We start from the raw sequence: 223,768 nt of genomic DNA, 5'->3' as shown, positions 1-223,768 counted from the left end.
GAACAGATAGCGGTAGGCGGTGGACGGGCGGCGGGGTGGGCTGGCGTTCATGGCGGGCTCTCCGGGCGTGCAACGGTGGGTTCGATGCTGGCGCGCTGCAGGCGCTGGCGCCTGCACGTTAAAATAGCGGGATGAACGAACAGGTCAAACAACGCTTCGCCGGCATCGAACGGCTGTATGGCGTGGGTGCGCTCGAGCGCCTGCAGGGCAGTCGCGTGGCGGTGGTGGGCATGGGCGGCGTCGGCTCATGGGTGGTGGAAGCGCTGGCCCGCTCGGCGGTCGGCCACCTGACCCTGATCGATGCCGATGACATCTGCGTCTCCAACACCAACCGGCAGTTGCCGGCGATGGAAGGCAACTACGGCCGCAACAAGGCCGAGGCGATGGCCGACCGCTGCCGTGCGATCAACCCGGACATCGAGGTCGATGCCGTGCAGGCGTTCCTGACCGTGTCCAACATGGCCGAGCTGCTGGACCGGGGCTTCGATCTGGTGATCGACGCCTGTGACAGCTTCCGGGTCAAGGTCGAGACGATTGCCTGGTGCCGCCGCCGCAAGCTGCCACTGCTGACCGTCGGCGCCGCCGGTGGCCGTACCGATCCCACCCTGGTGCGCATCCGCGATGTCTCGCGCACCGAGCACGACGCCATGCTGGCGCTGATCCGCAAGAAGCTGCGCAGCGAGTTCAATTTCCCGAAGAACGCCAAGCGCTATTTCGGTGTGCCGGCAGTGTATTCGCTGGAGAACGTGAAGTATCCGCAGGCTGATGGCAGCGTCTGTGGCATCCGCCCGAACCTCGGCGCCGATGCGGCGTTGAAGCTGGACTGCGGCGCCGGCCTGGGTGCGGCGACCCACATTACTGGCGCGTTCGCGTTCGCGGCGGTGGGCAAGGCGCTGGAAATGCTGCTGGAGCCGAAGAAGGTGAAGGCCGAAGCGGTAGAGACCAGCGAGGTGTGATGGATCGTGCCGGCCAAAGGCCGGCACCTGCCGTTACATTGCCGGCAGCGTAAACAGCCGCCGCGCATTCTCCGTCGTGGCCTGGGCCACTGCGTCCAACTCCATCCCGCGCAGCGCGGCCACGTGGCGGGCGATGACCGCCAGCCGTGCCGGTTCGTTGCGCTGGCCGCGGATGCCGGCGTCAGGCTGGTCGGGTGCGTCGGTCTCCAGCAGCAGCTGTTCCAGCGGCATGTCGCGCACCAGTCGCTGCAGGCGCTGCGCGCGTTCGTAGGTCAACGGACCGCCGAGCCCGAGCAGGAAGCCCTGCCGGTGCAGTTGTGCCGCCTGTTCCGGACTGCCCGAAAAGCTGTGCACCACGCCGCGCAGGCCGCCGATGCGACGGATCGCGGCGATCACCACGTCCACCGCGCGCCGTGCATGCACGATCACCGGCAGCTCGAACTCACGGGCCAGTTGCAGCTGGCCGATGAAGTACGCCTGCTGCGTCTCGGCATCCAGGCCTTCGACAAAGAAGTCCAGGCCGCATTCGCCGATCGCGCAGGGGCGTTCGCGCTCGATCCACTCGCGCAGCAGCGGCAGGTGGCCGGGCCGGTGCTCGGACAGGAACATCGGGTGCAGGCCGTAGGCCGGGTACAGCCCCGGCGCCTGCTGGCAGACCTCGCGCAGCTTCGGCCAGCTGGCCGCGGTCACCGCCGGCACCACCTGCAGGCGCACGCCAGCGGCCTGCGCGCGTGCGAACACGGCGGCGCGGTCACTGTCGAACTCGCCGGCATCGAGGTGGCAGTGGCTGTCGACCAGCAGGCTCAACGCTGTTCCAGCGACGGCGGCGCCGTGGCGGTGTTGCGGCTTTTCCAGTTGGCCAGCAGCAGGGTGCCGAAGCCGAGCACCAGTTCATCGACGAACGGGATCGGGTCGGGGATGAACAGGGTCAGTACGAACAGGCCTGCGGTGAGCTTGAACAGGGTGGGGTAGCGCAGCCGGCGCGCCCATTGCAGTACCGGCAGCAGCATCGGGTTGGCCATGGCGGGGGTCCTCCTGGGGAATATGCAAACGCTACCACGGGCCCAGCATTTCCCGATGCTGAATGGGTTACGGGAATGAGCAGGAAATGTGGAGATTCCGTTCAGGCAGCGCATGCTGCAATCTGGTCCGAGAACGTTGCGGATGGTCCGCAAGGAGCAGGTCATGAAAAGCACAACTACAACTGTCCTGGTCGCAGCGGGCGCGCTGCTGGTCGGTGGTATCGCCACCGCCGCCTTCATGAAGAGCGGCGACACGTCGCCTGATTCCATCAGCGCCGGAACCCCCAATGGCGAATCGCGCCTGGTCGATGGCAACGCCACTGACGATGGCGCGCGTGGTGACACGCTCGACCCGACGGCACCGCGTGGGCTGGAATATGCCGATGTGCTGAAGGTCGACCCGATCACCGAAAAGCAGAAGGCCTACGCCACCGTGATCGGCACCGATGCGGTGCGCGAGACCTCCACGACCCAGACCCCGCATGAAGTCTGCCAGGACGTGACCGTGCAGGAGCGCCTGCCGGAGCGTGACGGCAACGTCGGCGGCACCGTGGTCGGCGCGGTGGTCGGCGGCCTGCTCGGCAACCAGGTTGGCGGTGGTAACGGCAAGAAGGCCGCGACCGCGGCCGGTGCCGTGGCCGGTGGCTTCATCGGCAACCAGATCGACAAGCGCCATGTGGGTGGCCGCGTGGTCAACCGCACCGAGCGCCAGTGCCACACCGAGACCGCGACCTCCGAGTCGAGCCGCGTTACCGGCTACAACGTGACCTACCGCAACGAGGACGGCACCACCGGCACCATGCGCATGGCCAGCAAGCCGGGCAACCGCATCGCCATGGGCACCAACGACGTGGTGAAGGGCTACAACGTGACCTATCGCTACGACGGCGCCGAGAAGACCGTGCGCATGGACAACAAGCCGGCCAGCGATCGCCTGCCGGTGGTCGATGGCCAGCTGGTCACGCAGACCGCTGCTGCCGGCGCCACTGCGGCCACGCGCCAGTAATCCAGAACACTCTGCTGTACCCGACGGGCCGGCTCATGCCGGCCCGTTCTTTTGTGAGCGCGGGCATTCATCCGTGTGGACGCGGAATCCACCATCATGGTGGCCCCTTCGACATGGAGCCGGCATGAGCATCTTCGACCTGCGCATCGAAACAGAGCGCCTGATCCTGCGCCCGCTGCTGCGCGAGGACTACGAACCTTACCTGGCGTTCTGCGCCGACGAGGAAACGATGCGCACCCTCGGTGGCGTGCAGCCGCCTTCGGTGGCCTGGCGTGGCTTCTGCAGCCTGGCTGGCGCCTGGCAGCTGTTCGGCTTCTCGATGTTCAGCGTGATCGAGAAATCCAGCGGTGACTGGATCGGGCGCATGGGTCCCTGGCAACCGCAGGACTGGCCCGGTACCGAGGTTGGCTGGGGCATCCGCCATGCCAGCTGGGGCAGGGGCTATGCGCCGGAAGCTGCGGTCGCCGCGATCGACTGGGCGTTCGACACGCTCGGGTGGGATGAGGTGATCCACACCATCGCCGAGAACAATGACAACTCGCGGGCGGTCGCGCGCAAGCTCGGCAGCACGATGCTGCGCATGGGGGAGTTGCCAGCGCCGTACAACGACAAGCCGATGCAGATCTGGGGCCAGTCGCGCGAGCAATGGCGGCAGCGCCGTTCGCCATTGTAGAGCCGAGCCCACGCTCGGCTGCATCTGGCGCACAGCAGCCTAGCATGGGCTCGGCTCTACAGATTGTCCGCATGCTGCACCCGCGCTTGGCATTCACCGGCGTGCTTGCCAGACTGCACGCAACCGGCCGCCGGCCGGACGTGATGGAGCAGGCAATGGTGGAAGAGCGCGTCCCGCTGACGGTGCATGGCATGTCGGTCTCGGGCAATTGCCACAAGGTCCGCCTGCTGCTGGAGCAACTCGGCAGTCGTTACCGCTGGGTGGAAGTGGACAGTGCCCACGGCCAGACCCATACCCCCGAATTCCTGGCGCTCAACCCGAATGCCAAGGTGCCGCTGATCGTCCGCGACGATGGCCGCGTGCTGACCGAATCCAACGCGATCCTGTTCTGGCTGGCCGAAGGCACGCCGTACCTGCCCACTGATGGTTGGGAGCGCGCGCAGGCGTTGAGCTGGATGTTCTTCGAGCAGTACACGCACGAGCCGTGCGTGGCAGTGGCGCGCTTCATCCGCGGCTGGACCGCGCCCGAATCGCCGCGCCGCGCCGAACTGCCACGCCTGCACGAGCGCGCCGCCACCGCGCTGGCGGTGATGGAGCAGCACCTGCGCCAGGCGCAGTGGTTCACCGGAAGCGGATACGGCATCGCCGATATCGCCCTGTTTGCCTATACCGATGTGGCGGGCGAGGGCGGCATCAGCCTGGACCCATTCCCGGAAGTTCGCGCCTGGCTGCAGCGCGTGCGTGAGCAGCCGCGCTTCCTGCCGATGCCGGCGGTGACCGCCGAAGTGCGCTCGCGATTCGAGGCCGCGTGACTCTCGCCAAGGTGACCACCACAGGGTAGCGCCGGGCCATGCCCGGCGGAATGCAACAACGACACGGAGGGTGTTCGATGTTCGCTGTGGTTCCAGATCCGATTCCCGCACGCATGCGCGTGCTCAACCGCGCCGAGGTGTGCGACGTCAACTTCCTCGATGCGGTGCGTGGCTGGCGCGGCACCCCGCGCCCGCGCCCGGCACCGGATGCGCCGATCCTGCCGGGCAGCACGCTCACCGCCGCTGCTTTCGGCGAACTGTTCGACTCGCAGCTGGCCAGCCGCCAGCTGGACCTGATGGCACGCGTGCTGCGCGTGCAGAACAAGGTCTTCTACACCATCGGTTCCTCCGGCCATGAAGGCAATGCACTGCTGGCGCGGGCCTGCCGGCATACCGATCCCGCCTTCCTGCACTATCGCTCCGGTGCCTTCATGGCTGAGCGTTCGCGCCAGGTGCCGGGTATCGACCCGCTGCGCGATGCCGCTCTGTCCTTCGCCGCCAGCGCGGATGATCCGGCCAGCGGTGGCCGCCACAAGGTGTGGGGCAGCAAGCCATTGTGGGTGCTGCCGCAGACCTCGACGATTGCTTCGCACCTGCCGAAGGCGCTGGGCACCGCGCTGGCCATCGAAAGCGGCAAGCGGCTGGGGCAGGCGCTGCCGGTTCCCACCGACAGCATCGTGCTGTGCTCGTTCGGCGATGCCTCGGCCAACCATGCCACCGCGCAGACCGCCTTCAATACCGCGATGTGGTCGGCCTACCAGAAGCTGCCTGCACCGATCCTGTTCGTCTGCGAGGACAACGGTCTGGGCATTTCGGTGAAGACGCCGGACGGCTGGATTGCCGAGCGCTTCAGCCGGCAGCCGGGGCTCGACTATTTCTTCGCCGATGGCCTGGACCTGGCCACCGGGCACGCCCAGGTGCAGGCCGCGGTGGAACATTGCCGGCGCACGCGGCGGCCGACCTTCCTGCATCTGCGTACCACGCGCCTGATGGGCCATGCCGGCACTGACTTTGAAGTGGAATGGCGCGCGCTGCCGGAGCTGTGCGCGGCCGAGGCGCAGGATCCGCTGCTGCGCTCGGCGCAGATCGCGATGGAATCGGGCTGGATGGATGCAGCCGCCATCGAAGTGGCCTACGAAACGATGCGCGCGCGCTGCATGGCGGCGGCCGCCGACGCCGAAGGCCACCCGACGCTGCAGTCGCTGCAGGACGTGATGGCGCCGCTGGCGCCGTACACACCGGCGGCGGTGCAGGCTGAAGCGCGGCGCGAGGTGCTCGCCGAGATGCGCGAAGCGCTGTATGGCGGTGCGGAGACCCTGCCTGAGCGGCAGGCGCCACGGCACCTCGCCATCCAGATCAACCACGGCCTGCAGGAACTGCTGGCGAAGTATCCGCAGAGCCTGCTGTTCGGCGAGGACGTCGCGCAGAAGGGCGGTGTCTACACCGTCACCAAGGATCTGCTGCGCCGCTTCGGCCCACGTCGGGTGTTCAACACCCTGCTGGACGAGACCATGATCCTGGGCATGGCGCAGGGCCTGGCCAACATGGGCATGCTGCCGATTCCGGAGATCCAGTACCTGGCCTACCTGCACAACGCCATCGACCAGGTGCGCGGCGAAGCGTGTTCGTTGCAGTTCTTCTCCAATGACCAGTACCGCAATCCGATGCTGGTGCGGGTGGCCGGGCTGGGGTACCAGAAGGGCTTCGGTGGCCACTTCCACAACGACAATTCGATCACGGCGCTGCGCGACATTCCCGGCCTGGTGGTCGGTTGCCCGTCGCGTGGCGACGATGCGGTGATGATGCTGCGCACGCTGGCGGCGCTGGCCCGGGTGGATGGACGTGTGGCGGTGTTCCTGGAGCCCATCGCACTGTACATGAGCAAGGACCTGCATGAGCCGGGCGATGGCCGGTGGCTGTTCGACTACCCGGACCAGGGCCAGGCGCTGGTACCGGGTGAAGGCCGGGTCTATGCGCCGGAGGCAGGCGACCTGGTGGTCTACACCTATGGCAACGGCGTGCCGATGGCGCTGCGCGCGGCGCGGGCGATCGAGCAGCAGCTGGGCTGGCAGGTGCGGGTGGTCGACCTGCGCTGGCTGGTGCCGCTGGATGCCGGCTTCATCGCCAGCCAGGCCGCCAGTGCACGGCGGGTGCTGGTGCTGGACGAGGGCCGCCACAGTGGTGGGGTGGGCGAGGGCGTGGTCACGGCACTGGTCGAGGCCGGTTTCGGCCACCTGCCGCTGCGCCGGGTCTGCGGTGCCGATACCTATACCCCGCTGGCGGGGGCAGCAATGTTCGGGCTTCCAAGCGACAATGCGGTGATTGGCGCCGCCCTTGAACTGGCGCAGGAACCTTGATGCATGTGTGGATTGGCGGGAATGTTGTTGCCGGCGCCTGTGGCGTCGGCCGAGGTGCTGCAGGCGCAGGTCCTGGCCATGGGCGAGGCGCTGCACCACCGCGGGCCGGATGATGGCGGCAGCTGGGTCGATGCCGGGGCAGGCATCGCGCTGGCGCACCGCCGGCTGAGCATTCTCGACCTGTCGCCGCTGGGCCACCAGCCGATGGCCTCGTCCGATGGTCGCTACGTCATGGCCTACAACGGCGAGGTCTACAACTTCGCCGCCCTGCGTGCCGAACTGGAGCCGATGGGGCATGCCTTCCGTGGCCACTCCGACACCGAGGTGCTGCTGGCAGCGATCCTGCAATGGGGCATCGAGGACACCCTGCAGCGCTGCAACGGCATGTTCGCCATCGCGCTGTGGGACCGCCAGCAGCAGTGCCTGTGGCTGGCCCGCGATCGTGTTGGCAAGAAGCCGCTGTACTACGGCTGGGCCGGTGACACCCTGGTGTTCGGTTCCGAACTGAAGGCGCTGTGGGAGCACCCGGCCTTCGACAACGACATCGACCGCGACGCACTGACCCTGTTGCTGCGATTGGACTACATTCCGGCCCCGCACAGCATCCACCAGCGCTGCTACAAGCTGATGCCGGGCCGCGTGCTGCGCCTGGATGCCGAAGCCGTCGCGGCGGGTGCATCGGCGCACCGCCCGGAACAGGCGCAGCGCCCCTACTGGGATGCGCGAGCACGCATGCAGGCGGCGCTGGCTGCGCCGTTCCAGGGCCGCATAGAGGAGGCCGAGGAACAGCTGGACGGGCTGCTGCGCGACGCAGTGGCGCTGCGCATGGTGGCCGACGTGCCGGTGGGCGTGTTCCTGTCCGGCGGCACCGATTCATCGCTGGTGGCCGCGCTGATGCAGGCACAGAGCGGTCAGCCGGTGCACAGCTTCAGTATCGGCTTCACCGGTTCGGGCCACGACGAGGCGCCGCTGGCCAGGGAACTGGCCGCGCATCTGGGCTGTGACCACACCGAACTCTACGTCAGCGGTGCCGATGCACTGGCGGTGGTGCCGCAGTTGCCGGCGATGTTCGACGAACCCTTCGCTGATGCCTCGCAGGTGCCGACCGCGCTGGTCGCCCGCTTGGCGCGGCAGGGCGTAACCGTCGCGCTGTCCGGCGATGGTGGTGACGAGCTGTTCTTCGGCTATACCCGCTATGTGCGCGCGCTGCGCAACTGGCAGATGCTGGGCCGCGTGCCGGGGCCGCTGCGGCGCTGGATGGGCGCGCGCTCCCAGCAGCAGGGCGAGGCCTCGCGTACCGGCGGCCTGGCCGCGCTGTTGGCCGAGTCCGGCGCGCGTGGCATCGGTGACGTGTACCGCAACCGCATCTCGCGCTGGCGCGACCCGACGGCGGCAGTGCCGGGCGCACAGGCTGCCGGCAGCTTCTACGACCTGGCCGATCCGTTGCACGGCGCCGGCACACCGGCCGACGCGATGATGCTGGCCGATTACGTGACCTACCTGCCGGATGACCTGCTGTGCAAGGTCGACCGCACCTCGATGGCAGTCAGCCTGGAGGCACGCGCGCCGCTGCTGGACTGGCGCGTGGCCGAGTTCGCCTGGTCGCTGCCGCTGGGCTTCAAGCGCAGCGAAACCACCAGCAAGGTGCTGCTCAAGCGCGTTCTTGGCCGCTACGTGCCGCAGTCGATGGTGCACCGGCCCAAGCGCGGATTCGGTGCGCCGGTCAGCGACTGGCTGAAGGGCGACCTGCGGCCGTGGGCCGAAGACCTGCTGCAGCCCGCACGGCTGGAGCAGGAGGGCGTGTTGTCGGCGGCGGCGGTGCAGCCGCTGTGGCAGCAGTTCCTCGGCGGCCAGCGCAAGTGGCATACCCATCTGTGGAACGTGCTGATGTTCCAGGCCTGGCAGGCACATTGGCGGCAGGTGCGCGCGGGCGTGACCGGCGGCTGATCTTCACCGGACGGCACGGACCCGGCGTCTAGGCTGGGCCTCCCGCACCGTGAGGAGAAAATCCCGATGTCCGTCCCCACCATCGCCGTGTTCGTCGGCAGCCTGCGCAAGGATTCCTGCAACCGCAAACTGGCCCATGCGCTGGAGAAGATTGCCGGTGACCGTGCGCGCTTCCAGTACGTGCAGATCGGTGATCTGCCGTTGTACGACCAGGACTTCGATGGGCACTATCCGGCGCAGGGTACCCGGCTGAAGGACCAGGTCCGTGCCGCCGACGCGGTGCTGTTCGTGACCCCCGAATACAACCGGTCGGTGCCGGGCGTGCTGAAGAACGCCATCGATATCGGCTCGCGCCCGTATGGCGACAGCGCGTTTGCCGGCAAGCCGGCGGCGGTGATCGGCGCCTCCATCGGCCAGATCGGCACCGCCGTGGCCCAGCAGCACCTGCGCAACAGCCTGGCCTTCCTGGACATGCACGTGCTCGGCCAGCCCGAGGCGTTCATTCATTTCAAGGACGGCCTGATCGATGCCGATGGCTCGATCCACAACGAAGGCACGCAGAAGTTCCTGCAGGGCTATGTGGACCGGTTCCTGGCGCTGATCGCGGTTCACGTCAAGGGCGATTGACGCCAGCGGTTGCCACCCCCATCTGCGATAATGCCCGCTCGGGTGCCGCAACGGCGCCCGTCGCAGGCAGTGCGACGCCCCCACGCCAATCTGGCCAGGCACCGGCGGATATCCCCCGTTTCTCCACGGCTTATCCACAGGCTTGTCCATGGCCGCCGGGGTCGGCGCATGCCTACACTCGTCCGGCCCACTTTTGCAGGAAACACCGCAGCATGTCCGCTCGCCCCGGCTTCCGTTCCAACCGCAGAGAGCGCGGTGATGGCTTCGATCGCGATCGCGACGAGTCGCGCATCGACCAGTTGCGGGTACCGCCCCATTCGGTGGAAGCCGAGCAGGCGGTGCTGGGTGGCCTGATGCTGGCTCCGGAGGCCTATGACCGGGTCAATGACCAGCTGACCGAAGGCGATTTCTACCGCCGCGACCACCAGATGATCTACCGCGCGATCCGTGAGCTGTCCGAGCGCGAGCGGCCGTTCGATGCGGTGACCCTGGGCGAGTGGTTCGAATCGCAGGGCAAGATGGAACTGGTGGGCGATGGTGCCTATCTGATCGAGCTGGCCAGTACCACGCCGTCGGCGGCCAACATCGTGGCCTACGCCGAGATCGTGCGTGACAAGGCAGTGCTGCGGCAGCTGATCCAGGTTGGCACGGACATCGTCAACGATGGTTTCCAGCCCGAGGGCCGTGAGAGCAGCGAGCTGCTGGCATCGGCGGAAAAGAGCGTGTTCGCCATCGCCGAACAGGGCGCACGCGGCCGTACCGATTTCGTGGCGATGCCCGGTGCACTGAAGGATGCCTTCGAAGAGCTGCGCAGCCGCTTCGAGAACGGCGGCAACATCACCGGCCTGCCGACCGGCTACAACGATTTCGATGCGATGACCTCCGGCCTGCAGCCGACCGACCTGATCATCCTGGCTGCGCGCCCGGCCATGGGCAAGACCACCTTCGCGCTGAACATCGCCGAGTACGCGGCGATCAAGTCGAAGAAGGGCGTGGCGGTGTTCTCGATGGAAATGTCGGCATCGCAGCTGGCGATGCGCCTGATTTCCTCCAATGGCCGCATCAACGCGCAGCGCCTGCGTACCGGCCAGCTGGAGGACGAGGACTGGAGCCGCGTCACCAGCGCGATCAAGATGCTGAAGGAAACCAAGATCTTCATCGACGATACGCCGGGCGTGTCGCCGGAGGTGCTGCGTTCCAAGTGCCGCCGCCTCAAGCGCGAGCATGACCTGGGCCTGGTGGTGATCGACTACCTGCAGCTGATGAGCGTGCCGGGCAACAGTGAAAACCGCGCGACCGAAATCTCGGAGATCTCGCGTTCGCTGAAGGGCCTGGCCAAGGAACTGCACGTGCCGGTGATCGCGCTGTCGCAGCTCAACCGCTCGCTGGAAACACGCACCGACAAGCGCCCGGTGATGGCCGACCTTCGCGAATCGGGCGCAATCGAGCAGGATGCGGACATGATCGTCTTCATCTACCGCGACGATTACTACAACAAGGAAAATTCGCCGGACAAGGGCCTGGCCGAGATCATCATCGGCAAGCACCGTGGTGGCCCGACCGGTTCGTGCAAGCTGAAGTTCTTCGGCGAATACACCCGCTTCGACAACCTGGCCCACGATTCGGTCGGCTCGTTCGAGTAACAGGCGTGCCGGCCGCTGTCCGGCAACCTCCTCCTGGCCGACAAACCATTCGAAACACCAAACGTCCGTATGTGGCGTGTAAATGACATGTAACGCGACGCTTCTACGATTCCGCCGCTGCTGCCCTTCGACGCCGCCCTTCGGCGTCCAGCGTGCCCGAGGAATCCGCCCCCATGCCGTCCCACGCTCCGCTCCGCCGCAATCTGCTGGCCCTGCTGGTCTGTGCTTCGCTGCCGTCGCTGGCTGTCGCTGAAACCGCCCCCGCGACCGACGCGCCGTCGGCCACCACCCTCGATTCGATCTCGGTGATCGGCCGCGGCGAAGCCCGCCAGGTGCAGCGTGTGACCGCCGAGGACATGAAGATCCTGCCGCCGGGTGCCAACCCGCTGAAGCTGCTGGCCAGCAAGCCGGGCGTGCACTTCGAATCGGCCGATGCCACCGGTGCCTACGAGTGGTCCACCACCATCAGCCTGCGTGGCTTCAACCAGAACCGCCTGGGCTACACGCTCGATGGCATTCCGCTGGGCAACATGGCCTACGGCAACAGCAACGGCCTGCACATCAGCCGCGCGGTGATCAGTGAGAACCTGGGCGGTGCGGAGGTCTCCACCGGCATTGGCGCGCTGGGTACGCCGTCCACCAGCAACCTTGGCGGCGTGTTCCAGTTCTACTCGATCGATCCGTCCACTGAATACGGCGTGGTTCTGGCACAGGGCTTCGGCAGCGACAATGCGCGCCGCAGCTATGCGCGCCTCGACACCGGCGACCACCAGGGCTTTGCGGCCTACCTGTCCGGCGCGTACTCGGAAGGTGACAAGTGGAAGGGCAAGGGCTCGCAGGAACTGAAGCAGTTCAACGGCAAGGCCACCTACAACTTTGGTGTGGACAGCAGGATCACCGCGCTGTTCAACGCCTCGCGCCGCGTCGAGGCCGATTACCAGGATCTGTCGCTGGAGATGATCGATCGCCTCGGCTGGGACTGGGACAACTACGCGCCGGACTGGGATCGCGCGGTTGCCGCGGCACGCGGAAAGTACACGGGTGGCGTCAACAGCCCGTGGGATGCGTACTACTCCGGCCACGGCCTGCGCAACGATGACCTGTCCAGCATCGCCGGCGATTTCGGCCTGAACGATTCGATGCGGTTGAAGGTGAATGTCTACAACCACAGCAACCGCGGCCAGGGTCACTGGTTCAGCCCGTCCAATCCATCCAACCCGGGCACCAGCCGCGAGATCCCGATCTCGATCCGCACTACCGAGTATGCGATCGACCGCACCGGTGTGACCTCGGCGTTCACCTGGAACGTGGCGGGCCACGAGCTGGAAGCGGGCCTGTGGTACGAGGACAACGGCCACAGCGTGCAGCGCAACTTCTATTACATCGACGGCCCGATCACCGACGATTTCTTCCTGCGCAATCCGGACCAGCGCGTGTGGCACCAGCGCTACACCACCATCACCCGCCAGTTCTACGTGCAGGACCGTTTCCGCCTGTTCGATGACCGCCTGACCATCGACATCGGTGCGAAGTCGCCGCACACCCGCACCAGCGTGCGCACGCCGCTGGGCAGCTATGCCAACAACAGCAGCCTGACCTCGAAGAAGGGTCTGCTGCCGCAGGCCGGCTTCAACTTCAAGCTCAACGAAGGCAACGAGATCTTCGGTTCGTTCGCCAAGAACGTGGCCGCGTACGCGCTGGGCGTGGGCAGCCCGTTCAACGTGCCGCAGGCCGCGTTCGATGCCAGCGCGAAGAGCCTGAAGCCGGAACAGTCGCGCACCCTCGAACTGGGCTGGCGCGGCTATGGCCAGGGCTATGAAGCGTCGGTGGCGGTGTATGACGTGAAGTTCGACAACCGCCTGCTGGCCATCGCGCAGTGCGTGGGCATCCTCGGTTGCCCGGCGCTGTTCTCCAACGTCGGTTCGGTGACCAGCCGCGGTGCCGAGGCGACCCTGCAGCTGAAGCCGATGCAGGACCTGACCTGGTCCAATGCGCTGTCGTGGAATGACAGTACCTACGACAACGACTACGTGAACAACGGCGTGGTGCCGACCCGCGGCAAGACGACCGTCGACACTCCGGAGTGGATGTTCGCCAGCACCCTGGCGTGGACGCCGGGCCCGTGGGACCTGCGACTGGCCGCCAACCATGTCGGCAAGCGTTACGTGACCTATACCAACGATGTGTCGGTGCCGAGCTACTGGCTGGTCAATGCGTCGGTGGCCTATGACTTCGGCACGCTCGGCCCGGCACAGAACCTGACCGTGGCGCTTAACCTGACCAACCTGACCGACAAGCGTTACCTGTCTTCGATCAACACCAACGGCACCTACGCCGCCGACCCGACCCGCAGCTTGGCGACCATGCAGGTCGGCGCGCCGCGGCAGGTGATGGCCACCGCCACCGTGCACTTCTGATGCGCGGGCCTGTCGATCCGGAAAGCCGTCGTCGCCTGTTGCGCATGGCGTGGCAGGGCGCGGGGGCGGCGATCGCACTGGCGGCGATGCCGGGGCTGGCCACGGCCGGCCCACGGCCGCGGCTGGGGCGTGATCCGTTCACCCTCGGTATCGCCGCCGGTGATCCGGATCCGCAGGGTGCAGTGCTGTGGACGCGGCTCGCGCCGGACCCGCTCAACGGCGGCGGCATGCCGTCGCGGGCGGTGCCCGTGCGCTGGTTCGTGGCCGAAGACCCTGGCATGCGCCGGCTGGTGCAGCGGGGCGTTGCTGCGGCTGTGCCGGAGCTGGCCCATTCGGTACATGTGGAGGTCAACGGCCTGCGTCCCGGCCGCGATTATTACTATCGTTTCGCCTGCGACGGCGATGAGGAAAGCGTGGTCGGCCACTTCCGCACCGCGCCGCTGCTGGACACGCAGTTGCAGCAGTTGCGGTTGGCGCTGTGTACCTGCCAGGCGTGGAACAGCGGCTACTACCCGGTGCTGCGTGACATCGCGCAGAGTGATGTCGACCTGGTGCTGCATGCCGGCGACTACCTGTATGAATACAGCCCGCTGCAGAACGCGCGTGGCAGCACGCTGGATGCGGCGCGGTTCAGTGGCGAGACGGTGAGCCTGGAACGTTACCGTGACCAGTACGCGCTGTACAAACTCGATCCCGACCTGCAGGCCGCGCACGCCGCACACGCGTTCGCGGTGATCTGGGATGACCACGAAGTGCAGAACGACTACTCCGGCATTCATCCGGAGAAGCCCGGCGTCTCGACCGAAGACTTCATTGTGCGGCGTGCCGCGGCGTACCGCGCGTTCTACGAACACCTGCCGATGCGCAGCACGCCTGCGGGCAACGGCGGCCTGCGCGTGCATCGACGGCTGCGCTATGGCGATCTGGCGCAGCTGACGCTGCTGGACTGCCGTCAGTTCCGCCCGGCCAATCCCTGCGGTGTGGGCGAGTCGCCGCGCTGCGAGGCGGCCCTGGATCCGCGCATGAGCATGCTCGGCACGGGCCAGGAGGCGTGGTTCGCGCAGTCGATGGCCGCCGCGCAGGGCACGCGCTGGAACGTGGTGGTGCAGCAGCTGCTGATGGCGCAGCTGCGGCTGGATGGTGGCACGCCGCGCGAGCGCTTCTGGAACGACGCCTGGGATGGTTATCCGGCGGCTCGCAACCGCCTGCTGCAGGCGATGCAGGCGGGCGGGCAGGGCAATGCCATCGTGCTGGGCGGTGACTGGCATTCCACCTTCGTCAACGACCTGAAGCTGGATTTCGACGTGCCCCGCTCGCCGGTCGTGGCCACCGAATTCATCGCCCCGGCGATCAGCAGTGGCGGCGACGACACGCCGTACGGTCCGTACTACGGACCGTCGATAGCGCAGAACCCGCATATCCGTTACTTCGATGGCGACCGCCGTGGCTGGTGGAAGCTGCAGCTGAACCGGCAGACCGTTGAGGCGGAGCTGCGCTTCGCCGACAGCGTGCTGCGTGCGGATGCCGCAGTGCGCACCGCGGCGCGCTTCCAGGTGACCCACGGCCGCCCGGGCGCAGTGCAGCTCCTGTAGAGCCGAGCCCACGCTCGGCTGCTTCTGGAAAGCCGCGCGCAGGCTCGGCTCTACAACGGCGGTGGACCGGTTTCATCGCCCCCAGCCCGGTTTCGTCGCAAACCGTTTGTGCGTGGCAAGGGCAGGGCGCCAAGGTGTCCGCAGGCGGCAAGGTGCCGCCACAAGGAGACCGTGATGAAGACCCTGTTCGCGCTCGGTGTGTGGTGCCTGCTGTTCGTGCTGTGCTGGCCGCTGGCGATCCTCGCCCTGATCGCCTGGCCGTTCGTCTGGCTGCTGAGCCTGCCGTTCCGACTGGTCGGCATCACCTTCTCGGCGCTGTTTGCGTTCCTGCGTGCGCTGTTCATGTTGCCGGCACGGTTACTCGGCGGCCGGGCGGTGGCGGCATGAGGGCCGTGTTGCTGATGGGCCTGGTCCTGTTGTCAGGCCCGGTGCTGGCCACACCGCCCGCGCCACCGTCGGCGTGGCTGGAACGCCAGCAGGCAGCCGGTGCCGACGAGGCGAATGCTGCGGGGGCGACGGCTTCGAAGGTGCCGGAGGCCAAGGCGCACTGCCGGGTCACGAAGGAATGGAAGGTTGGCGAGACGGTGGTGCAGCACAGGGTCTGTGACGATCCGCCGAAGAAGCCAGCTGAAAAGGTGTAGCGCCGAGCCCATGCTCGGCTGGGCCTTCACGGACCGCCAAGTGCGCAGCCGAGCGTGGGCTCGGCTCTACATGAAGAAGGGCAACAAAAAACCCCGCCGAAGCGGGGTTTTTCTTCTGCAGGTGAGTGCCGACCAACGGTCGGCACCTACCATGATGCAGATCAGTTCGCCTTGTGGATGGCGCGCTTGCTGACCGCCATCGCCGCGTCGTGGATCACTTCCGACAGCGACGGGTGGGCGTGGCAGATGCGGGCCAGATCATCGGCCGAGCCGCTGAACTCCATGGTCAGCACGCCTTCGTGCACCAGCTCGGAGACGTTGGCGCCGACCAGGTGCATGCCGAGGATGCGATCGGTTTCGGCGTGGGCCAGGATCTTGACGAAGCCTGCCGGCTCGATCATCGCCACGGCACGGCCGTTGGCGGCGAACGGGAAGCTGCCGGCCTTGTACGGAATGCCTTCGGCCTTCAGCTGCGCTTCGGTCTTGCCGACCCAGGCCAGTTCCGGCTCGGTGTAGATGACCCACGGGATGGTGTCGAAGTTGACGTGGCCCGGCAGGCCGGCGATCAGCTCAGCCACCGCGATGCCTTCCTCGAAGCCCTTGTGCGCCAGCATCGGGCCGCGCACGCAGTCGCCGACCGCCCAGACGCCGTTGACGCCGGTGTGGCAGTGCGCGTCGACTTCGATCTGGCCGCGCTCGTTGATCTTGACACCGGTGCCTTCGGCCAGCAGGCCCTTGGTGGCGGCGCGACGGCCGACGGCCACCAGCAGCTTGTCCACGGTCAGGGTCTTTTCGCCTTCGCTGTCGGTGTAGGTGACAACGACTTCCTTCTTCTTGCCCTTGCCGGTGATCTCGGTCTTGGAGACCTTGGCACCGAGGCGGATGTCCAGGCCCTGCTTCTTGAATTCCTTGGCAGCGGTCTTGGCCACTTCGGCGTCGGCCACGGCCAGGAACTCCGGCAGTGCTTCCAGGATGGTGACTTCAGCGCCCAGGCGCTTCCACACGCTGCCCAGTTCCAGGCCGATCACGCCGGCGCCGATCACCGCCAGGCGGTTCGGCACTTCGGTGAAGTCCAGGCCGCCGACGTTGTCGACGATGGTCTCGCCGTCGAACTTGGCGAACGGCAATTCGATCGAATCCGAACCGGCCGCGATGATGACGTTGGTGCCCTTCAGCTCGACGATGGAACCGTCATGCTGGGTGACCTTGACCACGTTGCCCGGCTGCAGCTCGCCGAAGCCGTAGTAGGCGGCGACCTTGTTGGCCTTGAACAGCATGCCGATGCCGCCGGTGAACTGCTTGACGATCTTGTCCTTGCGGCCAATCATCGCCTCGACGTCGATCTTGGCATCCTTGAAGCTGATGCCGTGGTCGCCAAAGATGTGGCCCATGTTCCAGAACTGGCGCGATGAATCCAGCAGCGCCTTGGACGGGATGCAGCCCACGCGCAGGCAGGTGCCGCCGAGGGCCGGCTTGCCGTCCTTGCCCAGCGCTGCGTCGATGCAGGCGGTCTTCAGGCCCAGCTGGGCCGCGCGGATGGCAGCGTGGTAACCGGCCGGGCCGGCACCGATGACGACGACGTCGAATTGTTCAGCCATTGAATTATTCCTTGATGCATTACCAGAACCCCTCCGCGCAGGCGCGGAGGGGCGGGAGGTGTCTTACAGGCCGAACAGCATGCGGCCCGGGTTTTCCAGCTGGTTCTTGATGTCCACCAGGAACTGCACCGAATCCTTGCCGTCGATGATGCGGTGGTCGTACGACAGCGCCAGGTACATCATCGGCGCGATCACGACCTGGCCGTTCTGGGCGATCGGACGCTCCTTGATGGCGTGCATGCCGAGGATGGCGCTCTGCGGCGGGTTGATGATCGGGGTCGACAGCAGCGAACCGAAGGTGCCGCCGTTGGTCACGGTGAAGGTGCCGCCCTGCAGTTCGTCCAGGCCCAGCTTGCCGTCACGCGCCTTCTTGGCGTAGTCGGCGATGGTCTTCTCGATGTCGGCGAACGACATGCGCTCGACGTTGCGCAGGACCGGGGTGACCAGGCCCTTCTCCGTCGAGACGGCGATCGAGATGTCCGAGTAGCCGTGGTAGATGATGTCGTCGCCGTCGATCGAGGCGTTGACCAGCGGGAAGCGCTGCAGCGCGTTGGCCGCGGCCTTCACGAAGAAGCTCATGAAGCCCAGCTTGATGCCGTGGGCCTTGACGAACTCGTCCTGCAGTTCCTTGCGCGCAGCCGAGACCTTGGACAGGTCGACTTCGTTGAAGGTGGTCAGCATGGCGGTGGAGTTCTTCGACTCCATCAGGCGCTCGGCGATGCGCTTGCGGATGCGGGTCATCGGCACGCGTTCTTCCGGACGTGCACCACCGGCCTTGCCGGCGCCGCCGTTGCGGGCGAAGTTGACGATGTCTTCCTTGGTCACCGCGCCGCGACGGCCGGTGCCGTCGACGTCGGCCGGGTTCACGCCTTCGGTGATGGCGGTGAAGCGGGCGCCCGGCGGCAGGGTGTCGGCGGCCGACTTGGCAGCCGGGGCCGGAGCGGCGGCAGCGGCCGGAGCAGCGGCGGCCGGGGCAGCGGCAGCAGCCGGAGCGGCTTCAGCAGCCGGAGCCGGGGCAGCAGCCACGGCGCCTTCTTCGATGATCGCCACGACCTGGCTGGAGGTCACGGTCGAGCCTTCGGCGAACTTGATTTCCTTCAGCACGCCGTCGACCGGCGACGGCACTTCCAGGACGACCTTGTCGGTTTCCAGGTCAAGCAGGTTTTCGTCGCGCTTGACGGCGTCGCCCACCTTCTTGTGCCAGGTGGCGATGGTGCCGTCGGCGACGGATTCGGGCAGTACCGGGGCTTTGACTTCGGTGGCCATTGCGGGAGCTTCCTGGTTTGTCTTCTAAATAGGGGGAGGATTATTCAGCGAACGAGTCGTTGAACGGGTTGACCAGCGCGTCGGCGACCAGCTGCTGCTGTTCGCGGACGTGGTCAGCCATGTGACCGGCAGCCGGCGAAGCCGAACGTGCGCGACCGGCGTAGTGCAGGTTCTGGCCATCGGCCAGGCAGAACTGCAGGTGGTGGCGGATCTGGTACCACGCACCCTGGTTCTGCGGTTCTTCCTGCGTCCACACCACGTCGGTGGCCTTGCCGTACTTCTTCAGTTCGGCGGCCAGCAGCGCACGCGGGAACGGATACAGCTGCTCCACGCGGATGATCGCCACGTCGTCCTGGCCGCGCTTGGTCTGGTCTTCCAGCAGGTCGTAGTAGACCTTGCCCGAGCACAGCACCACGCGCTTGACCTTCTTGGCGTCCGCGTTGGCGTCGCCGATCAGGTGCTGGAACTCGCCGTTGGCCAGTTCGTCCAGGGTCGACACGGCCAGCTTGTGGCGCAGCAGCGACTTCGGCGACATCACCACCAGCGGCTTGCGGGTGGTCAGGTGCTGCTGGCGGCGCAGCATGTGGAAGGCCTGCGCCGGGGTCGACGGCACCACCACCAGCATGTTCTCCAGCGCGCACAGCTGCAGGAAGCGCTCCAGGCGCGCCGAGCTGTGTTCCGGACCTTGCCCTTCATAGCCATGCGGCAGCAGCAGGGTCAGGCCGGAAATGCGGCCCCACTTGGCTTCACCGGCGGCGATGAACTGGTCGATGACGACCTGGGCGCCGTTGGCGAAGTCGCCGAACTGTCCTTCCCAGATGCACAGCGTGTTCGGATCGGTGGTGGAGAAGCCGTACTCGTAGGCCATCACCGCTTCTTCGCTCAGCAGCGAATCGATGACGGTGGCCTTCTCCGGCGAATCCACCAGCTGCCGCAGCGGCATGTAGTAGTTGTCGGTCTTCTGGTCGTGCAGGATCGCGTGGCGGTGCGTGAACGTACCGCGGCCGACGTCCTGGCCGACCAGGCGCAGTGCATTGCCTTCGTCGAGCAGGGTGGCGTAGGCCAGGTTCTCGGCAAAGCCCCAGTCGCCCGGAATTTCGCCGGCGGCCATCTTGCGGCGGTCGTCGTAGACCTTGGCCACGCGCGAGTGCAGCTGCACGTCTTCGGGAATGGTGTTGATCAGCTTGGCCAGCTCGACCAGCTTGTTCTTCTCGACCTTGGTCGAGATCGGATCGGACAGCTTGCCTTCCAGCAGCTTCGGCCAATCGACGAACAGCGGGCTGGTCGGCGGGGTCTTCTCGACCTTGGCCAGCTCGGTGGTCACTTCACCGGCATCGAGCTTCTCGCGGTAGGCATCGACCATCGCCTTGCCAGCGCCGGCGGCGATCACGCCCGCCTTTTCCAGCTGCTCGGCATACATCTCGCGGGTGGTGGCGTGCTTGCGGATCACCTGGTACATCAGCGGCTGGGTGATCGCCGGTTCGTCGGCCTCGTTGTGGCCCCAACGGCGGTAGCACATCAGGTCGATGACCACGTCCTTGGCGAACTTCTGGCGGAACTCGAAGGCCAGCTGCGCGGCGAACACCACCGCTTCCGGATCATCGCCGTTCACGTGCAGCACCGGGGCGGCGATCATCTTCGCCACGTCGGTGGCGTAGCGCGTGGAACGCGTATCCAGCGGGTTCGAGGTGGTGAAGCCAACCTGGTTGTTGACCACGATGTGCACGGTGCCGCCGACGGCGAAGCCGCGGGCCTGCGACATCTGGAACAGCTCCATGACCACGCCCTGGCCGGAGAAGGCGGCGTCGCCGTGGATCAGGATCGGCATGACCTGCTTGCGTGCGGTGTCCTTGCGGCGCTCTTGGCGCGACCGCACGGAACCGGCCACGACCGGGTCGGCGATTTCCAGGTGCGACGGGTTGAACGCCAGCGCCAGGTGCACCGGGCCGCCGTCGGTCGCGACGTCGGCCGAGAAGCCCATGTGGTACTTCACGTCACCGGCCGAGGCGTGCTCGTCGTGCTCGAACTTGCCTTCGAACTCGTCGAACAGCTTGCGCGGGTTCTTGCCCAGGGTGTTGACCAGCACGTTCAGGCGGCCGCGGTGGGCCATGCCGATCACCACGTCCTTGACGCCATCCTTGCCGGCGCTGCGGATGATGGTGTCCATCATCGGGATCAGCGAGTCGCCGCCTTCCAGCGAGAAGCGCTTCTGGCCGACGTACTTGGTGTGCAGGTAGCGCTCCAGGCCTTCGGCCGCGGTCAGGCGCTCCAGGGTGCGGCGCTGGGTGTCAGCGTCCAGCTGGTAGTTGCCACCGGCCGCTTCCAGCTTCTTGTAGATCCACTGGCGCTGCTCGACCTCGGAGATGTGCATGAACTCCGCACCGATCGAGCCGGTGTAGGTCGCCTTCAGGCGCGCCAGCAGGTCGCGCAGCTTCATGCGCGGCTGGCCACCGACGCCGCCGGTGCTGAACTCGCTGTTGAGGTCACCATCGGACAGGCTGTGGAACGGCAGGCCCAGGTCCGGGGTGTTGACCGGTGCGGCCAGGCCCAGCGGATCGAGGCGCGCGTCCAGGTGACCACGGGAGCGGTAGGCGGTGATCAGGCGACCGACATTGCGCTCACGCTCGTCGCCCGCACCGCTACCGGTGCCGGCTTTCAGCGCATCCTTGGCCGCGTCCGCGATGTGGGAGATGACAGCCGAGTGCGGGATGTCACCTGCTTCGCGGCCCTTGAAGCCGTCGAAGTAGGTTTTCCATTTGGGATCGACACTATCCGGGGAGACCAGGTACTGCTCGTACAGGTCCTCGACATAGGAGGCGTTGCCGCCGGCGAGTTGCGAAGATTGCGCAAACTGCTTCAGTTGATTGTCCACGATGGAGGGTGCTGATTCGCTTTGTGGGGTATGGCTTCAGAAGGACCCGGCACGAAGATGAATAGCCATGCACGGGCGCGTTCAAACAGCCAAATTGTACCCCCAACCGGACACGAAGGGGCACCACCAGAGGCATCGGGCGTCCCCCGGTGCCGCTTCCAGACAGGTTGGCGCGGTGGCGCGCGCTCAGATGCCGAGCGCGCGCAGTTCGCTGCAATCGCGCGAACGGTCCCAGACACGCTGCAATTGCTGCTCGAACGGCTGCGAACGTGCCGGCAGCGCGATGCCGGCTTCGCCGTCGAGGCGATGCCCGATCAGACGAAAGTAGAAGTCGCCGGCATCGTTGAGCAGGCAGGCCGAGGCCAGCGCACGGTCGACCGGGTCGGTGACCTCGCGGAACTGGATCACGCTTGGCAGGCGCTGGGCCAACGCCAGCAGCGGTGCCCCGGCAGCGGCAATGGCAGCCGCATCGTGCACGATCACCCGCAGCTGCTTGTCGTGGCGGGCGGTGACGAAGCGGCGCAGGGCGGCCTGCACCTGCGGTGCGTCAAGCAGGCCGGGGTCCAGCTGGCGGCTGTGCAGCCACAGCTGGCGGCGGGCGCGGTGGATGATGGCGGTGGTGATGGCCACCGCTTCGGCACGGCTGTCGATGGCACTGGCCACGCCCAGCCGGCGGCGCATCTGCTGGTGGCCGATGCCGGCCTCCTCGAACACCTCGCCCTCGGGCAGGAAGCCCTGGCGGGCATAGAAGTCACGGGCCTGCAGCTGCGCGTGCAGGTGCAGTTCGGCCAGGCCGAGCCGGCGCCCGGCCTCGACCAGTGCCTCCAGCAGGGCTTCACCGACGCCGCGGCTGCGATGGCTGGCCAGCACCGCCATGCGGCCGATGCGTCCATCCGGGGCCAGTCGGCCGGTGCCGACCGGTTCGCCGTCGGCGTCCAGCGCCAGTACATGGGCGCTGACCGGGTCCAGCGCGTCGCGCTCCAGTTCGGCGGCGATGCCCTGTTCCTGCACGAACACCCGCTGCCGCACGTCGTGGATTGCGACGTGGGCGTCGGCGTGGCTGACCTGCTGGACCCGGACCATGGCGGCGACTCAGGCGCGGCCGACGTCGCTGTCGTCTTCCTCGTCGTCCTCGAAGTTGACGATGACCTCGATGCCGTCGTCGTGCACGGTCACGGAGTGGACATCGTCGGACACCGCATCGGCGTCGATCGCATCCACGCGGTCACGGCCTTCGACGACCTCGCCGAGCACCGCGGCATCTTCGCCGTCGTCCTCGTCTTCGGCCTCGTATACCTCATTCGGGTCGATCAGCTGGAACACCCCGCCGACCAGCAGCTGCTGGACCACGGCACGGCCCTTGTCGGACAGGCCGCGATAGGCGGCGGCATCGAGCTGTTCGGCGCCGGCCAGACGCTGGGCGTCCTTCACCGGCAGCGCGAAGTCCTGGCCGCTGACGTACAGGCTGGCGCCGCGCTTGGCCCGGCGCCAGGCCAGGCGCGCCCACGGGTGGCGCTGCAGCAGCAGGCCCGACGCCAGGGCCTGGACCACTTCCTCCGGTGCCGGTGCTGCCTGGTGGGCCATCACTTCGCCCGCTGCACGGTAGGTGGTGATGAAGCGGCCGAACCAGTCACCCAGCTTGTCCGGGTCGTTCATGCGGATGGCGTTGAGAGCGGTGATCACCCGCGCCATCGCCACCGTGTCGATCTCGTTCGGGTCGGCCGGCACCTTGAGGTCGGCATCCTGGTAGCGGATGTTCTCGTCGGCATCGGCGATCAGGGTGTCCAGGTAGTCGCTGATCAGCTCGGCCGAGGACGGCGCGCGCATGCCGAAGGAGAAGGTCAGGCACGGATCTTCGGCGACGCCGTGGTGCGGCACGTTCGGCGGCAGGTACAGCATGTCGCCCGGCGCCAGCACCCAGTCGTGGGTCGGCTTGAACACCTTCAGCAGCTTCAGCTCCACGTCCGGGCGGAAGCCCAGCGGCGGCTGCTTGCCCTTGATCGATTCGCTGGCATCGATCTGCCAGCGGCGATGGCCGTGGGCCTGCAGCAGGAACACGTCGTACTGGTCGACGTGGGCGCCGACCGAGCCGCCGGTAGCGGCGAAGCTGATCATCACGTCATCCATGCGCCAGCGCGGCAGGAAGCTGAAGTGCTCGATCAGGGCGCGCACGTCCGGGTCCCACTTGTCCACGTCCTGCACCAGCAGGGTCCAGTCGTGGTCGGGCAGGGCGGGGAACACGTCTTCCTGGAACGGGCCGGTGCGCACGCGCCAGCCATCCTGGGCCTTGTCGTGCTCGATCAGGCGCGCCAGCACGCCTTCCTCGCAGGCCAGCCCGGCCAGGTCTTCCGGCTGCACCGGGGTCTGGAAGTCGGGGAAGGCGTTGCGGATCAGCAGTGGGCGCTTCTGCCAGAAGTCGCGCAGGAAGGTGGCCGGCGCCATGCCCAGCGGCTGGCCGGGGCGGGCGGTGACTTCGATGAGCGGAGCGGAGGACTTGCGGGCGGCCATGGGGGAATCCTTGCAGCGGAAAGCGGGAGGGGCGGCGCGGCGGGCCGCCAAGGTCTCCATTGTCCGACGTTCGTTGGGATTGCGCACGTGCGGTGGTTTGTCGCGGGGTTCCGGCCAACGGCGGAGCCCCTCGTGGCGGTGTGGGTTCACAAGCAAAAGCCGCGCTTGGCCGGGCGGGTGGGCTGCGCGGGGGACGCTGCAAGTACGTCCATGTAAGCTCGATCGCCGCATCCATGCGGCTCACGCCCCCGCGCAGCCCACCCGCCCGGCCCCTGACAGTTTCCTGCGCGGCCCGCCACGGAATGGAAGAAGGAGATCAAGGGCAACAGCGGGTCGCGCGCTGCGCTTGCTCGTGTAGAGCCGAGCCCACGCTCGGCTTGCCGTTGCCATTGCGAAAGGCAGCCGAGCGTGGGCTCGGCTCTACAGCGATCCCAAGACAAAGAGGGACGCGGCGAAGCCGCGTCCCTCTTTCAAATTCCGTCCCGACAACCCAATGCTCTTCAATCCGTCACCGGAATCTGTCAGAGGTGGGGCGGGTTGGGTTCGCGGGGGTGTCAGCCGCATGGATGCGGCTGCCAAGCCTCCACGGACGGATTCACGGCGTCCCCCGCGAACCCAACTTGCCCCGCCCAGCTAGCAGCAATCCAGAGCCGCTCTTGACGTTGATGTTGATGTTGCTGTTGCTGTTGCCGTTGCCGTTGCCTGCCGCAGGCAGCGCCCGCGGCCGCCGCCGCAGGAAAACCTTAGATCTTCTTCGCCAGCGATTCCGCCAGACCGGTGTAGCTGCCCGGGGTCATCTCCAGCAGGCGCTGCTTCGCATCCGCCGGCAGCTCCAGCCCCTGCACGAACGCGCGCATCGACTCGGCGGTGATGCCCTGACCACGGGTCAGCGCCTTCAGCTGCTCGTACGGATTCGGCAGGCCGTGGCGGCGCATCACCGTCTGCACGGCCTCGGCCAGCACTTCCCAGGCCGCGTCCAGATCCGCGTCCAGGCGCTGCGGGTTCACTTCCAGCTTGCCCAGGCCCTTGGCCAGCGAATCCAGCGCCACCTGGCTGTGGCCGAACGCGGTGCCCAGCGCGCGCAGCACGGTGGAGTCGGTCAGGTCGCGCTGCCAGCGGCTGATCGGCAGCTTCGCGCTGAAATGCTCGAACAGCGCGTTGGCGATGCCGAAGTTGCCTTCGGCGTTCTCGAAATCGATCGGGTTGACCTTGTGCGGCATCGTCGACGAACCGACTTCGCCTTCCTTCAGGCGCTGCTTGAAGTAGCCCAGCGAAACGTAGCCCCAGATGTCACGGGCCAGGTCGATCAGGATGATGTTGGCGCGGCGCGCGGCATCGCCGATCTCGGCGATGTTGTCGTGCGGCTCGATCTGCGTGGTGTACGGGTTGAACACCAGGCCCAGGCCGGTCACGAAGCGCTCGGCGAAGGCCGGCCAATCCACGTCCGGGTAGCTGGCCACGTGCGCGTTGTAGTTGCCTACCGCGCCGTTGATCTTGCCGGTCAGTTCGACGGCGGCGATCTGCTTGCGCTGGCGTTCCAGGCGGGCGACCACGTTGGCCAGTTCCTTGCCCAGGGTGGTCGGCGAGGCGGTCTGGCCGTGGGTGCGCGACAGCATCGGCTGGCCAGCCTGGGCGTGGGCCAGGCTGCGCAGGCTGTTGGCGATGCCGTCCAGGGTCGGCAGCAGCACCTCGCGGCGGGCCTGTTCCAGCATCAGGCCGTAGCTGAGGTTGTTGATGTCTTCGCTGGTGCAGGCGAAATGCACGAATTCCAGCGCCGGGGCCAGCTCGGCGTCGTCCTTCAGCTGTTCCTTGATGAAGTACTCCACCGCCTTGACGTCATGGTTGGTGGTGCGCTCGATCTCCTTCACGCGCGCGGCCTGCGCCGGGCTGAAGCTGGCGGCCAGAGCACGCAGGCGTGCGACGGCGGCGTCGGAGAACGGGGCCAGCTCGACGATGCCCGGCTCGGCGGCCAGGGCCAGCAGCCACTCCACCTCGACCACGATGCGGGCCTTGATCAGGCCGTACTCGGAGAAGATCGGGCGCAGGGCGTCGACCTTGCCGGCATAGCGGCCATCGAGCGGGGACAGGGCGAGCAGGGCGGAATCGGACATGTCGGCAGGGCTGGGGCGAGCGGCGGGGGCCATATTCTACGACGTGCCGGGCAGGCGTGCCCTGTAGAGCCGAGCCCACGCTCGGCTGCTCAGGGTAATCCAGCGCCCACGGGCCAGCCGAGCGTAGGCTCGGCTCTACAACACGGCCCAGCGGATGAAACGATCTGGCCCGCGCTCGTCATCCCACGCTGCGGGCAAGGGAGTATCGTTGGCGCAGCCGCCAGCCCGGGAAGCGACACCCTGCCAGCCGCCGCTTCCCTTTCCCCAACTGAAGTAGTGCGGAGTTGATGCAATGAGCAAAGCTGCAAGCAAGGGTTTCAGAATCGAACACGACAGCATGGGCGAGCTGCAGGTGCCTGCGGACGCCCTGTGGGGCGCCCAGACCCAGCGCGCCGTGCAGAACTTCCCGGTGTCGGGCCAGCGCATGCCGCGCGGTTTCATCCGTGCCCTGGGCCTGGTCAAGGGCGCCGCCGCGGGCGTCAACGCCGAGCTGGGCCACCTGCCGAAGAATGTGGCCAAGGCCATCCAGACCGCCGCCGCCGAAGTGGCCGCCGGCAACTGGGACGCGCAGTTCCCGATCGATGTCTACCAGACGGGTTCAGGCACGTCGTCGAACATGAATGCCAATGAGGTCATCGCAACACTGGCCAACCGCGCCGGCAAGGCGGGCAAGACCACCGTGCACCCCAATGACCACGTCAACCAGGGGCAGAGCTCCAACGACGTGATTCCAACCGCGCTGCGCGTGTCGGCGGTGCTGGCGACGCATGAGCAGCTGTTGCCGGCGCTGGTGCACCTGCGCAAGACCCTGGACAAGAAGGGCCGCAGCCTGCGCAAGGTGGTCAAGACCGGCCGTACCCATCTGATGGATGCGATGCCGCTCACCTTCGAGCAGGAGTTCGGCGCGTGGTCAGCGCAGCTGGCTTCGGCGCAGGAGCGCATCGAAGACAGCCTCAAGCGCGTGCGCCGGCTGCCGCTGGGCGGCACCGCCATCGGCACCGGCATCAATGCCGATCCGCGCTTTGGTGCACAGGTGGCCAAGGCGCTGAAGCAGCAGACCGGTTTCAAGTTCGACAGCGCCGAGAACAAGTTCGAAGGCCTGGCCGCGCAGGACGATGCAGTCGAGCTGTCCGGCCAGCTCAATGCGCTGGCGGTGGCGCTGATCAAGATCGCCAATGACCTTCGCTGGATGAACGCCGGTCCGCTGGCCGGGCTGGGCGAGATCGAACTGCCGGCGCTGCAGCCGGGCAGCTCGATCATGCCGGGCAAGGTCAACCCGGTGATTCCGGAAGCGACCGTGATGGCCTGTGCGCAGGTCATCGGCCACCACACCGCGATCACCGTGGCCGGGCAGACCGGTAACTTCCAGCTCAACGTCACGCTGCCGCTGATCGCGGTGAACCTGCTCGATGGCATCGGCCTGCTCGCCAACGTGTCCACCCTGCTGGCGGACAGCGCGATCGCCGGGCTGAAGGTGCGTGAGGATCGCGTGGCCGAGGCGCTGGCGCGTAATCCGATCCTGGTCACCGCATTGAACCCGATCATCGGCTATGAGAAGGCTGCGGCGATTGCCAAGCGTGCCTACAAGGAACAGCGCCCGGTGCTGGACGTGGCACTGGAGGACAGCGGGCTGGCCGAAGCCGAGCTGCGTCGCCTGCTGGACCCGACCGCGCTGACGGCCGGTGGCATCCAGGCCGGTGGCGGTGGTGGCGGTGGTTGATGTGGATTCTGCAATATGTAGAGCCGAGCCCATGCTCGGCTCAGGTTCCAGTCAGTAGCCGAGCATAGGCTCGGCTCTACAAAAGGAAACGCCGCCCTCGGGCGGCGTTTTTCTTCAGCGACGGTCGGCGACGATATTGCCGAAGGTGTCGGTGTAATCCTTGAACTCGGGGATGCGCTGGATCAGGTCCGTCGGAATCACTTCCATGCCCTCGGGCGGCTGGATCTTCACCGGCTGCATGTTGGGATCGGCCGGTGCGGCCACCAGGGTGTTCTGGCGCAGTACCTGCAGCTTGCCGAACATGGTCTGCAGCATCTGCTTCTGTCCGTCATCCAGCGGAATCTGGATCTCGTCCATCTTCATCGTGCCATCGGCGAGGATGATGATGTTCGGCGCGGGCGGGCGACGTACGGTGACCATGCCTTCGCTGACGGAAATCTTGGGCTTGCCGCGCTCGGCACGGTGGTTGCGGTATTCCTGGTCACAGCCGACCAGGCCGAGGCAGAGCAGGGCAGTCAGCAACAGAAACAGCTTCTTCATGACATTCGGTTCGGGGGCGTCCGGGGCCGCCATTGTAAGCCGGACGGCGCACTACGGCCGGCAGCCGGGCGCCGCTGCCGGCCGGGTGCGCTGATCTGTCACAGGCCTAGCGCTGGACCACGGTGTCCTTGCCGCAGTCGTCCACGTCGCCCTGGTCCATGGTCGCGTAGGGCTTGAACGCCGGCAGTTCGCGTGCGAGCGCCTGCTGGCTGGCCAGCATCGCCGGAAGGCGGTCGCAGATGCGCTTGGCCTGGGCTTCGATCTTCTCGGCTTCGGCATTGATGCGCTTTTCGACACCTTCGCTGTCGCCGCTGAAAATGCCCTTCAGCGCTTCGCCGGCCGCGCTGGCACCCAGTTTGGCGCCTGCCAGGCCGACATCCATGCCGTCCATCGCGATGGCGACCACGTGGCCGCGGTAGTCCTGCAGATGGCGGCGCTGGATATCGTTGGCGGCGACCTCCTTGCCCGCGATCAGCAGGCGGCCATCCGGGGTGATCTCCGCACGCGGCTGCTTGTCCGCCGAGATCTTGATGTTGCCCCGGGCGATATCCTTGCGGGCATCGTCCATGGCGTTCTTGACGGTCTCGCCAACGCCACCTGTGGCTTCGGCGACGCTTTTGCCGACGGTCTTGTCGGGCGCGGACGACGTGCCGCCGCAGGCGATCAGCGGCAGGGACAGCAGCACAGCGGGCAACAGGCGCAACAGGTTCATGGTGTTCCCCTGGTAGTGTCTGGAAGAGGGCTACTTGCTGCGCGGCAGAGTGACCCGGCCGCTGACGTTGCGATGATCGACGTCACCGCTGCCGCTGCGGTCGACGGTCAGGGTGCCGCGCACGCCGTCGACGTGGATGTCGCCCGAGCCGTGGCTGCGGACGTGCACATTGCCGCCGATGTCGGCCAGGTCGACGCCGCCGGAGCCGACCACGCCCACTTCAACGCTGCCCTGCACGCGCTTGAACTCGATGTCACCCGAGCCCACGGTGTCCAGCCGCGCGTTGCCACGTACATCGGTGATCTTCAGGTCACCGGAGCCGACGGTACCGGTGCTGGCGTCGCCGCTGATGTTGCGTACGGTGACGTCGCCGGAACCCAGTGACAGCAGGTTCAGGGAGCTGCCGCCATCGATGTTGAGGTCGCCCGAACCCACTGCAGCGTGGATGCTGCCGCGGGTGCCGCGGACCACCGCGTCACCTGAGCCGACGTCCACGCTGAGCGACTGTGCGTTTTCCACGCTGGCATCGCCCGAACCGACCTTGAACTGCAGCGGCAGGTTGTCCGGCACGCTGCCGCGGATATCCAGCCAGGCGTAGCTGTTGCCCAAGCTGATGCCGCTTTGGCGGCCGTCGCGGCGCAGGCTCACCACCAGCTTGTCGCCCACCTTGCGCTGGTCCAGTACCAGCTGGTCCAGCCATTCCTGGCTGGACGCGCAGGCGCGGCCGTCCAGCTGGCCGCCGCCAGCGCTGGCGACCACCTTCAGATCATGCTGGTTGACCTCGAACACCACCGTCTTGGCACCGGCCACGTCCAGCTTCAGCGCGCGGGCAGCAGTGAACTTGCAGTTCGGAGCATCGGCGGCCAGCGCCGACAACGGCAACAGCAACAACGCAGAACAGGCGAGCAGGGAACGCATGGGTAATGCCTCCGGATGGATGGGATCAGATCTCGCCGGCGCGCTTGCGCAGGCGGATGGCAAGGAAGATGAACACTGCACCGACAACGGCGCCGATCCACAGTTCCGGCATCGCCAGCGACTTCAGCTGCGAGGCGGGGGACATCAGGCTGACGACCGAGTCCAGATCGCGGCGCGAGGCTTCGTCGGCGCCGAGGCGATACAGCAGGTCCATGCCGGGTACGCCCCCCAGCAGCAGGCGGCCGACGATGTTCTGCCAGAACCAGCCGGTGGTCAGGCCGAACAGCGGCATCATCTTGGTGGAGCTGACAATGATGCCGGCAAACAGCGGCAGCATCACCGCCCACAGGAACGGCTTGCTCCTGGCCCATGCCGAGCACAGCAGCAGCCAGCCGGCGGTGGGCAGGGCCCACAGGGCATAGACCGGAATCCAGGCCAGATGCCCAGCGGCAAGGGTCAGCGGGCTGGCCGGGCCCCAGATCAGGGTCATCGGGCTGCCACCGTGCAGCAGCGCGACGGCACTGATGATCAGCATGAAGCCGAACATGGTGAGGATGCCGGCGATGACCGCGATCAACGGTGCCACGATCAGTGCGCTGATCACCTTGGACAGCACGGTCTGCGTGTCCGACAGCGGCAACGATTTCCAGAACAGGATGCTGCGGTCGCGGCGATCGTCGTACAGGGCGCCCAGGCAGTAGAAGAACACCACGAAGGCCAGCACCAGGAACGGCCAACTTGAACTGAGCACCAGAGTCAGGTCCAGGCCGTTGCCAAGATCAGCAAGGTCCTTGGCACTGATGTCACGGGTGAGCAGGGCCAGGTTCAGGCCATTGATGTTCACGTTCTCGCCATCGATGTGCAGGCCGCCGTCGCGCGCTGCACGGTTCAGTGCGAAGAGGCCGAAGGCAATGCCGGCGATGCTCATCACCAGCGAGATCAGGCCAGCGATCAACGGGGCATACAGGAAACCGCCGCGGTTCTCCCAGTACTCGCGCTTGAGCAGCCAGCGCAGGGTGCCGATCGGGCTGACGGGGTGGTTGACGGCATTCATGCGTAGGTCCCCTTCATGATGGCGACGAACAGGTCGGCCAGGCCCGGGATGCGGGTCTCGCCGAGGGAGGAAAGCTGGGCGCGCGGCACGCCATCGAACAGCATCACTGTCTTGCCGAACGCCAGGCTGCGCTCGTCGATCGGCTTCAGGGCGCGGGCGGTGTCCAGCTGGTCGGCATTGACCAGCAGCTCGGTGTAGCGCTGGCCGACGTCGTCCATTTCCGCGTCGAGCACGATGCGGCCGTCGCGGATGAACATCACGTCGCTGAGGATGTGCTCGATCTCCTCCACCTGGTGGGTGGTGACGATGATGGTCTTCTGTTCGTCGAAGTAGTCTTCCAGCAGGCGCTGGTAGAACTCCTTGCGGTACAGGATGTCCAGGCCCAGGGTCGGTTCGTCCAGCACCAGGATGCGGGCATCGATGGCCATCACCAGCGCCAGGTGCAGCTGCACGATCATGCCCTTGGACAGTTCGCGCACGCGCTGCTTCGGCTGCAGCTTGGTGTTGGCCAGGAAGCGCTCGCAGCGGGCGCGGTCGAAGCGCGGATGCACGCCGGCGACGAAGTCGATCGCCTCGCGGACCTTCAGCCAGCGCGGCAGTACGGCGACGTCGGCGATGAAGCAGATGTCGTTCATCAGCTCGTCGCGGTGCAGTCGCGGGTCGCGGCCGAGCACGCTCAGTTCACCCTCCACCGAGGTCAGGCCCAGAAGGGCCTTCAGCGCGGTGGTCTTGCCGGCGCCATTGGGCCCGATCAGGCCGACGATACGCCCGCTTGGAATGCTGAAACTGGCATTGTCGAGGGCGACCGTGGTCTTGTAGGCCTTGCGCAGGCCTCGGGCGGTGATGACCGACTCACTTGCAGTGCTATTCATCAGACTTTCCCCTGGGGCAGCAATTCGTCGAGGCTCAGGCCCAGGCGCTGGATGCGCTCCAGAACCGCGGGCCATTCTTCGTTGAGGAAACGGTCGCGCTCGCTGCTGCGCAGCTGCGTGGCCGCCTGTTCGGTCATGAACATGCCCAGGCCGCGGCGCTTCTCGACCAGGCCTTCGTCGGCCAGTTCCTGGTAAGCGCGCGAAACGGTGATGGGGTTGAGTTGATAGTCGGCGGCCACCTGGCGCACCGAAGGCAGGGCATCGCCCGGCTTGAGGATTCCGTCGAGCATCATGGCGATCACGCGCTCCTTCAACTGACGGTAGATGGGAGCGCCGTCGCTCCACTGGATGTCGCTCATATTCAGCTCCGTGGGGTCAGCGGCTGGGCGAACGAGAAGTACGGCATGGACAGCGCGCTGTGCAGCCGACGTGGGGAAGGGGGGGAGGAGGAGGGGGCGTTCCCTGCCGGGGAGGGCGTCGCGTCCTGCGCGCTTTCAGCAGCGGCAGAAGCAGGGGCGGTGGGCGTGGCCCACCAGGCCAGCACGAGCAGGGTCGAAACAGCGACGGCCGCAGGTGCGGTGAGGTTGCGACGGATCCGGACGTTCATGGCTTCCCCCTGTCTCAGGTGACTGGTGTTGTATGCAACTATAACACCGGCACGCCTGGGTGCAACCCCTTGCCGTGCCCAACTGATGGCAGGGGTGGTCAGATTGCTGAAATATCCCTTTATTTGATTGATTTAAAAGGGAAATAAAGCTACGGCAGGGGCCTTCCCGGGGCCGCATTCCATTCAGAGATGTCCATGCTATGTCATCGCTGCGCCATCGATGGCGCCCGGGCAGTACATTCGCCACGCCGCGCAAAGCCCGCAGTGGGCCTGTGCCATCAGGGGCTCCGGAGCCCGGTGCTATAGTTCGGCCGATTCCCGGCCAGCACTGGCCGGGCCTTGTGAATGGCTACCGCGGACCGCCTCTGATGCCCCTGCCGACCGTTTCCCCGTGCCGCCTGCGCGGCCTGTCCCTGCTGGCCCTGATGGTGGCCGGCGCTGCCGGTTCCGCCAGTGCGCTGGCGGCCGACCTGCTCGATCTCGAATACCGGCCGTTGGCCAGCAAGCAGCAGGTGAATCTGCAACAGCGCTATCACGGACAGGTGCTGCTGGTGGTCAACACCGCCAGCAAGTGTGGCTACACGCCGCAGTACGAAGGGCTGGAGGCGCTGCAGAAGCGCTATGCCGGCCGCGGTTTTGCGGTGCTGGGCTTCCCTTCCAATGACTTCAAGGGCCAGGAACCGGGTGACGAGAAGCAGATCCAGGACTTCTGCACCCTGACCTACGGCGTCAAGTTCCCGATGTTCGAGAAGGTGCATGTGGTCGGTACGCAGGCCACGCCGCTGTACCAGCGCTTGACCGCAGCGACCGGCGTTGCGCCGGCCTGGAACTTCCACAAATACCTCGTGGGCCGCGATGGCAAGGTCATCGCCCAGTTCGCCAGCAAGGTGACGCCGGACGATCCGCAGCTGACCGCGGCCATCGACAAGGCGCTGGCGGCAGCCGCCACGCATTGATATCCGGCACGCATGCCTCGACATCGACGGCATGCGTGCGACAATGCTTCTTTTCGCGCCGACGTCGGCGCCCAGACACTTCCAGGAATGCAGCGAATGAAGATGGGAATGCGCGGCGCCGCGGCGTCGGTTCTGATTCTGGCGATGGGCACTTCGGGTGTCGCTCTGTCGCAACAACCGGCTGCCCCCGCAGCCGCCAAGGAGACCGCAACCTTGAATTCCCCCAAGCAGAAGCTCGGCTATGCCATCGGCCTGGACGTGGCCAAGTCGTTCACCCCGATCGCCGAAGAGATCGATGTGGCCGCCCTGCGCACCGCCGTTGAGCGCTCGTTCGAGGGCCTGCAGCCGCAGATCACCCAGGAACAGGCCAAGGCCACCGATGCCGCGCTGCGCCAGGTCGTGATGGCCCGCAGTGGCCAGCAGGTTCCGGGCGTGGCACCGGGTTCGCAGCCGCCGAAGGTCGACCGCGTCAAGGTGTCGCAGATGATCGGTTCCTACTCGGTGGGCCCGTCGCTGGCGCAGCTGAAGGACGATATCGATGTCGCCTCGCTGTTTGACGCGATCAGCACCGGCCTGACCAAGGGCCAGCCGAAGATGACGGAAGCTGACGCGACCGCCACCATTCAGGCCTTCATGGGTGCCAAGCAGGCTGAAATGCAGGCCAAGGCCGCCCAGGCTGCGCAGACCAACCGCACGGAAGGCAACGCATTCCTGGCCAAGAACAAGACCCAGCCGGGCGTGGTGACCACCTCGTCGGGCCTGCAGTACCAGGTGATCCGCCCGGGTAGCGGCGAGCGTCCTCTGCCGAGCAGCAAGGTGCGCGTGAACTACGAAGGCAAGCTGCTCAACGGCACCGTGTTCGACAGTTCCTACGGCCGCCAGCCGGCCGAGTTCGGCCTGGACCAGGTGATCAAGGGCTGGACCGAAGGCGTCGCGCTGATGCCGGTCGGTTCGAAGTACCGCTTCTGGATCCCGGGCGAACTGGCCTACGGCGAGAACGGCACCCCGGGCGGCCCGATCGGCCCGAACGCGACTCTGACGTTCGACGTCGAGCTGCTGGGCGTTCTGCCGTAAGTCATTCAGGAGCGAATACGGATATGCGCGTTGCGATTTTTGGTACCGGTTACGTTGGACTGGTGACCGGTACCTGCCTGGCCGACGCAGGCCACCAGGTGGTCTGCGTGGACATCGATCAGGCCAAGGTCGATGGCCTCAACCAGGGCATCATCCCGATCTATGAGCCGGGCCTTGAGCCGATGGTGAAGGCCAACCATGCCGCCTCGCGGCTGGCGTTCACCACCGATGCGGCGGCCGCCATCGAGCATGGCCAGGTGGTGTTCATCGCCGTTGGCACGCCCCCGGACGAGGATGGCAGCGCCGATCTGCAGTACGTGCTGGCCGTGGCCCGCACCATCGGCCGGCACATGAGCGTGCCGACCGTGGTGGTCAACAAGTCGACGGTGCCGGTCGGCACCGCTGACAAGGTGCGTGCGGCCATCGCTGAAGAGCTGGCCGCGCGGGGCGCGGACATCGCCTTCGACGTGGTGTCCAACCCGGAATTCCTGAAGGAAGGCGACGCAGTCGCCGACTGCATGCGCCCGGACCGCATCATCATCGGTGCGACCAGCGAGGAGTCGGTGGCGGTGATGCGTCGCCTGTACGCGCCGTTCAACCGCAACCACGACCGTGTGGTGGAAATGGACGTGCGCTCGGCCGAGCTGACCAAGTACGCCGCCAACGCGATGCTGGCGACCAAGATTTCGTTCATGAATGAAATCGCCAACATCGCCGAACGCGTGGGTGCCGACGTCGAGCAGGTCCGCCAGGGCATCGGCTCGGACCCGCGCATCGGCTGGCACTTCATCTATCCGGGCGCCGGCTACGGTGGCTCGTGCTTCCCGAAGGACGTGCAGGCACTGGCCCGTACCGCCCAGCAGTATGGCCTGGAGCCGAAGCTGCTCAATGCGGTTGAAGCGGTCAACGATGCACAGAAGGGCCACCTGTTCGCCCTCATCCAGCGCCATTACGACAAGGGCGAGGACGAAGGCGTGCGCGGCAAGACGTTCGCCGTATGGGGCCTGGCCTTCAAGCCGAACACCGACGACATGCGTGAGGCCTCCAGCCGTCGCCTGCTGGCCCAGCTCTGGGAAGGCGGTGCCACGGTGCGTGCCTACGACCCGGAAGCGATGCATGAATCGCAGCGCATCTTCGGTGAGCGCGACGACCTCACGTTCTGCAGCACGGCAGGCGAAGCACTGCAGGGCGCCGATGCACTGGTGGTGGTCACCGAGTGGAAGCAGTTCCGCAGCCCCGACTTCCAGAAGCTGCGCGAGCAGTTGAAGGACGCAGTGGTGTTCGACGGCCGCAACCTGTATGAGCCGAGCGAAGTGGAGGCCGCAGGTCTTGCGTACTACGGCATTGGCCGGGGGCGCTCGTTGCATGTCTGATCTGCCCACTGAACGCGAGCAGGCGCTGGAAGCGCGCCTGGTCGAGCTGGAAATGCGCGTGTCCTTCCAGGAACAGGCGCTGGCCGAACTGAGCGATGCGCTGGCCGACGCCCGCATGCAGGGCATGCGCAACGCCGATGTGCTGCGCGTGCTGCTGGAAGACCTGGGCAAGGTCCGCAACGCACTGAATTCTTCTGATCCGGCGAGCGAACCGCCGCCGCCGCACTACTGATCCGAATCCTATGAGCGATACCCTCCGCGACCAGCTGATGGGCCTGGGCTTCAAGCCCGCGCCCAAGCCCGAGCGCAAGAATGATGGCCCCCGCCGTGATGGCCGCCCGCAGGGCAAGGGTGGCAACGGCAATGGAAAGCCGCAGGGCGCAGGCAAGGGCGAGCACAAGCCCGGCGAGCGTCGCGGGCACGGTCATGGTGGCGCGGGCAAGCCCGGCGGGCATGCGCGCGGTGGCCAGGGACAGCAGGGCCCGCGCAAGCCGCGCAGCGCCGAAGAGATGGACCTGGCCAAGGCCTATGCCATCCGCGCGCAGCGGGAGAAGGAAGAGCGCATCGAGACCGAGCGCCTGAAGCAGGAAGAAGCACGCGTTCGCCGCGAGGCGAAGGCCAAGCTGGAAGAACTGCTGAAGGACAAGAGCCTCAACGCCGAGGCGGCGGACATCGCCCGCCACTTCCCGTATGGCGGCAAGATCAAGCGCATCTACGTGACTGCCGAACAGTTGACCGCGCTCAATGCCGGTGAGCTGGGCGTGGTGCAGCTCAATGGCCGCTACCTGCTGGTGACTGCCGACGTGCTGGCACAGTCCGAAGCGGTGTTCGCCGCCTCGGTGGCGCTGAAGGTCGATCCGGATGCGCCGGGCGAGGAAGATCCGTACGCGGACCCGCAGTACCAGGTGCCGGACGACCTGGTCTGGTAAAGGCGCAACCACTGCGGACGGCACTGTCTCTGCGGTTGGGGGAAAGGGATGACCACTGATCCAAGCCGTGGCTACGTGCCGCACATTGACGGCCTGCGCGCGATTGCCGTACTGGCCGTCATCGTGTTCCACCTTGACCCGGCCTGGTTGCCAGGCGGGTTCACCGGCGTAGACGTGTTCTTCGTCATTTCCGGGTTCGTGGTCAGCGCGTCGGTACACCGGCTGCCGCCGTTGTCGCTGTGGCAGTCGATGCTGCGCTTCTATTCGCGCCGCATCCGTCGCATCGCACCTGCGCTGATCAGCTGCCTGCTGTTGACCGCCGTCGCCAGCGTACTGTTCATTCCCGAGTCCTGGCTCAGCGAGGCCAGTGACAAGACCGGGCTGATGGCATTCTTCGGCTTCAGCAACTGGGTACTGGCGCTGATCGGCAACGATTATTTCGCGCCCAAGGCCGAATTCAATCCCTACACCCATACCTGGTCGCTGGGCGTGGAGGAGCAGTTCTACCTGCTGTTCCCGCTACTGTTCCTGGCCTGGGCGCGCGGCGCGCGCGGGCGTTGGATGAGCCTGGGATTGTTTGCCGTGGTCAGCGCGGCGTCGCTGCTGCATGCGGCGGTGCTGGGCCTGCGCGAGGCACCCCCATCGTGGGCGTTCTACGCCACCACTACGCGGCTGTGGCAACTGGGTGTTGGCGTACTGTTGTTCCAGTTGCTGCACGTGCGCGCATCACTCGATCAAGTGACGGGGGCGGCATTGAAGCGCGCTGCGCCCGTGTTCTCGCTGCTCGCGGTGGTGGCGTTGGCTTTGCTGTGTTGGGCGTTGTGGAGCGCACGGGCCGGCCGTTCACCGTGGCCTGATGGCCTGCTGCCGACCTTTGCATCGGCAGGCCTGCTATGGGCGCTGCATCATCATCCGCAGGCCTGGGTGGCACGCCTGTTGGCCAGCAGGCCGATGCGCACCATTGGCCTGCTGTCGTACTCACTGTATCTGTGGCACTGGCCGGTGTTCGTGCTGATGCGCTGGACCGTGGGCCTGCAGACGCCCCTGCAGATGACCGCTGCAATGGCGCTGGTGCTGCTGCTGTCGTGGGTGTCGTGGCGCTGGGTAGAACAACCGTTCCGGGGTCCCTGGGCGCAGCGTCTGCGCCCGGGGCGCTGGGTGCTGGCAGGTGCGGCTGTGCTGCTGGTCGCGGCCGGCACCCAGACGGTGCTGTACCTGCAGGCACCGTGGATATCACTGAGCACGGTCAGCCGGCATCCGGCCGACTGGTATCCCAACGGCAAGAGCGTGGCAGGCGACTATCCCGATTGTGCACTGGTGACGGACAAGCAGCGCTTCGCTGGCGGCAGCATGCGCACCTATGCCCGTGGAGCCTGCAACCGGCCGCTGCCGGCCGGTACGTCGAAGCGGGTGTTCGTTGCCGGCGATTCGCATGCGATGGCCTACATCGAACTACTGCAGCGACTGGCGCTTGAGACCGGTTCGGAGGTCGTCCTCTATGGCCGTGGTGGATGCCCGCTGGTGAGCCTGCAGAAGTGGCGGGGTGCGGGCGCGGGCTGCGGCGATTTCGATGCGGCGGTGCTCGCCGACATCACGCGGCGTGCGCAGCCCGGTGATGCCGTGGTGCTGGTGTCGCTGCGCATACCGCGCTTGTCCGATCAGTTCATGTTGTTCGATGGGCAGGCGCAGCTGGCGGGCGAGCTGACGCCGGAAGCCACGGCGGGGCGTGAGGCCGAAGTGGTGGAGGCGATCGCCCAATGGCGGCCGTTGGCAGAGCGTGGTGTACGCGTTGTGCTGGAGGCGCCCAAACCGGTGCTGCCGGCGCCGCCGTATCGGTGCTCGGATCGCTTCAATTCACGCAACGAGGTCTGCCGCAATGGCCTGGACAGCACGCGCGAGGCGATGGAAACGTTGCGGGCACCGATGCTGGGCAGCCTGCAGCAGGTGGTCGATGGCCTGCCGGGCGGTGTGCTGTGGGATCCGATGCCGGTGCTGTGCGATGACGTGCTGTGCCCGGCGCAGCGCGATGGCCGGCCGCTGTTCTTCGATGGCGACCACCTCAGCGCGCATGGCAACCGTGTGCTTCTGCCATCGCTGCAGCAGGTACTGCTGCAGCAGTAGGACTGGCGCCGGCGTCAGGCCTCGGAGCGTTTCCGGCGTGCGCGTATCAACGGCAGGCTCAGTGCGAAGAAGCACAGCAATGCGCCGACCAGGGCAAACCCGCTCCCCGCCAGGAATGCGGTGCGGCCATCGTCGATCTTCCACAGCTGGCCGGCAATGAGCGCGCCCAGCACGCCGCCGACACCGGACGAGAAACCGTACAGCAGGCCTTGACCATGGCCGTTGAGGCGGCCCGGGAAATAGGTCGCCAGCATCTGCATCGCTGCCGCGAAGAAAGCAGCAAAGCCAAGCGCATGCGCGGTCTGGGCCAGCAGCATTACCGGCAGGTTCTCCGGGAAGAGCGCGGTGACCGCCCAGCGCAGGCAGGAACTGACCAGCGCGATCAGCAGCATCCAGCTGGCGTCGTAGCGACGGAAGAAGCGGCCGATGGTGAAGAACACGCCGACCTCGAACACCACGCCGATGGTCCACAGCAGGCCGAGCGTGGATGTGCGGTAGCCGTGATGGTCCATGTAGACCGAGAAGAACGTGTAGTACGGTCCGAACGAAAGCTGCTCCATGAAGGCAGCGAGGAAGAACGCGAGTACCGGAGGGCGGCGCACGATCTGCCAGAAGCCGCTGGCGTCGCCTTCGGTCCGGCCGATGCCGCGCGCGTAGTGATTGCTGAAGGCGGAAGCGACCAGCAGGACGAACAGCGGCAGCATCATCCACGGCAGCAGCCCGGCGCGGCTGGCAGTGCCGTCACCTTCGATCAGCCAGCCGAACAGGGTCACGATGGCGATGAAGCCCAGTGAGCCCCAGACCCGGATCAGGCCGTAGCGATGGCTGTCGCTGCCGAGATGGGTGAGGGTGATCGACTCGAACTGCGGCATTACCGCGTTGTAGAAGAAGCAGAACACCACCATTGCCGGATACATCCACGGCTGCGGCAGAGGAAGCAGGAACGCGGCGAAGCTGATCAGGGTCAGCAGGCAGCCGATACGCAGCAGGCGGATCGGCCGTGGCGAGGCCGCCGCCAGCGAGGTCCAGGTGCTGGGCGCAACCACGCGCGTTGCATACCACAGGCCCATCATCACGCTGATCGCGGTCACGCTCATGCCGCGCGCAGTGAGGAACAGGCTCCAGTACGGGGTGAACGCACCGAGTGCTGCGTAGTAGAACAGGTAGAAGCTGGAGAGGCGGGCAACGGGGACAGTCATCGCGGAATGATGAAGCAAAAAGGGGACGGAGGGGATTAAGTCGTTTGGGGCACAAACGACTTAATCCCCTCCGTCCCCTTTCTGTGTCATTCGGGATCGTAGTCGAGGTTGGAGGCCAGCCAGCGCTCGGCCTGGGCGCGGTCCACGCCCTTGCGGCGTGCGTAGTCGCCGACCTGTTCGCGGCTGAGCCGGCCGACCACGAAATACTGGCTCTGCGGGTGGCTGAAGTAGTAACCCGATACCGCTGCGGTGGGCAGCATCGCGAAGCTCTCGGTCAACGCCATGCCGGCGTTCGCTTCGGCCTGCAGCAGGTCGAACAGGCAGCGCTTTTCGCTGTGCTCCGGGCAGGCGGGATAGCCCGGAGCGGGGCGGATACCGCGATACTGCTCGTCGATCAGTGCCTCGTTGTCCAGCGTCTCGGCGTGGTCGTAGCCCCAGAATTCCGTGCGTACGCGCTGGTGCAGCCGCTCGGCCAACGCTTCGGCGAAGCGGTCGGCGAGGGCCTTGAGCAGGATCGCGTTGTAATCGTCATGGTCGGCCTCGAAGCGCGCCACGTGGGCGTCGATGCCGATGCCGGCGGTCACCGCGAAGGCGCCGATCCAGTCCTGCTGGCCGCTGTCGGCCGGCGCGATGAAATCGGCCAGGCAGAAATCGGGGCGCTCGGCCGGCTTGTCCACCTGCTGGCGCAGGAAGTGCAGCGTGGTCTCGCCCTGCGGGTGCTGCACGCGCACGTCGTCGCCGACGCTGTTGGCCGGCCACAGGCCGAACACGGCCTTGGCGGTCAGCCACTTTTCGCCGACGATGCGCTCGAGCATCGCGCGGGCATCCTTGTACAGATCGCTGGCCTGGGTGCCGACGATCTCGTCGGTGAGGATGGCCGGGAACTTGCCGGCCAGCTCCCAGGCTTGGAAGAACGGCGTCCAGTCGATGTAGTCGACCAGTTCGGCCAGCGGGTAGTCGTCGAATACGTGCAGGCCGGGCTGGTTCGGTGCCGGCGGCGTGTAGCTGTCCCATCCTCCCTGGAATTTCTGCCCGCGTGCATGTTCCAGCGTGACCAGGCGCTTGGCATCGCCGCGATTGCGGTGGCGCGCGCGGATCTCGGCATAGTCGGCCTCGTTGGCGGCAACGAAGGCCTCACGCAGGTCACGCGAGATCAGCGACTGGGCCACGCCGACCGCGCGCGAGGCATCTTTCACCCACACCGTGGGGGCCTTGTAATGCGGGTCGATCTTCAGCGCGGTATGCGCACGCGAGGTAGTGGCGCCACCGATCAGCAGCGGCAGTTCGAAGCCCTGGCGCTGCATCTCGCGAGCCACGTGGCTCATCTCCTCCAGCGACGGAGTGATCAGTCCGGACAGGCCGATCAGGTCGGCGTTGTGTTCGCGCGCGGCATCGAGGATCTTCTGTGCCGGCACCATCACGCCAAGGTCGACTACTTCAAAGTTGTTGCAGGCCAGGACCACGCCGACGATGTTCTTGCCGATGTCATGCACATCGCCCTTCACCGTGGCCATGATGATCTTGCCGTTGCTCTTGGCGGTGTCGCCGCTGCGCGCCTTTTCCGCTTCGATGTACGGCAGCAGGTAGGCCACCGCCTTCTTCATCACGCGCGCGGACTTCACCACCTGCGGCAGGAACATCTTGCCGGCGCCGAACAGGTCGCCGACCACGTTCATGCCGTCCATCAGCGGGCCTTCGATCACATCCAGTGGGCGGCTGGAGGCCTGCCGGGCCAGTTCGGTGTCCTCTTCCACATAGGCGTCCAGGCCATGCACCAGCGCGTGCGCCAGGCGCTGCGCCACCGGCTTCTCGCGCCAGGCCAGGTCCTCGGTCTTCGCCGCGCCCTTCTTGCCCTTGTAGCGCTCGGCGATTTCCAGCAGGCGCTCGGTGGCGTCGCTGCGGCGGTTGAGGATCACATCCTCCACGCGCTCGCGCAGTTCCGGCTCCAGCTCGTCGTAGATCGGCATGGCGCCGGCGTTGACGATGCCCATGTCCATGCCGGCGGCGATGGCGTGGTACAGGAACACCGAGTGGATGGCCTGGCGTACCGTTTCGTTGCCACGGAACGAGAACGACACGTTGGAGACACCGCCGGACACATGGCAGTGCGGCAGCGTCTGCTTGATGATGCGGGTGGCTTCGATGAAGTCCACTGCATAGTTGTCGTGCTCTTCGATACCGGTGGCGACGGCGAAGATGTTCGGGTCGAAGATGATGTCCTGTGGCGGGAAACCGATCTCGTCGACGAGGATGCGGTAGGCGCGGGTGCAGATCTCGACCTTGCGCGCGCAGGTATCGGCCTGCCCGCTTTCATCGAAAGCCATCACCACCGCGGCGGCGCCATAGCGCAGGACCTTGCGTGCGTGTTCGCGGAACAGTGCCTCGCCTTCCTTCAGCGAGATCGAGTTGACCACGCTCTTGCCCTGCAGGCATTTCAGGCCGGCCTCGATCACGCTCCACTTGGAGGAGTCGACCATCACCGGGATGCGCGCGATGTCCGGCTCGGACATGATCAGGTTGAGGTAGCGGGTCATCGCCGCTTCCGAATCGATCAGGCCCTCGTCCATGTTGACGTCGAGGATCTGCGCGCCGCTGGCCACCTGCTGGCGGGCCACGTCCACCGCCTCCTCGTAGCGGCCTTCCTTGACCAGCTTGCGGAACTGCGCGCTGCCGGTGACGTTGGTGCGTTCGCCGACGTTGATGAACAGCAGGTCCGGGGTAATGACCAGCGGTTCCAGGCCGGACAGGCGGGTGTAGGGCGAGGTGCTCATGCGGCCTGCTGCTCCTGGGAACCGGGCAGGGCGCGCGGCGGCAGCCCGGCCACGACCTCGGCAATCGCACGGATATGGTCGGGGGTGGAACCGCAGCAGCCGCCGACCAGGTTCAGCAGGCCATCTTCGGCGAAGCCTCGCAGGGTACTGGCCATGTCCTCCGGCGTTTCGTCGTACTCGCCGAAGGCATTGGGCAGGCCGGCATTGGGGTGTGCGCTGACGTAGCAGCCGGCGACCTGTGCAAGGGTTTCCACGTGCGGGCGCATGGCATCGGCACCCAGCGCGCAGTTCAGTCCGATCGACAGCGGTCGTGCATGCGCCAGCGAGGCATGGAAGGCTTCCGCTGTCTGCCCGGACAGGGTGCGTCCGGACGCGTCGGTGATGGTGCCGGAGATCATCACCGGCAAGCGCGCGCCACGCGCATCAAACGCCTCTTCCAACGCATACAGCGCCGCCTTGGCGTTGAGCGTGTCGAAGATGGTCTCGACCATGAGGGTGTCGGCACCGCCGTCGATCAGGCCCTCGATCGCTTCGCGATAGGTGTCGCGCAGCTCGTCGAAGCTGGTGTTGCGGAAGCCCGGATCGTTGACGTCGGGACTGATCGAGGCGGTGCGGCTGGTCGGCCCGATCACCCCGATCACGAAGCGCGGCTTGCCCGGCGTGGTCGCAGCCACTGCATCACAGCAGGTTCGCGCAACCGCGGCACCGGCCTTGTTCAATTCGTACACCAGGTGTTCGAGGTGGTAGTCGGCCTGGCTGACCGACGTGGCGTTGAAGGTGTTGGTCTCGACCAGATCCGCGCCCGCTTCCAGGTAGGCGGTGTGGATGTCGGCGACGATCTGCGGTCGGGTCAGCAGCAGCAGATCGTTGTTGCCCTTCAGGTCATGGCCTTCCGGTGTCGCGTGATCGCAGCCGGGGCCATGCAGATGGTCGTAGCCATCGGCGAAGCGCTCGCCACGGTAATCGTCTTCCTGCAGGCCATGGCGCTGGATCATCGTACCCATCGCGCCGTCGATGATCAGGATCCGCTCGCGCAGGGCGTCGAGCAGGGCGTTGGCACGATCAGGATGCAACCAGGGCAGGGCAGGCATGGCGGTCTCGGGCTCAGGGCTTGTTGGCGATCAGCGAAATCACTTCGAAGTGCGGCGGACGCTTTTCGCGGGTGACTGTCTCCAAGCTGGACACCTGCAGGCCGGCCTTGTCGACGAACCTGCGCAGTTCCTTGTCACTGAAACCGAGGTTGACGTGGCCGTAAGCCTCTACTGCTGCCTTGTGCTCGTGTCGGGCGAGGCTGCACAGCAGCAGGCGGCCACCGGGGCGCAGCACGCGTGCGGCTTCGGTCACCGCCTGCGCCGGTTTGCTGGCGTAGGTCAGCGCATGCATCAGCACCACCAGGTCGAAGCTGCCGTCCTTGAACGGCAGGGCATGCATGTCGCCCTCGCGCACTTCCACATTGGGCAGGCGGCGCAGGCGCTCGCTGGCGGCGGCGACCACGCGTGCGCTGGTGTCGATGCAGATGTAGCGCTTGGCATGCGGGGCCACCAGTTCGGCCAGCACGCCGTCGCCGGAGGCAATGTCCAGCACGTCGCCAGTTTCCAGCAGTGGCAGCGCGGTGCGCGCAAGGGCCTCCCAGGTCCGGCCTGGAGAGTAGTGGCGCTCCATGTCGCCGGCCACGCTGTCGGCCCAGTTCTGGTCGGAGGCGCGGTGGGCCAGCACGGCGGCGACGCGTTCGGCGTCCTGGCGCAGCAGCGGGTCGTCGCTTCCGTTGCTCAAGGCATGCCACAATGCACGCTGCGCCGGGTCCAGCTGGGCCTCGTCGAAGCGGTAATAGGCCGACACGCCGGCACGGCGGTCGCGAACCAGGCCGGCTTCCTTCAGGCGCGCCAGATGGGTGGACACCCGCGGCTGTGCCAGCCGGGTGATCGCCGACAGTTCGGCCACGGTCAGTTCCTCCTGCTCCAGCAGCGCCAGCAGGCGCACGCGGGTCGCATCGGCGAACACCTTCAGGCGGGTCGACCAGTCTTCAAGATCCATAAATATCTACCTATCGCGATATAGAGATATATTCGCTGAGAAGGCCTGCCGCGGTCAAGTCGCTGGCGTACGGAAACCGCCGGGCCCCGGTACAATCGGGGCACCTGGGCGCGCCGTATGTGGCCCATAACTTCATGTACCCGGGAGGGTGTTGTGGATTTCAGCTTTACCGAAGAGCAGTTGATGCTGCAGGACGTGGCGCGGCGGATCGCGCAGGAGAAGATCGCTCCGAGCGCGGAGCACCATGACCGTACCGGCGAGTTCCCGCTGGACAACATCCGCCTGCTCGGCGAGAACGGCCTGATGGGCATCGAAGTGCCAACCGAATACGGTGGCGCGGGGATGGACCCGGTTGCGTACGTGCTGGCGATGGTGGAGGTCGCCGCCGCCGACGCAGCCCATTCGACCATCATGTCGGTCAACAATTCGCTGTTCTGCAACGGCATTCTGACCCATGGTACCGAGCAGCAGAAGCAGACCTACGTGCGTGCCATCGCCGAAGGTACGGCCATCGGTGCGTTCGCGCTGACCGAGCCACAGTCGGGTTCGGATGCGACCGCCATGCGCTGCCGCGCGGTGAAGCAGGCCGACGGCACCTTCGTGATCAACGGCAAGAAGAGCTGGATCACCTCCGGCCCGGTGGCCAAGTACATCGTGCTGTTCGCGATGAGCGAGCCGGACAAGGGCGCGCGTGGTATCACCGCCTTCATCATCGATACCGACAAGGCGGGTTTCGGCCGCGGCAAGACCGAGCCGAAGCTGGGCATCCGTGCTTCGGCCACCTGCGAGATCGAGTTCAACGATTATGTGGCGCAGGCTGAGGACGTGCTGGGCCGAGAAGGCGAGGGCTTCAAGATCGCCATGAGCGTGCTGGACGCAGGCCGTATCGGCATCGCTTCGCAGGCCATCGGCATCGCCCGTGCCGCCTATGAAGCGACCCTGGAATACGTGAAGGAGCGCAAGGCATTCGGCGCAGCCATCGGTACCTTCCAGATGACCCAGGCCAAGATCGCCGACATGAAGTGCAAGCTGGACGCAGCGCTGCTGCTGACCTTGCGCGCCGCATGGGTGAAGGGTCAGGGCAAGCGTTTCAGCACCGAAGCCGCGGTGGCCAAGCTGACCGCTTCGGAAGCAGCGATGTGGATCACCCACCAGGCGGTGCAGATCCATGGCGGCATGGGCTATTCGAAGGAAATGCCGCTGGAGCGCTACTTCCGTGATGCCAAGATCACCGAGATCTACGAAGGTACCTCGGAAATCCAGCGTTTGGTGATCGCCCGCAACGAGACCGGGCTGCGCTGAGTGGTCGTGGCCGCGCCGCCGGTCTGGCGGCGCGGCAGTAGATCCACGCCATGCGCGGATGCGCTGTTCTCTGGCCGCCTGTAGAGCCGAGCCCATGCTCGGCTCCGGTACAAGCAGCCGAGCATGGGCTCGGCTCTACAGAGCGGCAACCTGCGCATCGCCATACATTTCATTCTGCGGCGCCCTTCCAAAGCCCCGCTACAATGCAGGCCGTTTTTTTCATGGGTCTGCACGATGATCTATCGCGGTTGGGGTTTCATGACGCTGGTGACGCCGATTGCAGCGATCCTGCTGCTGGCGTACTTCTTTCCGCATGATGGCCCCAAAGGCAACATTCCGTTGCAGCAGGTGCTGTTGGGTGCAGGCATCGGCGCAGCCGTGAACGTGCTACTGGGCCTGTGGCTCAATCGCGTGCCCCGGCAGAAGGGCGAAGCCGCGCCCCATCATTTCTTCTTCGTGCCGATGCAGTGGGTGGCCTTGGTGATCGTGGCAGTATGCGCGGTGGTTGCGCTGCTGCGCTGAGACGTTACCCTGGTGAGCGCCAACCAAGGTTGGCGGCTACCGGGCCTGTCGTCGCTCTGGTAGATGCCAACCTTGGTTGGCATGCATTCAAAAGCGGCAAGAAAAAAGGCCCCGGATCGCTCCGGGGCCTTTCTCGTTTCAGCTCACTGCCGGATCAACGATCCGGACGGTGTGCAGCATCCGCGTCGCGCTGGCGCTCCATGAATTCCTTGGAGGATTCATCCAGCTTGTCGCCCAGCATGCGGCGCACGACCACGAAGAACACCGGGATCATCAGCAGGCCGAGCAGGGTGGCGAACAGCATGCCGCCGATCACGCCGGTACCGATGGCGTGGCGGGAGTTGGCGCCGGCACCAGTGGAGATCGCCATCGGGATCACGCCCATGATGAACGCGAACGAGGTCATCAGGATCGGTCGGAAACGCAGGCGTGCCGCCTCGATGGTGGCATCACGCAGGGTCTTGCCTGCTGCGCGCTGCTCCACCGCGAACTCGACGATCAGGATCGCGTTCTTCGCGGCCAGGCCGATCACGGTGATCAGGCCGATCTTGAAGAACAGATCGTTGGGCAGGCCACGCAGCATGGACAGGCCGAGGGCGCCGAGCACGCCCAGCGGCACCACCAGCAGCACCGCCACCGGGATCGACCAGCTTTCATACAACGCGGCCAGGCACAGGAACACCACTACGATCGACAGCACCAGCAGCAGCGTCGCCGCGTTGCCGGCCAGGATTTCCTGGTAGGACATGCCCGACCAGTCGTAGCCGAAGCCGGCCGGCAGATCGTCGTTGACGATGCCTTCCATGGTCTGCATCGCCTCACCCGAGCTGGTGCCCGGTGCCTGCGAGCCGACGATGTTGATCGCCGAGTAGCCGTTGTAGCGGCTCAGCGACGGCGGCGCCGACACCCATTCGGACTTGACCACCGTGTTGAGCGGGATCATCGCGTTGGTGCCATCGGCATTGGTGGTCAGGCTGGACGGGCTGTAGAAGCTCTTCAGCGACTCCTGGCCGGTGCGGTACGGGCCATCAGCCTGCATGGTCACGCGCTTGATGCGGCCTTCGTAGAAGAAGTCGTTCACGTACACCGGGGCCAGCATCAGCTGGATGGTGCTGTACACGTCCGACACCGACATGCCCATCGACTGCGCCTGCACGCGGTCCACGTGCAGCTGCAGCTGCGGCGCGTTTTCCAGGCCGTTCGGGCGCACGCCGACCAGGTGGTCCGGCTTCTGCGCGGCCTGGCCGAGCAGGATGTTGCGGGCCTGGGTCAGCTGTTCGTAACCGGCACCGCTACGGTCCTGCAGCCACATATCGAAGCCGCCGAACTGGCCAAGGCCCTGCACGGTGGGCAGGTTGACCACGAAGATCTGCGCTTCCTTGATGCCGTAGAACGCGCCGTTCATGTTCTGGATGAACTCGGGCGCGGTGAACTTGCGTTCCTCCCACGGCTTCAGGCGGATGAAGCCCATGCCCACGTTCTCGCCGGAACCGACGAAGCTGAAACCGGCCACCTGCAGCATGCCTTCATAGCCATCCTGCTTTTCCAGGATGCCACGCATCTGCGCGAACACTTCGTTGGTCTGGCCCTTGGTCGAGCCCGGCGGCAGCTGCACGATCGCCAGCGCATAGCCCTGGTCTTCTTCCGGCAGGAAGCTGCCCGGCATGCGGGTGAACAGGAAGCCGCACAGTGCGGTCAGTACCACGAACAGGATCATCCAGCGCGGCGCATGGCGCACTGCCGAGGTGATGTGGCCCACATAGGTGTGGCTGATCTTGTCGTAGTACTTGTTGAAGGTGCGGTAGATGATGTTCGGGTTGTCGTTGTGCGTCGGCTTGAGGAAGGTCGCGCACAGCGCCGGGGTGAAGCCCAGGGCCAGGAATGCCGAGAACGCCATCGAGATGGCGATGGTCAGCGCGAACTGCTTGTAGATCTCACCGGCGGCGCCGCCCTGCAGGGCGGACGGGATGAACACCGCAGCCAGCACGACGGTGATCGCCACCACCGCGCCGGTGATCTGGGTCATCGCCTTCTGCGTGGCCGGCTTCGGCGCCAGGCCTTCCTCGGTCATGATGCGTTCGACGTTCTCGATCACCACGATCGCGTCATCGACCACGATGCCGATCGCCAGCACCATCGCGAACAGGGTCAGCTGGTTGATCGTGAAGCCGATCATCCACATGCCCAGGAAGGTACCGAGCAGGGCCACCGGGATGACCAGGGTCGGGATCAGGGTGGCGCGGAAGTTCTGCAGGAAGATCAGCATCACCAGGAACACCAGGAACACTGCCTCGAACAGTGTCTTGACCACTTCCTGGATCGAGATCTTGACGAAGGTGGTGCTGTCGTACGGCGAGAACCAGGTCACCCCAGACGGGAAGCTGGGCTGCAGCTCGTCCATCTTGGCGCGCACCGCATCGGCCACGTTCAGGGCATTGGCGCCCGGCAGCAGCTGGATGGCGAAGGCGCCGGTCGGCTTGCCGTTGTACTGGGTGTCGAAGCCGTAGTTGTTGGCACCGAAGGCAACACGGGCGATGTCCTTCATCAGTACCCGCGAGCCGTCAGGATTCGCGCGCAGGATGATGTTCTCGAACTCCTGCGGCGAACTGAAGCGGCCTTCGGCCGAGACCGTGGCGGTAAAGTGCTGGCCTTCCGGCGACGGGTCCGAACCCAGCGCACCGGCGGCGAACTGCACGTTCTGTGCGCGCACCGCGGCCAGCACCTGGCTGGCCGACAGTCCGTAGCCCTGCATCTTTTCCGGGTTGAGCCAGATGTTCATGGCGTACTCGGAACCGAACTGCTGGGTGCTGCCGACGCCGGGGATACGCGAGACCTGGTCGAGCACGCGCGAGCCGACGATGTCGTTCAGGGCATCACGGTTGATGGCCGGCGTGTCGGACTGCAGCGCGATGACCATCAGGAAGCCGGCGTTGGCCTTGGCCACCACCACGCCCTGCTGGGTCACTTCCGAAGGCAGGCGTGGCGTGGCCAGCGAGACCTTGTTCTGCACCTGCACCTGGGCGATGTCCGGATCGGTACCGGTCTCGAAGGTCAGGGTGATCTGCGCACGGCCGTTGGACGCGGACGAGGAGCTGAAGTACAGCAGATGATCGATACCGGTCAGCTGCTGCTCGATCACCTGGGTGACCGATTTTTCCGTGGTGTCGGCACTGGCACCCGGGTAGGTCGCCGAGACGGTGACCTGCGGCGGGGCGATGTTGGGATAGGACTCCACGCCCAGGTTGAGGATCGCGATCACGCCGCTGAGCGAGATCAGGATCGCAACCACCCAGGCGAAGACTGGATGTTCGATGAAAAATTTAGGCATGACGGAAGGTTCCCGTTACTGCTTGTTCGAATCGGTGGCTGCCGGCTTGGCCGCATCGGCCTGCTCGGGCTTGGCCGCGTCGGCCGGTGCCTTGCCTGCGGCCGGTGCCGCGCCCGCCGGAGCAGCGCCGCCCGCGGCAGGCTTGCCGTTGGCGTCTTGCCCCGGGGTCCACGGCTTGGCCACCGCCGGTGCGCCTTCCTTGACCTTCTGCACGCCGGCCACGATCACCTTGTCACCGGCGGCCAGGCCGTCGCTGACCAGCCAGTTGCCGTTCTGCGCACCGTCGGTCTTCACGTTCTTGCGGATGACCTTGCCGTCGGCACCGACCACCATCACGTAGCCGCCGGTGGTGTCACGCAGCAGGGCCTGCTGCGGCACCAGGTAGGCGTTGTTGCGCTCGCCCAGGTTGGCCTGGAAGCTGACGAAGGCACCCGGCAGCAGGATCTGCTGCGGGTTCGGCAGCAGCGCACGCAGCGACACCGCGCCGGTGGCCGGGTCGACCGTGGTCGAAGAGAAGTCCAGCGTGCCCGGCTCGCTGTAAGTGGTGCCGTCGGCCAGCTTGACGTTGACCGTGGCCTTGCCGTCACCCGACAGCGCCAGCGCGCCCTTGGCCTGCTGCGCACGCAGCTGGGTCAGCTCATCCACGCTCAGCGAGAAGTTCACGTACAGCGGGTCGAGCTGGTCGACGGTGGTCAGCAGGGTCACATCGCCCTGGCCGACCAGCGCACCTTCGGTGACCTGCTGCTTGTTGGCCACGCCGCTGATCGGCGCGGTCACTTCGGTGTAGCCCAGGCTGATGCGCGAAGAGGTCACCGACGCCTCGGCCTGCTTGACTGCGGCCAGCGCGGTGCGCTCGGCCGATTCGGCGTTGTCCAGGTCGGCCTTGGAGACGAACTGCTGCGGGGCCAGCGAACGGGCGCGGTCGGCGGCCACCTTGGCATTGGCGTAGGTGGCGCGGGCCGAAGCCAGCTGGGCCTCGGAGGCGTTGAGCGAGGCACGCAGCGGCGCCGGGTCGATCAGGAACAGAGGTTGCCCCTGCTTGACCTGGGAGCCTTCCTGGTAGACGCGCTTGAGCAGGACACCCGGCACGCGCGCACGCACGTCGGCGCTGCGGAACGGCGACAGGCGGCCGACCAGCTCACGCTGCAGCGGCAGGGTCTGCGGCTTGGCGTCGATCACGCCCACCTCCGGCGGCGGGGGCGTCTGCTGTTCCGGCTTCTTGCAGGCAGCCAGCGCGACAGCAACGGCGCACGTCAAGGCAAGGGTGCGGAGTGGGGCGGTCATCAGGAGGAACTCCGGGGTTGGTTTGAAGACGGGGCCGGCGACGGCTGAGGCGCGAAGGCGCGCAGGAAGCTGTCGACGGAGAACTCTGCCCAGCGCCGACGCAGCTGCGCGTCATCACGATGGGGGGTATGGAAGCGCTGTTTGTCGAAATCCTGACCGGCGATCATGCTCAGCAGCAGTTCGGCCATGAAGTGCGGGTCGTCATGCCGGAGCTGGCCTTGCATGCAAACGGTTTCAATCCATTCAGCAAGATGAAGCGTCAGCGCGCCGGCCCCATGCCGGTACAGCGTACGCGCCTCTTCGGGAAACTGGGATGCATCGGCGGCGATCAGCCGGCAGGCCTGGCCCACGTGCGGTTGGTTGAAGTGCTCCAGGAAGTCGGTGGCGAACTGGAGCAGGCTGGCACGCAGGTCGTCAGTGCGGAGTGCACGAACCATGGCGCCGGTGGCGTGGCCGACGTGGCGCTGCATCACCCGGCGCAGCAGGTCCTGCTTGCTGCCGTAGCGCGAGTACAGGGTCTGCTTGGAGCAGCCGGCGTGCTGGGCCACCGCATCCATGCTCATCTGCATGCCCTGCTGGGCCAGCAGCTCGCGCACGGCATCGAACACGCGCTCATCGCGTGCGTCGAGGGCAACGGGGAGGTAGGCCGGATTCACGCGGTGGACTATACCGTCCAGTTCAGGATTGTGGAATCGAATCGGCGTCGCCGCGTGTGTCTTCCGGTAACACGCTTTGCCGATCCTGTCGGCAGTGCTGAAGCGGGCGCCAGCACCATACCGGTGCGAACTGAATAGGCGTCTAAACCGCAGCAAACCCGAATCTGGTTATTCCGTCCTGCAGCAAGGCCTTTTCGTGCGGTAGGGCTACAATTTCATTTTCCCAACTGAGCAAGCGCATCGCTCTGCCATGAAACCGCAAAAAACCGCAGCCAAGACCGTGAAAAACAAGACCAAACCAGCAGAAGCGGAGGTCGCAGTGACCGCTGGTTTCTCCCTGGAGCCGGTGTACACGGCCTTGCGCAAGCGCTACCCCGCGGCCGCACAGGCCGAAGCAGTGGCCTTCGCCACTGACTTCTACAAGCGCATGGAGTCGGACGAGTTCCCGCACCACAGCGCTGAAGAGTGGGCCGCTCTCGCGGCTGAGACGCTGGAATTCGCCCGTGCCCGCAAGGCCGGCAAGGCCAACGTCCGCGTGTTCAATCCGACCGCGAAGGCCAACGGTTGGGAATCGCCGCACACCGTGCTGCAGATCGTCAACGACGACATGCCGTTCCTGGTCGACACCGTCACCATGTCGCTGGCCGAACAGGGCGTGGGTGTCCACGTGCTGGGCCACCCGGTGCTGCGCTTCAGCCGCGACAAGGCCGGCAAGCTGGTCAAGGTCGGCGAAGGTGATGCCGAGTCGGTGATGCTGCTGGAAATCGACCGCCAGCCGGCTGAAGCCATGGCGGCCATCGAGCAGGCCATCAACAAGGCGCTGGACGAAGTGCGTGCGATCGTGCGCGACTGGCAGCCGATGAAGGACAAGGCGCTGGCACTGGCCGACGACCTGGGCAGCCGCCAGCTGCCGGTCGACGCAGCCTCGCGCAAGGAAGCACAGGAATTCCTGCGCTGGGCCGCCGACAACCACTTCACCTTCTTCGGCTACCGCGAGTACCGCGTCGAGAAGCAGGGCAAGGAAGAGGTGCTGGCGCCGCTGAACGACACCGGCCTGGGCCTGATGCGCGGCAAGGACAAGTCCGCCGCCCGTCCGGTCAAGACGCTGGCCGCGCAGGGCCTGAACACCACGTCCGGCCTGAAGGACGCGCTGATCCTGACCAAGACCAATGCCCGTTCGCGCGTGCACCGCGCCGGTTACATGGACTACATCGGCGTGCTGGAATTCGACGCCAAGGGCAAGATCATCGGCGAGCAGCGCTTCCTTGGCCTGTTCACCTCCAGCGCGTACAACCGTCGCCCGTGGGAAATCCCGCTGGTGCGCCAGCGCCACGAGCACGTGATGAAGCAGTCCGGCCTGGCTCCGGCCAGCCACAGCGGCAAGGCCCTGCGCCACATCCTGGAAACCCTGCCGCGCGAAGAACTGTTCCAGTCCAGCGAGGACGAACTGTTCCGCACGGCGATGGGCGTGCTGGGCCTGCAGGAGCGCGTGCGCAGCCGCCTGTTCCTGCGCCGCGACAAGTACAGCCGTTTCATCTCCGCGCTGGTCTACCTGCCGCGCGAGCGCTTCAACACCGACGTGCGCCTGCGCATCGAAGCGATGCTGAAGGACGCGTTGCACGGCGAGTACGTCGACAGCTCGGTGGTGCTGGGCGAATCGCCGCTGGCCCAGGTGCACCTGATCGTGCGCCCGAAGCCCGGTGAAATGCTCGACGTCGATACCGCCGAACTGGAGCAGAAGCTGGCCCAGGTGCTGCGCAACTGGCAGGACGACCTGCGTGAAGCGCTGGTGTCCCGCCATGGCGAGACCGAAGGCCTGCGCATCGCCGCCCGCATCGGCAAGGCGCTGCCGGCCGGCTACATCGAAGACAACAGCACCGCGGTTGCCGCCAACGATGTCAGCCAGCTCGACGCCCTGACCGGCCCGGACGACCTGCGCCTGAGCCTGCAGGCCGTGCCGCGCGAAAGCGGCGATGGCCTGCGCCTGAAGCTGTATCGCCAGCTGGACGACATTCCGCTGTCGGATGCGCTGCCGATGATGGAAAACATGGGCCTGCGCGTGATCGCCGAGCGTCCGTACCGCCTGTCGGTCGACAACGCGCCGGTGTACGTGCAGGACTTCGAGGTCGAATCGACCGTCGGCGCGATCGATGCCGCCAGCGTCGATGAAGCCTTCGGCGAGACCTTCGCCCGCGTCTGGCACGGCGATGCCGAGAACGATGGCTTCAACCGCCTGGTGCTGGCCGCCGGCCTGCACTGGCGCCAGGTCGCCATGCTGCGTGGCTACTGCAAGTACCTGCTGCAGACCGGCGTGCCGTTCTCGCAGGCCTACGTGGAAGGCACCTTCGCGCGCTACCCGCTGCTGGCCCGCCTGCTGGTCGAGCTGTTCGAAGCGCGCTTCGATCCGGCCACCGGCCACGAGAGCAAGGACGACATCGCGGCCGGCCAGGCCCAGCTGAAGGCCCACTTCGATGTGCTGGCTGCTGGCGACGACGCCACCCTGAAGGTGCTCAAGACCGTGGTCGACGCCCGCAAGGGTGACCGCGACGCACAGATGCAGGCTGCGCGCGATGCGCTGCTGAAGCTGATGGACCGCGTGTCCAGCCTGGACGAGGACCGCATCCTGCGCTCGTTCATGGGTGTGATCGACGCGACCCTGCGTACCAGCTACTACCAGACCGATGCCAACGGCCAGCACGGCCATGTCATCAGCTTCAAGTTCGATTCGGCGCTGGTGCCGGACCTGCCGAAGCCGCGCCCGTACCGCGAAATCTTCGTCTACGGCCCGCGCGTGGAAGGTACCCACCTGCGCTTCGGTGCCGTGGCCCGTGGTGGCCTGCGCTGGTCGGATCGTCGCGAAGACTTCCGTACCGAAGTGCTGGGCCTGGTCAAGGCGCAGATGGTCAAGAACACCGTCATCGTGCCGGTCGGCGCGAAGGGTGGCTTCTTCGCCAAGATGCCGCCGGTGAATGGCGATCGCGATGCGATCTTCGCCAACGGCGTGGCCTGCTACAAGCTGTTCATCCAGGGCCTGCTGGACATCACCGACAACATCGTCAACAACAAGATCGTGCCGCCGGTGGATGTCGTGCGCCACGACATGGACGATCCGTACCTGGTGGTGGCCGCCGACAAGGGCACCGCGACCTTCTCCGACATCGCCAACGGCCTGGCCATCGCGCACGGCTTCTGGATGGGCGATGCGTTCGCCTCCGGTGGTTCGGTCGGCTACGACCACAAGGGCATGGGCATCACCGCACGCGGTGCGTGGGAGTCGGTCAAGCGCCACTTCCGTGCGCTGGGCCGTGACAGCCAGAGCCAGGACTTCACCGCGGTCGGCGTCGGCGACATGTCCGGCGACGTGTTCGGCAACGGCATGCTGCTGTCGCGCCACATCCGCCTGGTCGCTGCCTTCGACCACCGCCACATCTTCCTGGACCCGAACCCGGATGCGGCCACCACGTTCGTCGAACGTGAGCGCCTGTTCACCGTGCCGCGTTCGAGCTGGGCGGACTACGACGCCAAGCTGATCAGCAAGGGCGGCGGCGTGTACCCGCGCAGCCTGAAGTCGATCGAGATCACCCCGCAGGTGCGTGAAGCGCTGGGCCTGGACGACAACGTCAAGGCGCTGTCGCCGAACGATCTGATGAGCGCGATCCTGAAGGCACCGGTCGACCTGCTGTGGAACGGCGGCATCGGTACCTACGTGAAGGCTGCCAGCGAGCAGCACAGCGATGTCGGCGACCGCGCCAACAACGCGCTGCGCGTGAATGGTGGCGAGCTGCGCTGCAAGGTGGTGGGCGAGGGCGGCAACCTGGGCATGACCCAGCTGGGCCGCATCGAAGCCGCGCAGGCCGGCGTGCTGCTCAACACCGACTTCATCGACAACTCGGCCGGCGTGGATACCTCCGACCACGAAGTCAACATCAAGATCCTGCTCAACGATGTGGTGCGGGCCAAGAAGCTGACCGTCGAGCAGCGCAACAAGCTGCTGGCCTCGATGACCGATGAAGTCGCCGAGCTGGTGCTCAACGACAACTACCGCCAGAACCAGGCCCTGAGCCTGATGGAGCGGATGGCGGTCAAGCGCCTGGGTTCCAAGCAGCACTTCATCCGTACCCTGGAACAGCAGGGCCTGCTCGATCGCCAGATCGAATTCCTGCCGTCCGACGCCGAGCTGTCCCAGCGCAAGGCTCGCGGCCAGGGCCTGACCCGTCCGGAACTGTCGGTGCTGCTGTCCTACTCCAAGCTGGTGGCGTTCGCCCAGCTGCTGGATTCGGACATCCCGGAAGATCCGTACCTGTCCAAGGAACTGCAGCGCTACTTCCCGACCCCGCTGCAGAAGAAGTACGCCGACGCGATGGAGCGTCACCGCCTGAAGCGCGAAATCATCGCCACGGCCGTGACCAACCAGACCATCAACCGCATGGGCGCCACCTTCCTGATGCGCATGCAGGAAGACACCGGCCGTTCCATCGCCGAGGTCGCCAAGGCCTACACCATCAGCCGCGAAACGCTGGATGCACGCGCGCTGTGGGCGCAGATCGATGCCCTCGACGGCAAGGTGCCGGAGTCGGTGCAGATCGATGCGCTGGAAGTGATCTGGAAGCTGCAGCGCTCGTTCGTGCGCTGGCTGCTGTCGCGCCCGGGTGCGATGCCGGGCATCACGGAAGCGGTCAACCGCTACCAGGGTCCGTTCAACGACATCCGCGTTGCTTCGGGTGTGCTGCCGGATTCGCAGCGTCCGACCTACGAAGCCCTGGTGGCCGAGTGGAAGGAGAAGGGCCTGCCGTCCGCGCTGGCGCAGCAGCTGGCCGAACTGCACTTCCTGGAGCCGGCGTTCGACATCATCGAACTGGCCCGCACCCGCAAGCTGAAGCCGGTGGACGTGTCCAAGGTCCACTTCCGCCTGGGCGATGCCCTGCAGCTGCCGTGGCTGTTCGAGCAGGTCGACGCGCTGGAGGTCAATGGCCGTTGGCATGCGGTGGCACGTGGCGTGCTGCGTGACGAGCTGGCCGCCAACCACCGCAACCTGGCGGGCCAGGTGCTGGGCACCAAGGGTGGCAGTGCTGAAGCCAAGGTCGCTGCCTGGATGGGCCGTGACGACAACAGCCTGCGCTTTACCCTGGCGATGCTGGCCGAACTGGCCGAGCAGAAGACCCTGGACTACCCGACCGTTTCAGTCGCGGTGCAGCGCCTGGGCCAGCTGGCTGCGCACGGCGCGTAACTGAAGTAGTGCCAGGCCACGCCTGGCATGTGTGAACCGGAACGGCCCCGCGAAAGCGGGGCCGTTCTGTTTCCGCCTGTTTTTCTGCGATCACTGACCCGACGCCGGCCGTCGATCTGTCATCCGCCCCGCGAGGTCCAACCCCCGGCGCTCGGTTATGCTCTCCCTCATGCCTTCCCCCCGGATCCACCGATGAGCGACACACCCCGCATCGCTTTCCTGGCCAGCACCACCGAGCCCGCGCAGATGGCTCGCGCGGCCATGGTGTCGCGCTATGGCGACTGCACGCCCGAGCAGGCCGATGTACTGTGCCCACTGGGCGGCGACGGCTTCATGCTGCAGACCCTGCACCGGCATGGACACCTAGGCAAGCCGGTGTTCGGCATGAAACTGGGCACGGTCGGCTTCCTGATGAACCAGTACCGTGGCGACGAAGACGTGCAGGCGCGGATCGCCCGTGCCGAACCGGCCAACCTGCGTCCGCTGGAGATGGTGGCATTGACCGAATCGGGCACCAGCACGGGCTCGCTGGCCTACAACGACGTCTCGCTGCTGCGCCAGACCCGGCAGGCGGCGCATATCGGCATCGACCTCAACGGCCAGGAACGCGTGGCCGAACTTATCGGTGACGGCGTACTGGTCGCCACCCCGGCTGGCAGTACCGCCTACAACTATTCCGCGCACGGCCCGGTGCTGCCGCTGGGCTCGCATACCATCGCCCTGACGCCGCTGGCCCCGTATCGGCCGCGACGCTGGCGCGGGGCGATCCTCAAAGCCGACACCGAAGTGCGTTTCCGCGTACTGGACCCGTACAAGCGCCCGATCAGCGTGACCGCTGATTCGCACGAGACCCGCGACGTGGTCGAAGTGACCATCCGCGAGTCGAAAGACCGCCGCGTGACCCTGCTGTTCGACCCGGAGCACAACCTGGAAGACCGGATCCTGAGCGAACAGTTCGTTTTTTGAAGACAATAGGCGGCCGGCCATGCCGACCGCTTGAAGGACCCCCACCGATGGGCGACAACTCCCCCCGTTTGCTGACCGTCGCGGTGACCTCGCGCGCGCTGTTCGACCTCGAGGAAAGCCACGCGTTGTTCGAGAGCGATGGCGTAGCGGCCTATGCCGAGTTCCAGCGCCAGCACGAAGACGACATCCTCGGCCCGGGCGTGGCGTTCCCTGTGGTGCGTAAGCTGCTGGCACTGAACCAGGGCGCCAGTCCAGAGAACCCGCGGGTCGAGGTGATCCTGCTGTCGCGGAACTCGGCCGATACCGGCCTGCGCATTTTCAACTCGATCCAGCACTACGGCCTTGGCATCATCCGCGCGACGTTCACCGCCGGCGAGCCGACCTGGCCCTACGTGAAGCCGTTCGGCACCGACCTGTTCCTGTCGGCCAACCCGGAATCAGTGCGCAGCGCGCTGCGCCATGGCATCGCCGCGGCCACCATCCTGCCCAAGCCGCCCGGCGAAACCGCCGCAGCGGCAGCCGATCAGATCGACATCACCCGCCCGGCCGGGCAGCTGCGCATCGCCTTCGACGGTGATGCGGTGATCTTCGGTGATGAGAGCGAGCGAATTTCGCGCGAGCAGGGCGTGGAAGCCTTTGGCCGCCACGAGCGCGAACGGGCCCGTGAACCGCTCAGTGGCGGCCCTTTCCGCGGCTTCCTGTCGGCGCTGCACACGCTGCAGGAAGTGTTCCCGGCCGGCGAGAGTGCGCCGATCCGTACCGCACTGGTGACCGCGCGTTCGGCACCGGCGCATGAGCGGGTGATCCGCACCCTGCGCGAGTGGGGCGTGCGCCTGGATGAGGCGCTGTTCCTCGGCGGCCGCCACAAGGGCCCGTTCCTGCAGGCGTTCGGCGCCGACATCTTCTTCGATGATTCGCAGCACAACATCGACAGCGCCCGCGAGCACGTGGCCGCCGGCCACGTACCGCACGGCGTCGCCAACGAAGGCTGAGTAGGTGCCAACCGTTGGTTGGCACTGCCATGCATCGGCGCCCACCAAGGTGGGCCTCTACCAGAGCCGCATGCCCCGGTAGTTGCCAACCTTGGTCGGCATCGCCCTCAGGCCCCGGGTCCGATCAAGGGCTGCCCGACATCCCCAGCTGCAGGTCCACCACCTTCCAGCGCAGGCCCTGCGGCTCCAGCACCACCTTCAGCGGCGGCTGGCCGGGGCCGCGGTCGACATCGATCACGAAGCGGTCCAGCGCTTCGAAATGATGTTCGGCATTCTTCAGCGGTCGCGCCGGCTCGGTCGGGCCGAAGGCATCGCCGCCCTGCAGTTCATTGCGGCCGCGCTTCCACAGCACGTGGCCCTGCAGCATCGCGCCGATACCGGTCGGGGTCACCATGGTGTCCACCGCGGCACCGCCTAGCTGGTCGCCCAACCCATACAGCAGGGCACCGAAGGGACTGGCCGCCACATCCGGGCCGGCCTGGCGCACCAGGTAGTCGTTGAGCTGCGCCCGCAGGCTGCTGCGCACGCGCGGGAAATCCACGTAGCGCTCCAGGCGCGCGGTGTCGCGCTGTTCAATGGCCTGGGACAGCCCGCGCACGGTCATGTAGGGGCCAGCGAACCACCAGGCGGCCAAGGCCAGGACCAGCAGCACAACGAGTACAGTGAGTTTCTTCATGCCGCACAGACTGCCGCAACCGCAGCGGCATGGGGTGAAGACTCAATGACTGGGTGATCCGCGCCCATCACCGAAGGCGTTCACCAGCTGCTGGCGTTCGGCTGCGGTCAGTGCCTCAAGCCGCGTCGCCAGCACTTCGTCCAGGCTGACGGTGCGGGTGGTGCCGAGGATGCCGCTGGCCACGCCGGGATGGCCCAGGGCGTAGGCAAACGCGGTCTGGGCGGGGCGCTGGCTGCGGATGGTAGTGATGGCGTGGCGCATCCGGCGTGCACTGCGCATCAGTGCGCGGCTGCTTGGCTTGAGCCAGGCTCTGGCCAGGTACCAGGCGTCGGCCGGGCGCGGCAGGCGGGCGCGTGACGGCAGCAGATGGCCCTGCGCCAGCACGGTGCCGGCCAGCACGCCGATGCCCGCCGCGTGCAACTGGTCGATCAGCGGTTCACGGTCCTGCTGCAGGGCGTTGTAGTCCAGAAGCACCACGTCGAACAGCGTGGGATGGTCGATCATCCAGCACAGGGTCGACGCCGTGTGCGTATTGATGCCGGTGTGCCGGATCAGCCCGCGTTCGCGCAGTCGCTGCAGTGCGGCCAGCAGGTCATCGTTGATGTCGTGCTGGCTGGCACCGTGCAGCTGGTAGATGTCGAGGTAATCCAGGCCGAGGTTGCGCAGCGAGGCTTCGCAGCTGGCGGTGATGGCGGCGGGCGAGAAATTGCGCTGCTCGGCGCCGCTGATGCCGGCCTGGCCGGTCAGCGTGCCGCCCTTGCTGGAGATCACCAGCGACTCGCGCGGGTATCGCTTCAGCAACGGGCGCAGGATGCGGCCCAGCCGCGGCTCGGCGTGGAAACCGGAGTAGTTGTGACCGGTGTCCAACAGGTTGACGCCCTGTGCCAGTGCATGCTCGACCACGTGCGCGGCCGACTGTTCCGGGAACCGGCGATGCCCCCAGAAGCCGGAACAGCCCAGGCCCACCGGCGAAACCGCCAGCCCGGTGCGGCCCAGCGTGCGGCGTTGGTGCGCCAACGACATCAGAATTCCAGGTCCAGCGCCGCGCACAGATAGTCGACGAACGGGCCCAGCCCTGCCAGATCCCTGCCGAGCGTGGAAAGCAGGCGAGGGCCGGTCATGGTGGCGTCGTCCAGCGAGCGCCACATCACCCAGTTGCGATGCTTGAGGTCGTCGATGAACTCGAAATCAGCCGGGAAGCCGCGCGGTGGACGCACCAGTTTTTCGCTCTCCTCGAAGTCGAAGCGCTTGCGCAGCGCGGGAGCATGCGCGGCCGCCTTCCAGCTGCCCGGGTTGTCGAGGATGAAGTGGCGCACGCGGCGCTGGGTCTCCGGTTCCGGATGCCACAGGCCGGCGCCAACGAAGCTCTCGCCCGGTTGCAGGTGCACGTAGAACGAAGGCGCGGCCACTTCGCGGCGGCGCTCATGGAACAGGCGCGCACCCTGCCAGGTTTTGTACGGGGATTTGTCGTTGGAGAAGCGCGCGTCGCGGTGGATGCGGAACAGCGAGCCACCGACGCCACGGGTATCGGCGCGGAAGTGGTCGCTGATCTCCGCCAGCGCTGGCTGCAGGTCACCCAGCAGGCGCAGGAACGGCTGCCGGACGTGGTCTTCATACTGCTGGCGGTGATCGTTGAACCACGCCTTTTCGTTATGCCGCGCCAGGCTGCGCAGGAACTTGAAGCTGGCGTCCGAGAAATAGGTACTCACAAGGTCTCCTGCAGCTGCTGGCCCCAGTCGCGCAGCGATTGCAGCAGGGCCTGGCGCCGGGTGTCATCGGGCGCTTCGGCGGCCAGTGCATCGAGCTGCTGCTGGTACTGGGGCAGGTTGAGTTCGCCCAGGCCGCCGTCTCCGAGCAGGCGCTGGCGGCGGTAATCCTGCCAGCGCTGGCGTTCAGCCGGCGCGAGGCTGTCGGGATGATTGCGCGCGCGGTAGCGGAACAGCAGCTCTGGCAGGCGCGGGTCGCGGAAGCGGCCTTCCAGCGCGGCCAACTGCTCCGGCGCGGTGGTGCGCGCCAGCGCAAGCAGCGGCTTGTCGCCGTTGCCGAGGAAGCCGTCGTACAGCGAGGCATCGACGTCGGCCACGGTGGCGGCGCGGGGCTGGTTGTAGACCTGGCGAGCCTTCTCGGCCAGCTGCGGGGCGAACGCGCGCAGCCGTTCCACCTTGGCCTCGATCGCGGCTACGTCCAGGCCGAGGCGCTCGTGGTCATCGGCGCGCAGGTGGTTCCAGGCGATCAGCGCCGGCACCTTGTTCAGATGCACTTCCTTCAGCGGTACCCGCGCCACGCCTTCGGGCAGCTCGCTGGCGCGCATGTACAGGCGCTGTGCGATCACCTCGGCCGGCAGTTCCAGCAGGTCATCGATCTCGCCTTCCAGGTCGAACACGATCACCCGGTTGTTGATGGTGGGATGCACGGCCAAGGGCAGCACCGGCGCCGCGCACAGGCGGCTGGCCGGGTAGCGCATGGAAATATGCAGCACCGGCTTCATCGCGGTGACGTCCAGCAGGCTGCCGACGAAGCGCTTGTCGCGCAGCTTCAGCGCGTACTCCCACAGCCGCGGCTGCGACTGCTTGAACAACCGTGCCATGCCGATCGTGGCGCGCACGTCGGACAGCGCTTCGTGCGCATCACCCTCGCGCACGTTGTTGGCTTCGGCCAGGTGCTCGAGCTTGAACGAGGTGGCGCCATCTTCGCGCAGCGGCCATTGGATGCCGTCCGGACGCATCGCGCGCATCAGCCGCAGCATGTCCAGCAGGTCCCAGCGCGAATTGCCGTTGCGCCACTCGCGTTCGTACGGGTCGTGGAAGTTGCGGAACAGCCCGTAGCGGACGAATTCATCGTCGAAGCGCAGCGTGTTGTAACCCAGCGCGCAGGTGCCGGGGCGCGACAGCTGTTCGTTGATGCGGTCGAAGGCTTCGGCTTCGCTGATGCCTTCAGCCAGTGCCTGCTGCGGGGTGATGCCGGTGACCAGGGTGGCCATCGGCGAGGGCAGCAGATCGTCGGCCGGGCGCACGAAGAAGCTGACCGGGGTGTCGATCTCGTTCAGATCGGCGTCGGTACGGATCGCGGCGTACTGCGAGATGCGCGTGCGCCGCGGGTCCTGGCCGAAGGTTTCCAGGTCGTAGAACAGGAAGCTGTCAGCCATCAGTGCGCGCCCTCCAGGACCGGCAGCTGCGCATGGATCTGCGCTTCCAGTGCGGCCCAGTCGATGTTGTCCAGCGAATCGTGGCCGGCCGTGGCCGCCACCAGCATGTCGCGCTGAAGCTCGGTGCGGCGCAGGGCTTCCGCGTACGGCGTGTGCAGGAAGGTGACCATCGTGTAATGCGGTACGAACCGGGTCGGCCAGCGCCGCTGCAGTTCCTGTTCCAGTTCACGCTGCAGCAGGAAGGCGGGATCGGCCACGCGGTCGCGCATTTCCAGGTAGTTCTCCAGTGCCATCTGCTGGATCGCGCGTGCATTCGGCTTGCGCTCGGCTTCGAAGGCTTCGAACGCGCCTTCCAGGTCGTCCGCTTCCATCAGATGACGGGCCAGCGCCACACAGTCCTCGAACGCGCAGTTCATGCCCTGGCCGTGGAACGGCACCATCGCATGCGCGGCGTCGCCGATCAGGACGGCGCGGCCCTGCTGGTGCCAGCGATCAAGCGTCAGCGTGCCAAGCAGGCCCGGTGGGTGCTGCTCCCAGTCCGCGCGCAGGTTCGGGATCAACGGCAGGGTGTCGGCGAACTCGCGCGCGAACAGCGCCTCGGCCTGTACACCGGTGTTGACCGTGGCGAAGCTGGGGTCGCCCTGGTTGGGCAGGAACAGGGTGACGGTGAAGGTGCCTTCGTGGTTGGGCAGGGCGATGCACATGTAGTGGCCGCGCGGCCAGATGTGCAGTGCGTTGCGCTCGATGCGGAAGCTGCCATCTGCGGCCGGCGGGATCTCCAGCTCCTTGTAGGAGTGGTCGAGGAAGGCGATGTCCTCGCCCAGCGGCGCACGGCGGTTCATCGCCGCGCGCAGCGCCGAGCCGGCGCCGTCCGCACCGATCAGGGTGTCGAAGCGGATGTCGTGCGGGCTGTCGTCGCGATCATCGATGAAGCGCGCGTAGCCGGCATCGAAATCGACGGTGTGCAGGCGGCGATGGAAGTGCACGGTGGCGCCGGCCTGTTCGGCCAGTTCCAGCAGCGTGGTGTTCAGGTCGCTGCGGTGGATCGACCAGATCACTTCGCTGTCATCACGGCCATAGCGCTGCAGCTGCGGTTCGCCCTCGCGCGGGTGCACCATGCGGCCGCGCATCATCACCGCGCGCGCCATCACCTCGTCTTCCACGCCGGCCTGGCGCAGCGCATTGCGCCCACGCTCGGCCAGCGCCAGGTTGATCGAGCGGCCGCTCTCGTAGTCGGCCACGCGAGGATCGCCGCGGCGCTCGTACAGGGTGATGCGCCAGCCCTGGCGTGACAGCAGGATGGCCAGCAGGGACCCGGCAAGGCCGGCACCGATAATGCTCAACGAGCGGGAAGCGTGTGCGATCAACGAACTGTCCAGCAGTAGGGGAAGGGGCCGGCTTAGAGGCCGGCCCAGGCTTCCACTTCCTCGACGAAGTGGTGCACGTCCAGGTAGCGGTTGTAGAGCGGGGTGGGCGAAATACGGATCACGTCGGGTTCGCGCCAATCGCCGAGCACGCCGATGCCGCGCAGGTGTTCGAACAGTGCGCGGCCACGTTCGCGGCCACCGATCACGCGCAGCGACAACTGGCAGCCGCGGCGCTGCGGGTCAGCCGGCGTGATGATGTCCAGCACGCTGGACAGGCGCGCGCGCACCAGCGCTTCGAGCATGCCGGTCAGCGCCAGCGACTTGCTGCGCAGCGATTCCATGCCGGCGCGCTCGAACAGGTCCAGCGAGGCCCGCAGCGGTGCCAGGCCGAGGATCGGCGGGTTGCTCAGCTGCCAGCCTTCGGCGCCGATGGCCGGGGTGAACTGCGGTGCCATCTGGAAGCGGGTGGACTCTTCATGGCCCCACCAGCCGGCGAAACGCGGAAGGCCGGTGTCGCGATGGTGGCGCTCGTGCACGAAGGCGCCGGCAACCGCGCCCGGGCCGCTGTTGAGGTACTTGTAGTGGCACCACACGGCGAAGTCGGGTGCGATGTCATGCAGGCGCAGCGGCAGGTTGCCGACCGAGTGCGCCAGGTCAAAGCCGATGCGTGCGCCCTGCAGGCGGGCGGCACGAGTGATCGCATCGAGGTCGAAAGCCTGGCCGGTGCGGTACTGCACGCCCGGCCACAGCACCAGCGCCAGGCGCGGGCCGTGTTCGGCGATGGCCTGCTCGATCACGGCCAGCGAGATCGTGCCGTTGGCCTCGTCCGGCTGCACTTCCACCAGGCACTCGGCCGGGTCGAAGCCATGGAAGCGGATCTGGGCCTCCACCGCATGGCGGTCGGTCGGGAATGCGCCGGCCTCCATCAGGATCACCGGGCGCTCCGCCGTGGGCCGGTAGAAACTGACCATCATCAGGTGCAGGTTCACGCTCAGCGTGTTCATTGCCACCACCTCGCTGGGCAGCGCACCGACCACGCGGGCCAGCTGCGCGCTCACCAGGCGGTGGTAGGACAGCCACTGCGTCGGGCCGGTGAAGTGGCCTTCCACGGCCAGCTCGCCCCACTGCTTCATCACTTCCTGCACGGCCGCCTGCGCGCCACGCGGCTGCAGCCCCAGCGAGTTGCCGACGAAGTAGGTCTGCTCGCCGCCACCATGGCGCGGAATCAGGAATTCATTGCGCAGCGGGCGCAGCGGATCGGCGGCATCCAGGGCGATGGCATGGGTGCGGCTGAGCAGGTCGGACATGGTCGGGCAACAGGCTGCAACGGGACCGCCAGTGTAGCGCCTGGCGGCGTGCCTGCCGCCGAACCTGTAGAGCCGAGCCCATGCTCGGCTGCCGGGCCACGAAGCCGAGCATGGGCTCGGCTCTACAGGGGCAGGTGCTCAGCCCACTGCTGGCGTCGGCAGCGGATCCACGTGCCCGCACTGGCTGCAGGTACGCAGCTCCAGGCTGGCGTGGTAACGCGCGAACACCTTGGGCAGGTCGGTTTCGATGTTCTGCAGCGGGAAGTACTCTTCGTGCAGCTTGTGGTTGCAGTGTTCGCAATGCCAGATCACGCCGTCCATCTCATGCGGCAGGCGCTTGCGCTCGACCACCAGGCCGATACCACCGGGCGGGCGCCGCGGCGAGTGCGGCACCTTCGCCGGCAGCAGGAAGATCTCGCCGGCGCGGATCGGAATGTCGCGCACCGCGCCGTCTTCCTGCACCTTCAGCACCATCTCGCCTTCGAGCTGGTAGAACCACTCCGGGCCTTCATCGTAGTGGAAGTCGGTACGCGAGTTCGGCCCGCCCACCACCATCACGATGAAGTCGCCGTTGTCGATCATCTTGTTGCCCACCGGTGGCTTCAGCAGGTGGCGGTTTTCTTCGATCCAGGCGTGCAGGTTGATCGGCGAAGCGAGCATGGTGGTCATCCGTGGGGAATCAGTCGCGCTTGCCCTTGCGCGGGACGTAGGACAGGGCCTTTTCATACGCCGGCTGCAGCTCTTCCTGCGAACCGACGTCGATGCCCATCTCGCGCACGCGTCCGTCCTTCAGGCTGTAGACCCAGCCATGCACCATCAGCTTCTGGCCGCGGGCCCAGGCGTCCTGCACGATGGTCGAGCGGCACAGGTTGGCCACCTGCTCGATCACGTTCAGTTCGCACAGGCGAGCGTGCTTGAGCTCATCGGTCTCGATCGCATCGAGGATGCCGGTGTGCTTCTGCATCACGTCGCCAACGTGGCGCAGCCAGTTGTCGGCCAGGCCGACGCGGGTGTTGTGCAGGCAGGCATGCACGCCGCCGCAACCGTAGTGGCCGACGATCAGGATGTGCTTCACCTTCAGCTGGTCCACCGCGTACTGCACCACGCTCAGGCAGTTCAGGTCGGTGTGGGCGACCACGTTGGCGACGTTGCGGTGCACGAACACTTCACCCGGGGCCATGCCGATGATCTGGTTGGCCGGCACGCGCGAATCGGAACAGCCGATCCACAGGTATTCCGGGTGCTGCTGCTTGGCCAGCTGGTGGAAGAACTCGGGGTCTTCCTTCTCGATGCGGTCGGCCCAGTCGCGGTTGTTCTGCAGCAGCTTGTGGATGTCTTTCATGTACGGGTCCCTGGCGTCGGGTGGGGGCGCGCCGCAGCCATCCGGCTGCGTCGTCGCGGGGATCTGGGGCGCTCAGTCGCTGCGGGCGGCCTGTTCGCGGTGCCAGCGCATCCACTGCGCCAACTCGGAGGAAGAGGGAGTGCCCAGCTGTTCCAGTTCGGCGATCACGGCGCGCTGGTTGGCGTCGGGATGGTTCTGGCTCAGCTTGAGCTTGAGCTGCACCTGCTCGACCTGGAAACGGAAGCCGACGATGGCGCGCAGCTCCGGGCCGTGTTCGGCACGCGTGGCATCGAACTGCCAGGCCTGGCCGACACTGGCTTCGAAACGGTCGCTGATCGTACCGACCAGTTCGGCCAGCGCATCAGTGTCGTCGAAGGTCTGCAGCTGGCCACGCAGTTCTGCGGCGGCGTAGTTCCAGGTCGGCACCCGCGCGGCGGGCTCCTTGTCCGGATACCAGCTGGCCGAGACATAGCCGCGCGGGCCGTCGACCAGCACCTTGGCCGCACCGTTGTGGCGCGACTGCGGGTTGGCGCGGGCCCAGTGGCCGCGTAGTTCGATCTGTTCGCCGTCACGCCGGTACAGCACCGGCATCCGGGTCAGCTCCGGCAGGCCATCGCGACCGGGCGTGAGCACGGTAACGAACGGGTCGCGCGCCAGCAGGCGGTCCAGCCAGAGCAGGTCGGTCTCGGCGAAGGCGCGCGGGGTGAACATGCTGGGGTCAGGCGCGCCCGCCCAGCGACTGGATCATGCGGCCCCGCAGGCCCTCGTCGCTGTCGGCCTGCGGCGGCTGCACTTCGTGCAGGCTGAAGCCGCGCACCAGCGCGTCTTCTTCGTCCAGGCCGTCGTACTCGACGAACTCGGCGTCGAACAGCTGCGAACGGGCGGTGTCTTCGCTGTCATAGCTCAGCGTGTTGCCATCGCTGTCGAGCACTTCGGCGGTGCCGGCCGGGCGCACGCGCAGGCGCGCCCAGATCAGGGTGTTGCCGAGGCTGGCCAGCCACCAGCTGTCGCGCGAGGCGGTGATGTCATTCATGGATGTGTTACCAGAGCGAGGCCAGCCAGAGCAGGGCGGCCATGCCCAGTCCGGCCAGCAGGGTCAGCAGCGATACCCAGGCCGGCGTCGCCAGCCCGGACAGCGAGCGGTCCGGCTGCTGGCGATAGTCGCGGCGCAGCAGCCAGGCCAGGGCATCGGGCTTGAGGAAGGCACCGCTGCCGAAGCGCTCGGCGAGCGCCGGATGGCGGTCGCGCACATGCACCAGGGTCAGCGGCCAGAAGATCACGAAGGCACTGAACCCGGCCACTGCAACGCCGACGAAACAGAGGGCGAAGAACAGGGTCATGGGGCAGTACCTCCGTGGTCGTGTGGGGCTTAGAAGTCCGCGCTGCCCGGGGCGCGCGGGTAGGGGATCGCATCGCGGATGTTGGACAGCCCGCAGACGTAGACCACCAGGCGCTCGAAGCCCAGGCCGAAGCCGGCGTGCGGCACCGAACCATAGCGGCGGAAATCGCGGTACCAGCTGTAGTGCTCGCGATCCAGGCCGAACTGGGCCATGCGCGCATCCAGCACGTCCAGGCGCTCTTCGCGCTGGCTGCCGCCGATGATCTCGCCGATGCCCGGGGCCAGCACGTCCATCGCGGCAACGGTCTTGCCGTCGTCGTTCAGGCGCATGTAGAAGGCCTTGATGTGCTCCGGATAGTTGGTCACCACCACCGGGCGGCCGACGTGTTCCTCGGTCAGCCAGCGCTCGTGCTCGGTCTGCAGGTCCAGGCCCCATTCGACCGGGAAGTCGAACTTCCTGCCGGATTTCTGCAGCAGGCTGACCGCATCGGTGTAGTCGATGCGCTCGAACGGTGCGTTGATGAAGTCTTCCAGCTTGGTGATCGCGTTCTTGTCCACGCGCTCGGCGATGAAGGCCAGGTCGTCGCTGCGCTCGTTCAGCACCGCGCGGAACAGGTACTTCAGGAACTCTTCGGCCAGGCGTGCGTCTTCGGCCAGGTCGGCGAAGGCGATTTCCGGCTCGATCATCCAGAACTCCGCCAGGTGGCGGGTGGTGTGGCTGTTCTCGGCGCGGAAGGTCGGGCCGAAGGTGTAGACCTTGCTCAGCGCCAGGCAGTAAGCCTCGACGTTCAGCTGGCCGGACACGGTCAGGAAGGTTTCCTTGCCGAAGAAGTCACGGCTGAAATCGATCGCGCCCTTCTCGTCACGTGGCAGGTTCACCATGTCCAGGGTGGACACGCGGAACATCTGGCCGGCGCCTTCGGCGTCGGAGGTGGTGATGATCGGGGTGCTGATCCAGTTGAAGCCGTTCTCGTGGAAGAAACGGTGCACCGCCTGGGCCAGGCAGTTGCGGATGCGGGTGACCGCGCCGAACAGGTTGGTGCGCGGGCGCAGGTGTGCCACTTCGCGCAGGAACTCCGGCGACATCGGCTTGGGCTGGATCGGGTAGGTGAGCGGGTCTTCGACCCAGCCGACCACTTCCAGTGCGCTGGCCTGGATCTCGAACGACTGGCCCTTGCCCTGCGACTTCACCAGGGTGCCGGTAGCGATGACCGAGCAGCCGCTGGTCAGGCGCTTGATCTCGTCGAAGTTGGCCAGGGTGTCGTTGGCCACGACCTGGATCGGGGCGAAGCAGGAGCCGTCGCTCACATTCACGAAGGCCAGATTCGCTGAACCGCGCACCGTGCGCACCCATCCGCGTACCGTGACTTCGCCGCCTTCCGGGATCTTCCCGGCAAGCGCATGTTCAACGCTGACCACCGTCATGACTTGAATCCTCTGCTGATCGACTCGATCTGTGAACACGGGAGTTTACCGGTTGCAGTGTTCCGCTTGCGAGGCATTTTTCATGGCAACGGCTCCTTATAATGTCCCCGTACCTCTGGAGTAGCCCCATGGCCGTCAGCCTGACCCCCATTGCCTTCGAGCGCGTGCAGCGCTTTGTCGCCCAGACCCCCGGCGCGCTGGGCCTGCGTTTCGGCGTGACCAAGACCGGCTGCTCCGGCTGGGGTCACATCACCGACCTGGCCCGCGACGAGCGCGAGGGCGATACCGTGTTCGACCAGGACGGCGTGAAGATCTACGTCGACGCCAAGAGCCTGGCGCTGGTGGACGGCACCGTGATCGACTTCGGCAAGCATGGCCTGAGCGAGACGTTCACGTTCAGCAACCCCAATGCCACCGCCGAGTGTGGCTGCGGCGAGAGCTTCACCACCGACGCCGACAAGGCCTGACGGCCGGCCGCCAGGCATGGCCCTGCGCTGCCAAGGCGTGCTCTGGTAGGTGCCGACCTTGGCCGGCACGCTGGGCTCGGCAGGGACCCCACGGATGGAACGACCGCTTTTCACCTATCACCCCAACGCCTACGCCCTCTCCTTCGAAGAGGTCGACGGTATCTGTGACTGCTGCGGTCAGGCGCGGACGCTCCGTTACCGGGGGCCGTTCTATACGCATCTGCGGCCGGAGTATCTGTGCCCGTGGTGTATTGCCGATGGCAGGGCGGCGGCCAGTTACGAGGGTGAATTCACCGGCTGGAGCGATATTGAAGGGGTTTCGCCGGATCCGGCCGACCCGCCGCCGACCATCGCCCGTGAGCTGCTGCTGGAGATCTGCGAGCGCACCCCGGGCTACTCGTCCTGGCAGCAATCGGTCTGGTTGAGCCATTGCGAACGGCCCTGCGCCTTCCTCGGCTTCGCCGGCAGCGAAGACCTGCTGCCCATCCTCGACCAGGTCCGGCCCGATGTGGCGGCGGTCAATCCACGCGACGCCGACTGGGTGCTGGCGCACCTGAGCCGGGACGGGATGATGGTCGGCTGCCTGTTCCAGTGCCTGGAATGCGGCCAGCATCGCCTTCACGTCGACCTGGGATAGCTCCCGGCGGAGTCATGGATCGCCCGGGGCCCGGTAGCAGCCAACCTTGGTTGGCACGGGGTGCTCCCCCCGGTTCAGGTTGCCCCGTGGTCCGCTGGTTGCCCGGCCACCCCATCTGCGCCATAATGCGCGGCTTCCTGCCTCCCTGGCGGGAACCCTTGCCCCACCGCGGTCTCAACGGCGGGGGGCTGTCCGGCCGCAAGGCCACATCCGAAAGGTAGAAAAAACATGAGTCGTCATTACGAAATCGTGTTCATGGTCCACCCGGACCAGAGCGAGCAGGTCCCGGCCATGATCGAGCGCTACAAGTCGCTGGTCGAGAACGGCAACGGCACCATCCACCGTCTGGAAGACTGGGGCCGCCGCCAGCTGGCGTACCCGATCCAGAACCTGGTGAAGGCCCACTACGTGCTGATGAACATCGAAGCCGACCAGGCCGTTCTGAACGAACTGACCGAAAGCTTCCGCTTCAACGACGCCGTGCTGCGCAACCTGGTCATCAAGCGTGACGAGGCTGACACCGAGCAGTCGCTGATCATGAAGAGCAAGGACGAGAAGGGTGACAAGCCGGAGCGCGGTGAGCGCCGTCGTCGTGACGACGAAGAGGGCGAGTCCAACACCACCGCTGACAACGAAGCCGGCGACGACGCCGCTTCCGCCGCCTAAGGAGCCTTCCCATGTCCAAGTTCTTCCGTCGCCGCAAGTTCTGCAAGTTCACGGCTGAAGGTGTGAAGGAGATCGACTACAAGGATCTCAACACCCTGCGCCAGTACCTGACCGAGAACGGCAAGATCGTGCCGAGCCGCGTCACCGGTACCAAGTCGAAGTACCAGCGCCAGCTGGCGACCGCCGTCAAGCGCGCTCGCTTCCTGGCCCTGATCCCGTACACCGACAACCACGACGTCTGATGCCCGGCGGGGCGGCCCGGTGCCGCCCCCGCTGTGCCAGCTATTCGGACAGCCTTTGTTGCGGGGCATCGCCTCGCTAACGAATAACTTATCTGGAGCAATACCATGCAGCTGATCCTCCTGCAGAAAGTCACCAACCTCGGCAACCTGGGCGACCTGGTCGACGTGAAGCCGGGCTACGGCCGTAACTTCCTCGTGCCGCAGGGCAAGGCCGTTCCGGCCACCGAGAGCAACAAGGCCGAGTTCGAAGCCAAGCGCGCCGAATACGAAGCCAAGGCCCAGGCCATCCACGCCGACGCTGACGCCCGCAAGGCCAAGCTGGAAGGTGCGAGCGTGACCATCCCGGCCAACGCTTCGACCGAAGGCAAGCTGTACGGCTCGGTCGGCGCCCGCGAAATCGCCGATGCCTTCACCGCTGCCGGCCTGCCGGTCAGCAAGAGCGAAGTCATCCTGGGCGAAGGCGCCTTCCGCAACATCGGCGAATACGACGTGCTGGTCCACCTGCACGCCGACGTCGAGACCACCGTCAAGGTCGTCGTCGTCGCCGAAGCCTGATCCCACGCCGCAAGGCCTGGCATCACCGCAGAACGGGCGCCCGCAAGGGTGCCCGTTTTGTTTTATGGCTCCGTTTCGTGGCGTCGGGCCACGTCCGGCCGACGGGGTGGGGCTGGACAATGTTCCACGCCCATTCGTAGAACACGGCCACATCGGTATACTCAGGGCGTCACACCCGTTCCACGGGCATCGATCCCAGCAGGATCAATGACTTGGAGGGTAAACGCAGGCCGCTTGCCGGCCCCAGTCCGGAACCCCTATGCGTCTTTCCACGATCAAGCTGTCCGGCTTCAAGTCGTTCGTCGATCCGACCACTCTGCACCTGCCGACCAACATGACCGGCGTGGTGGGCCCTAATGGCTGCGGCAAGTCGAACATCATCGACGCCGTGCGCTGGGTCATGGGCGAGAGTTCGGCCAGTCGCCTGCGCGGCGACTCGCTGACCGACGTGATCTTCTCCGGGTCCAATGCGCGCAAGCCGGTCTCGCAGGCCACCGTCGAGCTGATCTTCGACAACTCCGACCACACGATTTCCGGCGAGTACGCCTCGTTCAACGAAATCTCGGTCAAGCGCACGGTCAGCCGCGACGGCACCAGCAACTATTACCTCAACGGCACCAAGTGCCGCCGCCGCGACATCACCGATCTGTTCCTCGGCACCGGCCTGGGCCCGCGCAGCTACTCGATCATCGAGCAGGGCATGATCAGCCAGATCATCGAGGCGCGCCCGGAAGACCTGCGCGTGTACCTGGAAGAGGCGGCCGGCATCTCCAAATACAAGGAGCGCCGCAAGGAGACCGAGACCCGCATCCGCCACACCCGCGAGAACCTGGACCGGCTGGGTGACCTGCGCGACGAGATCAGCAAGCAGCTCGAACACCTCAAGCGCCAGGCCAAGCAGGCCGAGCAGTACCAGGCGCTGCAGGAAGAGCGCCGGGTCAAGGATGCCGAGTGGAAGGCCCTGGAGTTCCGCGGGTTGGACGGTCGCCTGTCCAAGCTGCGCGAAGGGCTGTCGCAGGAAGAGACCAAGCTGCAGCAGCTGATCGCCGACCAGCGTGACGCCGAGGCCCGCATCGAGACCTCGCGCGTTCGACGCGAAGAGGCCGCCGACGCGCTCAACACCGCGCAGGCCGCGGTCTACCAGGTCGGCAGCACGCTGGCGCGCCTGGAGCAGCAGATCCAGCACCAGCGCGAGCTGTCGCAGCGCCTGCACAAGGCGCGCGACGAGACCCGCCAGGCGTTGGCCGAACTGGGCCAGCACATCAGCGGCGACGAGGCCAAGCTGATGGTGCTGCGCGAGGCGGTGGAGGCCGCCACCCCGCAGCTGGAAGAGCTGCAGGAAGAGAACGAGATCAAGCAGGAAAGCCTGCGCGAGGCCGAAGACCGGCTGGCCAGCTGGCAGCAGCGCTGGGAACAGCACACCTCGCAGAGTTCGGAGGCGTCGCGCGCCGGCGACGTCGAGCGCACGCGCGTGGATTACCTGGACAAGCAGATCCTCGACGCCGACCGGCGTCGCGAGGCGCTGGCCGCCGAACGCGCCGGCCTGGACGTGGATGCGCTGGAAGAAGCCTTCGAGCAGCTGCACCTGCAGCACGACACGCAGAAGACCGCGCTGGATGAATTGAGCGAAGACGTCGAGCTGCGCAAGCAGGGCGTGACCGCCGTGCAGGAGCAGCAGCGCAATGGCCAGAACGAACTGGCCGAACTGCGCAAGCAGGTCAACGGCCTGCGTGGCCGCCTGGCCTCGCTGGAAACCCTGCAGCAGGCCGCGCTGGGCCAGGAGCAGGGCGCGGCCGTGGCCTGGCTGAAGGCGCGTGGGCTGGATTCGGCGGCGCGCGTCGGTGAACGCCTGGATGTCGATGCCGGCTGGGAAAACGCGGTGGAAAGCGCGCTCGGCCAGTTGATCGAAGGCGTGCTGGTTGATGATCCGGCCAGCCTGGTCGACGTGCTGGGCGAACTGGGCGAGGGCCACATTGCGCTGGTCGCCAACGGGGGGGGCGACGTCAAGGTTGCACCGACCTCGCTGGCCGCCCGCGTGCGTGGCCCGGCAGCGATCCGTCGCCTGCTGGCGCACCTGCACGGTGCCAAGGATCTGGCCGAAGCCAAGGCGCTTCAGGTCGGCCTGCCGGAAGGCGATTCGATCATCACCCAGGGCGGTGAGCGCTTGGGCGAGGGCTGGCTGCGCGTCTCGCGTTCCGGTGCGGCCCAGCAGGGCGCGCTGCTGCGCGAACGTGAGATCAACGAACTGCGTGAGCAGATCGAGCAGCTGCAGGACCGCGAGGCCGAGCTGGAGGAACAGCTGGCAGGCTTCCGCGAGCAGTTGCAGGCCGCCGAACAGCAGCGCGAAGACGCGCAGCGTGCGCTGTACCAGGCCCATCGTGCGGTATCCGAACTGGCAGGCCAGCTGCAGGGCCAGCAGGGCAAGGTGGAGGCCGCACGCACGCGCATCGACCGCATCGAAGGCGAGCTGAAGCAGCTGCAGGATACGCTGGAGGCCAACAACGAACAGGCGCGTGAAGCGCGTTCGCGATTGGAGAACGCGGTCAGCAGCATGGGGGACCTGGAATCGACCCGACAGCGGCTGGAGGGCGAGCGCCGCCAGCTGACCGAGGCCCGTGACCTGGCCCGCGACGCTGCACGCGCGGTGCGCGAGCGGTCGCACTCGCTGGCCCTGACCCTGGAATCACAGCGGGCGCAGCTTGCTTCACTGAGCCAGGCGCTGGAGCGCATGGGTACCCAACGCGGGCAGCTGGATTCGCGCCTGGGCGAACTGCATTCGCAGCTTGACGAAGGTGATTCGCCGGTGGAATCGCTGCAGGCTGAGCACCAGAACGCGCTGGAAGAGCGCGTGCGGGCCGATCGCGTGCTGACCGAGGCGCGCACGCTGCTGGACGGCATCGACGCCGAGCTGCGCAATTACGAACAGACCCGCCACCAGCGCGACGAACAGGCATTGGCCCAGCGTGAGCGCATCTCGCAGCGCAAGCTGGACCAGCAGGCGCTGGTGCTCAGCGCGGAGACCCTGCAGGGGGCGGTGGAGAAGGCCGGGTTCGTGCTGCAGGACGTGCTCAACGCACTGCCCGAGGACGCCCGCCTGGGCGACTGGGAGCAGGCCGTGCACCAGATCGATGGCCGCATGCGCCGGCTGGAGCCGGTCAACCTGGCCGCCATCCACGAGTACGGCGAGGCCTCGCAGCGCTCAGACTACCTGGATTCGCAGCACACCGACCTGACCACCGCGCTGGAAACCCTGGAAGATGCGATCCGCAAGATCGACCGCGAGACCCGCGGTCGTTTCAAGGACACCTTCGATCGTGTCAACGCTGGCGTGCAGGCACTGTACCCGCGCCTGTTCGGTGGCGGCCACGCCTACCTGGAACTGACCGGTGAAGACCTGCTCGACACCGGTGTGACCATCATGGCGCGTCCGCCGGGCAAGCGCGTGTCCAGCATCTCGCTGCTGTCCGGCGGCGAAAAGGCAATGACCGCGGTGGCGCTGGTGTTCGCCATCTTCCAGCTGAATCCCGCGCCGTTCTGCCTGCTGGACGAGGTGGACGCGCCGCTGGACGAAGCCAACGTCGGCCGCCTGGCCAACATGGTCAAGGAAATGAGCGAAAAGGTGCAGTTCCTGTTCGTCAGCCATAACAAGGCGACGATGGAGGCCGCGCACCAGTTGTCGGGCGTGACCATGCGCGAGCCGGGCGTCAGCCGCCTGGTCAGCGTGGACCTGGAAGAAGCCGCGCGATTGGCGGGCGCGGCCTGACGTGCCATCCTAGTTACCTGAATGAACTAGCCGGAGAACCTATCGAATGTCCGACACGGCACTGTTGCGCATCGGCATCCTGGCCGCCGGCCTGCTGTTGATCGCCGCGATCTTCCTGTTTGGCCGTCCGAAAAAGAAGCCCCAGGGCCGCCGCGTGGAAGGCGCGGAACCGAACAGCGGCGAGCGCCGCGAGCCGGTGCTGGGCGAAGATGGCGTCACCGTGGCCGATGGCCGCGTCGAACCGGGCATGGGCACGGAAGGCGAGCAGGCCGAACTCGGCCTGGGCGAAACCGACCCGGGCGCCAGCGACCTTGGCAAGCGCGCCACCCAGGATTTCGACAAGATCGTCTCGCTGTTCGTGGCCGCCCGCGCCGGCGAACAGCTGCGTGGCGAAGACATCGTGGTGGCGGCCGAAAAGACCGGCCTGGTGTTCGGCCACATGAACGTGTTCCACCGCCTGGTGGAAGGCCACCCCGAGCGCGGCCCGATCTTCTCGATGGCCAGCATCATGAAGCCGGGCAGCTTCGACATGGCCAACATCCGTGCCATGGAGACCCCGGCCATCGCCTTCTTCCTGACCCTGCCGGCGCCGCTGACCGCGCTGGACGCCTGGGAGAAGATGCTGCCGACCGTGCAGCGCATGGCCGAGCTGCTCGATGGCGTGGTGCTGGATGACAGCCGCAACGCCCTGGGCCGCCAGCGCATCGCGCACATCCGTGACGAGCTGCGCGCCTACGACCGTCAGCATCAGGCGCCGCCGCTGACCAAGACTCCGCGCTGGTAAATGCATTTTTTCGGTGTGCCGACCAACGGTCGGCACCCACCGTCGGCAACCTCCGGTAGATCCACGCCGTGCGTGGATGTGGTCTACGCCGGTACGCCGGCCACCTTGGCGAACGCGCGGCGGAATGCCGCCATTTCTTCCTCGGAACCCACGGTCACGCGCACGCGCTGTGGCCAGATCGGCCAGCTGCGCCCGATGACCACGCCGTTGTCTGCCATCGCCTTGGCAAAGGCAGCGCCGTCGCGCTGCACATCCACCACGAAGCAGTTCGCTTCCGACGGCACGCAGCTGAAACCACGCTTGCCCAGCCACGCGATGGTGGCCTGCCGGACCTTGGCATTCTGCTGGCGCCGCTGTGGGATCAGCTGCGGGTCGCGCAGGCTGGCCAGTGCAGCGGCCAGTGCCGGCACGGGCAGCGGGTTGTCGCCCAGGCTGGCCAGTTCGCGCAGGCGGTCGGGATGCGCGGCCGCCACGCCCAGGCGCAGGCCGGCCATGCCATAAAGCTTGGAGAACGTGCGCAACACGATCAGGTCATCGCGCTGCGCCACCTGCGCGATCAGGCTCGGCTGCTCGCTGTACTGCAGGTAGGCCTCGTCCAGCAGCACGCGGGTGGAGGCGGGCTTGTGGGCCAGCAGCCAGGCAAGCTCATCCGGTGGGCTGATCGAGCCGGTCGGGTTGTTCGGGTTGCACACATACAGCAGCCCGGTCGGCCGTGCATGCGCGGCGGCGACCATTGCACGCAGGTCATGTGCGCCGTCGTCGCGCAGCGGCACTTTCTGCACGTCCGCACTGTGTGCGGCGGCGACCTCGCCCAGCGTCTCGAAGGTCGGGTCTGCCACCACCAGTCCTGCCTGCGGGCCGGTCCATAGCACGGCGGCACGGTTCAGCGGTTCGCTGGAACCCGGATAGAGTCGCACGTGATCGGCGGGAATACGCGCCTGTTCGATGAAGGCGTCGCGCACCTGTCCGGCCAGTGCGAAACGGTAGCGGCCGCAACCGGCGATGCTGTCGCGCGCGGCCTGCTGGGCAGCGGGCGAGGGGCCGTAGGGGCATTCGTTGAAATTCAGCAGCACCGCACCTTCGGCGGGGGCGGGGGCGGCGGCTGTCGCGGGTTGGGCATGGCCGAGCCGCGGCAGTCCGCTGCCGGCCACGGTGAGGCCAGCACCGGCCAGTTGCAGGAAGCGTCGACGGGAAGCGGGCAGGGGCACGGGCAGGATTCCGAAGGGCAGACCGTCGCACGCTAGCGCCGGTGAGGGTGGGCGGCAAGCTGCATTTGTAGCGTCGAGCCGTGCTCGACTACAGACGTGCCAACCAAGGTTGGCACCTACCGGAACGAGGGAGACGGTTGGCACCTACCGGAACGAGGGAGACGGTTGGGACCTACCGGAACGAGGGAGACGGGTGGCACCTGCCGGAGCGAGGGAGCGCCAGTCGAGCAAGCTCAACGCTACAAAGGCGGGGCCGTTACCGGGCCTGACGGCCGGGCGCGGTAGAATCCCCGGCCATCCCAGAACCACCGGATCCCGATGAGCCCCAGCCCCGCCGAACGCGCCGAAGACCTCCGCCGGCAGATCGCCCAGGCCAACCGCGCCTACCACGAGCTGGACGCGCCGGAGATCCCTGACGTCGACTACGACCGGATGGTGCGCGAGCTGGAAGCGCTGGAGCGCGAGCACCCGGAACTGGCCCGTGCCGACAGCCCGACCCAGCAGGTCGGTGCGCGGCCCTCCGGCCGTTTCCCGGAAGTGCGCCACGCGGTACCGATGTTGTCGCTGTCCAATGCCTTCAGCGATGAAGAAGTGGCCGATTTCGTGCGCCGCATCGATGAGCGCCTGGGTCGTCGCAGCCTGCGGTTCTCGGCCGAGCCGAAGATGGACGGCCTGGCAATCAGCCTGCGCTACGAGGAGGGTCATTTCGTGCTCGGCGCGACCCGTGGCGATGGCAGTACCGGCGAGGACGTGACCGCCAACCTGCGCGAGATCGGTGACATTCCCAAGCGGCTGCACGGCAAGGACTGGCCGGATGTGCTGGAGGTACGCGGCGAGGTCTACATGGCGCGTGCCGATTTCGAGGCCTACAACGAACGTGCCCGCCAGCACGGTGGCAAGGTGCTGGCCAATCCGCGCAACGCCGCGGCCGGCTCGCTGCGCCAGCTCGATCCGAAGATCAGTGCGCAGCGCAGGCTGAGTTTCTTCGCCTACGGCACCGGCGAAGTGCAGGGCGGTGAACTGCCGGACACCCATTCTGGCACCCTGGCCCAGCTCGGTACCTGGGGCTTTCCGGTCAGTGAGCTGTGCAAGGTGGTGGAAGGCACCGACGGCCTGCTCGGCTACTACCGCGACATCGGTGAGCGCCGTGATGGCCTGCCGTTCGATATCGATGGCGTGGTCTACAAGCTCGATGACCGTGCGGGCCAGCAGGCGATGGGCTTCGTTTCGCGCGCGCCGCGCTGGGCCATCGCGCACAAGTTCCCGGCGCAGGAACAGAGCACCACGGTGGAGGCGATCGAGATCCAGATCGGCCGCACCGGTGCCGCCACCCCGGTCGCGCGCCTGGCGCCGGTGGCGGTGGCCGGCGTGATCGTGTCCAACGCCACGCTGCACAACGCCGACCAGATCGCACGCCTGGATGTGCGGGTGGGCGACAGCGTGATCGTGCGCCGCGCCGGCGATGTGATTCCGGAAGTGGTCAGCGTCATTCTCGACCGCCGCCCGCAGGGCACTACGCCGTGGCAGATGCCGACGCGCTGCCCGGTGTGCGGCTCGGAAATCGTGCGCGAGGAAGGTGCCGCCGCGTGGCGCTGTTCGGGTGAGCTGTCCTGCCCTGCGCAGCGCAAGGAGGCCATTGCCCATTTCGCCTCGCGTCGCGCGATGGACATCGATGGCCTGGGTGACAAGTACATCGAAACCCTGGTCGACGCCGGCATCGTCAAGAGCGTGGCCGACCTGTACCGGCTCAACCGTGACCAGCTGCTGCACCTGAAACTGGTACTGGACGCCGAGGATCCGTCAGCACTGGCCGCTGCGCTGAAGCTGCATCTGCCCGCCGAGGGCAGTGGTGCGGTGCTCAATGCGGTGCTCAAGCTGGATGGCAACGATCCGGGCTGGCGCGCGCAGGCGCTGGTGCAGCCGGCCAGCTTCGAATGGAACACGAAGAAGATCGCCACCAAGTGGGCCGACAACCTGATCGCGGCGATCGACGCCAGCCGTGCTGCCACGCTGGAGCGCCTACTGTTCGCGCTCGGCATCGAGCATGTGGGCGAAAGCACGGCCAAGGCGCTGGCGCAGTGGTTTGGTGACCTGGAGCTGATCCGCCATCTGCCGTGGCCGTTGTTCAAGCGTGTGCCGGACATCGGTGGCGAAGTGGCGCGCTCGCTCGGCCATTTCTTCGAGCAGCAGGGCAACCAGCAGGCCATCGATGACCTGTTGCTGGTTGGCCAGGTGCGCATCAGCGACGTGCATGCGCCCAGCGCCAAGCTGCGCGAGGGTCTGGATCTGGCGCAGCTGCTGGTCGAGTCGGAAATTCCCGGCATCACGCGCCTGCGTGCGGAAAAGCTGGTGGCCGCGCTTCCCGGTGCGCAGGCGGTGCTCGACGCCGAGCATGGCCAGTTCGTCAACGCTGGCCTGCCCGACGATACCGCGCGTGGCCTGGCCGCGTGGCTGGATGCCGAAGGCCATGGCGCGATGCTGCTGGCGGCCGAGAAGGCGATGCAGCAGATCCTGGCCAAGGCGCCGGCGCTGGCCGAGATTGTGGCCGGCCCATTGGACGGGCAGACCGTGGTGCTGACCGGCACCCTGGCCCAGCTTACCCGCGATGCCGCCAAGGAGCGCCTGGAGGCCCTCGGCGCGAAGGTCTCAGGCAGCGTGTCGAAGAAGACCAGCTTCGTGGTGGCCGGTACCGAAGCCGGTTCCAAGCTGGACAAGGCGCAATCGCTGGGCGTGCCGGTGTGGGACGAAGACCGCCTGCTGGCCTACCTTGCCGAACACGAATGATGACCCCGCCGGGGCCTCGCGCCCGGCATGAAAGACAAAGGAACACCGATGCAGACCGCCCCGCTGGATTTCCGCCTGGCCACCCGAGCTGACGAGGAGCAGTTGATCGCGTTGATGCGCGAGTTCTACGCCGAAGACAGGATCGACTTCGATGACGCGCGCGTGCGTCGCGGTGTGGATGCGCTGCTGGCTGACCCGCGCAATGGCGAAGTGCTGCTGTGGCTGGACGAGGCGGGCGAGGTGGTCGGCTACGCAGTGATCGCGATGGGCTTCAGCCTGGAGCAGGGCGGCCACTTCATGCTGCTGGACGAGCTGTACCTGAGCCATCGCGCGCGCGGTCGTGGCCGCGGCAAGCAGGCGCTGGCCATCTGCGAACAGCGCGCTCGCGGGCGTGGCGTCAGCCGCCTGCGCCTGGAAGTGAACCACCACAACGAACTGGCCCGGCGCCTGTACCTGGCCAGCGGCTACATCGATGACACCCGCGATCTGCTGACCCTGCCGCTGGATCACCCGCGCCCGGAGGGCATCCTGTGAGCGAGGCCCTGCTGCGCGTGCTGCAGCAGCGCGCCGCGCTCAATGCGCTGGTGCGCCGCTTCTTCGCCGAGCGCGATGTGCTGGAGGTGGAGACGCCGATCCTGTCGGTGGCCGGCAACACCGAGCCGAACATCGACAGCTTCCATACCGATTTCACCGGCCATGTCGATGCCGGCGGACGCCGCCGCTGGCTGCGCACCTCGCCGGAGTATCCGCTCAAGCGCCTGCTGGCGGCGGGTGTGGGTGACTGTTACGAACTGGGCCGGGTGTTCCGCAATGGCGAGGCGGGCGGCCGCCACAATCCGGAGTTCACCATGCTGGAGTGGTACCGGGTCGGTTGGGACCACCATCGCCTGGTGCAGGAAACCGCCGAGCTGGTTGGCCAGGCGCTGGCCCTGGTCGGGCGCAGTGCGACGCTGCGTGTGCTCAGCTACCGCGAGCTGTTCCAGCAACATGTGGGCGTGGATCCGTTCGATGCTGATGAGGCCGCGCTGCGTGCCGCGCTGGGCGAGGTGCACATCGATCCGGTCGGGCTGACCCGCGATGACTGGCTGGACCTGTTGATGACCCATCGCATCCAGCCGCACTTCGATGACACAGTGATGACCGTGGTCCATGACTGGCCCGCCAGCCAGGCGGCACTGGCACGCATCCGTGCCGGCGCGCCGCCGCTGGCGGAGCGTTTCGAGCTGTACCTGGGTGCAGTGGAACTGGCCAACGGCTATCACGAACTGAACGACGCCCACGAACAGCGTGTGCGATTCCAGCGCGACCTGCAGCGACGCCACGAGCGCGGCCAGGTGCAGCCGGTACTGGACGAAGCATTGCTGGCCGCATTGCCCTCGATGCCTGCCTGCGCCGGCGTGGCGGTGGGTGTCGATCGGTTGCTGATGGCGATGAACCGCACGCCGCGTATCGCCGATGTGCTGGCCTACGACTTCGCCCACGCGTGAGTGCGGTGCGCACGTTCCTGAACATCGAAGACTGAACGGAATTCCGCGTTTCTGCGCTTGCTTCGGTAAGCAGGATGATGCTCTTATCACGGCAGATGCCGGACACTGGCACGCAGTTCATCCATTCCTGCTGGGGAAGGCTTTGGTCAAGTGGTTTGCGGTTGTCGCTGCACCGGTGTACTCCATCGCGCTCTGGGGTGCCTGGCTGCCGTCATCGGCGTCGGCCCAGCAGGCGGGCTATGACGGCGAAGTGGTGACCTGCGAATCGCGCGACATGGGCTGGGTGCATTGCGATATCGACGTCAGCAATGGCATCGACCTTGTGCGCCAGCTGTCCAGCAACAGCTGCATCCGTGGCAGCGAGTGGGGCACCGACCGCAGTGGCGTGTGGGTCACCCTGGGCTGCCGGGCCGAGTTCCGTGCGCGTCGAGCGCAAGGTGCAGCGCCTGCGGCAACGGAAGGCAAGCGCCTGGTCCGCCGTGTGGTGCGCTGCGAATCCAATGGCCGCCCGCAGAGTTGCCCGGTGCGCCTGGACGGGGCGCCGGTGCGCCTGCTGCGCCAGCTCTCGGTGCTGCCGTGCCGCGAAGGGCAGGGTTGGGGCTACAAGCGCAATGAAGTCTGGACCAGCCGTGGTTGCCAGGGCGATTTCGAAGTGGCTGACGAGGACGGCCGTTTTGTCGACGTGCCACGCCGCCTGACCTGCGAGTCGAAGTCGAAGAAGCGGCGCTTCTGTGGCGCGAGTATTTCGGTTGGCGCCGTCGTCACCGAACAGTTGTCCAGCACCCCGTGCGAGGAAGGCAACACCTGGGGCTGGAACCGCAACGGGATCTGGGTGGACGGCGGCTGCCGCGCCGAATTCTCGGTGAATTGAGCCGGGGCAGGCTCCAACCACGCGGGGCGTGGCCCTACAATGGGGCCATGAACACTGCCTCCGACATCGACTACGCCCGTTACGACCATATCCGCCCGATCCTCTGGACCGGCGATGCCCTGCAACTGCTGGACCAGCGCAAGCTGCCGTTCGTGGTCGAGCACGTGGTCTGCCATGACATTGACGAGGTTGCCGCCGCCATCCACGCGCTGACCGTGCGTGGCGCGCCGGCCATCGGCATTGCCGCGGCCTGGGGCGTGGTGCTGGCCGCACGTGACGTGCAGGCCGCTGATGGCGCGCATGCGCTGCAGCAGCTGGAGCCGGCGCTGCAGCGCCTGAACGCGTCGCGCCCGACCGCCGTCAACCTGGCCTGGGCGCTGGCGCGCATGCGCCGTTGCCTGAATGCCGCCGGTGCCGACTGGAAGGCTCTGCTGGAAGCGGAGGCGCAGGCCATCGCCGAGGAAGACCTGGCGGCCAACCGCCACATGGGCGCGCTGGGCGCGGGCCTGATCGAGGCCGGTAGCGGCGTGCTGACCCATTGCAACACCGGCTCGCTGGCCACCGCCGGCTTCGGTACCGCGTTGGGCGTGATCCGTGCCGGCATGGCCCAGCACCGCATTGCCCGCGTGTTCGCCGGCGAGACCCGGCCGTGGCTGCAGGGCGCGCGCCTGACGGTGTGGGAGCTGCAGCAGGATGGCATCGACGCCACCCTGATTGCCGATTCGGCCGCCTCGCACCTGATGAAGACCGGTGCGGTGCAGTGGGTGATCGTGGGTGCGGACCGCATCTGCGCCAATGGTGATACCGCCAACAAGATCGGCACCTATCAGCTGGCCATCGCTGCCCGCCATCACGGGGTCAAGTTCATGGTGGTGGCGCCGTCCTCGACCGTGGACATGGAAACCGTGGACGGCAGCCAGATCGAGATCGAGCAGCGCGACCCGGGCGAGCTGTATGGCGTGGGCGGGACCCGCACCGTGGCCGAAGGCATTGCCGCCTGGAACCCGGTGTTCGACGTGACCCCGGGTGAACTTATCGACGCCATCGTGACCGAGCGCGGGGTGATCCTGAACCCGACCGCCGACAACATGCGCGCCGCCTTCGGCGGCTGAGGCGGGCAGGGTCGCGGATGTCTGTAGAGCCGAGCCCACGCTCGGCTCAGCCAGCGAATCCGCCGCAGCCGAGCATGGGCTCGGCTCTACAGGGGCGGTATGGGGCCCTAAGTTCCTGATTTGTGCCGGTAAAATCCCCGTAAAGGCAGGCGGAAAACGGCCTGTTGTGGTAGTATCCACAGGTTGAATCGAGGTTCCGGCGCGACCCCCTCCCGCAGAGGGCTGCGCCGGACTGGACCGCTACCAGACAACGGAACCCGAATGGCAGAAACCGCCAAGGAAATCATCCAGGTCAACCTGGAAGACGAGATGCGCAAGAGCTACCTCGATTACGCCATGAGCGTGATCGTGGGCCGTGCGCTCCCGGATGCGCGCGACGGCCTCAAGCCGGTGCATCGCCGCGTGCTGTTCGCGATGAACGAGTTGAACGCGCACAGCAACAAGCCCTACTTCAAGTCGGCGCGTATCGTCGGTGACGTCATCGGTAAGTACCACCCGCATGGCGATCAGTCGGTGTACGACACGCTGGTGCGCTTGGCACAGCCGTTCTCGCTGCGCTACATGCTGGTCGATGGCCAGGGTAACTTCGGTTCGGTCGACGGTGACTCTGCTGCGGCGATGCGATACACCGAGGCGCGCATGTCGCGCCTGGCGCATGAGCTGATGGCGGACATCGACAAGGAAACCGTCGATTTCCAGCCCAACTACGACGAAAAGGAACTGGAGCCGACGGTCATGCCGACCCGGTTCCCGAACCTGCTGGTCAATGGTTCGGCCGGTATCGCGGTGGGCATGGCGACCAACATCCCGCCGCACAACCTGACCGAGTCGATCAACGCCTGCATTGCGCTGATCGACAATCCGGAAATCGATGTCGACGGCCTGATGGAGTACATCCCGGGCCCGGATTTCCCGACTGCCGGCATCATCAATGGCACCGCCGGCATCGTCGCCGGCTATCGCACCGGCCGCGGCCGTGTGCGCATCCGTGCCAAGGCCGATATCGAAGTGGCCGACAACGGCCGCGAATCGATCATCGTCACCGAAATTCCTTACCAGGTGAACAAGGCGCGTCTGATCGAGAAGATCGCCGAGCTGGTCAAGGAAAAGAAGATTGAAGGCATCAGCGAGCTGCGCGATGAGTCCGACAAGGACGGCATGCGCATCTACATCGAGGTCAAGCGCGGTGAATCTGCCGAGGTTGTGCTGAACAACCTGTACCAGCAGACGCAGATGGAATCGGTGTTCGGCATCAACATGGTGGCGCTGGTCGATGGCCGCCCGCAGTTGATGAACCTCAAGCAGATGCTGGAAGCGTTCGTCCGCCACCGCCGCGAAGTGGTCACCCGTCGCACGGTGTTCGAGCTGCGCAAGGCGCGTGCCCGTGCCCACGTGCTGGAAGGCCTGACCGTCGCGCTGGCCAACATCGACGAGATGATCGAACTGATCAAGACCTCGCCGAACCCCGCCGAAGCCCGCGAGCGCATGCTCGCGCGCCTGTGGGAGCCGGGCCTGGTTGGTTCGATGCTGGGCGCCGCCGGTGCCGAAGCGTCGCGTCCGGATGACCTGCCCAAGGGCGTGGGCCTGATCGAGGGCGGCTACCAGCTGACCGAGATCCAGGCCACCCAGATCCTGGAAATGCGCCTGCACCGCCTGACCGGGCTGGAGCAGGACCGCCTGACCGAGGAATACAAGCAGCTGCTGGAAGTGATCGCCGGGCTGATCCACATCCTGGAAGATCCCGATCGCCTGCTGCAGGTGATCCGTGAAGAGCTGATCAGTGTCAGGGCCGAGTTCGGCGACGAACGTCGTACCGAAATCCGCCACAGCGAAGAAGACCTGGACATCCTCGACCTGATCGCGCCGGAAGACGTGGTGGTCACCGTGTCGCATGCCGGTTACGTGAAGCGCCAGCCGGTGAGCGTGTACCGCGCCCAGCGCCGTGGTGGTCGTGGCCGCAGTGCAGCGTCCACCAAGGAAGAGGATTTCATCGAACAGCTGTGGCTGGTCAACACGCACGACACGCTGCTGACCTTCACCAGTTCGGGCAAGGTGTTCTGGCTGCCGGTCTACCAGTTGCCCGAAGCCGGTTCCAACGCCCGCGGCCGTCCGATCATCAACTGGATCCCGCTGGAACCGGGCGAACGCGTGCAGGCCGTGCTGCCGGTGCGCGAGTACGCCGATGGCCAGTTCGTGTTCTTCGCCACGAAGAACGGTACGGTCAAGAAGACCCCGCTGGGCGAATTCGCCTTCCGTCTGGCGCGCGGCAAGATCGCGATCAACCTGGACGAGGGCGATGCGCTGGTTGGCGTCGGCCTGACCGACGGTGAGCGCGACATCCTGCTGTTCGCCTCCAACGGCAAGACCGTGCGCTTCGGCGAGGACAAGGTCCGCTCGATGGGCCGTACCGCGACCGGCGTGCGTGGCATCAAGATGCCGGCCGGCGAGGAAGTGGTCAGCCTGATCGTGGCCGAAAGTGCCGGTGGCATCGAGGACGAGAACGAGGACGACAACGGTGTCGAAGAAGCCGCCGCCAATGGCGATGCGGTGATCGACGGCGCCGACGACGCCAGCGTGCAGTACATCCTCACCGCCACCGAAAACGGCTATGGCAAGCGCACCCCGCTGCCGGACTACCCGCGCAAGGGCCGTGGTACGCAGGGGGTGATCGGCATCCAGACCACCGAACGCAACGGCAAGCTGGTCGCCGCGGTGCTGATGGGCTCCAGCGACGAAGTCCTGCTGATCTCCGATGGCGGCACCCTGGTGCGTACGCGTGGCTCGGAAATCAGCCGCGTCGGCCGCAACACCCAGGGCGTCACCCTGATCCGCCTGTCCAAGGACGAGAAGCTGCAGGCGGTGGAGCGCATGGATGCCTCGATCGACGAGGACGAGGATGAGGTGGCGGCTGCCGCCCCGGCCACGACCGACGGCGCCCCGGCTGCGGCCAGCAGCGAGGACGCCGCGCAGGAGTGATCCTGCCGCGAGCCTGAGGTACCCGACGACGCCGGCCCTGTGCCGGCGTCGTCGTATCCGGACGCCACACATACGCGCGCGCTTCACGCAGGCGGTGGGATAACGGCGCATGCTGCCCCCGGAGATCGACGATGTCCGCCACGCCGCAGTCCGCTCCTGTTCCCGTCCGTGCCTCCCGGCATCCCCTTGTCACCGTGCTGTCGCTGCTGCTGGTCGTGCTCGGCCTGGTCATCGGCGGGCTCGGTGCGTGGCTGCTCAGCCTGGGAGGCTCGGCGTACTACGCCATCGCTGGGCTCGGCCTGTTGGCCAGCGGCCTCCTGCTGTTCGGCAACCGTCGCGGCGGCGCGCTGCTGTACGCGCTGGTGTTTATCGGCACACTGCTGTGGACCTGGTGGGAGTCGGGCAGCGACTACTGGCGTTGGGTGCCGCGCCTGGGCCTCGTTACGGCCCTGGGCATCGTGGTGGCGCTGCTGGCACCAACCCTGCGCGAACCGGTGTCCAAGCGCCTCTCGCGTAGTGTGGCTGGCCTGCTGATGCTGGTGTTCGTCGCCGCGTTCGGCCTTGCGTTCGCGCCGCATGGTGAAGTGGACGGGCACCTGCCGTTCCCGGAAGGCGCGGTCAGCGCCGGACTGGAACCTACGCGCGATACCACGGGCCTGCAGCCGGCTGACCAGCCCGCCGAGGGCGACTGGCCGGCGTGGGGCCGCAGCAATGCGGGCACCCGCTATTCGCCGTTGCAGCAGATCACCCCGGCCAATGTGGCCACGCTGCAGCCGGCCTGGCAGTTCCGTACCGGCGATATGCCGAAGAAGCGCTGGGGCGCGGAAACGACGCCGCTGAAGATCGGCGATCGCCTGTACCTGTGCACCGCGCGCAACCGCCTGATCGCGCTTGATGCTGCCAGCGGCAAGGAACTGTGGCGTTTCGATCCAAAGGTGAAGGATGCTTCGATTCCCTATACCGCTGCCTGTCGTGGTGTGAGCTATTACGAGCAGCCCAGCACGCCGACTATTGCCGACGCGGCATTGGCCGATGTCGCCGCTGATCTGGCGCTGCCGGAACCGCCTCCCAGCGTCACCCGCAGCGCTGCACCGGGCAGTCGTCCGGCGTGCTGGGCGCGCATCATCGAAGGCACGCTGGACGGTCGCATCATCGCGGTGGACGCGGACAGCGGCCGTCCCTGCGCGAACTTCGGCAACAACGGCCAGGTCGACATCACCCTGGGCATGGGCGAGGTGCCACCGGGTTACGTGTCGATCAACTCGCCGCCGGCCATCGTGCGCGGCGTGATCGTGACCGGTCATCAGGTGCTGGACGGGCAGCGCCGCGATGCGCCCTCGGGCGTGATCCAGGCCTACGATGCCATCACCGGCAAGCTGCGCTGGGCATGGGACATGGACCAGCCCGAGCGCAGCGGCCTGCCGCCGCGCGAGCAGACCTATACGCGCGGCACGCCCAACATGTGGACCACCGCCACCGGTGATGAAGCACTGGGCCTGGTCTACCTGCCGCTGGGCAATTCCGCGGGCGACTACTGGAGTGGCTCGCGCACGGAGAACCAGAACCGCTATGCAACCTCGCTGGTGGCGATCGACGTGGCCACCGGCAAGCCGGTCTGGCATTTCCAGGCAGTGCGCAAGGATGTGTGGGACTACGACCTGGGTTCGCAGGCCAGCCTGATCGACTACCCGACGGCGGCGGGCAAGGTGCCGGCGATCCTGCTGCCGACCAAGCAGGGTGACATGTACATCCTCGATCGCCGCAACGGCCAGCTGCTGACCGCCGCCGAAGAGCGCAGGGTGCCGGTCGGCGGCGTCGAACCCGAGCAGCGTTCACCCACCCAGCTGTTTTCGCTGTACCACACGCTGCGTCGCGAACATGACCTGAGCGAGCGTGACATGTGGGGCATCACCCCGATCGACCAGCTGGTCTGCCGCATCCAGTTCCGCAAGGCGTACTACGAAGGTTTCTACACGCCGCCGAGCAGCGAGCGCCATTCCATCGAGTACCCCGGCTACAACGGCGGCTCGGACTGGGGCAGCGTGTCCATCGATACACGCCGCGGCGTGATCGTGGTCAACTACAACGACATGCCCAACTACAACCGGCTGGTGCCACGCGCCGAGGCCGACCGGCTGGGCTGGCTGCCGCGCGAGAAGATCCGGTTCGACAAGGGCGGTGCAGAAGGCGCGGGCGACCCGCAGGTGGGCACGCCGTACGGCATCCAGGTCAACGCTGGTTGGCGGCTGCCGTTCACCGGCCTGCTGTGCAAGCAGCCGCCCTATGGCGGTATCCGTGCCATCGACCTGCGTACCGGCAAGCTGCTGTGGGACCGTCCATTCGGCAGTGCGCGCGGCAACGGACCGTTCGGCATCCGCTCCGGCCTGCCGATCGAGATCGGCACGCCGAACAATGGCGGTTCGGTAGTCACCGCCAGCGGCCTGATCTTCATCGCTGCCGCCACCGATGACCTGCTGCGTGCCATCGATCTGAAGACCGGCAAGGAACTGTGGCATGCCAAGCTGCCCGCGGGCGGCCAGGCCAATCCGATGGTGTACGAGCAGGGCGGGCGCCAGTACGTGGTGATCATGGCTGGCGGCCACCATTTCATGGAAACCCCGAACGGCGATTACGTGATGGCGTTTGCGTTGCCGAGGTAACCGCAATGGGGGCGGCGGGCCGACCCCATTGCACGACACTGGATTACACCGTCACCACCACCTTGCCGATCTGCTCGTTTGATTCCAGGTAACGGTGTGCCTCCTGGATCTGCGCAAACGGGAATACCTTGGCAATCTTCGGTGCGAGCGTGCCCTTGTCCAGTCCGTCGACAATGAAGGCCTTGGCACGCGCCAGCGCGGCATCGTCGGAGACGATTTCCGAGTACAGATAGCCCTTCAGCGTCAGCGACTTGCCCAGCACGTTGAACAACGGGAACGGCGTGGGTTCGCTGCTCAGCGCGCCGTATTCCAGCAGGATGCCGCCACGGGCCATCGCTTCGGTCAGCGGCACGAACTGCGGGCCACCGATCGGATCGAACACCACACGGGCACCGGCACCGCCGGTGATGCGCGCCACTTCGGTCACCAGATCCTGCTCCTGGGTGGCGATGACGTGGGCGGCACCGGCATCGAGCAGGGCCTGGCGCTTGCCCGGGCCACGGGTGACCGCGATCGGCGTGGCGCCTACTGCATTGGCGATCTGGATGGCGGCCAGGCCGACGCTGCTGCTGGCGGCGGTGATGATGACGAAATCCCCGGCGGCCAGATGAGCCTGTTCCAGCAGCGCGCCCCAGGCGGTGACGTACTGCATCCACACCGCGGCCGCCGTTTCAAAGTCCAACGCCTGCGGGTGCTTGACCACCAGTCGTGCCGGCACGTTGGCCAGCTCGCCATAGGTGCCCCAGCGCGCGATGTCCAGCGGCGGTATCACGCTGACCGCATCGCCAGCAGTGAAGCCGCTCACCGCACTGCCGACCGCTTCGACAACGCCCGCCGCTTCATAGCCCAGCCGGCTGGGGAATTGCGCTTCCTGCAGATAGGCGCCGTTGCGGAACATCACCTCGGCGCGGTTCAGGCCGATCGCCCTCACCCGGATCTGGACTTCGTCGGCGGCGGGGGCGGGAACGTCGATATCGTCGATGCGCAGCACATCGGCGGTGCCATATTCGTGGATGCGGACAACCTGGCTCATGGGGGACTCCGAGGAAGGGCCGACGAGGGCGCCGGCGGAAGGGTGAGCGCTACTGTGCGCGTAGTCTGCAACCAGAATAAGGGGTAATCTGGCGTTTCATTGAAAAACAATTGTTTGCAATGGACCTGATCGTTCCCCTGCGGACCTTCGCCAAGGTGGCCGAGGTCGGCTCCTTCGCCGCCGCTGCCGAGGCACTGGATCTGTCGCCGCAGCTGGTCGGCAAGCACATCCAGGCGCTGGAGCAGCACCTCGGCGTACGCCTGCTCAACCGCACCACGCGCAAGCAGAGCCTGACCGACTTCGGCCAGGCCTATCTGGCGCGGGCGCGGGTGATCCTGGAGGAAGTGGAGGGCGCCGAGCAATTGGCGGAAGTGGCGCGTGGACGGCCGATGGGACGCCTGCGCATCAGCGCGCCGGTCACCTTCGGCGTGCACGCGCTCGGTCCGGCGGTGGTGGCCTACATGCAGCAGTACCCGGACGTGCAGGTCGATCTGAACCTGTCCAACAGCCTGGTGGACATCGTCGAAGACGGCTACGACCTGGTGTTCCGTACCGGTGACCTGGCCGACAGCGGGCTGGTGGCACGGCGGCTGGGGCCGTATCCGCTGGTCCTGTGTGCGTCGCCAGGCTACCTGGCTTCGCGCCCGGCCATTACCCATCCCAATGACCTGAGCCGGCACGAGTGCCTGGGCTTCGCGCATTCGATCATCCGCACGCGCTGGAGTTTCCGCGATGCCGATGGCAGCGTGCTGGCCGTGCCGGTGTCCAGTCGCTTCATGGTCAACCAGGCCGAGCCGCTGCTGACAGCGGCCGTGGGTGGCCTGGGGTTGATCCTGCAGCCCTACGAAATGCTTGCCGCTGCGCTGGCGCGTGGTGAACTGGTGGAAGTGCTGCCGGACCATGTGCCGGTATCGACGTGGATCAACCTGGTGTATCCGCGCGACCGCCAGCTGACGCCCAAGCTGCGCAGCTTCCTGGACTTCTGCGTGGCGCGTTTCACAGAGCAGACGATGGCAAGGCGATAGCGTGGCATCGATCAGCATTCCCGTGTTCCCATGCGAAGGACTCGCCCCGTGATGTCTCTCCCGTTGCCGCAGCATGCCGCTCGCGTCCTGCTGCTGGCGTCCTTTTCCAGCGCCAGCGTGCTTGCGCAACAGACGCCTGCGCAAGCGTTGGCCGAGTGGGAGGTGCAAGGGCGCGCGGATGGCCTGGCGCGACCTGATACTGAATGCCAGGATTTCCTGCAGGCGATGGGCCGGAAGCCTCCGGAACTGCAGTATGTAGGCTGCAGCCAGGATGACGCGTCCTACATCAAGCCGATGGAGGCCCACTATCGTGTTTCAGGTGCCCAGGCGGCGCAGGTCGAAGCCTATCTGCACACGGCATTCGGCCTGCCTGCGTTGCGCTACGTCTGTTGTGGTTGGAGCAACGGCGCACCCTATTACTGGCGCGAAGGCCCGGATGCGGTGAGGTATCAGATCGGCATGGGCGTGGAATCGCTGCCGTACGAACGCGGCGAATGGCATCGCATCGAGGCATTCAACGTCACCGTCGAGGTGGTGCGGCTGCGTCCCTAGCGTGGATGCGGCGGGCCGATCCATCGTCTAGGATGCGCCCAGGGATACCCGCAAAGGAATTGCCATGAAGGCTGTTGGACGCCTGTTTCTCTGCAATGCGCTGGCCTGTTTGGTCCTGGTTGCCACATCGGCGTTTCCGGCAGCTGGCGCAGCACCTTCCGAGGGCGAACATCCACGTGCGCAGGATGCCATCGATGACTGGCTTGCGGCGTTCAATGCAGGCAGCCTCGAGGGGTTGCAGGCATTTGCCGACAGATATGCGAAGCAGGAGGGCAGCACGCCCAAGGACTATCTCGAGTTCCGCGAGAGTACCGGCCCGCTGCGCGTACTGGAAACAATCGAGCGCGCGCCCGGTCAAGCGAAGCTGCTGGTAATGGGCCAGCTGAACGAACGTGCGATGTGGGTGACGGCCGTCATGGACCCGGCCAATCCGTCGCGCCTGAAGCAGTTCCAGATCGAGGGCACTGAAACGCCGGACAGGTACAAGCCGGAACGGGTTGCTTTGCCTGCGCTGATGGCTGATGCCGCAGCAAAACTGGAGGCGCTGCGGGCACAGGACGCGCTGTCGGGTGCATTGCAGGTGGCGCGGAACGGTAAGGTGCTGCTGGACTGGCGCGGTGGCGATGCCGATCGCACCGCTGGCATTCCAGTGGACGTGGATACACAGTACCGCCTTGCGTCCTCCAACAAGATGTTCACCGCAGTGGCCATCCTGCAGCTGGTGCAGGACGGCAAGCTCAGCCTTGATGACACGATAGGCAAGTACCTGCCGGACTATCCGAACATGGCGGTCGCCAACAGCGTGACCGTACGCCATCTGCTGTCACATACCAGTGGCCTGGGCGATTTCTTCGGCGATGATTTCGAACAGTATTCCGCGTCGTTGAAGACGCTGGATGACTATGTACAGCGCTTTGCCAAGGATGCACCGCAGTTCACGCCGGGCAGCCAGGACAGCTACTCCAATTACGGATTCATCGTGCTGGGGCGCATCATCGAGGCGGTTTCCGGGCAGAGCTACTACGACTACGTCGAGGCACGGATTCTGCGCCCGGCGGGCATGGTCGCGACCGGTTTCGAGCCCGAGTCGGTGACCGTTCCCCATCGTGCCGTCGCCTATACGCGTGTGGACGGGCAGTGGGTACGTGAAACCCGCACATTGCCATGGCGCGGCATGTCGGCCGGTGGTGGCTACAGTACGGTGGGCGACATGGTGAAGTTCGCCGAGGCGCTGCGTACTGGCAAGCTGGTGTCGCCCAAGCTGTTGCAGCAGGCTACCTCGGCGCAGAACCACAAGGGCTGGTATGGCTTTGGCTTCGTAGTGCAGGGCGAGGGCAGGGAGCACCAGTACGGCCACGAAGGCGGTGCGCCCGGCTCGAACAGCGCCATCGTGGTGCTGCCCGCGCAGGGCTATGTGATCGTCGGCCTGGCCAATGTCGATCCGGATGCGATCGGCAACGTGGTCAACTACATCGCACGCAGGGTGCCGCTGTAGCCGAGGTGCATGCCGTTCATTCCGGCACCCGCACCATCTTCGTCATCAGGTGTTCCACCACGCCCGCCGGATCGGCCGTGCGGCCGACATGCGTACTCGACATCTGCACCACGGAGCTGCGCTTGGCGGTGAGGAAATGGAAGCGCGCGCGCGCGGGCAGCTGCGCGATTGGCCCGGCCGTGGCGTCACCGCGGCAGATCGCCACGATCGCATCCAGCCATGGCTGCAATGCGTCCAGGTCCAGCGCCGGCGCGAAGGCCTGCAGGCGCGCCGGATCGATCTCGATGGCGGCTTCCAGATGCCGCGCGCCGGGGCAGGAGACGATCACCCCGACGTTGATGAATTCCTCCCGTTCCACCCGCGGCACGACGCGGATGACCGCGTAGTCATACGTGTGCAGCGTGGGCACGGATGGCCTCCTGCACGAACACCGCACGCACTTTCAGGCGATGCTTGAGATAGTCGATGTAGCCTTGGCGATAGGCCTGCGGACTGTCGAATGCCGGCTCGTTGACCAGCCAGCTGTCTGGAACCAGGCCGACGATGCGTTCGATCTCGGTATCGGTCAGGCGCGCGGCCAGCTCGGCATCCACCTCGGCGATGTGGCTGGCGAACGACAGCAGCACATGGTCGCGGATCAGCACGAACGGCTTTTCGCAGGCATCGCCGGCGTTGGCCCAGTCGTGATGGAAGTACATGGCCGCACCGTGGTCGATCAGGTACAGCTTGCGGTGCCATACCATCAGGTTGGGGTTGCGGGTGGTGCGATCGACATTGCTGGTAAACGCATCGAACCAGACGATGCGCGAGGCCAGGTCGGCATCCACCGGCATCGCCGCCGGGTCGTAATTGATCGCGCCGGGCAGGTAGTCCAGGCCCAGGTTCAGGCCCTCGCTGGCGCGGATCAGCTCCTGGATCTCCGGGTCCGGTTCGGTGCGGGCGAACTCGCGGTCCAGTTCCACGAACAGGATTTCTGGAATCGGCAGGCCCAGCGTGCGCGCCATTTCGCCGGCGATCAGCTCGGCGATCAGCGCCTTCGGGCCCTGGCCGGCGCCGCGGAACTTCAGCACGGCCATGCCGTCGTCGTCGGTCTCGACTACGGCCGGAAGGGAGCCACCTTCCCGCAAGGGAGTGATGTAGCGGAGGGCATGTACGGTGCGCATGGGCGCATTCTAGCGTGGGTGCCGCCAAGGGAGCGCCGGGAGCGCCCCGGCGGCTCCATGTCGTTCACCGTCAGTGAGCCAGCGTACCGCGCTGCTGTTCCTGCACCTGCGTGCGGATCTGCTCCTGCGAGGCCTGATCGGCCTGTCGCTGGTTGACCACGCCAAGCATATCCAGGCTGTCCTGCACCGGGCGTTGCGCGGCCTCGGCGGTGGGCGATGACGCGCGCAGCGAGGCCGGATCATCCAGCGGCCCCTTCACCACGAAGATGTTCTGCGCCGCGCCCGCACCATCGGTCTGGCGGCTGAGCACCACATGGTCGACCCGGTCCAGCCCGTTTTCGCGGGCCAGCACCAGCAGGCTGGCGCTCAGGCGCTCGCTGGACGCATCGAAACTGCGTCCGTTGGCAGCATCCAGCGCCGCTACCTTGCCGCGGATCTGCTCGTGCAGCGAACGGTCACGGCCTTCCGCAAGCGGCAACGCCATTGCATCACCTGCGGAGGCCTGCTGTGCGGTGATGGGGACATGTGCATGCGTACCTTCGGTATGGTCGAAGTAATGCAGCGTCGACGGCGAGGTGCTGGTATCGAAGTAGGGCTGGCGCGGGGGCGAGCCCTCGCCGAGGTTGAGCCCGTTCTGCTCCAGCAGGCGCTCGTCCAGGCCCAGCTTCTTCATGTTCACTTCCATCCGGCTGACGCCGTCGGGCGCTGGATTCGCGGCCTCGTATCCGCTGACCAGTTCGATCGCCTGGACGCCGTAGAAATTCTGGTAGTCCGAATTCCCATGATGGCCCAGGCCGGTGCTGACGCCCTGGTCGTAATAGTGCCTGGCCATTCCCTCGATGTTGGCTGCGGTGGGGGAGATGGTCAGGTCCGCATTGAGGGTCAGCTCCGGGTGCGGTGCATAGGTGATCGGCGGGCCGGGTCGCGACTGGATGACGTCTGTCGAGCGGGTGCTGGCTTCATACAGGTCGCGCAGGGTAGCGTCCGGGTTGTTGGCACGTACCTGGCTGACCAGCGCATTCCAGCCTGCGATGTTCGAGGAGGCCTCATCGCGGCGGTTGGCCGCGAGCAGGGTGCCGATTGCCTCGGTGTAATCATGGCTGGTGGTACGGCTTGCGATCTGCTCCACCTCGGCATCGAATTGCACGTAGGCACGCTCGACATCGGCGTCGTTGAAGCCGTGCTGGATCTCGTGACCGAGCACAAAGGTGACCTCGGCCGCGTCGAACCTGTCCGGCGCCGCCGGAGTCGACAAGCTGCTGGCGGGCAGGTTGATGGATTTCGTGCCGGTCTCGTAGGTGCCACCCGCATTGCTTGTGGCGGGCAACAGTTCGAAGCGTTCCAGATAGCCTGCCGCGATCGCTGCGTCCACCTGCTTTGCCAGCACGGGCGAGCCCGCGATGACGCTGCGCAGGTTGTCGACCTGGTCGCTGGTGACGTCGGTCTTGCCGGCGAACTCGCCCAGCAGGCGTTCCGTTTCTGCGGAAAGGGTCGTCATTGATGGCTCCCCTTACTGCACGGTGACAAGACGCACGCAGGCATGCGTGGCGTCGCCGAGGGCGTGGGGGTTCTCGGGCATGGTGTCGACCTTGATGCTCAGCTGCGGTCGATCGAAGCGGTCGTAGATCACCCGGCCGTGTTCGCCGCGCACCGTCTCGCGCTTGAATCCGGCGGCATCCAGTGCCGAAGCGAAGTGGTTGAAGTCGACCCGGCAGATCGCTGCAGCCGAGGCCTTGCGATCGCTGCTGGTGTCGATGAAATTCAGGTCCAGCCGCGCGTCGGCAGTGCCGGCCCGCTGCACTTCCAGGCCATAGCCCCATTCCGGCGTCAGCGTGCCGCCATAGCCGAAGTGCCCGGGGCCGAAGGTCTGCGCCGGTGCCTGCATTGCGGCGGACAGGCGTTCGACGGTCAGCTCGCGCGTGGACGTCGTTGCGTTGATCAGGTCCAGCAGGCGCAGCAGCAACTGCTCGGCATTGAGCGGGGAGGGCGAAGTGGTGTCGGATACGGCGGGGGCCATGGTGTCGGTTCCTTGAGAAGTCGGCGTGCGGTCGGCGGCATGTGCGCAGGCGCAGAGCGTGGCCGCTGAAAGTGCGAGCGTCCACGGTCGTATGAATGCGTACCGGGGCATGTGCGTTCCTTGCAATTGAAGGCTGACCCTAGGGCCAGCCGGATGAAGCAGAGGTTAAGCGCACTTGAGGCGTGGTCTTCACTCCGCCCTTCCCGTTGTGGTGGCAGCATCGGTTCCCAAGCAGCATCCACCCTGGGTGTGACCTTCAACAGGAGGCTGTCATGCCGCTACTGCGCAGCTGTCACATTTCATCCCGCATGCTCTGCACCGCGTGGTGTTGAACCCGGTCTGATACGGCCACCTTGCCGGCACGGATGGCCGCCACCCGCAATACCTGCCACGTTTCACGCATCGCAGATCCGGCGCTGTCCTGCCGGTGCTGCGATCCAGGCATGTGCGCCTCCAGATTGCCCCTGTGTTGCCGCTGGCATTCCAGGTGCGGGAGAGCGCCATCTCCATGATGTTCCTGCAGGCTTTGGAGGTGTACCAATGAGCGACGAATACGATGGAACGCTGCCGCCCCTGGACGATGCCAAGGTTGAGGAAATGATCGGCAAGCTGGTGCTGGTCGGTGTGACCCGCTATGGCGGCGATGGCCAGGTAAAGGGGCTGGAGCAGTACGCAGGCACGGTGTTGCGCATCAGCGCTGACGAGGGCGTGGTGCTGGCCGATGAGAATGATGGCCACGAGCGCTATCTGCCGCCGATGCTGGACCAGTACCAGCCAGCCGAGCCCGGGGAGTACCGCATGCACACCAGTGGCATGATCGTGGTCGACCCCGACTACCTGGCCACCTGGGACTTGCACGCGCAGCAGTAGTGCCAGGCCATGCCTGGCAGGTGCCGGCAGTTCCCCGGCACCTCCCGGAGCTGCACTTTGCCCCATCCGGCCACTAGCCCTTCCGGCCCATTCACGACAACCCCTGCGGTGCTAGATTCGGGTCCATGCCCGATTCCGGGTACCCATTCACACTCCAGGGGATAAGGATGCTGATCCGTCGAACCTCTTTGGCAGCGGCTGTTGCCGTTGCCACCGTCGGCCTGCTGGCCGCTGGCCCGGCGCTTGCCGATTACGCGAAGCCGCCGGAACACCTGCTCAAGGTGCTGAAGGCGCCGCCGCCGCCGGCACCGAACGTGGCCCCGGGCGGCCAGCGCCTGCTGCTGACTACCGCGCAGACCTACCCGTCGATCAGCCGTGTCGCCCAGCCGTACCTGAAGCTGGCCGGCGTGCGCCTGGAGCCGAAGAACCGCAGCCGCCATGACACACCCGGTGGCTACGGCATTCCGGCCTGCGTGGCCGACTTCACCCTGGTCGATATCGCCAGCGGCAAGGAGACCAAGGTCAACCTGCCGCAGGGCTGCGCGACCGGCGCGCTGTGGTCGGCCGATGGCAGTCATTTCGCGTTCCAGAACGCAGTCGATACCAGCGTGCAGCTGTGGGTGGGTGATGCGGCCACCGGGCAGGTGAAGCAGATCCCGAACGTGCAGCTGAACCCGATCTTCGGCAACACCGTGCAGTGGCTGGGTGGCAGCCAGAACCTGCTGGTGAAGCTGGTGCCGGCAAACCAGGGCCCGGCGCCGTCCAACGGTGGCGTGCCGACCGGTCCGGACGCGCAGGAGTCGCTGGGCAGCAGCGGCGAGAGCAGCACCTACGAAGCCCGCGACACGCTGACCAGCGTCCATGACGAGAAGCTGTTCGCTTATTACGGTGCCTCGCAGCTGGCCGTGGTCGATACTGCCGCCGGCAGCGTGCGTCCGGTGGGACAGCCGGCGTTGTTCAACGACGTCAGCGCTGCACCCGATGGCGTGCATGTACTGACCGAGTCGATCAAGGCACCGTATTCGCATGCGGTGACCTACCAGCGCTTCGCCAACGACGTGGCCGTGCTGGATATCGCCAGCGGCAAGTCCACGCCGATCGCCAGCCTGCCGCTGGCCGATCGCGTGCCGGTGCACGGCGTGCCGGAAGGCCCGCGTGGTTTCGACTGGCGTGCCACCGATCCGGCCACCCTGGTCTATGCCGAGGCACTGGACAAGGGCGACTGGAAGGTCAGCGTGCCGCATCGTGACCGCGTGCTGATGCTGAAGGCGCCGTTCAACGGCAAGCCGACCGAAGTCACCCGTACCGCGCAGCGTTTTGAAGGCTTCGCGTGGTCCGCCGATCCGTCCGTGGCGTTCCAGTTCGAGAACGACGAGAACCGCCACTGGATGCAGACCCGCATCGTCGATGTGGACCAGCCGAAGAAGGAAGGCCGCCTGCTGTGGGACATGTCCAGCGATGAGCTGTACGGCAACCCCGGCAACCTGGTCTTTACCCGCCTGCCGAATGGCGCGCAGGTCGTGCGCCGTGAGGGCAACCATGTGTTCCTCAGCGGCCGTGGCGCCTCGCCGCAGGGCGACCGTCCGTTCCTGGACCGCCTGGACCTGGGCACGCTGAAGAGCGAGCGCCTGTTCCGGAGCAGTGCCGACGCCTACGAACAGTTCCTCGGTTTCAGCAACGCGCCGGGGCGCTACCTGACCTGGCACCAGTCGGTGATCGATCCGCCGAATGCCTTCATCCGCCAGCAGGGTGAGGCGGTGGCCGATGCGAAGGCTGGCGAGGCACAGTTCGCCTCCACCACGACCGCGTTGACCAGGCTGGTCGACCCGACCCCGGAAGTGCGCCAGATCAAGAAGCAGCTGGTGACCTACAAGCGTGCCGACGGCGTGGACCTGTCGTTCACCCTGTACACGCCGCCTGGCTACAAGGAAGGCCAGCGTGTGCCGGCGATCCTGTATGCGTACCCGGCCGACTTCGCCAACGCCGCGCAGGCCGGCCAGGTGTCCGGTTCGCAGCAGACCTTCACCCGCCTGCAGCCGTACCGCCTGATGCTGCTGGCCGGCTACGCGATCATCGACAACGCGTCGTTCCCGATCGTGGGCGACCCGAAGAACGCCTACGACACCTACCTGGAGCAGCTGGAAGCCGACGCCAAGGCGGCCGTGGACAAGGCCGTGGACATGGGCGTGGTCGACCGCAACCGCATCGGTGTGACCGGTCACAGCCATGGTGGCCTGATGACCGCCAACCTGATTGCGCACACCAACCTGTTCAAGGCCGGCGTGGCGACCAGTGGTTCGTACAACAAGACCTTCACCCCGTTCGGCTTCCAGAACGAACGCCGCTCGGTCTGGCAGGCGCAGGACGTGTACCTGAAGGCCTCGCCGTTCTTCTATGCCGACAAGATCAAGCTGCCGCTGCTGCTGGTCCACGGCGAAGACGACGCCAACCCGGGCACCGAGCCGTTCCAGTCGCGCAAGCTGTACCAGGCGATCCGCGGCAACGGCGGCACCACCCGCCTGGTGATGCTGCCGAACGAGCCGCACTGGTACACCGCGCTGGAGTCGAACGAGCAGCTGGTGGCGGAAATGTTGAACTGGTTCGACACCTACGTGAAGAACGCCAAGTAGCGTCGAGCCTGCTCGACCGCTTTGCAGAAGGCCGCCTTCGGGCGGCCTTCCTGCATCCTGTGGAGCCGGGCCATGTTCGGCTGTTGTTCGACAGAGATAGGAAAGTCTCATGAAGGCAAGGATGTTGGCGCTGGCCACGTTGTTGATTTCTCCCGTGGCAATGGCAGTCCAGCCACGGATGAGCGTGCACGTGACGTACGACTGGTCTGGCTGGGGTTCGGTATCTGAGCGCTGGGTCATCCGGCGCGATGCCTATGGGTTGACCACCCGTGTACAGGTGGTTGACGCGCCCGACGTCCAGCCGCGCTTGCCGGAGCTTCTACCGTTCGGTGCGCTGTCAGCGTTCGAGGCCGCGCTGCAGGCAGCACCGTTGACCAGGGACGCCACAGTGGATCTGATCACTTCGCAGCTGGACCGGCCCGCGATACTGAAGCTGGATCCGGAGCTGCGCAGCATGCCGCCGGCCACATGCTCGTTTGCCCAGCAGCAGGCCTGGGCACGGCAAGCTCTAGCCGGGCAGGGTCTGCAGGAGCGCGTTGCAAAACACTTCAACGGGCTCTGGACCGATGACTATCCCATCATGACCGTGGTCGTATCCCGGCCGGGCCACCCGGATACCGTCCTGGTGTCCACCTCCCAGTACACGATGATGCAGCCATGGAAGCGCCTGTCGTCGGTGGACTTCGATCAGCAGGATCTGGAGGGTGCTCAGGAAGAGTGGCGTCCGGCGTTGAGCGATGCATTGATGGAGCTGCTACCTGCGGGAGAACCCACACGCGAACGCTTCAAGATCGCTTGGTTTCAGAACAGATTGCGCGGCGACCTTGCCTTGGAGGCGCTGCGTTGTGGAACTCTGCGCAAGGAAACGGCAGATTGATCATCCGTGGATGCTCTGCAATCAACTGTGGAGACTCGGTAACGACGTGTTACCGGCACATTCGCACGCCGCGCAAATGGTCTAGGCTGAACCTGATAGCTCGTTCCAGGTCGGTGCAATGAAAGCCATTCTCCTTGCTGCAACGTTGTCCTTGGTCCTGGTCTCAGCTGCAGGTGCGCAGCCAATGCCCACCGAGCTGGCGCAGCTGGGGATCATCGCCGGCATGCCCTACGCCAAGGCCAAGCGCCTGCTGGATGCCGCAGGCTGGCGGGCAAAACCTGCGCAGGGCGCGCCGGAATCGCTGGACGGCTTTCCGGAAGTCGGATGCCGGAAGGACGGAAAGCAGTGTGCGACGACCTTCGAAAAGGACGGTCAACAGATCGCGGTGCGGCTGGGCACTACCCTGGCAGGGCAGCCGTTCGTGCAGAGCGCTGACTGAGTACCCGCCCTCACGCCAGCGGTAGGCGGTCCTGCGCGTGCGACAGCCGGTCATGCAGGTCGCGCACATGTTCTGCCTTGGCATGCACCCGGGTGGTATCACCGAAACTGCGTAGATAAGCGCAGGCCGCGAAGCCGGCGCTCTTCTTTTCGTACTCCGCAATCCAGGCCAGCCGATCCGGATTGTTGGCCTGCTCGGCGGACCACGCGGCAACCGGCGGGCGGATGCGATAACGCAGGCCGACGCGCCACGGCTTCGGTGTCAGCCGCGCACGGAAGCAGTGCTGCAGTCGGCACATGCGCGCGTACAGGGTATCGGTGCCCAGTGCCTTGAAGAACGCCTGCAGCTGCTCGTCCTCGGGCGAGAAGGTGGCATGCATCGCCAGCACGCGCAGTCCCGCAGGCGTGCGGTAAGCGCGCAGATGCCAGTCGGGGTGTTGTTCGCTGAAGACTTCCACGCGCCGCAGCGCAAGCCCTTCGGCACCCCCTGCGGCCGCCAGACGCTGCCTGCGGCGCAACAGCAATGCGGCATTGACCAGAACCACCGCCGCTACGCCCAGCACCAGCCCCACCAGCCAGTGCCACAGCAGCGTGCCGGTGACGGCGCCGGCAAGCAGCACGATCGCCGCAACGATGGCCGGCATCACGCAGCCGGCTGGCGGCTGCGCATGGTCGATGTCGGCGAACAGCACGTCCGGGCTGTTGAGGCACAGTGCGCCATAGCTGTTGCGGGTGATGACGACGTCGCCGTCGCGCTGCACGATCTGCTCGCGGATCGGCACGCCCTCCACGCCGTAGTTGCTGCGCACTTCGCGGCGCGGCAGCGCCTGCCCGGCGAGGATGGCATTGAGGGCTTCGTTGGCGCGGCGGTCGGCGTGCACCTGCGCCTCTGCAGGGCCTTCGTCGGACCAGCCGAAGCGGCGCACCACCACCGGCCGGCCACGGAAGCGGGCCTGCAGGCGGGCTTCAGCCCAGTACGCGGGAACGATCATCATCGCGGGGTGCTCCATCTTCCGTGGCAGGTGCCGAATCGAGTCTGGCACAGCGCCGGGGTGCCCGCATCTGCTTGCTGCGGCGGCCGGGCCGGGGTGATAGATTGCGCGCTTCGCCTGCACTCCACCAAGGACGGAGCGATGTCCATGATCCTGCGCGGCCTGTTGGCCCTGGCCTGTGCCGGGGCAGTTGGCATGGCCACGGCGGCGGTACCGGCCGGGCCTCAGATTGTCACTGACGATGTCAGTCGCTTCTACGCGCTGTACGACAACGCAGGTGGCAAACCCAGCGTGGCGCAGTTGCGTGGATACATGGCCGAGGGTTCGGCGGGCCTGGCCGAGCTGGCGAAGGCGCGCCGGGTCACCCCCGAGCGCATTGCCGAGTCCATCGCCAACCAGCCGGAACTGTATGCGCAGGGACGAAGCTGCCTGGCCGAACTGCCGGCGGTGAAACAACGCCTGACGCAGGTGTTTTCCAACCTGCAGGCCATCTACCCGCAGGCCGCGTTTCCGCCGGTGACCATCGCGGTGGGCCGTGGCCGTCCGGTCGGGCTGACCTCGAAAAGCGGGGTGATCATCGGCCTGGAAGCGCTGTGCGCAGCCGATTTCATGAATCCCAATGTGCAGGACCGCTTCGTGCACGTGATTGCGCACGAGTACGTGCACATCCAACAGACGGGCCTGACCGACTTCGAGCCGGGCGACCCGCATGCGACGGTGCTGCGTGTTTCGCTGGGGGAGGGCATCGCCGAGTTCATCGCCGAACTGATTTCCGGCAACGTCGGCAACGGGCGCCACGCGACCTGGACCCGTGGCCGGGAAGTGCATATCGAAAGCGCGTTCGCGCTGGATCTGGACAGCACCGATCTGTCGCCGTGGCTGTACAACTACAAGCCAGGCTCGCAGGAACCTTACGACCTGGGGTACTGGGTGGGCTACCGCATCGCCAAGGCCTATTACCTGCAGGCCAAGGACAAGCGTGATGCGGTGCGTGCGCTGATCCAGCAGGACAACCCGAAGGCGATCCTGGCCGCCAGCGGCTGGACGCCGGGCATGTGGATGCCGGCAAAAGTCACGGGTGTGGCGGCGCGTACGGCTGCACGCTGAGCACAGGGCGGGGCGTTAGACTGCGGAAGATGATTTCAGGAGTACCCGCATGCGTGGATCTGTTGAGCTTGCCGCTGCCACCGTCGTGACGCTGGGCCTCGCGTTGGCTTCTCCGCTGGGCGCTGCAGAAGCCGTCGCAGTCAATCCGATGCTGCAGACGCCGATCGACCAGCTGCGCCCCGACGAGGTTCGTTTCATGCAGCAGCGCCTGGCGGATTGGCCGGAACTGCAGCGTTACCGAGACGCCAACACGCGACTGCCTGCGGCGGTGTCGGGCCAGCCGCGCGTGGTCTTCTTCGGCGACTCGATCACCGAAGGCTGGGGTGCGGAAGGCAGCGCAGGATTTTTCCCCGGCAAGGGCTGGTTCAATCGTGGCATCAGCGGCCAGACCACGGCGCAGATGCTGGTGCGCTTCCCGCAGGACGTGCTGGCACTGAAGCCACAGGTGGTGGTGATCCTGGCCGGCACCAACGACATCGCCGGCAACACCGGCCCGTCTACGCAGGCGATGATTGAAGACAACCTGCATGCGATGGTGGACCTGGCGCGTGCACATGGCATCGCCGTGGTGCTGTCGTCGGTGCTGCCGGTCAGCGACTATCCGTGGCTGCCGGGCACAACGCCAGCGCCGAAGGTGCGCGCATTGAACACGTCATTGAAGCGCTATGCCGACGCGAAGCATGTGGTCTATCTGGACTACTACACGCCGATGGCCAATGCCGCCGGAGGTCTCGATCCGCAGCTGGCCGAGGATGGCGTGCATCCCACCGAGAAGGGCTATGCGGTGATGGCGCCGTTGGCCGAGGCGGCGGTCAAGCGCGCGCTGCAGCAGAAGTAGCTTCTGCGGGCAGACTCGCCAGCAACCACTCACAGAAACTGATCACCAGCGGATCGGCGGCGCTGTCCTCATGCACCAGCCAACTCCAGCGCGGGCCGCGCACGCGTGCCTCATCCAGCGGCTGCAGCAGGCCCTGGTCGCAGGCGCGTGCCGCCAGCAGCTCGCTGACCAGGGCGATACCCAGCCCTTGGCAGGCAGCATCCAGCAGCTGCCCGGGCTCGGAGAAGTTCATGCCTTCGCGGCGCTGGCCGACGTCAGCGCCACCCTGTACCTGCCACTGGCTCCAGTCCATTTCGCGCTCGCCATGCAGGGTGAGGCGTTCGTGCACCGGTGTGGCGAGCAGGGCCGGATGGCAGGCTGGATAGAGACGATCCTGCAGCAGCACGCGATGCTGGCACTGCGCCTGTGAGTCGAGGTCATCGCGTACCGCCACGTCCAGCGTCTGCGTGGTCATGTCCGGTGCCTCCTCGCTGGTCAGCAGCCACAGGTCGGCGTCGGGATGCAGGCGGTGGAAGCTGGCCAGGCGCGGCACCAGCCAATGCCGGGCAAACGCTGGGCTGGTGTTGACGATCAATTGATTCGGCTTGCGGTACTGATCGAGCCGGCGGATGCCGCTGGCCAGCTGCCGCAGCAGGGACTGGGTGGTTTCCAGCAGGTCGATGCCGGCGTCGGTGAGGGTGACGCTGCGGCCCTGCCGGAAGAACAACGGCTGCTGCAGCGAGGCTTCCAGGCCCCGGATCTGCTGGCTGATGGCCGACTGGGTCAGGTGCAGTTCCTCGGCGGCCCTGTGGAAACTACCCAGGCGGGCGGCGGCCTCGAAACCACGCAGCGCGTTCAGCGGTGGCCAATGCTTGAGCATTTCAGGTAAGTAAAACTGTTCAATTGATAGCTGAATCTATCGTTTGTTCTTATGGATGGGCAAGCGCAGCATAGCTTCCATCCCACACCGGCCCTGGAGCCAGTCATGAGCAGCCGTCGTCACTTCCTCACCCAGCTGGCGGGCGCCGCCGGTCTTGGCGGCCTGGCCGCCCTCGGCCTGGCGGGGCTGCCGGCGCGCGTATCTGCCGCGGGGCCAACTGCGGGCATCTGGCGCATGCCGGATGAGCATGGGCCGCAGGAACGTGTCTTTCTGGCCTTCGCCGCGCAACCGCGGGTGTGGGGCGCGCAGGCCGATGCGGTGAACACCGCCGTGGCACGGCTGGCCCGCACCATCGCCCGCCACCAGCCCGTCAGCGTGCTGTGCCGCCCGGCGCAGCGGAAGCAGGCGCAGGACCGCTGCGGCCGCGACAACATCGAGTTTCTCGAAGTACCGCTGGATGACATCTGGGTGCGCGATTACGGCGGTTGCTTCGTCACCAATGGCCGGGGCGGACTGGGGCTGGTCGACTTCAACTTCAACGGCTGGGGCGGCAAGCAGAGCGCACGCAACGATGGCGCGGTGGCGCCCTGGCTGGCGCAGGTGACCGGCGCGACGCTGCTGGAAAGCGATCTGGTGGGCGAGGGCGGCGGCATCGAAGTCGATGGCCATGGCACCGCGATCCTCACCGAGAGCTGCTGGGTGAACCGCAACCGCAATCCAGACTGGTCGCGCGCGGATATCGAGGCTGAGCTGAAGCATCACCTGGGCCTGCGCAAGGTGATCTGGCTGCCCGGTATTGCCGGCGAAGACATCACCGATGCGCATGTGGATTTCTATGCGCGCTTCGTGCGGCCGGGCGTGGTGGTCGCCAACCTGGACAATGATCCGGAGTCCTACGATTACGATCTGACCCGCGAGCACCTGGACATTCTGCGCGGGGCCACCGATGCCGATGGCCGTCGCCTGCAGGTGCATACGCTGCCGCCGCCGCTGGACGGGCGCGACAACGTGCATACCCGCGACAACGACGATCTGGCGATGGGCTATATCAACTACCTGCCGATCAACGGCGCGGTGGTCGCGCCGCAGTTCGGTGACGACGCAGCCGATGGCTACTGCCGTGAACTGCTGGAAGACATGTATCCCGGCCGCGTGATCGAACAGGTGGATATCGATGCGATCGCCGGTGGCGGTGGCGGCATCCATTGCGTGACCAAGAACATGCCGAAGGTAGGCTGAGTTGCCTCAGGCGTCGTCCTGCTTCAACGCCGCATCGGCCGCCAGCAGCGCCTCGGCGGCTGCACTGAGCGGCGGCGACGGCGGGGCGACCACGCCGATCGCTTCCATCATCTTCGGCATGCCCAGGAACTGGCGCGCGCGGCGGTCGTAGATGCCGGTGACCAGCAGCGCACGGGTGGCGATCTTCTGCTCGGGCCCGATCAGCACGCGCTGCTCCATGATGCCGCGCGAGCCGGCCCAGCCCACCAGGCGCGTTTCCAGGGTGAAGCGCTGGAACGGCTTGAGTTCGCGGCGGAACTGGATGGTGCCGGCACCGACGATCGGTGCCCACTTCTCGCGCAGCGCCACCCGGCCCAGGCCCATGCGCAGGATCAGGTCCAGCCGGCCCAGATCGAAGATGTTCCAGTAGCGGCCGTTGGTCATGTGCAGGTTGCTGTCCAGATCATTGGGCAGTACACGGAACTGCAGGCGCGAGACCCCGAACGGGGCCTCCAGCTTCGGCCGGAACAGACTGCACAGCAGCAAGTGGAGCAGGCGGAACCAGAGATTCATGGTTATGACGACTGTTATAGAATCGTCGATACGCTAATCTATGACGACTGTCCTGGCAAGGAGCCTGCCATGAGCCCGCGCCCCTCTGATGCGCCACAACGCGTGATTGATGCTGCGGCACAGATGCTGGCACGCGTGGGTCTCAATGCCACCAGCATCCGTGAGGTGACCAAGCTGGCCGAGGCGCCGCTGGGTTCCACCTATCACCACTTTCCCGGCGGCAAGCAGGAGTTGCTGGCGCGTGCCACTTACATGGCTGGCGACAAGGTGGAAGCGCTGCTGGTGGAGCTGCTGAAGGGCGGCGCAGTGCAGGGCCTGCAGCAGTTCCTGGCAATGTGGCGCGAGCGCCTGTTGCGCTCCGGGTTCCGCGCCGGCTGCCCGGTGCTGGCTGCTGCCGTGGAGGAGCCGGTTGACGCGGTGCCCAGCCAACCGCGCGCGGCAGCTGCCGAGGTGTTCATGCGCTGGCAGGGCCATCTGGCCGCAGCGTTCGTCGCCGACGGCCATGACCCGGCCGCCGCGGGTGGGCTGGCCAATCTGGTGATTGCCAGCGTGGAAGGTGCGGTGGCGATGTGCCGCGCGCTGCAGGACATCGCCCCGTTCGACCAGGTGGCCGCGCAGTTGCTGAAGGCCGCCGCGCCTCCTTGATCCGGCGGCACGGTCGCGGGAGACTCGGCGCAGGCCCTGACTGGACGCCGCCATGGACGAATCGCACTGCCGCCATCTGATCGAGCACTACCTGCAGGCCTACAACCGCTTCGACATCGACGCCATGCTGGCGGTGCTGGCGCATGACGTGCGTTTCGAGAACCACAGCGGTAACCAGCTCACGATGGTCACCGAAGGCATCGATGCCTTCGGCGAACTGGCACGGCAATCGGCGCCGTTGTTCCGTGAGCGCGAGCAGCGGTTGCTCGAGCTGACCTTCAAGGATGATGTGGCGCTGGCCAGCATCGGCTGGCGTGGCGTGTTCGCGCAGGACATTCCCGATGGTCCCTGCGCGGGCACGGAACTGGCCCTGCAGGGACACAGCGAGTTCGCTTTTGAGGACGGTCGCATCGTGCGGATCGTCGACCGCAGCTGATGATCAATGGCCTCGGCCCGTCGTCTGGACAGTGGCCACGGCCGCGGTAGAATCCGCGCAACACCACCCACGCGTGCCCGGCAAGGATGTCCGCATGCTGTATCAGGTTCTTGAGCTTCCATGCTCCACGATCCGCGGCACCCGGTGGCGCCGATGAAACGCACCCGTTTCTTTGCGCGGAGCCCGCTGAAGTTGCCGGTGAACCGCGCCGGTGAGCTTGTGCGCGCGCGGCGACACCTGCAGGAACGCGGTTGGCCGCGCCTGCAGATGGCGCTGATCGTGGCGCTGACCGGTGCGGCCGGTTTCCTTGCCTCGCACCTGCTGCGTCTGGCCGGTATCGACGCGATGCTGCTTCGCTACCCGATGGCCGTATTGCTGGCCTATGGCGTGTTTCTGCTGCTGATGTGGATCTGGATCCGCTGGCGCTGGGACAACGTGCTTGATGGCCTGTCGCCGGATGTGGGCAGTGGCAGCCCTTCGCCTCGCGGAGGTGCCGTGGAATCACCGTGGAGCGGCGTCGGTGGCCGTTCTGGAGGTGGCGGCGCGTCAGCTTCGTGGAATGAGTCGGCGCAGGCCGGCGGCGGCGATGCCGGTGAGCTGCCGTTGACCGGCCTGGCCGAAGACGAAGCGGGCCTGCCGTTGCTGGCGATCCTCGGCATCGTCGCGCTGGTGGCGACCGTCCTGCTGGCGAGCGTGTGGGTGGTGTGGTCTGCGCCGGTGCTGATGGCCGAATTGTTGGTGGACGCCGCCATCGCCGGTGGCCTGTACCGGCGCATGCAGGGCATGCACGAGCAGGGGTGGTGGCGGGTATGCGTGACGCACACGATCTGGCCGCTGCTCGGCCTGCTGCTGTTCTTCGTGGTGCTGGGCTGGCTCGCGCAGGAACTCGCGCCAGATGCGACCCATCTGCTGCAGGTCATTCAAGCGCTGTAGCGCCACGTTCCCGGCCGATATCCCAACCTGCTTCATTTCTTCCAGGAACTTCATGCGACAGCGCATTGCAGGGAAACGCGTCCTGGGCACAACGGTCGTTCTATCGATGGTTGCAGTCGTAGCGCTGATCGCCAGCGTGCGCCCGCAATGGCGGCAGGCAGTCGGCCCACCTCCGATCAATCTGGGAACGGCACGGATGCAGGCCGAAGTGATGGCAGAGCTCATCGACCTGCGACCGACACCACCAGGGAAGCCGCCGGAACCACCGATTCCAATCAAGGGAATCTTCTCCCCGATGCTGACCGGTAACAGTGGATCCGCGACCGCGGCAGTGCCGCTGGAAGATGTCGCGCCAGCACACTTCGAGCCGCGCGGCTGGCAGCCCGACATGCCATTTGCCGTGATGGAATGGACTGCGCCTACCTGCGGCGAAGGAGACCCCGCCCCTGTCTGCCAGGTTCGTCACAGCGTCGTGGAATGGCGTGATGATGACAGTGCAGCGTCCTTTCAACTGCAGCAGCATCTGGAGTCGATGCTGCAGGTTGTGAACCGCCGGGCTGTACGGGTACCCGACCTCGCGTTTGAGCTTGCGCATGTGCGGGCGCAGCGGATGACGTGGGACGAACTTCAGGACCGACGCGCGCGCGGTATCGAGGGATGCAAGGGTGGTCCGGGCAATACCGATCTGGGCGTTGTCTATCTGCAGCGTCCTGTGTTCAGCCTGGACGGGAACTGGGCAATGGCATCGATCGCCTCGGATCTGTGCAGCGGCGGAACGGGTATGCGCGGCCTCTACCTTCTGCACCGCAGGAATGGCGGATGGGAGCGCATTCGAGTGGAGCCTGTCCGCCATATGAGCTTTGGACACGGCCTGTGGCCCGCGTTGCCGGAGTCGTGATGACAGATACCTCGTTCAAGCCAGACCGTGACTGCCAACAACGGATCGCCTGGCGACGCATTGCATCGCTGGCGGCGGCGCTGTCGGCTTTGGCTCTCATGGCCGGGATCTGCAGCCTGCGCCCGAGGTGGCAGCAGGAGATCGGTCGGCTACCGATCAACCTGGGAACGGCGCAGATGCAGGCTGAGGCGACGGCGCTGGCGATCCGGCAGATGCCGCCATTCCCCCTTCCACCCGCATTGCCGCAGCCAACGCCAGTTCTGCCAACGTCGCTGAGCGAGGTGCCCACCGCACCGCAGACGCCGTCCACGCGCGTTGATCGATGGGGCCCGCAGGAGCAGCCGCAGTTGACCGACCCGGTGGGGGAGGACATCTACGGGATGGAGCAGACCTTGCCCTATTGCTGGCCGGGCAGCAGTGCCTCCATCTGCCAGGAGGTGGACGATCTGGTCCTGCCGCTGGACGATTGGTGGCCGCCGGACATCCATGCGCTGCGGTTGCAGCTGCAGGCGGACCTGGTTCCCGCCAATCGCCGGTCCACGCCAGTGCCTGCGGCCGCATTGGCCGGTGCGCAGCGGATGGACAGCGCGGGGCTTCGAGTGCTGCGGGAGCAGGGGTGCGGGGCAACGGTGCATGGGCCGACTCGGACATACGACCACGTCGCCTATCTGACCCGGCCCGTTTTCAGCGTCGATGGGCAGTGGGCTATGATCGCGGTCGCCTGGGATTCGTGTTCCGGCGATTTCGTCTACCGGGAGCTTGTCGTGCTGCATCGGGAACAAGGACGCTGGATGGCCGAACCCCCGGAACGGGGTCTGGGCGGCGTATGGGACGGCCGCATACTGCGGCCCTGGACGTACAACCACTGACGAGGAAGAGCGCATGGATGTCGCTGCACGCAGGAACAGGACGTTGTTTCGTTGGATCATGGTGACGCTGTTGGCGGTACTGATGCCGTTTGCAGCACTGGCGCAGCCCGCAGCCGGGCAGGCCGATGGCGCCGAAGCCGCCACTGCCGCGGAAGAGGCCCAATGCCGCGCCTGCAGCTATGAGCGTATCGGGCCCAAGATCGATATCGGACTGGTTGCACTGGTGTCGCTGCTGGTGGTGGGCTTGCTGGTAGCGGTGTCCCGCGAGTGGGGCACCACGTCGCAGCGCTGGACCTGCCGCACGCTGGCCCTGCTGCTGGTGGGTGTCGGCGTGGCGTTGCTGTGGTGGGCTGGCAGCGTCGTCTACCTGGGCTACAACCCGTGGCAGGAAATGGCCGCCCCTGTCGATGGCTCGCTCACCTCGACACTGCTCAACACCTCACCGAAGTGGCTGGCGGCGCTGGTGTTGATTGGTTTCGCACCTTCCATCTGGAAGCGCAGCGAGCGCCTGCCGGCCTGGCGTATCGGCTGACCCTGGAACGACGGCGCCGACTCACATCCGGCGCCGCCTGCGGTAATCAGTCAAAGCGCCAGCGCACGCCCGCATAGACGCCACGCCCATCGCCCGGAGTCGAGCGTGCGACATCCTTGCCGGCGTCGTCGTAGCCCGGCGTGACCGTGGCGGCGTAGTGGCGGTTGCCGATGTTGCGCATCTCCGCCCAGGCCTGCCAGCGGCCACCGGGTGCGTCGTAGCCGATGCGGCTGCCGAAGATCACATGGCTGTCGGCCCAGTAGCTGTTGGCGTAGTCCACCGCGATGCGCGAGGCGTATTCGGTGTTCAGCGCCGCGTACAGGCCGGACGCGTGATCGAAGCGCAGCTCGGCCTGGTAGCTGTGGCGCGGCAGGCCGGGCAGGCGGTTGCTGCCGAAGCGTGCATCGTGGCGATAACGGAAATCACTGAAGGTGTACGCCTGGCGCAACGACAGGCGCCCCGGCGCGGCCTGCCACAGTGTGCTGTCCAATCCGGCTTCGATGCCACGGTGCACGGTGGGGCTGGCGTTGTTCTCTGCGATGAACAGGTTCGGTACCGGCTGCAGCTCCACGCTCAGCAGCTCGTGGTTGACGTGCGCGTAGTAGCCGGTCAGTTCCCAGCGGCCCAGCACGGCGTCGCCGCGCGCACCCAGTTCCAGCGTGGTGGCGGTCTGGTTCTGCATCGGCACCGGCGCGCGCTGGCGGCCGGTAGACGGGCTATTGCCCGGCCCGAAGTACTGGTTCGAGCCCCAGATCATCGACCACGGATGCGGCGCTTCCACCGAGCGGCTGAGGTTGCCGAACCACTGGGTCTGGGCGCTGTGCTGCCAGGTGAAGCCCAGTCGCGGCGCATAGTCCCAGTCGTGGTCGCGCAGACGGCCGCCGCTGCTCGGCCAGGTCACCTGCACATCGCGGCGGGTGTTGATCAGTGCCAGCCCGGTCTGCATGCGCAGGCGGTCATTGAAGGTGAGGGTATTGCCGACGTGCAGCGTGCTGTCGGTGCCGTGGTGGCGGAAGTCACGCGTGCGCGTACCGGCGGCATAGCCGTTGCTGGCAAAGCGCAGCGACTCGCGCACATCGGCGTCCAGATCGTGGGTGATGCGCAGACCGACCGTGGTTTCGCTGTCCAGGCCGAACAGCTGGTGGCGGCGGCGGTAGTCCAGCGTGGCGTTGAGGTTGGCGTAGTCCAGCTGCTGCCGGTACAGGCTCTCGTTCAAGTCCATCGGGTACGCGTGATAGACCAGCCCGGCCTGCAGCGAGGAGTCCTCATCGATCTGCAGCGTGGTGACGTTGCCCACCCAGGTGCTGCCCGGCTGCGGGCGGCGCGCATCGATGGCCAGGTTGGCCGCATTCGCGGCGCGTGGATCGTTGCGGATCTGATCGCGGGTCAGGCGGCCGGGCGTTTCATGATTCGTTTCGCGATAGCGCACGAAGAAACGCGTCTGCAGGTCGGGCGTGATCTGCCAGCCGATGTTGGCCATCGCGCCCTTGCCGTCGCCGCGCGCATGGCGCTGGTAACCGTCGAATTCGGTATCGTTGTAGGCCAGGAAGTAGTCGACATCACCACTGACGCCGCCCCAGCTGATGCCCCGCTTCTGGTAGCCACGGCTGCCGGCTTCGTAGTGCAGCTGCACGCCGGCCGAATCACGACCGCTGCGGCTGACGTAGTCGATGGCACCGCCCAGCGCCAGCGCGCCGCGCTCGAAGCCGTTGGCGCCGCGCAGCACTTCCACGCGTGACAGCCACAGCGGTTCCAGCAGCTCGTAGGGCGTGCCGCCGGGGCCGGTCAGTGGCAGGCCGTCGATCGACACGGCGATGCCCGAGGCGTGCGCACCCGGGCCACGGTTGATGCCCGAGCCACGGATCGAGATCTTGGTGCCTTCGTTGCCCGGCGATTGCGCGCTGATGCCCGGCTGGTAGGCCAGCACATCGGCACTGCTGGACAGTCGGCTGTTGGCCTTGGACACGTCGATGACGTTGCTGGCGCCGGGCACGCGCTTCAGCGCCTCGCGTGCCTGCGTGCTGGCATCGGCAGCAGCGGTGACCTGCACGGCATCCAGCGTGGTGGCCTGCGGGGCTGCAGTGGCGGTGGAGGAAAGGCCGAGGGAAACGGCCAGGAACAGCAGCGAGGGGGTGGGGCGGTACGACGAGAGCGACATGCGGGAATGCTGTAAACCACGAAAGTGGCGCGCAAGTTAACAGGTCGCGAGCGGTACGTCACCCATCACCGGCGTATGGGGGCTGGTGCGCCTGTAGAGCCGAGCCCATGCTCGGCTGCTTTTTTACGGAGCCGAGCATGGGCTCGACTCTACAGCAGGGTTTACTGCGAAGGCTTCGCCAGCGCCTTGGCCTTCGCGTACAGCGCCTTGGCAGTCTCCGCATCACCCAACGCTGCATGGCACTCCGCCAAGCTGTCCCACACATTGGCCGAATCCGGATACAACTCGGCGTTGAGCGCGAACACCTTCAATGCCCTGCGTGCACCCAGGCTCTGGCGGATGGCATAGCCATCGGCATTGATCGCACGCTCCAGTTCATCGGTCGCAATGCCGCTGCTGTCACGCAACCGTGTGCGCAGGGCTGGTGCAGCGCCTGCATCATCATCCAGCGCATAGGCAATCAAGCGTTCGGACAACACCGCATGCGGAAATTCCTTCGGTGCGGCCACCGCCATCGTGCTTTCCACCAGCGTGCTCGACCACACATTGCGCGCACTGCCATTGGTCAGGTACACGAATACCCAGTAGCCATTCGCCAACGTGCCCTTGTAGGCCAACCGCGCACGCACGCGGGTACCGCCATCGTGACCGACCTGGGTGTAGCCATCGCTGCGCACGGTATCCCAGCCGGTGGAGAAGAAATTGTTGCCGCCACCGGCCAGTTTCTGCGGCTGCCAGAGTTTTTCCAGGGTCGCCGTGCGCAGCAGCTTGCCGGTCGCCAGCGCCTGCAGGAAACGGTTCATGTCGCCTACGGTGGTCTGCAGATCGGCATGGCCCCAGCCGTAGCCCGGCCAGGGATCTTCATTGGCCGGTTGCAGGTGGCCGTCCTTGCCGATGTAGGGCACGGCCGCGCGCTGGGCGGGCACGCTGGCGATGCCCCACGAGGTGCTGGTCATTTTCAATGGCTGCAGGATGCGTTCGCGCGCGATGGCCGGGTAGGGCTTGCGGTAGTGCGCTTCCAGCAAGGCGGTCAGCACCAGGTAGTTTGCCTGGGTGTACTGCACGCGGCTGCCGGTGGCGAACTGCATCGGTGCCGCGCCGGCCACCTTCAGTGCAGCGGCAAGATCAGGGGCTACACCGGGGTAGCCCTTGCTGACCCAGCGGTTGTCCACGCGGTCGTAGTACTCGCCGATACCTGAGCTGTGGTTGAGGAAATCGCGCACGTGGATCGCCTGCCATGCAGTGGGCAGGTCCTGCACATAGCGACTGGCCGGCGCATCCAGATCCACCTTACCCTGGTCCACCAGCTGCATCACCAGCGTGCTGGTCAGCAGCTTGGCCATCGATTGCGCGGCGAAGATGGAATCGACGGTGGCAGGCGCGTGGGTAGCGGGATCACGTTCACCGCTGGCGCCCTGGTACAGCACCTGGCCGTTGTGTGCGACCAGCACTGCCTGGCCGGCAATGCCGTAACGCTCGCGGTTGGCCTTCAGCTGGGTGTCGAGCTGATTGGAAAGATCGCCGGCAGTTTCAAGCGCCGAAACGGGTGGGATCGCAAACAGCGTGCAGAGCAATGCAGCAGCCAGGGTGCGGTACATCGCGGTGATCCGTCAGCGGTGATGGCGCATGTTGGTCAGCGACGGGCATTGGGTCAAGCATGTAGAGCCGAGCCCATGCTCGGCTGCCTTCGGGTCAGGCGTCGTGGGCCCGGACGCATTGAGCCGAGCATGGCTCGGCTCTACAGGTGCTTTACGGTAGTGCCGGCCGCTGGCCGGCACCCCTGCAATCAGCCGAGAATCCCCGGCAGATCCAGTCCCTTTTCCTTCGCGCAGTCGATCGCGATGTCATAGCCCGCATCGGCATGGCGCATCACGCCGGTGGCCGGGTCGTTCCACAGCACGCGGCCAATCCGCTTGGCGGCTGCCTCGGTGCCGTCGCAGACGATCACCATGCCGGCGTGCTGCGAGAAGCCCATGCCGACGCCGCCACCGTGGTGCAGCGATACCCAGGTCGCGCCGCTGGCGGTGTTGAGCAGGGCGTTCAGCAGCGGCCAGTCGGACACCGCATCGGAGCCGTCGGCCATTGCTTCGGTTTCGCGGTTCGGCGAAGCGACGCTGCCGCTGTCCAGGTGGTCGCGGCCGATCACCACCGGCGCCTTCAGTTCACCGTTGGCCACCATCTCGTTGAAGGCCAGGCCGAGGCGATCACGGTCGCCCAGGCCGACCCAGCAGATGCGCGCCGGCAGGCCCTGGAACTTGATCTTCTCGGCGGCCATGTCCAGCCAGCGATGCAGGTGCGGGTTGTCCGGAATCAGCTCCTTCACCTTGGCATCGGTCTTGGCGATGTCTTCCGGATCGCCACTCAGTGCCGCCCAGCGGAACGGGCCGATGCCACGGCAGAACAGCGGGCGGATATAGGCCGGCACGAAACCGGGGAAGTCGAACGCATTCTCCACGCCTTCTTCCAGCGCCATCTGCCGCAGGTTGTTGCCGTAATCCACGGTGGGCACGCCCAGCGAGTGGAAGCCGAGCATGGCGCGGATGTGGTTGGCCATCGATGCGCGCGCGGCCTTCTCCACTTCCTTGGGGGCGGAAACCCGCCTCTCATCCCACTGCTCGACCGTCCAGCCCTGCGGCAGGTAGCCGTTCACTGGGTCGTGCGCGGAGGTCTGGTCGGTCAGCAGGTCCGGCTTCACGCCGCGCTTGAGCAGTTCAGCCAACACATCGGCGACGTTGCCGAGCAGGCCCACGGACTTCGGGGTGCCGGCCTTGCACGATTCGTCGATCAGGCGCAGCGCTTCGTCCAGGTTGTCGGTCCAGGTGTCCAGGTAGCCGGTGCGCAGGCGCATGTCGATGCTGCTTTTGCGGCACTCGACGGCCAGGCAGGAGGCACCGGCCATCACGGCAGCCAGCGGCTGTGCACCGCCCATGCCGCCGAGGCCGCCGGTGAACAGCCACTTCCCGGTCAGGTCGCCACCGAAGTGCTGGCGGCCCATTTCCACGAAAGTCTCGTAGGTGCCCTGCACGATGCCCTGCGCGCCGATGTAGATCCAGCTGCCGGCGGTCATCTGGCCGTACATGGCCAGGCCCTTCTTATCCAGCTCGTTGAAATGGTCCCAGTTGGCCCAGCGCGGCACCAGGTTGGAATTGGCGATCAGCACGCGCGGCGCATCGGCGTGGGTGCGGAACACGCCCACCGGCTTGCCCGACTGCACCAGCAGGGTCTGGTCGTCGTCCAGGCGCTTGAGTGTTTCGACGATGGCATCGAAGCTCTCCCAGTCGCGCGCGGCGCGGCCGATGCCGCCGTACACCACCAGCTCCTGCGGCCGCTCGGCCACGTCCGGGTGCAGGTTGTTCATCAGCATGCGCAACGGCGCTTCGGTCAGCCAGCTCTTGGCGTTGAGCGTGGTGCCGGTCGGCGCGGCGATGGTGCGGGACGGGTCGTTGCGGGTCATGCGGCGCTCCGGTTCGTAGCGAATTCAAGGCAGGCATTGAGCACCTGCGCCAGGGTGTGGCGCAGTGGTGCGGCGTGGTCGGGGTCGAGCGGGGTGGGCCAGCTGTGTTCGTCCACCTGGTCCGGCAGGGGTTCGTGCATGTAGCCACGGCAGGCCAGCTCCATCTGCAGGCTGTGCACGCCGCCGGCGATGTTGCTGTAGTGGCGGGTGATCCAGCCGCCCTTGAAGCGGCCATTGCGCACCTGGCTCATGCCACTGATCTTGAGCAGGTTCTCCACCACGTCGCTCAGGGCATTGTCGCAGGAGGTATCCGGCGCACCCGAGGGACCGGCGGTGCCCAGGTTGAACTGCGGCAGTTCGCCGTCGAACAGGTGCGGAATATGCGAGCGGATCGAGTGCGCGTCGTACACCACCACGGTGCCGTGGCGTGCACGCAGGCGCGTGATCTGCGAAGCCAGCGCATCGTGGTAAGGCAGGAAATACGTGTCGCGGCGACGTGCGATTTCCGTTTCATCCGGCTCGCGGCCCGCGTGGTACAGCGGCTGGTTGTCGAAGGTGGTCAGCGGGCACAGGCCGGTGGTGTTCTGGCCCGGGTACAGCGAGACCCCGCTGGGGTCACGGTTGAGGTCGATCACCGAACGCGAGATCGCCGAGCGCACCGTGGTCGCGCCCATGCCGCGCACGAAGTCGTACAGCTCATGCACCCACCAGTCGGCATCGCGGCGCGCCAGCCACGGCGAGTGGTAGTGGCCGATCAGGTCGTGCGGCAGTTCGCTGCCGGTATGCGGGAAGCTGACGATCAACGGGGCGTCGCCCTCGTGCACCGTCAACCATTCGGGATGGGCGTTCATGCCTGCGGTTCCACGGTCGGCAACAGGTCGGTCAGGCCACGTGCCAGCGCGCCGCTGCGCACCAGGTTGGTGGCGGCCACCATGTCCGGGTGGAAGTAGCGGTCTTCTTCCAGCGTCGGCACCTGGGCACGCAGGGTGGCGCGCACGCTTTCCAGCGCGGCGCTGGAACGCAGCGGGGCATGGAAATCACAGCCCTGCGCGGCGGCCAGCAGCTCGATGCCGATCACGTTGGCGGCGTTCTCGGCCATCTGCATCAGGCGGCGCGCACCGTGCGCAGCCATCGACACGTGGTCCTCCTGGTTGGCCGAGGTCGGGATCGAATCGACGCTGGCCGGGTAGGCGCGCTGCTTGTTTTCCGAGACCAGCGCAGCGGCAGTCACCTGCGGAATCATGAAGCCGGAATTCAGGCCCGGGCGTGGGGTCAGGAACGCCGGCAGGCCGGACAGCGCCGGGTCCACCAGCATCGCCAGGCGGCGCTCGCTGATCGAACCGATCTCGCACACCGCCATCGCCAGCATGTCGGCGGCAAAGGCCACCGGCTCGGCATGGAAGTTGCCACCGGACAGTGCTTCGCCGGTATCGGTGAACACCAGCGGATTGTCGGACACGCCGTTGGCTTCGATTTCCAGGGTGGTCGCGGCCTGGCGAAGGATGTCCAGCGCCGCGCCCATCACCTGCGGCTGGCAGCGCAGGCAGTACGGGTCCTGCACGCGCACGTCGTTGTCACGGTGTGATTCGCGGATGTCCGAGCCCTGCATCAGGGTGCGCAGCGTGGCCGCTGTGGCGATCTGCCCGCGCTGGCCGCGGATGGCGTGGATGCGGGGGTCGAACGGCGTGTCAGAACCCTTGGCCGCTTCCACCGACAACGCACCGGTGACCAGCGCGGCCTGGAATACGGTTTCGATTTCGAACAGGCCGGCCAGCGCATAGGCGGTGGAGAACTGGGTGCCGTTGAGCAGCGCCAGGCCTTCCTTCGCGCCCAGTTCGATCGGCTGCAGGCCGGCACGCGCCAGTGCGTCGGTTGCGGGCAGGCGTTGGTCACCAATGAACGCTTCGCCGACGCCCAGCATCACGCTGGCCAGATGCGAGAGCGGCGCGAGGTCGCCCGAGGCGCCGACCGAACCCTGCGCCGGTACCACCGGCAGCACGCCCCTGACCAGCATCGCTTCGAGCAGCAGCAGGGTTTCCTCGCGCACGCCGGAAGCGCCCTGCGCGAGGCTGACCAGCTTCAGCGCCATCATCAGCCGCACCACGTTGGCCGGCATCGGTTCGCCCACGCCAGCAGCATGCGAGAGCACGATATTGCGCTGCAGGGTGGCCAGGTCCTCGCGTTCGATGCGCACGCTGGCCAGCTTGCCGAAGCCGGTGTTGATGCCATACACCGGCGCACCCTTGGCGACGATGGCAGCGACGGCGGCGGCACTGGCGCGCACCACCGGCAGCGCGCCGGGGTCCAGTGCCAGCGGTGCACCGCGATAGACCTGCCGCCACTGGGCGAGAGTGACATGGCCGGGGCGAAGAACCAGGGTGTTGCTCATGTGTTGCTCCAGGAGGCAGGCAGGTCGGGCTGTCCGCGCACCACGCGCGCGTGCAGCGGGTTGAATCCAATGCGATAGACCAGGTCGGCGGGGGCGTCGATGTCCCAGATCGCCAGATCGCAGTCCATGCCGACGGCCAGGCGGCCGATACGCTCGCCATGGCCCAGTGCGCGCGCCGCTTCACGGGTGAAGCCGGCGATGCACTCATCCACGGTCAGGCGGAACAGGGTGGCGCCCATGTTCATCGCCAGCAGCGGACTGGTCAGCGGCGAGGTGCCCGGGTTGCTGTCGGTGGCCAGCGCCAGCGGCACGCCGGCCGCACGCAGCGCGGCGATCGGCGGCAGGGTCGTATCGCGGGTGAAATAGAAGGCGCCGGGCAGCAGCACGGCGACGGTGCCGGCGGCAGCCATCGCAGCGATGCCGGCGTCATCCAGATGTTCGATATGGTCGGCGGAGAGCGCACCAAAGCCGGCCGCCAGTTCGGCGCCGTGCTGGTTGCTCAGCTGCTCGGCATGGATCTTCACTGCCAGCCCGTTTGCACGCGCTGCCTCGAAGACCTGCCGCGCCTGCGCCGGGGAAAACGCGATGTTCTCGCAGAACACGTCCACTGCTTCGGCCAGGCCTTCGGCGGCGATGGCCGGGATCATCACGTTGCACACCTCGTCGGTGTATTCCTGGGCCTCGCGGCCCGGCGGGATCGCGTGCGCGCCGAGGAAGGTGGTCACCACGTTGACCCTGCATTCCTCGCCCAGCGCACGTGCCACCTGCAGCTGCTTGCGCTCGTCGGGCAGGGTCAGGCCGTAGCCGGACTTGATCTCGAGGGTGGTCACGCCTTCGGCGCGCATCGCCAGCAGGCGCGGGCGGCTCTCGTGCGCCAGCTGCTCTGGCGAGGCGGCGCGGGTGGCGCGTACCGTGGAAACAATGCCGCCACCCGCACGGGCGATCTCGGCATAGCTCACGCCCTGCAGGCGCTGCTCGAATTCGTTGGCGCGGTTGCCGGCGTAGACCAGGTGGGTGTGGCAGTCGATCAGGCCCGGCGATATCCAGCGGCCCTCGCCGTCAATGCGGGTGGTCGGCTTCAGGTGGGCGTCGCTGCCGGCCGGGCCGACATGGACGATGCGGCCGTCGGCGCAGGCCAGCACGCCATCGCGGATGACACCCAGGCCCTCGCCATCGAGGGTGATCAGGTGAACGTTGGACCAGAGGGTATCGACGTGCATGGCATCCACAACGCGGCTGTGCTTATATGTCTATACAATATAGGTGTCCATTTCGGGTTGTCCAGCCATGTCCGATTCGCGTTCCCCGCACTGTTTCCATGCCGCCCACGCCTTGCTGGCCGAGGGCTGGGCCCGTGATGTCCGCCTGCAGGTTCAGGACGGCCGCATCACCGCGATCAGCACGGGGCAGGGCGCGCAGGACGGCGACACCCGCGTCGGCATCCTGGTGCCGGGCCTGCCCAACCTGCACAGCCACGCCTTCCAGCGCGGCATGGCCGGCCTGACCGAGATCGGCGGCGGTGACGGTGACAGCTTCTGGAGCTGGCGCGAACTGATGTACCGCTTCCTGGCCCATTTGCGCCCGGACGCGGTGCAGGCCATCGCCGCCCAGGCCTACATGGAAATGCTGGAAAGCGGCTTCACCCGCGTCGGCGAATTCCACTACCTGCACCACGATGCCGACGGCCGCGCCTATGCCAACCGCGCCGAGATGAGTGCGCGGATCGCGGCGGCGGCCGATCAGACCGGCATCGGCCTGACCCTGCTGCCGGTGTTCTATGCGCATGCCGATTTCGGTGGGGCAGCGCCGAATCCGGCGCAGCGCCGCCTGATCCACGATGTGGACGGTTTCGCGCAGCTGCTGGACGCCGCGAAGCCGGCACTGGCCGCGCTGCCGGATGCAGTGCTCGGCATCGCCCCGCACAGCCTGCGCGCGGTCACCGGCGAGGAATTGAGTGCATTGCTGCCGCTTACCGACGGACCGGTGCACATCCATATCGCCGAGCAGGTGCGTGAAGTCGAGGCCTGCCTGGCGTGGAGCGGCCAGCGCCCGGTGCAGTGGCTGTACGACCACGCACCGGTCGATGCGCGTTGGTGCCTGGTGCACGCCACCCACATCACCGACGACGAGCGCGCCGCCATCGTGGCCAGCCAGGCGGTGGCCGGCCTGTGCCCGACCACCGAAGCCAACCTGGGCGACGGTCTGTTCCCGATGCAGGCGTTCGCGCGCGAGGGTGGCCGTTTCGGTGTCGGCTCCGATTCCAACGTGCTGATCGATGCCGCCGAAGAACTGCGCCTGCTCGAATACGGCCAACGCCTGACCCTGCGCGGTCGCAACGTGCTGGCGCCGGATGCCACCCGCAGCACCGGCCGCTTCCTGTTCGAAGGCGCACTGCACGGTGGGTCGCAGGCGCTGGGCGTGGCCGCTGGCCTGCAGGTCGGTGCCAGTGCCGATCTGGTCGAACTGGACGCCGCGCACCCGGCGCTGCAGGCGCGACAGGATGACGCATGGCTTGACAGCTGGGTGTTCGCCGCACGTAATGGCGCGCTGCGATCGGTCTGGCGCCATGGCCGCCAATGCGTGGCCGAGGGCCGCCACCTGCAGCGCGAGGCGATCACCACCGCCTTCGCCGCCGCCCTGAAGGGCGTGCTGGGCTGATCGCCTCCGCCACCGGGACCCCATTACGTGAAGGCCAGCAAGTCCGCCACGCTCAACCAGCGTATCCGCAGCGATCTGGAAAGCCGCATCCTCAGCGGAGAATGGGCGCCGGGCTTCCGCATTCCATACGAACACGAGCTGATGGAGCAGTACGGCTGCTCGCGGATGACGGTGAACAAGGTGCTGACCGCGCTGGCCGAGAGCGGCATGATCGAACGTCGCCGTCGTGCGGGTTCGTTCGTGGCGCGACAGCCGCCACACCTGGAGCAGGTGGCGCTGGAAATTCCGGACATTGCGATGGAGGTCGGTTCGCGCGGGCATCAGTACGGCTACCGGCTGCTGCAGCGCGAGCTGCGTCTGGCTGAAGTGGGCAATGCCGGCGAAGTGGAACTGGCCGGCAGCGAAATGCTGTTGGCGATGCGTTGCCTGCACCTGGCCGATGGCCGCCCGCTGGCGCTGGAGCATCGCCTGATCAGCCCCGTCGGCGTGCCCGAGGTGCTGGAGGTCGATTTCAGCACTACCGCGCCGGGCAGCTGGCTGCTGCAGAACGTGTCGTGGACCCGCGCCCAGCATCGCATCAGTGCCTGGGGCGCGGATGCTGTCACCGCCAAGCTGCTCGGTGTGAAGCCCGGTACCGCCTGTCTGGTGATCGAGCGCCTGACCTGGCGCGGTGAGCAGCCGATCACCCGCGTGCGCCAGGTGTTCCTCGGCGATGCCTGGGACCTGGTTGCGCGCTTCGCGCCTGGGGCGCGCTAGAGGCGTATCCACGCATGGCGTGGATCTACTGAATCCCGGTTGGGATTATCCGACGCGTGTGAATCCCTGGTAGATCCACGCCATGCGTGGATGCTGCCCCATCAATACGTGGCGCATTGGCGCCAGCGCACCGGCTCATCCACACCGGGGCGGGCATTGAGCTGGATGCGCACGTTGCGCAGGGCGGGGTAGTGCAGCACTTCCTCGCAGACCTGCGGCCACACCGCGTCCAGCTCGCCGGTGCGGTTGATCGCCAGCGTCTGCCGGGTCAACCAGACACCGCTGGCGATGCCGGGCTTGCCGGCCAAGGCACGGGACAGATCGGCCTGGAAGCGCTCCAGCGTAGCGGCATCCGGGTTGGGGTTGCTGCGCGCATCGGTTGAGGGCGCGGCCGGTGCAGGCGTAGCGGCCGGCGGCATGGTGGCGGGGGCCGGCGCCGGTTCGGGCGCCGCTTCAACCGCAGGCGCAACCGGCGCGGGGGCGACCGCCACCTCGGCAACGGGCGGGGCGTCCTGCACGTGCAGCCCTTGCAGGCTCAATCCCACCAGCAGGCCCAGCGTGACCGCGCCGAGCGCGGCAATGGCGATCCGGCGCAGGGCTTCATGGCGGGCGCTGGCGCGCACACGGGTTTCGATTTCCGCCGGTAGATAGGGTTGCAGCAGCGGCCACAGGCGCGGGCCGTCCAGCACCTCGACCGCCTGCTTCTCGGCGGCGTTGCGGCCGTCGCGTTCCATCCGGCCTTCGGTCAGCAGCACGCCGCCCTTGGCGCCGGCCAGGCGCGCGGCCGCACCCAGTTCGTTCACTGCAGCGGTGCCGATGCGGTAGGCCAGGCCGTGCTTGCACGACACCAGCCAGCTGTTGGGGCCGTCACTGAGCAGGAAATCGCTGCTGGGCTCACGGGATTCCTCGCCTGGGTCATCCAGTTCGCGCAGGCCGCGCTGCTCGCGCAGCATGCGCTTGACCAGTACCGAGAATTCGCGCCAGTGCATGCCAGCCAGGGCCTGCAGGCCGAGTTGCATCTCCTTCTGCCGCCGTTTGATCCACCACAGATAGACAACGGCCAGGGAACAGGTAAACAGGGCCGACAGCAGGGCCAGGATCCAAGGGAGCATGCAGGAGGTGCGCGGAAGGGGCGAATGCGAAGGCGACAGTGTAAAGGTCGCGCCGTGCCGCTGAGTCAGGAGGTTCCTGACAGGAAGCGTGATGGAACGCGCAGTTCGGAATACCGCAGGCACGAAAAACCCGCCAATCCTGAAGCCGTGAGGGGAGGGAACAAACGGCAGCCGAAGCGATTGGCGGGTTGCTCGCGATTGTCAATCAAAATTTATTGCATTGCAACAATGGCCGGTCAGGGCACGCTGCCTGGCGACTGATGGCTGCCCGGTGCAGGTGCATCAGTGCCCGAGGCGTCGCGGTTCTCCAGCTTGGCCAGGCGCGCCTGCAGGGCATCGATGCGCGCCTCCAGCGCAGTCACCTCGTCGGCGGTGGGTACGTGCAGGCGCTTGAGTACGCCCTGCACCTGATCGTCGAACGCCTTTTCAACCTTGTTCCAGGTGCCGGATGCCTTCTCGCGGGCCTCGTCCAGCGAGGTTTCAACGTTGTCGCGCCAGCCCGGGCCCTGTTCGCCGTTGCGTTCACGGCGGCGGGCTTCCCAGGCTTCGCCTTCCTTCACCAGGCCGTCGAAGAAGCGGCTGCCTTCGGCCTGTGCACGGCCAAGAGCGCCCAGGCCGGCCAGCCAGACCTGCTGCGCCGAGTCACTCAGCTTGCGCGAGAAGCGCTCGGCCTGGTCACCGAACGAGGCGTCGTCGTTGCGGCGGTCATCGTTTTCGTACTGGTTCATCGCACTTCCCGTGGGAGTTGGGCCTGCCCCCGAGAGTAGCGCGCGTTGGCGTTGCACGGCCGTGATGGCCGCCGCCGGGGTTCAGCCCAGCTTTTCCTTCAGCACGCGCTGGATCTCGCCTTCGACCATGCCCTTCATCGCCGACAGCAGGAAGCCCAGCTTGGCGGTCACGCGCACGGCGCCCGGCTGCAGTTCGATCGCACCGTCCACGCCGCTGCCGGAGAAATTCAGTACGTCGGCAGTCCAGGACGACTTCAGGCCGAAGCGCTCGGACAACTTGGCGGCAACCTGTTCGATCGCGGCGCGCGCCTGTGCGTCGGGCAGGGCGTGGGCGTGGCGGACATCGATGGTGGACATGCAGGCTCCTGGCGCAGGGCGGGGATGATCAATGAGGGCGAGCATTGTGCGCATCGCGGGCCTCCGCGCCAAGCACTCATCGTGGGTTCTTCTTCGTTGGCGGCCAACCTGCTAGGCTGCGCCGCGTGCAGAACCTGCTTGTTCACTTCAGTCAACAACAACAGCCCGACCAGCCGCTGAGGCCCGGGGTGCAACGCATCGTGCGCCAGGCCAACGGCAGTGTGCGGCTCGGCGACGCCGGCCATGGTGCCCTGCTGCTGGCGCAGTTCTGCGTGGATGATCGCGGCCTCTGGCTGCAGGTCGGCAACGGTATCCGCGGCATTCATGTGAACGGTCGCCCGGTGCGGCGCATGGCGCTGCTGCGTGCCGGCGATGCGGTGTATGTGGACGGCGTGGAAATGGTCCTGCAGGGCGAGGTGGAGAGCCTGCTGCAGGCCCCTGCACCGAACAACGGTGACGGCACCGACGAGCAGCAGCGCCTGCTGCGCGGTGTCGGTGGCCTGCACCATGGCCGCAGCTTCACGCTGTCGCGGTCCCGCCTGATCGGCCGCGGTGGCGACGCTGACATCGAGATCAATGAACCGGCCTTCGCCGAGCAGCACGCCCGTGTGGAAGTGCACGGCGAGCGCGTGCTGCTGCGTGACCTGGGCAGTGCCGACGGCACCCGGGTCAACGGTGTGGCCGTGCGCCACTGCTGGCTGCAGGCGGGCGACCAGGTAGTGTTCGATGGCCAGCACCGGTTCGTGCTGGAAGTGCCGCATGACCCGCGCCGGCGCCCGCTGCCGGATGAAGACGAGTCCAGCCAGGACGCCGAGCAGACGCCGGTGCTGCCGGCCGTGCCGCGCAAGGTCCGGCGCTGGCCGTGGCTGCTGGTCAGTGCGCTGCTGCTGGCCGCGCTGCTCAGCCTGCTGCTCTGGTTCGGCGCGCGCTGATCTGAATCCGCTGGGTCCGCGTTGGTGGGTGCCGACCTTGGTCGGCACGCTCCTTCGGTGCGCATGACGCTTGGCAGCACACGGCTCTGGTAGGTGCCGACCTTGGTCGGCACGCTCCTCCGCCGGGCATGACGCCTGACGGCGTACGCCGACCAAGGTCGGCGGCTACCAGTGCGATGGCTGCGGGTCAATGGATTCCAATGAAACCAAATTTCCCTTGCGCCACAAGGCCGCAAGGCTGGTGCACTGCGGCATACTAGGGGTCTTGCCCCACAGGTGTGACATGACGCGCGCGTTCAACTTCAGTGCCGGCCCTGCAACCTTGCCGGAATCGGTCTTGCGCCAGGCGCAGGCGGAAATGCTGGACTGGCACGGTTCCGGTGCCTCCATCGTGGAAATGAGCCATCGCGGCGCGGAATTCATGTCCGTGGCTGCCGAGGCGGAAGCCGATCTGCGGCGCCTGCTCGACATCCCCGACGACTATGCGGTGCTGTTCCTGTCCGGTGGTGCCACCACCCAGCAGGCGCTGATCCCGCTCAACTTCGCCGCCCCGGGCCAGCGTGCCGATTACGTGGTCAGCGGCCACTGGGGCAAGACGGCGGTCAAGCAGGCCGGTGTCTACGTCGACGTCAACATCGCCGCGAGCAGCGAGGCCAACGGGTACCACACGCTGCCGCCGCGCGCCGATTGGCAGCTCTCGCCCGATGCCGCTTATGTGCACATCACCGCCAACGAGACCATCCACGGCGTCGAGTTCCGTGATGTGCCCGATACCGGCAACGTTCCGCTGATCGCAGACTTCAGCTCTTCCATCGCCAGCGAACCGCTGGATGTGCGCCGCTATGGCGTGATCTACGCCGGCGCGCAGAAGAACCTGGGCCCGGTCGGCATCGCGGTGATGATCATCCGCCGTGACCTGCTCGAGCGCAGTGGCCAGCCACGCGCGGACATCTTCGATTACCGCTCGCACGTCGCCCGCGATTCGATGCTCAACACGCCACCAACCTGGAACTGGTACCTGGCCGGACTGGTGTTCAAGTGGATGCTGGCCGAAGGCGGCGTGACCGAGTTCGCCAAGCGCAACGCCGCCAAGGCCGCACTGGTGTATGGCGCCATCGACGGCTCCGGCGGCTTCTACCGCAATGAGGTCGCACATGCGGCCCGTTCGCGGATGAACATCCCGTTCTTCCTGCCCGATGCCGAGCTCGACGCGCGCTTCGTTGCCGAAGCCAAGGCCGCCGGCCTGCTTGCGCTGAAGGGGCACAAGGTGGTCGGCGGCATCCGGGCCTCGCTGTACAACGCCATGCCGCTGGCCGGGGCCGAGGCGCTGGTCGCCTTCATGGCCGATTTCCAGCAGCGTCACGGTTGAGCAATGAACGGCGCGCACCGTCGGGTGCGTGCCCCGCAACAAGGAATTCCGATGGCAAGCAGCAAACCCAGCAAGAAGGCGTCGAAGAAGGCCGAACCGGCCAAGGACAGCGCGCCCACCAAGGCCAAGGGCAAGGCCGCGTCGAACCCGGCGCCCACCCTGGCGCCGCTGGCGCTGGCCGATGTGCGCTCGAAGATCGACCAGATCGATCGTGACATCCAGAATCTGATCGCCGAACGCGCGCGCTTCGCCCACCAGGTCGGCAAGGCCAAGGGCAAGCTGGCCGCCGCCGTCGACTACTACCGCCCCGAGCGCGAAGCACAGGTGCTGCGCATGGTGGTCGATCGCAACGAAGGCCCACTCAGCGATGAGCTGCTGGTGCACGTCTACCGCGAGATCATGTCGGCCTGCCTGGCCCAGCAGGAGCCGCTGAAGATCGGTTACCTCGGCCCGGAAGGCACCTTCAGTCAGCAGGCCGTGCTCAAGCACTTCGGCCGCTCGGCGCTGGGCCTGCCGATGGCCAGCATCGAGGAAGTGTTCCAGGAAGTGGAAGCGGGCAACGCCGATTTCGGCGTGGTGCCGGTGGAGAATTCGGGGCAGGGCACCATCCAGATCACCCTGGACATGTTCCTGACCTCCAACCTGAAGATCTGTGGCGAAGTGGAACTGCGCGTGCAGCAGTACCTGATGTCGCGCAGCGGCCGCATCGAGGACATTGAGCGCATCTACGCGCACCCGCAGTCGTTCATGCAGACCTCGGCGTGGCTGCGCGCGAACCTGCCGAAGGCCGAAAAGATTCCGGTGTCGAGCAATGCCGAAGGTGCGCGTCGTGCGCGCAACGCCGACGACGCGGCGGCCATCGGCGGCGAGAGCGCCGGCCATGTGTACGGCCTGAAGAAGGTTGTCACCAAACCGATCCAGAACGATGCCGACAACACCACCCGTTTCCTGGTGGTGGGTCGCAACATCTTCCCGACCTCCGGCCACGACCGTACCTCGGTGCTGGTGTTCATCCATGACAAGCCCGGTGCGCTGTTCGACGTGCTCAGCCCGTTCGCCCGCCACGGCATCAGCATGAACCGCATCGAGTCGCGGCCGTCGCACCACGGCAAGTGGGAATACGGCTTCTTCATCGACCTGGCCGGCCACATCGACGACGCGCCCATGCAGGCTGCGCTGGCCGAACTGGAAGCGCACTCGGCGCAGATCAAGGTGCTGGGCTCCTATCCGGTGGCCGTGCCCTGAGTGCTGCTGCGGCGGCAACAGCCGCCGCTCCCTGATGCATCACCGGCGCTGCCGGTGTTTACGGAATGATCGAACGATGAGCAACGCGCAACACTGGATCGCCCGCAAGGGCCAGCCGCTGCAGGGCAGCCTGACCATTCCCGGCGACAAGTCGGTCTCGCACCGCTCGGTGATGTTCGCCGCGCTGGCCGATGGCACCTCGCATATCGAGGGCTTCCTGGAAGGTGAGGACACCCGCGCGACCGCGCGCATCTTCAGCCAGCTCGGCGTGCGCATCGAAACGCCCAGCCCGTCGCAGCGCATCGTGCATGGCGTCGGCATCGACGGCCTGCAGGCACCCAGCGCACCGCTGGATTGCGGCAACGCCGGTACCGGCATGCGCCTGCTGGCCGGCCTGCTGGCAGGCCAGGCCTTCGATTGCACGTTGATCGGCGATGAATCGCTGTCGGGCCGCCCGATGCGGCGCGTCACCGGCCCGCTGTCGCAGATGGGCGCGAAGATCGACACCCAGGATGACGGCACGCCGCCGCTGCAGGTGCATGGCGGCCAGTCGCTGCACGGCATCGACTTCGCCTCGCCGGTGGCCAGTGCACAGATCAAGTCGGCGGTGCTGCTGGCGGGCCTGTACGCGCAGGGTGAAACCAGCGTGACCGAACCGCACCCGACCCGCGACTACACCGAGCGCATGTTGTCGGCGTTCGGCGTGGACATCGAATTCTCGCCGGGCAAGGCGCGCCTGCGTGGCGGCCAGCGCCTGCGCGCCACGGACATCGTGGTGCCGGCCGACTTCTCTTCGGCCGCGTTCTACCTGGTCGCCGCCAGCATCATTCCCGGCTCCGAGCTGCGACTGAAACAGGTCGGCCTGAATCCGCGTCGCACCGGCCTGCTGCACGCGCTGCGCCTGATGGGTGCGGACATCACTGAAGAGAATCCGGCCGAGCAGGGCGGTGAGCCGGTGGCGGACCTGGTGGTGCGCTACGCGCCGCTCAAGGGCGCGCGCATTCCGGAAGCGTTGGTGCCGGACATGATCGACGAGTTCCCGGCGCTGTTCGTGGCCGCCGCCGCCGCAGAAGGCCAGACCGTGGTGAGCGGTGCGGCCGAGCTGCGGGTGAAGGAATCCGACCGCCTTGCTGCGATGGCCACCGGCCTCCGCGCGCTGGGCATGCAGGTGGACGAAACCGAAGACGGCGCCACCCTGCATGGTGGCGTTCGCCTGGGCAGCGGCACCATCGAAAGCCACGGTGACCATCGCATCGCCATGGCGTTCGCCATTGCCGGCCAGATCAGTGATGGCGAAGTGCGCATCAACGACATCGCCAATGTCGCCACGTCGTTCCCGGACTTCGACGGCCTGGCGCGTAGCGCCGGGTTCAACCTGACCTGACCGGCACCGCAACCGCCGGGCCACGCCCGGCGGATCGCATTGCACGGCAGGTGCCAACCTTGGCTGGCGCGCTTTTCCGCATAAAAGGACGGAGGCCGAAGCCTCCGTCTAAACATCACGAACCCCTCGTCCGCGATCAACGCTGCTCGGTACGGAAATCCACCGGGACCCGCACCACGCTGGCGACGGCACGGCCCTCGTGCATCGCCGGCTGGAACTTCCAGTTCTGCACGGTGTTCAGTACCGCGCGATCCAGATCACGACTTCGCTCGCCGCTGCGCGAAACGATCGCAGCATTAGCGACATTGCCGTGGGTATCTACACTCAGGCTGGCGATCACGCTGCCCTGCACGCCACTACGCAGCGCAGCGGCGGGGTAGGTGGGCATGCGGTTGCTGGCCAGCGGGCGGGCCTCACGATTGCGCGCTACCGGCGCGACCTTCCGCGAAGCAGTAGCCGGGGCTGCCTGGCGCGCGGCAGGGGCCGCTGCATCCGTCACCGCTGCCTGCTCGGGGGCTGGAAGCATGCGCTCACCGACCGGCGCTGGCGCCACATCTTCCTGGTTGGAATGACGCAGCCAGAGCAGGGCGGCAGCAAACATCGCCACGATCAGCGCGATCCACATCCAGGGCGACGTGGGTTTGTGCTGCAGGCTGGAATCCTCCTGCAGCTGCGGCGAATGAAGGTCTTCGTGGGTGGTGGCAGTCATCGCTAACTCCTTCCGTCAATGGACGACGTGGGAAGTGTTGCGCGAGCCACGGACGAGAAGTGTCAGCGTTGCGTCAACGCCACCGGCAGGGTTCAGTTTGCCTGCCGGGAAGCGTTCAGTTACTGGGTCTTGAAGTCGAACGGCACTTCAATGCTGCCGGGGACGGCCTGGCCGTTGCTCTGCGCCGGAGTGAAGCGCCAGCGGCGCACGGCGTCGGTGGCAGCACGGTCGAGCTCGCGTGAACCGCTGCGCTGGATCACCGTGGCGTTGTTTGGATAGCCGGTGGCGTCTACATCCACGCGTACCACTACGGTGCCGGTTTCGCCGGCGCGCAGGGCGGCGGCGGGGTACGACGGCGGCGGCGACTGACCGGCAATCGGCATCGGTTGGCTGTTGCCGGTCGTGGCCGGGGCAGCGCCCGGGGTGGCCGGGGCCGGCTCGGCGATCGGGGCGGGCGGTGGCGGGGCGGTTTCGACCAGCTTCGGCGCTTCTTCCTCGACCGGGGCCGGCTTGGCATCGGGCATGTCGCTGGAACCGGCCGCAGCGGCCAACGGCTCAGGCAGGGGCTCGATCTGGGCGGTTTCCTGCGGCGTCTGGGCGGCAGGATCGGCGCGGAAGAACTCCTTGTCGCGACCGGTCAGCCAGACCAGCACGAACAGCAGTACGCCCACGCCGAAGGCGATGCCGGCGATCTTCAGGGCGTTGCGCGGGATATGCACAGTGAACGACTTGGCGGACGACGAGCGGGGTGCAGACATGGACCGGACCAGTACGGAATGGCCCGATTCTGCCACGGCGGGAATGAACCGGGCGGCAGAAATCCGTATAACAAGCGATAATCCCATCCCTGATACCCACCACGACACCTGCCATGCTTGATCCAGCCCTGCTCCGCCACCAGCCCGCCGACCTCGCCGAACGCCTGCGCACCAGCCGCGGCTTCGAGCTCGACGTGTCTGCCCTGGAGTCCCTGGAGGCCGATCGCAAGCGCATCCAGGTGCGGACCCAGGAGCTGCAGAGCCTGCGCAACAGCCGTTCCAAGGCCATCGGCCAGGCCAAGGCCAAGGGCGAGGACGTTTCGGCCATCATGGCCGAGGTTGCCGCCTTCGCCGACGAGCTGAAGGCCTCGGAAGTGGCGCTGGACGAGCTGCGCGAGAAGATCGAAGCGATCTCGATGGGCATCCCGAACCTGCCGGCCGATGACGTGCCGGCCGGTGCCGACGAGAACGACAACGTCGAGCAGGCGCGCTGGGGTACCCCGCGCCAGTTCGATTTCAAGGTGCTCGACCACGTTGAACTGGGCGCCCGCAACGGCTGGCTGGACGGCGAGACCGCGGCGAAGCTGTCCGGCTCGCGCTTCACCGTGCTGCGCGGCCCGATCGCGCGCCTGCACCGTGCGCTGGCCCAGTTCATGGTCGACCTGCACACCGGCGAGCACGGCTACGAGGAAACCAACGTGCCGCTGCTGGTCAACGCCGATTCGCTGCGCGGCACCAGCCAGCTGCCGAAGTTCGAGGACGACCTGTTCAAGACCGCCGTGGGCGACTCCACGCGGTACCTGATCCCGACCTCGGAAGTGCCGCTGACCAACATCGTGCGCGACGAGATCGTCGAGGCCGAGCGCCTGCCGCTGCGTATGACCGCCCACTCGATGTGCTTCCGTGCCGAGGCCGGCAGCGGCGGCCGCGACGTGCGTGGCATGATCCGCCAGCACCAGTTCGAGAAGGTCGAACTGGTCTCGATCAGCCGCCCGGAAGACAGCGACGCCGAACACCAGCGCATGACCCGCTGCGCCGAAGTGGTGCTGGAGAAGCTGGGCCTGCCGTACCGCAAGGTGCTGCTGTGCACCGGTGACATGGGCTTCTCGGCCATCAAGACCTACGACCTGGAAGTCTGGCTGCCGTCGCAGGAAACCTACCGCGAAATCTCCTCGTGCTCGAACTGTGGTGACTTCCAGGCCCGTCGCATGCAGGCGCGCTGGCGCAACCCGGCCACCGGCAAGCCGGAACTGGCGCACACGCTCAACGGCTCGGGCGTGGCGGTTGGCCGCGCGATGATCGCAGTGATGGAGAACTACCAGAACGCCGACGGCAGCATCACCGTGCCGGAGGCCCTGCGCCCGTACATGGGCGGCCTGGAAACGATCGCCTGACAGCCGGCGCTTTGCGCCGCCGCCCGAGCGTAGGCTCGGGCGCTACAGATCCATCTAGAGCCGAGCCTATGCTCGGCTCTCCTTTATGGCCCGCAGCTTCTCCAGCGGCACCCATCCCGGTTCGCCGTTCTCCGGCACGCACCACGCCCAGCCATTGAGGATGCGCAGCCCGCGCAAGATCTGCCCGGGATCCACATCCAGCTCCCGCGCGCAGTAATCCTCCGTGGCATAGGCGTCATCCTGCGCATCGCGGCCGATCACCGGCGCCGGCACGAAGCCGGGCTGCTGCCCCTCGGCCTCGCACAGGAACCATTCGTCCCAGCCCTCCGGGCCTTCATAACGTTCGCCCACCACCAGCGCCTGGCCACGGCGCAGGGTGATCGGGTGCGGAAATTCGCTGCGGTGTGCAGTGGTCACGATGTAGTTCATGGCCCCAGCCTAACGTTCTGGTGAGCGCCGCGCATGGCACCGAATCCACGCACACGTGCAGTAGATCCACGCCGTGCGTAGATGGCGCAGCCCTGGCCAGATACAAAAAAACGGCCCCGCAAAGCGGGGCCGCCAGGGTGGGCCGGGATGGGGGAGGGGATCCCGGCCCGCGTTCAGCGCCCAGACGAGGAGAGAGGGGCACCGAACGCTGGAACGCTTATGCAGCGGCGGCTTCGGCCGCTTCGTGCGACGGCAGGGCCGCCAGCGCGCCGGCGATGGCGTCTTCACGGTGCTGCGGCGAGTAGGCGATGCCTTCGGCACGTACGAACTCGATGTCGTTGATGCCCCAGAAGGCGAACGTCTGGCGCAGGAACGGTTCCTGGAAGTCGGCCGGCGAATCGGTGTAGATGCCGCCGCGGCTGCTGACCACAATCACGCGCTTGCCGCCGGCCAGGCCGATCGGGCCGTTCTCGGTGTACTTGAAGGTGCGCCCGGCCACGGCCACGCGGTCGATCCAGGCCTTCAGCGTGGACGGGATGCTGAAGTTGTACATCGGCGCGCCGATCACCACGATGTCCGCGGCAAGGAACTGCTCGAGCACCTGCTCAGCATCGGCGGCTTCGGCCGCGTCCGCCTTGGCCAGCGAGCTGCTGCGAAGATGCGGTACCGGATTGGCGTCAAGATCGCGATAATCGATCTGCAGGCCTTCGATCTGCTGCTTGAAGCGGGCCACCACGGCGGCGGTCAGGTGGCGGGAGACGGAGTTCTCGCCAAGCACGCTGGCGTCGAGATGCAGAAGCTTCATGGCAGTCACCTATGTTCTGGGAGGGAGGGGCGGGGTGGCCCCGCCGACGGAGAGAACGATAGGTTGTTGCAAAGGCGGGATAAAGGTGGTTGAATGCCACGTATTGTTCTAGATATGGAACTCGGGCATGCATGACCTGAATGATCTGTACTACTTCGCGATGGTGGTCGACCACGGCGGATTCGCCGCCGCCGAGCGCGCACTGGGTATTCCCAAGTCGCGCCTGAGCCGCCGCATCAGCCAGCTGGAAACCGACCTGGGGGTACGCCTGCTGCAGCGCTCCACGCGCCGTTTCGCGGTCACCGATGTCGGCACCAGCGTGCATCGCCATGCGCAGACGATGCTGGCCGAGGCCCAGGCCGCCCGCGAAGTGGTGGACCGCCTCAGCGCGGAGCCGCGCGGCGTGGTGCGCGCCAGCGTGCCGGTGTCACTGGCGCAGATGCAGCTTCCCAAGCTGCTGCCCAAGTTCCTTGAGCAGTACCCGAAGGTGCGGCTGCAGCTGAACATCAGCAACCGCCGCGTGGATATCATCAATGAAGGCTACGACGTCGCCCTGCGCGTGCGTTCGCGCCTGGATGACGACGGCAGCCTGGTGATGCGCAGCTTCGGTCAGGTGCAGGAACTGCTGGTGGCCAGCCCGAAGTACCTGGACCGCGCCGGACGCCCCAAAGACCCGGAAGAGCTCACCCAGCACGTCACCCTCAGCATCAGCGAAGACGAAGCACGCCAGCGCTGGGAACTGCATGGCCCGGAAGGCGAAGTGCGCCGGGTTGACCTGCAGCCGCGCGTGGCCGGCTTCGACTTCCCGCTGCTGCAGAGCATGGTGAAGGACGGTTTCGGCATCACCATGCTGCCGGAAACCGTGTGCGCCGACGCCGTGCGCAACGGCGAGCTGGAAGTGGTGCTGCCGGACTGGTCGCTGCCGCAGGGCGTGTGCCACGCCGTGTTCGCCTCGCGCCGCGGCCTGCTGCCGGCGGTGCGCGTGTTCATCGACTTCCTGGCCGAGCATCTGCCGCCGCAGCTGGAGGCCTCGCGCCTGGATTGCGGTGGCGCCTGTGAAAAGGCCAAGGAGCGGATCAAGGCCAGTGCACTGGGGGCGCTGGCGGTGGATGCGGGCTGAGGGCTGCTGCACTGCTTCCGTGAAGAAAAGCCCCGGCGACGTTCCGGGGCTTTTTGCTTCAATCCGACGGTGTCATCCGCACGCCCAGTCGATCTTCATCTGCTGCAGATCCAACTGTGCGTTGCCGCCACCGAAATTGAAGCCGCCAAAACCCTCCTCGAATTCGAGGTAGTAGGGGCCGAACTCAGGGTAGCCCTGCTGGGGCTGCATCGTTCCGCCGAGGTGGGCAATGGAATCCCAGCGACTCAGGTTCAGTTCCTCACCACGCTCGCTGAATGCCTCGATGTATCCACTGATGGCGCATTCGCTTTCCCACTCCCGCGGCGACCTGCCTACGTTGGGATCGTCAGTGCGGATGGATGCGCTGATCGGCAGTGCCACGGTCTCGCTGGAGGCGCCTCCGATTCCCGCGCCCGGGATGACGGCATTTCCGTTCCTGGTGTACAGCCAGCGCTCGTAGAAGTAGCTTGCGTAGTCCTGTTCGATCCAGGTCGGAGGGTCATGCAGCAGGGCTGAATTCGGCTTGGGCGGCAGGCTCAGCTCGCCATCAAACTCCTGCTGTGTAAGCCAGATGGCGCAGAATTGCGTTCCAAGGATGTCTTCCATGCTGTGGCTGTGCGCATGCTTGGCTTGGCGATGCTGCCAGAAGGGAAGCAGGTCGCTGCCCTCTGGCGGGGTCATGGAAAGGGGAGAGGCGAAGTATTCCGCGATTTCCTCGACGGTGCAGAGCTCCTCCTGCTGATCGTCTACGAACAGGGAGAGAGCAACCAGCTCATTTCCCTTGGTTCGGTACTCCGAGGGCAGGTGCAATGTAAAGGCGTGCCGCAACGGGTGCCCGTTGCTGGAACTCAAAGGCCATTGTTCACCGGTGATGCCTGGGGGAAGGCCCAGCGTCCAGCCACCGGCCCATTCGCTGCCGCGGCCTGCTTTGGGGAGTACGCGCTGAGGGCCAAGCGCGATGTCAAAGGCCTTGGTCAGCGTCGGATCGAATATGGGCGATGCAGGCTCGCAGTAGGTGGCGTTCGGGTTCTCCAGGCGAATGCTCTTTACCGTGTTGTCCCGCGTGTTCACGTTCGCGGCCACCTGCAATCCGTCGTCCGTGATGAAGCCGTAGGTCGCCCATCCCTCGCATGCGTCCTCTGGCTCTTCCGGCAGTACAGCGAGACGAGGATTGTTGGCGAGAGCGTCGCCGGTGGCCATGCCTGTACGCAGGCCCTCGACCAGCACCGTCTTGGGCATTGAACAGGCGAAAATGACGTATCCAATGGCTCGATCGCTATCCAGTCGAACGAAAACGTCCTTGCTCAGGCAAGTCAGATGACCTTGTTCATCCGGCTCCTTCCATCGGGTGCCCAGAAGTTGGGCCAGGGCGATTGAAGGCATGCCCGGGCGTATGTTCAGGAGGCTGGAGTTGTCCATGCGGGTGGGGACTAGGGGGAATGGGCCACTCTAGCCAGCCGGGGCGTGGGAAGGCTATCGGATTAGTTGTAGATGGGCGTGGTGCAGGGGTCTTGGGCAAATCGCCCGGCCGTGCGAGAATGCGTGCCCGGCCAGCAGGCTGGGCCGATACGGAGAGATGGCCGAGCGGTTTAAGGCACCGGTCTTGAAAACCGGCGAAGGGTCAAACCTTCCGTGGGTTCGAATCCCACTCTCTCCGCCAATAGCATTTGAGCCATCGATTTTGGATGGAGACCCTTGCTTCTTGCTTAGTGGCCCGTCGCCGAGCGGTGATATGACCACGCAGATCGAGTCATGCGATACATAGCTGCCAGCATTGGCAGCTATGCAGAAGGGTGCAATTTCTCTACACAAGAGGTAGCTGGTCGTCCGGATGGAGCGGGATAACATCCGAGACTATGACTGTCGGTCGTCTCTCTGCAGCATTTGGCTGCTTGTGCAAGCGCGAAATCCTACCCTCAACAATGCAAGGGAGGAAAAGTGCTGGCTTGTACTTTTTGATGTTACCGCTTTCAGGGACGCAGTTCAGCACGTGACCGTTGTATTCAAGACCTAGAGAGTTAGCGTTCTCGTTTCCTCGGATTAGCCTTCCGGCAAGGCGTACGGCATCCCCATGTTCGAGCTCGGGGAACAGAATTCCGCCATCGTCATTTGAGGCGGGAAGGTGTCCAAATAAGGACTTGTCCGCTACTGTGATGGTAGTGGTCTCAAGGTGACCATCCTCGGTCAAAGATCCGACTTCCAACGAGCGCCCTTCTCTGACGGCCGATGATATTCGCTTGAGCATCGCATGTGGGACGTCCATGTACCATTTGAAGTACTCGATGGGGATATAGATGATCTCGCCGGCTTCGTTTTCGATACCAACAACGCCATTGACCGTTTTCCAATGGAGGCGACTGTTCCACTCGCGGCTCCCTTTTGTATGCTTCAGGACTTCCAAGAGCTTTCTGAATGCATCCATCGACTTTCGGATCACGTCAGAAAGGCCCACGTCGCGGAAATCCTTCTCTGCCATTTTCTCAGCGGCTTTCTTCACATACGATCCGATACCATAGGTTGCAAGGCCCGAGGCAATCAGTACGCCGTGCTCTTGGATCCAGGCAATCCAAGATCCTTCCGAGGTTCTAACCGGGACCTCATACTCGATCGCAGCCAGGCCAGGAGACTGCATTCGGCAAAAGTAGCGAATGCACTCGTCGAGGCCGAGTAGCAGGTTCCCCGCAGCGGAGGCCGAAATTACCCCGGTCGGTACTGCCTCGCCATATAGCTTCAAATAGCCGATTCCCGGCCGATCAGTATCTTCCACCTTGGATCCCCTTCCAGCAGAAACAGCGAGCCCAGAACATCGGCGAATCCTAATAATTAGCGGGATTGTTCAGTTTCGTCAACAGTTTAATGAGGCGCGTGGAGGATAGGGTTGCGCAATTGTCACTTGAGCGAGGTGCGGCAAATTACGTTTGTCGACGTGGTTTTTCTCCGCGCTTTTCCCCTGCCCGAGCGTTTCCGCGCTTGGCGCAGCGGCAAGATGCGGCGTTGGCACGTGTCTGATCGCGGGAAGTCGGCAATATGTTCTCCGAGAAGAAGCTGTTTACGATCAGTCTTCTAGCCTTTGAGGCCCGGCCTCAAAATCGCGTGGTGCTCAGAACCTCGTTGGGCTCAAGAGGCGGTTCGCGCCCTTGCAAGTGCTGCTTTGGGCTGAAGTCAGTATCGACGCCCACCCTTCGGCTTGTTATGGCACAACGGATAACTCGAGCACGACCGGAACGCCCCATGCGGCCCATTGCGGCCCACGAACACGCCCACCTTGCACACCGGGCAGCGCTCTTCGTGGATGGCCGCGCCTGAAATCGCGGTCACTTCCACTGCGCCTTCCTTCACCAGCTCATCCAGGAACGGCGAGTGCTTGCCCTGCAGGGTGAACATCGCAACCGATCGTCGCGCCCGCGTCAGCGCGACATAGAACAGGCGCCGTTCTTCGCTCAGCGGATAGGTATCGCCGTCCGGCATTGCCAGCGAAAGCACCGGGTCATCCGCGCGCAGGCTCGGGAAGCTGCGGTTGATCACGCCCGGCAGGATCACGTAGTCCGCCTCGCGCCCCTTCGATCGATGTGCGGTCAGGAACTGGACGTCCATCGTGCTGCCAAAGGCCGCCTTCCAATCCGAAGGCATCGCGCTGCGGTCCGCGCGATACCGCCCCAGAACAAAGACCGTCACGCGGCCGTTGCGTCCCTGCGGCACCGTGCCTGACAACAGTTGCTGGTGCAGCTTCGCAAGGTATTGGCGAACACCATCCTGTACCTCTTCACGCCGGTTCATCTGGAACGCCTGCAGCACCGGGCCCATTGACGGCGCGGCAGAGCGGACCTTCTTGGCGATCTGCGTGGGGTTGCGGCTGATGAAGCGGCTGGAAACATCACACAGTGCCTGCGGGCAGCGGAACGTCTGCTCCAGTTTCAGCACCTGGCCATGGCCCATCCATTCGCGGAATCCGGTCATCACCGAAACGTCGGCGCCAGCGAAGCGATTGATCGATTGCCAGTCATCGCCCACCGCAAACAGATGGCGGCCCGGTTGGCTGACCAGGGCACGGCAGAGGCGCGCACGGGCGCGCGATGCGTCCTGGAATTCGTCGGCCATCACCAGTTCGTAGGGCGACTCATAGTGGCCCTGTTCCAGCAGCCCGGCGGCCATGTTGAGCATGTCTTCGAAGTCGATGCTGCGCTCGTCAGCCAGTGCGTTGTCCCAGGCCTGGAAAACCGGCCCGGCGATCTCCAGGAAGCGCCGGTAGCGTTCCTTGAACTGATCCTCAGGCATCTGCCGCAGGCGTGCGGCCATGTCATCCAGCGTCAGGCAGTTGCTCTTGGCATGGGCAATGAAGGTGCGCATCAAGCCGATCAGGTCAGTATCCGGCATCGGCTTGGCGCCCTGATCAGGCAGTTCGCGGTCGGGGTTCGGGTCGAGCTCGACATCAGACGCGCCGAGCCGGTCGGCTAGATCCTGCAGGGCCTGTCCACTGCGCAGGCCAAACGATGTCGTCTCGACCAGGGCGGTGCCGCGCGCCACATGCTGCTGGCGCTTCCAATGCATTCCTTCGCTGTAGTTGACGAAGTGCTTCGGCGGCTGGCCATCGGCATCCAGCGCAAAGTGCTCGTGATACAGCTGGGCGTCCGGGTAGTAGAAGTCCGGGCGATACTGGCGATGGGTGTCAGTTGCGGTATCGAACTCGTAGCGCCGTTCGTAGTCGTATGCCACGCCGTTGTAGAACAGCCAGTCGGCGATGACGCACTCTTCCAGGCTCTTCACCCGTTCGCCCTGCAGGGTACGCATGTAGGGCGTGCCATCGCGATCGTAGCCATCGGCCATCATGTCGGCACCGAACGGCGGAAGATCGCGCCCGAACACCAGGCGGAACATGTCCCACTGGGTGCGGAAGTGGGTCGAGCGGTCCTTCAGGTCGTCCACCAGTTCGGCCAGCTTGTTGAAGCTCAGCGTCGCGTCGACCGCCCATTCCGGGATATCCGGCTTGCGCCCTGTGGCTTTGGCGATGATGGACAGGCCCAGGGCGTGGAAAGTCCGCGCCTCAACCACGGTATCGCCCATGCCGAGCCGGTCGAAGCATCGCTGCGCGCGCTCTTCCAGCTCCTTGGCGGCGTCCTTGTTGAAGGCGAGCATCACGATCCGTTCGGGCTCCACGAAGCCGCGATCGATGGCATAGGCGGCCTTGGCGACCATCGTAGAGGTCTTGCCAGAGCCGGCCGCGGCCACGACCTGCACCCGGTTGTCGAAGCAGATGACGGCGCGGGCCTGTTCCTCGGTCAGGGGCTTGCTCTCGACCCGGTCGAGGAAGTCCTTGGCCAGCACCCGCTCACGCGTTGCCATGGTCGCGTTGGCCTCGGCCCAGACGGCCGGCCAATCCAGCTGCCAGTCGTGCAGGGCGTCCAGCGCTGCGCGGTGGTTGTGCGCGTGCAGGTCGCCATGCACGTTCTCATCAAGGAACAGTTGCTCCAACTCCGGCGGCTGCAGGGGCAGGGAGGAGCGCTCCGCCAGCAGCGTCTGCTGCTGCTCGTGGGTGATCCAGCGGCGGCCGGCACTGCCGCGGTCGATGAGCGCATCCGCAGCGCTCAACCACGCCTGGATCTGCTCCAGGATCGTGTCAAACAGGGCCTTGCGCCCCCGTGTGGTGCGCGCAAAGCGGACCTGCTGCAGCGCTGCCGCAAGCCGGGACGCCTGTGCGTTGGAAAGCCCGTCCACCGAGAGCTGCGCGGCACTTCCTGCCTGCAGCTCGACCCGCGACCAGAAAAGCCCGGGAATGACCTGCACGCTGTGATCGTCATCCACGCGTTGCCGGTATTGCTGGCCTGCGACGTTCAGCTCGATGCTTTCGCCATCCAGCCGCAGCCACCAGTGTGGCGAACGAGTCACACGTTGGCCCCAGATCGAGGGGCGCCATTCCATAGACATCCAGGTACTGCCTTGCAAGCGTCAACTGGGCATGTAGAGCCCCTAAGCCCGCATGATAAAGGGCCTTGACGTTGCATGTGGCCTGTCACGCGCAGCCAGGGCGCGTCCGGATGCCGTCTATCGCAGCGCATCCAACAGCCAGGCGCGTGGCATCATGACGCGTCTGGATTCAGGAGCTGGCCATGGAAATCGACTGGGACCGGGTGGGAACCTTGAAGCACGTCGGTGGTGGCTACGATATCCGGACGGATCCATTGAGGATCCTGGTGACCACCGCGAAGCAAGGGCACGAGGGCGGAGTTTCCGACATGCTGATCGTGATGGACGATGGCACCGTCATTCCCCCGGATGGGATCCTGCGTTTGGCACGGGCGCCGGGCCGGATCCCTTAGGCGTTCGGAAACCAGCAGCACCAGCGGCAGTTGCTGAATCAGCAGTTGCTGAATCACTCGTAGGCACGGTCCCGCTTTGCAGGGGGGACCTCCAACGCGTCCCCACGCCGGATCAGCTCATCCAGATCCACCGCCGAAGCCGCCAGCGCATCCTGTGCGTCGAAATCCCACCTGTTCCTGTAGTCCCGCGCCAGCAGGTCGCAGACCGCTTTTGCGCGCTGGTAGGCATCGTCCTTTCCCTCGGCCTGCTGCAATTCATCGCGATGGATCTGGCAGAGCATGAGCTGATGCGCGTCCTCGGCGCGCTCGCGCTCCCAGGTGATGTCGGGCAGGCCCGAAAGTGCGGCGGCAAGCGCGAATGCGGTCATTGGCATGTCGGGAGTCCAGCGGCGGTGGGAGCCTGAGCGTATGCGACCGGCGATGGCCGAAGACCACTGCCGCGCCGCATGTTTCACGGCAGGTTCACCATTCGCTGCAGCATGGAGGGCGCGTTGCAGCCCTCCATCTACACCCATCCATCGAGCCCCGTTGCGGTCATCCGCTCAGGCATTTACATCCACAACGATGCGGCCGCGCACCTGACCGGGGATGATCTTCTCGTACACGTCCAGCACGTCGGCAAGCCCGATCAATTGCACCGTGCTTTCCAGCTTCTGCAGGTCCAGGTCGGTAGCGAGGCGATCCCACGCGCGCTGGCGAACGTCCTGCGGTGCATTCACCGAATCCACGCCCGCAAGGGTCACATTGCGCAGGATGAAGGGCAGCACCGAGCCATGCAGCTCATCACTCTGCGCCAGCCCGCACGCGGCCACTGCGCCGCGGTACTTCGTCTCGGCAATGGCGTTGACGAGGGTAGGGCCGCCTGCCACATCAACCACGCCGGCCCAGCGCTCGGCACTCACCGGCCGTTCGCGCGGTTCTGAAAGCTGCGCGCGGTCGATGATCTCGGCGGCGCCCAGGCTGTGCAGATACTCGGCGTGTTCCGGGCGCCCGGTGGCAGCCACTACGCGATAACCCAGCTTTGAAAGGATCGCCACCGCAATCGAGCCGACGCCACCGTTGGCGCCGGTGACCAGTACATTGCCCTTCCCGGGCGTCACGCCGGCATCTTCCAATGCCAGCACGCACAGCATCGCGGTGTAGCCGGCGGTGCCGATGGCCATGGCGTCGCGGGTGCTCAGGTTGGCGGGAATCCTGTTGAGCCATTCGCCGCGAACACGGGCGCGCTGGGCGAGGCCGCCGTGGTGGCCCATGCTGAGATCCCAGCCATTGAGCACAACGCGGTCGCCGGGTTTGAAGTCGACGCTGCTGGAGTCCAGCACCACGCCAGCCAGGTCGATGCCAGGGATCAACGGGAACGTCCGGATCACCGGGCGCGCGCCGGTGAGGGCCAGCGCGTCCTTGTAGTTCAGCGTGGAGTACTCGACCTGCACCAGCACGTCGCCATCCATCAGGTTGGCTTCATCGAAATCGACCAGCTCCGTGGAAACGCCGTCGTTGGTCTTGCGGGTCAGCAGTGCCTTGAAACTCATGGTGCGGTCTCACGTTCAATGGATGAGCCCATGCTAGGCTCGCACCACTATCGCAACAAGAACGATGATTTTCCGTAGGTACTATGGTTTTCCGGAGTATGCATGCGTAGCAGGCGTTGGGACGGCAAGAGCGGTTGCGCGGTGGAAGTCACGCTGTCGGTGATGGGCGGCGTGTGGAAGCCGGTCATTCTGTTCCACCTGATGACAGGCAAGCGACGCTTCATGGAGCTCACGCGGCGTGTACCCAACGCTACCCAGTCCATGCTGACCAGCCAGCTGCGGGAACTGGAAGCCGACGGGGTGGTGATCCGCCACGTGTACCCGGAAGTGCCGCCGAAGGTGGAATACGAGCTTTCCGAGTTCGGGCGCACGCTGGTTCCGGTGCTGCTGGCCATGCGCGAGTGGGGTGAAACCTATCGCGGCCATGGACGCACGGATAGCAACGGCTGAAACCTGAAGCGGAGCGCCGGGCGTCGTCGTCATGGCCCGTGCATCCGGGGGGCGTTCCGGAGGCCACAGCAATAGCAGCGGTACTGCAGGCCGCGTATGTGGAGCGCTGCCTCGCTCAGTGAAGGGCTGCGATGCGGTTCCTGTTCCGTTGACACCCGATTGCCCACGGGTGTGGAAGCGCAGGCGCCGGTTGTGCAGTCGCTGCAGCAGACGGAAGCCGCCAGCCTGGAGCGGCGGTAGGCGGTCATGCAGCGCCAGCAGGATATCGAAGTGCTGGCTCGCGAGAGTCACGCGGTACGGATGGGTTGAAATCCCAGCGCAGCAGAACGATGCCCCCTGGAAGGGGCATCGCTGGGTTTACGGGGCCGCCTTTGCCTGGCGCGGATCGGCAATGATCCGCGAGGGTGACCCATACAGCACCAGCACCCGCATACCGGTGCTGAATACCGGATCGGGTCCCTGTACAACCGTCATCAGATTGCCGTTCTCTGTCTGCACTACGTATTCCAGGCCCTTGGCCTGCGAGAGTGCGCGTTCGGAGGCCGCACCGGCAATCGCGCCTACCACCAGGCCGCCAATGGCACCGATGGCCGCTGCCTGGTTACTGCCACCGATGGTGGAGCCGGCCACCCCGCCAGCCGCAGCGCCGGCAACGGCACCGCCGCCCTGTGAGCCGTCGATACTGACCGCACGGACGCTGATGACCGTGCCGCTGACGGTTCGATTGACCTGTCCCACCGAACCGATGGAGTAGCTGTCCGTGCGCACATTCGGTGCGCACGCGGTCAGCATCGCAGCAGCGGATGCGGCCAGCAGCAGGCGCTTCACGGCGCTTCCTGCTTGTTGGGGAACATCGGCTTGGAAATATCCACTGTCTCCAGAGCCTGCAGGAACTGGGCGATGTTGTTCTGGGCCGAGCGGCTGATCGACTCGCGGGCACGGATCACGCCTGCGAAGGCGTAGTTGAACGGAACTTCGCCGGACGCGCTGACATCCTGGGTATAGACGATGCTGCCGGTTGCACGATCGATCAGCTCGTAGCGGGCGATCGTCTTGGTGGTCATCGATGCACCGAAGCTGGGAATGTCGATCGCCAGGATCTTCACCGACAGGCTCAACTTCACCGGCGCGTCGTCGCGGAACACCGCCATCTTGTTCAGCGCTTCGGTCAACGCGTTCTGCCACATCTGCGGCACTTCGTGCTGGGCCTGCGCGGGGATCTTGCCCTTGGCTTCATCCGGACGTGCCAGCGTGACCGTCAACGACTTCAACTCGCCGTCAATCTTCTTGCTGCTGACCCCGACGTTCGGGACCGAGAAATTGAGCGGCGGATTGGTGGTGCAACCTACCAGCGACACGGCGAGGATCGCCGCGAACAGGAACTTCTTCATCCATTTTCCCCTGTGACTACGTTGAAACATCCATGGTGAATCGTGTGTTCGTCGGCAACGTCGATGCTGCACTGCAGTGGCCGCATGAAGGCGTGGCTGACTGCGCGCAAGGATACCTGAATTGGAACGGCCTTCCGCCTGGTGCTGTTGCCTCGCAGGGGTGGCGCTGCAAAGAACGGCAAAGAGTGTCAGGGAGCTCAGTACCGGGTCCGCACGCTGTTGCGCAAATGTGCCGGTCGCATTGTGCTACCGATATGGCGGATGGGTATTCTGCGTGCATGCTCGGCTTGGCCGGCCAGCTGGAATGCAGACTGATACCGTGAGGAGCGAGGGGCACCTTTCGAGAAGCACCAGTGCCAGCCCCCAAAAATGGGGGCCGGCACACATCACGGCAACGCGTGACTTACGGGATGGTGCAGCCGCTGTTTCTCAGGCAACGTGCAAACGCCGGATAGCACACCTTCTCGCCATTGCCCGCCGCCAGACAAGCCTCGTAGGCGGTGTAGCACGGGGTACAGCGGGACTGCGCGGAGGCACTGCCGATTTCCAGGGTCAGTGCAGCAGCCGCAATAGCAACAGACAGCTTGAATCCAATCTTCATGCTTCACTCCGTTGATAGCCCTCCTTGGGCATCTCGGAGGCTAACGTGGGAAGAGGGTGTGTTCAACCCGCACCGCGTCCGGATGGGCATCCATCTTCAGCGCCCTGCCCTGGATTTACTTTGTTGGTGCGTCTGCAGTCTGAGCGGCCACCATGGCTTGTTGCATTTCCTTCAGTGACAGATAGCCATCACCATCGGTGTCCAGGCCCGCAAAGTACTTCGCGATCTCCGGCACCACGATGGCTTCCTCCTTGCTGATCCTTCCGTCTTTGTTCTTGTCCATCGCGGTAAATGCGGCGTCGATTGAATCGGCCTGCTTGTTGAAACGGCCCTGCTGAAATTCTGCGTACTCGGACTTGTCGACGCGTCCATCCTTGTTGGTATCCATCGCGGTGAACGTGGAATCGATGTAGGCCTGTTTCGGATCGGCCGGTGCGGCCTCGGCCAGTAATGGGGCAGCGCACAGGGCAATCAACAGAGCAGTTCTGGTCATGGGGTGTTTGTCCTTGTTGAGGGTCAATCAGCGGCAGGGGTAGGTGTAGCCGTCGGCGCCGCGATAGGTATCGTTGCGGCGGTCGTAGTTGCCGTAGCGGTTCATGCAGTAGTCGGCGCGCTCGCGGACTTCGCGTTCGCGCTTGGCAGCAGCGGCAATTACGCCGGCCACCACCGCTGCACCTACCACGCCCACCACCACGCCGGCGGTCTTGGCGTCGTGCCGGCGCTCGCGTTCCCGCTCACGATCCCGCTCACGTTCGCGCCGCTCCCACGCATCGCGTTCCCGATCGCGGTAGTCCTTGCTCCAGTGCGGGCTGTAGCGGTCGCCACGCTGTGCATGGGCGTCGCTGGAGTAGGGCATCAGCACCAGTAGCTGCGCAGCAGCTGCCAGCAGTAGCGCGGTTCTTTCTGTTCTAGGAAACATCGTCCAGCTCCTGTGCGGAATTTCTTGGTAGCTGCAGTACACAACGCGGACATTGCGCGAACCTGCTGTCACTGGAGGGGGATGCATTGGCTATTGGACCAGCGCCTCCACCGGATCGAGCCGTGCGGCACGTCGTGCCGGCAGGAATCCGAAGCCAATACCAATCAGGCTGGAACAGGCGAAGGCGGCGAGAATGGAATGGACGGAGAACACCAGACTGAAACCCACCATGGCCAACTCCAATGCGGCACCCAACGCCAGGGCCACGCCGATGCCGAGCACGCCGCCGAACAGGCACACCAATACCGATTCGATCAGGAACTGCTGCAGGATGTCGCTGCGGCGCGCACCCACCGCCATGCGTACGCCGATCTCGCGGGTTCGCTCGGTCACCGACACCAGCATGATGTTCATCACGCCGATCCCGCCGACCACCAAGGCGATGGCCGCGATGGAGCTGATCATCATGGTCAGGATGCCGGTGGTCTGTTCGATGGATTCACGGATCTGCGCGTTGTTGCTCATGTAGAAGTCGGTGCTGCCATGGCGCCGCGTCAGCAATCCTGAGATGGCCTGCTCGGCCGCTTCCATGCTGATCGCATCGGAAACGCGTACGGTGATGCTGGACACGTGGCGCTGCCCCAGCATGCGTGCCATGGCGGTGGTGTAAGGCAGCCATACCCGCAGCAGTGACGCATCGCCGGCAGCACCGGCATCTTTCTTCACCACGGCCACAATACGCACAGGCACGTTGCCCAGCAGCAGGGTCTGGCCGATGGGATTGTCCGCGGCAGCGAAGAAGCGAGCGCGGGTATTGGCGTCGATCACCACGACCTGCTGGTAGCCGCTCACACCCGGTGGGCCGAAGAAGGCGCCTTCGGCCAGCTTCAGGCCATGCACGCGGAAGTACTGCTCGCTTACGCCCTGCACCTGTACGCTGGCCGAGCGGTTGCCGCGCAGAGCGGTGCCGCTGGTGGTAACACCGGGGGTGGCGCTGTCCACGAATGGCTGCCGGGCAAGGGCCACGCTGTCGCCGGGAGTGAGTGTTTCCACCCGCGCCGAATTCAGGTCGCCAAAACCCGATCCGGGATAGATTTCGATGGTATTGGTACCCAACGAGGAGATGTTGGACAGGATGGCCTGCCGTGCACCGGTACCCAGTGCTACCACCGCCACGACCGATGCAATGCCGATGATGATCCCGAGCATGGTCAGGAAGGTGCGCATGCGGTGGGCATTCATCGCGCGCAATGCCATGCGGAAGGCTTCAGCGAAACGGTCCCGCCAGACCTGCCAGCCCCTGTTGCCCGCAGGCTGGGGCACGGCTGGCGTCGCCACGACCGCTGACAAACCAGTACTGGTTGCACGATCACCCACAATCTGCCCATCGCGGATTTCGATGATGCGCTGCGCATGCTCGGCTACGGCCATGTCATGCGTAACCAGCACCACGGTATGGCCCTCGGCATGCAGCTCGCCGAGGATCTTCATAACCTCCTTGCCGGAATGCGTGTCCAACGCACCTGTAGGTTCGTCGGCGAAGATCACCGCGCCACCATTCATCAGGGCACGTGCAATCGAAACGCGTTGCTGCTGGCCACCCGACAGCTCACCAGGAAGATGCTGCATGCGCTCGCCCAGGCCAAGCCGCGACAACAGCGTGGCCGCACGCGCATGGCGTGCCTCGGCAGGCATGCCGGCGTAGATCGCGGGCACTTCCACATTGCTCAGTGCAGTCAGATCGGTCAGCAGGTGGTAGCGCTGGAAGATGAAGCCGAAGTGCTCGCGGCGTAGTTCGGCCAGTTCATCAGGCGACATCTGCGCGGTCTCGCGCCCGGCGATCTGATAGACGCCGGCGGAGGGGCGATCCAGGCAACCCAGGATGTTCATCAGCGTGGATTTGCCTGAGCCGGATTGGCCTACGATGGCCACCAGTTCACCTGCGTGGATATCCAGGTCGATGCCGTCGAGTACCACCAGTGTCTGCTCGCCCGCGGCAAATTCACGGCGTACGCCGCGAACGCGCAGCAGTGGCTCGTTCATGGTCATACTCATTGGGGTTGTGCAGGCGCGTTGGTGGCTTCGACGTTGGCCTGCGCCAGCACGACCTGTTCGCCTTCCTTCAGCCCGTCGCGTACTTCCACCTGGATCTGGTCATCCAGCCCGGTGGTGATGCGCCGCGTGCTGGCGCGGCCGTCGGCACCGCGTACCTGCACGCTGTAGCTGCCATCGGCGGCGCGTGCACCCAATGCGGCCGAGGGAATGATCAGTACGTCGTTGGCGCGGCCCAGCACGATGCGAACCTGCGCGGTCATGTAGCTGCGCAGGCGGCCATCGGCGTTGTCCACGTCGAACTGGCCGTTGTAGTACATGGCCGTGCGACTGCCACCCGACACCGCCGGTGCGGCGAGGCTGGAACTGTCTTCGTTGGTGATCGATTCCGGCGCTGGCGCGATATCCCGCAACGTGCTGCTGTAGCGGCGGCCAGCATCACCAAGAATGGTGAAGAATGCCTCCTGCCCGACAGACGTGTGTACGACGTCGGCCTCGGAGATCTCAGCGTACACCGTCATCACGTCCTGGTTGCCCAGCATCACGATGGTCGGTGCGCTCTGCACCGCATTCACGGTCTGCCCCTGGCGCGCGACCACGGCCAGCACGGTGCCGTCGGTGGGGGCGGTGATGCGGGTGAATTCCAGATTGGTCTGTGCGACATCGACGTCGGTCTGTCGGCGCGTCACTTCACCGTCCAGCGCAGCGATTTGTTCCCGGGTGGCATCGACCTTGGCCTTGGCTGCATCGAAGTCGGCGCGGGCCACCAGTTGCGAGGCCGCCAGTTGTTGCTGCCGATGCAGTGTCAGCTCGAACTGGCGCAAGTCGGTGGCCAGTGCATCGCGGTTGGCGCGCGCGGTGCGCTGCGCGGCCTGCGCGCTCAGCAATGCATTGCGCTGAGTGCGCGAATCGATATCGGCAATGAGATCGCCGGCTTTCACCTTGTCGCCCAGCTTTACATGCAGAGTATCGATGCGGCCGGAGACCTGTGCACCCACGCTTACCAGTCGCGAGGGCTTCAGCGTGCCAGTGGCCTCCACCACCTGTTCGATGTTGCCGCGAGCGACCGGTGCAACCTGCAGGTGCGGAGGTGCTGCGGGCTGCAACCACGCGAACAGAATCAGCGCGCTGCACAGCAGGCCGGAAGCAATGATGAGCGCACGGCGGCGCTTGCGCGGTACGGCGCTCATCGGCGCAACATCCAGAACAGACAGGTCATCGGGGGTCCTCGCGGTAGTAGAAACACACGTCTGTCGTGGCAGACGTGGTTGACCGTCGAGTCTTCATGCGCTGGGTTGCGCGAACCTTGCGGAGCGATCGTTGTGTCAGCGCGCGGCGTGAAGAGCGAGCAGTGCGACGGCGATGAACTGCAGGGCGCTACCGAGAACCAGCAGTGCATTTCGCAGCCGGTGACCTGCGATGCGCGCAGTGCAGAGTTGAATCGCAGCACCGGCCAACAACCAGAGGAAGGTCGAAGCATGCAGCTTCGCCATTCCTGCACCGATGGTGATCAGCAGCGCACTGGCAATCATTATCCCAGCGGCATGGCCGTCCAGGGCGCGCAGCAGCGGTGGCGTTGGGTGCGGGGTTGCCGCCCGCCATGCCGCCAGCCCGTGCAGCGCGGCATGCACGGCAACGAACAGGAACACGGCCGCCGCTGCCGCGGTGCTCGCGTGCCGATACGTTGAAGCCACAAGCGCAAGGCCGGGCAGCAGCAGAAACAACGCGCCGAACAGCCGCATCAACACGCCAGCGCGCTCGATATCGGGAACTGTCCGCAGCCAGCGCGGCCAGTGTTGCAGGCCGGGCGCGCGGCCAGTGCGCGGGCGGCGATTCCATGCGGCAGCGGTAAGCGCCGGCGAATTCCGTGGTGGCACAGTGCGCGTGGAAGAGGACGGTGGAGGAGCTCCCTGGGTCACATGCAGGCTTCCTGTCAGATCGGAACGCGGTGGCACGGCAGGTGCCACGCCCCGATGCTGTCCAGCGAACATTGCCGCAACCTTGCCTGTCCTCGCTGCCGGCCACGCATGGACAGGTGCCAGTTACACAGGTGCATGCGATGTGTTCAGTGCTCCAGCGGTGGCGTGCTGGTCACACCCGGATGCAATGGAAACTCGACACGGATCAATGCACCACCGCCCGGCGCATCCAGAATCGTGACGTGGCCGCCGTGGCGGTCGATCACCTGGCGCACCAGGTTCAGCCCCAGGCCCGCGCCCGTCTGCCGCGGCCGCAACCGATGGAAGGGTTCGAAAACGCGTTCGCGCTGTTCGACCGGTATGCCGGCGCCGTCGTCCTCGACCTCCAGGCAGCTGCCCTGAACGCGCACGATGATCTGGCGTCCGCCATGTTCGGCAGCATTCAGTACCAGGTTGGAAATTACCCGCTCCACTGCGCCGGTCTCGCCGAGCACCGGGAAATGCGATTCCACCGCGACGGCTACGGTCTTCTCCGACTGGATCAACAGCGGCGCCAGATCGGCGGCCACCCGTTTGGCCACCCGCGCCAGGTTGATGGTTTCCTTCGGCCCGTCTTCGTCCATGCGGTGCAGATCCAGCAGCTGCTCTGCCAGCGTCGCCAACCGCGCCACTTCCACGGCCAGGCTGCGCGAGGTGGCGTCGTCGGCCGCATCGACCTTCACCCTCAGAATCGCAATGGGCGTGCGCAGCTCATGCGCGGCGGCGGCGATGAAGCGGCGTTGCCGTTCGTGCCCCTCGTCCAGCCGCTCCAGTGCTTCATTCACCGCCGTCACCAACGGAGCGATCTCCACCGGCACAGCGGTTTCTGTCAGGCGGACACCGCGGCGGCTGGCGGAGATGTTGCGGGCTTCCTGGGCGATGCGCTCCACCCCGGCCAGGGCCCGTCTCACGATGATCGGTGTCAGGACGATGGTGGCCAGGCCCAGCAGCAGGAAGATCGGCAGGGTGATGATGTGTGCCGCCAGCGCCATCTGCCAGGTCAGCGTATCGGTTTCGCCATGGGCCATGATGGTCAGCTTGCCGGCCGGCCCGCTGTGCTGGCGGACCACGACTGCCAGGCCATCGCTGCGATCCCGCCCGCGCAGGTCGCCAAAGGGGATGCCATCCAGTGCGCCTACCAGCGAGGCATAGGCCGGCGGCACAGGCCCGAACGTTACGTGGTGGCCGTGCTCATCCTCGGCGATGAACCATGCACCGGGAACGATCTTCAGCAGTTCGGCCAGTTCCGGCGTGTTCTGCACGTACAGTTCGCCATTGCGGTCGCGGTGCACCGCGTCGGCAGCCACCGGCGCGAAGGTCTGGATGGTGTAGTAGCCACCGCTGTCGGCACGTATCAGCACCATCAGCAGCGCGAAGAACGCCACCAGCAACGCCAGCAGCTGATAGATCAGCGTTTTGACGATCAACGGGCGCTTCAGCGATGGACGACGCGCCATTACTTGGCTTCCCGCATCAGATAGCCGACGCCGCGGATGGCGTGTATCTCTACTCCTGCATCGGCATCGGCCAGCTTGCGGCGAAGGCGCGAGACATGCGAATCGAGCGTGTTGGAATGGATGCCGTCATCGAATCCATACACTGCCATCTCAATCGACTCGCGCAGTACGGTGCGGCCCAGCCGCCGGGCCAACGTGGCCAATACACGTATCTCACGGCGCGGCAGCTCCAGCCGTTGCCCGCCCACGCTGGCCTCGCCCGATGCCGGATCGAACACCAACCGGCCGATGCTCACCAGTTCCACCTGCATGCCGCTCGGCCGGCGCCCGGCAGCGCGGATGCGGGCGAACAGCTCTTCGAGTGCGAAGGGCTTGGCCAGATAGTCGTCCGCGCCCTCATCCAGGCCGGCGATGCGGTCCGGCAGCTGCCCCAGCGCGCTCAGCACGATGATCGGCACCCCGGGGTTGCGCTCACGCAATAGCGGAATCAATCCCAGGCCGTCGCCGTCGGGCAGGGTGCGGTCCAGCAATACCAGGTCGTGCGATCCGCAAAGGGCCGCTTCGCGGGCCAGCGCCAGCGTGTTGGCCAGATCCACCACGTAGCGCTCGCGCTGCAGGGCGGACTTCAGGGTAGCGGCCAGTTCGGCTTCGTCTTCAATCAGCAGGATGTGCATCGGCAGGGCTTGCGCAGGAAGGGGGCGTGGCGGGTCGGTTCGGCACGCGCCGGCACCGTATTACAGGAACATTGCGTGAACATGGCGTGCCTTCCCGATGTCCCGCAAGGCTGTAATGGACGCAGGAAAGCGGACGTCGGCGCAAGGTTCGCGCAATCCGGGCACTCCAGCCTTGGCGCCCTTCCGTTGATCCCCAACTCCCTGGAGTACCGATGAAGTTGTTCGTTCCGTTGTTGTTCGTGGCCGCGCTGAGTGGCTGTACCACCGCCAGGATGACCGTTACCCCCGATGGCCGGCGCGGTGTCTCCATCGACTGCAGCGGCTCCAGCTCCTGGAGTGGTTGCTACGAAAAGGCCGGGCAGATGTGCCCAGGTGGCTATGTGGTCTTCAGCAAGGATGGCGACGACGGCAACGCCATCGCGGTGGGCAACAAGAACGGCTTCACCTCCACCCAGATGGCCACCCGCTCGATGCTGGTGGCCTGCTCGCACTGATGCCGGGAGGGGAGGTGGGCAGCCACCTCCCCCTGCCATCATGGTTCGCAGCCCTGCGTCAGAAGCTGTAGGCCGCCTGCACATACACCCGTCGTGGCTCGCCGGGGAAATGCCCGTTGCGTTCAATGAAGCCACTGGCCGCGTACACCTTGTCGAACAGGTTCTTGACGTTGGCCTGGAACTGCCACTGCTTCCACGTGGTCTTCCAGCTCATGTCGAACACGGTGTAGGCCTTGACCGTCTGCCCATCCAGGCTGACGCGCTCGCCAACATGATCCGCGCCAAAGCCGATGGCGGAGTTGATCGCCGGCAGGTCATAACGCGTCCACAATCCCAGCTTGTTGCGCGGCGCATTGGCGAATCGGTCGCCGGAGGCGTTGGTGATGCCATTCGGCCCGGCGTCCTTCACCCGCGCATCGTTGTAGGCGTAGGTCAGGTTCAGCACCCAGCGCTCGGTGAGGTCGGCCAAAAGGTCCAGCTCCATGCCGGTACTGCGCACCAGGCCCAGCGCGGCCAACTGGTTCACGCCACCGATCACCTCGCCGGTGGCCTGCACGATGTTACTGCGGTCGATCCGGTAGGCCGCCATGTTCAAGGTCACACGGTCGGCCAGCAGGGACTTCATGCCCACTTCCCACTGTTTGCTGCGTTCGGCATCGAACGGTCCGCCAGCGGCCGGGTTCTGGTTGGCGGCACTCTGCGGCACGAAACCACTGGCGACGTTGGCGTAGACATTCAGGCCCTCGCGCACGGTGAACGTGCTGCCCAGCCGCCAGCTGAGATCGTTGCCGTCCACACTGCTGCCAGTAATGCGATCCTCATCCTTGAAGCCATCCCAGCGCAGCCCGGCTAGTACATGCCAGCGCGTGCCCAGTGCCAGTTCGTCCTGCAGGTAGCCGCCATAGCGCTTGCTGCGGGTGGACGTGCTGCGCCAGGGCAGGGCCGCCAGGTTGTAGTCGTGCCAGGTGCTGGCGCCGTACACGGGATTGAACAGGTCGATGCCGCGCACCGGCCCGGCGCCACGCGCAAGGTCAGCGCTGTTCGCGGTCTGTGCGGTGAAGTCCGCATCCAGCCGGTATACATCGGCGCCGAACAGCACCTTGTGCTCAACCGCGCCGGTGGTCACCCGCCAGACTGCATTGCCGTTGGCAGTGAATGCTTCGTTGTCGCGGATCTGGTTGCGCAGCTGGCGGGTCATCCATTCGGCCACGCCATCGCGGTCACGATCGATCAGGCCCATCGGCTCGTGGTACATCTGGTGTTCGTTGTTGCTGAACCAGCGGGCGGCGAAGTCCAGGTCCAGCGTGTCGAGCGGCGCGAAGCGATACTGCGCCAGCGCCACCTTGGCGCGCATGTCGAGGAAGTCGCTGGCCTCGTTGTGGTTCCAGCGGCGGTCGGTCAGGAACGTGCCTGCATCGTTGACCGGCACGCCACGCAGACGGTTGCCGCCAAGGTTCTGGGTGATGTCGGTGAACTGCAGCACCAGTTCCCCGGTCTGGCCGACGTCGAAGGCCAGCGAGGCATCGCCGATCACGCTCTCGCTGTCGGTGTTCCAGCGCACGCCCTTTTCATTGTCGGCATAGAGCCCGGCGCGATAGCGCACGCTGCCGGCGGCATTCAACGGCCCGGTACCCTCGATCGATCCGGCACGGAAGTCCTTGTCGCCCAGCTGGACCTCGATGCGGCGCTCGGCAGCGGCTTTGGGCTTGCGGGTCACGTAGTTGATGACACCGCCTGCATCACCCCCGCCATACAGCGCGCCTGCCGGTCCCTTCAGCACTTCCACGCGATCGATGTTGAACAGCTGCGGCACCGAGAATCCTGCATACGGATCGCCACGCAGGCCGTCATACAGCACGTTCTCCTGGCGGAAGCCGCGCAGGGTCACCCCGGCATAGCTGAAATAGCTGATGCCGCTGATGCTGCGATAGAGATCGGTTACCTGACGCGCCGCCTGGTCGTCGATCAGTTCACGCGGGATGACCTGGATCGACTGTGGGACCAGCTCCAGCGGTGTATCCGTGCGGGTGCCGACCGCGGCATCGTCCACCCGGTACAGCGTTTGTGCACGCCCGCGAACCTCGACCTTGTCCAGGTCCTTGGGCGCGGCAGTAGGGGGCTCGGTGGCATGGGCAAGGGGCGCGAAGGGCAGGGCCAGTGCCAGGTACAGGGCACGTTGCAGGGGCGTAGGAAGGGGCATTGGGGAGAGCTTATGTTTCTGCAAATGAGAAAGATTAGCATTTGCAACAATTCGAAACCTATCCCCCGAATGCGCTATGGACGCGCGCCGGGGTTGTAAGCGGACAGTCCCTCTGCGAAATCGGGACACGGGGTTTGCAGAATCCCCAGCTCCGGCCGGTCAGGGCCGAATCGACCCTGTGAGCCCCCTTTCCCAGACCGTTCGATAGCCCCTCAAACGGGGTTAGAACCCCGCCTCAAGCGGGGCTCAAATCGGGGGGAGCTCATCGGCGACCCACCCGCCGCTGCGGAACTGGTTGCCGCCAGCGTGCCCAGCGGACCCGGCCACCACCGTGCCATACAGTGCCGTCCGATGGAGCTCCTCCGTGTCCAGGGCGCCATCCTTTCCCCAACGCGGGACCAGCGACATTCGCGCGCCACCTGCAGCCGCCATAGCCAGTCGCTCCCAGTCCAATCCGCCCCCCAGGCCGCCCTGACGGGCGACCTGCAGGCGGTCGGTCTGAGGGGTAAAGCGGAGGCGCCGGTAGGTGCGCCGAGCCACCACGTTGACGCCTGCGCCCAGAGTGCGCTCCACAATGCTCGGGTCGATACGCTCAGTCTCTGAGCCGGGCTCAATGGGGAGGTCTACCGCCTGGTGGGCGAATAGCTCGCCCACGTCCAGACCCGTCACCCCAATCTCGACCTGGATACCCACCAGGGCTACGGTGCCCGCTGGAAGCACCCACCAGGCCGCCCGGCTTCCATCCACCAGCTCAACCACCTTTTGCGTGATCGATGCCCCGCCGAGGGCCTGGCCGTACGTGGCATCACCAGGCTTGCGTCCCGTGAGCTTGAGGGAGGTGCCGACCGGGCAGGACAAGCCGAGCATGCCAACAACACGGACGCCAGCGGCTGCTGGCCAGGTCAACCGCAGACGGACGGCCGATGCACCACCGCTGAGGCGGGCAATGCTTGTGGGCCGCCCATCGACCAGGGCGGCGATGTTCGCGGCAGTGGCGCCGTCAGAGGCAGCGGTAACACCCGCAGGGGAGAATCCGATAAGCATGTGGCAGTCCTTATGCGCCCCAGAATTTCAGGGTCTGTTCGCCAGTGATGGGGTTGCTGGTCACCGCCGTGACGATCACCTTTCGACCGGCTGCGAGGCCATAGCGCGGGTAGCGGATGCGCCCGACCTGGCCCGGTCGCAGCTGCAGGTCAGGCCGCGCGGTCATCCGGCCGGCATAGAAGTTGCGGGGCACTGCGTAAAGCTTCACGACACGATCAATCTCTGCCTGAGCGTCAGCGCGGCTATCGAAGCAAGACTCCACCGCTGGCGCGGCCTCCGCGTGCTGGTAGCAGGCAGGCAGATCCCCGGTGGCATAGACCTGGCCACGGTGGCTGGCGGACAGCTCCTTGCGGACGCTGGGCGGCACCTGGTCCAGGCCTGTGGCCATATCGCCGTCTGCCAGGATTGCCGCGTTGGGCCGATAGCCCATGCGTCGAGTAAGGCCTGGGGCCAGATCCGGCAGCACAACCAGCGGAGCGGCGAGCTCGACCAGGTCGAGCTCGAATGCCAGGTTCGCATCGGCAACGCTCTCAGGGTCGATCAATCGCGCCAGGCGCAGCACGCCATCCCCATCCTGCCACCAGTCGGCGCAGTAGCTGCCCAGGATCGCAGCCAAGGCCTCGCGCGGCGTGCTGTTGCCGTCCGCAAAGTAGCCCACCCCGGCATAGCCCGTAGCCTGGTCGATGGCCAGCGCGTCGGCGCTCTGCCATGCGGCTTTCCCAATACGGCCGAACACGTCTGAAAGCGCCTGTTGAAGCGTTGCCGGCCGGTCCGCGCCGATGGTCGAAACGTCAGCCGTCAGTGGCCCGAGAGGCGGCGACTGCAGGGAGAGCTGCTGTCCACCAGCAACCAGGCTGTACGCGGTGCCGGCAACCAGTTCCACTGCGCGGTCACGGACACTCATCACTGATTGCAGGCGCGAATCGCAGATCCATTGCAGCGAACCATCACTGTTTACCGCCGTGGTCGGCACGCTTCGCACCAGCCCGATCACCACGGGCTGCGGCTGCCAGGCAATGCTCTCGCCGTGGGTCGGGAGAAATACGGCCCTGCTCAGCGGTTCATCCAGGTCACTGTGCGCGTCCTTGAACGTCAGGCGCTTGTAACTGTCGTCTTCGACTTCGATTCGATCCAGCACATAGCGAGCGACTGGCACCGCACCAGCCATCGACTGGCCTTGCTCGACCTGGCGCACCGTGACTGGCACGTCACGAATAGCGGACAGCGCAGCGGCATCCAGCATCCCTGCGGCGTCCTGCACGCGGACCTGGGCGCTGCCGGCACGCGACTCATTGCCCCACATCCAGAACGAAACTGCGCTGATCGTACTCAGGCCCTCGGTAGCGATGATTCCAGCGAACGCGGTGTTCGCTGGCGAGTCGCTGGCAGCGCTCATGTAGTCCTCACTTGCGACCCGAATTGTGGGGATGGGATCAGCAGCCTGGGCCCATCCCGCGAGTGCGGCCGGACTGAGCCCCTGCCACTGGCCAGCGTTCACGACACAGCGCAGGCCGCGTGCTTTCGTAGCGGCGATGGACACGGCGAAGTAGTACGGGCCACCCGCTGAGACATCAACGCTGGCCACCTGCTGGCCGTCACGATAGAACTGGACCTGTGCGGGCGTGCCAGGCAGCACGCGCACACCCAGTGCCTCTCCCTTGATGGGGATTGGCAGGCCACTGGCAATCACAGCGCCGTTGCGAACCACTTGGCCGGTGTGCAATTTCCAGCCCACCCCATTAGATGCGCCCAGCTCAGACGATAAAGGCGCTGCCGCATTGCACAGGCCGATGATCGCAGTGAGAGGATCGTCACCCCACAGCATGAACTCAGCACCGGCAGGACCGGCAAGTGGAAAGGTGCTCCTGGCGATCCGGGCAAGAACAACGGCCCCCGGTGAGGCCACGGTCAAGCCGCCATCCTCTACCAGCAGACCAGCACCGAGCGGAGACGCTGCCCAACGACCGAAGGTACGCACGACAGGTCAAGCCTCCTGGGGAACTTCAATTGCTTCAAAGCGGTAGACCGCACCGACCTTGAGCGCGGCGGCGTCGGCCGTATCGACCGTGAGATTGATCTGCGGCATGTTCGGCTGACTGACCGGACGGAACTGCAGCGTCACGCCGGGCTGGTCAGCAGACTCGGTGCGAAGGTACAGTCGAGCATCAAAACGCATGGGTGTTTCCTCTTGATGGATGAGCGGCATTGCCCGGCCGCCCGGACGGGTCACTCCTCAATGGAGACGATGGAAAGGCTGGCGGTGATGTCTAGGCCGGTGAAACTTCCAGTCTGATGGCTAACGTCCTGTTCGCTGAACCCAACGATCTCTGCACGGTAGGTACGGTCCTGCGTGCCTTCGCTGTCGTTCAATGTCACCGATCCAGACCAGAACGAAATCGCCATATCCGGGCCATCAGACTCGTTCGTAATCGACACGCCGCCGCTGGCTTCAAAGCTCGTCCAGAACTGCTCCGCGTTGCTGCCCAGTTTTCTGTAGACATTCACCGCGCAGGCGTTCCTGTTTCCGCCTGCGACGAAGCCCTGGCGGTCCATTCGGTTGTTGGTTCGCACGACCGTTCGCTGGTAGCTGACAACGACGTTCTTGTTCCGGCCGCTTGTGCTGAACGGGCCGACGAGGATGGAAGCGCCAATAGTCTGCGTAGTAGTTGACTGCATCGCGTTGCGGCGGATGCCGGCCGCAATTGCACCGCCCCAGTAGGCGCCACCATTCACGTCCATCCACACGGTTGCGTTGCGCTTGGTCGCACCCGCAGCGCCGACATTGGGGCCGAAATAGTCGATCAGGCCATCAGGCCCGAAGCCGTTACCGATGATGCGCTGGACGTTGCCGCGCCAAACGCGCAGGTAGCCGTCTTGGACCTCCAGGCCGTCAGGTGTACCTGGGCTGATGAGGCGCAGGATCTTGGAGAGAATTTTCAGCTCACTTTTTGCCCCGGTGGCTTCCATCTCCATGCCCGAGACATTGCCGTCCACATCGAGCGCAAAGCCCCACTTGGCACTACTCTCCGAACCGCCGGCATTCCACGGGGGTGGCTGTGTCGCATCAGGCTCAACCCGCGAGAACATGGGGCGGAACATCCAGAAATACGGCCAGGCCTCCCCGTTGGGCTTAACGATGACTCGGAATCGAGCGGTCGCAGCTTTTGCCGGGGCGACGGTCTTGAGACTCGGGCGTGGCATTTCCGAGAGCAGTGGCGAACCGCTGTTTCCGGTATGCCCAGTTTCTGGCGATCCCCATTGGGCCAGCCAGTTCCCCGCCTTGTCCCAGTAGCTGATCTCGATGTAACAAGAACAGCGATGGGTGTTGAACCACGCGGAGGCCATGTACGTCTTCTCAGCCTCCACCGGGATAGCGTATTCGGTTCCCCACCAGACAATCTGCGTCGAAGTAGTGCCACCGGAGGTCGAACCTACTCCATAGATGCCAGGCGGGTGGAAACTGTCATTTCCGGGTGTCGGATCGCCGAGCTCTACCCACGCGGCCCCCGGATTGGATCCCCAGCCCCAGCCGTTGCGCTGATACTTTGAGAACGTCGAGTTGATGAGCAGGTTCCCGCCGCTGCCATGGTTGCTGACCTTTGCCTCCAGCGTCTGGACAGCACGGGCGCTGGCCTTATCCTTCACCTCGGCCTGGACGCCAGTCACCGACTGACCCAGTGACGTGATCTGCTGCCCCTGTTGGGTCACGGTCGAAGTAAGGCCCGCCGTTGCTGCAGCGTTTGCCATGGCCGCTGCAGCAGATTCCATGCTGCTTGGGGCGTACTCGGTGGCAACCAGACCGCGCTGAAACTGCACGTTGTCGATTTCGATGGCGTGCGGGCCAGGTTGCTGCGCAAACAGTCGGCCCACGTAAACACGGGCGAGCACGGCATCGCCGCGAGAGCGAGCAGGAAGGAGCAGGCGCTGCCATTTGCCGGTCATGGTCACCTCCGGCAGGGTCACGGTGCCCAGCACCGTACCGCCAGTGGCGTTCATCCACTGCACATAGAGCTGCGCCCGCGCGTCAGGTGTACCGCGCACCCAAGAAGACAGCGTGTAGTCGGTGTTAGGGTCCACCTTTACGTAGTTGGTGCCCGGACCTGCTCGGTTTAGGCCTACCCAATCCTTCGCATTGATGGCGGTCCAGTCGATACGCACAGCCTTCCCGCCACCGCTCAGCGGGGACTCAATGTAGGAGAAAGTGCCTCCCACGTCGCTTCGGATACGCTCCAGGTTCCATCCGGCTGGCGCTGCGGTAGCCACTGGGGCGTCTTCCATGCTGCTATTCCACAGCAGGTTGTCACCACCGATCGCATCGATCCTGGCATTGACGCTGGTGAGCGACTGGCCCAACGAGGTGACGCTGCTCTCGTTGGCCAGCGTGCGCGCTTCCAGGCTTGAGGTTGCAGCCGCGTTTGCCTGCGTGGCCCGCTCCAGCGCGGATACGTCCAGACTGCCCTGCGGTCGCCCATTGACGAATTCCACGATGAGCTCAACCCATTGGTCGGCACGTCCGGTGGAGGCCGGAGGCGACAGCCGCTGCATTCCGGCACCTTCGCCAGCGCGCTTGCGCCCGACAAGGATGAACATGCGCGTTCCGGTCAATGCTTCCACGTTGCGACGGGAAGCGCCCGCATCAACGAGGCGGTCTCTGGTCCCAGCGGTGTCTGCGCCGGCGTCGCTGTTTAGCGAGCCGGTGTGGTCGCTGGTGAACAAGATGAAATACTGATTGTCTGCCAGGGCGTTGTCGTACCAATCGTTGAAGCTGGCGCAGGCGGAGCGGCCGTTGCCATAGGTGTCAAAGGTCTGCCGCTGTCCCAGAGTACTGTCAGCGTTGACCACCTGCACATTGAGGCTGCGCCCGGCGCCGCCCATACCTGCACCCGCGGCATTTCGTGTTCCCGAGCCGCGCGGGCCTCCGGTCGGTTGGCTGGAGATGACTGCGTTCGCAGTGACTTCGTAGACAGTGGCGTTACCAATGCCGGCACGAACTGCAGTCAATGCCGTTCCTTGGGACAGCAACTGTCCCTCGGCATTGGTGACGCGCGCGTCCAGGGCGCTGTTCGCCTTCGCGTTGGCGGTTGTTTGGGCGGCAATCTCGGTGGCGCTTGGTGTCCAGTTTGTGGCGACCTCACCCTGCTGGAACATCGCATTGTCCAGAGCCACCGATACGTTCTGCCCGACAGCGCCTGATGCGGCCCGGAAGAAGATGCGAACGCTGACCGCGCCAGCCGGTGCAGTGAAGGTGCCCGTGTAGCGCGTCATCGTCGACGTTAGTTCGGAGATCGGGGCGTACTGTGCTGGGCCGATGCCTGCATTGTTGCTGTCCAGCCACTGCACCAGAAGCTGCATGCGGGCGGCGTCGGTGTTGATACGGCACGCCCACACGGAAAGCGTGTACTTTGTGCCCGCTACGGGCTTCGGGCGGTTTGCAGTGGCTACTTCAACGCCAATGTACTGGCCCACGGCAGTAGCTGCATTGGTGCCAACGATCTGGATCGCACGGGTGGAGCCCGTGACCGCATACGTGCCGGAGTAGCTCACGGCCTGCGTGATCGTGTTCGACGCGAACCAATCCGGCAGGGTGCTGTTCTCGGCATTGCTGGTTTCAAATCCGCTATTCGGCAGCAGGTTGTCGCCGCCGATGTTTGCCAGCGATGCGGTAACGCTGGTCATCGCCGTGCCAAGGCTCGTGATGGTGCTGCCTTGGAGCGTGACCTGGGACTGCAGCGCCTGGAGAGCGCTGTTGGTGGCCTTGCCGTCCACGTCGGTGCGCAGGGCGCTGATGAGGCCGGACTGTGCATTGATGAGGCCAGCCTGCTGGGTGACGGTCCCGCTCAACGAGCTCAGGCCATCGGCGACGGCCAGGATCTCGGTGACTTCCTCAATGGCAACATCGTCCACCCACAGCGTACCTGCAGTGTTATTGCATGCCACCGTGAGGCGCAGACCCAGAACGTTTGCGGCAGGGATGGTGTAGACAAACTCCAGGTACGTCCAATCGGCCCTGTTCGCAAGAAATGGTCGATCTGCAAGCCAGGCAGCTGCTTGGTCAGCAAGCCTGAGCTTGGAGTCGCCTGCAGTGCCGTTGAACGTAGCGCTGGTCCTGTACCAGCAACTTACACGGTACTTCTTCGCGGGCCCGGCAGCCATGGTCATGCCTGCATTCGCAAGCGCAACAGCGGTACGGGCCGAGCCCGTGCCATCGATGCGCAGCGCCACGCTGCCACTTCGTCCCTCTGCGGCCGGCCACGAAACACCGGCCAACTGCGAGCCTCCCTGATACGTCCATCCCACGTCCTTGCCGGCGTTCCAGCCGCCGTTAAGGATCATGTTGGCGCCCTGGGAAATCATCGCGGGCAACGTTGCATTGACCTGGTCAATACGTTGGCCGATGGCTTCGTCGCGGGTGAGGCTTGCCTGCTCGACCGTGTTTACCTTGGCCTCAGACGCGAGCGCACCTGTTCCTGCCGGCAGACGGACCTCCACGGCGGACTGGCGCTGGCTGAGCGCTTCGTCCGCGCCGACACGCGCCCGCATTTCGTTGTAGGCCAAGCCGCCCGTCAGCTTCGCCGGATCGTTGCCGGTGTAGTCGCCGCGCATCTGCACGGCCAGCGTATTGCGCTGGCCGGCCTCAGCCGCCAGGGCGGCAGTGCGCGCGTCGCTTTCCTGCTGGACCATGGCGACGGATGCGCCAGGCGACGGGCGGCCCACGGCGATCCAGTCGTATTCGATGTAGGCGCTGGCGGTCTGCGCACCCGTCAGTGCCAGGCGAATGGCACGCAGTGGTGAGGGGCCGTTCCAGGGCAGACGATCAACGTCGAGGACGGCGATGCCGTTGGCGTCGAATGCCGGCACGGGGATGGAGAGCGACTTCGCTTCGTTCCACTCTCGGTCGGCCTCAGTGATCCAGCGAATCAACCCCATCCAGGCGGGATTGCCCACCTTGCGCATGCGTAGCTTGATGAAGCGATAGGCGGCGCCGTCGATGTTGAGCGGCGCCGGGGACTGGATGCCGGAGTTGTTGGTGGTGTTGATCGGCCGCAGCATGCCGTCGGCGATAGTCGGGGCGCCGTACACACCCGTCCAGCCTTCCAGTCCTGCGTTGAAATGCCAGATGCCGGCAGAGTCGAACTGCGTGCCGCTGCCTGCGGCGACCTCGGCCAGAGAGCGTGCCATCGAATCCAGGCCGTTCTGGACTTTCGTGTGGACCGCGCTGATGTCAGCGGTGCGCTCGTTTTTTTCGTTCAGCACGCTCTGAATACGGGCGCGCTCTTCGTTGGCCAGGTTTGTGGCCAGATCCTCTGCACGCTTGGCCACTTCGCCCACTGCGGCCGCACTCTTCTGACTCTCTGCCAGGATCTGTGCCTGCGCAGCCTGGAAGTCCGCCATACGCTGCTGTGCCTCTGCAGCGTCTGCCAGTGCCAGGTCACGCAGGCCCTGGTCCACCTTGCCCTGCAGCTGGACCAGCTCCGCCGTGGTCGGCACCACCACGGGGGCCTGAGCCTTGGGCGTGGAGTCTGCAGACGACACGCCGTTGACCTGGACAGTGACCTTCCACCAGCTCACAACACCGCTGGCCTCGGTGTAGGTGTAGCGCGTGTCTGAGGTTTTGGTTACGTACTTCCATTCGCCCGGCTTTCCGCCTGCATCGGCCGCGCGCCAGAGGACATAGACAGCACCAGCCAGCGGCGAAGCGTTCCAGGTAATGGTCACGCTATCCGCTGCCGGCTTGGTCTCCACGCCTTCGGCCGGAGGAACCACAACAGCGGGCTTGGCCGACGCCACCCAGTTGGAGGGCTGCCGGGTCACAGGCGTGATTGCAGGCAGGCCTTGGCCACCGATTTCAACGAGCAATACTTTCCGGTTCATAGCGCCATCAAAGCGTTGTGTTCACCCTGGCGTGCCAGGGACTGGATGCCGTCGCGGACCTGCAGCAGCACCTCATAGGAAGGATCGGCGTAGCCACGCCCTGGCGCCGCTGGCGCAGCTGGTGCTGCAGGCGTGGTGCCACCGCCAGGCGCGGCCGACGCCGGGACTGGAACGCGGCTGTCGGTCAGCACCGTGACCATTTCCTGGGCGATGCGCTTGGGCAGATCGAACAAGATTTCTGCCAGGTCGGTGATGTCGGTCTGCTGGTTCTGCAGGTACTTGGCCAGTTCGTCCGTGGTCAGGCCCAGATCCTTGGCCAGCGCCTCAGCGCTGATGCCAGTGACGTTGCGCAGGATCTCCAGCGGATCGCCGCCACGGGCGCCAGCCAGATCGGCCACGCCCTGGGCGATGCGCTGAGCGCGCTCCAGGCGGGCGGCAGCTTCCTGCTGCTGTTCCAAGGCAGCCTTTTGCGCGTACAGCTGCTGCAGCGACGCGGCCGTGCCATCACCGCCAAAGCGCTTGGCGAGCTCCAGCACCTGGGCATAGTCCACCTGATAGCCCTGGCCGCTGGCATTGAGTTTGCGGCTGACTTCCAGGAACTGCTGGGCGTATTGGGTGAAGCTCTCCAGGTTGCCGGCGCTGGCTGCGCTTTGCATCAGATCCGATGCCGTGGAGCGCTTCTGCGTGTCGGTGTCCGGCGACAGCGTGCTGCTCAGCTTGAGCGAATTGATGAAGTCCTGCAGCTTGCTGCTGGTCCCGTCAATGGAACCGCCCAAGCGTTCGATTTCATCGTTGACGCGGTTGAGCGCCAGGCCTACCAGCTCCGACTCCAGCGACCTGGCCAGCGCGTCGGCCTTGAGCTGGGCAGCCTGACGGACGGTGGCCAGATCCTGCTCGCGTGCGGCCAGGCCGCCCAGGGCCTTGGCCTGCTGCTGCAGCGTGCGGATGCGCTCCTGCTCCTCCTGGCGTACAGCCAGGAGCGACTTGGCGAAGCCACTGAAACCATCCGTTGCGATCTCTTGCTGCGCGTTGCCCACTACGCTGCCGTAGGAGGAGGCGGCAGTAGTGATCGCCTTGACCTGTTCCTCCATGGTGGTGCCGGCAGCCTTGGCCATCTGCTGGAACATGGTTGTCGTGCGCTTGACCAGGTCGATTTCCTGGGCATTGAGCGCACGGCCCAGCTCCTGGGCGTTGCCGGTCATCAGCTCGATGGACGCCGCCAGGCTGTTCATCACGTCGCCGGCTTCAAACCCCTTGTTGAGGAAGTCGCCGAAACCGAGGATCGACACGCCGCGCCCGGTCAGGTTCTTGGCCGCGCCGGTAATCAGTTGCTCCAGCTGCGCCTGGGCCTTGTCCGGGTCCGCATCGAGCTGAACCTTGCCGAGGTCTACGCGGACGGAGGATAGCTGGCTGTTGATGTCCACGCCCAGCTGCTCGGCCAGGCTGATGACGCCTGCACGCGCGCGCCCAGTGGCCTGGCTGAAAGCGTCGGTGATCGTGGTATCGACCTGGCCATACTCGGTCCACTTCTTGTCGCTGCGGAACAGGCCGCCCTTGGCCTTGATGTCGGCATAGGACTGGCCGGCGAACCCGTCGAAGCCATACGAGCCAGTCAGGCCCTGCGCCTGGATCTGCGGCTTTTTGCGGCCGAACAGGGCAGCATGGATCGAGGAGCCAGACAGAATGGAGGCGGCTTTGGCGTTGAGGCCGAGCTTGCGCGCCATCTTATCGACGTGACCCACGGCGCCCAGGGTGGCGATCTTGCCCGCCCAGCTTTCGCCATTGGCGATGTCCCAGCCCTGATCGAACAGCTCGGCATTCTTCATCATGGCCGCGACCACCCAGCCGATGATCGGCACGGCCATCGATGCGGACGCCGCGCCGCCACCAGCAGCCCCGGTGCCAATGAAACCGCCGACGTTGTTGCCAAAGCCCATCATCTTGCCTGGCGCGGCCACCCCAGCACGCCAGCCGCCACCGGCCAGCATGGCGTTGGTGCCAGTGAGGTTGCGGCCGCCACCGATCATGTTGGCCAGGCTGCTCATCCAGCCCGAGCCCGCGCCGCCCTGGTTGCCGCCACCGAACATGCCGGCGATCTTCGACAACCAGTTGCCATCAGCTTGGCCACGCGACACGCCAGCCAGCGCGCCATTCATGGCGTTAGTGAGCGCATCCTGGAACGGGCGCACCAGGTTCTGCTCAAGCATGGTGCGCACGATGTCGCGCCAACCACGCTTGAAGATGTCCTTGAGGCGGCTGAAGAAGCTCTCAGACTTGTCCAGCCCGCCGCTGAACATATCGGCCAGCATATCGGCGACATCCGCGACACCGCGCGTTCCGACGTTGGCCCATTCCTCCAGGTCGGCGGTCTGCTGTTCGATGCGAATAGAGGCATTGGCCCACGCCCGTGCCTGGGCCATCAGGCCTGCGGTTGCCTCTGCGTTGATGCCGGCGCCGGCCTTGTTGGCCTCGTTGATCGCCTGGAGCATGTCCTGCTCGTTGCGCAGCTGGCGGGCGCGGCGCTCGCGCTCGATCCCAACCACGCCCAGCAGTTGCACCTCGCCGCTCAGCGTATCGAGCAATGCCCTGGGCGCCTGCTGCTGCTTGGTGACCTCGGCGGCATTCTTGGCCAACTCGGCCGCTGACGACTTCACCAGGCTGGCGTAGGCCTCCTGGGTGATGAGGTGCTTGGCCAGTTCGCGGTCGAGCTCGGCAATACGCTGCTTGTGCTGCTCCTGGGCAGCCGCCATCGGCCCGGAGAGCTCGGCAGCAGCCAACGCCGCCTGGCGGTTGTACTTGGCCTGGGAATCGGCCTGCTGCTCTGCCAGGCGCGCGGCCTGCTCGCCGGAGCGCTTGGCCTCGGTCTGGGTGCGCGTCAGATCACGGGTGGCCGCATTCTGCCTGTCCAGCGTCAGGGTGAGCTGGATGAGCTGTTCGTTCTTGGCCCGCGCCAGCTGATAGTCGGCGCTGGTCGGGTCCAGACCCTTCTGCGCGCTTTCCGTGATGAACTGCGCGCGCATGCGGGCTGCCTTGCCCTGGGTTTTCTCGATCAGGTCCAGCTGGACGCTCTGAATCTGCTTGTCCAGGCCTTCGTTGACCGACTGGAGGGCGGCCTTGATCGCGGCGCCAGCGCTCTTTGCTGATGCTCCCAGCGCGTCAAAACTCGCAACGTTGAGTCGGTTGCGCTGCTCTACGTTGAGCTGCTCATCTGCCCAACGCTGCAGTAATGGACGAGTCTGCTCCAGTGTTTGCCCTTGGTCCGCCTGCCGACGCAGCAGCTGTTCCAACGAGCTGCGCTGCGCGTTGGTTGCGTTGGTAACTCCTGCGGCGCTGAGGACCATGTTGGCCGAGACCGAAATGGCCTTGTCATAGCCCTTGCTCAGGTTGTCCAGCCGGAGCCGCGCGGACTCAATGGCTTCCGACGCGCGCCCCAGCTCCTTGTCGAATCCAAACGGCAGCGCCCGATCACGCGCCTCAAACGAGCGGCGCGTTGCCGCAAGGCGTTCGTACTCATCGCCCAGGTTCTTGATCTCTTTGCGGGCTGCCTCAATGGTTTCAACTGTGCTTGAAAGCTCCGCGAATGATGTGTTCGCGGTCTGCTGATTGAACTCCTGCAGCACCCGCATAGCGGGCTGGAAACCGGCTGTGACGGTCTTGGACAGCTCCTGTGCCTTCTGGTTGCTGTTCATCGCCCAAGCGACGAATAGCGACAGCGCGGTGATCGCAAGGCCTGCAGGGCCGCCAAACGCGCCCATTGCCACGTTGAGGCCTCGCATTGCGGCAGCCTTTGCGCTGAGCGCAACAGACGCGGCCTGGGCAGCAGCAGCCGTGCGCAGCTGGGCGGCGGCCAGGGCCTGCTCAGCCGCGGCTACGCCACCTGCCACGCTCATGCCGGCGCGCGCGGCCGATAGACGGCCTGCCGCCTGCTGCTCGGCAATACGGGCTGCAGCCAGCTCCTCGCGAGCCAGCGCTCGCGATGCGGCGGCTGCCGCGATCTTCTCGGCGGTAGCCCTGGCCAGGCTGACGACCAGGCGACTTCCCAGGGCGACGGCCAGGACACCGGCTATCTGGTCCAGGCGCTGCATGTTGTTGGCCAGGAACGCAATGCCCTGGGCGATTCCGCCGCTGGCGCCCAGCTCCTGGGAGGACTCGCCGACAAACTTCGTGACGCTGTTGCGCAGCAGCTCCATGGCGCGCCCGACCGTCAGCGGGATCTGCTCAAACTCGGCGGCGATGACGGAGGACTGGTTCTCAAGCGCGGCCACCATCTGATCGACGGTCACCTTGCCGTCGTTGACGTGCTTGCGCAGCTCGCCCATCGACAGGCCCATGCCGTCGGCCAGCGCCTTGGCCAGACGCGGCGAGTTTTCCACGACAGAGTTGAATTCCTCTGCGCGCAGCACGCCCCCAGCCAGGGCCTGGCTGAGCTGGACGATGGTGTTGGCGGTGGCGACGTTGCTGGCGCCGGAGATGGCGAACGTCTTGTTGATGGACTCGGTGAGCGCCAGCTGCCGTTGCTGGGTGATTCCATACTCGGCAGTGGACTGGGACAGGCGCGCGTAGAGGGTGGCGGTACTGTCGAGCGCGGTGGCGGTGCGCTGGGAGATGTTGAACACCTGAGCCGATGCGGTGGCATAGGCCTTGTGCCCATCCGTTGCCAGCTTGAGTCGCGCTGAAATGTTGGCGTAGTTGTCCGCAACGGAAATGAGGGCGCCGGCCGTCTGCGCGCCGATGTAGGTGGCCACCGTCGCCCGCGCCGATGCCAGTGCGCTGGACACAGCAGAGACACGGCGAGCAGTGGAATCCGCCGCCGTGCCGATGCTGGAAATGCCGGCAGCACCACGCCGTGCCTGGTCGCCGGTTGTGCCCGCCGTCGCGCCCAGTCGCTTGAGCTCGGCATCCGATGCCCGAACGGCTGGCACCAGGCGGCTGTTGTCGGCATCGAGGCGGAGGGTGACGGTTGGGTTCACGGGCTATCCGAGGCTTCGCGATGGGCCATGGCCGTGGTGCCAATCAGCACGTCCAGCGATGGCATCAGGTCTGGCAGTAGGTGCGGGGCAATGCCCTGGAGGCAGGCAGCGGCTTGGATCTCGCGGGCTTCAATGCCGTCGTAAACCGGGGCGTGCATGCCGGTGATCCAGCGGGCCTTGCAGCGCACGAACAGTTGGACGACTTCCCAGTTCTCATCCAGGACCGGGATAACGCTCGGCGGCTCCTCGCCGCCGCCCCCGTCGCGCAGAAAGTCCGCCGCGCTGACGACGCCGTCAGGTTCATGGTTCCTGTCGGCGCCGTCAGTGCGTGGACCCTTCCCAATCAGCGCCCGCGCGACGGCTTCGAGTTTTTTACGTGCGCCCGGCCGAACTGGTCGAAGTAGGCGCCGATGATGGCCGGCTGCAGGAAAGCGAAGAACGGACCATTGAAGACTTCTTCCAGGGCGGCATCGCCCTCGATGGCCTTGCCGTCTGCGTCGCCCAGGCCAGCGACGCTGACCAGGATCTTGCGCAGGTACTCCTCATCCTCAACGGGGTTGTCCTGGATGGCTTTGATTTCTTCGCGTGCCAGGATCTTGACCTGACACTGGATGGTGCCGGTGGCGAAGACGTTGGGCTGGTCGGTGGGGATGCGCAGTTCCACCGGCAGGTGCACGGTGTTGGTTCGGGCGAGACGGAGCATGGGAAAGTCCTTGGGAAGTGGTTTAACAGCCCCTTGATCGGGGACAGGTCCACTTTGCCCAGCCACAGCTGCCGTTCGGGACTAAAGCGCTTCATTGAAAAAGAAAGGCCCCGCACAGTGGCGGGGCCGTTGGGAGTGTAGCGCAGTATCTGCGAATTACGGCGGCGTGCTGTCGCCGAACTCGATATACAGCTCATCGCCGCCAGCATCGCTGGCCACGCAGGGACCAGTGAGCTCCCAGCCGTAGTCGCCATCAATCTCGACTTCGTTGATGTTTTCGATCTGGCCGCGAATGCCCAGCTCGCTGTAGAGCTTGCTCTTTTCGGTAAGGCGCAGCGCAACCTCCAGGACGCCGGCCGCGTCGCGCACTGCCCACGGATTGAAGTCAGCCAGGGCCGTCTTGGCCAGGCGCAGCGTCCAGGTCGGGGAGCGGTCGCTGATGCCGCTTTCCTTGTGGCTGGTGTACTCCTTCGACGTGATCGTGTTGCCCACGTCCACCGAGAGGGATTTGGCCCACACGACCAGGCCCGCTCCGCCATCAACCGTGATCGTGGTGCGGGTGTTGTCTGCGCGCGCGACGGTCGGCACCACGGCGGTGGTGGTGATGTTGGGCAGAGCGTCCTCGGCGATGGTGTCGTAGTCGCCCTGGATGCGGATGTTGCCCTTGAAGCGCTCGCCAACGGCCAGTGCCAGGTTGGTGAGGTTGTGGCGTGCGGCGCCGATCTGCTTGACCGTGCCGGCATGCCAGAACTTGGCATCGGAAATCGGGATGTTCGCGCTGATCGGGTTGTAGCGCGTGGTTTTCGCAACAGCGTCCTTGACGGCGGTCATGCCAGCGGGCAGCAACAGCGGTGCACAGACGGCATCGGAGTCAGCTGCTGCACCCGGCTTGGTCGGCGGGAACAGTTCAAACTCGCCCTCAATGAAGGCGCGCTTGGCACCGACTGCGAAGGGCTGGCCAGTCAGAAACGCACGATCCACCGGGCGTTCGATCTTGTCGAACTCGGTGCCGCTGCTGCCGTTGAACAGCAGCACGCCGTTGGCGGCGGCGGTGGGGACAATCGGCACCGAGGCCGATGAACGCAGCGCCAGGGCCAGGCCGCGACGCTTGAAGGATTCCAGGTTGGGCTGGGCCATGGTCAGTTCTCGGGTGAGGTTGCAGAGGAGCGGCGCGAGCGGTTCTGGCTCGATGCCGGCGGTGGCGGCTCGGGTGCTGGAGCGGGTTCGGCGGGCAGTACGGACTCATCCACGAGCTGGCCATCGATCACGCGCCAGGCACCGCCGCTGGTGGGGGTGTGCTTGGTAGTCATGGGAGTGGTGTGTGTTGTGTGCGGTAGTTGGTGACGAATACCTGCTGGTTGACCAGCCAGCCGGCGCGGTACTTCTCATCACGACCAGCCTGGAAGCTGAGCGCATCGAACGCATCGACGGGGGTCCAGCCGATCAGCGCTCTGCGGACGCCTGGAATGACTTGCTCATCCATCTGGCGGCGCGCGCCGCTGCCACTGGCCTGGCCGCTGAAGTTGCGCACCATCAGAACCACGCGCAACGTGACATCCACGTTCTGGATGTGCTGATCGCCCGTGTACCGGGGCCGGCCGCCAATCTCGGCGGACGTCACGTAGGCGGCACAATCCTTGGCTGGCTGCTGGTCCAGGGCCGTATCCAAGTCGGCGGCATCGCCGACAAGGAGCAGTGCCTGTACGTGATTCCGCAGACGCTCCAGGACGGGCGTGACCGGGAACGGTCCTACAGTCACGGCCGGCCCTCCCGCCCGAACACCTTGTTGCCGGCATGGAAGATGAATTCCCCTGCCGAGCCGGTAGACGTGGTCGGATCTTCGATGCCCAGGTGGAACTTTTCCTGTGCCGTCTCCTGCAGCAGGCGAATCGCGTCACGGTAGTCACGCACGATGGGATCGGTGCGCTCGTCCGTCTGGCGATCAGGATGCAGCAGGTAGCGCGTGATGCTGCGAGACCAAACGGCCAGTAGCGGCACGACCTTGCCCAGCGGCAGTCTGTAGCGCCGTGCCAGGTAGCCGTCGATGATCGCATCTGCCTGACGGGTGGCCTCCTGGATGCGCTCCAGGGCCGCATCGGCCTTGGCCACTTCGCTTGGCGGAAAGGCGCTGCGGTCACCCCCGCGCAACGTGGCATCCATCAGCTCGGTGGCAACCGGGCGCTCATCGCGCCCACCCGCCACCTGGGACAGTTCCAGCGCCCCTGGGAGCTCGGCCAGTTGCGTGAGGGTGACGTAGGCCATTACGCGCCGGCCTCCAGCGCCGCCTCGATCAGGCCCACGCGATCAGCTGCCGGCTGGTTCGCCCAGGCGTCCTCGGCCAGGCCAGCGGCGGTGCGTGCGCGCGCCTCGGCTTCGGTCCACTTGCGCTTGGCATTGCCGGACTTGGTTGCCTTGCGTTCGCGAGCCAGTGCCAGTTCGTTGGGATCGTCCGACGCTGGCAGCTCCGTCACGATCAGCTCGGGGTCGCTGTTGATCGCGTCGAGCTGCTTCTTGTCCAGGTCATCGACATGCACCGTCCGGCCCTGCCGGGTGAAGTGCATGCCGGCACGCCAGCGGCCACGCTCCAGGCGGGCCTTTACCAGGATCTGTTCGGCCATGGGCCGCTCCTTCTGTATTCGGGGAAGTTACGACCGGCACCCTGCGGTGCCGGTCAGTGGTCGAGGGTCAGAGCAACCAGGCGCAGTCCATCGCCTCAACAACGCCCTTCATCACGTTGTCAGTGCCGGCGATCTGGTTGGCGGTGAGGATCTTGGCGGCCTTGAACTTGTCGTTCGGCACGCACACCAGCAGATCCGGCACCAGACCCAGCGGACGGCCGTGGTCGCCCGTGCGCGAGGTGAAGGCGGTATAGGCTGCCTGCAGGTTCTCCTCGGTCAGCGGCTTGTTGCTGGCGTAGGCCATCTGCCAGAAACCGAAACCGACGTTGCGGCGGCAATCGGCGCCGTAGCGGAACTCCTTCTTGTTGAACACGCCCTCATCGGTATCCGTGTCCATGGAAACGAACTGCGGCGGCTTGCGGTTCTGGAAGATGATCGGCTTGAGTGCGCGCTTGGTGCACAGCAGATACCAGTAGGCACCATTGCCGCCCGAGTCCACGTTGCTCTGGACCGTTTCCTTGCCGTCCTTGTCCAGCACCGGGTGATCGGTGTCGAAGAAGTTCTGGCCGTCGTAACAGGCGGTGGAGATGCCGTTCTTCAGCAGCTCGAACGTCAGCTGGTCCGGCTGTGCACCGACCGACTCGCCCATGCTCTGCATGAGCGGGCTGTAGATGCCGAGGTTGTCGTCCTCGATGTCATCCTTGTCCACACCAACAGTCAGCTCATACGGCTTGTTCTTGATGGTATAGCCGTGGCTCTGCAGGCCATGCACCACACGTTCGCCGATCCACTCGCGCACGTTGGGCAGCTTGCCCAACCAGCCGTACTCGTTGGACTTGGTGGTGGACGGCACCACCGTGGCAATGCGCTGGAACTGGGACGGTGCCTGGCCGAGGCCGGCGTTGAATGCTGCGTTGAAGGCGACGTACAACGTCGAAAGATTGCCGCGATTGACGATCATGGGATTGTCCTGGTGATAGGGGAACGGGTGGGCCGGCTCAGCCGACCACGATCCACACGCCGGCCGCATCCACGTCCAGGACGACGCCAGCGCGCTTGCGGGCGCCGCTGTTGTCGGTCTTGGACACGGTCTGGTCATCGACGATGTAGGCAGTTGCGCCGATGTCGGCGCGGGCGATGGCATCAGCGCCGGCACTGTTGTCAAAACGGAAGCCAGTGCCGCGCTCGCATTCGACCGGCTCGCCTGCCGACGTTCCGGTGACGGAGCGAAGTGCAACGCCGACGGCGTCACCGGAGCCGGCAGTGCCTGCCGGCACCGCGTTGCCGTTGGTCGCCAGCAGCGCGATCAACGTGCCGGAGTGGATTTGGGTGCCGGGGTTGGTCGGGTGACCGACGCGGAATGCTTCCCGGCGGGGGGTGTTGCGAGCCTGGGTGGCTGCGCTCATGGCGGACTCCAGTGAGAGGCGGGTGTAGTGCTCAGGCCTGCGCCTGGGCGGTGTCCTTCTTGGATTTCGCGAAGGCTTCGGGGGTGACGCCGGTAGCGCTGCAGACGGCCATTTCAGCCTCGTCCAGGCCATGCTCGTTGGTCGCGCCGGCCGGCTTCCGGCCGCCGGTCTGCGTGCTGGTCAAGGCAGCGATCGGACCGGCCTTGTCCAGGAAGGACGACAGCGCGGCCAGGTCTTTCTTGCCCAGATCGGTGGCCCAGTCCTTCATGCCCGGCAGCAGGCGGCCATCAGCCAGGCCATCCTCGACCAGGGCGCTGACCTTGTCAGCGGTGCGCTCGGCGGACAGCGCGGCGACCTGGCCGCGCACTTCCTCCAGGGCGGCGATGGGCACGAACTTGGTCGGGTCCGGGGTGGCGGTGGCCTTGGTCTTGAGGGCACTGCAGGCCGCAACGGCCGGCTCGCCCTCGGCGCCCAGCTCGGCCTGCAGTCGGCGCAGCACGCCCAAGCTGGTGGTCAGGGAACTGCAGGCGGCGATGGCGTCGGCTTCGGAGGTGTTTTCGGGCAGGCCCAGGGCAGCCAGGAAGGCTTTGAGCAACGGGTTCATGGAGGTTTCCTTGTCAGGATCGATGTCGTGGGCAAAGCAAGCCGCTGCGCGCAGCTCCATGGCCTGCATGCCGTCGATGGCGGGGTCATTGGTGAAGGCGGCCATCTGCATGGCCAGCACCTCGCCGGTGGTCTTGTCGTAGAGGAACACCGGAGAGACATAGCGATAGGCGCCGGTTCGGATCTGCTCCGCAGCCTGGGGAGTCAGCTCGGTGGTGGCCCAGAGGCCAGATCCCTCGCGCCATTGCAGCGCACGCATCCAGGCAGCGGCCGGCGCGGGCTGCCCGTTGGTTTCTTTGTGCAGGGTCTGGTGTTCGTAATCGACCACTGCCGGGTTGACGCGAGCGTTGAAGCGCTCGATCACGCGAGCCGCCACCGAGGCGTCGATATACCAGGCGGGGACATCCATCTTCCGCCCGTCGCTGGGCTTGAAGTGACCGGCAGGGGTCAGCTGGATGGAGATGATGCGATCATCGCCCACGGCGTCGGCCTGCAGCTGGAAGCTGCAGGCAGCCAGGGCAACGGCGGTATGGAGGCGGCGGGCGGGCTGATTCATCCCCGCCAGATTCGCCGCCCTCGATCAGGAGGCGGGACTAAAGCCCTTCACTGCTTTTCGGGTGCGGCCCGATGGGCGGGATGTCGGCAGGGACTCTACACCGGACCGGGCGATTTTTGTCCCTCCCCGGGGCGGTCACTTGAACAGTCGCCTTCAAGGGCGTTTGAAAGGCGTTTAAATCGACCGCCGCTGCCCGTTGGGGGTGGACCATGGACGGTGGCCGCGCCCAGGGGGCCTCCACGGGCCGTACAGGCCGTTTTAGGCGGGGGGCGATCCAGCGGGGGCCGCGTCCAGTTCCAGCCAGGCGACGGCCAGGCGTTCGATGCTCTGCTCATCCTCGGCGCTCAAGCCCATGAAGGGACGGGCCGGCAATCCAGGATGATTCACCTTGGCCACGAACGCGGGTCCGTCCTGGCCATCCTTTCCTGAGCGCGTCTGCATGCCGGGCCAGTAAAGCGCCTTTCCGTTCTTTGCTCGGATCTCGTATGGCCTGGTGCCCTCCTGGTGCCAGCGCGCCTGCTTGGAATCGGCGCGGATCTCCACCCAGTCAGGGCCCGACAACGGATGGATGCCGTCACGGGTGCGGCGGGTATCGTTGAGCGGGGTCCGCCCCGATCCATCGGCAAGCGGCTGCCAGGCAACGCCGTCCGGCCCAATGCCGGTATCGAATCGGGCCTGAGTGCTTTCCGTCAGATCCTCGCCAACCTGGGCCATCAGGCCCGACAGGTTGACGCTGCGCTCCAGGAGACGGGCAAACCACTGTTCGGCCTGCCGTGCATCGATAGTGAGAATCAGGGGTTCATTGGCCATGGTATTCTCCACAAACGGGCCGGGGCCAAGCCGCCCCCGGCGTAGCGGCTCCGCCGCAATCCTTCCACAGGGTGGGCCAGCCCCCGAGGCCCTGCAGGAAGCGCCGCAGAGCGGACTGGCGCGTCTGTAGGCAAAGGCTCATTCCTCCGGCCGTCCCCATACCAGCAGCCCCTGCCGCGAACGCGGCTGAGCCTTGCTGCCACGGAAGAAGTCGAACGATCCCCACACCCCGCCTGGCAGCACCTCGGCAATCACTGTCAGGGCGTAGCGCTTCTGCGCGCCGCCTTCGGACTCGGTGACTTCGATCCGCTTGACGTAGTAGCGGCGCAGGCCAAGCTGGCCAGCCTCGTTGCGGGCGAAGTTGGCCCATATCTCAAACGGGCTCTGGATCGTCTCGGCCAGCAGCGGCAAATACTTTTCCCGACCATCCAGGCGTGACGGCTTCTCCAGCCAATGCTCAATAACCTGGTCGGTAAGCAACACCTCGGCCCCGGATGGATCGGTGAGCGTGGCAGTGCGGCCGTACAGTTCCTGCCAGGCCTGGCGCACCTGTTGAGGGTCACGAATACCCGTCGGCAGCGGCCGGGCAATCGCAGCGTCCAGCGGAACCTGGGCGGGGCGCCCATAGTCCTCGGCGCTTCGCCCTGGCACCTCCGACCACTTGGCCGCTGCGTCCTTGGCAAGCGTGCTGTCGGCGATATGGCGGCCGCTGGCGGCGTGGCCGACGTGATAGGCCCACTCCGGTGGCGGGTCGCCCTGGATGGGCGCGGGCGGCTCACTGACCTTCCAGCCCATCGCCTTCATCTTCGCGGCCGATACGCCCAGCACCGTGCAGCGACAGCCCCAGCCATTGGGCGTGTAGTGGGTGTCCCACCAGGGATGGTCGGACGGCAGGATGACCCCATCCCATGCCTTGTGCTGCTCGCGCGGGTTGCGCACGGTGTTGTGCTTGTAACGCAGGAACGGGAAATTCTTGAGCGTCTCCCAGCGGCCGGCCTGGTAGGCCGTTCGCAGGTTGGTGTGGTAGATAGTCGCCGTGCGCCAGGCTTGCCCGCCTGGGCTACCTTCCCCGGTCCAACCATGCCATCCGTTGCGCTGGACGATGTCCTGGAAGCGAGCGCGGAAATCCTCCAGCGTTTCGCCCTGCGTAATGGCTGCATCCACCGCTTCGCGCAGATCGGTCAACAGCGCATCGCGGGTGGCACCGGCAACGACAAACGCCCGCGCGTGCTGCCCGTGCATGAGGTCATCCCAACGTCGCGTCGGAAGGTTCACCTTCCCGCGAAAGTAGCGCTCGGCCTCGGGCATGCTCCCGAAGTTGCCCGTCACTTCAGGCATCATTGAGTCCCTTAAATGGTTCTGGAGCGGTCATGGTTTGGAGAATTCCCATCAGGTTCGTGGATCAGGCAGGCAATCCAGCATCGCCAAACGCCAGCAATCCCTCGTTCGCCATTCCCGTTATGGACGTAGTTTTTCGTTATGACCCGTCTGAGGCGATGCCACTGCAAGCGCATGAAGTGAGCGTGATCGCGCTCGTAGACACGGGAGCAGATTTGAATGCCGGCACTAAGAAGCTCATCAATGCAGCTGGCGCGCCTCGCATGCACGACGTGACCGTCCACGGAGCGACTTCGGGCATTGCTTCATCCCGGCATGTCTGCCAGCTGCTATTCCCTAGCGCGGCCCTCCAGATCACCACCGACATTGACACTGTCCCTTTGCGGGAGAATGGCCGTTGCTACGATCTGATCATCGGGCGCCTGACACTTCGACTCGGAAAGCTTGTCATGGACTACCCCGGAAATGCTTTCTACTGGGAAGTCCCCAAACCGAATGCGTAGATTTGGTAGCGCAGAGTGCAAGGAGGCTACTTCTTCAGGGAGGCGTGCGGAAAGTGAGGTGAGCTCAGCCACGACTATCCTCCAGAGCATCGAGCATGCCTGCTGCTCCCGCAATAGCCAGGGCGTGCTGCATGGCCTGGCCAAACTGCGCCACGCTCAGATTGGGCAGCAGGGCCAGCAGGCCATCGCGGATCTGCTCCAGATCCTGTGCGCCATCCACCAGCTCGCGAATCGCGCCCACCCACTCGGCCACCACAGGGTCGAGCTCGGTGGCCACCAGCTGTGCCAACTGGTCCTCGCGGTCGCGCGACGACACCGAGACGGGCTGGGCGGTCGCCGCCGTAGCCCGCACACTGCTCAACGCCACCTGATCCGTTACTGATGGAGCCTGCCGCAGCATCGGCTCATCTTCTCCGGCTTCGGGGATGCCCAGCTCGGTATGCGCCCAGGCACATGGGATCTTCATACCCATGGCGACCAGTGGGGGCAGTGCCGTGGCGTAAGTGCCGATGTCCTTGATCTCGGCCAGGTCGAACACCAGGCGTGGGCACCGGCGGTAGTCGCCCGGTCGCACCAGCCCGTTGAGCACTGCCAGTGGGTAGATCAGGTCACGCGACAGCGTGCTGGCCAGCTGGCCAGCATCGGCATCCTTGATTTCCTTGCGCACTTCGTTGTGCACCGTCCCCAGCGCATTGGTGCTGGTCTTGCCATCGGCCTGGCTGGTCAGCGTGCCGCCCAGGATGGCCTTGCTCTGGCTGCGCTCGCACCAGTTCATCATCAGCTCAAAGGCCTGGGGATCACCCTCAGCAACGGCGGGGAACTCCATGATCATCCCCTCGGGGATGATGCCGGCCGCGTTGTGGCCAATCTCCATCAACGCGCGCAGCAGTGACATTTTCTCGCGGTCGGATGCGCCTGGCGGGTACTTGCCGATTCGCATTGGGATGCCGTAGACCTCCAGGAACTCGGCCAGGTCGCCGACGCTGTAGTTCTTGAACAGGTACGGCCACACCAGCACGCGGAACAGCGCAGCGCGCTCCAGATAGCCGCTCTTGGCCTTGTGGGTGTGGGTGATCCAACCAAACGGGCGCAGGGCTTCGCCTTCGCCAGTGCCGTTGCGCAGACGGATCTCCTGACGATAGCCACGGTGCAACTGGAACCAGGACTGCGGCCGATGGGTAATGGACTTTGGCAGCCACTCCTGGGCACTGCGATCCCATTCGATTTCCTGATTGACGAAACCCTTGCCAATGGCGTCGGTGGTATCGAACACGATGCCATCGAACTCATCGATAGCCAGCACCATCGCCTGCAACTGCTCGGCCGCCTTCTTCTCGGCTGCACTGGCACTGGGCGGTGGACTGATCTTGAACGGCAGCCCCGATACGGCGCGGCGGCGCTTGGACATCTCCGAGAAAACGTGAGCGTCGCGCTCCTCGATGTCTTCAAACAGCTCGTACTGGCGGATCAAATCGCCCTGTTCGGCCGCCAGGAGGATCGAGGCCAGCCGGCTGGGCGTGAGGCCGCGCGAGGGGTGTCCCTGGAACTCACGCTGCAGTGAGGTGGCGTGCGCAGTCTGAGGCTGTGCCAGGTCGGACACGGCGAAGGGCTGGCCATCGGGGCCAAGAATGCGGGTTTGGTTCACCATGCTTGCGGTTCCGGCAGATTGAAATCGTCGTCCTCGGGACGCTCGTGCCCGTGGCTGGCCACGGAATCAAAGCCGCGCACTGAGCGCGGCACAGGGGTCCAGTCCATCTCGGCACCTGGATGGCGACTGGCGTAGTACATGAGGGCAACCGCGATAGCCGAGTCGCCATGGCGCTGGCCACCATCTCGCCCAGTGGTTCGCTCGGGCACCCTGGCCACACCCTTGATGACTCGCACCACGCGAAGGTCTGCCATCGTGTCCTTGTCGCGCGGCAGCGAAATGGTGTTGTCCTCAAATGCCTTCTTGACTGGCGGCATGTGCTCGCGATACCAGCCCTCGGTGGCCATCACCAGCGCCACCCGGCTATAGCCGAATTCCTGGGCGAGGAACTCAGAGACGGCGCTACCATTGCCGCGAGCATCCACTGCAGCTTTGACGAACCTGGGCAAGCGGTGGATAACGAACTTGGCTACCTGTTCCTGCTGCCGGTGCGGCATGTTGCGCAGTTCCAGAATGAACGGCACTTTGCGCACCAGCGTCTGCGTGATCTGCGCGGGCATCATCACAGTGAGATCGCCTGTCCGGCCGAAATCCTGCCCGTAGACGCTCTGTAGCTCAGGGTCCAGCTTGTCCAGATGTGGTCCAACTTCGTCATCCAGCCAGGTCTGCACCGCGTCCCATCGGAAGTGGTCGCTTTCCTGCTCAAAGCCGATTGGGCAGGTGTAGCGCAGCACCGGGGCATCGGTCATGCGCGCCTCAATCAGCGCTGCACTGAGCCATGCGCCACTGCCCTGCGACGGAATGCAGTCCAGCTCCTCGGCGGCGGCATCGCCATAGGTGCCGTACACCTCGGCGATAAACTCCCCCTCGGCTTCCTGTGACCAGGTTTTGCCCAGGCGCATGCAGACACGGCGGTAAAGGCCTTCTTCGACGGCCTCACGGAAAGGCACGCGGTGGATCGATCCGCGACGACCACCTGCGCGGATCTCCTCGATCAGCTCATTGAATGCGTTGTCATGGCCGTCATGGGTGGAGATGAGGCGAACCTTTCCGCCCCACACCAGGAACGCAACAGCTGCCTTGAGCAGCTCCTGCAGATCATCGACGAATGCGGCTTCGTCGCCCACCAGCACGCCCTGGCGACCACGCAACTTGCGCGGCCGACTGGCCAGTGCCGTGATCTTGAATCCACTCTCCGGAAAGCGAATGGTGAAGGTCTTGATGTGCTTGTCATCTTCCTCCTCATCCCAAAAGCCTTCCTCCACCAGTCCGGCCGCATAGTTGAACGCCTTGGCCCACATGGCGCAGGCCTGAATGTATTCCTCGGTCATTTCCTTGTCGGTGCCGAGGTAGTACACGTTCTGACCGCCCGCACTCTTTGCACTGGCAGCAATCAGCACGTTGTCGGAAGCCTCTGCCCAGGTGATGCCGGTACGGCGTCCCTTCTCCATGAGTTTGAGGTTGGCGGGATCGGCGATCCAGCGCTGCTGATACGGCATCAGTGCCGCAGGCACTTCGGCGGCGGCAGTGTTCGGAACAAGCTGGCGGGCGCGATCATTCATTCGGTGCGGATTCCCAGGATCTGAGAGCGAATGTCGGCGGCGGCAGCGGCGGACAGCCCGCCGCTCTTGACGACCTTCTCCAGCTTGGCGGCCTGCTCGCGCACCATGGCATCGCGCGCTTCCTGCATGATGGCGCGCCGCACATTGACGCTCACGCGCTGGGTGTCCATCGCGTCCTTGGCAGCGCGGGCCAGCTTACGGATCTCATCAATGCTCACGTCCTCCTTTTCGTGAGCCCGCAGCGCCGCATTGGTGGCCAGGGTGGTGATGGCTTGGCCGAGGAGCGCGCCGGCCTTCTCGCCCACACCTTCGCCCAGCTCGCCCACCACAGCCTGGGACACTGCCTCGATCTCCCGCATGCGAGCCGTCAGCTCAGCAAACCCCGCACCATAGCGATGCAGGGCGGAGCGCGAGATGTCGGCCGCCGGCTTTCCTGGGAACTGCTGTTGCAGTGCCTCGATCATCTCGGCCAGCGTGAGCCGATCTTCGCGCAACAGCTTCTCGATGAACGTGCGTTGTTCTGCAGGCAGGCGCTGAATGCTGGACTTGCCGCGACGGCGTGGTGTGGTGCTCATCGTCGTTACCGGGGGCTGGGGCGGCTGACACCGGGCACACTGGCCATGCCACGCGAAACGTCGTGACCGCGAGCGCTCAGCTCAGCAACCATCACGCCCGGCACGGGCTCATCAACGCGCACCAGCGATTGCTCGCTCAGCCAGGTCAGGTCGGTCAGCACGTCGTCGCGGCTGGCGGCCACGGCCAGGACGTTGAGGCCGGCATGCAGTACCGAACTGTTGGCGCGGTAGCCGTTCTGTTCCGAGAGCAGCCGCAGCAACACCAGGCGGCGGTCCTCGCGGTGGCGCTCCGCAAAGGTCTTGTGGGACATCAGTCTTTCTCCATGAGGTGTTCTTGGACGGTTTCGAGCATGCGATTGGTGGCGGCTGCCATGCCCTCCAATCGGGCAATTCGGTCAAACAGTTCGCCGGTTTCCTTGTGGGTCAGGTGGTGTGCGTGCTGAACCTCCAGTTTCGTGACTCGATCAGCCAGGCCGGAGTGGCGCCACCACAGCACCACACCGACCAGGAGGTTGAGCGCGACCAGTCCAGCAACCAGGACCAACAGCCCAATCACGATGGACGCGTCCCATGCGGCGGCGGCGATCATGGGCGGAATCCCGCGCCTGCGCAGGCGGTGCAATGGCGGGTGCCTGGCACTGCCTGCAGGCGACCAACTGGGACGATGGCGCCGCACTCCTGGCATTCGGTATCGCGCATCGGCTTGGGCGTTGGTTGAGGGTTGAACTGCGGGCGGCTGTGCCTGAAACGATCCCAGGCGCGTTCGGTTACTACGTCGGCCTGGTCAGCGTCGTCTGCCACTCGGGTGCCTCTTGCCTTGGATGATTTCATTCAGGTCCACCGCCACGGCACGAAGCGTGGCCACGCGCCCTCGGTTGATGAGCCCTGCGTTGCCTGGCTGCCTGCTGCCGCTTTCGGCATCGCGAGCCATCTGCTCGTACTCGTTCCGCAAGCGGGTCAGGTCAGCGACCTTGATCGTGGGTTCCGCCTTCACGGGCACAGGCCTCCACGGGCAGCTGCAGCTGGGTGACCGCTGTGCAGTACCAGCCCCAGGCGGTCGCCTCCCAGTCCGACACTGCCTGCGTCAGCCTTCGCTGCTGGTTGCGGCAGTCGTGGTACAGCGCCGCGACCTGGTCGTGATTCCCCAGCAGGGTTTCCCAGAGATCGTCCTTGGCTGCTGGCAGCTCCGGGCACTCGGTCTTGAGCGCTGCCGGCATCGGCGGGGCGGGCGGCTGGGGGAGCGGCGCCTGCGTTACTGCGGTTCCAGTGCTGCAGGACATCAGCCCCGGCGCGACCAGTGCGCAGATCAGGGCGATTACGCAGGAGCGAAGCGAGCGCCTCTTGCTGCTGCAGGTTGAATTGACGTTGGTTCTCACGGTCCAGCTCCTGGAGCTCGGCAATGTGGTTGAGGCGCTGGGTTGCGCGGTAGTAATTTGCGGTTGCCTGGGCCGATTGGGTCTGCAGCGTCTTGGCCGACTGCTGCAGTTGGCGCAGCTGCAGCTCCAGGCCCTCGCGCTGCTCGATGGCCGCCGATCCGGCTGCCCAGCGATGCCCCGTCGCAAACCCGATGCCGAGCAACGCGGCAACGGTCAGGCACAGCACCAACAGCAACGAGAGGAAGCGATACGGGCGGATCGGGTCTGCGATCAGGGGCATGTGGCCACCCCCGTCCAACCGGCTGCGAGATACGCCGGCTCCAGTGTCAGTAGGATGCGTTTCGGATAGCCGGTGTTCTCTCTGTGCGCCCACTCCGCTCGGGCGCGGTACGGCTCGACAGCCCGCCAGTCGTTTGCATCCGCTCCCTTGGTGTACGCCAGCGCTCGCTCGCGATTGAGCGCCTTTTCACCGCCGTTGTACGCGCGGAAGGTAAAGGCCCACCGGCTGCAGCTGCTCATACGCCCCTGGCTGTACTCGGCGACGCGGTCGAACAGCCAGCGGTCATACAGCGCGGCAGCCAGGATGGCCTGCTGCGGGTTCCATGGATCGAATCCCGCCAGGTCGGTCGGATAGATCGTGGCGATCCAGCGGGCCGTGGACGGCATGAACTGGGCGATCCCCTGGGCACCCACAGGGGAGCGCGCATCTGCCCGGAATGCGGACTCCTGGTGCAGCTGTGCGGCCAGGCGCGCCGAGCTCGCGTTGACGCCCCATGCGCGGGACGCTGCCTGTTCCACGCGATGTCGATACAAGGCGGATGCCGGGGCAACCTTGACGGTGGCGCGGGCGGTTGCAGCTTCTGCCTTGCCGCAGATGGCCCAAGTTACGATGGCCACAAGCACCAGGCAGACCGCGATGGCCAAGCGCAGGCTGGGATCGGGGCGGCCGTGCCGGGTCATCCGATCAGTCCTGCCGCAATCATGGCCGCAGCGATCAGCGTCACGCGGCGGGTTTGCGCCATCGACTTCTCGATGCCATCGAGATACCTGGGATCAGCGCCACGGAACAGGGTCAGGTCAACGCCGTGGCCGATTACGGCCGCCATCGTCAGCTTGGCGGCCGCCCAGGCGTAGGACGCCACCAGGATGGGATTGAGGATGGCCACGCTGGCCAGCAGGAACAGGCTCAGCGCCAGCCACAGCCAGATGTAGCCGATGCGGTCGAACAGCGAGCCGAGGTAGGCGATGGCTCGGGTACGGCGATTGTTGGGTTCCATGTGCACTCCGCTGTTTGGGTAAGCGGGGTGCGTCCGTGCTGCGCACGTTGACCGTCCCCCGGTGCACACAGCTTCCGCGCGCGCGAAAGTGGACGGGGACTAAAGTGCTTCAATGAAAAAGCCCCGCATATGCGGGGCCTTTGTAGGGATACTGGCAGGTCTAATCGTGTCGCGCACACGCCCGTGGGTAGTCGCGCCAGAGTATGGCATCCACACTCCCATCGTCCTGACCCGGATCAATGACCGCAGCGACCGGATCGACCATGAAACGGCGATAGCCTTCTGGCCCGAACGACACCCGTCCGCAGACAGTGCGCTTGTCCATTCCTATGCGGACATCCGTGAATGCCGCGACGGTAACGCCGGCCTTCTCCATGATCGCGCTCTTGGCAGAGGCGATCTTCCAACTTGAGTAACCCCATACGGACCAACCGAGGCACCCCAGCACCACCGCCGCAATCACTGCAACCACGGTCCACTCAACTTTGCCCAGCACCGGCCGACTCATCATCTCTCCTTAGAAATCAAAATTCCGCTGCACCCTGGCAAGGTGCAGCTGGCGTTGCTGACGAATGATCTCGTAGACCCGAACCTCAGTAAGGCCATACTCGGTCACCAGCTGCGCAATGTTACCGCGCTTGGCCCGACGGTAGATTTCCGCGTCCCGCAGGGCGTTGCGCAGGCGCATCCCCTGCGGGATGTAGATCTGACGGCCGCCGGCATACTCGGCTTGCGCCAGCATGCCGGCGAGGGCCAGCCTGGTGGCCTGTTCTTCGTCCAGCCCGGCGCGACGGAACGCAGCCTCCATGACCGCAACCAACGCGACCAGGGTGCCCTCCCATTGCTTTTCGGTCAGATCCAGCGGTGCGGCCGCGATCAGCTCGGCGGCTGCATCGGCGTCCGGTGTTCCGACCCAATCGCGTTGCTCGATCATCAATGCTCTCCGTACTTCTCGCGCGCCTCTGCGCGCTCGCGCTCGGCATCGTCGTCGGACATCTGGCCCAGCGACACCATCTGGCTGATCCAGGCCAAGCGCTGATCCAGCTTGGATTCGCCAGCACCTGGATTGACGCGTGCCGTGGTGCCCAGGTGCCGGCCTGCGCGGGCGTGTTCCTCTCGTTCGCGCTCAGCGGCCGCATCGGCCTGGTCGGCCAGGCCGAACACAACCGCGCGCAGGTAGCCGTGCGACTCCAGCGGGAGGGTCAGGTTCGGCCGAGCCACCAGCATCTGATCGATGCCTGCCACCCAGTGACGAACCTGCGCCGGGCGGCGGATGCCGCCGCGTTCGTCCTTGCAGACCGTGCCAGAGGCGACCAGGTCGGCGACTTCCTGGGCGAGCTTCACCGCGCGCCCCATTCGCAGGCCCTGTTTGGCCGGTTTAAACAGGCCCAGGTAGGCCAGCACCGCTCGGCCAAGCTCGGGCGGCATTGCCGCCACGGTTACTGCCAGGCGCTTGCCTTCCTCCTCCAGGAGAAACGCATTGATGTGGCCCTGGCAGCCACAATCGGGACAGGTGGCTCTCATCAGTGCGTCCGCAGATCCTTCAACGTGAAGATGGGCGGGGCATCCAGGCTACCCAGGGCTCCCTCCAGAAATTCCCTTACATACGCATCCTCTCGTCCATTGGCGCGCAGCAGCTCGATTCCGACCAGCACAACGCTGGTCAGATACTGAATCACCTGCGGCGGTGGGAGCGTCTTGATGCGCTCGAAGGTTACGCGCAGGGCTTCGCCGGTTGCCTTCTGTCGCTCTTGTTCCCGCTCGGCGTCGCTTACGGTATTGCTCATCCTTCCCTCCGGTTGCAGTCGATCTGTAGCGCAGCAATCAGGCTGTGCAGCTGGTCATGCTTGAGAAACTCCAGGCGGTCCACCTGAAACATGCGCACTGACATTGCATGCGCGTAGCTCCAGGGACGTTTGGCGCTGGCCAGCAGCGCCTCCACCTTTCGCAGCATCGGAACCTGGTCGGTGTTCTTCGGGCGGTCAGGGTGCGGCTTGCCCGGCTTTGCCTTCCAGCCAAGCCTGGTCAGCTCAGCCAGCACCGCATCGCGCTCGCTCGGCGACATTTGCGTGGATGACTGCTTGCCTGTCACGCGCTGCAAGAGCGCGCGATAGCTCGCCTCATCCATGCCGAGCTCCTTCTGCGCAACCTTGATCTTGGCGATCTGTGCGCGGCGCAGGGGGTCGGTTGCCGACTTCATAGGTGACCCTCCGGCACCCGTGCTGACCATCCAGCGCGGATCAGCTCGATGCTTGTGCAGGTGCGGCTGAGGTGACGACGCAGAGCTGCTGCCGAAGGCCAGCCCGGATCGTAGATCGTTCCGGTTCCCTGCTTGACCATAGTGGCAGTGCGACGCTTGCCCAGGCTCTTGACCATCCGCGCTTGCTGAGCCCTGCTGTAGAGGCAGAATTTACGGGGGCGGTAGAACTTGGCGCCGATGGGGCTGCTTTCCTGCATGTACCCCTGCTTTATCTCCCCATCAACGAACACGATAACTGCGTATCGCAGCGTCTTGATCTGCCTTACCTGGATCACCAGCCGATGTTCATCGGCGATCAACTCCACGTCACCGCCGTAGGGCGTCGCAAGTGCCTTCTCGACTTCCGCCCATTGTTCTTTGCTCAGCGGTGACTTCTTATGCGCCGACATCGCGAGGCTCCTTATCGCGGAAGCAAACGAGGCTCGGGGCGCTGATGTGGCGCACCAGGCGCCAGGGGAACACGTCACCACGGGCCTCGATGTAAGCGGCCGCCCGCTGGATGTACCCCATGGCCTCTGGAGAGCGCGGATCGTCGGCGCAGCTCAGGTCATAGAAAATCAAGCCTTCGATGTCCTGCTGACGGGCAAACATCTCGATGTCAGCGCGCACGGTCGCATCCGCCACAGCCAGTGCCAGCTCGGCGAGCTCGGAAGGAACGCGGGCGGTCACAGTGCCACCGCCGACAGGTCGAGGGTGATGGGCTGATAGGCGCCATCGTTGTCCCGCTGGTACACGCGGACGTAGGACTTGCTCCCCATGACCTGGACAGCTTCGCCAATGGCGCGCATGGCTTCCTGCCAGCGCGGATCGTTAATCTCCAGACGCCGCAGCTGTAGCACCTGCCCGGTGCGGATGTTGCCCTGCTGATCGACACGGAACGCATCGTTGATGATGGTGCGGATCTCGGTGCGTGCGCCTTCGGTCCACTCTGCCAGACACTGGTCGATGAGTGCCTTGGCAGCCAGCAGACGTTCGTCAAACTTGATCGTCTCCTGGAACTGGCGGATCACCTTGTATCGGCCATCGTAGGCCACCAGCGTGACGTTGCCCTTCTTGCCGCCGATGTGGACGCGGTACTGCTCTGCGCTCAGGGACACGAACGCGGCAATGCTGTTGAAGGCATGGCGCTTGAAGTCGGCCATGCGCTTGTGCAGATCCTGGGCGCGCTCAGCGAGCTCCTGCACCAGCTCATCGCGCAGCTTGTCGATTTCCTTGATGTGCTGTTCCGGGACCAGGTGCCCCTTGGCGTCTTGTCGGTAGCCTTCGGGAATCGCGTTCGCTTGCATGGGTGGGGTTTCCTTGTTCATCAGGGGGTGAGGTGGTTACGGGCTTCGCTGAGGGCGCCATCGCACTGCATCAGCAGTCGCAGCAGGGGCGCTGGCAGCCCGGCAGCGCGGGCATCCAGTGCCGTTTCCAGAACGTCCTTGGCAATGGCTTCCAGGCGTCGATCCACGGCGAGCGCTCGGGCGTTGTGCAGTGACCGCTCGCAACCGGCCGGCGCGGGCTCCGGCACGGCAGAAAACTCGGTGCCCGTGGAGCCACGGACCAACCAGAGCATCTGCGGATCATTGCCTTGGCGTTCGACCTGGTTTCGGTCGATCAGCTCCTCCAGGGTGTCGTCGATGTCCAGCGGGCGCGCATCGTGCAGGGTGGTGGCCAGCTGGACGCGCGTCATGCAGCCGCCTGCCTGGTCGATTGCCTCCAGGATTCGCTGCAGCAGCTGCTGCAGCGACTTGGGAAACGGAACATGCTTCGTCATGGTGTCTTGCTCAATGCAGCCCACTGGTGGGGGTGGATTGGCACACGTCCCACTCCACCTGGCAGCCGTGGAATGGGGTCGCCATCTTCGTGCGGGTCACCAGCTGGCCCTTGCGCTCGCGGATGTGCTGGGCGCCCACCAGCGAATCGCCGCGCGGGCGGTCGATCACGATCACGGGCCGAGCGCCAGTGATCGAGACGGAACGAGCCGTGAGGCCCTTGTCGGCCAGGGCATTGATGGCCTCCAGCGCGGCGGTCAGCTGGTGCTGGATGGCGGTGCGGTTCTTGTCGGTGGTGGTCACGGGAGACGCTCCTGGTTGTCGATTGGTGCCGTTTGAGCGGCGCTTGCGATGGCTTCATTGCTCCACTGCAGCAACTGGCCGATGGTCAGCGAATCGAATGGGGTGGCCAGCGCATAGCAGCGCTGGACGATCAGGCAGCGCGCCGGCAGTGCATCCGGTGATGCCAGCCTGGCGATGCCGCCCACAGCCGACACCAGGTCGGCCGTGAGATGGGAAATGGACGTGGTCACACCAGCACGCCCAGTTCTTTGGCCGCGTAGCGGATGGACTCGCAGCAGATCCGCTCGTTCTTGGCCTGCGAGTAGATCGAGGCAAGGCGCAGCACCTTGTTCAGGACGCGGAGTGCGCCCGGAAGGTCGGCAATCTGCCGGATCTGATCGCGGCAACCGGCATCGGCGATGTTCCAGGCGTCAATGATCGCGTCGGCGTCACCCTTGACCACCTTGTGAATGACCAGTCGCTTGCCGACCCGGCTATACAGGCGATCAAGGAACGGAGCGCGATTGCCGCCCGTCATCTGCGTGATGACACGATCATTGCCACACAGCACAAGGCCGATGCTGGTCTGATCGTTGATGGCGCGGACCATGTCCAGCGCCTGCACGGTCAGGTGCTGTGCTTCATCCAGGATCAGCAGGCCGCTGGTGTTGCGCACCTTCTGGAAGATGGCCCGCTGGATGTAGGCGGCGGAGTTAACCAGGTCGCGCAGGCCCATGACTGCGGCAATCTCCTGCAGGCAGGTAAGCACGCCGCCAGTGGCCGGGGTCAATTCGACGTGCCAGACGTTCGGGCTCACGGCTGCATAGCGCTTGTTCGTGACGGTCTTGCCCAGGCCCGCGCCGCCAGCGATCACTGCAATGTCGCCTGCCATGTGGGCGTACTGAAGGACAGCGCGCAGCTTCTCGCTGGTCGGCGTGGTGACGAACTCGGGGCCTTCGGGCAGCTTGCCGTTGCTGATGCGCTCATCGCGGACATTGAGCCAACCGGCCAGCTTGCGAGCCACGTTTTGCTGGTTGCCCGCATAGGTGCCGCCCAAGAACTGCGACAGCGTGGCGCTGCTGATGTCCGATTCCTTTGCCAAGCGGGCCTGGCTCAGGTTCTTGTCCTCTTCCAGGGTGATGCGCAGACGGTCGCGCAGATCGGCGAGCTGCTCCGGTGACAATTCTTCGGGGGTGATCGGGGTGACGGCCAGATTCATCGTGTTGGGTTCCTTGGATTGGTGCGGGTGCAGCGGGGCAACGGGTGGAAGGGGCGGACGTTTGAGGGCGGCGAGCTTCGATCTGCGGCGGGCGATGCCACCGCCTGCTGCTGTCGCTTTCGGGTTGGTCCGGGTGTCTACGCCGGATCTGAAACGGGCTTGTGCCTGGTGGCGAAGTGGGTGCGAACCTTCATTGCGTATGCGCTGGAGGTAGGCCTGCCGACGCTGGTAGCCGGTGGCGGGGTTGCTTTGCATCAGGCTTCCCCGTCAGGCGTGGTCCACAGGCTGTTCCGGCGCTGCTGGGCCTGCATGCGATCCATCAGCGACACGAACGCGCTTTCGTTGTCGTCGGTGCCGGTGCGCAGCCGTTCGGCGGGCTCGGCTTCCTGTACGCGCGGCGGCTGCCGACGACCGAACAGCGGCGCGATCACGCCTGCAGGCGGCAGCGATTCGGGCAGCGGCGACGGCAGCTGGTTGGCCACGCTGGCCGCTTCCATCCGGCGCTCCGCGTCCAGCTGCTTACGTGTTGCCTGGCGGTATTGCTTCTTTGCCCTGGCGTGTTCACGGGCGGCGCCTGTATCGGCGAAGCCAACGGCGGCGATGCAGTCCAGCTGGCCGATGTAGACGTTGGCCAAGGTGTACGCATGCACAGCCTGGTGCAGATGCTCGGGATCAAAGCGAAGCATCACCTTTTGACCTGCAAACGGGGCGATGGCGTCGCTCCAGTACCGATTGCCGGACAGACGAACGCTGCTATCACGGCGGTCACAGGTGACCACGTCCGTGGACAGGAGCATTTCCCGCAGCTGCTCAGGCGATGCCTTGCGGATCGTGGACTGCGCATAGCTGGACTCAAACGCGGAATCAAAGCTCCGGCCTGCAGCAGTGCGAGTGCGCCGGCCCTCGCGAGCGTTGTGGGCCGCGATTTCCTCATTCAGGACACGCACGAACTCATCCAGCGGAATGGCCTTGCTGCCGTAGTTCTCGGGCTTTGCGTCGGGCTTGTTACCCGTGTAGGCGCCAGCGAATGCCGGGTGCTTGGCAACGCGGTCGCACAGGTCACGCCAGGCGCGCTCGATGGGCTTGGCCTGGCCGTGATACGGCGTTGCCCAGTGGATCTCGCAGCCCATTGCCGTCAGGAGGCCGGTCGGATCGTCTTCTTTCACCTTGAATCGGAAGCGATTTGCGGTGCCGCCGGTCAGCATCTTGGATGCGAAGCCGCGACCGTTATCCAGCCAGACCTTGCCGGGAATGCCGTAGCGCTCGATCACGTCACGGAACGCGAAGCGCGCAAGGTCCGACGACTCGGTTTCGGCGATGCGGTAGCCCAGCAGTTTGCCGCTGTAGAGATCCTGGACACCCACCATGATGGGGCGCGCAACCGTGCCGTCCGGCCAACGTGCGAACACGTCGAACTTGTGGCCGTCGCTGTTCACTGCCTCCAGCGCGTGGAACACGCTGCGGTCGCGCTCCTGGGCCGGGAACGTCTGATTGAATCGCTCCTGGCCTTCGCGGGCCATCACCAGGACGGCGCGCGGCAGTTCTGCCTCAACACGGCGGATGAAAGTCTTGGCGCACGGAAGTGCGGGCCAATCCTTGGTGGCGGCGATGCGCTGCAGCCGGTCATAGCAGCTTTGCGCACTCGGAGCCTCGACCCGCAGATAGTCGGCCTTGAACAGATCCCAGGCCTCGGCGTGAATCTCGGCCTTGGCCTTGGTCGCGGCGTATGCCGGCACCAACAGCGCCAGGCGGTGCTGCTTCTCTGCTTTGGCCACCAGCGCGGCCCAGCGACCCAGGCTGGCCACGCTCACGCCGCCGACTTGGTCGCGCTGCATCTGGCTGGCGACGATCTGACGCGCTGCCATCAAAGGATGGCCCGCAGCCTGCAGCGCCTCAACGGCCTGCAGGGCGCGCAGGCGGCGTGCGGCTTCGTCCTTCAAATGCTGCGGGACGGCCTCGTAGCGCTTCCATGCGGACGCGATGGAATCGACGTTGGCCTGGCGAACCGCCACGGCCCGCTGCGGCGTCTCGCTGACCTGACCCGCGATGACAGCTGCGGCCTGTACGTCTGGCGGTAGCGCATCAACGGCATACAGTCGGCGACGACCACCGCGAGTGGCCTTTTCCTCAAACGCCCAGCCTTCACGCTTTGCGCGGATCTCGACGGCTCGCTTGGTCTTGCCCAGGCTGCTGGCCAAGGTGGCCAGGTCCAGCATCGAACGGGGGGACATGTTGCCGTCCGCCATTAGGATGCCCTCACGCTCAGGCGGTGCAGCTGGCGCAGGCGCTGGCTTGCGACCACACGCTCACGGTGGGCGCGGCCGATTTCAACGTCCAAGGTTTCGGCGCCCAGCAGCAGCTGGCCACCGATGACCTGGGCCTGCCACTCAGCGAGCAGCGTCCCGCCGCAGATCACTTCCAGCACGGGGGCAACCCACAGCGGAATGTTGAACGTTTCACGGCTGGGCGCGGTGTAGCCGTCGAGCATCGCCTTGGATACGTTCTGGCCAGTCAGGCGACTGGCGCGTGCGGCTACTTCGTGCCGATCCAGACCTGCTGCGTGCGCGGCCTCCAGCATCTGGCCGACCAGCATGCTGACGGACTTGCGGTAATCCATGGTGCCGTTGACCGGCGCCGAGGGGCGTGGGGTCAAGAAGAAGTCATAGGGCTGGCTGGGCTGACGATTCATCCTTGCGTCTCCTGCTCGGTGGGGGCGCCTGTGCGCCGGGGGGAAGCGGTAGATAGAGGCGCTGTTCATTGCGGGGCGCCAATTTGTGGATTGCGGCCTGTCCGCAGGCTGCTAGGCTTTGCATCGGGGGGCAGCAGCGGTTTGCGGCCCCCTGGGCCACGGTTCGGCTTACCGTCGGCGTCGTATCGGGTGGGCCAGATGGCCTGGGGCTTCTTTCCAAGGGCCTCGGCGATCAGCGCCTCCGCCTGCGGGTACGGCCGGCGGAGTGCTGTATTGAGGCTGTTAGCGTTGGTGTAGCCGTTCAGTAGTGCGAGCTGCCGCAGGGAGATTTCCTTGCGATGCAGCGCCGCTACGACATCGGCGGGATGCCAGTCCTTGGCGGGACTGGCTTTTCTCGGGGTAGTCGTTGCTGACACTTCGTATCTGTCCGTTGAGTGATGTCTACGGCGCAGATCATACGTCCAAATGGACGCGTGTCAACGTCCAATCGGACTTCGCACTTCCCTTTTTGCGCCCATACGGAAAACGTAATGATTTTTAGCTTTACAAACAGACACTTACGGGAAGTGCGAAACCATGAATGACACGTCCGCAGCCTTTCGCGCTTCACCCGATGAAAGTGCGAAGTCCGAATGGGCGCAAATTGGCGCGCGACTCGTTTCCGTTCGGGCGCAGATAACCCAGGCGGAAATGGCGCATGCATTGGGGGTGTCAAAGACCACGTACAGCCGCTGGGAGCGGGGCGTCAGAGAGATCGGGTCGGATGGGCTGGGCGCACTTGTCCGGCGCGGCTGGAACGCCAATTGGCTGCTGACGGGCTCAGGCGATGAACGCCTGGATTCCGGCACGATTCCGCGTCAAAACAATGACTTGCGGCAGTCTCAGGTAGTGAGCCAGTCGTCTGTGAAGATCGCCGCGCAACTGCTCCAGGAGGCGCTTGATGACGCGGATGCTGCACTGGCCCCGGCCCAGTATGGCGAGGCGCTTGTTCTGCTGGCTCAGCTGCTGGAAAAGGGACTGCCGGAAGCGGACGTAAGGCCGTTTGCCCGGCAGACAGTCGGGATGATCGTTACAGGGGCAAAGGATGCAGGAACAGCGGCAACTGGTAGGTAGATTGAGGGCGATTCTGCGGGACGCGATCCCTCGGAATCATTGGGAGACAAGGCTTTCGGACCCGGTGCTGGCAATGCCAGTGCATCTGCGTCGCGCTCGCGCGCGCTATGAGATCCAGGATCTCGCCGCCCGCTACGGTTGGCAGCGGGAAGTTGAACGGGATCTGCTCCGCCTCGGCGTTCCTTCCCTCAAATATCTGAGCCAGGAGCAGCTCGACCAGGTGCTGGTCAGGCTCAAGGGCCTGGAGGACTGTCTGCAGAACATCTGCGATCCACCCGATGGACCGCCAGCCCGTTGAAGCCCCTTTAAACACAAGTCAAACGGCCGCCAGTGATGGCGGCCGTTTTGCATTTCTGGTGTCCAATCGGGTCAGATAGGGCTGGTTTCGCAAACCGAGCTCTATCTATCGATAGATGTCACTCGACGGGTGAAACGCTTGCCAGACGGTGCTTTCGTCCCATTTCATCCCGTTTCATCCCGTTTTTTCCCCGTTCTCAATCTCTAAGTCCCCCAACAGGGGTCCGTATATGGGGTGCCCGCCAAGGCCACCAGTACCCCGGTGGCGCCGCGCACGATCAGCTGCAGCATGGCCTCGCGCGGGTCCTTGCCCTGCAGTTGGCTTGCCAATCCTTTCTCATAGGCCGCCACCATTGACGCCAGCAGCATGGCCGCGCCCAATCGCGCTTCGGCATCATGTTCGGGCCGGCCGGCAGCGGCGGCCATCAATCGCGCCAGATCGTCAGTCAACTGCGCCTGCAGGCGCCGGGCATGCGCGGTCAGTACCGGGCTCTCCGCCACGGTGCCCCAGAAGGCGGCAGCGCCGGCATTGATGCGCAGCAGTGGATGGCCAGCCTCCAGCAACTCGCGCACGAGTGACTGGAAGGCCGCCAGCGGGGTCATGCCGGTGCGCGCCGCCATGCCCTCGCGAAGCAGTGCACGTGCTTCCTCGTCGCGGTCGAAGACCAGGTCTTCCTTGCTGGCGAAGTAATTGAAGACCGTCTTGCGTGAAACCCCCGCAGCCTCGGCGATCTCGGACATGGACACGGCCTCGAAGCCGCGCGCGATGATCAGCCCGGTGGCGACGTCGGAAATCGCTTGTCGGGTCTCGGCTTTGCGCTGCTCGCGGCGGCCTGGGAGCGGGGTCATGGGCGGCTAACTTGTGAAAACGTACACCGAGTGTAACATTTGACTTGCCAGAGCGCCGGCCCGGCGCTCACGAGGAATCCCCATGCTGTACGACGTCGTCATTGCCGGTGCTGGCCCGGTTGGCTTGTTCCTGTCCTGCGAACTGTCCCAGGCCGGGTGTTCAGTGCTTGTCCTGGAAAGGGCCGAGTCCGCCGACTCGCCGTTGAAGCGCCTGCCATTCGGGCTGCGCGGCCTGAACGCCCCCACGCTGGAGGCACTGGATCGGCGCGGCCTGTTGGACGCGGTCGCCGCGACACAGGTGCTCAAGCCCGACAAGGGCGCGCCGCCGCCCGGCATCGCCCATTGGCTGGCGCAACCGCGGGCGTTGGGCGGCCACTTCGCCGGCATTCCGTTTGCGTTGGACGACGTCGACCGCACGCGCTGGAGCTGGCGCCTGCCGACGCCAGTGGGCACCCAGATGGCGGTGGAGCTGCAGGCCCTGGAAACAGTATTGGCCGAACGTGCGTTTGCGCTGGGTGTGCGCATCGAACGCGGGCGTGCGGTACAGGCGGTGCGCGCCGGTGCCAGCGAAGTGGAGATCGAGACCGCTGACGGGGCGGTACGTGGTCGCTGGCTGGTAGGTTGTGACGGAGGCCGCAGCACAGTGCGCAAGCAATGCGGTTTCAGTTTCATCGGCACGGATCCCGAATTCACCGGTCATTCGCTGCAGGTCGATCTGGAAGATCCCGGAATGCTGACCCCGGGCCGTCAGTACACCGCGCAGGGAATGTGCAATTTCAATCCACCCGGTGTGCTCGCGCTTGCCGATTTCGATGGCGGTGCCGGGCATCGAAAGCCTCTCGCGCTGGACGACGCGCAGTCGCTGCTGCGGCGTGTGTCTGCCCGCGACGTGACCATCACCGCACTGCATCTGCACAGCACCTGGACCGATGGCGCGCGCCAGGCCAGCGCCTATTGCAACGGCCGCGTGCTGCTGGCCGGCGACGCTGCGCACGTGCATTCCCCGTTGGGAGGGCAGGGCCTGAATCTGGGCATCGGCGATGCGATGAACCTGGGTTGGAAGCTGGCCAGGGTGGTACGCGGTGATGCCGGCGTGGCGCTGCTGGACAGCTATCACGCGGAACGGCATCCGACGGGCGCCAAAGTACTGGACTGGTCGCGCGCGCAGGTTGCATTGATGCGTCCTGGAGCCGGTTCGCGCGCGTTGGCGGCGGTGATGGCCGATCTGGCTGGCACCCGTGATGGCGCCACCTATCTGGCCGAGCGGGTATGGGGCGTGTCGCAGCAGCTCGATCTGGGCGATGGCCATCCACTGGTCGGTCGCAGCGTGCCGGACTTCCTGCTGGCCGATGGTCGCCGCATGGGAGAGGTGCTGAGGACGGGGCAGGGCGTGTTGCTTGTGCTCGATGAGAACGGCGCTTCGTACAACCCCGTCGACCGTTGGCGGCAGCCGTTCATCCGCATTGCCTCGGCGGTGGACGATGCGCTGGGCCTGGGGGCGGTACTGGTGAGGCCCGATGGAATTGTTGCGTGGGCCTGTGATGCGGGAGGCGATGAGGCAGGGTTGCATCAAGCGTTGCAGCGTGGGTTCGGACTGCCGGAGGCTGGCTGACCGCAGCGCGGAGGCGCAGCCGATGTGGGCTGCGCCGGGTGCGGTTACAGATCCTTCTTCTTGCCGCTCAGGTCGATCGGCCTGTCACTGCCCTTGCGCTCGCTCGACCACACTTCCATGCTCTTGTTGCAGCGGCTCTCGCGGGCAGCCACTTCGCGCGGCAGGTCCTTCAGATGCGGCGACTCCTGGCAGGCCTGATGCATGTTGCTGTCGTCATAGGTGGCACAGGCGCTGAGCGAGGCCAGGGCAACGGCGGTAAGGGAGGCGCGAAGCAGGGGCTGCAGGTCCATGGGGAGGTCTCGGGTGGTGCCGGGCTGGCCATGGCATTCAAATCTGTGACCACGGGCGCGCGCAATCCGTCCAATCACACTTGTTATTCTGTAACAGATGCGCGATAGTCCGGCGCCTGCTGCTGTCAGGCGACGCAGATCATCAGCATCATGCTCAGCGCCAGCATCAGCACGAATACGCGCCGGCTCAGCGCAAGGCAGGCCAGGCAGGCGGCCAGTGCCCAGGCAGCCAGCAGCGCGCAGGCCAGCAGCCACAGCCCGATCACCATCAAGGATCCACTGGCCGGTGCGGACAGTGCGATCGCCTTGAACAGCGTCACGCCCAGCACACTGCCGAGTACACCGGCCTGAAGGGCGATGGCATCGTGACGGGCGGGGGCGGGCGGGTGGTGCATGTCGGCGGCGTTCGTTCGCTGCAAGGGAGGCGCAGCCACTGTGCCCGACCGCATATCCACGCCATGTGTTTTTCGCGCACGCGATGCGCAGCCGGCGCAGGCTTCAGTCGAACTCGCCCTCGGCCGACTCCAGCCGTTGCCGGTAGGCCGCCCGATGCTGATACAGGCGCTGGCACTCGGCGGACCTGTGGATCCGGCTGGCCGGTTCGTTGGCCACGGCGTCGCACATTCTTGCGATGTGGTTGTTGGACGCCAGTTCGGTCACGAAGAACACGGCGGTGATGCCGGTACCGAGCAGCACGACGTAGAGCAGGCGGCTGAGCCAGCGCGTGCGCTTGCGCTCGAAGTGCTGCTGGATGGTCAGGTCGAAGCGGATGATGCTGAGCACGATCCAGATGATCGCGACCAGGAAGCAGAGCGTGGGCAGCAGGCCACGCCAGAGCCCGGCCTCGTAGACCGATTCGTTGTAGTGGACGGCCGCGCCGGCACCGGCGATGGCGATGGCAAGTGCCCAGTTGCGGCCCAGCGAGAGCAGGTCGTCGAGCAGCTTCTCGCGGTTCTTGGTCGATCCTGCTGCCACGTGGCTTCCATCTCCATGCTGCGACCGGCGGCCGAACTGCCGCCGGCCCTGCAGATGGTGGAGCATCGCTGCGGTGATGAGAAGACCGCGCGGCTCAATGTGCGATGGCGCGGGCGTCGACCCAGCGCCGATAGCGGCGGGTCCGACACTTTGCGGCCGCCTGTGCCAGCAGCAGTGCCCATACTGGTGAGACCGTGGGCGCGGTGGGGCGGCGCCGGCTCAACCGGCCCAGCTGATACTTCACTGCGGCCATGTGCGCGCTGGCCGCCAGCGGCTTGCTGCGCCAGTTGATGTTGCGCAGTGTCGGCACCGGGTCGCGGCCCTGCTGCCAGTGCTGCGGCAGATCCGGCTCGATCGCCAGCGCGGTGGCGATGCCGACCATGGCCACGCCGCTGGCCAGCACCTGTTCTGCCACTTCGCGGCGGCGGATGCCGCCGGTGACCATCAGCGGCATCGTTGCCACCGTGGCGATCTCGCGTGCGAATTCGAGGAAGTACGCTTCGCGGGCCACGCTGCGTTCGTCGCGTGCGGCGCCGGTCATGGCCGGTGCTTCATAGCTGCCGCCGGACAGTTCGACCAGATCCACGCCGAGGGGCGCCAGCATCTCCACCACGGCGCGCGCGTCCTCGGGCGAGAAGCCGCCGCGCTGGAAGTCGGCGGAGTTGAGCTTCACCGCCACCACGAAGGTGGGCGCCACAGCCGCGCGCACACCCTGCACGATCTCCAGCAGCAGGCGCGCACGGTTGTGCAGGCTGCCACCCCAGCGGTCATCGCGGCGGTTCGACAGCGGCGACAGGAACTGGCTGAGCAGGTAGCCGTGCGCGGCATGGATCTCCACCCCGCTGAAACCCGCGCGCTCGGCCAGCTCGGCACTGCGGATGAAGCGCGCGATCACCGCGTCGATGTCGTCCTCGGTCATCGCCTTCGGCGGCGCGAACTGCTTGGACAGCGCGCCCATCTGCAAAGCAACGGCTGACGGCGCGAGCGCGGGTTGGCCGAGTGCGGCCGGCATCTGCCGCCCCGGGTGATTGATCTGCATCCACATCTGCGCGCCCCGTGAGCGGGCAGTGTCCGCCCAGGCGGTGAAGCGGTCGAGGTGACGATCGTCTTCCAGTACCACGCCGCCCGGCCCGGTCATGGCACGTCCATCGACCATCACGTTGCCAGTGATGATCAATCCGGCGCCGCCGTCGGCCCAGCGCTGGTACAACTGCAGCAGCGCTTCGGAGGGGGCGTGGTCGGCGTCGGCCATGTTTTCCTCCATCGCCGCCTTGGCGATGCGGTTGCGGATGACGGCACCGGAGGGTAGTGCCAGGGGCGAGAACAGCGACATCGGACAGCTCCAGGACAGGGGAATGGCGCTACGCTAACCTTCAAGTTTGATTGAAGGTCAATGTGTTCCAATGTCCAGGATTCAGGCAGATGAAGATCGGTGAGCTGGCCCGCCGCACGGGCCTGGCGGCGTCGCGCATCCGCTTCTACGAAGAGGCCGGGTTGCTGGTGGTCCAGCGGCAGGCCAACGGCTACCGCGACTACCCGGAGCAGGTGGTGCTGTTGCTGGAGCTGATTACCGGTGCGCAGCGCGCCGGCTTCAGCCTGGAGGAGATACGCGCCCTGCTGCCGCCAGACATGGGCCAGTGGCAGCACGACGCATTGATCACGATGCTGCAGCAGAAGGTGGCCGACATCGAAGCGCTGCAGTTGCGGCTGGCACAGAGTCGGGCCCACCTGCTGGCCCTGATCGAGGACATCCAGGCACGGCCGGAGGGCATCGACTGCGCGGCCAACTCGCGGCGGGTGCTGGACCGCGTACAGCGCGGTGAGTTGGCGCGACCGACGCTGGTGGCCGGCGATACAGCGTTGCTGCGGCCGGGACGCCGCCGCCGCGTGGGCAGCGACTGACGAGCCGGCGCCGTGTTCAGTGGTTGCCGGCGGTGGCCTTGCGCTTCCTGTCCAGCATCACTGCCACGCACCACAGCAGCAGGCCGCCGATCGCAGTGGCCGCACCGACATAGCCGGTGCTGGCCGGGCTGAAGCCGGCGCTGATTGCCATGCCGCCCAGCCACGGGCCGAGTGCATTGGCGGTATTGAAGGCGGCGTGGTTGGAGGCGGCGGCCAGCGTCTGTGCTTCGCCGGCCACGTCCATCAGGCGCGTCTGCAGTACGGCTGCCAGTGCGCCCATGGTGCCGACGGTGATGATCATCGGGCCGATGGTCCACACCGACTGCGCGGCCAGCGGGTACAGCAGCAGCATCACGATCGACCACAGCAGCACCACGGCGGCGGCCTTGAAGTGGAACTTGTCGACCAGCCATCCACCGGCGATGTTGCCGATGATCGCGCCGATGCCGAACACGCCCACCGCCAGCGGCATCCAGGATTCGGCTACGCCGGTGACCTGCACCAGGGTCGGCGCCAGGTAGGTGAACACGCAGAACATGCCAGCGAAGCCAACGGCGCCGATTGCCAGTGCCAGCCACACCTGGGTGGTGTTGAAGGCGCGCAGTTCGCGCATCGGCGAAGTGCGCACTTCGTCCGGGTCCGGCAGCAGGAAGCGCGCGATCATCGCCACGGTGGCGATGGCCAGCAGGCTGACCAGGGCAAAGGCGGTGCGCCAGCTCAGCTGCTGGCCCAGCCAGGTGGTCAGCGGATTGCCGACCAGGATCGCAATCGACAGGCCCAGCAGCACCCGCGACATCGCCTGGCCGCGCTGGCCGGCCGGGCTGATCGCAGCCGCCACCAGCATCGCCACGCCGAAATAGGCGCCATGCGGCAGGCCGGCGACGAAACGCGCGATCAGCATCGTGCCGTAGTTCGGTGCCAGTGCGCTGGCCAGATTGCCGACAGCATAGAAGCCCATCAGCGCCAGCAGCAGCTTGCGGCGCGGGAAGCTGGCGCCGACGAAGGCGAGGATCGGCGCGCCGACCACCACGCCGATGGCGTAGGCGCTGATCAGGTGGCCGACCTGGGTTTCGGAAATCGACAGGCCGCGGCTGATCTCAAGCATCAGGCCCATGCTGGCAAATTCACTGGTGCCGATGGCGAAGCCGCCCAGGGACAGGGCAAGAATGATCAAGGTGCGCTGACGGGGCGTCAGCCGCGCAGCCAGGGAAGCGTTGGGGCTCATGCGGGGGCGCGATGGGGGCGGGGAGCCAGCCATTGTACTGCTGCACCGCAACAGCAGCAGCCACGCCGGGGGCAAATCAGTGTTTGATCGATGGGATTGCGGCACGCCGGGCACGGGCTCGGTGCTGCAGCGCGTGCGGCCCCCTGTTGCCGGACTCCTGCATGTGATGACGACACGGCGGTCGGCATGATGGGCGTGCAGGGGCTGTGGAATGCTGGAACAAGGAGGATGTCGATGCAGGAGTTCAGGCATGTGCTGGAGACGCGTGGCCGCTATCAGCTGGTAGCGGTGTCCTACGCGCCGGTGTACGCTCCGGGCGATGTGGTCGGCCATGCGGTCGTCGCCGACGATGGGGATCGTCTGACCGACCTGGTATCACTGGCCGAAGCGCGCCAACTGCTGTTGCAACGGGTGCGTGAAGAGGGTGAAGAGCCCGGGCTGGAGAACGAAAACCACCTGCGGAAGAAGGCGTCGCGCTGGCGCCGCCGCTAGGCCGTCGCGCCCTTGTGCGCATCATGGAGGATTCGGGTGTTGCCCAGTAAGAAGTATCTGCTCATCGCCATCATCACGCTGGCGACCCTGCTGCTTGGTTTCGTGTTTTCCGGCTACCTGACGTTGTTGTTCCTGGGCCTGGATACCAAGCTGTTCACTTGGAACACCTATTACCAGTACTTCAATGCGCTGGACCAGCCACAGGTCGCGCCCTTCGTGGGCAAGATCAAATGGGCTGGTTACGTGGGCTTCGGTCTGCCGCTGCTGGCCCTGCTGGTGACCGGCCTGGTGCTGCTGCTGAAGAAGGACAAGCGCTCGCTGCATGGCGACGCGCGTTTCGCCACCGGCGCCGACCTGTCCAAGCACGGCATGTTCAAGAAGACCGGCCAGAGCATCGTGGTCGGCAGCCATGGCGGCAAGCTGGTGCGGCTGGACGGCCAGCAGTTCGTGATCCTTGCGGCACCCACCCGTTCAGGCAAGGGCGTGGGCGTGGTCATCCCGAACCTGCTGGAGTACGGCGAATCGCTGGTGGTGCTCGACATCAAGCAGGAGAACTTCGACCTGACCAGTGGCTGGCGCGCCAGCCAGGGCCAGGAGATCTACCTGTTCAATCCCTTCGCCGAAGATCGGCGCACGCACCGCTGGAACCCGCTCAGCTATGTGTCCGATGATCCGGCGTTCCGGGTTTCGGACCTGATGAGCATTGCCGCGATGCTGTATCCGGATGGGGCCGAGGACCAGAAATTCTGGGTCAGCCAGGCGCGCAACGCGTTCATGGCCTTCACCCTGTATCTGTTCGAGAACTGGGACGACGAGCGCAGCAGCGGATTCCCGGGCGGTTCGGGCACGCCCACGCTGGGCGCTGTCTACCGGTTGTCATCGGGCGACGGCACCGACCTGAAGAAGTACCTCAAGGCTTTGTCGGAGCGGTCGTTCCTCAGCGCCAACGCGCGTTCGGCGTTCGCCAACATGCTGTCCCAGGCCGACGAGACCTTCGCTTCGATCCTCGGCACCTTCAAAGAGCCGCTCAATCCCTGGATCAACCCCGTGCTGGACAAGGCCACCAGCAGCAACGACTTCCTGCTTACCGACGTGCGCAGGAAGAAGATGACCATCTACATCGGCATCCAGCCGAACAAGCTGGCCGAGAGCCGGCTGATCATCAACCTGTTCTTCAGCCAGCTGATCAACCTCAACACCAAGGAACTGCCCAAGTCCAACCCGGACCTGAAGTACCAGTGCCTGTTGCTGATGGACGAATTCACCTCGATCGGCAAGGTCGAGATCATCGCCTCGGCGGTGTCCTACATGGCCGGTTACAACATCCGCCTGCTGCCGATCATCCAGAGCATGTCCCAGCTTGATGCCACCTACGGACGGGAAGTGTCACGCACGATCATCACCAACCACGCGCTGCAGATCCTGTACGCGCCGCGCGAGCAGCAGGACGCCAACGACTACTCGGACATGCTGGGCTACACCACCATCCGCAAGAAGAACGTCACCCATGCCCGCGAGAAGACCCACAACTTCACCGAGGAGCGGCGCGCACTGATGCTGCCTCAGGAGCTGAAGGCGATGGGGCCGGACAAGGAAGTATTCCTCTACGAGGGCATACCGCATCCGGTGAAGTGCGACAAGATCCGCTATTACAAGGATCGCTATTTCACGTCGAGGCTGCTGCCGAAGGTCGACGTTCCGATGCTTAACGTCTAATTCACGTCGCTAAATTTGTGACGTGGATTCATATTCACTAACGTGAAACCGTGAACGTAGTCAAAAATTCGGCATCTGTTCATAGATTTTCAGACTTGTCTGACATGGAATTGACGCGTGGTTGTGTAACTCTGTGTTCGTCATCCAGAAGTGTGTGCTGGATGGCAAAAGTTGTAACGCAGGGTGGCCAGGAGTTTGTGCCATGGAAACAAGGATGGTTTCGACGTTGGTGAGGGTGTGCGGGTGTGTCGTCGGCAACGTCTGGCGGCCCCGCGACCTGGTTGGCAGCTTTCGGGCTGCAGGGGAGCCGGGGCAGGTGTGCTGCATGCCAGCGCGTCTCCCCGATTCCGGCGTGCGCCATGCAGCGCCGGACGACCAGGGAACCAACGTTCGGGACTGCTTTTTCGTACGTCAAAGTGAAGCCCGTATGAATCAGGCGTTTATCGCGAAAATCTCCATCGCCGCAGTCGCGGCGCTGATGGTGGCAGGGTGTGCCACCAAGTCCGCCCCCGATTTCGGTGGGCGCTGGAAGCCGGTCAACCGCTTTGCTGTGGCGACGACCGAGATCCCGCTGTACTCCAGCTACGTCTACCAGGCCTCGCCGATGGATGGCACGCTCAAAGCCATGCTCGAGCGCTGGGCCAAGGATTCAGGCCGGACGCTGGATTACCGCCTCAATTCGGACTTCACGCTGTATGGCGCGGTCTCGAAGATCGATACCACCAACGCGCAGCAGGCTGTGATCGATCTGACTTCGGCGTATTCGGCGCAAGGCATCTCCGTCTCCATTGTTGGCAACCAGATCGTTGTGCAGAGCGCTGGCTCGACGCCCACCGCGTCGGCGCAGGGCGCTGATTCCAACAGCGGCACCTGAGTCCACCTCGAAACCATCGAACGTGCTGCTCCCCGCGCCTGTCGCAGGGGCTCCATGCCCATTGATGTTTCAGCAGTACGGAAGAATCCATGTTCCGCAAGAAGGATCCCGGCAACAGTCCCAAGGTCGAGCAGTCGGTCGCCAAGGCGGTCAGCTACGAGATCACCGTGGCCGATATGGCGCGTCGCAGCGAGCGGCGCGCGTGGTGGGTCGCCACAGGCTCGTTGCTGATGTCGCTCGCACTGGCGGGCGGCTACTACTACATGCTGCCGCTGAAGGAGAAGGTGCCGTTCCTGGTGATGGCCGACGCCTACACGGGTACCGCGACCGTCGCGCGCCTGAGTGGCACCTTCCAGGGCGAGACGATCACCAGCAACGAAGCGATCAATCGCAGCAACGTGGCCCAGTACGTGCTGGCACGTGAATCGTACGACTCGGCGGTAATGGGCCTGCGCGACTGGGAGCTGGTGTTCGTGATGTCCACCGATCCGGTGGCGCAGTCCATGCGCGTGCGATATGCCGGCAACAACCCGCAGAACCCGTTCGTGATGTATGGCCGCGAGCGCGCCATCCGGGTCAAGATCCTCAGCATCACGCCGCTGGGCGCCGAACCGAACGGCAGCTTCCGCGGTGCGTCGGTGCGCATCCAGCGCAGCCTGCTGGACAAGCGCACTGGCGTTGCCACCTACCTGGACAATCAGCTGGTGACGATGCGCTTCGGCTACAACCAGAACCTCGCGCTGTCCGAGCAGGATCGTATCCTCAATCCGCTGGCCTTCCAGGTCACCGAGTATCGCGTCGACAACGACTATTCCCGTGGCGTCCCGGTGCCGGATGACGGCGCCATGCAGGCGCAGGCGCAGCAGGCCGCACAGGCCGCGCAGCAGGCACAGGGCGTCTACGATCCGAACAATCCGGCTGCGGCCACGATGATCGATCCTGCCACCGGCCAACCGGTTGCGGCTCCGGTCAACGGCCAGGTGCCGGGCCAGCCGATACCGGGCCAGCCCGTACCGGGTCAACCCATGCCGGGTCAGCCGGTGCAGGGGCAAGTAACGCCGGGGCAAGCCATGCCCGGACAGCCGGCCATGAGGCCGGCGCAGAACAATTCCACCGGAACTGCTGATGGAGCAAGCAACCGATGAGTAGTCGAAATATCAGGGGAAGCGCGCTGGCGCTGCTGTCGATGTTGTCGCTGTTGTTTTCAACAGCGGCGATGGCGCAGGCGGTGGACCACTACGAGTACGAGAAGGACCGCATCTATCCGGTTCGCACCGGCCTGGGCCTGACCACCCAGATCGAGTTGAGCCCGAACGAGAAGATCCTCGACTACAGCACCGGCTTCAGCAGTGGCTGGGAGCTGACGCGCCGCGAGAACGTGTTCTATCTCAAGCCGAAGAACGTCGACGTCGACACCAACATGATGGTGCGCACCGAGACCCATTCCTACATCTTCGAACTGAAAGTGGTGGCCACCGACTGGCGCCAGCTGGAACAGGCCCGCCGGGCAGGCGTGCAGTACAAGATCGCCTTCGTCTATCCGAACGACACCGTGTTCGGCGTCGCCCAGGAAGCGGTCGAGGAAGAGGCCAAGCCGCTGTTGAGCTCTGAGCTGGCCAAGGATCGCCAGTACAACTTCAACTACTCCTATTCGACCAGCAGGGCGAAGAAGATGGGCTGGCTGATCCCGGTCAACGCCTACGACGACAGCCGCTTCACCTACCTGAAGCTACCGAACTCGCCGGAGTACAAGACCGGCATCTTCCCGGCCGTGTTCGGTCGTGAAACGGAATACGGTGAAGACTTCGTGGTCAACACCACGGTTGAAGGCAATACGCTGATCGTGCACGGGACCTACCCGTACCTGGTCATCCGCCACGGCGACTTCGTCGTCGGCCTGCGAAGGAACGTGAAGAAATGAGCCAGCAGAACACTCCCGGAAACGACCCGAACAACGGACGCGACGAGAGCCAGAGCCCCTATGGTGCACAAGGTGCCCCGGACGCGCAGTCGAACCCGTACTTCGGCACCACCCAGGCCGAGCCTGCGCCGGATCTGGATGCGGCCGCGCCGCAGCTGCGCTCGGCCGAAGAGCAGCGGCTGAACCGCAAGGCGCTGCTGTTCCTGGGCGGTATCGTGGTGCTGCTGGTGGCGATGGGCTTCCTGTTGTTCCGCAAGGGCCAGGACAAGGACGATGCGCCGAAGGTGCCGGATGTCGCGCGCGCGAGCACGCCAACGCTGCCGGATGCTGTCCAGACCGATCCGGGTCCGGCCCAGGCGATGCAGCCGGTTGACCCGATTCCGATGTTGCCGCCGCCTTCTGAGCCGACCCGTGCGGAACCTGCGTTCAACATGAGCGAGCGTGAAGCACCGCGCGGTCCGACGCTCGCTGAGCGCCGGATGGGGGCATCGGGGAATGGTTTCGTTGGCGCCGGCGACGGCACTGGCAGCGAAGGGCAGGGAGGGCAGGAAGACGAGTTGACCCGCACGCTGCGCCTGCAGGCCCAGATGATGGGCGGCCAGCAGAATGCAGCGCCCGCGCGCGTGCGCCGTGGCCCCGACGTGGATGACGTGTCCAACGCCAGCTACATCCGCAGCCCCGATGCGCTGCTGGTGCGTGGCACCTATCTGCGCTGCGTGCTGGAAACCCGCATCATCACCGACATCGCGGGCTACACCTCGTGCCTGGTGACAGAGCCGGTGTACTCGATCAACGGCCGTAATCTGCTGCTGCCGAAGGGCTCCAAGATCTATGGTGCCTACGGCGGTGGTCCCACCGGCAAGCGGGTGGAAGTGATCTGGGACCGCATCACCACTCCGAATGGCATCGACGTGGCGATGTCCAGCCCGGGCGTTGATCAGTTGGGTGGCGCAGGCCATCCGGGCCAGTACAGCGCTCACTGGGGTAGCCGTATCGCCTCGGCGCTGATGATCAGCCTGTTGGCCGACGCGTTCAAGTACGCCGCCGCCGAACATGGCCCGGAAACCACCACGGTGGCCAACAACGGCATGACCATCCAGTCGCCTTATGAGAGCGCCACGGCGCGCACCATGGAGCGCTTGGCCAACGAGTCGCTCAGCCAGCGTCGCCCGCCGACCGTGACCATCAACCAAGGCACCATCGTGAATGTGTACGTCGCCAAGGACGTCGACTTCACGAGCGTGCTGCACCCCCGCCGGTAACCCAACGAACGATCATGGACGCTGAAGTGTCACCCCTCGCCCTCGTCTCCAGCGATTTCCTGCGCTATCAATACGAAGTGCTGGGCATTGCCGAGTACATGACCTCGCCGGAGGTGACGGAAATCTGCATCAACCGTCCCGGTGAGCTGTACCTGGAAACCCGGGCGGGGTGGCAGCGGGTGGATGTGCCGGGCCTGACCTTCGAGCGGGCCCGGCAGTTCTGCACGGCTGTGGTGAACGAGAGCAACACCGGCCAGCGCATCACCGATGCCGATCCGGTCGTGTCGCTCACGTTCCCCACCGGCCAGCGTGCGCAGTTCGTGATTCCGCCGGCGTGTGACGCTGGGAAGGTGTCGATCACCATCCGTTTGCCGTCCAAGCACACCAAGTCGCTCAGCCAGTATCACGAAGACGGCTTCTTCAATCAGATCCTGGAAAGCGATGGCAGCATCAGCGAGCAGGATCGAGAGTTGCTGGAACTGCGCCAGCAGCGCGAGTACGCCGAGTTCTTCCGGCGCGCGGTGATGTACCGCAAGAACATCGTGGTATCCGGTGCGACCGGTAGCGGCAAGACCACATTCATGAAAGCGCTGGTCAATCATATCCCCGACAACGAACGCCTGGTCACGATCGAGGACGCACGCGAGCTGTTTCTGACCCAACCCAATGTGGTGCACCTGCTGTACTCCAAGGGTGGGCAGAGCACCAGCAACGTCAGCGCAAAGAGCTGCATGGAAGCCTGCCTGCGCATGAAGCCCGAACGCATCATCCTTGCCGAGCTGCGCGGTGACGAGGCGTTCTACTTCATCCGCAACTGCGCATCGGGCCACCCGGGTTCGATCACCAGCTGCCATGCGGGCAGTCCGGAGCAGACCTGGGACCAGTTGGCCCTCATGGTGAAGGCCTCCACCGAAGGTTCGGGCCTGGAATTCAACGTGATCAAGCGACTGTTGATGATGACCATCGACATCGTTGTGCATATCAAGGCGCATGCCGGTTCGCGCTACATCACCGGCATCGACTTCAATCCTGGGCGTGCCCAGGGGCAGGAGGGCTGAAGGATGCTGCCAGGACTGGAAATGATGGCGTGCCCGGAGATGGCCGTATCGATGGACGTGATGCAACATGTCATCAACGTGGAATCGTCGCGCAATCCCTACGCCATCGGCGTGGTCGGCGGAGCGCTTGTGCGCCAGCCCAAGGCATTGGACGAAGCGCTGGCGACGGTGCGCATGCTGGAAGAGAAGGGCTACAACTTTTCCATCGGGCTGGCCCAGGTCAACCGCTACAACCTCGGCAAGTACGGCCTGGATTCCTACGAGAAGGCCTTCCAGCAGTGCCCGAACCTGCAGGCGGGCTCGCGCATCCTGGCCGAGTGCTACAAGCGCTCCGGTGGTGACTGGGGCAAGTCGTTCAGCTGCTACTACTCGGGCAATTTCGAGACCGGTTTCCGTCACGGCTACGTGCAGAAGGTCTATGACTCGATGCGCCGCGGGCAGCAGCTTGCCAGCAATGGGGCTGCGCCGATCGACGTGGTCAGCCGTGGCGAACGCCGCAGCGTAAAGGTCGAGCATCATCCGCAGCTGGCCTCTCCGGCGCAGGCGCGCATCGTTGCGCAGTCGAGTGGTCCGGTGTACGTGCCCTCCGAAGACCCGGCGCGTGCCTATGTCGTGTACCCATCTACCGGTGCGATGGCGCGGGGCAGCCTGCTGAACATCGCCGACCAGGCGCTGTCGAAGGTGGTGCTGGGTTCGGTGGACCGGATGATGCAACCGCAGGCACAGCAGATCCAAGGCGCCGCCTATCCGCAGCAACACGCCCCTGGCATGCCGCAGCAGCTGCCTCAGCAGGGCGGCGCACAGGCGATGGCCATGCCGCAGCAGTTGCCGGGTGCTGCCGGCGCAAGCAATGAGGGGCCGGTGATGTTGCGACCCTGGAGCGAGCGGAATCTGCCGGTGGCCGGCAATGGCAATTCATACAACGCACCGGCGCAGGCCGCTCCGGTGCAGCAGATTCCCGCAGGGGATGCGGCCTTCGTGTTCTGACGAAGTCGTGGTACGGCCAGTCCCCCGGCTGGCCGATTCAGTTGTGTTAGTCCATCAACAAGGAAATCAATCCATGAAGCGATCCAATCTCGACCTCGTCCAGGCCCAGCGCACGCTGAAAACCCTGCTGATGGCCACGCTCTTCGTTGGCGCACTGTTCGCCCCGCAGGTCTTCGCCAACGGTGCTACCGACTTCGGCGGCACCGACAAGAAGGTCTGCGGCTTCTTCAACAACATCAACGGCCTGCTGAACATCGCCTCGATTGCCGTGGTCACCATCGCGGTGATCTTCGCCGGTTATCAGATCGCCTTCGCGCACAAGCGCATCGCTGACGTCGCCCCGATCCTGATCGGTGGCGTGCTGATCGGCGCCGCCGGCCAGATCGCGCGCATGCTGCTGGGTGATGGCAGCGACGGCAAGTGCGGTGGTGGCACCAGCACCTCCTACCTGATCAACCACGTGATCCAGTACTACAGTGCATAAGAACGTCGTGTTCCGCGGCTGCACGCGTCCAGCGATGTTCCTGGGCGTCCCCTACCTGCCATTTTTCATGGTGGCAGGTGGGTTGTTGCTGCTCAGCATGTACACGAACTTCTGGTTCCTGCTCACCATTCCGGTGGCGGTCTTCATCATGCGGCACATGGCCAAGCGTGACGAAATGATCTTCCGGCTACTGGGCCTGCGCCTGATGTTCAAGCTGAAGGTGCGCAACGTGCAGGAACACGATGGCATGTGGGTGTTCAACCCCAACCATTACCGCGACAAGCCGGCCCGAATGGATTGAGGTCCGGATCCGGCCTGGCGGGCGTCCGCGCCCGCCAGGTCTCTTGAAACTCCTTGGCAGTACCTCTTTGGAAGCAGTCGTATGTTCAGCCCTGACACCTCCATCAGTGAGTTCATTCCGTTGTCGTCGCATGTTGCCCCGAACGTGGTCAAGACCACGGGCGGCGACTACCTGCTGACCTGGCATCTGGAAGGGCTGCCGTTCGTCGGCCGTGAGGAGTGGGAGCTCGAGCATCGCCACAACACGTTCAACCGCCTGCTGCAGACGCTGCGCGCGCCTGATTTTGTCAACGTCGCCTTCTGGGTGCATGACATCCGTCGCCGCCGCACGCTGAAGGGCAAGAGCAACTACAAGCAGCGCTTCAACCAGGATGTGTCAGATCAGTACATGGGCATGCTGTCCTCGCAGCGCATCATGCAGAACGAGCTGTACCTGACCATGATCTACCGCCCGGTGGTGACGGGTAAGCGCTTCGTCGAAAAATCGGCGAACGTGGACAAGCTGCGCGCCGAGCAGGAGCAGGCGATCGAGAAGCTGATGGAGCTCGCCGGCAACGTCGAGGCCGTGATCCGCGATTACGCGCCGTATCGCCTGGGCATGTACGAAGCCAAGAACGGGGTGGTGTTCTCTGAAACGCTGGAGCTGTTCGGCTACCTGATCAATCGCATCGACGAGCCGGTGCCGGTGCTGTCGGCACCGATCAAGGATTACCTGCCTGTCAGCCGCCACATGTTCTCGGCCAAGACCGGTGACTTCGCAATCAACACCCCGAATGGTGCCAATCATTTCGGCGCCATCCTGAATATCAAGGAGTATGCCGAGGGAACCTACCCCGGCATCCTCAACGGCCTGAAGTACCTGGATTACGAGTACGTCATCACCCATTCGTTCAGCCCGATGGGGCGCCAGGACGCGCTGAAGGTGCTCGACCGCACCAAGGGCATGATGATCTCCTCCGGCGACAAGGCGGTCAGCCAGATCGTCGAGCTCGACCAGGCCATGGATCAGCTGTCGTCGGGCAACTTCGTGCTGGGTGAATACCACTTCATCATGGCGGTCTACGGCGACACCCAGGCCAAGCTCTCGCAGAACGTCGCCTCGACCCGCGCCGAGCTCTCCAATGCCGGTTTCGTGTCGACCAAGGAAGACCTGGCGGTTACCTCGTCCTTCTACTCGCAGCTGCCGGGTAACTGGCGCTACCGCACCCGATTGGCCAATGTCAGCTCGCTGAATTTCCTGGGCCTGTCGCCGCTGCACAACTTCGCCACCGGCAAGCAGCACAACAATCCGTGGGGCGACTGCGTCACCACGCTGCAGACCACCAACGGCCAGCCGTACTATTTCAATTTCCACGCGACCCACCCGTCGGAGAACTCGCTGGGTGAGAAGGCGATCGCCAACACCATGGTGATCGGCAAGTCCGGTACCGGTAAGACCGCGCTGATCAACTTCCTGCTCAGTCAGGTGCAGAAGTACGAGCCGTCGCCAACCATCTTCTTCTTCGACAAGGACCGCGGCGCGGAGATCTTCGTGCGTGCCTGCGGTGGCAACTACCTGGCCCTGGAGAACGGCGCGCCGACCGGCTTCAACCCGTTCCAGTGCGAGAACAACGAAGCCAATGTGCAGTTCCTTGCCGACCTGATCAAGGTGCTGGCCGGCAAGCGTGAATACAGCGCCCGCGAAGAAGAGGATATCTACCGCGCGGTGGAAAGCATGCTCGATACGCCGATGCACCTGCGCAGCATGACCAACTTCCAGAAGAGCCTGCCCAACATGGGCGACGATGGCCTCTACGCGCGCATGCGCCGTTGGACATCGGGCAATTCGTTGGGCTGGGTGTTCGACAATCCCGTGGATACCGTTGACCTGAGCAAGGCCAACATCATCGGCTTCGACTACACCGACATCATCGACAATCCTGAAGTGCGCGTGCCGGTGATCAATTACCTGCTGCACCGCCTGGAATCGCTGATCGACGGTCGTCCGCTGATCTACGTCATGGACGAGTTCTGGAAGATCCTCGACGGCGAGGGTGGCCTGAAGGAATTCGCGAAGAACAAGCAGAAGACCATCCGTAAGCAGAATGGTCTCGGCATCTTCGCGACGCAGAGCCCGGAAGATGCGCTGAAGAGCGATATCTCCGCCGCCCTGATCGAGCAGACCGCAACGCTCATCCTGCTGCCGAACCCGAATGCCAGCAAGAGCGACTACATGGATGGCCTGAAATTGACCGAGGCCGAGTTCAGGGTGGTGACCGCCCTGGACGAGCGCTCGCGCTGCTTCCTGGTCAAGCAGGGCCATGCGTCCAGTGTCTGCCAGCTCAACCTGCGTGGCATGGACGACATCCTGTCGGTGATCTCGGCCTCGACCGACAACATTGATGTCATGCATCGGGTGTTGCAGACGGCAGCGGTACGCAATCGCGTCACTGTCGACGAGCTCAGCCCGGAGCAGTGGCTGGAAGATTTCTACAGGAACCGGAAGGGATCGGGGAAGGAACCCCGTTCCGACGCGGCGTGATGGCCGTGCGAGCAGGAGACAGGCAAGTGGACGTCAATCAGAACAACAGGAGTTTCCCCATGAACAACGTCAAGCGTCGGGCCAGCGCCCGCAAGGTACTCAAGCCGATGGCCAAGGTGCTCGGCGTTGCCTTGGCCCTTTCAGCGACCAATGCGGGTGCCATCGGCCCGGTGCAGGAAACGGGTCCTGCGCTTTGGCAGCACATCTGGAACCAGTTCAACACTCTTCAGTCCAAAGTGCAGGAAAAGGCACAGTTCGTGAAGGAGAATACCCAGTGGCTGCGTGACTGGAATCAGACGATCAAGGAATACAACGAGATGCTCGTGAGGGTCCAGGGCATCGTCAATGATTTCGGCCTACCCGCAGCTACGCCGTTGACGCCCGTGCCTCCGAAATACCTGATCGCCGAGACCTGCGGAACCGGGGCCCAGCTCAAGGACCTGATGACGTCGATCGTGTTCAAGCCTGACGGAGACTGGAAGGATCAGCAGACACAGATCTGCGTGAATATTCGCATGATGCAGAATCGCAAGTACAACGATGCGGTTGATTTCATGCAGAAGACCGGCCCATCGATCATGAAGAGCCTGGATTCGATCGCCCAGATCCGGTTTGGTAGCAGTCGCCTTGGTGATATGGAGGCGGTAGCAAACGACTCGTTGCGGACCGCCAATGAAATGAATGCGTCGGTTCAGAATTTTGAGGCGCGCATCAAGGCATATGACGCGTACATCTCGGTGATGGAAGCAAACCAGAAGGTCGTGGCGCAGGCAGCGTTGAAGGGGGATCCGATGAAGAACCTGGCTAGCGACCTGGTCAAGACGGTAGCGCTGAAGACGGCGTTGTCCATCGACTGATGCGTGGAATGGGGCACCTGGGGACCACGAATCCGCGTGGTGCTTCATGCGATAGCGGTATTACCAAGGGAATGTGGGTATGACGATCAGGTCGATTGCCAACTTTGATTTTTCGGGCGGTTTCCAGGATTTGATGGAGCACGCGGTGCGTGTCCAGTCGGTCGGCGATTTCGTGTTCTTCAAACTGATCCTGGACTACCTGCGGGACAAGATCGGCAAGTTTGGTTTCGACCTGATGGACAACATGATGGCGTGGGTTGGCGGTATTGCCCTGACCCTCATGACCTTGTGGGTGTTGATCCAAGGCTATCGCATCGTCACTGGGCGCAGTCGTGACTCGATGATGATCCTTGTGACGAACATGGCTCGCGCTGCTCTGATTGTTGCTGTGGCAACGAGCATGGGCATGTTTGGACGTGATCTTCATGAGTTCCTGACCGAGGATGTAAAGGGACTCATCACCCACGTCGTTACCGGCAAGGATCAGAAGCCGGAGCAGCAGATCGATAAGAGCCTGGCTTGGATGCAGGTGGCGCTGTCCAGCATTGATGGCATCAAGGTCCTCGGGGATCCGGGGCTGCAGGAAGAGAAGACACGAGCCATGTGGTTCATCGGTCTCGGTACGGGTGGCCCAGCCGTGACTGCGGGTTCAATGCTGTTGCTTTACGAAGTTGCGATGGCGTTGTTCATTGGGTTCGGGCCCTTGTTCATTCTTTGTCTCCTCTTCGACCAGACCAAGCAGTTGTTCCAGCGATGGTTGTTCTACGGCATTGGAACCATGTTCTCGATGGCGGTGCTGGCGGCCATGGTGTCGATCGCACTGGACATGGTAATTCGCGTGTCCGCCTCGTTCTGGGTGACAGCGCTTGTGAACAAGTTCCCGCTGATGGGCGCGTCCAGCGACGGCATGACCAGTCAGGCGATGCAGCAGGGCGGCATGGGATTGATCCTGACGACCCTGATTCTGACTGCGCCCCCAATGGCGGCGATGTTCTTCCAGGGAACCTTGGGTAGCTTCATGGCATATTCGCAGATAGGTGGCAGCCCGGTCGCTCAGGCGCCGGGTCCGAGCGGGCAGCCGCCGGGTAGTTACTACACGCCGGATAAGCCTTCGACGAGCAAGGGAAGTGAAGGGGCCAATGAAGTTGGTGCTCCAACAAAGATGTTCACCGGTCCTTCTAACTCCACGCCTGAACACGATCCAGGCAGGATGGGGATTGGCAATAAACCGAGATAGAGCCAGGGTGATTGTGATGCGTGCAGCGAATAAATTCAGGGGGAAGAAACTGGTAGCAGCGTGCGCCTCGATGCTGTCTTTGCTGTTGATACTCTTGCTGGTGGATGCTCCGTCCGCTAGCGCAGAAGGTCGTTGCCCACCCGGACAATATCCGATTGGTGGGCAAGGTGTAGGGGGGTGTGCTCCGATTCCGGGCGGGGACAGTGGGGCCAATGCAACGGCGGCGCCTCGGCCAACAGGCCGCTGGTTGAAAACTTGGGGGGCTATTGCCACTGCTCCGAGCGGTGATGCCGGTGCATCAACGGGTCAGAGATCGAAAAACGCTGCAGAGAAAGAGGCGATTTCGCAGTGTGCTCGCGGAGGCGCTAGTGATTGCCGAGTGACAATGTCCTACAAAAACCAATGCGCTGCAATGGTTACCCCTTCGAGTCTTGAAAGAGGAGGAGCGGTGACGTGGCGGGCCGAGACGGAGGCTCTCGCCACGAAGCTTGCAATGGATGAATGCACAAGGCGGGGAAGCGCAGGGTGTAAAGTATTTTATTCCGCATGCTCTGATCCGCTTTTTCAGGAGTACTAGTGGAATTTCAGCGTGAGCGAGTTTTGAAGCTGGCTTGCAAGCATGCCAGCTTTGTCGGTGAAGTTTGAAGTTGAGGGGTAAGTTGGTCGGTGTGCATCGCTGCTAGATTTAAGTGGCGTCTGTATAGTTGAGATAGGTTGACTCAGTTGGGCTCCTCAACTTGAGGGCGTGAATCGCCTCCAACTCATCAGACTGCACGGCAATTCCGCATGCAACCTTATGCGTGTGTTCCTGACGGCGCCCGTATACGCATGGCGTGAATTGGATTGCTTGGTTGTGGCCCAATTGGGGAGGGCAAAGTGATATCGGCTCATCATTGATGGCGCCAGTGATCCAATAGGCGTACGCCAGCACTGATCGTGACTGTGGCGATGGGCACGGGAATGTTTGTTCGCGATCCCCATGAATTCCTGACGGAAGACGCGAAGGGCCTGATCACGCACGTCGTGATCGGTGAGGATGCAAAGCCGGAGGCGCAGGTCGGCAAGAGCCTTGCCTGGATGCGGGTGGCGCCGTCCCGCATCGATGACATCAAGATTCTCAATGATCCCGAGCTGCAGGCTAACAAGACCCGGGCCATGTGGTTCATCGGCCTCGGCACCGGTGGTCCAGCCGTGACTGCGGGTTCAATGCTGTTGCTTTACGAAGTTGCGATGGCGTTGTTCATTGGGTTCGGGCCCTTGTTCATTCTTTGTCTCCTCTTCGACCAGACCAAGCAGTTGTTCCAGCGATGGTTATTCTACGGCATTGGAACCATGTTCTCGATGGCGGTGCTGGCGGCCATGGTGTCGATCGCACTGGACATGGTAATTCGCGTGTCCGCCTCGTTCTGGGTGACAGCGCTTGTGAACAAGTTCCCGCTGATGGGCGCATCCAGCGACGGCATGTCCAGTCAGGCGATGCAGCAGGGCCGCATGGGATTGATCCTGACGCCCCTGATTCTGACTGCGCCCCAATAGCGGCTATGTTCTTCCAGGGCAACTTGGGTAGCTACATGGCATATTCGCAGATTGGTGGCAGCCCGGTCGCTCAGGCGCCGGGCCCGAGTGGGCAGCCGCCGGGTAGCTACTACACGCCGGCCCAGACAAAGGATCATTCCAGTGCTCCATCGGTCAGTTCGGGCCACGGCGCGACTTCTGGTTACGGTATTGGGCGATCAGGTGAGATCAAGCAAGATACTGGAAAGTATGGGCAGGCTGGTTCCTGATCGTGGAATGACAGTATCGAATGATAGAGGTGTGCGTATGAAGTGCATTGTCGTGCTTTTGCTGCTCATTATTTCTAATGTGGCGTTGGCGGAAGGACGTTGCCCCCCAGGGCAGTACCCAGTGGGAGGTCAGGGTGTAGGAGGTTGTGCGCCAATTCCCGGTGGTCAAGCTGGTGGTGAGAGTAGTGGCCCCATGCCAACTGGAAAATGGGAAACCCGATGGGGTGCATTGGCGCAGGACGCAGACCATCAAGTTGGCCAAAATTTGGCGATTGGTGTGGCAGAGGTAAAAAAAACAAAGAGCGAAGCCAGATCCCTCGCGCTCTCTGAATGTCGGCGCATGGGAGGGCAGAAGTGTAAAGTCATTCTTGAGTACCACAATCAATGCGCCGCGCTAGCTGGCCCGGTGATTGGCTCAGTACCCCTCGCCGACGTGACAACCGTGGCGTATCGATCACCTAATGAAGAGGATGCGAAGGTGGAATCAGTACGCCGTTGTGAATTCGAGGGTAAAGGGCGCAGTTGTACTGTTATCTACTCTGCTTGCAGTATGTCTGAGTTCAAGCCATTCCGCTGATGTGAGGTCTAGCGGCAATAGAGTTCTGTCGCTCGTTGCAATTTTGCCGTGATTTCTCGAAGGAAAAGGCCTGATGAAGGCCTTTTCCGTTTCTGGTCGTGCATCAGGCGTTGGCTTTGTGCCAAGTGGGAATGTCGCCAACCATCGGTTCTGCCTCGTCCTGGATGATAGCGCTTGTGAACAAGTTCCCGCTCATGGGAGCGTCCAGAGACGGTATGACCAGTCAGGCGATGCAGCAGGGCGGCATGGGATTGATCCTGACGACCTTGTTTCTGGCTGCGCCCCCAATGGCGACCATGTTCTTCCAGGGCACCTTGGGTAGCTTCATGGCATATCCGCAGATAGGTGGCAGCCCGGTTGCGCAGGCGCCGGGTCCGAATGGGTAGCCGCCGGGTAGTTACTACACGCCGGATAAGCCTTCGGCGAGTGGTGGCAGTCAATCGGGTGGATCGACTTCAGTTGGGAGCAATGTTGTAGTCACTGGCAGCAGCTCCACAGTTGGTTCAGGCAATTCTGATACTGGCCGTAAAGGCTTAGCTTCGAACTAGAGGCCGGAAATGAAGTCAATTCGTGTCTATTCATGTGCAGTACTCTTGCTGGCTGTGGGAATCATTGCCTGCCAATTGTCACAGACGGCCAACGCAGAAGGTAGGTGTCCTCCTGGTCAGTATCCAATTGGCGGTCAGGGAGTCGGCGGCTGTGCTCCCATCCCAGGTGGTGCCACTGGAGCAGGCCAAGCGTCGCCTGTTGCGACAGGGCGTTGGATCAAAACCTGGGGGGCCATCGCTTTAGCGAAGGGGGGCGATGTCGGCGTGGCTCTCGTTAAGCGAAAGAAGAGAGATGCGGCTTCGGAGTCCCTTGCTAATTGCGCACAGCGGGGGGCTGCGGATTGCAGGGTGGTATTGGAGTTCAATAATCAATGTGCGGCATTCGTATCCCCCAGTGATGCAAGATTTGGTGGCTCCACGTTTGCGCGTGCGGCATCTGTTGATGCTGCGAGTAAGATTGCTGTGGATGCGTGCTTAAAACAGGGGAGCGATGGCTGTAAAGTGATTTATTCTGGATGCACCGAGCCTGAGTTTGAGAACTTCTGAGGTTCCGGTTATGAGTTTCTGGCTGAAAATGTAGAAATTCCTGTTCTGCGCCATCGTCAGGAAAAGGTCGGGGCTCGGTGAATACCGCAGTGGTTATGGACATCGCTAAGGCCAGCGCACTTCGCAGTTGCAAGGGTGTTGGAGGAGGCAGTTGCATCATTTCCTAGTCAGAGTGCTCGAACCCGATTTTTCGCGAGTTCTGAGTGAATCAATCGGCGCAAGTCAGCGTGATGGCTGGCGCTACCTGAGAGCATGATCGTTTACTCGGTCACCAAGTTGGTAAGCGCTTACGAAGAACGCGGTTTTTTGTGATCAAGTGCGCTTTTCATCCCAAGCGCCCTTCGACGAGCGCTGCCTCCTCGAAGTAAGCTGCGTGCGCGTCAAAATTCCGGCGCATCGATGCCATCGAACGCAGGAGCTTTTCCGTCCATGAGGACTCTGACGACCCGCAGTGCGGGTGAAGCTTGCGACCATCGCAGACGCCGCGCGGCCGGGGCTATCATCCGCCACGGCGGACACCGGTGTACGCGGCGCATTGCGCAGGTTCCCGGCGATCGCACGGGTACTGGCAAGACGGGATTGAAGGAGTGGCAGCGGATGCAGAAGGGGAGTGGCGCGAACATGGACAATGCCCTGGCGTTCGTGCCTTCCGGCGCGAACCTGCTGGAAGCCGTGCGCGGTGATCTGACCGGCAATGGTATCGACGACCAGTTGCTGGTGATCGATCAACCGGCGCCCGATGGCCTGGTGCCCGGCGAGCACGGTCCTAACCGGGTGCTGTTGCTGCTGCTGAGCGATGCGGCGGGCCGATGGCAGTTGGCCGCGCGCAACGACAAGCTGGTGCCGTGCTCCACCCGTGGCGGCATTGCAGGCGACCCCTTCGCCTACGTGACGATCGAGGATGGTGCTTTCAGCGTGATCACCAACGGCGGTAGCCGCGAGCGCTGGAGCAGCACCTACCGGTTCCGCTATGCGCCCGCGGACAAGGCCTGCTGGGTGGACGGGGTGAGACGCAAGGTCGTGGATATCGAGACCGAAGCGACCAACATCCGGGATTACTCGGTGGCGGAGCTGGGCAGGGTGCGGTTCGAGGACTTCGACCCGTCCAGTGTCGCCGAGGTGTCGCTTCCATGAGCCAAGCTCCAACCGGCGGAAGGGAATCCGCGCTGATGAAGATTCAGGAGTTGCACTGTGTCGACCGATAGAGAGTCGCAACTGTTGCGGCAGGCGACCAAAGCCGGCATCGACTCCCCGCTTGAACTGGCCAATTTCATGGCCCAGGCAGGGCACGAGTCGCGCGGCTTGAGCCGGCTCAATGAGAGTTTCAACTTCACCCGGGGAATCTCGCAGATCCCGGTGGAAGCTGCGTGGCGCAATGGCAACGCTGCGCTGGAGAGCGCCCGCCAGGAAGCGCTGCATGGCCGCCCGGAAAACCTGGCTGAGCTGATGTACGGCGGGCGCATGGGCAATGACGCGCCTGGTGATGCGCTGAAGTACCACGGCCGCGGCTATCTGCCGTTGGTCGGCAAGGAGAATTACGAGCGTGCCGGCAAGGCGCTGGATCTGGACCTGGTGAATCAGCCGGAACTGGCCGCGCAGCCCGAGCACGCAGGCCGTATTGCGGTGTGGCAGTGGCAGACACGTGTGCCGGAAGCCGCGCGCGAGGACGTGCGCGAAGCAACGCATGCGCTCAATGGCGCCCTCAATGGCATCGAGGCGCGCCGGCAACGCTTCGAGGTCTGGCAGCAGAAGCTGACGCCGGACGTGATGGCGCGGCTGGAGCGGGGTGAGGTCGGTGCGCCGGCGCAGAGTGTTGCCCGAGACATGTCGCAGACTGGTGAGCCCGGCAACCCGTTGTTCGAGGATGCACGCCGACGCCTGCAGCAGATGGGAGCACAGAGTGGACTGCGCAGCATACAAGAGCTCGACAATACCGCTGGCGCATTGGCGCTGGGGGCGCATAAAGCCGGCCTGTCGCGCATCGATCATCTCCTGGCCGGCAATGACGGTCGCACGCTGTTTGCGGTACAGGGTGGGCTGGGCGATCCGGCCATGCTGCGCGCATCGGTCGATCGCGAACAGGCGGCGCAGCAGCCACTGGCGCAGAGCAGCCAGCAGTTGGCTGCCAGCGTCGCCCAGCAGGACCCGGCGGCTGCGCTTGCCCGCGAGCAGGAGCAGCGTTCTCGATCCCTCTAGCACCTGATGTCTGCGGGCAGGGTGCCCGCAGGCGCTTTACGTACGACGCGTGGCGCCCTGTGGCGCCGACATGGAAACCCACTCGTAAGGACACCACATGCGAATCGTTCCCCCGAATGCCCGGCACGCCGCCGCCCACTGCAGTGCATCCGTGCGCCGCCTGCCGTCACTCTGGCTGCTGTCACTTGGACTCGCCGCAGCGTCGGCACAGGCTCAGGAGGCCGCAGCACCCCTCGTGGAGACGCCCCGCGCTGCCGAGGCGGCCTTTGACGCGCCTGCAGGGACGGCGCACGTTGCAGCACCCACGGCGGCCGAAGCTGTTGCCGCGGCACCGGCTCCCGAAGTGCCGGCTGCCGTGACACCTCCTGCGACACCTGTGGTGGACGCGCAGCCGGCGCCGGCCGCAGGCCCGACGCCTGTGCCCGTTGCACCCGCAACGGTGGCGCCTGTCGCTGCACCGCCTGCCGTCGTCGAGCCAGCCGTCCCGGCGGTAGCTCCCGCGCCACCCGCCTTGGCCATCGTGCCGTTGCAGCCCGAGCAGGCCACCGAGCGGGCGCTTGGCGCCCGTTGCCCGGTGGATCTGGCCGGGCGGCTGGCGACCCAGGGCGAGCTGCTGATCGGCGCGTGCCAGGGCACGATGCCGGCGCATCTGGCCGCGCTGCTGGTCGCGCTGCCCCAGCAGGACATCCACCTGCCGCGCAGCTGGCGCGAGCGTGAGGTGCAGCAGAAGGCGTGGTTCAAGGCGGTGCCGGGCTTCGGCCAGCGCCCGGACTTCATCGTGCGGATGGGCGACATCTGGGTGCGCTCGCTGGAAGGGCGCGACGCCGACAGCACGTTCTACCTGGTGTCGGCACCGTTCACCTGCAGCGACCAGGTCGCCAACCGTGATGAGTACGGCGCGGAGCCGGTCCGCGTGCCAGCGGGTGATTGCCGCGAGGCCTATGTGGCCCAGCGTGTGTACCAGGTCCGCGGGGACGCGGCCCCGAAGGATGTGACCGCAGAAGCCATGCCGGCCATGCCGGAGCAGGCGGAAGCTGATCGTGCGCGCCAGCGCTCGCATGAGGGACGGATCAGCCTGGACCACAGCAAGTTGCAGTACGGCCCGGCCATGCGCTGGTTCGTGCAGTACCCGGAGTCGGCGCAGAAGGGTGGTCCGCGTGCCTACAGTGACTGGAACCGCGAGCACCTGGCCTTCGTGGTCTGGACCGGTGATCGCTTCGAGCTGCGCGACAAGGTCCCGCGCAGCCAGTGGCCGTGTGATCCGGTGGCGCCGGGGGATCGGGCCTGTGGCGGCTTCCCGGATTCCGGGCCGGATCTGTTCGTGACCGCCAGTACGTCTGTACCGGTCGCGGCCACCAGCCCCTGAGGCACGGTGCTGAAGCGGGAGCCGGATTGACCGGCTCCCGCGCTGTTCATCAGGCCTGCATGCTGCGGGTCTGGTTCTGCTGTTGTTCCAGTTGCTGATCGCGGTCCTGTGCCAGGCGCTGTCCCGCGGCTTGCTGATCAATCCGCTGGCTGCTCTGCTCCAGCGGCGTGTTCATCGCCACGGCTGTGTCCACCGACACGCGCAGGTGTGCCGGGTCGCCGCCCTGGCCCTGCACCGCGAAGCTGCGCGAGGCGTCGGCATTCATCACCACCTCGTCGATGCGCTTGCCGCCTGCAGCGTGCATCTCCGCAGCCAAGCTACCGGCCAACTGCGTACTCATCACATCCGGCACGCGGCCGACGCGAACGTCCTGCGCATGCACGCCACGGATCGCGTCGTTGAACAATGGGTTGCCCAGGTGGTTGGCATCGTCCATGCGCAGCATGCTGGTGTGATGGCCATTCTTCTCCGCCTCGCGGCGTGCCGGTTCACCGGGCTGCAGCGGGCCGCGGATGTGGTCGTACAGATCGATGGCGCCGCCCGGGATGCCCCGTGCCGCGCGGGTGACGCCGCGACGCAGTGACTCGACGTCATCGCGGTACTCCTCGATCATCCTGGCGTTGTCTTTTGCCAGCTTCTGGGTTTCCGGATGTTTCAGCACCGAGCCTTCGTCGAGGAAGTTGCCCAGTTTGTGCGCGCCGAACGAGCTGGTCGCCGCAATGATCGGCCGGTCCGGAATCAGATCACGCAGGGCGTGATTGCTGAAGCCGTTTGCCGCGAGCGTCTTGATCTCGTCGGGCTTGGCATAGATGCGGACCTGGCCGAAATGCGGCGAGGCAGCGCTGACCGGATCGGACGCCATGACGTGATTGATCATGGTGTTGCCGCCTTCCGGAATGCGGTAGCTGAGGCTGACCGCGCCGTAGGCATTGAAGGTCTCGCCCTTGACGTTGAAGTGGTGCGAGGTGATCTGGGCCAGGGCGCCGCCGAGGGAATGACCGGTGACGGTGACCTGGGGGGCAGGTCCGCCGCTCAAGCGGGACTGAAGTGCGGCGCCTTCAATTGTCCTCTGCGTCAATGCGATCGCGTCAGGTGCCTGGACATTGGTGCGTGCAACCACCATTCCGCCATCGGTCAGAATCGCGTCGCGGGCGATCTGCTCGGTGCCACGATGGGCAATGACGATCTCTTTGGTGTCTACGCGCTGATAGACGGTGCCCTGATAGCCGTTGAGACGATTGTTGACATGCTCAAGTATCTTGTACTCATGGCCGTTTAACGTGACTTTTTCTTCTTGGCCGGGTTCACGTCGGCCGACGGCCCGATCCTTGTAGGCGTCATTGGATAACGCGGCGTAGTCCTGAGAGGTGACGGTCACGGCGCCACCTCACTTGCGGAGAGGGTGATCGTAAACAGCTTGTCCTGCAGATCAGGGGCGTAGTTGCTGCGATCGGGCTCGCCACTGGCTGGGAAGTTGGGAACGCGATCTGCCTTCGGATAGACCAGATCCGGATAGTAGAGCGTATGGGCGCCACCTTCGGTCAGCGGCTTGGCGTCGACGAAAGTGAGGAAGCGGGTCTCTTCTTCGGCACCCGTCGCCTTCAGCATTGCCCCGGCACCGGTGAACTCCCACTTGCAGACGCCACGACCGTAGTAGTCTTCATCCAGCATGCGGTCCACATACAGCGTGCCGCGGTACTCGCCCTCAGCGACCTTGCGCAGCTCCACCGGTTCCTGGCTGGTGATACGTGCGGCGGTACCGGTGGCCGGCTCGATGTGGCCGCACTGGTCTTCGTTGGTGACGTCGTACTGCGCTACGCCCTTGACCAGTGCGAAATCGCCGGGGGCATCCTTCAGGCGCAGCACCAGCTCATAGGCCTTGCGCGGGCTGGGG

213 protein-coding genes and 1 tRNA gene (2 of these 214 running past the window's edge) are annotated in these 223,768 nt (G+C 65.4%); 92 read left to right on the top strand and 122 right to left on the bottom strand.

Annotated elements, in window-relative coordinates:
• A protein-coding gene (locus tag ACW5IY_RS14560; protein ID WP_049434859.1) for a cytochrome c crosses the window boundary here: on the bottom strand, nt 1–51 show its start. Its footprint begins 384 nt before the window's first position; 51 of the gene's 435 nt are visible here — the first part of the coding sequence; its start codon is at nt 49–51; its stop codon lies off the left edge, out of view.
• Nucleotides 52–131: 80 nt separating this feature from the next.
• Between ACW5IY_RS14560 and ACW5IY_RS14555 the strand changes: the two genes are divergently transcribed.
• Nucleotides 132–956 carry a tRNA threonylcarbamoyladenosine dehydratase gene (locus ACW5IY_RS14555; protein ID WP_049434861.1) on the top strand — a complete coding sequence of 275 codons (825 nt, stop codon included), beginning with the start codon at nt 132–134 and terminating at the stop codon, nt 954–956.
• A gap of 33 nt (nt 957–989) precedes the next feature.
• Here ACW5IY_RS14555 and ACW5IY_RS14550 read toward each other — a convergent pair whose 3' ends face one another.
• Both ACW5IY_RS14550 and ACW5IY_RS14545 read right to left on the bottom strand, forming a co-directional pair.
• Nucleotides 990–1,763: a TatD family hydrolase gene (locus ACW5IY_RS14550; RefSeq protein WP_049434863.1), complete on the bottom strand. Its 774-nt coding sequence runs from the start codon at nt 1,761–1,763 to the stop codon at nt 990–992.
• Entirely contained in the window at nt 1,760–1,978 is a 219-nt protein-coding gene (locus ACW5IY_RS14545) for a DUF6116 family protein (RefSeq protein ID WP_010486812.1), read from the bottom strand. Before ACW5IY_RS14545 ends, ACW5IY_RS14550 begins: the two co-directional genes overlap by 4 nt.
• A gap of 163 nt (nt 1,979–2,141) precedes the next feature.
• Between ACW5IY_RS14545 and ACW5IY_RS14540 the strand changes: the two genes are divergently transcribed.
• The 11 genes from ACW5IY_RS14540 (at nt 2,142) to ACW5IY_RS14490 (ending at nt 15,693) form a co-directional block, all read left to right on the top strand.
• Complete coding sequence (locus ACW5IY_RS14540) at nt 2,142–2,984, top strand: glycine zipper 2TM domain-containing protein (protein WP_049434895.1); 843 nt, start codon at nt 2,142–2,144, stop codon at nt 2,982–2,984.
• 124 nt (nt 2,985–3,108) lie between these two features.
• Entirely contained in the window at nt 3,109–3,657 is a 549-nt protein-coding gene (locus tag ACW5IY_RS14535; protein ID WP_049434866.1) for a GNAT family N-acetyltransferase, read from the top strand.
• Nucleotides 3,658–3,812: 155 nt separating this feature from the next.
• Nucleotides 3,813–4,469, top strand: coding sequence for a glutathione S-transferase family protein (locus ACW5IY_RS14530; protein ID WP_049434897.1), 657 nt, complete (start codon nt 3,813–3,815; stop codon nt 4,467–4,469).
• 77 nt (nt 4,470–4,546) lie between these two features.
• Nucleotides 4,547–6,826 (top strand): thiamine pyrophosphate-dependent enzyme, encoded by a 2,280-nt coding sequence (locus ACW5IY_RS14525; RefSeq protein ID WP_049434868.1) that lies wholly within the window; start codon nt 4,547–4,549, stop codon nt 6,824–6,826.
• 3 nt (nt 6,827–6,829) lie between these two features.
• Nucleotides 6,830–8,773, top strand: coding sequence for an asparagine synthase (glutamine-hydrolyzing) (gene asnB / locus ACW5IY_RS14520; protein WP_049434870.1), 1,944 nt, complete (start codon nt 6,830–6,832; stop codon nt 8,771–8,773).
• A 66-nt stretch (nt 8,774–8,839) separates the two neighbouring features.
• Nucleotides 8,840–9,400, top strand: coding sequence for an NADPH-dependent FMN reductase (locus tag ACW5IY_RS14515; RefSeq protein WP_043401598.1), 561 nt, complete (start codon nt 8,840–8,842; stop codon nt 9,398–9,400).
• A gap of 212 nt (nt 9,401–9,612) precedes the next feature.
• Nucleotides 9,613–11,043, top strand: coding sequence for a replicative DNA helicase (locus ACW5IY_RS14510; RefSeq protein ID WP_010486827.1), 1,431 nt, complete (start codon nt 9,613–9,615; stop codon nt 11,041–11,043).
• A 173-nt stretch (nt 11,044–11,216) separates the two neighbouring features.
• A complete protein-coding gene (locus tag ACW5IY_RS14505; RefSeq protein ID WP_049434881.1) occupies nt 11,217–13,460 on the top strand; it encodes a TonB-dependent receptor family protein in 2,244 nt (747 codons plus the stop codon).
• Nucleotides 13,460–15,052 (top strand): alkaline phosphatase D family protein, encoded by a 1,593-nt coding sequence (locus ACW5IY_RS14500; protein WP_049434883.1) that lies wholly within the window; start codon nt 13,460–13,462, stop codon nt 15,050–15,052. Before ACW5IY_RS14505 ends, ACW5IY_RS14500 begins: the two co-directional genes overlap by 1 nt.
• 174 nt (nt 15,053–15,226) lie before the next feature.
• The gene (locus tag ACW5IY_RS14495; RefSeq protein ID WP_010486834.1) at nt 15,227–15,439 is read left to right on the top strand and encodes a hypothetical protein; all 213 of its coding nucleotides are present in this window, start codon (nt 15,227–15,229) and stop codon (nt 15,437–15,439) included.
• Nucleotides 15,436–15,693 (top strand): hypothetical protein, encoded by a 258-nt coding sequence (locus ACW5IY_RS14490; protein ID WP_032952780.1) that lies wholly within the window; start codon nt 15,436–15,438, stop codon nt 15,691–15,693. Before ACW5IY_RS14495 ends, ACW5IY_RS14490 begins: the two co-directional genes overlap by 4 nt.
• A gap of 161 nt (nt 15,694–15,854) precedes the next feature.
• On the opposite strand, the gene lpdA is transcribed toward ACW5IY_RS14490, so the two are convergent.
• From lpdA to purB, 6 genes are all read right to left on the bottom strand, one after another.
• Entirely contained in the window at nt 15,855–17,291 is a 1,437-nt protein-coding gene (gene lpdA / locus ACW5IY_RS14485) for a dihydrolipoyl dehydrogenase (RefSeq protein WP_010486837.1), read from the bottom strand.
• A gap of 63 nt (nt 17,292–17,354) precedes the next feature.
• On the bottom strand, nt 17,355–18,557 hold the full coding sequence (gene sucB / locus ACW5IY_RS14480; protein ID WP_005413940.1) for a dihydrolipoyllysine-residue succinyltransferase: 1,203 nt from the start codon (nt 18,555–18,557) through the stop codon (nt 17,355–17,357).
• A 40-nt stretch (nt 18,558–18,597) separates the two neighbouring features.
• Entirely contained in the window at nt 18,598–21,429 is a 2,832-nt protein-coding gene (locus ACW5IY_RS14475; protein WP_049434887.1) for a 2-oxoglutarate dehydrogenase E1 component, read from the bottom strand.
• Nucleotides 21,430–21,615: 186 nt separating this feature from the next.
• Nucleotides 21,616–22,512, bottom strand: a complete 897-nt coding sequence (locus tag ACW5IY_RS14470; RefSeq protein WP_049434889.1) for a GNAT family N-acetyltransferase — start codon at nt 22,510–22,512, stop codon at nt 21,616–21,618.
• A 9-nt stretch (nt 22,513–22,521) separates the two neighbouring features.
• Entirely contained in the window at nt 22,522–23,937 is a 1,416-nt protein-coding gene (locus ACW5IY_RS14465; protein WP_049434891.1) for a ribosomal protein uL16 3-hydroxylase, read from the bottom strand.
• Nucleotides 23,938–24,680: 743 nt separating this feature from the next.
• Nucleotides 24,681–26,048, bottom strand: a complete 1,368-nt coding sequence (purB, locus tag ACW5IY_RS14460) for an adenylosuccinate lyase (RefSeq protein ID WP_049436769.1) — start codon at nt 26,046–26,048, stop codon at nt 24,681–24,683.
• 292 nt (nt 26,049–26,340) lie between these two features.
• On the opposite strand from purB, the gene ACW5IY_RS14455 reads away from it, so the two are divergent.
• Nucleotides 26,341–27,768 carry a class II fumarate hydratase gene (locus ACW5IY_RS14455; protein WP_197638513.1) on the top strand — a complete coding sequence of 476 codons (1,428 nt, stop codon included), beginning with the start codon at nt 26,341–26,343 and terminating at the stop codon, nt 27,766–27,768.
• Between the two features lie 114 nt (nt 27,769–27,882).
• Here the strand turns inward: ACW5IY_RS14455 and ACW5IY_RS14450 are convergent, their stop codons facing one another.
• The 7 genes from ACW5IY_RS14450 to ACW5IY_RS14420 all read right to left on the bottom strand — a co-directional run bounded on the left by ACW5IY_RS14450 (nt 27,883) and on the right by ACW5IY_RS14420 (nt 32,471).
• On the bottom strand, nt 27,883–28,308 hold the full coding sequence (locus ACW5IY_RS14450) for a hypothetical protein (protein ID WP_010480403.1): 426 nt from the start codon (nt 28,306–28,308) through the stop codon (nt 27,883–27,885).
• 106 nt (nt 28,309–28,414) lie between these two features.
• Entirely contained in the window at nt 28,415–29,020 is a 606-nt protein-coding gene (locus ACW5IY_RS14445) for a YggN family protein (RefSeq protein WP_049436767.1), read from the bottom strand.
• A 30-nt stretch (nt 29,021–29,050) separates the two neighbouring features.
• Complete coding sequence (locus tag ACW5IY_RS14440) at nt 29,051–29,938, bottom strand: DUF4097 family beta strand repeat-containing protein (protein ID WP_049436766.1); 888 nt, start codon at nt 29,936–29,938, stop codon at nt 29,051–29,053.
• A gap of 25 nt (nt 29,939–29,963) precedes the next feature.
• Nucleotides 29,964–30,992 carry an ABC-2 transporter permease gene (locus ACW5IY_RS14435; RefSeq protein ID WP_049436765.1) on the bottom strand — a complete coding sequence of 343 codons (1,029 nt, stop codon included), beginning with the start codon at nt 30,990–30,992 and terminating at the stop codon, nt 29,964–29,966.
• Nucleotides 30,989–31,864, bottom strand: a complete 876-nt coding sequence (locus ACW5IY_RS14430; protein ID WP_019337360.1) for an ABC transporter ATP-binding protein — start codon at nt 31,862–31,864, stop codon at nt 30,989–30,991. The genes ACW5IY_RS14435 and ACW5IY_RS14430 overlap by 4 nt, the downstream gene beginning before the upstream one ends.
• Entirely contained in the window at nt 31,864–32,223 is a 360-nt protein-coding gene (locus ACW5IY_RS14425) for a GntR family transcriptional regulator (RefSeq protein ID WP_006453095.1), read from the bottom strand. Before ACW5IY_RS14425 ends, ACW5IY_RS14430 begins: the two co-directional genes overlap by 1 nt.
• A 2-nt stretch (nt 32,224–32,225) precedes the next feature.
• On the bottom strand, nt 32,226–32,471 hold the full coding sequence (locus tag ACW5IY_RS14420) for a hypothetical protein (RefSeq protein WP_100049990.1): 246 nt from the start codon (nt 32,469–32,471) through the stop codon (nt 32,226–32,228).
• Between the two features lie 368 nt (nt 32,472–32,839).
• Between ACW5IY_RS14420 and ACW5IY_RS14415 the strand changes: the two genes are divergently transcribed.
• The 6 genes from ACW5IY_RS14415 (at nt 32,840) to ACW5IY_RS14390 (ending at nt 38,924) form a co-directional block, all read left to right on the top strand.
• Complete coding sequence (locus ACW5IY_RS14415) at nt 32,840–33,427, top strand: glutathione peroxidase (protein WP_019337359.1); 588 nt, start codon at nt 32,840–32,842, stop codon at nt 33,425–33,427.
• A gap of 96 nt (nt 33,428–33,523) precedes the next feature.
• Nucleotides 33,524–34,501: an FKBP-type peptidyl-prolyl cis-trans isomerase N-terminal domain-containing protein gene (locus tag ACW5IY_RS14410; RefSeq protein WP_010480420.1), complete on the top strand. Its 978-nt coding sequence runs from the start codon at nt 33,524–33,526 to the stop codon at nt 34,499–34,501.
• A gap of 23 nt (nt 34,502–34,524) precedes the next feature.
• Nucleotides 34,525–35,874: a UDP-glucose dehydrogenase family protein gene (locus ACW5IY_RS14405; protein WP_049436764.1), complete on the top strand. Its 1,350-nt coding sequence runs from the start codon at nt 34,525–34,527 to the stop codon at nt 35,872–35,874.
• Nucleotides 35,867–36,106, top strand: coding sequence for a SlyX family protein (locus tag ACW5IY_RS14400; protein WP_019660397.1), 240 nt, complete (start codon nt 35,867–35,869; stop codon nt 36,104–36,106). The genes ACW5IY_RS14405 and ACW5IY_RS14400 overlap by 8 nt, the downstream gene beginning before the upstream one ends.
• A gap of 10 nt (nt 36,107–36,116) precedes the next feature.
• Complete coding sequence (locus ACW5IY_RS14395; protein WP_049436763.1) at nt 36,117–36,803, top strand: DUF2058 domain-containing protein; 687 nt, start codon at nt 36,117–36,119, stop codon at nt 36,801–36,803.
• A gap of 48 nt (nt 36,804–36,851) precedes the next feature.
• Nucleotides 36,852–38,924, top strand: coding sequence for an acyltransferase family protein (locus ACW5IY_RS14390; RefSeq protein ID WP_049436762.1), 2,073 nt, complete (start codon nt 36,852–36,854; stop codon nt 38,922–38,924).
• Nucleotides 38,925–38,938: 14 nt separating this feature from the next.
• Here ACW5IY_RS14390 and ACW5IY_RS14385 read toward each other — a convergent pair whose 3' ends face one another.
• The 4 genes from ACW5IY_RS14385 to ACW5IY_RS14370 form a co-directional block, all read right to left on the bottom strand.
• Nucleotides 38,939–40,123, bottom strand: a complete 1,185-nt coding sequence (locus tag ACW5IY_RS14385) for an MFS transporter (RefSeq protein WP_049436761.1) — start codon at nt 40,121–40,123, stop codon at nt 38,939–38,941.
• A gap of 86 nt (nt 40,124–40,209) precedes the next feature.
• Entirely contained in the window at nt 40,210–42,894 is a 2,685-nt protein-coding gene (metH, locus tag ACW5IY_RS14380; RefSeq protein ID WP_019337353.1) for a methionine synthase, read from the bottom strand.
• Nucleotides 42,891–43,985 carry a homocysteine S-methyltransferase family protein gene (locus ACW5IY_RS14375; protein ID WP_049436760.1) on the bottom strand — a complete coding sequence of 365 codons (1,095 nt, stop codon included), beginning with the start codon at nt 43,983–43,985 and terminating at the stop codon, nt 42,891–42,893. Before ACW5IY_RS14375 ends, metH begins: the two co-directional genes overlap by 4 nt.
• Before the next feature lie 13 nt (nt 43,986–43,998).
• Nucleotides 43,999–44,928: an ArsR/SmtB family transcription factor gene (locus tag ACW5IY_RS14370; RefSeq protein ID WP_010480432.1), complete on the bottom strand. Its 930-nt coding sequence runs from the start codon at nt 44,926–44,928 to the stop codon at nt 43,999–44,001.
• Between the two features lie 153 nt (nt 44,929–45,081).
• On the opposite strand from ACW5IY_RS14370, the gene ACW5IY_RS14365 reads away from it, so the two are divergent.
• Together ACW5IY_RS14365 and ACW5IY_RS14360 are read left to right on the top strand one after the other, a co-directional pair.
• Complete coding sequence (locus ACW5IY_RS14365; protein ID WP_049436759.1) at nt 45,082–46,230, top strand: acyl-CoA dehydrogenase family protein; 1,149 nt, start codon at nt 45,082–45,084, stop codon at nt 46,228–46,230.
• Between the two features lie 234 nt (nt 46,231–46,464).
• Nucleotides 46,465–46,752, top strand: a complete 288-nt coding sequence (locus ACW5IY_RS14360) for a hypothetical protein (RefSeq protein ID WP_049436758.1) — start codon at nt 46,465–46,467, stop codon at nt 46,750–46,752.
• Between the two features lie 154 nt (nt 46,753–46,906).
• On the opposite strand, the gene ACW5IY_RS14355 is transcribed toward ACW5IY_RS14360, so the two are convergent.
• Genes ACW5IY_RS14355 through ACW5IY_RS14345 form a run of 3 tightly spaced genes read right to left on the bottom strand, consistent with a single transcriptional unit; the run spans nt 46,907 to nt 52,020 of the window.
• Complete coding sequence (locus ACW5IY_RS14355) at nt 46,907–50,080, bottom strand: multidrug efflux RND transporter permease subunit (RefSeq protein ID WP_049436757.1); 3,174 nt, start codon at nt 50,078–50,080, stop codon at nt 46,907–46,909.
• Between the two features lie 15 nt (nt 50,081–50,095).
• Nucleotides 50,096–51,364 (bottom strand): efflux RND transporter periplasmic adaptor subunit, encoded by a 1,269-nt coding sequence (locus ACW5IY_RS14350; RefSeq protein ID WP_049436756.1) that lies wholly within the window; start codon nt 51,362–51,364, stop codon nt 50,096–50,098.
• Entirely contained in the window at nt 51,364–52,020 is a 657-nt protein-coding gene (locus tag ACW5IY_RS14345; protein ID WP_049436755.1) for a TetR/AcrR family transcriptional regulator, read from the bottom strand. The genes ACW5IY_RS14350 and ACW5IY_RS14345 overlap by 1 nt, the downstream gene beginning before the upstream one ends.
• A 250-nt stretch (nt 52,021–52,270) precedes the next feature.
• Between ACW5IY_RS14345 and ACW5IY_RS14340 the strand changes: the two genes are divergently transcribed.
• The 3 genes from ACW5IY_RS14340 to ACW5IY_RS14330 all read left to right on the top strand — a co-directional run bounded on the left by ACW5IY_RS14340 (nt 52,271) and on the right by ACW5IY_RS14330 (nt 59,205).
• Nucleotides 52,271–57,247: an NAD-glutamate dehydrogenase gene (locus ACW5IY_RS14340; protein WP_049436754.1), complete on the top strand. Its 4,977-nt coding sequence runs from the start codon at nt 52,271–52,273 to the stop codon at nt 57,245–57,247.
• A gap of 192 nt (nt 57,248–57,439) precedes the next feature.
• Nucleotides 57,440–58,213: an NAD kinase gene (locus ACW5IY_RS14335; RefSeq protein ID WP_049436753.1), complete on the top strand. Its 774-nt coding sequence runs from the start codon at nt 57,440–57,442 to the stop codon at nt 58,211–58,213.
• A 47-nt stretch (nt 58,214–58,260) separates the two neighbouring features.
• The gene (locus ACW5IY_RS14330) at nt 58,261–59,205 is read left to right on the top strand and encodes a 5'-nucleotidase (protein ID WP_010480444.1); all 945 of its coding nucleotides are present in this window, start codon (nt 58,261–58,263) and stop codon (nt 59,203–59,205) included.
• A gap of 124 nt (nt 59,206–59,329) precedes the next feature.
• Here ACW5IY_RS14330 and ACW5IY_RS14325 read toward each other — a convergent pair whose 3' ends face one another.
• The 12 genes from ACW5IY_RS14325 to asnS all read right to left on the bottom strand — a co-directional run bounded on the left by ACW5IY_RS14325 (nt 59,330) and on the right by asnS (nt 69,806).
• Entirely contained in the window at nt 59,330–59,881 is a 552-nt protein-coding gene (locus ACW5IY_RS14325) for a DUF2939 domain-containing protein (RefSeq protein ID WP_049436752.1), read from the bottom strand.
• 42 nt (nt 59,882–59,923) lie between these two features.
• Nucleotides 59,924–60,904 (bottom strand): aldo/keto reductase, encoded by a 981-nt coding sequence (locus tag ACW5IY_RS14320; protein ID WP_049436751.1) that lies wholly within the window; start codon nt 60,902–60,904, stop codon nt 59,924–59,926.
• Nucleotides 60,904–61,590 carry a DUF2461 domain-containing protein gene (locus ACW5IY_RS14315; protein WP_049436750.1) on the bottom strand — a complete coding sequence of 229 codons (687 nt, stop codon included), beginning with the start codon at nt 61,588–61,590 and terminating at the stop codon, nt 60,904–60,906. Before ACW5IY_RS14315 ends, ACW5IY_RS14320 begins: the two co-directional genes overlap by 1 nt.
• The gene (gene sbcB, locus ACW5IY_RS14310) at nt 61,587–63,026 is read right to left on the bottom strand and encodes an exodeoxyribonuclease I (RefSeq protein ID WP_049436749.1); all 1,440 of its coding nucleotides are present in this window, start codon (nt 63,024–63,026) and stop codon (nt 61,587–61,589) included. Before sbcB ends, ACW5IY_RS14315 begins: the two co-directional genes overlap by 4 nt.
• Nucleotides 63,026–64,393, bottom strand: a complete 1,368-nt coding sequence (locus ACW5IY_RS14305; protein WP_049436748.1) for an FAD-dependent oxidoreductase — start codon at nt 64,391–64,393, stop codon at nt 63,026–63,028. The genes sbcB and ACW5IY_RS14305 overlap by 1 nt, the downstream gene beginning before the upstream one ends.
• Before the next feature lie 32 nt (nt 64,394–64,425).
• Nucleotides 64,426–65,700: a kynureninase gene (gene kynU / locus ACW5IY_RS14300; protein WP_049436747.1), complete on the bottom strand. Its 1,275-nt coding sequence runs from the start codon at nt 65,698–65,700 to the stop codon at nt 64,426–64,428.
• 138 nt (nt 65,701–65,838) lie between these two features.
• Complete coding sequence (locus tag ACW5IY_RS14295) at nt 65,839–66,360, bottom strand: 3-hydroxyanthranilate 3,4-dioxygenase (RefSeq protein WP_049436780.1); 522 nt, start codon at nt 66,358–66,360, stop codon at nt 65,839–65,841.
• Between the two features lie 19 nt (nt 66,361–66,379).
• Nucleotides 66,380–67,042, bottom strand: coding sequence for a carbonate dehydratase (can, locus tag ACW5IY_RS14290; RefSeq protein WP_014037740.1), 663 nt, complete (start codon nt 67,040–67,042; stop codon nt 66,380–66,382).
• 72 nt (nt 67,043–67,114) lie between these two features.
• The gene (locus tag ACW5IY_RS14285) at nt 67,115–67,753 is read right to left on the bottom strand and encodes an FMN-binding negative transcriptional regulator (RefSeq protein WP_049436746.1); all 639 of its coding nucleotides are present in this window, start codon (nt 67,751–67,753) and stop codon (nt 67,115–67,117) included.
• A 7-nt stretch (nt 67,754–67,760) separates the two neighbouring features.
• Complete coding sequence (locus ACW5IY_RS14280; protein WP_006453002.1) at nt 67,761–68,075, bottom strand: hypothetical protein; 315 nt, start codon at nt 68,073–68,075, stop codon at nt 67,761–67,763.
• Nucleotides 68,076–68,082: 7 nt separating this feature from the next.
• Entirely contained in the window at nt 68,083–68,382 is a 300-nt protein-coding gene (locus ACW5IY_RS14275; RefSeq protein ID WP_005417403.1) for a hypothetical protein, read from the bottom strand.
• A gap of 29 nt (nt 68,383–68,411) precedes the next feature.
• On the bottom strand, nt 68,412–69,806 hold the full coding sequence (gene asnS, locus ACW5IY_RS14270) for an asparagine--tRNA ligase (protein ID WP_049436745.1): 1,395 nt from the start codon (nt 69,804–69,806) through the stop codon (nt 68,412–68,414).
• A gap of 128 nt (nt 69,807–69,934) precedes the next feature.
• Here asnS and ACW5IY_RS14265 point away from each other — a divergent pair, with 128 nt between their 5' ends.
• From ACW5IY_RS14265 to zipA, 7 genes are all read left to right on the top strand, one after another.
• The gene (locus tag ACW5IY_RS14265; RefSeq protein WP_006376495.1) at nt 69,935–70,273 is read left to right on the top strand and encodes a HesB/IscA family protein; all 339 of its coding nucleotides are present in this window, start codon (nt 69,935–69,937) and stop codon (nt 70,271–70,273) included.
• 94 nt (nt 70,274–70,367) lie between these two features.
• A complete protein-coding gene (locus ACW5IY_RS14260; RefSeq protein WP_049436744.1) occupies nt 70,368–70,910 on the top strand; it encodes a CbrC family protein in 543 nt (180 codons plus the stop codon).
• Nucleotides 70,911–71,138: 228 nt separating this feature from the next.
• Nucleotides 71,139–71,576: a 30S ribosomal protein S6 gene (gene rpsF / locus ACW5IY_RS14255; RefSeq protein WP_005417400.1), complete on the top strand. Its 438-nt coding sequence runs from the start codon at nt 71,139–71,141 to the stop codon at nt 71,574–71,576.
• A gap of 11 nt (nt 71,577–71,587) precedes the next feature.
• A complete protein-coding gene (gene rpsR / locus ACW5IY_RS14250; protein ID WP_002804494.1) occupies nt 71,588–71,818 on the top strand; it encodes a 30S ribosomal protein S18 in 231 nt (76 codons plus the stop codon).
• A 105-nt stretch (nt 71,819–71,923) separates the two neighbouring features.
• On the top strand, nt 71,924–72,373 hold the full coding sequence (rplI, locus tag ACW5IY_RS14245) for a 50S ribosomal protein L9 (RefSeq protein WP_014037734.1): 450 nt from the start codon (nt 71,924–71,926) through the stop codon (nt 72,371–72,373).
• Between the two features lie 259 nt (nt 72,374–72,632).
• Nucleotides 72,633–76,136 (top strand): chromosome segregation protein SMC, encoded by a 3,504-nt coding sequence (smc, locus tag ACW5IY_RS14240; protein ID WP_049436743.1) that lies wholly within the window; start codon nt 72,633–72,635, stop codon nt 76,134–76,136.
• Nucleotides 76,137–76,182: 46 nt separating this feature from the next.
• Nucleotides 76,183–76,920: a cell division protein ZipA gene (gene zipA, locus ACW5IY_RS14235; RefSeq protein WP_049436742.1), complete on the top strand. Its 738-nt coding sequence runs from the start codon at nt 76,183–76,185 to the stop codon at nt 76,918–76,920.
• An 83-nt stretch (nt 76,921–77,003) separates the two neighbouring features.
• Here the strand turns inward: zipA and ACW5IY_RS14230 are convergent, their stop codons facing one another.
• The gene (locus tag ACW5IY_RS14230) at nt 77,004–78,128 is read right to left on the bottom strand and encodes a pyridoxal phosphate-dependent aminotransferase (protein WP_049436741.1); all 1,125 of its coding nucleotides are present in this window, start codon (nt 78,126–78,128) and stop codon (nt 77,004–77,006) included.
• A gap of 312 nt (nt 78,129–78,440) precedes the next feature.
• On the opposite strand from ACW5IY_RS14230, the gene ligA reads away from it, so the two are divergent.
• The 7 genes from ligA (at nt 78,441) to ACW5IY_RS14195 (ending at nt 90,018) form a co-directional block, all read left to right on the top strand.
• Nucleotides 78,441–80,912, top strand: a complete 2,472-nt coding sequence (ligA, locus tag ACW5IY_RS14225) for an NAD-dependent DNA ligase LigA (protein ID WP_192840220.1) — start codon at nt 78,441–78,443, stop codon at nt 80,910–80,912.
• 48 nt (nt 80,913–80,960) lie between these two features.
• Nucleotides 80,961–81,446, top strand: coding sequence for a GNAT family N-acetyltransferase (locus ACW5IY_RS14220; RefSeq protein ID WP_049436739.1), 486 nt, complete (start codon nt 80,961–80,963; stop codon nt 81,444–81,446).
• Nucleotides 81,443–82,399 (top strand): EF-P lysine aminoacylase EpmA, encoded by a 957-nt coding sequence (gene epmA, locus ACW5IY_RS14215; RefSeq protein ID WP_049436738.1) that lies wholly within the window; start codon nt 81,443–81,445, stop codon nt 82,397–82,399. Before ACW5IY_RS14220 ends, epmA begins: the two co-directional genes overlap by 4 nt.
• A gap of 142 nt (nt 82,400–82,541) precedes the next feature.
• Nucleotides 82,542–83,270 carry a DUF3011 domain-containing protein gene (locus tag ACW5IY_RS14210; protein ID WP_010480486.1) on the top strand — a complete coding sequence of 243 codons (729 nt, stop codon included), beginning with the start codon at nt 82,542–82,544 and terminating at the stop codon, nt 83,268–83,270.
• Nucleotides 83,271–83,317: 47 nt separating this feature from the next.
• Nucleotides 83,318–84,382 carry an S-methyl-5-thioribose-1-phosphate isomerase gene (gene mtnA, locus ACW5IY_RS14205; protein ID WP_049436737.1) on the top strand — a complete coding sequence of 355 codons (1,065 nt, stop codon included), beginning with the start codon at nt 83,318–83,320 and terminating at the stop codon, nt 84,380–84,382.
• 261 nt (nt 84,383–84,643) lie between these two features.
• Nucleotides 84,644–87,358, top strand: a complete 2,715-nt coding sequence (gene gyrA / locus ACW5IY_RS14200) for a DNA gyrase subunit A (RefSeq protein ID WP_049436736.1) — start codon at nt 84,644–84,646, stop codon at nt 87,356–87,358.
• A gap of 131 nt (nt 87,359–87,489) precedes the next feature.
• On the top strand, nt 87,490–90,018 hold the full coding sequence (locus ACW5IY_RS14195) for a membrane-bound PQQ-dependent dehydrogenase, glucose/quinate/shikimate family (RefSeq protein ID WP_197638503.1): 2,529 nt from the start codon (nt 87,490–87,492) through the stop codon (nt 90,016–90,018).
• A gap of 43 nt (nt 90,019–90,061) precedes the next feature.
• Here ACW5IY_RS14195 and ACW5IY_RS14190 read toward each other — a convergent pair whose 3' ends face one another.
• Entirely contained in the window at nt 90,062–91,051 is a 990-nt protein-coding gene (locus ACW5IY_RS14190; RefSeq protein WP_049436734.1) for a zinc-dependent alcohol dehydrogenase family protein, read from the bottom strand.
• A 119-nt stretch (nt 91,052–91,170) separates the two neighbouring features.
• Between ACW5IY_RS14190 and ACW5IY_RS14185 the strand changes: the two genes are divergently transcribed.
• The 3 genes from ACW5IY_RS14185 to ACW5IY_RS14175 all read left to right on the top strand — a co-directional run bounded on the left by ACW5IY_RS14185 (nt 91,171) and on the right by ACW5IY_RS14175 (nt 94,123).
• Complete coding sequence (locus ACW5IY_RS14185; RefSeq protein WP_049436733.1) at nt 91,171–92,076, top strand: LysR family transcriptional regulator; 906 nt, start codon at nt 91,171–91,173, stop codon at nt 92,074–92,076.
• 51 nt (nt 92,077–92,127) lie between these two features.
• Complete coding sequence (locus ACW5IY_RS14180) at nt 92,128–92,628, top strand: DUF4952 domain-containing protein (protein WP_049436732.1); 501 nt, start codon at nt 92,128–92,130, stop codon at nt 92,626–92,628.
• A 64-nt stretch (nt 92,629–92,692) separates the two neighbouring features.
• Entirely contained in the window at nt 92,693–94,123 is a 1,431-nt protein-coding gene (locus ACW5IY_RS14175) for a serine hydrolase domain-containing protein (protein ID WP_049436731.1), read from the top strand.
• Between the two features lie 16 nt (nt 94,124–94,139).
• On the opposite strand, the gene ACW5IY_RS14170 is transcribed toward ACW5IY_RS14175, so the two are convergent.
• The 5 genes from ACW5IY_RS14170 to ACW5IY_RS14150 form a co-directional block, all read right to left on the bottom strand.
• Nucleotides 94,140–94,532, bottom strand: coding sequence for a DUF3037 domain-containing protein (locus ACW5IY_RS14170; RefSeq protein ID WP_049436730.1), 393 nt, complete (start codon nt 94,530–94,532; stop codon nt 94,140–94,142).
• Nucleotides 94,510–95,286: a HipA family kinase gene (locus tag ACW5IY_RS14165; RefSeq protein WP_049436729.1), complete on the bottom strand. Its 777-nt coding sequence runs from the start codon at nt 95,284–95,286 to the stop codon at nt 94,510–94,512. The genes ACW5IY_RS14170 and ACW5IY_RS14165 overlap by 23 nt, the downstream gene beginning before the upstream one ends.
• A gap of 70 nt (nt 95,287–95,356) precedes the next feature.
• Entirely contained in the window at nt 95,357–96,784 is a 1,428-nt protein-coding gene (locus ACW5IY_RS14160) for an XVIPCD domain-containing protein (RefSeq protein WP_049436728.1), read from the bottom strand.
• 12 nt (nt 96,785–96,796) lie between these two features.
• A complete protein-coding gene (locus ACW5IY_RS14155) occupies nt 96,797–97,303 on the bottom strand; it encodes a hypothetical protein (RefSeq protein WP_239682918.1) in 507 nt (168 codons plus the stop codon).
• A 292-nt stretch (nt 97,304–97,595) separates the two neighbouring features.
• Nucleotides 97,596–97,748 carry a hypothetical protein gene (locus ACW5IY_RS14150; protein WP_160314076.1) on the bottom strand — a complete coding sequence of 51 codons (153 nt, stop codon included), beginning with the start codon at nt 97,746–97,748 and terminating at the stop codon, nt 97,596–97,598.
• 95 nt (nt 97,749–97,843) lie between these two features.
• On the opposite strand from ACW5IY_RS14150, the gene ACW5IY_RS14145 reads away from it, so the two are divergent.
• From ACW5IY_RS14145 to ACW5IY_RS14130, 4 genes are all read left to right on the top strand, one after another.
• Nucleotides 97,844–98,173 (top strand): hypothetical protein, encoded by a 330-nt coding sequence (locus ACW5IY_RS14145; protein ID WP_049436727.1) that lies wholly within the window; start codon nt 97,844–97,846, stop codon nt 98,171–98,173.
• A 167-nt stretch (nt 98,174–98,340) separates the two neighbouring features.
• Nucleotides 98,341–100,803: a S9 family peptidase gene (locus ACW5IY_RS14140; protein WP_049436726.1), complete on the top strand. Its 2,463-nt coding sequence runs from the start codon at nt 98,341–98,343 to the stop codon at nt 100,801–100,803.
• A gap of 121 nt (nt 100,804–100,924) precedes the next feature.
• The gene (locus ACW5IY_RS14135; protein ID WP_239682919.1) at nt 100,925–101,680 is read left to right on the top strand and encodes a hypothetical protein; all 756 of its coding nucleotides are present in this window, start codon (nt 100,925–100,927) and stop codon (nt 101,678–101,680) included.
• Between the two features lie 184 nt (nt 101,681–101,864).
• On the top strand, nt 101,865–102,119 hold the full coding sequence (locus tag ACW5IY_RS14130) for a hypothetical protein (RefSeq protein WP_239682920.1): 255 nt from the start codon (nt 101,865–101,867) through the stop codon (nt 102,117–102,119).
• A gap of 10 nt (nt 102,120–102,129) precedes the next feature.
• Here the strand turns inward: ACW5IY_RS14130 and ACW5IY_RS14125 are convergent, their stop codons facing one another.
• Nucleotides 102,130–103,113 (bottom strand): hypothetical protein, encoded by a 984-nt coding sequence (locus tag ACW5IY_RS14125; RefSeq protein WP_049436723.1) that lies wholly within the window; start codon nt 103,111–103,113, stop codon nt 102,130–102,132.
• A 138-nt stretch (nt 103,114–103,251) separates the two neighbouring features.
• On the opposite strand from ACW5IY_RS14125, the gene ACW5IY_RS14120 reads away from it, so the two are divergent.
• Nucleotides 103,252–104,217, top strand: coding sequence for a DUF2268 domain-containing putative Zn-dependent protease (locus tag ACW5IY_RS14120; protein ID WP_049436722.1), 966 nt, complete (start codon nt 103,252–103,254; stop codon nt 104,215–104,217).
• 49 nt (nt 104,218–104,266) lie between these two features.
• The gene (locus ACW5IY_RS14115; protein WP_049436721.1) at nt 104,267–105,055 is read left to right on the top strand and encodes an SGNH/GDSL hydrolase family protein; all 789 of its coding nucleotides are present in this window, start codon (nt 104,267–104,269) and stop codon (nt 105,053–105,055) included.
• Here ACW5IY_RS14115 and ACW5IY_RS14110 read toward each other — a convergent pair.
• Complete coding sequence (locus ACW5IY_RS14110; protein WP_049436720.1) at nt 105,030–105,914, bottom strand: LysR family transcriptional regulator; 885 nt, start codon at nt 105,912–105,914, stop codon at nt 105,030–105,032. The two genes, ACW5IY_RS14115 and ACW5IY_RS14110, sit on opposite strands and share 26 nt — an antisense overlap.
• A 105-nt stretch (nt 105,915–106,019) precedes the next feature.
• On the opposite strand from ACW5IY_RS14110, the gene ACW5IY_RS14105 reads away from it, so the two are divergent.
• A complete protein-coding gene (locus tag ACW5IY_RS14105) occupies nt 106,020–107,153 on the top strand; it encodes an agmatine deiminase family protein (RefSeq protein WP_049436719.1) in 1,134 nt (377 codons plus the stop codon).
• A gap of 6 nt (nt 107,154–107,159) precedes the next feature.
• Here the strand turns inward: ACW5IY_RS14105 and ACW5IY_RS14100 are convergent, their stop codons facing one another.
• Nucleotides 107,160–107,705 carry a thioesterase family protein gene (locus ACW5IY_RS14100; protein ID WP_049436718.1) on the bottom strand — a complete coding sequence of 182 codons (546 nt, stop codon included), beginning with the start codon at nt 107,703–107,705 and terminating at the stop codon, nt 107,160–107,162.
• Between the two features lie 69 nt (nt 107,706–107,774).
• Here ACW5IY_RS14100 and ACW5IY_RS14095 point away from each other — a divergent pair, with 69 nt between their 5' ends.
• The 6 genes from ACW5IY_RS14095 (at nt 107,775) to ACW5IY_RS14070 (ending at nt 112,018) form a co-directional block, all read left to right on the top strand.
• Nucleotides 107,775–108,350: a TetR/AcrR family transcriptional regulator gene (locus tag ACW5IY_RS14095; protein ID WP_049436717.1), complete on the top strand. Its 576-nt coding sequence runs from the start codon at nt 107,775–107,777 to the stop codon at nt 108,348–108,350.
• 52 nt (nt 108,351–108,402) lie between these two features.
• Nucleotides 108,403–108,786, top strand: a complete 384-nt coding sequence (locus tag ACW5IY_RS14090) for a nuclear transport factor 2 family protein (RefSeq protein ID WP_049436716.1) — start codon at nt 108,403–108,405, stop codon at nt 108,784–108,786.
• A gap of 153 nt (nt 108,787–108,939) precedes the next feature.
• Nucleotides 108,940–109,719, top strand: a complete 780-nt coding sequence (locus tag ACW5IY_RS14085; protein WP_049436779.1) for a hypothetical protein — start codon at nt 108,940–108,942, stop codon at nt 109,717–109,719.
• A gap of 52 nt (nt 109,720–109,771) precedes the next feature.
• Complete coding sequence (locus ACW5IY_RS14080) at nt 109,772–110,617, top strand: hypothetical protein (RefSeq protein WP_049436715.1); 846 nt, start codon at nt 109,772–109,774, stop codon at nt 110,615–110,617.
• A complete protein-coding gene (locus ACW5IY_RS14075) occupies nt 110,617–111,486 on the top strand; it encodes a hypothetical protein (RefSeq protein WP_049436714.1) in 870 nt (289 codons plus the stop codon). Before ACW5IY_RS14080 ends, ACW5IY_RS14075 begins: the two co-directional genes overlap by 1 nt.
• Nucleotides 111,487–111,499: 13 nt before the next feature.
• On the top strand, nt 111,500–112,018 hold the full coding sequence (locus ACW5IY_RS14070) for a hypothetical protein (protein ID WP_049436713.1): 519 nt from the start codon (nt 111,500–111,502) through the stop codon (nt 112,016–112,018).
• 46 nt (nt 112,019–112,064) lie between these two features.
• Here ACW5IY_RS14070 and ACW5IY_RS14065 read toward each other — a convergent pair whose 3' ends face one another.
• From ACW5IY_RS14065 to hutI, 6 genes are all read right to left on the bottom strand, one after another.
• On the bottom strand, nt 112,065–114,176 hold the full coding sequence (locus ACW5IY_RS14065) for a TonB-dependent receptor family protein (protein WP_049436712.1): 2,112 nt from the start codon (nt 114,174–114,176) through the stop codon (nt 112,065–112,067).
• Between the two features lie 161 nt (nt 114,177–114,337).
• Nucleotides 114,338–115,774, bottom strand: a complete 1,437-nt coding sequence (locus ACW5IY_RS14060; protein ID WP_049436711.1) for a serine hydrolase domain-containing protein — start codon at nt 115,772–115,774, stop codon at nt 114,338–114,340.
• Between the two features lie 188 nt (nt 115,775–115,962).
• Nucleotides 115,963–117,630 carry a urocanate hydratase gene (gene hutU / locus ACW5IY_RS14055; protein WP_049436710.1) on the bottom strand — a complete coding sequence of 556 codons (1,668 nt, stop codon included), beginning with the start codon at nt 117,628–117,630 and terminating at the stop codon, nt 115,963–115,965.
• Nucleotides 117,627–118,481 (bottom strand): N-formylglutamate deformylase, encoded by an 855-nt coding sequence (gene hutG / locus ACW5IY_RS14050; protein ID WP_049436709.1) that lies wholly within the window; start codon nt 118,479–118,481, stop codon nt 117,627–117,629. Before hutG ends, hutU begins: the two co-directional genes overlap by 4 nt.
• Nucleotides 118,478–120,019: a histidine ammonia-lyase gene (gene hutH, locus ACW5IY_RS14045; RefSeq protein ID WP_049436708.1), complete on the bottom strand. Its 1,542-nt coding sequence runs from the start codon at nt 120,017–120,019 to the stop codon at nt 118,478–118,480. The genes hutG and hutH overlap by 4 nt, the downstream gene beginning before the upstream one ends.
• Nucleotides 120,016–121,239, bottom strand: coding sequence for an imidazolonepropionase (gene hutI, locus ACW5IY_RS14040; protein WP_049436778.1), 1,224 nt, complete (start codon nt 121,237–121,239; stop codon nt 120,016–120,018). Before hutI ends, hutH begins: the two co-directional genes overlap by 4 nt.
• Before the next feature lie 67 nt (nt 121,240–121,306).
• Here hutI and ACW5IY_RS14035 point away from each other — a divergent pair, with 67 nt between their 5' ends.
• Both ACW5IY_RS14035 and hutC read left to right on the top strand, forming a co-directional pair.
• Nucleotides 121,307–122,677, top strand: a complete 1,371-nt coding sequence (locus tag ACW5IY_RS14035; protein ID WP_457326781.1) for a formimidoylglutamate deiminase — start codon at nt 121,307–121,309, stop codon at nt 122,675–122,677.
• A gap of 27 nt (nt 122,678–122,704) precedes the next feature.
• The gene (gene hutC / locus ACW5IY_RS14030; protein WP_049436706.1) at nt 122,705–123,433 is read left to right on the top strand and encodes a histidine utilization repressor; all 729 of its coding nucleotides are present in this window, start codon (nt 122,705–122,707) and stop codon (nt 123,431–123,433) included.
• A 101-nt stretch (nt 123,434–123,534) separates the two neighbouring features.
• On the opposite strand, the gene ACW5IY_RS14025 is transcribed toward hutC, so the two are convergent.
• From ACW5IY_RS14025 to ACW5IY_RS14015, 3 genes are all read right to left on the bottom strand, one after another.
• Complete coding sequence (locus tag ACW5IY_RS14025) at nt 123,535–124,545, bottom strand: restriction endonuclease (RefSeq protein WP_049436705.1); 1,011 nt, start codon at nt 124,543–124,545, stop codon at nt 123,535–123,537.
• A 236-nt stretch (nt 124,546–124,781) separates the two neighbouring features.
• Complete coding sequence (locus tag ACW5IY_RS14020; RefSeq protein ID WP_010480542.1) at nt 124,782–125,273, bottom strand: phasin family protein; 492 nt, start codon at nt 125,271–125,273, stop codon at nt 124,782–124,784.
• 81 nt (nt 125,274–125,354) lie between these two features.
• Nucleotides 125,355–125,630, bottom strand: a complete 276-nt coding sequence (locus ACW5IY_RS14015; protein WP_005417302.1) for a polyhydroxyalkanoic acid system family protein — start codon at nt 125,628–125,630, stop codon at nt 125,355–125,357.
• A gap of 125 nt (nt 125,631–125,755) precedes the next feature.
• Between ACW5IY_RS14015 and ACW5IY_RS14010 the strand changes: the two genes are divergently transcribed.
• From ACW5IY_RS14010 to aroA, 4 genes are all read left to right on the top strand, one after another.
• Nucleotides 125,756–126,562 carry an FHA domain-containing protein gene (locus tag ACW5IY_RS14010; protein ID WP_049436704.1) on the top strand — a complete coding sequence of 269 codons (807 nt, stop codon included), beginning with the start codon at nt 125,756–125,758 and terminating at the stop codon, nt 126,560–126,562.
• A gap of 283 nt (nt 126,563–126,845) precedes the next feature.
• On the top strand, nt 126,846–127,931 hold the full coding sequence (serC, locus tag ACW5IY_RS14005) for a 3-phosphoserine/phosphohydroxythreonine transaminase (protein WP_049436703.1): 1,086 nt from the start codon (nt 126,846–126,848) through the stop codon (nt 127,929–127,931).
• A 51-nt stretch (nt 127,932–127,982) separates the two neighbouring features.
• The gene (gene pheA / locus ACW5IY_RS14000; RefSeq protein WP_010480555.1) at nt 127,983–129,176 is read left to right on the top strand and encodes a prephenate dehydratase; all 1,194 of its coding nucleotides are present in this window, start codon (nt 127,983–127,985) and stop codon (nt 129,174–129,176) included.
• Nucleotides 129,177–129,252: 76 nt separating this feature from the next.
• The gene (aroA, locus tag ACW5IY_RS13995) at nt 129,253–130,560 is read left to right on the top strand and encodes a 3-phosphoshikimate 1-carboxyvinyltransferase (protein WP_049436702.1); all 1,308 of its coding nucleotides are present in this window, start codon (nt 129,253–129,255) and stop codon (nt 130,558–130,560) included.
• A gap of 136 nt (nt 130,561–130,696) precedes the next feature.
• Here the strand turns inward: aroA and ACW5IY_RS13990 are convergent, their stop codons facing one another.
• Both ACW5IY_RS13990 and ACW5IY_RS13985 read right to left on the bottom strand, forming a co-directional pair.
• Nucleotides 130,697–131,269: an energy transducer TonB gene (locus ACW5IY_RS13990; RefSeq protein WP_049436701.1), complete on the bottom strand. Its 573-nt coding sequence runs from the start codon at nt 131,267–131,269 to the stop codon at nt 130,697–130,699.
• A gap of 119 nt (nt 131,270–131,388) precedes the next feature.
• Nucleotides 131,389–132,027 carry an energy transducer TonB gene (locus ACW5IY_RS13985; protein ID WP_049436700.1) on the bottom strand — a complete coding sequence of 213 codons (639 nt, stop codon included), beginning with the start codon at nt 132,025–132,027 and terminating at the stop codon, nt 131,389–131,391.
• Between the two features lie 113 nt (nt 132,028–132,140).
• Here ACW5IY_RS13985 and serS point away from each other — a divergent pair, with 113 nt between their 5' ends.
• Nucleotides 132,141–133,421, top strand: coding sequence for a serine--tRNA ligase (gene serS / locus ACW5IY_RS13980; RefSeq protein WP_049436699.1), 1,281 nt, complete (start codon nt 132,141–132,143; stop codon nt 133,419–133,421).
• A 66-nt stretch (nt 133,422–133,487) separates the two neighbouring features.
• Here serS and ACW5IY_RS13975 read toward each other — a convergent pair whose 3' ends face one another.
• Nucleotides 133,488–133,850: an SH3 domain-containing protein gene (locus tag ACW5IY_RS13975; RefSeq protein WP_049436698.1), complete on the bottom strand. Its 363-nt coding sequence runs from the start codon at nt 133,848–133,850 to the stop codon at nt 133,488–133,490.
• A gap of 217 nt (nt 133,851–134,067) precedes the next feature.
• Nucleotides 134,068–134,655 carry an FMN-dependent NADH-azoreductase gene (locus tag ACW5IY_RS13970; RefSeq protein WP_010480565.1) on the bottom strand — a complete coding sequence of 196 codons (588 nt, stop codon included), beginning with the start codon at nt 134,653–134,655 and terminating at the stop codon, nt 134,068–134,070.
• Nucleotides 134,656–134,782: 127 nt separating this feature from the next.
• Between ACW5IY_RS13970 and ACW5IY_RS13965 the strand changes: the two genes are divergently transcribed.
• Complete coding sequence (locus tag ACW5IY_RS13965; protein WP_005410175.1) at nt 134,783–135,775, top strand: LysR family transcriptional regulator; 993 nt, start codon at nt 134,783–134,785, stop codon at nt 135,773–135,775.
• Nucleotides 135,776–135,847: 72 nt separating this feature from the next.
• Here the strand turns inward: ACW5IY_RS13965 and ACW5IY_RS13960 are convergent, their stop codons facing one another.
• Complete coding sequence (locus ACW5IY_RS13960; protein WP_049436697.1) at nt 135,848–137,194, bottom strand: DUF7256 domain-containing protein; 1,347 nt, start codon at nt 137,192–137,194, stop codon at nt 135,848–135,850.
• Nucleotides 137,195–137,345: 151 nt separating this feature from the next.
• Between ACW5IY_RS13960 and ACW5IY_RS13955 the strand changes: the two genes are divergently transcribed.
• Nucleotides 137,346–137,435, top strand: a tRNA-Ser gene (locus ACW5IY_RS13955).
• Nucleotides 137,436–137,579: 144 nt separating this feature from the next.
• Here the strand turns inward: ACW5IY_RS13955 and ACW5IY_RS13950 are convergent.
• Together ACW5IY_RS13950 and ACW5IY_RS13945 are read right to left on the bottom strand one after the other, a co-directional pair.
• Nucleotides 137,580–138,542 (bottom strand): hypothetical protein, encoded by a 963-nt coding sequence (locus ACW5IY_RS13950; RefSeq protein ID WP_049436696.1) that lies wholly within the window; start codon nt 138,540–138,542, stop codon nt 137,580–137,582.
• A 395-nt stretch (nt 138,543–138,937) separates the two neighbouring features.
• The gene (locus ACW5IY_RS13945; protein ID WP_049436695.1) at nt 138,938–141,691 is read right to left on the bottom strand and encodes a UvrD-helicase domain-containing protein; all 2,754 of its coding nucleotides are present in this window, start codon (nt 141,689–141,691) and stop codon (nt 138,938–138,940) included.
• Nucleotides 141,692–141,879: 188 nt separating this feature from the next.
• On the opposite strand from ACW5IY_RS13945, the gene ACW5IY_RS13940 reads away from it, so the two are divergent.
• Nucleotides 141,880–142,089, top strand: a complete 210-nt coding sequence (locus ACW5IY_RS13940; RefSeq protein ID WP_049436694.1) for a hypothetical protein — start codon at nt 141,880–141,882, stop codon at nt 142,087–142,089.
• Nucleotides 142,090–142,142: 53 nt separating this feature from the next.
• On the opposite strand, the gene ACW5IY_RS13935 is transcribed toward ACW5IY_RS13940, so the two are convergent.
• Together ACW5IY_RS13935 and acuI are read right to left on the bottom strand one after the other, a co-directional pair.
• The gene (locus ACW5IY_RS13935; RefSeq protein WP_049436693.1) at nt 142,143–142,463 is read right to left on the bottom strand and encodes a hypothetical protein; all 321 of its coding nucleotides are present in this window, start codon (nt 142,461–142,463) and stop codon (nt 142,143–142,145) included.
• Between the two features lie 168 nt (nt 142,464–142,631).
• Nucleotides 142,632–143,621, bottom strand: coding sequence for an acrylyl-CoA reductase (NADPH) (gene acuI, locus ACW5IY_RS13930; RefSeq protein ID WP_049436692.1), 990 nt, complete (start codon nt 143,619–143,621; stop codon nt 142,632–142,634).
• A gap of 102 nt (nt 143,622–143,723) precedes the next feature.
• Here acuI and ACW5IY_RS13925 point away from each other — a divergent pair, with 102 nt between their 5' ends.
• A complete protein-coding gene (locus tag ACW5IY_RS13925) occupies nt 143,724–144,071 on the top strand; it encodes a winged helix-turn-helix transcriptional regulator (RefSeq protein WP_049436691.1) in 348 nt (115 codons plus the stop codon).
• A gap of 357 nt (nt 144,072–144,428) precedes the next feature.
• On the opposite strand, the gene ACW5IY_RS13920 is transcribed toward ACW5IY_RS13925, so the two are convergent.
• The 10 genes from ACW5IY_RS13920 to ACW5IY_RS13875 all read right to left on the bottom strand — a co-directional run bounded on the left by ACW5IY_RS13920 (nt 144,429) and on the right by ACW5IY_RS13875 (nt 153,123).
• Nucleotides 144,429–144,899 (bottom strand): outer membrane lipoprotein, encoded by a 471-nt coding sequence (locus tag ACW5IY_RS13920; protein WP_239682922.1) that lies wholly within the window; start codon nt 144,897–144,899, stop codon nt 144,429–144,431.
• Nucleotides 144,896–145,462, bottom strand: coding sequence for a putative periplasmic lipoprotein (locus ACW5IY_RS13915; RefSeq protein ID WP_049436690.1), 567 nt, complete (start codon nt 145,460–145,462; stop codon nt 144,896–144,898). Before ACW5IY_RS13915 ends, ACW5IY_RS13920 begins: the two co-directional genes overlap by 4 nt.
• A 403-nt stretch (nt 145,463–145,865) precedes the next feature.
• A complete protein-coding gene (locus ACW5IY_RS13910; protein ID WP_049436689.1) occupies nt 145,866–146,063 on the bottom strand; it encodes a hypothetical protein in 198 nt (65 codons plus the stop codon).
• 115 nt (nt 146,064–146,178) lie between these two features.
• Nucleotides 146,179–146,556 (bottom strand): EF-hand domain-containing protein, encoded by a 378-nt coding sequence (locus ACW5IY_RS13905; RefSeq protein WP_049436688.1) that lies wholly within the window; start codon nt 146,554–146,556, stop codon nt 146,179–146,181.
• Nucleotides 146,557–146,583: 27 nt separating this feature from the next.
• Entirely contained in the window at nt 146,584–146,982 is a 399-nt protein-coding gene (locus ACW5IY_RS13900) for a hypothetical protein (protein ID WP_049436687.1), read from the bottom strand.
• Between the two features lie 90 nt (nt 146,983–147,072).
• Nucleotides 147,073–149,031, bottom strand: a complete 1,959-nt coding sequence (locus ACW5IY_RS13895) for a MacB family efflux pump subunit (protein ID WP_049436686.1) — start codon at nt 149,029–149,031, stop codon at nt 147,073–147,075.
• Nucleotides 149,032–149,033: 2 nt separating this feature from the next.
• Entirely contained in the window at nt 149,034–150,224 is a 1,191-nt protein-coding gene (locus tag ACW5IY_RS13890) for an efflux RND transporter periplasmic adaptor subunit (RefSeq protein ID WP_049436685.1), read from the bottom strand.
• Nucleotides 150,225–150,359: 135 nt separating this feature from the next.
• On the bottom strand, nt 150,360–150,776 hold the full coding sequence (locus ACW5IY_RS13885) for a hypothetical protein (protein ID WP_049436684.1): 417 nt from the start codon (nt 150,774–150,776) through the stop codon (nt 150,360–150,362).
• 323 nt (nt 150,777–151,099) lie between these two features.
• A complete protein-coding gene (locus ACW5IY_RS13880; protein ID WP_043398651.1) occupies nt 151,100–152,449 on the bottom strand; it encodes a sensor histidine kinase in 1,350 nt (449 codons plus the stop codon).
• The gene (locus ACW5IY_RS13875) at nt 152,449–153,123 is read right to left on the bottom strand and encodes a response regulator transcription factor (protein ID WP_049436683.1); all 675 of its coding nucleotides are present in this window, start codon (nt 153,121–153,123) and stop codon (nt 152,449–152,451) included. Before ACW5IY_RS13875 ends, ACW5IY_RS13880 begins: the two co-directional genes overlap by 1 nt.
• 212 nt (nt 153,124–153,335) lie before the next feature.
• Here ACW5IY_RS13875 and ACW5IY_RS13870 point away from each other — a divergent pair, with 212 nt between their 5' ends.
• Nucleotides 153,336–153,617 carry a hypothetical protein gene (locus tag ACW5IY_RS13870; RefSeq protein ID WP_010484816.1) on the top strand — a complete coding sequence of 94 codons (282 nt, stop codon included), beginning with the start codon at nt 153,336–153,338 and terminating at the stop codon, nt 153,615–153,617.
• A gap of 58 nt (nt 153,618–153,675) precedes the next feature.
• Here the strand turns inward: ACW5IY_RS13870 and ACW5IY_RS13865 are convergent, their stop codons facing one another.
• The 17 genes from ACW5IY_RS13865 to ACW5IY_RS13785 form a co-directional block, all read right to left on the bottom strand.
• Nucleotides 153,676–155,817, bottom strand: a complete 2,142-nt coding sequence (locus ACW5IY_RS13865) for a TonB-dependent siderophore receptor (RefSeq protein WP_197638467.1) — start codon at nt 155,815–155,817, stop codon at nt 153,676–153,678.
• 246 nt (nt 155,818–156,063) lie between these two features.
• Nucleotides 156,064–156,861, bottom strand: coding sequence for a hypothetical protein (locus tag ACW5IY_RS13860; protein ID WP_049436681.1), 798 nt, complete (start codon nt 156,859–156,861; stop codon nt 156,064–156,066).
• Nucleotides 156,862–156,871: 10 nt separating this feature from the next.
• Complete coding sequence (locus tag ACW5IY_RS13855) at nt 156,872–158,773, bottom strand: hypothetical protein (RefSeq protein ID WP_152906267.1); 1,902 nt, start codon at nt 158,771–158,773, stop codon at nt 156,872–156,874.
• 72 nt (nt 158,774–158,845) lie between these two features.
• Nucleotides 158,846–159,037 (bottom strand): hypothetical protein, encoded by a 192-nt coding sequence (locus ACW5IY_RS13850; RefSeq protein WP_152906268.1) that lies wholly within the window; start codon nt 159,035–159,037, stop codon nt 158,846–158,848.
• 50 nt (nt 159,038–159,087) lie between these two features.
• The gene (locus ACW5IY_RS13845) at nt 159,088–164,733 is read right to left on the bottom strand and encodes a hypothetical protein (RefSeq protein WP_152906269.1); all 5,646 of its coding nucleotides are present in this window, start codon (nt 164,731–164,733) and stop codon (nt 159,088–159,090) included.
• Nucleotides 164,730–169,703: a tape measure protein gene (locus tag ACW5IY_RS13840; RefSeq protein ID WP_049436677.1), complete on the bottom strand. Its 4,974-nt coding sequence runs from the start codon at nt 169,701–169,703 to the stop codon at nt 164,730–164,732. Before ACW5IY_RS13840 ends, ACW5IY_RS13845 begins: the two co-directional genes overlap by 4 nt.
• Nucleotides 169,700–169,861 (bottom strand): hypothetical protein, encoded by a 162-nt coding sequence (locus ACW5IY_RS13835; protein WP_311069193.1) that lies wholly within the window; start codon nt 169,859–169,861, stop codon nt 169,700–169,702. Before ACW5IY_RS13835 ends, ACW5IY_RS13840 begins: the two co-directional genes overlap by 4 nt.
• A gap of 185 nt (nt 169,862–170,046) precedes the next feature.
• Nucleotides 170,047–170,406: a hypothetical protein gene (locus ACW5IY_RS13830; RefSeq protein WP_049436675.1), complete on the bottom strand. Its 360-nt coding sequence runs from the start codon at nt 170,404–170,406 to the stop codon at nt 170,047–170,049.
• Between the two features lie 156 nt (nt 170,407–170,562).
• Nucleotides 170,563–171,543 carry a hypothetical protein gene (locus ACW5IY_RS13825; protein WP_049436674.1) on the bottom strand — a complete coding sequence of 327 codons (981 nt, stop codon included), beginning with the start codon at nt 171,541–171,543 and terminating at the stop codon, nt 170,563–170,565.
• A gap of 169 nt (nt 171,544–171,712) precedes the next feature.
• Nucleotides 171,713–172,165, bottom strand: a complete 453-nt coding sequence (locus ACW5IY_RS13820) for a phage tail terminator protein (protein WP_152906271.1) — start codon at nt 172,163–172,165, stop codon at nt 171,713–171,715.
• Nucleotides 172,162–172,668, bottom strand: a complete 507-nt coding sequence (locus ACW5IY_RS13815) for a DUF1320 domain-containing protein (RefSeq protein ID WP_049436672.1) — start codon at nt 172,666–172,668, stop codon at nt 172,162–172,164. The genes ACW5IY_RS13820 and ACW5IY_RS13815 overlap by 4 nt, the downstream gene beginning before the upstream one ends.
• Entirely contained in the window at nt 172,668–173,024 is a 357-nt protein-coding gene (locus ACW5IY_RS13810; RefSeq protein WP_049436671.1) for a hypothetical protein, read from the bottom strand. Before ACW5IY_RS13810 ends, ACW5IY_RS13815 begins: the two co-directional genes overlap by 1 nt.
• A gap of 67 nt (nt 173,025–173,091) precedes the next feature.
• Nucleotides 173,092–173,985, bottom strand: a complete 894-nt coding sequence (locus ACW5IY_RS13805) for a Mu-like prophage major head subunit gpT family protein (protein ID WP_049436670.1) — start codon at nt 173,983–173,985, stop codon at nt 173,092–173,094.
• A gap of 37 nt (nt 173,986–174,022) precedes the next feature.
• Nucleotides 174,023–174,430 carry a hypothetical protein gene (locus ACW5IY_RS13800; protein WP_053091870.1) on the bottom strand — a complete coding sequence of 136 codons (408 nt, stop codon included), beginning with the start codon at nt 174,428–174,430 and terminating at the stop codon, nt 174,023–174,025.
• 31 nt (nt 174,431–174,461) lie between these two features.
• On the bottom strand, nt 174,462–175,589 hold the full coding sequence (locus ACW5IY_RS13795) for a phage protease (protein ID WP_049436669.1): 1,128 nt from the start codon (nt 175,587–175,589) through the stop codon (nt 174,462–174,464).
• Nucleotides 175,590–175,847: 258 nt separating this feature from the next.
• Entirely contained in the window at nt 175,848–176,399 is a 552-nt protein-coding gene (locus ACW5IY_RS13790) for a phage virion morphogenesis protein (protein ID WP_049436668.1), read from the bottom strand.
• 138 nt (nt 176,400–176,537) lie between these two features.
• Nucleotides 176,538–177,737, bottom strand: a complete 1,200-nt coding sequence (locus tag ACW5IY_RS13785; RefSeq protein ID WP_160314075.1) for a PBECR2 nuclease fold domain-containing protein — start codon at nt 177,735–177,737, stop codon at nt 176,538–176,540.
• A gap of 32 nt (nt 177,738–177,769) precedes the next feature.
• Here ACW5IY_RS13785 and ACW5IY_RS13780 point away from each other — a divergent pair, with 32 nt between their 5' ends.
• Nucleotides 177,770–178,240, top strand: a complete 471-nt coding sequence (locus ACW5IY_RS13780) for a pepsin/retropepsin-like aspartic protease family protein (RefSeq protein ID WP_152906273.1) — start codon at nt 177,770–177,772, stop codon at nt 178,238–178,240.
• Nucleotides 178,241–178,304: 64 nt separating this feature from the next.
• Here ACW5IY_RS13780 and ACW5IY_RS13775 read toward each other — a convergent pair whose 3' ends face one another.
• The 24 genes from ACW5IY_RS13775 to ACW5IY_RS13660 form a co-directional block, all read right to left on the bottom strand.
• Entirely contained in the window at nt 178,305–179,888 is a 1,584-nt protein-coding gene (locus tag ACW5IY_RS13775; protein WP_049436666.1) for a DUF935 domain-containing protein, read from the bottom strand.
• Nucleotides 179,882–181,450, bottom strand: a complete 1,569-nt coding sequence (locus ACW5IY_RS13770; protein ID WP_049436665.1) for a Mu-like prophage FluMu protein gp28 — start codon at nt 181,448–181,450, stop codon at nt 179,882–179,884. Before ACW5IY_RS13770 ends, ACW5IY_RS13775 begins: the two co-directional genes overlap by 7 nt.
• Complete coding sequence (locus ACW5IY_RS13765) at nt 181,447–182,025, bottom strand: phage protein Gp27 family protein (protein WP_049436664.1); 579 nt, start codon at nt 182,023–182,025, stop codon at nt 181,447–181,449. The genes ACW5IY_RS13770 and ACW5IY_RS13765 overlap by 4 nt, the downstream gene beginning before the upstream one ends.
• Before the next feature lie 5 nt (nt 182,026–182,030).
• Nucleotides 182,031–182,336: a VpaChn25_0724 family phage protein gene (locus ACW5IY_RS13760; protein ID WP_049436663.1), complete on the bottom strand. Its 306-nt coding sequence runs from the start codon at nt 182,334–182,336 to the stop codon at nt 182,031–182,033.
• Nucleotides 182,336–182,614 carry a hypothetical protein gene (locus ACW5IY_RS13755; protein WP_049436662.1) on the bottom strand — a complete coding sequence of 93 codons (279 nt, stop codon included), beginning with the start codon at nt 182,612–182,614 and terminating at the stop codon, nt 182,336–182,338. Before ACW5IY_RS13755 ends, ACW5IY_RS13760 begins: the two co-directional genes overlap by 1 nt.
• Nucleotides 182,611–182,724, bottom strand: a complete 114-nt coding sequence (locus ACW5IY_RS13750; protein ID WP_429000435.1) for a TraR/DksA C4-type zinc finger protein — start codon at nt 182,722–182,724, stop codon at nt 182,611–182,613. Before ACW5IY_RS13750 ends, ACW5IY_RS13755 begins: the two co-directional genes overlap by 4 nt.
• A gap of 291 nt (nt 182,725–183,015) precedes the next feature.
• Nucleotides 183,016–183,681, bottom strand: coding sequence for a hypothetical protein (locus ACW5IY_RS13745; RefSeq protein ID WP_152906274.1), 666 nt, complete (start codon nt 183,679–183,681; stop codon nt 183,016–183,018).
• The gene (locus ACW5IY_RS13740; protein ID WP_053091872.1) at nt 183,672–184,361 is read right to left on the bottom strand and encodes a transglycosylase SLT domain-containing protein; all 690 of its coding nucleotides are present in this window, start codon (nt 184,359–184,361) and stop codon (nt 183,672–183,674) included. Before ACW5IY_RS13740 ends, ACW5IY_RS13745 begins: the two co-directional genes overlap by 10 nt.
• The gene (locus ACW5IY_RS13735) at nt 184,358–184,678 is read right to left on the bottom strand and encodes a hypothetical protein (RefSeq protein ID WP_049436660.1); all 321 of its coding nucleotides are present in this window, start codon (nt 184,676–184,678) and stop codon (nt 184,358–184,360) included. The genes ACW5IY_RS13740 and ACW5IY_RS13735 overlap by 4 nt, the downstream gene beginning before the upstream one ends.
• A 160-nt stretch (nt 184,679–184,838) precedes the next feature.
• Nucleotides 184,839–185,186: a hypothetical protein gene (locus tag ACW5IY_RS13730; protein ID WP_049486939.1), complete on the bottom strand. Its 348-nt coding sequence runs from the start codon at nt 185,184–185,186 to the stop codon at nt 184,839–184,841.
• A gap of 9 nt (nt 185,187–185,195) precedes the next feature.
• A complete protein-coding gene (locus ACW5IY_RS13725) occupies nt 185,196–185,612 on the bottom strand; it encodes a Mor transcription activator family protein (protein WP_049436658.1) in 417 nt (138 codons plus the stop codon).
• The gene (locus ACW5IY_RS13720; protein ID WP_053091873.1) at nt 185,612–186,202 is read right to left on the bottom strand and encodes a hypothetical protein; all 591 of its coding nucleotides are present in this window, start codon (nt 186,200–186,202) and stop codon (nt 185,612–185,614) included. Before ACW5IY_RS13720 ends, ACW5IY_RS13725 begins: the two co-directional genes overlap by 1 nt.
• Nucleotides 186,202–186,465: a hypothetical protein gene (locus tag ACW5IY_RS13715; protein WP_049436657.1), complete on the bottom strand. Its 264-nt coding sequence runs from the start codon at nt 186,463–186,465 to the stop codon at nt 186,202–186,204. The genes ACW5IY_RS13720 and ACW5IY_RS13715 overlap by 1 nt, the downstream gene beginning before the upstream one ends.
• Complete coding sequence (locus tag ACW5IY_RS13710) at nt 186,462–186,878, bottom strand: regulatory protein GemA (protein ID WP_204373545.1); 417 nt, start codon at nt 186,876–186,878, stop codon at nt 186,462–186,464. Before ACW5IY_RS13710 ends, ACW5IY_RS13715 begins: the two co-directional genes overlap by 4 nt.
• Nucleotides 186,875–187,327 carry a hypothetical protein gene (locus ACW5IY_RS13705; protein WP_049436656.1) on the bottom strand — a complete coding sequence of 151 codons (453 nt, stop codon included), beginning with the start codon at nt 187,325–187,327 and terminating at the stop codon, nt 186,875–186,877. Before ACW5IY_RS13705 ends, ACW5IY_RS13710 begins: the two co-directional genes overlap by 4 nt.
• The gene (locus ACW5IY_RS13700) at nt 187,314–187,607 is read right to left on the bottom strand and encodes a hypothetical protein (protein ID WP_049436655.1); all 294 of its coding nucleotides are present in this window, start codon (nt 187,605–187,607) and stop codon (nt 187,314–187,316) included. Before ACW5IY_RS13700 ends, ACW5IY_RS13705 begins: the two co-directional genes overlap by 14 nt.
• Nucleotides 187,604–188,245: a DUF3164 family protein gene (locus ACW5IY_RS13695; RefSeq protein WP_239682924.1), complete on the bottom strand. Its 642-nt coding sequence runs from the start codon at nt 188,243–188,245 to the stop codon at nt 187,604–187,606. Before ACW5IY_RS13695 ends, ACW5IY_RS13700 begins: the two co-directional genes overlap by 4 nt.
• Entirely contained in the window at nt 188,245–188,697 is a 453-nt protein-coding gene (locus ACW5IY_RS13690; protein ID WP_049436653.1) for a hypothetical protein, read from the bottom strand. The genes ACW5IY_RS13695 and ACW5IY_RS13690 overlap by 1 nt, the downstream gene beginning before the upstream one ends.
• 10 nt (nt 188,698–188,707) lie before the next feature.
• Nucleotides 188,708–188,998, bottom strand: a complete 291-nt coding sequence (locus ACW5IY_RS13685; protein WP_049436652.1) for a hypothetical protein — start codon at nt 188,996–188,998, stop codon at nt 188,708–188,710.
• A complete protein-coding gene (locus ACW5IY_RS13680) occupies nt 188,995–189,228 on the bottom strand; it encodes a hypothetical protein (protein ID WP_049436651.1) in 234 nt (77 codons plus the stop codon). Before ACW5IY_RS13680 ends, ACW5IY_RS13685 begins: the two co-directional genes overlap by 4 nt.
• Nucleotides 189,225–190,451: an AAA family ATPase gene (locus ACW5IY_RS13675; RefSeq protein ID WP_100049994.1), complete on the bottom strand. Its 1,227-nt coding sequence runs from the start codon at nt 190,449–190,451 to the stop codon at nt 189,225–189,227. The genes ACW5IY_RS13680 and ACW5IY_RS13675 overlap by 4 nt, the downstream gene beginning before the upstream one ends.
• The gene (locus ACW5IY_RS13670) at nt 190,451–192,427 is read right to left on the bottom strand and encodes a transposase domain-containing protein (RefSeq protein ID WP_457326776.1); all 1,977 of its coding nucleotides are present in this window, start codon (nt 192,425–192,427) and stop codon (nt 190,451–190,453) included. The genes ACW5IY_RS13675 and ACW5IY_RS13670 overlap by 1 nt, the downstream gene beginning before the upstream one ends.
• Nucleotides 192,428–192,441: 14 nt before the next feature.
• Nucleotides 192,442–192,885, bottom strand: a complete 444-nt coding sequence (locus ACW5IY_RS13665; protein WP_049436648.1) for a hypothetical protein — start codon at nt 192,883–192,885, stop codon at nt 192,442–192,444.
• A gap of 65 nt (nt 192,886–192,950) precedes the next feature.
• Nucleotides 192,951–193,301 (bottom strand): helix-turn-helix domain-containing protein, encoded by a 351-nt coding sequence (locus ACW5IY_RS13660; RefSeq protein ID WP_100049995.1) that lies wholly within the window; start codon nt 193,299–193,301, stop codon nt 192,951–192,953.
• A gap of 160 nt (nt 193,302–193,461) precedes the next feature.
• Between ACW5IY_RS13660 and ACW5IY_RS13655 the strand changes: the two genes are divergently transcribed.
• Both ACW5IY_RS13655 and ACW5IY_RS13650 read left to right on the top strand, forming a co-directional pair.
• Nucleotides 193,462–193,998, top strand: coding sequence for a helix-turn-helix domain-containing protein (locus tag ACW5IY_RS13655; protein ID WP_049436647.1), 537 nt, complete (start codon nt 193,462–193,464; stop codon nt 193,996–193,998).
• A 73-nt stretch (nt 193,999–194,071) separates the two neighbouring features.
• Entirely contained in the window at nt 194,072–194,296 is a 225-nt protein-coding gene (locus tag ACW5IY_RS13650; RefSeq protein ID WP_152906275.1) for a hypothetical protein, read from the top strand.
• 203 nt (nt 194,297–194,499) lie between these two features.
• Here ACW5IY_RS13650 and ACW5IY_RS13645 read toward each other — a convergent pair whose 3' ends face one another.
• A complete protein-coding gene (locus ACW5IY_RS13645; protein WP_049436645.1) occupies nt 194,500–195,144 on the bottom strand; it encodes a TetR/AcrR family transcriptional regulator in 645 nt (214 codons plus the stop codon).
• Between the two features lie 82 nt (nt 195,145–195,226).
• Here ACW5IY_RS13645 and ACW5IY_RS13640 point away from each other — a divergent pair, with 82 nt between their 5' ends.
• Nucleotides 195,227–196,756 carry an FAD-dependent monooxygenase gene (locus ACW5IY_RS13640; protein ID WP_049436644.1) on the top strand — a complete coding sequence of 510 codons (1,530 nt, stop codon included), beginning with the start codon at nt 195,227–195,229 and terminating at the stop codon, nt 196,754–196,756.
• A gap of 44 nt (nt 196,757–196,800) precedes the next feature.
• Here ACW5IY_RS13640 and ACW5IY_RS13635 read toward each other — a convergent pair whose 3' ends face one another.
• The 4 genes from ACW5IY_RS13635 to ACW5IY_RS13620 all read right to left on the bottom strand — a co-directional run bounded on the left by ACW5IY_RS13635 (nt 196,801) and on the right by ACW5IY_RS13620 (nt 199,354).
• Entirely contained in the window at nt 196,801–197,046 is a 246-nt protein-coding gene (locus tag ACW5IY_RS13635; protein WP_049436643.1) for a hypothetical protein, read from the bottom strand.
• 125 nt (nt 197,047–197,171) lie between these two features.
• Complete coding sequence (locus tag ACW5IY_RS13630; protein WP_049436642.1) at nt 197,172–197,441, bottom strand: hypothetical protein; 270 nt, start codon at nt 197,439–197,441, stop codon at nt 197,172–197,174.
• A 103-nt stretch (nt 197,442–197,544) separates the two neighbouring features.
• A complete protein-coding gene (locus ACW5IY_RS13625) occupies nt 197,545–198,021 on the bottom strand; it encodes a hypothetical protein (RefSeq protein ID WP_049436771.1) in 477 nt (158 codons plus the stop codon).
• Nucleotides 198,022–198,115: 94 nt separating this feature from the next.
• On the bottom strand, nt 198,116–199,354 hold the full coding sequence (locus ACW5IY_RS13620) for an NADH:flavin oxidoreductase/NADH oxidase family protein (RefSeq protein WP_049436641.1): 1,239 nt from the start codon (nt 199,352–199,354) through the stop codon (nt 198,116–198,118).
• A gap of 89 nt (nt 199,355–199,443) precedes the next feature.
• Between ACW5IY_RS13620 and ACW5IY_RS13615 the strand changes: the two genes are divergently transcribed.
• The gene (locus ACW5IY_RS13615) at nt 199,444–199,923 is read left to right on the top strand and encodes a MerR family transcriptional regulator (protein WP_049436640.1); all 480 of its coding nucleotides are present in this window, start codon (nt 199,444–199,446) and stop codon (nt 199,921–199,923) included.
• A gap of 16 nt (nt 199,924–199,939) precedes the next feature.
• Here ACW5IY_RS13615 and ACW5IY_RS13610 read toward each other — a convergent pair whose 3' ends face one another.
• The gene (locus tag ACW5IY_RS13610; protein ID WP_049436639.1) at nt 199,940–201,148 is read right to left on the bottom strand and encodes an MFS transporter; all 1,209 of its coding nucleotides are present in this window, start codon (nt 201,146–201,148) and stop codon (nt 199,940–199,942) included.
• Nucleotides 201,149–201,382: 234 nt separating this feature from the next.
• Between ACW5IY_RS13610 and ACW5IY_RS13605 the strand changes: the two genes are divergently transcribed.
• The 21 genes from ACW5IY_RS13605 (at nt 201,383) to ACW5IY_RS13505 (ending at nt 221,874) form a co-directional block, all read left to right on the top strand.
• The gene (locus ACW5IY_RS13605) at nt 201,383–201,640 is read left to right on the top strand and encodes a hypothetical protein (RefSeq protein ID WP_029379975.1); all 258 of its coding nucleotides are present in this window, start codon (nt 201,383–201,385) and stop codon (nt 201,638–201,640) included.
• 36 nt (nt 201,641–201,676) lie between these two features.
• Nucleotides 201,677–203,356 carry a type IV secretory system conjugative DNA transfer family protein gene (locus tag ACW5IY_RS13600; RefSeq protein ID WP_049436638.1) on the top strand — a complete coding sequence of 560 codons (1,680 nt, stop codon included), beginning with the start codon at nt 201,677–201,679 and terminating at the stop codon, nt 203,354–203,356.
• A gap of 427 nt (nt 203,357–203,783) precedes the next feature.
• Entirely contained in the window at nt 203,784–204,230 is a 447-nt protein-coding gene (locus tag ACW5IY_RS13595; RefSeq protein WP_010484845.1) for a hypothetical protein, read from the top strand.
• Between the two features lie 89 nt (nt 204,231–204,319).
• Nucleotides 204,320–205,375, top strand: coding sequence for a VirB8 family type IV secretion system protein (locus tag ACW5IY_RS13590; protein WP_049436637.1), 1,056 nt, complete (start codon nt 204,320–204,322; stop codon nt 205,373–205,375).
• On the top strand, nt 205,372–206,151 hold the full coding sequence (locus ACW5IY_RS13585; protein ID WP_049436636.1) for a TrbG/VirB9 family P-type conjugative transfer protein: 780 nt from the start codon (nt 205,372–205,374) through the stop codon (nt 206,149–206,151). Before ACW5IY_RS13590 ends, ACW5IY_RS13585 begins: the two co-directional genes overlap by 4 nt.
• Nucleotides 206,148–207,413, top strand: coding sequence for a TrbI/VirB10 family protein (locus ACW5IY_RS13580; protein ID WP_049436635.1), 1,266 nt, complete (start codon nt 206,148–206,150; stop codon nt 207,411–207,413). The genes ACW5IY_RS13585 and ACW5IY_RS13580 overlap by 4 nt, the downstream gene beginning before the upstream one ends.
• Nucleotides 207,414–207,427: 14 nt before the next feature.
• Nucleotides 207,428–208,471 carry a P-type DNA transfer ATPase VirB11 gene (gene virB11, locus ACW5IY_RS13575; protein ID WP_049398229.1) on the top strand — a complete coding sequence of 348 codons (1,044 nt, stop codon included), beginning with the start codon at nt 207,428–207,430 and terminating at the stop codon, nt 208,469–208,471.
• Between the two features lie 3 nt (nt 208,472–208,474).
• Nucleotides 208,475–209,458, top strand: a complete 984-nt coding sequence (locus tag ACW5IY_RS13570; RefSeq protein WP_054172018.1) for a lytic transglycosylase domain-containing protein — start codon at nt 208,475–208,477, stop codon at nt 209,456–209,458.
• Nucleotides 209,459–209,531: 73 nt separating this feature from the next.
• Entirely contained in the window at nt 209,532–209,942 is a 411-nt protein-coding gene (locus ACW5IY_RS13565; protein ID WP_049436633.1) for a TrbC/VirB2 family protein, read from the top strand.
• On the top strand, nt 209,935–210,243 hold the full coding sequence (locus ACW5IY_RS13560) for a VirB3 family type IV secretion system protein (protein WP_100049996.1): 309 nt from the start codon (nt 209,935–209,937) through the stop codon (nt 210,241–210,243). The genes ACW5IY_RS13565 and ACW5IY_RS13560 overlap by 8 nt, the downstream gene beginning before the upstream one ends.
• 81 nt (nt 210,244–210,324) lie before the next feature.
• Nucleotides 210,325–212,763: a VirB4 family type IV secretion/conjugal transfer ATPase gene (locus ACW5IY_RS13555; protein ID WP_049436631.1), complete on the top strand. Its 2,439-nt coding sequence runs from the start codon at nt 210,325–210,327 to the stop codon at nt 212,761–212,763.
• A 59-nt stretch (nt 212,764–212,822) separates the two neighbouring features.
• Nucleotides 212,823–213,620 (top strand): hypothetical protein, encoded by a 798-nt coding sequence (locus ACW5IY_RS13550; RefSeq protein WP_054172017.1) that lies wholly within the window; start codon nt 212,823–212,825, stop codon nt 213,618–213,620.
• 79 nt (nt 213,621–213,699) lie between these two features.
• Nucleotides 213,700–214,857: a TrbL/VirB6 family protein gene (locus tag ACW5IY_RS13545; RefSeq protein WP_049486942.1), complete on the top strand. Its 1,158-nt coding sequence runs from the start codon at nt 213,700–213,702 to the stop codon at nt 214,855–214,857.
• A complete protein-coding gene (locus tag ACW5IY_RS13540) occupies nt 214,760–215,434 on the top strand; it encodes a DUF4189 domain-containing protein (RefSeq protein WP_342593343.1) in 675 nt (224 codons plus the stop codon). Before ACW5IY_RS13545 ends, ACW5IY_RS13540 begins: the two co-directional genes overlap by 98 nt.
• A 359-nt stretch (nt 215,435–215,793) precedes the next feature.
• Nucleotides 215,794–216,393 (top strand): type IV secretion system protein, encoded by a 600-nt coding sequence (locus ACW5IY_RS13535; RefSeq protein ID WP_425602570.1) that lies wholly within the window; start codon nt 215,794–215,796, stop codon nt 216,391–216,393.
• A gap of 228 nt (nt 216,394–216,621) precedes the next feature.
• Nucleotides 216,622–217,218 carry a DUF4189 domain-containing protein gene (locus ACW5IY_RS13530; protein ID WP_100049935.1) on the top strand — a complete coding sequence of 199 codons (597 nt, stop codon included), beginning with the start codon at nt 216,622–216,624 and terminating at the stop codon, nt 217,216–217,218.
• 176 nt (nt 217,219–217,394) lie between these two features.
• Nucleotides 217,395–217,604, top strand: a complete 210-nt coding sequence (locus tag ACW5IY_RS13525; protein ID WP_457326775.1) for a hypothetical protein — start codon at nt 217,395–217,397, stop codon at nt 217,602–217,604.
• 171 nt (nt 217,605–217,775) lie between these two features.
• Nucleotides 217,776–218,312 (top strand): DUF4189 domain-containing protein, encoded by a 537-nt coding sequence (locus ACW5IY_RS13520; protein ID WP_230080597.1) that lies wholly within the window; start codon nt 217,776–217,778, stop codon nt 218,310–218,312.
• 597 nt (nt 218,313–218,909) lie between these two features.
• Nucleotides 218,910–219,446 (top strand): hypothetical protein, encoded by a 537-nt coding sequence (locus ACW5IY_RS13515; RefSeq protein WP_049436606.1) that lies wholly within the window; start codon nt 218,910–218,912, stop codon nt 219,444–219,446.
• A 57-nt stretch (nt 219,447–219,503) separates the two neighbouring features.
• Nucleotides 219,504–220,508, top strand: a complete 1,005-nt coding sequence (locus ACW5IY_RS13510; RefSeq protein ID WP_049436607.1) for an XVIPCD domain-containing protein — start codon at nt 219,504–219,506, stop codon at nt 220,506–220,508.
• A gap of 97 nt (nt 220,509–220,605) precedes the next feature.
• Nucleotides 220,606–221,874: a hypothetical protein gene (locus ACW5IY_RS13505; RefSeq protein ID WP_425605352.1), complete on the top strand. Its 1,269-nt coding sequence runs from the start codon at nt 220,606–220,608 to the stop codon at nt 221,872–221,874.
• 49 nt (nt 221,875–221,923) lie between these two features.
• On the opposite strand, the gene ACW5IY_RS13500 is transcribed toward ACW5IY_RS13505, so the two are convergent.
• Entirely contained in the window at nt 221,924–223,252 is a 1,329-nt protein-coding gene (locus ACW5IY_RS13500) for an XVIPCD domain-containing protein (protein ID WP_049436609.1), read from the bottom strand.
• Nucleotides 223,249–223,768 carry the 3' portion of a hypothetical protein gene (locus ACW5IY_RS13495; RefSeq protein ID WP_049436610.1) on the bottom strand. It continues 134 nt past the right edge of the window, so only the last 520 of its 654 coding nucleotides appear in the window; the start codon falls outside the window, past its right edge; its stop codon occupies nt 223,249–223,251. Before ACW5IY_RS13495 ends, ACW5IY_RS13500 begins: the two co-directional genes overlap by 4 nt.

The organism is Stenotrophomonas sp. C-A (genome assembly GCF_054030835.1).
The sequence above is the reverse complement of the archived record's forward strand: the minus strand, read 5'-3'. Positions and strand labels throughout refer to the sequence as shown.

What these genes read in the sequence shown, in the direction of transcription:
- ACW5IY_RS14165 (WP_049436729.1), bottom strand. Translation starts at nt 95,286, where the DNA reads ATGCGCACCGTACATGCCCTCCGCTACATCACTCCCTTGCGGGAAGGT.
- pheA (WP_010480555.1), top strand. Translation starts at nt 127,983, where the DNA reads ATGGCAAGCAGCAAACCCAGCAAGAAGGCGTCGAAGAAGGCCGAACCG.
- ACW5IY_RS14400 (WP_019660397.1), top strand. Translation starts at nt 35,867, where the DNA reads ATGTCTGATCTGCCCACTGAACGCGAGCAGGCGCTGGAAGCGCGCCTG.
- ACW5IY_RS13720 (WP_053091873.1), bottom strand. Translation starts at nt 186,202, where the DNA reads ATGAGAGCCACCTGTCCCGATTGTGGCTGCCAGGGCCACATCAATGCG.
- ACW5IY_RS13760 (WP_049436663.1), bottom strand. Translation starts at nt 182,336, where the DNA reads ATGTCCCACAAGACCTTTGCGGAGCGCCACCGCGAGGACCGCCGCCTG.
- ACW5IY_RS14140 (WP_049436726.1), top strand. Translation starts at nt 98,341, where the DNA reads ATGCTGATCCGTCGAACCTCTTTGGCAGCGGCTGTTGCCGTTGCCACC.
- ACW5IY_RS14370 (WP_010480432.1), bottom strand. Translation starts at nt 44,928, where the DNA reads ATGGATCTTGAAGACTGGTCGACCCGCCTGAAGGTGTTCGCCGATGCG.
- ACW5IY_RS14160 (WP_049436728.1), bottom strand. Translation starts at nt 96,784, where the DNA reads ATGACGACCCTTTCCGCAGAAACGGAACGCCTGCTGGGCGAGTTCGCC.
- ACW5IY_RS14130 (WP_239682920.1), top strand. Translation starts at nt 101,865, where the DNA reads ATGCCCACCGAGCTGGCGCAGCTGGGGATCATCGCCGGCATGCCCTAC.
- ACW5IY_RS14355 (WP_049436757.1), bottom strand. Translation starts at nt 50,080, where the DNA reads ATGCCTAAATTTTTCATCGAACATCCAGTCTTCGCCTGGGTGGTTGCG.
- ACW5IY_RS13655 (WP_049436647.1), top strand. Translation starts at nt 193,462, where the DNA reads ATGAATGACACGTCCGCAGCCTTTCGCGCTTCACCCGATGAAAGTGCG.
- ACW5IY_RS14340 (WP_049436754.1), top strand. Translation starts at nt 52,271, where the DNA reads ATGAAACCGCAAAAAACCGCAGCCAAGACCGTGAAAAACAAGACCAAA.
- ACW5IY_RS13690 (WP_049436653.1), bottom strand. Translation starts at nt 188,697, where the DNA reads ATGACGAAGCATGTTCCGTTTCCCAAGTCGCTGCAGCAGCTGCTGCAG.
- acuI (WP_049436692.1), bottom strand. Translation starts at nt 143,621, where the DNA reads ATGAGTTTCAAGGCACTGCTGACCCGCAAGACCAACGACGGCGTTTCC.
- ACW5IY_RS14025 (WP_049436705.1), bottom strand. Translation starts at nt 124,545, where the DNA reads ATGCTCCCTTGGATCCTGGCCCTGCTGTCGGCCCTGTTTACCTGTTCC.
- ACW5IY_RS13905 (WP_049436688.1), bottom strand. Translation starts at nt 146,556, where the DNA reads ATGACCAGAACTGCTCTGTTGATTGCCCTGTGCGCTGCCCCATTACTG.
- ACW5IY_RS14110 (WP_049436720.1), bottom strand. Translation starts at nt 105,914, where the DNA reads ATGCTCAAGCATTGGCCACCGCTGAACGCGCTGCGTGGTTTCGAGGCC.
- ACW5IY_RS13595 (WP_010484845.1), top strand. Translation starts at nt 203,784, where the DNA reads ATGAATCAGGCGTTTATCGCGAAAATCTCCATCGCCGCAGTCGCGGCG.
- ACW5IY_RS13545 (WP_049486942.1), top strand. Translation starts at nt 213,700, where the DNA reads ATGACGATCAGGTCGATTGCCAACTTTGATTTTTCGGGCGGTTTCCAG.
- ACW5IY_RS13940 (WP_049436694.1), top strand. Translation starts at nt 141,880, where the DNA reads ATGGAAATCGACTGGGACCGGGTGGGAACCTTGAAGCACGTCGGTGGT.
- ACW5IY_RS14155 (WP_239682918.1), bottom strand. Translation starts at nt 97,303, where the DNA reads ATGGCCCCCGCCGTATCCGACACCACTTCGCCCTCCCCGCTCAATGCC.
- ACW5IY_RS13590 (WP_049436637.1), top strand. Translation starts at nt 204,320, where the DNA reads ATGTTCCGCAAGAAGGATCCCGGCAACAGTCCCAAGGTCGAGCAGTCG.
- ACW5IY_RS13790 (WP_049436668.1), bottom strand. Translation starts at nt 176,399, where the DNA reads ATGGCCAATGAACCCCTGATTCTCACTATCGATGCACGGCAGGCCGAA.
- ACW5IY_RS13770 (WP_049436665.1), bottom strand. Translation starts at nt 181,450, where the DNA reads ATGAATGATCGCGCCCGCCAGCTTGTTCCGAACACTGCCGCCGCCGAA.
- ACW5IY_RS14220 (WP_049436739.1), top strand. Translation starts at nt 80,961, where the DNA reads ATGCAGACCGCCCCGCTGGATTTCCGCCTGGCCACCCGAGCTGACGAG.
- can (WP_014037740.1), bottom strand. Translation starts at nt 67,042, where the DNA reads ATGAAAGACATCCACAAGCTGCTGCAGAACAACCGCGACTGGGCCGAC.
- ACW5IY_RS14070 (WP_049436713.1), top strand. Translation starts at nt 111,500, where the DNA reads ATGGATGTCGCTGCACGCAGGAACAGGACGTTGTTTCGTTGGATCATG.
- ACW5IY_RS14035 (WP_457326781.1), top strand. Translation starts at nt 121,307, where the DNA reads ATGTCCGATTCGCGTTCCCCGCACTGTTTCCATGCCGCCCACGCCTTG.
- ACW5IY_RS14490 (WP_032952780.1), top strand. Translation starts at nt 15,436, where the DNA reads ATGAGGGCCGTGTTGCTGATGGGCCTGGTCCTGTTGTCAGGCCCGGTG.
- ACW5IY_RS13960 (WP_049436697.1), bottom strand. Translation starts at nt 137,194, where the DNA reads ATGGACAACTCCAGCCTCCTGAACATACGCCCGGGCATGCCTTCAATC.
- ACW5IY_RS14450 (WP_010480403.1), bottom strand. Translation starts at nt 28,308, where the DNA reads ATGAAGAAGCTGTTTCTGTTGCTGACTGCCCTGCTCTGCCTCGGCCTG.
- ACW5IY_RS13605 (WP_029379975.1), top strand. Translation starts at nt 201,383, where the DNA reads ATGCAGGAGTTCAGGCATGTGCTGGAGACGCGTGGCCGCTATCAGCTG.
- serC (WP_049436703.1), top strand. Translation starts at nt 126,846, where the DNA reads ATGACGCGCGCGTTCAACTTCAGTGCCGGCCCTGCAACCTTGCCGGAA.
- ACW5IY_RS13915 (WP_049436690.1), bottom strand. Translation starts at nt 145,462, where the DNA reads ATGAAGAAGTTCCTGTTCGCGGCGATCCTCGCCGTGTCGCTGGTAGGT.
- ACW5IY_RS13505 (WP_425605352.1), top strand. Translation starts at nt 220,606, where the DNA reads ATGCGAATCGTTCCCCCGAATGCCCGGCACGCCGCCGCCCACTGCAGT.
- ACW5IY_RS14375 (WP_049436760.1), bottom strand. Translation starts at nt 43,985, where the DNA reads ATGCCTGCCCTGCCCTGGTTGCATCCTGATCGTGCCAACGCCCTGCTC.
- ACW5IY_RS14445 (WP_049436767.1), bottom strand. Translation starts at nt 29,020, where the DNA reads ATGAACCTGTTGCGCCTGTTGCCCGCTGTGCTGCTGTCCCTGCCGCTG.
- ACW5IY_RS13555 (WP_049436631.1), top strand. Translation starts at nt 210,325, where the DNA reads ATGTTCAGCCCTGACACCTCCATCAGTGAGTTCATTCCGTTGTCGTCG.
- ACW5IY_RS14500 (WP_049434883.1), top strand. Translation starts at nt 13,460, where the DNA reads ATGCGCGGGCCTGTCGATCCGGAAAGCCGTCGTCGCCTGTTGCGCATG.
- ACW5IY_RS14530 (WP_049434897.1), top strand. Translation starts at nt 3,813, where the DNA reads ATGGTGGAAGAGCGCGTCCCGCTGACGGTGCATGGCATGTCGGTCTCG.
- lpdA (WP_010486837.1), bottom strand. Translation starts at nt 17,291, where the DNA reads ATGGCTGAACAATTCGACGTCGTCGTCATCGGTGCCGGCCCGGCCGGT.
- ACW5IY_RS14145 (WP_049436727.1), top strand. Translation starts at nt 97,844, where the DNA reads ATGAGCGACGAATACGATGGAACGCTGCCGCCCCTGGACGATGCCAAG.
- ACW5IY_RS13935 (WP_049436693.1), bottom strand. Translation starts at nt 142,463, where the DNA reads ATGCCAATGACCGCATTCGCGCTTGCCGCCGCACTTTCGGGCCTGCCC.
- ACW5IY_RS14295 (WP_049436780.1), bottom strand. Translation starts at nt 66,360, where the DNA reads ATGCTCGCTTCGCCGATCAACCTGCACGCCTGGATCGAAGAAAACCGC.
- ACW5IY_RS13580 (WP_049436635.1), top strand. Translation starts at nt 206,148, where the DNA reads ATGAGCCAGCAGAACACTCCCGGAAACGACCCGAACAACGGACGCGAC.
- ACW5IY_RS13835 (WP_311069193.1), bottom strand. Translation starts at nt 169,861, where the DNA reads ATGCACGCCCCGGTTTACGACGGCATTGAAGCCCGCGAGATCCAAGCC.
- sucB (WP_005413940.1), bottom strand. Translation starts at nt 18,557, where the DNA reads ATGGCCACCGAAGTCAAAGCCCCGGTACTGCCCGAATCCGTCGCCGAC.
- ACW5IY_RS14320 (WP_049436751.1), bottom strand. Translation starts at nt 60,904, where the DNA reads ATGTCGTTGGCGCACCAACGCCGCACGCTGGGCCGCACCGGGCTGGCG.
- ACW5IY_RS13630 (WP_049436642.1), bottom strand. Translation starts at nt 197,441, where the DNA reads ATGCACCACCCGCCCGCCCCCGCCCGTCACGATGCCATCGCCCTTCAG.
- ACW5IY_RS13890 (WP_049436685.1), bottom strand. Translation starts at nt 150,224, where the DNA reads ATGAGCGCCGTACCGCGCAAGCGCCGCCGTGCGCTCATCATTGCTTCC.
- ACW5IY_RS13850 (WP_152906268.1), bottom strand. Translation starts at nt 159,037, where the DNA reads ATGCGTTTTGATGCTCGACTGTACCTTCGCACCGAGTCTGCTGACCAG.
- hutH (WP_049436708.1), bottom strand. Translation starts at nt 120,019, where the DNA reads ATGAGCAACACCCTGGTTCTTCGCCCCGGCCATGTCACTCTCGCCCAG.
- rpsF (WP_005417400.1), top strand. Translation starts at nt 71,139, where the DNA reads ATGAGTCGTCATTACGAAATCGTGTTCATGGTCCACCCGGACCAGAGC.
- ACW5IY_RS13520 (WP_230080597.1), top strand. Translation starts at nt 217,776, where the DNA reads ATGAAGTCAATTCGTGTCTATTCATGTGCAGTACTCTTGCTGGCTGTG.
- ACW5IY_RS13800 (WP_053091870.1), bottom strand. Translation starts at nt 174,430, where the DNA reads ATGAGCGCAGCCACCCAGGCTCGCAACACCCCCCGCCGGGAAGCATTC.
- gyrA (WP_049436736.1), top strand. Translation starts at nt 84,644, where the DNA reads ATGGCAGAAACCGCCAAGGAAATCATCCAGGTCAACCTGGAAGACGAG.
- ACW5IY_RS13885 (WP_049436684.1), bottom strand. Translation starts at nt 150,776, where the DNA reads ATGCGGCTGTTCGGCGCGTTGTTTCTGCTGCTGCCCGGCCTTGCGCTT.
- ACW5IY_RS14060 (WP_049436711.1), bottom strand. Translation starts at nt 115,774, where the DNA reads ATGTACCGCACCCTGGCTGCTGCATTGCTCTGCACGCTGTTTGCGATC.
- ACW5IY_RS14420 (WP_100049990.1), bottom strand. Translation starts at nt 32,471, where the DNA reads ATGAACGTCCGGATCCGTCGCAACCTCACCGCACCTGCGGCCGTCGCT.
- hutI (WP_049436778.1), bottom strand. Translation starts at nt 121,239, where the DNA reads ATGCACGTCGATACCCTCTGGTCCAACGTTCACCTGATCACCCTCGAT.
- ACW5IY_RS14330 (WP_010480444.1), top strand. Translation starts at nt 58,261, where the DNA reads ATGGGCGACAACTCCCCCCGTTTGCTGACCGTCGCGGTGACCTCGCGC.
- ACW5IY_RS13665 (WP_049436648.1), bottom strand. Translation starts at nt 192,885, where the DNA reads ATGAATCGTCAGCCCAGCCAGCCCTATGACTTCTTCTTGACCCCACGC.
- rplI (WP_014037734.1), top strand. Translation starts at nt 71,924, where the DNA reads ATGCAGCTGATCCTCCTGCAGAAAGTCACCAACCTCGGCAACCTGGGC.
- ACW5IY_RS13895 (WP_049436686.1), bottom strand. Translation starts at nt 149,031, where the DNA reads ATGACCATGAACGAGCCACTGCTGCGCGTTCGCGGCGTACGCCGTGAA.
- hutU (WP_049436710.1), bottom strand. Translation starts at nt 117,630, where the DNA reads ATGACCCGCAACGACCCGTCCCGCACCATCGCCGCGCCGACCGGCACC.
- ACW5IY_RS14410 (WP_010480420.1), top strand. Translation starts at nt 33,524, where the DNA reads ATGAAGATGGGAATGCGCGGCGCCGCGGCGTCGGTTCTGATTCTGGCG.
- hutG (WP_049436709.1), bottom strand. Translation starts at nt 118,481, where the DNA reads ATGAACGCCCATCCCGAATGGTTGACGGTGCACGAGGGCGACGCCCCG.
- aroA (WP_049436702.1), top strand. Translation starts at nt 129,253, where the DNA reads ATGAGCAACGCGCAACACTGGATCGCCCGCAAGGGCCAGCCGCTGCAG.
- ACW5IY_RS14100 (WP_049436718.1), bottom strand. Translation starts at nt 107,705, where the DNA reads ATGAATCTCTGGTTCCGCCTGCTCCACTTGCTGCTGTGCAGTCTGTTC.
- ACW5IY_RS13550 (WP_054172017.1), top strand. Translation starts at nt 212,823, where the DNA reads ATGAACAACGTCAAGCGTCGGGCCAGCGCCCGCAAGGTACTCAAGCCG.
- rpsR (WP_002804494.1), top strand. Translation starts at nt 71,588, where the DNA reads ATGTCCAAGTTCTTCCGTCGCCGCAAGTTCTGCAAGTTCACGGCTGAA.
- ACW5IY_RS13735 (WP_049436660.1), bottom strand. Translation starts at nt 184,678, where the DNA reads ATGGAACCCAACAATCGCCGTACCCGAGCCATCGCCTACCTCGGCTCG.
- ACW5IY_RS14120 (WP_049436722.1), top strand. Translation starts at nt 103,252, where the DNA reads ATGTCCATGATCCTGCGCGGCCTGTTGGCCCTGGCCTGTGCCGGGGCA.
- ACW5IY_RS13910 (WP_049436689.1), bottom strand. Translation starts at nt 146,063, where the DNA reads ATGAAGATTGGATTCAAGCTGTCTGTTGCTATTGCGGCTGCTGCACTG.
- ACW5IY_RS14535 (WP_049434866.1), top strand. Translation starts at nt 3,109, where the DNA reads ATGAGCATCTTCGACCTGCGCATCGAAACAGAGCGCCTGATCCTGCGC.
- zipA (WP_049436742.1), top strand. Translation starts at nt 76,183, where the DNA reads ATGTCCGACACGGCACTGTTGCGCATCGGCATCCTGGCCGCCGGCCTG.
- ACW5IY_RS13805 (WP_049436670.1), bottom strand. Translation starts at nt 173,985, where the DNA reads ATGATCGTCAATCGCGGCAATCTTTCGACGTTGTACGTCGCCTTCAAC.
- ACW5IY_RS14090 (WP_049436716.1), top strand. Translation starts at nt 108,403, where the DNA reads ATGGACGAATCGCACTGCCGCCATCTGATCGAGCACTACCTGCAGGCC.
- ACW5IY_RS14390 (WP_049436762.1), top strand. Translation starts at nt 36,852, where the DNA reads ATGACCACTGATCCAAGCCGTGGCTACGTGCCGCACATTGACGGCCTG.
- ACW5IY_RS13795 (WP_049436669.1), bottom strand. Translation starts at nt 175,589, where the DNA reads ATGAATCAGCCCGCCCGCCGCCTCCATACCGCCGTTGCCCTGGCTGCC.
- sbcB (WP_049436749.1), bottom strand. Translation starts at nt 63,026, where the DNA reads ATGGCTGACAGCTTCCTGTTCTACGACCTGGAAACCTTCGGCCAGGAC.
- metH (WP_019337353.1), bottom strand. Translation starts at nt 42,894, where the DNA reads ATGAGCACCTCGCCCTACACCCGCCTGTCCGGCCTGGAACCGCTGGTC.
- ACW5IY_RS14135 (WP_239682919.1), top strand. Translation starts at nt 100,925, where the DNA reads ATGTTGGCGCTGGCCACGTTGTTGATTTCTCCCGTGGCAATGGCAGTC.
- ACW5IY_RS14195 (WP_197638503.1), top strand. Translation starts at nt 87,490, where the DNA reads ATGTCCGCCACGCCGCAGTCCGCTCCTGTTCCCGTCCGTGCCTCCCGG.
- serS (WP_049436699.1), top strand. Translation starts at nt 132,141, where the DNA reads ATGCTTGATCCAGCCCTGCTCCGCCACCAGCCCGCCGACCTCGCCGAA.
- ACW5IY_RS13865 (WP_197638467.1), bottom strand. Translation starts at nt 155,817, where the DNA reads ATGCCCCTTCCTACGCCCCTGCAACGTGCCCTGTACCTGGCACTGGCC.
- ACW5IY_RS14440 (WP_049436766.1), bottom strand. Translation starts at nt 29,938, where the DNA reads ATGCGTTCCCTGCTCGCCTGTTCTGCGTTGTTGCTGTTGCCGTTGTCG.
- ACW5IY_RS13540 (WP_342593343.1), top strand. Translation starts at nt 214,760, where the DNA reads ATGAAGTTGGTGCTCCAACAAAGATGTTCACCGGTCCTTCTAACTCCA.
- ACW5IY_RS13785 (WP_160314075.1), bottom strand. Translation starts at nt 177,737, where the DNA reads ATGCCTGAAGTGACGGGCAACTTCGGGAGCATGCCCGAGGCCGAGCGC.
- ACW5IY_RS13925 (WP_049436691.1), top strand. Translation starts at nt 143,724, where the DNA reads ATGCGTAGCAGGCGTTGGGACGGCAAGAGCGGTTGCGCGGTGGAAGTC.
- ACW5IY_RS14175 (WP_049436731.1), top strand. Translation starts at nt 92,693, where the DNA reads ATGAAGGCTGTTGGACGCCTGTTTCTCTGCAATGCGCTGGCCTGTTTG.
- ACW5IY_RS13900 (WP_049436687.1), bottom strand. Translation starts at nt 146,982, where the DNA reads ATGTTTCCTAGAACAGAAAGAACCGCGCTACTGCTGGCAGCTGCTGCG.
- ACW5IY_RS13615 (WP_049436640.1), top strand. Translation starts at nt 199,444, where the DNA reads ATGAAGATCGGTGAGCTGGCCCGCCGCACGGGCCTGGCGGCGTCGCGC.
- ACW5IY_RS14465 (WP_049434891.1), bottom strand. Translation starts at nt 23,937, where the DNA reads ATGGCCGCCCGCAAGTCCTCCGCTCCGCTCATCGAAGTCACCGCCCGC.
- ACW5IY_RS14190 (WP_049436734.1), bottom strand. Translation starts at nt 91,051, where the DNA reads ATGAGCCAGGTTGTCCGCATCCACGAATATGGCACCGCCGATGTGCTG.
- purB (WP_049436769.1), bottom strand. Translation starts at nt 26,048, where the DNA reads ATGTCCGATTCCGCCCTGCTCGCCCTGTCCCCGCTCGATGGCCGCTAT.
- ACW5IY_RS13745 (WP_152906274.1), bottom strand. Translation starts at nt 183,681, where the DNA reads ATGCCCCTGATCGCAGACCCGATCCGCCCGTATCGCTTCCTCTCGTTG.
- ACW5IY_RS13780 (WP_152906273.1), top strand. Translation starts at nt 177,770, where the DNA reads ATGGTTTGGAGAATTCCCATCAGGTTCGTGGATCAGGCAGGCAATCCA.
- ACW5IY_RS14080 (WP_049436715.1), top strand. Translation starts at nt 109,772, where the DNA reads ATGCGACAGCGCATTGCAGGGAAACGCGTCCTGGGCACAACGGTCGTT.
- ACW5IY_RS14510 (WP_010486827.1), top strand. Translation starts at nt 9,613, where the DNA reads ATGTCCGCTCGCCCCGGCTTCCGTTCCAACCGCAGAGAGCGCGGTGAT.
- virB11 (WP_049398229.1), top strand. Translation starts at nt 207,428, where the DNA reads ATGGACGCTGAAGTGTCACCCCTCGCCCTCGTCTCCAGCGATTTCCTG.
- ACW5IY_RS13585 (WP_049436636.1), top strand. Translation starts at nt 205,372, where the DNA reads ATGAGTAGTCGAAATATCAGGGGAAGCGCGCTGGCGCTGCTGTCGATG.
- ACW5IY_RS14430 (WP_019337360.1), bottom strand. Translation starts at nt 31,864, where the DNA reads ATGAATAGCACTGCAAGTGAGTCGGTCATCACCGCCCGAGGCCTGCGC.
- ACW5IY_RS13945 (WP_049436695.1), bottom strand. Translation starts at nt 141,691, where the DNA reads ATGGAATGGCGCCCCTCGATCTGGGGCCAACGTGTGACTCGTTCGCCA.
- ACW5IY_RS14335 (WP_049436753.1), top strand. Translation starts at nt 57,440, where the DNA reads ATGAGCGACACACCCCGCATCGCTTTCCTGGCCAGCACCACCGAGCCC.
- ACW5IY_RS14385 (WP_049436761.1), bottom strand. Translation starts at nt 40,123, where the DNA reads ATGACTGTCCCCGTTGCCCGCCTCTCCAGCTTCTACCTGTTCTACTAC.
- ACW5IY_RS14150 (WP_160314076.1), bottom strand. Translation starts at nt 97,748, where the DNA reads ATGCCTGGATCGCAGCACCGGCAGGACAGCGCCGGATCTGCGATGCGT.
- ACW5IY_RS14180 (WP_049436732.1), top strand. Translation starts at nt 92,128, where the DNA reads ATGTCTCTCCCGTTGCCGCAGCATGCCGCTCGCGTCCTGCTGCTGGCG.
- ACW5IY_RS13860 (WP_049436681.1), bottom strand. Translation starts at nt 156,861, where the DNA reads ATGCTTATCGGATTCTCCCCTGCGGGTGTTACCGCTGCCTCTGACGGC.
- ACW5IY_RS13645 (WP_049436645.1), bottom strand. Translation starts at nt 195,144, where the DNA reads ATGACCCCGCTCCCAGGCCGCCGCGAGCAGCGCAAAGCCGAGACCCGA.
- ACW5IY_RS14015 (WP_005417302.1), bottom strand. Translation starts at nt 125,630, where the DNA reads ATGTCCACCATCGATGTCCGCCACGCCCACGCCCTGCCCGACGCACAG.
- ACW5IY_RS13815 (WP_049436672.1), bottom strand. Translation starts at nt 172,668, where the DNA reads ATGGCCTACGTCACCCTCACGCAACTGGCCGAGCTCCCAGGGGCGCTG.
- ACW5IY_RS13530 (WP_100049935.1), top strand. Translation starts at nt 216,622, where the DNA reads ATGGGCAGGCTGGTTCCTGATCGTGGAATGACAGTATCGAATGATAGA.
- ACW5IY_RS14125 (WP_049436723.1), bottom strand. Translation starts at nt 103,113, where the DNA reads ATGATGATCGTTCCCGCGTACTGGGCTGAAGCCCGCCTGCAGGCCCGC.
- ACW5IY_RS14115 (WP_049436721.1), top strand. Translation starts at nt 104,267, where the DNA reads ATGCGTGGATCTGTTGAGCTTGCCGCTGCCACCGTCGTGACGCTGGGC.
- kynU (WP_049436747.1), bottom strand. Translation starts at nt 65,700, where the DNA reads ATGTCCGACCTGCTCAGCCGCACCCATGCCATCGCCCTGGATGCCGCC.
- ACW5IY_RS14020 (WP_010480542.1), bottom strand. Translation starts at nt 125,273, where the DNA reads ATGAACCAGTACGAAAACGATGACCGCCGCAACGACGACGCCTCGTTC.
- ACW5IY_RS13730 (WP_049486939.1), bottom strand. Translation starts at nt 185,186, where the DNA reads ATGAGTCGGCCGGTGCTGGGCAAAGTTGAGTGGACCGTGGTTGCAGTG.
- ACW5IY_RS14555 (WP_049434861.1), top strand. Translation starts at nt 132, where the DNA reads ATGAACGAACAGGTCAAACAACGCTTCGCCGGCATCGAACGGCTGTAT.
- ACW5IY_RS13610 (WP_049436639.1), bottom strand. Translation starts at nt 201,148, where the DNA reads ATGAGCCCCAACGCTTCCCTGGCTGCGCGGCTGACGCCCCGTCAGCGC.
- ACW5IY_RS13990 (WP_049436701.1), bottom strand. Translation starts at nt 131,269, where the DNA reads ATGACTGCCACCACCCACGAAGACCTTCATTCGCCGCAGCTGCAGGAG.
- smc (WP_049436743.1), top strand. Translation starts at nt 72,633, where the DNA reads ATGCGTCTTTCCACGATCAAGCTGTCCGGCTTCAAGTCGTTCGTCGAT.
- ACW5IY_RS13845 (WP_152906269.1), bottom strand. Translation starts at nt 164,733, where the DNA reads ATGAACCGGAAAGTATTGCTCGTTGAAATCGGTGGCCAAGGCCTGCCT.
- ACW5IY_RS14545 (WP_010486812.1), bottom strand. Translation starts at nt 1,978, where the DNA reads ATGGCCAACCCGATGCTGCTGCCGGTACTGCAATGGGCGCGCCGGCTG.
- mtnA (WP_049436737.1), top strand. Translation starts at nt 83,318, where the DNA reads ATGAACACTGCCTCCGACATCGACTACGCCCGTTACGACCATATCCGC.
- ACW5IY_RS13775 (WP_049436666.1), bottom strand. Translation starts at nt 179,888, where the DNA reads ATGGTGAACCAAACCCGCATTCTTGGCCCCGATGGCCAGCCCTTCGCC.
- ACW5IY_RS14065 (WP_049436712.1), bottom strand. Translation starts at nt 114,176, where the DNA reads ATGTCGCTCTCGTCGTACCGCCCCACCCCCTCGCTGCTGTTCCTGGCC.
- ACW5IY_RS13830 (WP_049436675.1), bottom strand. Translation starts at nt 170,406, where the DNA reads ATGCTCCGTCTCGCCCGAACCAACACCGTGCACCTGCCGGTGGAACTG.
- ACW5IY_RS14540 (WP_049434895.1), top strand. Translation starts at nt 2,142, where the DNA reads ATGAAAAGCACAACTACAACTGTCCTGGTCGCAGCGGGCGCGCTGCTG.
- ACW5IY_RS13810 (WP_049436671.1), bottom strand. Translation starts at nt 173,024, where the DNA reads ATGGCCGAACAGATCCTGGTAAAGGCCCGCCTGGAGCGTGGCCGCTGG.
- ACW5IY_RS13875 (WP_049436683.1), bottom strand. Translation starts at nt 153,123, where the DNA reads ATGCACATCCTGCTGATTGAAGACGAAGCCGAACTGGCCGCTACCCTG.
- ACW5IY_RS14405 (WP_049436764.1), top strand. Translation starts at nt 34,525, where the DNA reads ATGCGCGTTGCGATTTTTGGTACCGGTTACGTTGGACTGGTGACCGGT.
- asnB (WP_049434870.1), top strand. Translation starts at nt 6,830, where the DNA reads ATGTGTGGATTGGCGGGAATGTTGTTGCCGGCGCCTGTGGCGTCGGCC.
- ACW5IY_RS13825 (WP_049436674.1), bottom strand. Translation starts at nt 171,543, where the DNA reads ATGGCCCAGCCCAACCTGGAATCCTTCAAGCGTCGCGGCCTGGCCCTG.
- ACW5IY_RS14415 (WP_019337359.1), top strand. Translation starts at nt 32,840, where the DNA reads ATGCCCCTGCCGACCGTTTCCCCGTGCCGCCTGCGCGGCCTGTCCCTG.
- ACW5IY_RS14285 (WP_049436746.1), bottom strand. Translation starts at nt 67,753, where the DNA reads ATGTTCACCCCGCGCGCCTTCGCCGAGACCGACCTGCTCTGGCTGGAC.
- ACW5IY_RS14515 (WP_043401598.1), top strand. Translation starts at nt 8,840, where the DNA reads ATGTCCGTCCCCACCATCGCCGTGTTCGTCGGCAGCCTGCGCAAGGAT.
- ACW5IY_RS14470 (WP_049434889.1), bottom strand. Translation starts at nt 22,512, where the DNA reads ATGGTCCGGGTCCAGCAGGTCAGCCACGCCGACGCCCACGTCGCAATC.
- ACW5IY_RS13675 (WP_100049994.1), bottom strand. Translation starts at nt 190,451, where the DNA reads ATGCAAAGCAACCCCGCCACCGGCTACCAGCGTCGGCAGGCCTACCTC.
- ACW5IY_RS14325 (WP_049436752.1), bottom strand. Translation starts at nt 59,881, where the DNA reads ATGAAGAAACTCACTGTACTCGTTGTGCTGCTGGTCCTGGCCTTGGCC.
- ACW5IY_RS13565 (WP_049436633.1), top strand. Translation starts at nt 209,532, where the DNA reads ATGAAGCGATCCAATCTCGACCTCGTCCAGGCCCAGCGCACGCTGAAA.
- ACW5IY_RS13710 (WP_204373545.1), bottom strand. Translation starts at nt 186,878, where the DNA reads ATGAAGTCGGCAACCGACCCCCTGCGCCGCGCACAGATCGCCAAGATC.
- ACW5IY_RS13755 (WP_049436662.1), bottom strand. Translation starts at nt 182,614, where the DNA reads ATGATCGCCGCCGCCGCATGGGACGCGTCCATCGTGATTGGGCTGTTG.
- ACW5IY_RS13705 (WP_049436656.1), bottom strand. Translation starts at nt 187,327, where the DNA reads ATGTCGGCGCATAAGAAGTCACCGCTGAGCAAAGAACAATGGGCGGAA.
- ACW5IY_RS14505 (WP_049434881.1), top strand. Translation starts at nt 11,217, where the DNA reads ATGCCGTCCCACGCTCCGCTCCGCCGCAATCTGCTGGCCCTGCTGGTC.
- ACW5IY_RS14095 (WP_049436717.1), top strand. Translation starts at nt 107,775, where the DNA reads ATGAGCCCGCGCCCCTCTGATGCGCCACAACGCGTGATTGATGCTGCG.
- ACW5IY_RS14185 (WP_049436733.1), top strand. Translation starts at nt 91,171, where the DNA reads ATGGACCTGATCGTTCCCCTGCGGACCTTCGCCAAGGTGGCCGAGGTC.
- ACW5IY_RS14350 (WP_049436756.1), bottom strand. Translation starts at nt 51,364, where the DNA reads ATGACCGCCCCACTCCGCACCCTTGCCTTGACGTGCGCCGTTGCTGTC.
- ACW5IY_RS14425 (WP_006453095.1), bottom strand. Translation starts at nt 32,223, where the DNA reads ATGAGCGACATCCAGTGGAGCGACGGCGCTCCCATCTACCGTCAGTTG.
- ACW5IY_RS14495 (WP_010486834.1), top strand. Translation starts at nt 15,227, where the DNA reads ATGAAGACCCTGTTCGCGCTCGGTGTGTGGTGCCTGCTGTTCGTGCTG.
- ACW5IY_RS13765 (WP_049436664.1), bottom strand. Translation starts at nt 182,025, where the DNA reads ATGAGCACCACACCACGCCGTCGCGGCAAGTCCAGCATTCAGCGCCTG.
- ACW5IY_RS13880 (WP_043398651.1), bottom strand. Translation starts at nt 152,449, where the DNA reads ATGGCGCGTCGTCCATCGCTGAAGCGCCCGTTGATCGTCAAAACGCTG.
- ACW5IY_RS14105 (WP_049436719.1), top strand. Translation starts at nt 106,020, where the DNA reads ATGAGCAGCCGTCGTCACTTCCTCACCCAGCTGGCGGGCGCCGCCGGT.
- ACW5IY_RS14525 (WP_049434868.1), top strand. Translation starts at nt 4,547, where the DNA reads ATGTTCGCTGTGGTTCCAGATCCGATTCCCGCACGCATGCGCGTGCTC.
- ACW5IY_RS13965 (WP_005410175.1), top strand. Translation starts at nt 134,783, where the DNA reads ATGCATGACCTGAATGATCTGTACTACTTCGCGATGGTGGTCGACCAC.
- ACW5IY_RS13715 (WP_049436657.1), bottom strand. Translation starts at nt 186,465, where the DNA reads ATGAGCAATACCGTAAGCGACGCCGAGCGGGAACAAGAGCGACAGAAG.
- ACW5IY_RS13635 (WP_049436643.1), bottom strand. Translation starts at nt 197,046, where the DNA reads ATGGACCTGCAGCCCCTGCTTCGCGCCTCCCTTACCGCCGTTGCCCTG.
- ACW5IY_RS13695 (WP_239682924.1), bottom strand. Translation starts at nt 188,245, where the DNA reads ATGAACAAGGAAACCCCACCCATGCAAGCGAACGCGATTCCCGAAGGC.
- ACW5IY_RS13740 (WP_053091872.1), bottom strand. Translation starts at nt 184,361, where the DNA reads ATGACCCGGCACGGCCGCCCCGATCCCAGCCTGCGCTTGGCCATCGCG.
- ACW5IY_RS13970 (WP_010480565.1), bottom strand. Translation starts at nt 134,655, where the DNA reads ATGAAGCTTCTGCATCTCGACGCCAGCGTGCTTGGCGAGAACTCCGTC.
- ACW5IY_RS14085 (WP_049436779.1), top strand. Translation starts at nt 108,940, where the DNA reads ATGAAACGCACCCGTTTCTTTGCGCGGAGCCCGCTGAAGTTGCCGGTG.
- ACW5IY_RS13570 (WP_054172018.1), top strand. Translation starts at nt 208,475, where the DNA reads ATGCTGCCAGGACTGGAAATGATGGCGTGCCCGGAGATGGCCGTATCG.
- ACW5IY_RS13975 (WP_049436698.1), bottom strand. Translation starts at nt 133,850, where the DNA reads ATGAACTACATCGTGACCACTGCACACCGCAGCGAATTTCCGCACCCG.
- ACW5IY_RS13620 (WP_049436641.1), bottom strand. Translation starts at nt 199,354, where the DNA reads ATGTCGCTGTTCTCGCCCCTGGCACTACCCTCCGGTGCCGTCATCCGC.
- ACW5IY_RS14075 (WP_049436714.1), top strand. Translation starts at nt 110,617, where the DNA reads ATGACAGATACCTCGTTCAAGCCAGACCGTGACTGCCAACAACGGATC.
- ACW5IY_RS13670 (WP_457326776.1), bottom strand. Translation starts at nt 192,427, where the DNA reads ATGTCCCCCCGTTCGATGCTGGACCTGGCCACCTTGGCCAGCAGCCTG.
- ACW5IY_RS14435 (WP_049436765.1), bottom strand. Translation starts at nt 30,992, where the DNA reads ATGAATGCCGTCAACCACCCCGTCAGCCCGATCGGCACCCTGCGCTGG.
- ACW5IY_RS14265 (WP_006376495.1), top strand. Translation starts at nt 69,935, where the DNA reads ATGGCCGTCAGCCTGACCCCCATTGCCTTCGAGCGCGTGCAGCGCTTT.
- asnS (WP_049436745.1), bottom strand. Translation starts at nt 69,806, where the DNA reads ATGACGGTGGTCAGCGTTGAACATGCGCTTGCCGGGAAGATCCCGGAA.
- ACW5IY_RS13725 (WP_049436658.1), bottom strand. Translation starts at nt 185,612, where the DNA reads ATGATCGAGCAACGCGATTGGGTCGGAACACCGGACGCCGATGCAGCC.
- ACW5IY_RS14360 (WP_049436758.1), top strand. Translation starts at nt 46,465, where the DNA reads ATGATCTATCGCGGTTGGGGTTTCATGACGCTGGTGACGCCGATTGCA.
- ACW5IY_RS14280 (WP_006453002.1), bottom strand. Translation starts at nt 68,075, where the DNA reads ATGAATGACATCACCGCCTCGCGCGACAGCTGGTGGCTGGCCAGCCTC.
- ACW5IY_RS14275 (WP_005417403.1), bottom strand. Translation starts at nt 68,382, where the DNA reads ATGACCCTGTTCTTCGCCCTCTGTTTCGTCGGCGTTGCAGTGGCCGGG.
- ACW5IY_RS13750 (WP_429000435.1), bottom strand. Translation starts at nt 182,724, where the DNA reads ATGCGCGATACCGAATGCCAGGAGTGCGGCGCCATCGTCCCAGTTGGT.
- ACW5IY_RS13870 (WP_010484816.1), top strand. Translation starts at nt 153,336, where the DNA reads ATGAAGTTGTTCGTTCCGTTGTTGTTCGTGGCCGCGCTGAGTGGCTGT.
- ACW5IY_RS13985 (WP_049436700.1), bottom strand. Translation starts at nt 132,027, where the DNA reads ATGTCTGCACCCCGCTCGTCGTCCGCCAAGTCGTTCACTGTGCATATC.
- ACW5IY_RS13640 (WP_049436644.1), top strand. Translation starts at nt 195,227, where the DNA reads ATGCTGTACGACGTCGTCATTGCCGGTGCTGGCCCGGTTGGCTTGTTC.
- ACW5IY_RS13515 (WP_049436606.1), top strand. Translation starts at nt 218,910, where the DNA reads ATGCAGAAGGGGAGTGGCGCGAACATGGACAATGCCCTGGCGTTCGTG.
- ACW5IY_RS13650 (WP_152906275.1), top strand. Translation starts at nt 194,072, where the DNA reads ATGCCAGTGCATCTGCGTCGCGCTCGCGCGCGCTATGAGATCCAGGAT.
- ACW5IY_RS14395 (WP_049436763.1), top strand. Translation starts at nt 36,117, where the DNA reads ATGAGCGATACCCTCCGCGACCAGCTGATGGGCCTGGGCTTCAAGCCC.
- ACW5IY_RS14260 (WP_049436744.1), top strand. Translation starts at nt 70,368, where the DNA reads ATGGAACGACCGCTTTTCACCTATCACCCCAACGCCTACGCCCTCTCC.
- ACW5IY_RS14455 (WP_197638513.1), top strand. Translation starts at nt 26,341, where the DNA reads ATGAGCAAAGCTGCAAGCAAGGGTTTCAGAATCGAACACGACAGCATG.